Source organism: Bradyrhizobium sp. Kon37, from assembly GCF_055807535.1.
The window spans coordinates 1-206034 of record NZ_JBVVOY010000012.1; the positions used below are offsets into that span (position 1 = coordinate 1).

At 62.4% G+C, this 206034-nt stretch carries 195 protein-coding genes and 5 pseudogenes; 108 read left to right on the top strand and 92 right to left on the bottom strand.

Translation table 11 applies throughout. The features are described from left to right. Nucleotides 1–344: 344 nt before the first annotated feature. The gene (locus AC0L3J_RS21630; RefSeq protein WP_219685272.1) at nucleotides 345–563 is read right to left on the bottom strand and encodes a hypothetical protein; all 219 of its coding nucleotides are present in this window, start codon (nucleotides 561–563) and stop codon (nucleotides 345–347) included. 228 nt (nucleotides 564–791) lie between these two features. Here AC0L3J_RS21630 and AC0L3J_RS21635 point away from each other — a divergent pair, with 228 nt between their 5' ends. The 4 genes from AC0L3J_RS21635 to uraD all read left to right on the top strand — a co-directional run bounded on the left by AC0L3J_RS21635 (nucleotide 792) and on the right by uraD (nucleotide 3404). Further along, complete coding sequence (locus AC0L3J_RS21635; protein WP_473348240.1) at nucleotides 792–1070, top strand: hypothetical protein; 279 nt, start codon at nucleotides 792–794, stop codon at nucleotides 1068–1070. Between the two features lie 89 nt (nucleotides 1071–1159). Beyond that, entirely contained in the window at nucleotides 1160–1573 is a 414-nt protein-coding gene (locus AC0L3J_RS21640; protein WP_007601448.1) for a DUF3830 family protein, read from the top strand. Next, nucleotides 1574–2509 (top strand): allantoinase PuuE, encoded by a 936-nt coding sequence (gene puuE, locus AC0L3J_RS21645; protein WP_473348241.1) that lies wholly within the window; start codon nucleotides 1574–1576, stop codon nucleotides 2507–2509. A 7-nt stretch (nucleotides 2510–2516) separates the two neighbouring features. Continuing rightward, on the top strand, nucleotides 2517–3404 hold the full coding sequence (uraD, locus tag AC0L3J_RS21650) for a 2-oxo-4-hydroxy-4-carboxy-5-ureidoimidazoline decarboxylase (RefSeq protein WP_473348242.1): 888 nt from the start codon (nucleotides 2517–2519) through the stop codon (nucleotides 3402–3404). On the opposite strand, the gene AC0L3J_RS21655 is transcribed toward uraD, so the two are convergent. The 3 genes from AC0L3J_RS21655 to AC0L3J_RS21665 are packed head-to-tail and all read right to left on the bottom strand — an operon-like array spanning nucleotide 3401 to nucleotide 8368. Then, a complete protein-coding gene (locus AC0L3J_RS21655) occupies nucleotides 3401–4798 on the bottom strand; it encodes a nucleobase:cation symporter-2 family protein (protein WP_473348243.1) in 1398 nt (465 codons plus the stop codon). The two genes, uraD and AC0L3J_RS21655, sit on opposite strands and share 4 nt — an antisense overlap. A gap of 22 nt (nucleotides 4799–4820) precedes the next feature. After that, nucleotides 4821–7544, bottom strand: a complete 2724-nt coding sequence (locus tag AC0L3J_RS21660; protein ID WP_473348244.1) for a molybdopterin-dependent oxidoreductase — start codon at nucleotides 7542–7544, stop codon at nucleotides 4821–4823. Further along, the gene (locus AC0L3J_RS21665) at nucleotides 7541–8368 is read right to left on the bottom strand and encodes an FAD binding domain-containing protein (RefSeq protein WP_473348245.1); all 828 of its coding nucleotides are present in this window, start codon (nucleotides 8366–8368) and stop codon (nucleotides 7541–7543) included. Before AC0L3J_RS21665 ends, AC0L3J_RS21660 begins: the two co-directional genes overlap by 4 nt. A gap of 153 nt (nucleotides 8369–8521) precedes the next feature. Here AC0L3J_RS21665 and AC0L3J_RS21670 point away from each other — a divergent pair, with 153 nt between their 5' ends. Beyond that, on the top strand, nucleotides 8522–9871 hold the full coding sequence (locus AC0L3J_RS21670) for an 8-oxoguanine deaminase (protein ID WP_473348246.1): 1350 nt from the start codon (nucleotides 8522–8524) through the stop codon (nucleotides 9869–9871). A gap of 112 nt (nucleotides 9872–9983) precedes the next feature. Here AC0L3J_RS21670 and AC0L3J_RS21675 read toward each other — a convergent pair whose 3' ends face one another. The 4 genes from AC0L3J_RS21675 to AC0L3J_RS21690 form a co-directional block, all read right to left on the bottom strand. After that, nucleotides 9984–11060 carry a BMP family ABC transporter substrate-binding protein gene (locus AC0L3J_RS21675; protein ID WP_473348247.1) on the bottom strand — a complete coding sequence of 359 codons (1077 nt, stop codon included), beginning with the start codon at nucleotides 11058–11060 and terminating at the stop codon, nucleotides 9984–9986. A 78-nt stretch (nucleotides 11061–11138) separates the two neighbouring features. After that, nucleotides 11139–12056, bottom strand: a complete 918-nt coding sequence (locus AC0L3J_RS21680; protein WP_473348248.1) for an ABC transporter permease — start codon at nucleotides 12054–12056, stop codon at nucleotides 11139–11141. Continuing rightward, the gene (locus tag AC0L3J_RS21685; RefSeq protein WP_473348249.1) at nucleotides 12043–13134 is read right to left on the bottom strand and encodes an ABC transporter permease; all 1092 of its coding nucleotides are present in this window, start codon (nucleotides 13132–13134) and stop codon (nucleotides 12043–12045) included. The genes AC0L3J_RS21680 and AC0L3J_RS21685 overlap by 14 nt, the downstream gene beginning before the upstream one ends. After that, on the bottom strand, nucleotides 13118–14689 hold the full coding sequence (locus AC0L3J_RS21690) for an ABC transporter ATP-binding protein (RefSeq protein ID WP_473348250.1): 1572 nt from the start codon (nucleotides 14687–14689) through the stop codon (nucleotides 13118–13120). The genes AC0L3J_RS21685 and AC0L3J_RS21690 overlap by 17 nt, the downstream gene beginning before the upstream one ends. Nucleotides 14690–15261: 572 nt before the next feature. Between AC0L3J_RS21690 and AC0L3J_RS21695 the strand changes: the two genes are divergently transcribed. After that, nucleotides 15262–16371 carry a hypothetical protein gene (locus AC0L3J_RS21695; RefSeq protein WP_456768884.1) on the top strand — a complete coding sequence of 370 codons (1110 nt, stop codon included), beginning with the start codon at nucleotides 15262–15264 and terminating at the stop codon, nucleotides 16369–16371. 134 nt (nucleotides 16372–16505) lie between these two features. Here the strand turns inward: AC0L3J_RS21695 and AC0L3J_RS21700 are convergent, their stop codons facing one another. From AC0L3J_RS21700 to AC0L3J_RS21725, 6 genes are read right to left on the bottom strand one after another with little or no spacing between them, the layout of a single operon-like run. Then, complete coding sequence (locus tag AC0L3J_RS21700) at nucleotides 16506–16991, bottom strand: nucleoside deaminase (RefSeq protein ID WP_473348251.1); 486 nt, start codon at nucleotides 16989–16991, stop codon at nucleotides 16506–16508. 13 nt (nucleotides 16992–17004) lie between these two features. Next, complete coding sequence (locus tag AC0L3J_RS21705; RefSeq protein WP_473348252.1) at nucleotides 17005–18537, bottom strand: ABC transporter ATP-binding protein; 1533 nt, start codon at nucleotides 18535–18537, stop codon at nucleotides 17005–17007. Next, on the bottom strand, nucleotides 18534–19217 hold the full coding sequence (gene biuH / locus AC0L3J_RS21710; protein ID WP_473348253.1) for a biuret amidohydrolase: 684 nt from the start codon (nucleotides 19215–19217) through the stop codon (nucleotides 18534–18536). The genes AC0L3J_RS21705 and biuH overlap by 4 nt, the downstream gene beginning before the upstream one ends. Nucleotides 19218–19227: 10 nt before the next feature. Then, nucleotides 19228–20154, bottom strand: a complete 927-nt coding sequence (locus tag AC0L3J_RS21715; RefSeq protein ID WP_080136340.1) for an ABC transporter permease — start codon at nucleotides 20152–20154, stop codon at nucleotides 19228–19230. Between the two features lies 1 nt (nucleotide 20155). After that, nucleotides 20156–21268, bottom strand: a complete 1113-nt coding sequence (locus AC0L3J_RS21720) for an ABC transporter permease (protein ID WP_473348254.1) — start codon at nucleotides 21266–21268, stop codon at nucleotides 20156–20158. Continuing rightward, nucleotides 21265–22377, bottom strand: a complete 1113-nt coding sequence (locus AC0L3J_RS21725; RefSeq protein ID WP_473348255.1) for a BMP family ABC transporter substrate-binding protein — start codon at nucleotides 22375–22377, stop codon at nucleotides 21265–21267. The genes AC0L3J_RS21720 and AC0L3J_RS21725 overlap by 4 nt, the downstream gene beginning before the upstream one ends. Before the next feature lie 405 nt (nucleotides 22378–22782). On the opposite strand from AC0L3J_RS21725, the gene AC0L3J_RS21730 reads away from it, so the two are divergent. Both AC0L3J_RS21730 and AC0L3J_RS21735 read left to right on the top strand, forming a co-directional pair. Continuing rightward, complete coding sequence (locus tag AC0L3J_RS21730; protein ID WP_473348256.1) at nucleotides 22783–24042, top strand: allantoate amidohydrolase; 1260 nt, start codon at nucleotides 22783–22785, stop codon at nucleotides 24040–24042. A 97-nt stretch (nucleotides 24043–24139) separates the two neighbouring features. Next, nucleotides 24140–25513 (top strand): hypothetical protein, encoded by a 1374-nt coding sequence (locus tag AC0L3J_RS21735; protein WP_473348257.1) that lies wholly within the window; start codon nucleotides 24140–24142, stop codon nucleotides 25511–25513. Between the two features lie 10 nt (nucleotides 25514–25523). On the opposite strand, the gene AC0L3J_RS21740 is transcribed toward AC0L3J_RS21735, so the two are convergent. Further along, nucleotides 25524–26843 carry a dicarboxylate/amino acid:cation symporter gene (locus AC0L3J_RS21740; RefSeq protein ID WP_473348258.1) on the bottom strand — a complete coding sequence of 440 codons (1320 nt, stop codon included), beginning with the start codon at nucleotides 26841–26843 and terminating at the stop codon, nucleotides 25524–25526. A 214-nt stretch (nucleotides 26844–27057) separates the two neighbouring features. Next, on the bottom strand, nucleotides 27058–27279 hold the full coding sequence (locus tag AC0L3J_RS21745; protein ID WP_473295338.1) for a hypothetical protein: 222 nt from the start codon (nucleotides 27277–27279) through the stop codon (nucleotides 27058–27060). Between the two features lie 352 nt (nucleotides 27280–27631). On the opposite strand from AC0L3J_RS21745, the gene AC0L3J_RS21750 reads away from it, so the two are divergent. Beyond that, on the top strand, nucleotides 27632–27814 hold the full coding sequence (locus AC0L3J_RS21750; RefSeq protein ID WP_007601478.1) for a hypothetical protein: 183 nt from the start codon (nucleotides 27632–27634) through the stop codon (nucleotides 27812–27814). Nucleotides 27815–27836: 22 nt separating this feature from the next. Here the strand turns inward: AC0L3J_RS21750 and AC0L3J_RS21755 are convergent, their stop codons facing one another. The 3 genes from AC0L3J_RS21755 to AC0L3J_RS21765 form a co-directional block, all read right to left on the bottom strand. Continuing rightward, nucleotides 27837–29213 carry a vWA domain-containing protein gene (locus AC0L3J_RS21755; RefSeq protein WP_473348259.1) on the bottom strand — a complete coding sequence of 459 codons (1377 nt, stop codon included), beginning with the start codon at nucleotides 29211–29213 and terminating at the stop codon, nucleotides 27837–27839. A gap of 5 nt (nucleotides 29214–29218) precedes the next feature. Beyond that, the gene (locus AC0L3J_RS21760; protein ID WP_007601482.1) at nucleotides 29219–30166 is read right to left on the bottom strand and encodes an AAA family ATPase; all 948 of its coding nucleotides are present in this window, start codon (nucleotides 30164–30166) and stop codon (nucleotides 29219–29221) included. Between the two features lie 148 nt (nucleotides 30167–30314). Continuing rightward, nucleotides 30315–30515: a hypothetical protein gene (locus AC0L3J_RS21765; RefSeq protein WP_007612817.1), complete on the bottom strand. Its 201-nt coding sequence runs from the start codon at nucleotides 30513–30515 to the stop codon at nucleotides 30315–30317. 224 nt (nucleotides 30516–30739) lie between these two features. On the opposite strand from AC0L3J_RS21765, the gene AC0L3J_RS21770 reads away from it, so the two are divergent. Further along, nucleotides 30740–31714, top strand: coding sequence for a quinone oxidoreductase family protein (locus tag AC0L3J_RS21770; protein WP_473348260.1), 975 nt, complete (start codon nucleotides 30740–30742; stop codon nucleotides 31712–31714). Nucleotides 31715–31753: 39 nt separating this feature from the next. Here AC0L3J_RS21770 and AC0L3J_RS21775 read toward each other — a convergent pair whose 3' ends face one another. Both AC0L3J_RS21775 and AC0L3J_RS21780 read right to left on the bottom strand, forming a co-directional pair. Beyond that, nucleotides 31754–32029: a hypothetical protein gene (locus AC0L3J_RS21775; protein WP_473348261.1), complete on the bottom strand. Its 276-nt coding sequence runs from the start codon at nucleotides 32027–32029 to the stop codon at nucleotides 31754–31756. A 95-nt stretch (nucleotides 32030–32124) separates the two neighbouring features. Further along, nucleotides 32125–32733, bottom strand: coding sequence for a S24 family peptidase (locus tag AC0L3J_RS21780; RefSeq protein WP_007612810.1), 609 nt, complete (start codon nucleotides 32731–32733; stop codon nucleotides 32125–32127). A 166-nt stretch (nucleotides 32734–32899) separates the two neighbouring features. On the opposite strand from AC0L3J_RS21780, the gene AC0L3J_RS21785 reads away from it, so the two are divergent. After that, nucleotides 32900–33427 (top strand): GcrA family cell cycle regulator, encoded by a 528-nt coding sequence (locus AC0L3J_RS21785; protein WP_473348262.1) that lies wholly within the window; start codon nucleotides 32900–32902, stop codon nucleotides 33425–33427. Between the two features lie 46 nt (nucleotides 33428–33473). Further along, complete coding sequence (locus AC0L3J_RS21790) at nucleotides 33474–34049, top strand: hypothetical protein (protein WP_473348263.1); 576 nt, start codon at nucleotides 33474–33476, stop codon at nucleotides 34047–34049. 46 nt (nucleotides 34050–34095) lie between these two features. Here the strand turns inward: AC0L3J_RS21790 and AC0L3J_RS21795 are convergent, their stop codons facing one another. Continuing rightward, nucleotides 34096–34452 (bottom strand): hypothetical protein, encoded by a 357-nt coding sequence (locus tag AC0L3J_RS21795; RefSeq protein ID WP_007612800.1) that lies wholly within the window; start codon nucleotides 34450–34452, stop codon nucleotides 34096–34098. 11 nt (nucleotides 34453–34463) lie between these two features. Here AC0L3J_RS21795 and AC0L3J_RS21800 point away from each other — a divergent pair, with 11 nt between their 5' ends. From AC0L3J_RS21800 to AC0L3J_RS21810, 3 genes are all read left to right on the top strand, one after another. Then, nucleotides 34464–34853 carry a hypothetical protein gene (locus tag AC0L3J_RS21800; RefSeq protein ID WP_473348264.1) on the top strand — a complete coding sequence of 130 codons (390 nt, stop codon included), beginning with the start codon at nucleotides 34464–34466 and terminating at the stop codon, nucleotides 34851–34853. Nucleotides 34854–35194: 341 nt separating this feature from the next. Continuing rightward, nucleotides 35195–35380 carry a hypothetical protein gene (locus AC0L3J_RS21805; protein ID WP_027519309.1) on the top strand — a complete coding sequence of 62 codons (186 nt, stop codon included), beginning with the start codon at nucleotides 35195–35197 and terminating at the stop codon, nucleotides 35378–35380. A 142-nt stretch (nucleotides 35381–35522) separates the two neighbouring features. After that, nucleotides 35523–35864 carry a phasin gene (locus AC0L3J_RS21810; protein WP_027519308.1) on the top strand — a complete coding sequence of 114 codons (342 nt, stop codon included), beginning with the start codon at nucleotides 35523–35525 and terminating at the stop codon, nucleotides 35862–35864. Nucleotides 35865–36061: 197 nt separating this feature from the next. Here AC0L3J_RS21810 and AC0L3J_RS21815 read toward each other — a convergent pair whose 3' ends face one another. The 3 genes from AC0L3J_RS21815 to AC0L3J_RS21825 all read right to left on the bottom strand — a co-directional run bounded on the left by AC0L3J_RS21815 (nucleotide 36062) and on the right by AC0L3J_RS21825 (nucleotide 39453). Next, a complete protein-coding gene (locus AC0L3J_RS21815; protein ID WP_456768899.1) occupies nucleotides 36062–36379 on the bottom strand; it encodes a c-type cytochrome in 318 nt (105 codons plus the stop codon). Between the two features lie 292 nt (nucleotides 36380–36671). Next, nucleotides 36672–37502: an alpha/beta fold hydrolase gene (locus tag AC0L3J_RS21820; RefSeq protein ID WP_247402863.1), complete on the bottom strand. Its 831-nt coding sequence runs from the start codon at nucleotides 37500–37502 to the stop codon at nucleotides 36672–36674. A 154-nt stretch (nucleotides 37503–37656) separates the two neighbouring features. Next, nucleotides 37657–39453: a ShlB/FhaC/HecB family hemolysin secretion/activation protein gene (locus AC0L3J_RS21825; protein ID WP_473348265.1), complete on the bottom strand. Its 1797-nt coding sequence runs from the start codon at nucleotides 39451–39453 to the stop codon at nucleotides 37657–37659. 129 nt (nucleotides 39454–39582) lie between these two features. On the opposite strand from AC0L3J_RS21825, the gene AC0L3J_RS21830 reads away from it, so the two are divergent. Continuing rightward, nucleotides 39583–40863, top strand: coding sequence for a FecR family protein (locus AC0L3J_RS21830; RefSeq protein ID WP_473348266.1), 1281 nt, complete (start codon nucleotides 39583–39585; stop codon nucleotides 40861–40863). A 59-nt stretch (nucleotides 40864–40922) separates the two neighbouring features. Further along, on the top strand, nucleotides 40923–43664 hold the full coding sequence (locus AC0L3J_RS21835) for an EAL domain-containing protein (protein ID WP_473348267.1): 2742 nt from the start codon (nucleotides 40923–40925) through the stop codon (nucleotides 43662–43664). A gap of 12 nt (nucleotides 43665–43676) precedes the next feature. On the opposite strand, the gene AC0L3J_RS21840 is transcribed toward AC0L3J_RS21835, so the two are convergent. Further along, nucleotides 43677–43961, bottom strand: a complete 285-nt coding sequence (locus AC0L3J_RS21840) for a hypothetical protein (protein ID WP_007612789.1) — start codon at nucleotides 43959–43961, stop codon at nucleotides 43677–43679. A gap of 243 nt (nucleotides 43962–44204) precedes the next feature. On the opposite strand from AC0L3J_RS21840, the gene rocF reads away from it, so the two are divergent. From rocF to AC0L3J_RS21860, 4 genes are all read left to right on the top strand, one after another. Then, nucleotides 44205–45182 carry an arginase gene (gene rocF / locus AC0L3J_RS21845; RefSeq protein WP_473348268.1) on the top strand — a complete coding sequence of 326 codons (978 nt, stop codon included), beginning with the start codon at nucleotides 44205–44207 and terminating at the stop codon, nucleotides 45180–45182. Nucleotides 45183–45343: 161 nt separating this feature from the next. Further along, nucleotides 45344–46615, top strand: a complete 1272-nt coding sequence (gene soxC / locus AC0L3J_RS21850) for a sulfite dehydrogenase (protein ID WP_473348269.1) — start codon at nucleotides 45344–45346, stop codon at nucleotides 46613–46615. Beyond that, a complete protein-coding gene (locus AC0L3J_RS21855) occupies nucleotides 46602–47144 on the top strand; it encodes a c-type cytochrome (RefSeq protein ID WP_473348270.1) in 543 nt (180 codons plus the stop codon). Before soxC ends, AC0L3J_RS21855 begins: the two co-directional genes overlap by 14 nt. A gap of 97 nt (nucleotides 47145–47241) precedes the next feature. Further along, nucleotides 47242–47538, top strand: a complete 297-nt coding sequence (locus AC0L3J_RS21860; protein WP_007601505.1) for a hypothetical protein — start codon at nucleotides 47242–47244, stop codon at nucleotides 47536–47538. Nucleotides 47539–47543: 5 nt separating this feature from the next. On the opposite strand, the gene AC0L3J_RS21865 is transcribed toward AC0L3J_RS21860, so the two are convergent. Then, the gene (locus AC0L3J_RS21865; RefSeq protein WP_473348271.1) at nucleotides 47544–48758 is read right to left on the bottom strand and encodes a mandelate racemase/muconate lactonizing enzyme family protein; all 1215 of its coding nucleotides are present in this window, start codon (nucleotides 48756–48758) and stop codon (nucleotides 47544–47546) included. A gap of 174 nt (nucleotides 48759–48932) precedes the next feature. Between AC0L3J_RS21865 and AC0L3J_RS21870 the strand changes: the two genes are divergently transcribed. Further along, a complete protein-coding gene (locus AC0L3J_RS21870) occupies nucleotides 48933–49121 on the top strand; it encodes a hypothetical protein (RefSeq protein WP_473348272.1) in 189 nt (62 codons plus the stop codon). A 154-nt stretch (nucleotides 49122–49275) separates the two neighbouring features. On the opposite strand, the gene AC0L3J_RS21875 is transcribed toward AC0L3J_RS21870, so the two are convergent. Next, entirely contained in the window at nucleotides 49276–50562 is a 1287-nt protein-coding gene (locus AC0L3J_RS21875) for an NRAMP family divalent metal transporter (protein ID WP_473348273.1), read from the bottom strand. 280 nt (nucleotides 50563–50842) lie between these two features. Next, complete coding sequence (locus tag AC0L3J_RS21880) at nucleotides 50843–51028, bottom strand: hypothetical protein (RefSeq protein WP_007612773.1); 186 nt, start codon at nucleotides 51026–51028, stop codon at nucleotides 50843–50845. Nucleotides 51029–51288: 260 nt separating this feature from the next. Between AC0L3J_RS21880 and AC0L3J_RS21885 the strand changes: the two genes are divergently transcribed. The 3 genes from AC0L3J_RS21885 to AC0L3J_RS21895 all read left to right on the top strand — a co-directional run bounded on the left by AC0L3J_RS21885 (nucleotide 51289) and on the right by AC0L3J_RS21895 (nucleotide 52168). Continuing rightward, a complete protein-coding gene (locus tag AC0L3J_RS21885; RefSeq protein ID WP_456768909.1) occupies nucleotides 51289–51579 on the top strand; it encodes a hypothetical protein in 291 nt (96 codons plus the stop codon). 90 nt (nucleotides 51580–51669) lie between these two features. Beyond that, entirely contained in the window at nucleotides 51670–51846 is a 177-nt protein-coding gene (locus AC0L3J_RS21890; RefSeq protein ID WP_456768910.1) for a hypothetical protein, read from the top strand. A 130-nt stretch (nucleotides 51847–51976) separates the two neighbouring features. Further along, a complete protein-coding gene (locus AC0L3J_RS21895) occupies nucleotides 51977–52168 on the top strand; it encodes a hypothetical protein (RefSeq protein WP_473348274.1) in 192 nt (63 codons plus the stop codon). 19 nt (nucleotides 52169–52187) lie between these two features. Here the strand turns inward: AC0L3J_RS21895 and AC0L3J_RS21900 are convergent, their stop codons facing one another. Continuing rightward, complete coding sequence (locus AC0L3J_RS21900; RefSeq protein WP_456768912.1) at nucleotides 52188–52958, bottom strand: EAL domain-containing protein; 771 nt, start codon at nucleotides 52956–52958, stop codon at nucleotides 52188–52190. 629 nt (nucleotides 52959–53587) lie between these two features. Between AC0L3J_RS21900 and AC0L3J_RS21905 the strand changes: the two genes are divergently transcribed. After that, a complete protein-coding gene (locus AC0L3J_RS21905; protein WP_456768913.1) occupies nucleotides 53588–53836 on the top strand; it encodes a hypothetical protein in 249 nt (82 codons plus the stop codon). 128 nt (nucleotides 53837–53964) lie between these two features. Here AC0L3J_RS21905 and AC0L3J_RS21910 read toward each other — a convergent pair whose 3' ends face one another. Next, the gene (locus AC0L3J_RS21910; protein WP_027566625.1) at nucleotides 53965–54525 is read right to left on the bottom strand and encodes a hypothetical protein; all 561 of its coding nucleotides are present in this window, start codon (nucleotides 54523–54525) and stop codon (nucleotides 53965–53967) included. A gap of 321 nt (nucleotides 54526–54846) precedes the next feature. Here AC0L3J_RS21910 and AC0L3J_RS21915 point away from each other — a divergent pair, with 321 nt between their 5' ends. Further along, a complete protein-coding gene (locus tag AC0L3J_RS21915; RefSeq protein WP_456768914.1) occupies nucleotides 54847–55116 on the top strand; it encodes a DUF6894 family protein in 270 nt (89 codons plus the stop codon). On the opposite strand, the gene AC0L3J_RS21920 is transcribed toward AC0L3J_RS21915, so the two are convergent. Then, nucleotides 55110–55316 carry a hypothetical protein gene (locus AC0L3J_RS21920; RefSeq protein WP_456768915.1) on the bottom strand — a complete coding sequence of 69 codons (207 nt, stop codon included), beginning with the start codon at nucleotides 55314–55316 and terminating at the stop codon, nucleotides 55110–55112. The genes AC0L3J_RS21915 and AC0L3J_RS21920 overlap by 7 nt on opposite strands. Beyond that, nucleotides 55313–55513 (bottom strand): hypothetical protein, encoded by a 201-nt coding sequence (locus tag AC0L3J_RS21925; RefSeq protein WP_456768916.1) that lies wholly within the window; start codon nucleotides 55511–55513, stop codon nucleotides 55313–55315. The genes AC0L3J_RS21920 and AC0L3J_RS21925 overlap by 4 nt, the downstream gene beginning before the upstream one ends. Nucleotides 55514–56188: 675 nt before the next feature. Here AC0L3J_RS21925 and AC0L3J_RS21930 point away from each other — a divergent pair. From AC0L3J_RS21930 to AC0L3J_RS21940, 3 genes are all read left to right on the top strand, one after another. Continuing rightward, nucleotides 56189–56554, top strand: a complete 366-nt coding sequence (locus AC0L3J_RS21930) for a TDT family transporter (RefSeq protein ID WP_456768917.1) — start codon at nucleotides 56189–56191, stop codon at nucleotides 56552–56554. Nucleotides 56555–57280: 726 nt separating this feature from the next. Further along, the gene (locus tag AC0L3J_RS21935; RefSeq protein ID WP_456768918.1) at nucleotides 57281–57487 is read left to right on the top strand and encodes a hypothetical protein; all 207 of its coding nucleotides are present in this window, start codon (nucleotides 57281–57283) and stop codon (nucleotides 57485–57487) included. Between the two features lie 298 nt (nucleotides 57488–57785). Beyond that, on the top strand, nucleotides 57786–58175 hold the full coding sequence (locus AC0L3J_RS21940; protein ID WP_473348275.1) for a hypothetical protein: 390 nt from the start codon (nucleotides 57786–57788) through the stop codon (nucleotides 58173–58175). A 44-nt stretch (nucleotides 58176–58219) separates the two neighbouring features. On the opposite strand, the gene AC0L3J_RS21945 is transcribed toward AC0L3J_RS21940, so the two are convergent. The 3 genes from AC0L3J_RS21945 to AC0L3J_RS21955 form a co-directional block, all read right to left on the bottom strand. Further along, entirely contained in the window at nucleotides 58220–59758 is a 1539-nt protein-coding gene (locus AC0L3J_RS21945) for an FAD-dependent monooxygenase (RefSeq protein ID WP_473348276.1), read from the bottom strand. Between the two features lie 243 nt (nucleotides 59759–60001). Continuing rightward, a complete protein-coding gene (locus tag AC0L3J_RS21950) occupies nucleotides 60002–60430 on the bottom strand; it encodes a response regulator (RefSeq protein ID WP_473348277.1) in 429 nt (142 codons plus the stop codon). A 60-nt stretch (nucleotides 60431–60490) separates the two neighbouring features. Continuing rightward, nucleotides 60491–60691, bottom strand: a complete 201-nt coding sequence (locus AC0L3J_RS21955) for a hypothetical protein (RefSeq protein ID WP_456768922.1) — start codon at nucleotides 60689–60691, stop codon at nucleotides 60491–60493. 352 nt (nucleotides 60692–61043) lie between these two features. Between AC0L3J_RS21955 and AC0L3J_RS21960 the strand changes: the two genes are divergently transcribed. From AC0L3J_RS21960 to AC0L3J_RS21980, 5 genes are all read left to right on the top strand, one after another. Then, nucleotides 61044–61343: a hypothetical protein gene (locus AC0L3J_RS21960; protein ID WP_456768923.1), complete on the top strand. Its 300-nt coding sequence runs from the start codon at nucleotides 61044–61046 to the stop codon at nucleotides 61341–61343. 62 nt (nucleotides 61344–61405) lie between these two features. Beyond that, a complete protein-coding gene (locus AC0L3J_RS21965) occupies nucleotides 61406–61834 on the top strand; it encodes a GNAT family N-acetyltransferase (RefSeq protein ID WP_473348278.1) in 429 nt (142 codons plus the stop codon). Between the two features lie 238 nt (nucleotides 61835–62072). Further along, the gene (locus AC0L3J_RS21970; RefSeq protein ID WP_473348336.1) at nucleotides 62073–63341 is read left to right on the top strand and encodes a CaiB/BaiF CoA transferase family protein; all 1269 of its coding nucleotides are present in this window, start codon (nucleotides 62073–62075) and stop codon (nucleotides 63339–63341) included. Between the two features lie 106 nt (nucleotides 63342–63447). Next, nucleotides 63448–64677, top strand: a complete 1230-nt coding sequence (locus AC0L3J_RS21975) for an acyl-CoA dehydrogenase family protein (RefSeq protein WP_473348279.1) — start codon at nucleotides 63448–63450, stop codon at nucleotides 64675–64677. A gap of 9 nt (nucleotides 64678–64686) precedes the next feature. Then, nucleotides 64687–65232 carry a flavin reductase family protein gene (locus AC0L3J_RS21980; protein ID WP_473348280.1) on the top strand — a complete coding sequence of 182 codons (546 nt, stop codon included), beginning with the start codon at nucleotides 64687–64689 and terminating at the stop codon, nucleotides 65230–65232. Between the two features lie 25 nt (nucleotides 65233–65257). Here the strand turns inward: AC0L3J_RS21980 and AC0L3J_RS21985 are convergent, their stop codons facing one another. Continuing rightward, entirely contained in the window at nucleotides 65258–66424 is a 1167-nt protein-coding gene (locus tag AC0L3J_RS21985) for an NAD(P)-dependent oxidoreductase (RefSeq protein ID WP_473348281.1), read from the bottom strand. Between AC0L3J_RS21985 and AC0L3J_RS21990 the strand changes: the two genes are divergently transcribed. The 6 genes from AC0L3J_RS21990 (at nucleotide 66352) to AC0L3J_RS22015 (ending at nucleotide 72705) form a co-directional block, all read left to right on the top strand. Beyond that, on the top strand, nucleotides 66352–67335 hold the full coding sequence (locus AC0L3J_RS21990) for an ABC transporter substrate-binding protein (protein WP_007601560.1): 984 nt from the start codon (nucleotides 66352–66354) through the stop codon (nucleotides 67333–67335). The genes AC0L3J_RS21985 and AC0L3J_RS21990 overlap by 73 nt on opposite strands. A gap of 78 nt (nucleotides 67336–67413) precedes the next feature. Beyond that, nucleotides 67414–69108: a dihydroxy-acid dehydratase gene (gene ilvD, locus AC0L3J_RS21995; protein WP_473348282.1), complete on the top strand. Its 1695-nt coding sequence runs from the start codon at nucleotides 67414–67416 to the stop codon at nucleotides 69106–69108. A gap of 121 nt (nucleotides 69109–69229) precedes the next feature. After that, nucleotides 69230–70075: an ABC transporter ATP-binding protein gene (locus tag AC0L3J_RS22000; protein WP_473348283.1), complete on the top strand. Its 846-nt coding sequence runs from the start codon at nucleotides 69230–69232 to the stop codon at nucleotides 70073–70075. Continuing rightward, nucleotides 70072–70857: an ABC transporter permease gene (locus AC0L3J_RS22005; RefSeq protein WP_473348284.1), complete on the top strand. Its 786-nt coding sequence runs from the start codon at nucleotides 70072–70074 to the stop codon at nucleotides 70855–70857. The genes AC0L3J_RS22000 and AC0L3J_RS22005 overlap by 4 nt, the downstream gene beginning before the upstream one ends. Then, a complete protein-coding gene (locus AC0L3J_RS22010) occupies nucleotides 70854–71621 on the top strand; it encodes an ABC transporter permease (protein ID WP_007612726.1) in 768 nt (255 codons plus the stop codon). The genes AC0L3J_RS22005 and AC0L3J_RS22010 overlap by 4 nt, the downstream gene beginning before the upstream one ends. Before the next feature lie 37 nt (nucleotides 71622–71658). Beyond that, nucleotides 71659–72705: a 2,5-dihydroxypyridine 5,6-dioxygenase NicX family protein gene (locus AC0L3J_RS22015; protein ID WP_456768932.1), complete on the top strand. Its 1047-nt coding sequence runs from the start codon at nucleotides 71659–71661 to the stop codon at nucleotides 72703–72705. Here the strand turns inward: AC0L3J_RS22015 and AC0L3J_RS22020 are convergent. The 5 genes from AC0L3J_RS22020 to AC0L3J_RS22040 are packed head-to-tail and all read right to left on the bottom strand — an operon-like array spanning nucleotide 72702 to nucleotide 78408. Next, nucleotides 72702–73694 (bottom strand): 3-hydroxybutyryl-CoA dehydrogenase, encoded by a 993-nt coding sequence (locus tag AC0L3J_RS22020; RefSeq protein WP_473348285.1) that lies wholly within the window; start codon nucleotides 73692–73694, stop codon nucleotides 72702–72704. The two genes, AC0L3J_RS22015 and AC0L3J_RS22020, sit on opposite strands and share 4 nt — an antisense overlap. A gap of 3 nt (nucleotides 73695–73697) precedes the next feature. Beyond that, nucleotides 73698–74786 carry an NAD/NADP octopine/nopaline dehydrogenase family protein gene (locus AC0L3J_RS22025; RefSeq protein ID WP_473348286.1) on the bottom strand — a complete coding sequence of 363 codons (1089 nt, stop codon included), beginning with the start codon at nucleotides 74784–74786 and terminating at the stop codon, nucleotides 73698–73700. Next, nucleotides 74783–76306, bottom strand: coding sequence for a class I adenylate-forming enzyme family protein (locus AC0L3J_RS22030; RefSeq protein ID WP_473348287.1), 1524 nt, complete (start codon nucleotides 76304–76306; stop codon nucleotides 74783–74785). The genes AC0L3J_RS22025 and AC0L3J_RS22030 overlap by 4 nt, the downstream gene beginning before the upstream one ends. A 2-nt stretch (nucleotides 76307–76308) precedes the next feature. Beyond that, the gene (locus AC0L3J_RS22035; RefSeq protein ID WP_473348288.1) at nucleotides 76309–77598 is read right to left on the bottom strand and encodes an acyl-CoA dehydrogenase family protein; all 1290 of its coding nucleotides are present in this window, start codon (nucleotides 77596–77598) and stop codon (nucleotides 76309–76311) included. A gap of 12 nt (nucleotides 77599–77610) precedes the next feature. Then, nucleotides 77611–78408: an alpha/beta fold hydrolase gene (locus AC0L3J_RS22040; protein ID WP_473348289.1), complete on the bottom strand. Its 798-nt coding sequence runs from the start codon at nucleotides 78406–78408 to the stop codon at nucleotides 77611–77613. Nucleotides 78409–78624: 216 nt separating this feature from the next. Here AC0L3J_RS22040 and AC0L3J_RS22045 point away from each other — a divergent pair, with 216 nt between their 5' ends. From AC0L3J_RS22045 to AC0L3J_RS22060, 4 genes are all read left to right on the top strand, one after another. Beyond that, nucleotides 78625–79386 (top strand): SDR family NAD(P)-dependent oxidoreductase, encoded by a 762-nt coding sequence (locus tag AC0L3J_RS22045; RefSeq protein ID WP_473348290.1) that lies wholly within the window; start codon nucleotides 78625–78627, stop codon nucleotides 79384–79386. Between the two features lie 43 nt (nucleotides 79387–79429). Further along, nucleotides 79430–80266, top strand: coding sequence for an enoyl-CoA hydratase family protein (locus AC0L3J_RS22050; RefSeq protein WP_027566691.1), 837 nt, complete (start codon nucleotides 79430–79432; stop codon nucleotides 80264–80266). A 95-nt stretch (nucleotides 80267–80361) separates the two neighbouring features. Beyond that, nucleotides 80362–82713 (top strand): bifunctional salicylyl-CoA 5-hydroxylase/oxidoreductase, encoded by a 2352-nt coding sequence (locus AC0L3J_RS22055; RefSeq protein WP_473348291.1) that lies wholly within the window; start codon nucleotides 80362–80364, stop codon nucleotides 82711–82713. Between the two features lie 55 nt (nucleotides 82714–82768). Further along, nucleotides 82769–84019 (top strand): flavin-dependent oxidoreductase, encoded by a 1251-nt coding sequence (locus tag AC0L3J_RS22060; RefSeq protein WP_473348292.1) that lies wholly within the window; start codon nucleotides 82769–82771, stop codon nucleotides 84017–84019. 9 nt (nucleotides 84020–84028) lie between these two features. Here the strand turns inward: AC0L3J_RS22060 and AC0L3J_RS22065 are convergent, their stop codons facing one another. Further along, nucleotides 84029–84484 (bottom strand): cupin domain-containing protein, encoded by a 456-nt coding sequence (locus AC0L3J_RS22065; RefSeq protein ID WP_473348293.1) that lies wholly within the window; start codon nucleotides 84482–84484, stop codon nucleotides 84029–84031. A gap of 29 nt (nucleotides 84485–84513) precedes the next feature. Beyond that, nucleotides 84514–85689 (bottom strand): ABC transporter substrate-binding protein, encoded by a 1176-nt coding sequence (locus tag AC0L3J_RS22070; protein ID WP_473348294.1) that lies wholly within the window; start codon nucleotides 85687–85689, stop codon nucleotides 84514–84516. A gap of 248 nt (nucleotides 85690–85937) precedes the next feature. Here AC0L3J_RS22070 and AC0L3J_RS22075 point away from each other — a divergent pair, with 248 nt between their 5' ends. The 3 genes from AC0L3J_RS22075 to AC0L3J_RS22085 all read left to right on the top strand — a co-directional run bounded on the left by AC0L3J_RS22075 (nucleotide 85938) and on the right by AC0L3J_RS22085 (nucleotide 88774). Beyond that, nucleotides 85938–86456 carry a MarR family winged helix-turn-helix transcriptional regulator gene (locus AC0L3J_RS22075; RefSeq protein WP_473348295.1) on the top strand — a complete coding sequence of 173 codons (519 nt, stop codon included), beginning with the start codon at nucleotides 85938–85940 and terminating at the stop codon, nucleotides 86454–86456. 146 nt (nucleotides 86457–86602) lie between these two features. After that, a complete protein-coding gene (locus AC0L3J_RS22080) occupies nucleotides 86603–88294 on the top strand; it encodes a benzoate-CoA ligase family protein (RefSeq protein WP_473348296.1) in 1692 nt (563 codons plus the stop codon). 21 nt (nucleotides 88295–88315) lie between these two features. Further along, nucleotides 88316–88774 carry a RidA family protein gene (locus AC0L3J_RS22085; protein WP_456769850.1) on the top strand — a complete coding sequence of 153 codons (459 nt, stop codon included), beginning with the start codon at nucleotides 88316–88318 and terminating at the stop codon, nucleotides 88772–88774. Between the two features lie 46 nt (nucleotides 88775–88820). Here the strand turns inward: AC0L3J_RS22085 and AC0L3J_RS22090 are convergent, their stop codons facing one another. Then, nucleotides 88821–89549, bottom strand: coding sequence for a CBS domain-containing protein (locus AC0L3J_RS22090; RefSeq protein WP_473348297.1), 729 nt, complete (start codon nucleotides 89547–89549; stop codon nucleotides 88821–88823). A 190-nt stretch (nucleotides 89550–89739) separates the two neighbouring features. Between AC0L3J_RS22090 and AC0L3J_RS22095 the strand changes: the two genes are divergently transcribed. Next, on the top strand, nucleotides 89740–91587 hold the full coding sequence (locus AC0L3J_RS22095) for a PHA/PHB synthase family protein (protein WP_456768944.1): 1848 nt from the start codon (nucleotides 89740–89742) through the stop codon (nucleotides 91585–91587). Here the strand turns inward: AC0L3J_RS22095 and AC0L3J_RS22100 are convergent. Together AC0L3J_RS22100 and AC0L3J_RS22105 are read right to left on the bottom strand one after the other, a co-directional pair. Then, entirely contained in the window at nucleotides 91584–92555 is a 972-nt protein-coding gene (locus tag AC0L3J_RS22100) for a CHAD domain-containing protein (RefSeq protein ID WP_456768945.1), read from the bottom strand. The genes AC0L3J_RS22095 and AC0L3J_RS22100 overlap by 4 nt on opposite strands. A 12-nt stretch (nucleotides 92556–92567) precedes the next feature. Further along, the gene (locus AC0L3J_RS22105) at nucleotides 92568–94100 is read right to left on the bottom strand and encodes a bifunctional aminoglycoside phosphotransferase/ATP-binding protein (protein ID WP_456768946.1); all 1533 of its coding nucleotides are present in this window, start codon (nucleotides 94098–94100) and stop codon (nucleotides 92568–92570) included. Between the two features lie 191 nt (nucleotides 94101–94291). Here AC0L3J_RS22105 and AC0L3J_RS22110 point away from each other — a divergent pair, with 191 nt between their 5' ends. Further along, nucleotides 94292–95122: a universal stress protein gene (locus AC0L3J_RS22110; protein ID WP_456768947.1), complete on the top strand. Its 831-nt coding sequence runs from the start codon at nucleotides 94292–94294 to the stop codon at nucleotides 95120–95122. A 69-nt stretch (nucleotides 95123–95191) separates the two neighbouring features. Further along, the gene (locus AC0L3J_RS22115) at nucleotides 95192–97885 is read left to right on the top strand and encodes a bifunctional acetate--CoA ligase family protein/GNAT family N-acetyltransferase (RefSeq protein ID WP_456768948.1); all 2694 of its coding nucleotides are present in this window, start codon (nucleotides 95192–95194) and stop codon (nucleotides 97883–97885) included. 9 nt (nucleotides 97886–97894) lie between these two features. Here AC0L3J_RS22115 and AC0L3J_RS22120 read toward each other — a convergent pair whose 3' ends face one another. After that, on the bottom strand, nucleotides 97895–98383 hold the full coding sequence (locus AC0L3J_RS22120; RefSeq protein ID WP_456768949.1) for a phage holin family protein: 489 nt from the start codon (nucleotides 98381–98383) through the stop codon (nucleotides 97895–97897). After that, a complete protein-coding gene (locus AC0L3J_RS22125; protein ID WP_456768950.1) occupies nucleotides 98384–98659 on the bottom strand; it encodes a hypothetical protein in 276 nt (91 codons plus the stop codon). It abuts the gene before it with no gap. Nucleotides 98660–98834: 175 nt separating this feature from the next. Between AC0L3J_RS22125 and AC0L3J_RS22130 the strand changes: the two genes are divergently transcribed. The 3 genes from AC0L3J_RS22130 to AC0L3J_RS22140 are packed head-to-tail and all read left to right on the top strand — an operon-like array spanning nucleotide 98835 to nucleotide 101848. After that, nucleotides 98835–99971, top strand: a complete 1137-nt coding sequence (locus AC0L3J_RS22130) for an MlaE family ABC transporter permease (RefSeq protein WP_473348298.1) — start codon at nucleotides 98835–98837, stop codon at nucleotides 99969–99971. Nucleotides 99972–99973: 2 nt separating this feature from the next. Beyond that, complete coding sequence (locus AC0L3J_RS22135) at nucleotides 99974–100741, top strand: ABC transporter ATP-binding protein (RefSeq protein ID WP_456768952.1); 768 nt, start codon at nucleotides 99974–99976, stop codon at nucleotides 100739–100741. A 3-nt stretch (nucleotides 100742–100744) separates the two neighbouring features. Next, on the top strand, nucleotides 100745–101848 hold the full coding sequence (locus tag AC0L3J_RS22140) for an ABC-type transport auxiliary lipoprotein family protein (RefSeq protein ID WP_456768953.1): 1104 nt from the start codon (nucleotides 100745–100747) through the stop codon (nucleotides 101846–101848). Nucleotides 101849–101854: 6 nt separating this feature from the next. On the opposite strand, the gene AC0L3J_RS22145 is transcribed toward AC0L3J_RS22140, so the two are convergent. Next, a complete protein-coding gene (locus AC0L3J_RS22145; RefSeq protein ID WP_456768954.1) occupies nucleotides 101855–102172 on the bottom strand; it encodes a c-type cytochrome in 318 nt (105 codons plus the stop codon). Between the two features lie 147 nt (nucleotides 102173–102319). On the opposite strand from AC0L3J_RS22145, the gene AC0L3J_RS22150 reads away from it, so the two are divergent. The 3 genes from AC0L3J_RS22150 (at nucleotide 102320) to AC0L3J_RS22160 (ending at nucleotide 104254) form a co-directional block, all read left to right on the top strand. Continuing rightward, a complete protein-coding gene (locus tag AC0L3J_RS22150; protein ID WP_456768955.1) occupies nucleotides 102320–103030 on the top strand; it encodes a helix-turn-helix domain-containing protein in 711 nt (236 codons plus the stop codon). Nucleotides 103031–103119: 89 nt separating this feature from the next. After that, nucleotides 103120–103254, top strand: coding sequence for a hypothetical protein (locus tag AC0L3J_RS22155; RefSeq protein ID WP_456768956.1), 135 nt, complete (start codon nucleotides 103120–103122; stop codon nucleotides 103252–103254). A gap of 271 nt (nucleotides 103255–103525) precedes the next feature. Next, nucleotides 103526–104254: a Crp/Fnr family transcriptional regulator gene (locus AC0L3J_RS22160; RefSeq protein WP_007601607.1), complete on the top strand. Its 729-nt coding sequence runs from the start codon at nucleotides 103526–103528 to the stop codon at nucleotides 104252–104254. Here AC0L3J_RS22160 and AC0L3J_RS22165 read toward each other — a convergent pair. Beyond that, nucleotides 104251–105027 carry a cyclase family protein gene (locus AC0L3J_RS22165; RefSeq protein ID WP_456768957.1) on the bottom strand — a complete coding sequence of 259 codons (777 nt, stop codon included), beginning with the start codon at nucleotides 105025–105027 and terminating at the stop codon, nucleotides 104251–104253. The two genes, AC0L3J_RS22160 and AC0L3J_RS22165, sit on opposite strands and share 4 nt — an antisense overlap. A gap of 325 nt (nucleotides 105028–105352) precedes the next feature. Here AC0L3J_RS22165 and AC0L3J_RS22170 point away from each other — a divergent pair, with 325 nt between their 5' ends. The 4 genes from AC0L3J_RS22170 to AC0L3J_RS22185 all read left to right on the top strand — a co-directional run bounded on the left by AC0L3J_RS22170 (nucleotide 105353) and on the right by AC0L3J_RS22185 (nucleotide 109072). Then, a complete protein-coding gene (locus tag AC0L3J_RS22170; RefSeq protein ID WP_106946182.1) occupies nucleotides 105353–106324 on the top strand; it encodes a TRAP transporter substrate-binding protein in 972 nt (323 codons plus the stop codon). An 85-nt stretch (nucleotides 106325–106409) separates the two neighbouring features. After that, nucleotides 106410–106958 carry a TRAP transporter small permease gene (locus tag AC0L3J_RS22175; RefSeq protein WP_027566714.1) on the top strand — a complete coding sequence of 183 codons (549 nt, stop codon included), beginning with the start codon at nucleotides 106410–106412 and terminating at the stop codon, nucleotides 106956–106958. Continuing rightward, nucleotides 106949–108241 carry a TRAP transporter large permease gene (locus AC0L3J_RS22180; RefSeq protein WP_456768958.1) on the top strand — a complete coding sequence of 431 codons (1293 nt, stop codon included), beginning with the start codon at nucleotides 106949–106951 and terminating at the stop codon, nucleotides 108239–108241. The genes AC0L3J_RS22175 and AC0L3J_RS22180 overlap by 10 nt, the downstream gene beginning before the upstream one ends. A gap of 24 nt (nucleotides 108242–108265) precedes the next feature. Then, on the top strand, nucleotides 108266–109072 hold the full coding sequence (locus AC0L3J_RS22185; RefSeq protein ID WP_456768959.1) for an SDR family NAD(P)-dependent oxidoreductase: 807 nt from the start codon (nucleotides 108266–108268) through the stop codon (nucleotides 109070–109072). 9 nt (nucleotides 109073–109081) lie between these two features. Here the strand turns inward: AC0L3J_RS22185 and AC0L3J_RS22190 are convergent, their stop codons facing one another. The 4 genes from AC0L3J_RS22190 to AC0L3J_RS22205 are packed head-to-tail and all read right to left on the bottom strand — an operon-like array spanning nucleotide 109082 to nucleotide 113351. Beyond that, on the bottom strand, nucleotides 109082–109780 hold the full coding sequence (locus AC0L3J_RS22190) for a molybdate ABC transporter substrate-binding protein (protein ID WP_456768960.1): 699 nt from the start codon (nucleotides 109778–109780) through the stop codon (nucleotides 109082–109084). Then, the gene (locus tag AC0L3J_RS22195) at nucleotides 109777–111912 is read right to left on the bottom strand and encodes a xanthine dehydrogenase family protein molybdopterin-binding subunit (protein ID WP_473348299.1); all 2136 of its coding nucleotides are present in this window, start codon (nucleotides 111910–111912) and stop codon (nucleotides 109777–109779) included. Before AC0L3J_RS22195 ends, AC0L3J_RS22190 begins: the two co-directional genes overlap by 4 nt. Further along, nucleotides 111909–112379 carry a (2Fe-2S)-binding protein gene (locus AC0L3J_RS22200; RefSeq protein ID WP_456768962.1) on the bottom strand — a complete coding sequence of 157 codons (471 nt, stop codon included), beginning with the start codon at nucleotides 112377–112379 and terminating at the stop codon, nucleotides 111909–111911. Before AC0L3J_RS22200 ends, AC0L3J_RS22195 begins: the two co-directional genes overlap by 4 nt. A gap of 15 nt (nucleotides 112380–112394) precedes the next feature. Continuing rightward, complete coding sequence (locus tag AC0L3J_RS22205; protein ID WP_473348337.1) at nucleotides 112395–113351, bottom strand: tripartite tricarboxylate transporter substrate binding protein; 957 nt, start codon at nucleotides 113349–113351, stop codon at nucleotides 112395–112397. 252 nt (nucleotides 113352–113603) lie between these two features. Here AC0L3J_RS22205 and AC0L3J_RS22210 point away from each other — a divergent pair, with 252 nt between their 5' ends. Then, complete coding sequence (locus tag AC0L3J_RS22210; protein ID WP_473348300.1) at nucleotides 113604–115694, top strand: molybdopterin oxidoreductase family protein; 2091 nt, start codon at nucleotides 113604–113606, stop codon at nucleotides 115692–115694. Between the two features lie 136 nt (nucleotides 115695–115830). Beyond that, the gene (locus AC0L3J_RS22215) at nucleotides 115831–116613 is read left to right on the top strand and encodes an enoyl-CoA hydratase/isomerase family protein (protein WP_456768963.1); all 783 of its coding nucleotides are present in this window, start codon (nucleotides 115831–115833) and stop codon (nucleotides 116611–116613) included. A 48-nt stretch (nucleotides 116614–116661) separates the two neighbouring features. Here AC0L3J_RS22215 and AC0L3J_RS22220 read toward each other — a convergent pair whose 3' ends face one another. Beyond that, nucleotides 116662–117771 (bottom strand): hypothetical protein, encoded by a 1110-nt coding sequence (locus AC0L3J_RS22220; protein WP_456768964.1) that lies wholly within the window; start codon nucleotides 117769–117771, stop codon nucleotides 116662–116664. 1622 nt (nucleotides 117772–119393) lie between these two features. On the opposite strand from AC0L3J_RS22220, the gene AC0L3J_RS22225 reads away from it, so the two are divergent. From AC0L3J_RS22225 to AC0L3J_RS22260, 8 genes and pseudogenes are all read left to right on the top strand, one after another. After that, nucleotides 119394–120332: an ArdC family protein gene (locus tag AC0L3J_RS22225; RefSeq protein ID WP_473348301.1), complete on the top strand. Its 939-nt coding sequence runs from the start codon at nucleotides 119394–119396 to the stop codon at nucleotides 120330–120332. A gap of 118 nt (nucleotides 120333–120450) precedes the next feature. Beyond that, on the top strand, nucleotides 120451–120693 hold the full coding sequence (locus AC0L3J_RS22230; RefSeq protein WP_473348302.1) for a hypothetical protein: 243 nt from the start codon (nucleotides 120451–120453) through the stop codon (nucleotides 120691–120693). Continuing rightward, the gene (locus AC0L3J_RS22235) at nucleotides 120693–121754 is read left to right on the top strand and encodes a DUF7146 domain-containing protein (RefSeq protein ID WP_473348303.1); all 1062 of its coding nucleotides are present in this window, start codon (nucleotides 120693–120695) and stop codon (nucleotides 121752–121754) included. The genes AC0L3J_RS22230 and AC0L3J_RS22235 overlap by 1 nt, the downstream gene beginning before the upstream one ends. A 253-nt stretch (nucleotides 121755–122007) precedes the next feature. After that, entirely contained in the window at nucleotides 122008–122559 is a 552-nt protein-coding gene (locus tag AC0L3J_RS22240; protein WP_473348304.1) for a hypothetical protein, read from the top strand. Nucleotides 122560–122704: 145 nt separating this feature from the next. After that, a pseudogene (locus tag AC0L3J_RS22245) lies at nucleotides 122705–123886 on the top strand (AAA family ATPase); the annotation flags it as partial. Between the two features lie 293 nt (nucleotides 123887–124179). Beyond that, a complete protein-coding gene (locus AC0L3J_RS22250; RefSeq protein ID WP_473348305.1) occupies nucleotides 124180–124785 on the top strand; it encodes a hypothetical protein in 606 nt (201 codons plus the stop codon). Nucleotides 124786–124948: 163 nt separating this feature from the next. Beyond that, on the top strand, nucleotides 124949–125596 hold the full coding sequence (locus AC0L3J_RS22255; RefSeq protein ID WP_473348306.1) for a YncE family protein: 648 nt from the start codon (nucleotides 124949–124951) through the stop codon (nucleotides 125594–125596). A gap of 1241 nt (nucleotides 125597–126837) precedes the next feature. After that, nucleotides 126838–128544 (top strand): methyl-accepting chemotaxis protein, encoded by a 1707-nt coding sequence (locus tag AC0L3J_RS22260; protein WP_473348307.1) that lies wholly within the window; start codon nucleotides 126838–126840, stop codon nucleotides 128542–128544. A gap of 305 nt (nucleotides 128545–128849) precedes the next feature. Here AC0L3J_RS22260 and AC0L3J_RS22265 read toward each other — a convergent pair whose 3' ends face one another. After that, complete coding sequence (locus tag AC0L3J_RS22265; protein ID WP_473348308.1) at nucleotides 128850–129224, bottom strand: hypothetical protein; 375 nt, start codon at nucleotides 129222–129224, stop codon at nucleotides 128850–128852. Between the two features lie 57 nt (nucleotides 129225–129281). After that, a complete protein-coding gene (locus AC0L3J_RS22270) occupies nucleotides 129282–129776 on the bottom strand; it encodes an alpha/beta hydrolase family protein (RefSeq protein WP_473348309.1) in 495 nt (164 codons plus the stop codon). 520 nt (nucleotides 129777–130296) lie between these two features. Here AC0L3J_RS22270 and AC0L3J_RS22275 point away from each other — a divergent pair. Next, nucleotides 130297–131056 (top strand): annotated as a pseudogene (locus tag AC0L3J_RS22275) (IS5 family transposase). Between the two features lie 435 nt (nucleotides 131057–131491). Here AC0L3J_RS22275 and AC0L3J_RS22280 read toward each other — a convergent pair. The 6 genes from AC0L3J_RS22280 to AC0L3J_RS22305 form a co-directional block, all read right to left on the bottom strand. Continuing rightward, on the bottom strand, nucleotides 131492–132205 hold the full coding sequence (locus AC0L3J_RS22280; protein ID WP_473348310.1) for a class II aldolase/adducin family protein: 714 nt from the start codon (nucleotides 132203–132205) through the stop codon (nucleotides 131492–131494). Further along, complete coding sequence (locus AC0L3J_RS22285; protein ID WP_473348311.1) at nucleotides 132202–133620, bottom strand: FGGY family carbohydrate kinase; 1419 nt, start codon at nucleotides 133618–133620, stop codon at nucleotides 132202–132204. Before AC0L3J_RS22285 ends, AC0L3J_RS22280 begins: the two co-directional genes overlap by 4 nt. Before the next feature lie 6 nt (nucleotides 133621–133626). Then, nucleotides 133627–134634 carry an ABC transporter permease gene (locus tag AC0L3J_RS22290; protein WP_473348312.1) on the bottom strand — a complete coding sequence of 336 codons (1008 nt, stop codon included), beginning with the start codon at nucleotides 134632–134634 and terminating at the stop codon, nucleotides 133627–133629. Then, entirely contained in the window at nucleotides 134631–135635 is a 1005-nt protein-coding gene (locus AC0L3J_RS22295; protein ID WP_473348313.1) for an ABC transporter permease, read from the bottom strand. Before AC0L3J_RS22295 ends, AC0L3J_RS22290 begins: the two co-directional genes overlap by 4 nt. After that, entirely contained in the window at nucleotides 135628–137112 is a 1485-nt protein-coding gene (locus AC0L3J_RS22300; protein WP_473348314.1) for a sugar ABC transporter ATP-binding protein, read from the bottom strand. Before AC0L3J_RS22300 ends, AC0L3J_RS22295 begins: the two co-directional genes overlap by 8 nt. A gap of 110 nt (nucleotides 137113–137222) precedes the next feature. Then, the gene (locus tag AC0L3J_RS22305; protein ID WP_456768616.1) at nucleotides 137223–138224 is read right to left on the bottom strand and encodes an autoinducer 2 ABC transporter substrate-binding protein; all 1002 of its coding nucleotides are present in this window, start codon (nucleotides 138222–138224) and stop codon (nucleotides 137223–137225) included. 167 nt (nucleotides 138225–138391) lie between these two features. Between AC0L3J_RS22305 and AC0L3J_RS22310 the strand changes: the two genes are divergently transcribed. The 6 genes from AC0L3J_RS22310 (at nucleotide 138392) to AC0L3J_RS22335 (ending at nucleotide 143990) form a co-directional block, all read left to right on the top strand. After that, nucleotides 138392–138532: a hypothetical protein gene (locus tag AC0L3J_RS22310; RefSeq protein WP_473348315.1), complete on the top strand. Its 141-nt coding sequence runs from the start codon at nucleotides 138392–138394 to the stop codon at nucleotides 138530–138532. A gap of 383 nt (nucleotides 138533–138915) precedes the next feature. Continuing rightward, the gene (locus AC0L3J_RS22315) at nucleotides 138916–140046 is read left to right on the top strand and encodes a sugar ABC transporter substrate-binding protein (RefSeq protein WP_018459502.1); all 1131 of its coding nucleotides are present in this window, start codon (nucleotides 138916–138918) and stop codon (nucleotides 140044–140046) included. 65 nt (nucleotides 140047–140111) lie between these two features. Beyond that, the gene (locus AC0L3J_RS22320) at nucleotides 140112–141653 is read left to right on the top strand and encodes a sugar ABC transporter ATP-binding protein (RefSeq protein WP_473348316.1); all 1542 of its coding nucleotides are present in this window, start codon (nucleotides 140112–140114) and stop codon (nucleotides 141651–141653) included. Next, nucleotides 141646–142758, top strand: coding sequence for an ABC transporter permease (locus AC0L3J_RS22325; protein ID WP_473348317.1), 1113 nt, complete (start codon nucleotides 141646–141648; stop codon nucleotides 142756–142758). The genes AC0L3J_RS22320 and AC0L3J_RS22325 overlap by 8 nt, the downstream gene beginning before the upstream one ends. Beyond that, on the top strand, nucleotides 142755–143714 hold the full coding sequence (locus tag AC0L3J_RS22330) for an ABC transporter permease (RefSeq protein WP_473348318.1): 960 nt from the start codon (nucleotides 142755–142757) through the stop codon (nucleotides 143712–143714). Before AC0L3J_RS22325 ends, AC0L3J_RS22330 begins: the two co-directional genes overlap by 4 nt. 117 nt (nucleotides 143715–143831) lie before the next feature. Further along, on the top strand, nucleotides 143832–143990 hold the full coding sequence (locus AC0L3J_RS22335) for a hypothetical protein (RefSeq protein WP_473348319.1): 159 nt from the start codon (nucleotides 143832–143834) through the stop codon (nucleotides 143988–143990). Between the two features lie 58 nt (nucleotides 143991–144048). Here AC0L3J_RS22335 and AC0L3J_RS22340 read toward each other — a convergent pair whose 3' ends face one another. Then, a complete protein-coding gene (locus AC0L3J_RS22340) occupies nucleotides 144049–144948 on the bottom strand; it encodes an SMP-30/gluconolactonase/LRE family protein (RefSeq protein ID WP_473348320.1) in 900 nt (299 codons plus the stop codon). 201 nt (nucleotides 144949–145149) lie between these two features. Between AC0L3J_RS22340 and AC0L3J_RS22345 the strand changes: the two genes are divergently transcribed. Continuing rightward, a complete protein-coding gene (locus tag AC0L3J_RS22345) occupies nucleotides 145150–146184 on the top strand; it encodes an aldo/keto reductase (RefSeq protein WP_473348321.1) in 1035 nt (344 codons plus the stop codon). A gap of 57 nt (nucleotides 146185–146241) precedes the next feature. Here AC0L3J_RS22345 and AC0L3J_RS22350 read toward each other — a convergent pair whose 3' ends face one another. Then, nucleotides 146242–146388, bottom strand: a complete 147-nt coding sequence (locus AC0L3J_RS22350; protein WP_473348322.1) for a hypothetical protein — start codon at nucleotides 146386–146388, stop codon at nucleotides 146242–146244. Nucleotides 146389–147107: 719 nt separating this feature from the next. On the opposite strand from AC0L3J_RS22350, the gene AC0L3J_RS22355 reads away from it, so the two are divergent. The 8 genes from AC0L3J_RS22355 (at nucleotide 147108) to AC0L3J_RS22390 (ending at nucleotide 156534) form a co-directional block, all read left to right on the top strand. Further along, complete coding sequence (locus tag AC0L3J_RS22355) at nucleotides 147108–148163, top strand: sugar phosphate isomerase/epimerase family protein (protein WP_473348323.1); 1056 nt, start codon at nucleotides 147108–147110, stop codon at nucleotides 148161–148163. A gap of 14 nt (nucleotides 148164–148177) precedes the next feature. Next, the gene (locus AC0L3J_RS22360; protein WP_473348324.1) at nucleotides 148178–149353 is read left to right on the top strand and encodes a Gfo/Idh/MocA family protein; all 1176 of its coding nucleotides are present in this window, start codon (nucleotides 148178–148180) and stop codon (nucleotides 149351–149353) included. A gap of 517 nt (nucleotides 149354–149870) precedes the next feature. Beyond that, nucleotides 149871–150755: a helix-turn-helix domain-containing protein gene (locus AC0L3J_RS22365; RefSeq protein ID WP_473348325.1), complete on the top strand. Its 885-nt coding sequence runs from the start codon at nucleotides 149871–149873 to the stop codon at nucleotides 150753–150755. A gap of 183 nt (nucleotides 150756–150938) precedes the next feature. Continuing rightward, on the top strand, nucleotides 150939–152012 hold the full coding sequence (locus AC0L3J_RS22370; RefSeq protein ID WP_473348326.1) for an ABC transporter substrate-binding protein: 1074 nt from the start codon (nucleotides 150939–150941) through the stop codon (nucleotides 152010–152012). A 58-nt stretch (nucleotides 152013–152070) separates the two neighbouring features. Next, a complete protein-coding gene (locus AC0L3J_RS22375) occupies nucleotides 152071–152895 on the top strand; it encodes an ATP-binding cassette domain-containing protein (protein ID WP_473348327.1) in 825 nt (274 codons plus the stop codon). Beyond that, complete coding sequence (locus AC0L3J_RS22380; RefSeq protein WP_473348328.1) at nucleotides 152892–154145, top strand: sugar ABC transporter permease; 1254 nt, start codon at nucleotides 152892–152894, stop codon at nucleotides 154143–154145. The genes AC0L3J_RS22375 and AC0L3J_RS22380 overlap by 4 nt, the downstream gene beginning before the upstream one ends. Nucleotides 154146–154172: 27 nt before the next feature. After that, complete coding sequence (locus AC0L3J_RS22385; protein ID WP_473348329.1) at nucleotides 154173–154901, top strand: SDR family oxidoreductase; 729 nt, start codon at nucleotides 154173–154175, stop codon at nucleotides 154899–154901. A 7-nt stretch (nucleotides 154902–154908) separates the two neighbouring features. Continuing rightward, nucleotides 154909–156534: an FGGY-family carbohydrate kinase gene (locus tag AC0L3J_RS22390; protein ID WP_473348330.1), complete on the top strand. Its 1626-nt coding sequence runs from the start codon at nucleotides 154909–154911 to the stop codon at nucleotides 156532–156534. 426 nt (nucleotides 156535–156960) lie between these two features. On the opposite strand, the gene AC0L3J_RS22395 is transcribed toward AC0L3J_RS22390, so the two are convergent. Next, a complete protein-coding gene (locus tag AC0L3J_RS22395) occupies nucleotides 156961–157764 on the bottom strand; it encodes a DeoR/GlpR family DNA-binding transcription regulator (protein WP_456768965.1) in 804 nt (267 codons plus the stop codon). A gap of 258 nt (nucleotides 157765–158022) precedes the next feature. Here AC0L3J_RS22395 and AC0L3J_RS22400 point away from each other — a divergent pair, with 258 nt between their 5' ends. The 5 genes from AC0L3J_RS22400 to AC0L3J_RS22420 are packed head-to-tail and all read left to right on the top strand — an operon-like array spanning nucleotide 158023 to nucleotide 162966. Beyond that, on the top strand, nucleotides 158023–159042 hold the full coding sequence (locus AC0L3J_RS22400) for an ABC transporter ATP-binding protein (RefSeq protein WP_456768966.1): 1020 nt from the start codon (nucleotides 158023–158025) through the stop codon (nucleotides 159040–159042). A 58-nt stretch (nucleotides 159043–159100) separates the two neighbouring features. Next, the gene (locus tag AC0L3J_RS22405; protein ID WP_456769852.1) at nucleotides 159101–160354 is read left to right on the top strand and encodes an ABC transporter substrate-binding protein; all 1254 of its coding nucleotides are present in this window, start codon (nucleotides 159101–159103) and stop codon (nucleotides 160352–160354) included. Between the two features lie 46 nt (nucleotides 160355–160400). Then, entirely contained in the window at nucleotides 160401–161321 is a 921-nt protein-coding gene (locus AC0L3J_RS22410; RefSeq protein ID WP_456768967.1) for a carbohydrate ABC transporter permease, read from the top strand. Then, nucleotides 161318–162127 (top strand): carbohydrate ABC transporter permease, encoded by an 810-nt coding sequence (locus tag AC0L3J_RS22415; RefSeq protein WP_456768968.1) that lies wholly within the window; start codon nucleotides 161318–161320, stop codon nucleotides 162125–162127. Before AC0L3J_RS22410 ends, AC0L3J_RS22415 begins: the two co-directional genes overlap by 4 nt. Continuing rightward, nucleotides 162127–162966 carry an endonuclease/exonuclease/phosphatase family protein gene (locus AC0L3J_RS22420; protein ID WP_456768969.1) on the top strand — a complete coding sequence of 280 codons (840 nt, stop codon included), beginning with the start codon at nucleotides 162127–162129 and terminating at the stop codon, nucleotides 162964–162966. Before AC0L3J_RS22415 ends, AC0L3J_RS22420 begins: the two co-directional genes overlap by 1 nt. A gap of 212 nt (nucleotides 162967–163178) precedes the next feature. Here AC0L3J_RS22420 and AC0L3J_RS22425 read toward each other — a convergent pair whose 3' ends face one another. From AC0L3J_RS22425 to AC0L3J_RS22435, 3 genes are all read right to left on the bottom strand, one after another. Then, nucleotides 163179–163817, bottom strand: a complete 639-nt coding sequence (locus AC0L3J_RS22425) for a ZIP family metal transporter (RefSeq protein ID WP_456768970.1) — start codon at nucleotides 163815–163817, stop codon at nucleotides 163179–163181. Nucleotides 163818–164221: 404 nt separating this feature from the next. After that, the gene (locus AC0L3J_RS22430; protein ID WP_456768971.1) at nucleotides 164222–165094 is read right to left on the bottom strand and encodes an SDR family oxidoreductase; all 873 of its coding nucleotides are present in this window, start codon (nucleotides 165092–165094) and stop codon (nucleotides 164222–164224) included. Further along, nucleotides 165091–166932 (bottom strand): glycoside hydrolase family 15 protein, encoded by a 1842-nt coding sequence (locus AC0L3J_RS22435; RefSeq protein ID WP_456768972.1) that lies wholly within the window; start codon nucleotides 166930–166932, stop codon nucleotides 165091–165093. The genes AC0L3J_RS22430 and AC0L3J_RS22435 overlap by 4 nt, the downstream gene beginning before the upstream one ends. 443 nt (nucleotides 166933–167375) lie before the next feature. On the opposite strand from AC0L3J_RS22435, the gene AC0L3J_RS22440 reads away from it, so the two are divergent. After that, entirely contained in the window at nucleotides 167376–167594 is a 219-nt protein-coding gene (locus AC0L3J_RS22440; RefSeq protein ID WP_456768973.1) for a DUF6894 family protein, read from the top strand. A gap of 214 nt (nucleotides 167595–167808) precedes the next feature. On the opposite strand, the gene AC0L3J_RS22445 is transcribed toward AC0L3J_RS22440, so the two are convergent. Further along, the gene (locus tag AC0L3J_RS22445) at nucleotides 167809–168039 is read right to left on the bottom strand and encodes a hypothetical protein (protein ID WP_456768974.1); all 231 of its coding nucleotides are present in this window, start codon (nucleotides 168037–168039) and stop codon (nucleotides 167809–167811) included. 508 nt (nucleotides 168040–168547) lie between these two features. On the opposite strand from AC0L3J_RS22445, the gene AC0L3J_RS22450 reads away from it, so the two are divergent. Next, nucleotides 168548–169294: a Crp/Fnr family transcriptional regulator gene (locus tag AC0L3J_RS22450; RefSeq protein WP_456768975.1), complete on the top strand. Its 747-nt coding sequence runs from the start codon at nucleotides 168548–168550 to the stop codon at nucleotides 169292–169294. A 339-nt stretch (nucleotides 169295–169633) separates the two neighbouring features. Here AC0L3J_RS22450 and AC0L3J_RS22455 read toward each other — a convergent pair whose 3' ends face one another. The 13 genes from AC0L3J_RS22455 to AC0L3J_RS22515 all read right to left on the bottom strand — a co-directional run bounded on the left by AC0L3J_RS22455 (nucleotide 169634) and on the right by AC0L3J_RS22515 (nucleotide 183642). After that, entirely contained in the window at nucleotides 169634–169933 is a 300-nt protein-coding gene (locus AC0L3J_RS22455) for a cytochrome C oxidase subunit IV family protein (RefSeq protein WP_473348331.1), read from the bottom strand. Beyond that, complete coding sequence (locus AC0L3J_RS22460; RefSeq protein ID WP_456768977.1) at nucleotides 169930–170574, bottom strand: cytochrome c oxidase subunit 3; 645 nt, start codon at nucleotides 170572–170574, stop codon at nucleotides 169930–169932. The genes AC0L3J_RS22455 and AC0L3J_RS22460 overlap by 4 nt, the downstream gene beginning before the upstream one ends. Continuing rightward, complete coding sequence (locus tag AC0L3J_RS22465) at nucleotides 170571–172244, bottom strand: cytochrome c oxidase subunit I (protein ID WP_473348332.1); 1674 nt, start codon at nucleotides 172242–172244, stop codon at nucleotides 170571–170573. The genes AC0L3J_RS22460 and AC0L3J_RS22465 overlap by 4 nt, the downstream gene beginning before the upstream one ends. Further along, nucleotides 172237–173175 (bottom strand): cytochrome c oxidase subunit II, encoded by a 939-nt coding sequence (gene coxB / locus AC0L3J_RS22470; protein WP_456768978.1) that lies wholly within the window; start codon nucleotides 173173–173175, stop codon nucleotides 172237–172239. The genes AC0L3J_RS22465 and coxB overlap by 8 nt, the downstream gene beginning before the upstream one ends. Continuing rightward, nucleotides 173172–173948, bottom strand: a complete 777-nt coding sequence (locus AC0L3J_RS22475) for a thioredoxin domain-containing protein (protein WP_456768979.1) — start codon at nucleotides 173946–173948, stop codon at nucleotides 173172–173174. The genes coxB and AC0L3J_RS22475 overlap by 4 nt, the downstream gene beginning before the upstream one ends. Continuing rightward, a complete protein-coding gene (locus AC0L3J_RS22480; RefSeq protein ID WP_456768980.1) occupies nucleotides 173945–174349 on the bottom strand; it encodes a hypothetical protein in 405 nt (134 codons plus the stop codon). Before AC0L3J_RS22480 ends, AC0L3J_RS22475 begins: the two co-directional genes overlap by 4 nt. Continuing rightward, nucleotides 174339–175223, bottom strand: coding sequence for a hypothetical protein (locus tag AC0L3J_RS22485; protein WP_456768981.1), 885 nt, complete (start codon nucleotides 175221–175223; stop codon nucleotides 174339–174341). The genes AC0L3J_RS22480 and AC0L3J_RS22485 overlap by 11 nt, the downstream gene beginning before the upstream one ends. A gap of 182 nt (nucleotides 175224–175405) precedes the next feature. Beyond that, a complete protein-coding gene (locus tag AC0L3J_RS22490; RefSeq protein WP_456768982.1) occupies nucleotides 175406–175936 on the bottom strand; it encodes a c-type cytochrome in 531 nt (176 codons plus the stop codon). Further along, nucleotides 175933–176451, bottom strand: coding sequence for a DUF3341 domain-containing protein (locus AC0L3J_RS22495; protein ID WP_456768983.1), 519 nt, complete (start codon nucleotides 176449–176451; stop codon nucleotides 175933–175935). Before AC0L3J_RS22495 ends, AC0L3J_RS22490 begins: the two co-directional genes overlap by 4 nt. Continuing rightward, nucleotides 176448–177815 (bottom strand): NrfD/PsrC family molybdoenzyme membrane anchor subunit, encoded by a 1368-nt coding sequence (gene nrfD / locus AC0L3J_RS22500; RefSeq protein WP_473348333.1) that lies wholly within the window; start codon nucleotides 177813–177815, stop codon nucleotides 176448–176450. Before nrfD ends, AC0L3J_RS22495 begins: the two co-directional genes overlap by 4 nt. Then, nucleotides 177812–180667: a 4Fe-4S dicluster domain-containing protein gene (locus AC0L3J_RS22505; RefSeq protein ID WP_473348334.1), complete on the bottom strand. Its 2856-nt coding sequence runs from the start codon at nucleotides 180665–180667 to the stop codon at nucleotides 177812–177814. Before AC0L3J_RS22505 ends, nrfD begins: the two co-directional genes overlap by 4 nt. Further along, nucleotides 180655–181308, bottom strand: a complete 654-nt coding sequence (locus tag AC0L3J_RS22510; protein WP_456768985.1) for a cytochrome c3 family protein — start codon at nucleotides 181306–181308, stop codon at nucleotides 180655–180657. Before AC0L3J_RS22510 ends, AC0L3J_RS22505 begins: the two co-directional genes overlap by 13 nt. A 39-nt stretch (nucleotides 181309–181347) precedes the next feature. Beyond that, complete coding sequence (locus AC0L3J_RS22515) at nucleotides 181348–183642, bottom strand: FdhF/YdeP family oxidoreductase (protein ID WP_456768986.1); 2295 nt, start codon at nucleotides 183640–183642, stop codon at nucleotides 181348–181350. Nucleotides 183643–183950: 308 nt separating this feature from the next. Here AC0L3J_RS22515 and fdhD point away from each other — a divergent pair, with 308 nt between their 5' ends. From fdhD to AC0L3J_RS22540, 5 genes are all read left to right on the top strand, one after another. Further along, nucleotides 183951–184805, top strand: a complete 855-nt coding sequence (gene fdhD, locus AC0L3J_RS22520) for a formate dehydrogenase accessory sulfurtransferase FdhD (RefSeq protein WP_473348335.1) — start codon at nucleotides 183951–183953, stop codon at nucleotides 184803–184805. Between the two features lie 164 nt (nucleotides 184806–184969). Then, entirely contained in the window at nucleotides 184970–185332 is a 363-nt protein-coding gene (locus tag AC0L3J_RS22525; RefSeq protein WP_456768988.1) for a hypothetical protein, read from the top strand. Nucleotides 185333–185710: 378 nt separating this feature from the next. Further along, nucleotides 185711–186478, top strand: a complete 768-nt coding sequence (locus tag AC0L3J_RS22530; protein ID WP_456768989.1) for a gluconate 2-dehydrogenase subunit 3 family protein — start codon at nucleotides 185711–185713, stop codon at nucleotides 186476–186478. Between the two features lie 12 nt (nucleotides 186479–186490). Then, a complete protein-coding gene (locus tag AC0L3J_RS22535; protein WP_456768990.1) occupies nucleotides 186491–188257 on the top strand; it encodes a GMC family oxidoreductase in 1767 nt (588 codons plus the stop codon). 13 nt (nucleotides 188258–188270) lie between these two features. Continuing rightward, nucleotides 188271–189518, top strand: coding sequence for a c-type cytochrome (locus tag AC0L3J_RS22540; protein ID WP_456768991.1), 1248 nt, complete (start codon nucleotides 188271–188273; stop codon nucleotides 189516–189518). A 382-nt stretch (nucleotides 189519–189900) separates the two neighbouring features. Here the strand turns inward: AC0L3J_RS22540 and AC0L3J_RS22545 are convergent, their stop codons facing one another. The 6 genes and pseudogenes from AC0L3J_RS22545 to AC0L3J_RS22570 all read right to left on the bottom strand — a co-directional run bounded on the left by AC0L3J_RS22545 (nucleotide 189901) and on the right by AC0L3J_RS22570 (nucleotide 194514). Continuing rightward, nucleotides 189901–190245, bottom strand: coding sequence for a calcium:cation antiporter (locus AC0L3J_RS22545; protein ID WP_456768992.1), 345 nt, complete (start codon nucleotides 190243–190245; stop codon nucleotides 189901–189903). Between the two features lie 190 nt (nucleotides 190246–190435). After that, nucleotides 190436–191014: pseudogene (locus tag AC0L3J_RS22550) on the bottom strand (hypothetical protein); the annotation flags it as partial. Then, nucleotides 191011–192042: an AI-2E family transporter gene (locus AC0L3J_RS22555; RefSeq protein ID WP_456768993.1), complete on the bottom strand. Its 1032-nt coding sequence runs from the start codon at nucleotides 192040–192042 to the stop codon at nucleotides 191011–191013. The pseudogene AC0L3J_RS22550 and the gene AC0L3J_RS22555, both read right to left, overlap by 4 nt. A gap of 65 nt (nucleotides 192043–192107) precedes the next feature. Then, a complete protein-coding gene (locus tag AC0L3J_RS22560; RefSeq protein ID WP_456768994.1) occupies nucleotides 192108–192467 on the bottom strand; it encodes a BA14K family protein in 360 nt (119 codons plus the stop codon). Between the two features lie 1040 nt (nucleotides 192468–193507). Further along, nucleotides 193508–193990 carry a MarR family winged helix-turn-helix transcriptional regulator gene (locus AC0L3J_RS22565; protein ID WP_456769853.1) on the bottom strand — a complete coding sequence of 161 codons (483 nt, stop codon included), beginning with the start codon at nucleotides 193988–193990 and terminating at the stop codon, nucleotides 193508–193510. Between the two features lie 113 nt (nucleotides 193991–194103). After that, nucleotides 194104–194514, bottom strand: a complete 411-nt coding sequence (locus AC0L3J_RS22570; RefSeq protein WP_456768995.1) for a hypothetical protein — start codon at nucleotides 194512–194514, stop codon at nucleotides 194104–194106. A 455-nt stretch (nucleotides 194515–194969) separates the two neighbouring features. On the opposite strand from AC0L3J_RS22570, the gene AC0L3J_RS22575 reads away from it, so the two are divergent. The 8 genes from AC0L3J_RS22575 (at nucleotide 194970) to AC0L3J_RS22610 (ending at nucleotide 202900) form a co-directional block, all read left to right on the top strand. Continuing rightward, nucleotides 194970–196301 carry a substrate-binding protein gene (locus AC0L3J_RS22575; protein ID WP_456768996.1) on the top strand — a complete coding sequence of 444 codons (1332 nt, stop codon included), beginning with the start codon at nucleotides 194970–194972 and terminating at the stop codon, nucleotides 196299–196301. Between the two features lie 99 nt (nucleotides 196302–196400). Continuing rightward, nucleotides 196401–197276 carry a branched-chain amino acid ABC transporter permease gene (locus AC0L3J_RS22580; protein ID WP_456768997.1) on the top strand — a complete coding sequence of 292 codons (876 nt, stop codon included), beginning with the start codon at nucleotides 196401–196403 and terminating at the stop codon, nucleotides 197274–197276. Between the two features lie 11 nt (nucleotides 197277–197287). Further along, nucleotides 197288–199135, top strand: a complete 1848-nt coding sequence (locus AC0L3J_RS22585) for a branched-chain amino acid ABC transporter ATP-binding protein/permease (protein WP_456768998.1) — start codon at nucleotides 197288–197290, stop codon at nucleotides 199133–199135. Then, on the top strand, nucleotides 199132–199830 hold the full coding sequence (locus tag AC0L3J_RS22590) for an ABC transporter ATP-binding protein (RefSeq protein ID WP_007607511.1): 699 nt from the start codon (nucleotides 199132–199134) through the stop codon (nucleotides 199828–199830). The genes AC0L3J_RS22585 and AC0L3J_RS22590 overlap by 4 nt, the downstream gene beginning before the upstream one ends. A gap of 78 nt (nucleotides 199831–199908) precedes the next feature. Continuing rightward, the gene (locus tag AC0L3J_RS22595) at nucleotides 199909–201114 is read left to right on the top strand and encodes an ABC transporter substrate-binding protein (RefSeq protein ID WP_354161678.1); all 1206 of its coding nucleotides are present in this window, start codon (nucleotides 199909–199911) and stop codon (nucleotides 201112–201114) included. Between the two features lie 380 nt (nucleotides 201115–201494). Then, on the top strand, nucleotides 201495–201731 hold the full coding sequence (locus tag AC0L3J_RS22600; protein ID WP_456768999.1) for a hypothetical protein: 237 nt from the start codon (nucleotides 201495–201497) through the stop codon (nucleotides 201729–201731). A 176-nt stretch (nucleotides 201732–201907) separates the two neighbouring features. Then, nucleotides 201908–202087, top strand: coding sequence for a hypothetical protein (locus tag AC0L3J_RS22605; RefSeq protein ID WP_456769000.1), 180 nt, complete (start codon nucleotides 201908–201910; stop codon nucleotides 202085–202087). Between the two features lie 642 nt (nucleotides 202088–202729). Next, nucleotides 202730–202900 carry a hypothetical protein gene (locus AC0L3J_RS22610; protein ID WP_354161672.1) on the top strand — a complete coding sequence of 57 codons (171 nt, stop codon included), beginning with the start codon at nucleotides 202730–202732 and terminating at the stop codon, nucleotides 202898–202900. A 1134-nt stretch (nucleotides 202901–204034) separates the two neighbouring features. Here AC0L3J_RS22610 and AC0L3J_RS22615 read toward each other — a convergent pair. After that, a pseudogene (locus AC0L3J_RS22615) lies at nucleotides 204035–204124 on the bottom strand (metal-sensing transcriptional repressor); the annotation flags it as partial. Nucleotides 204125–204248: 124 nt separating this feature from the next. After that, on the bottom strand, nucleotides 204249–205352 hold the full coding sequence (locus tag AC0L3J_RS22620; RefSeq protein WP_456769001.1) for a DNA topoisomerase IB: 1104 nt from the start codon (nucleotides 205350–205352) through the stop codon (nucleotides 204249–204251). A 261-nt stretch (nucleotides 205353–205613) separates the two neighbouring features. On the opposite strand from AC0L3J_RS22620, the pseudogene AC0L3J_RS22625 reads away from it, so the two are divergent. After that, a pseudogene (locus AC0L3J_RS22625) lies at nucleotides 205614–206034 on the top strand (ribonuclease H family protein); the annotation flags it as partial.

The following is a 206034-nucleotide window of genomic DNA, read 5'->3' on the forward strand; positions in this document are numbered from 1 at the left end:
GTTTTCCTGCGTGTGCTTTTCGCGCAGCGGACCGCGGGTGCCAGCCGGCACCCGGCCTTCCCTGCGCCCTCTTGGATAAGAGGGTGGAGTGACGAAGCAAAGCTCGGGCGAAACGCGCCGCGAGGACGCGAAGGCGTGTCTGCGATTCAAAAATGCGAGCTGGACTGGCGCTGCCGCCTCATACTCCGTCATTGCGAGCGCAGCGACTTGTCCGCCGAAGCTTTAGCGAAGGCGGGAGCAATCCAGAAATGCATCCGGGAAAATGTCTGGATTGCTTCGTCGCAAGGGCTCCTCGCAATGACGATTTGGAGGCAGTTTCGCTTGATTGCGCCATGCTTCCCGTATCACCGTCCCGCTGGTGCGGACATCGCGCCGTTGGAATAGCGCGACCAGTCGGGCTCGGTCGGCTGCGACGGCCAGAGCGCGGCGTTGGAGTCGCGCACCGACTGGGTGATGGGATGGGGTTGCGCCTTGCGGACATGACGACGGTCGTTCGCAGCGGCGGTCTGGATCGTGGCGGCGGCAATTAGCGTCGCGCCGAGAATGATGAAAGTCTTTTGCATTGTTTCTTTCTCCCGTGACGACAGCCCGGCTGTGAGATGTGTGTTTTGTTTGGTCGCCGTCGCGGCTGACATGGCGATGCGCCCAGCCGATATCAGCGCTCGCGACATCACATTGGGGCGAGCCAATTTTCTAGCCTCGGCTAAATATTCGGCAATCGCGCCCATAGCCCCGATGGACTCGACCTGTGCAATCCGGTTCAATGGGCCAAATTTGGTTTCTGGGCGACAATGATGTCGAAATATCTGCTGGTCCTTCTGCTGATCGCCTCGCCGGCCGTGGCGCAGGTCAAGCTGACCCCAAAAACCTCGGCGGCGCATCCGGACCCCTGCGCGCCGATCGGGCGGACCGCGGACGGCAAGCTGGTCTACTCCATGAAATGCGAGAATTTGCCGGTGCCCCCTCCGCCGCCGCAGGCGGAACTGAGGGAGGCGCCGCAGGCCGCCGCCGAGCCGGAGCCCGAGACGCGGCGGAGTGGCGTTTTCGGCTGGTCCTACGACCGCAGGTAACGGGCCGCGCCCCTTGCGCGAAGCCCGACGGAGTGCTCTTTGCCTGAAAATTCCCCGTGGGGCCACCGCCCCCGATCCAGAGAGATGAGATGACCAAACTCGTGATCCGCGCCGGCGACTTCACATTCGATGCCCGTTTCGAGGAGCAAGCGGCGCCCAAGACTGTCGCCGCGTTCCGCAAGGCGCTGCCGTTCGAAAGCCACATCATCCACGTGCGCTGGAGCGGCGAGGGCGTGTGGATGCCGCTCGGCGACCTCGATTTCGGTGTCGGCTACGAGAACCACACCAGTTATCCCGCACCCGGTCAGATCATCCTCTATCCCGGCGGCATCAGCGAGACCGAGATCCTGATGGCTTATGGCGGCGTGCACTTCGCGAGCAAGATGGGCCAGCTCGCCGGCAACCATTTCATCACGCTGACCTCCGGCCTGGAGAATCTGGCGACGCTCGGCAAGAGCGTGCTGTGGAAGGGCGCGCTGCCGATCCGCTTCGAGGAAGTCTGAGTGACTGAGCCCCGCTACCCGCGCGATCTCCGCGGTTACGGCCGCAACCCGCCGCACCCGCAATGGCCCGGCAACGCGCGGGTCGCGGTACAGTTCGTCGTCAATTTCGAGGAGGGCAGCGAAAACAACATCCTGCATGGCGACCCTGCCTCGGAAGCGTTCCTGTCCGACGTGCTCGGCGCACAGCCTTGGCCCGGCCAACGCCATGCCAACATCGAATCGATGTTCGAATATGGCTCGCGCGCCGGCTTCTGGCGGCTGTGGCGGATATTCAGCGAGCGCAAGTGGCCGACCACCGTGTTCGGTGTCGCCACGGCGCTGAAGCGCAATCCGGAAATCGTAGCTGCGATGAAGGAGGCGGGCTGGGACATCGCCAGCCACAGCCTGAAGTGGATCGAGCACAAGGACATGACCGAGGCGCAGGAGCGCGCGGAGATCGCGGAAGCGATCCGCGTCCACACCGCAGCGACCGGCTCGCGGCCGCTCGGTTGGTATACCGGACGCTCCTCGATCAACACCAACGGTCTGTTGATGGAGGAGGGCGGCTTCCTCTATCTCAGCGATTCCTATGCCGATGATCTGCCCTATTGGGTCAAGGCCGCGAGCGGCAAGCAGCTCGTGATTCCCTATACGCTCGACGCCAACGACATGCGCTTCATCAATCCGCAAGGCTTTGCCGAAGGCGAGCAGTTCTTTACCTATCTGAAGGACGCCTTCGACGTGCTCTATGCCGAAGGCGAGAGCGCGCCGAAGATGATGTCGGTCGGCCTGCATTGTCGTCTCGCCGGCCGCCCTGGCCGCGCGGCGGGGCTGATCCGCTTCCTCGACCACATCGGCAAGCACGAGCGCGTCTGGGTGCCGACGCGGTTGCAGATCGCCCGGCATTGGCACGACAAGCTCGCGGGCCTTGCCGACGATGCTTTCGAGATCGGATAGGGAAGCAATGTCACAGATCGCCTTGTCTGATCTCAATGCTGCGAGCTTCGATGATTTCGTGGCAGTACTTGAAAACGTGGTCGAGTACTCGCCTTGGATTGCCCAAGAAGCCGCGGCGCGCCGTCCGTTTGCCGGCATCAATTCACTGCTCGACGCGATCAAGGCGGCGATCGCTAGCGCTGAGCCCGAGGTGCAGCTGGCGTTGATACGCGCGCATCCCGACCTCGCGAACAAGACCCAGCGCGCAGCGGGACTCACGCCTGATTCGACTGCCGAGCAGAGCAGCGCTGGTCTAGATCGTCTTTCGGACACCGAATATGCGGCCTTCGAGCGGGCGAACAATGCGTATCGCGAAAAATTTGGTATCCCCTATATCATCTGCGCGCGCCGGCACACCAAGGATTCCATTCTGCGTGACTTCGAGTCGCGACTGCAGAACATTGCCAAGACCGAGACACGCCGTGCGCTCGAGGAAATCTCCCGCATCGCTGCGTTGCGGCTTAATCAACTCGTCGCAGCCGATGATAAGCTCAAGGTCCATGGCCGACTCTCGACCCACGTGCTGGACAACCACGCCGGTAAGCCCGCGCCGGGCATTCCGGTCGAGCTGGTCGAGCTCGCGAACCTCGGCGAGAGCCGCGTGATCGCGCGCGCGGTGACCAACGCGGACGGCCGCACCGACCAGCCGCTGATCGGCGGCCGCCCGCTGCCGATCGGCCGCTACGAGCTTCGCTTCAGCGTTGCCAAATATTACGCCGAGCGCAACGTGCAGCTCTCCGACCCGCCTTTCTTCGACGAGATCCCGCTGCGTTTCGCGATCAGCGAGCCGGAAAGCCACTACCACGTGCCGCTGCTGGTCACGCCGTGGAGCTATTCGACCTATCGCGGCAGTTAGACGTGTTGCGCGGATGAGGCGGCAGCTGCCGCATCCGCTTCCGCCGCTGCACCGCCGCTCAATCCGTTGAAGAAGGCGTTGAGCAGCACCGAGACGATCGCACAGAGCAGGATGCCGGACTCCAGCAGCGGCTGCAGATCATGCGGCAAATTCCTGAAGAAGCCGGGTGCGGCGAGCGGGATCAGGCCGAAGCCGATCGAGATCGCGACGATGAAGAGATTGTAGCGATTGGTGCGGAAGTCGACCGAGGTGAGGATGCGTGCGCCGGTCGCGGCGACCATGCCGAACATCACGAGGCCGGCGCCGCCGAGCACGACCAGCGGCACGGCTTCGACCAGCGCGGCGAGCTTCGGCAACAGGCCGAGCACGAGCATGATGCAGCCGCCCGTGATCGTGACCCAGCGCGAGCGCACGCCTGTGACCGAGACGAGGCCGACATTCTGCGAGAACGACGTGTACGGGAACGTGTTGAAGATGCCGCCGAGCAGCGTGCCGCCGCCGTCGGCGCGCAGGCCCCGGCTGAGGGCATCGCGATCGACCGTCTTGCCGGTGATGTCGCCGAGCGCGAGGAACATGCCGAGTGATTCGATCATCACGACGACCATGACGACGCACATGGTGATGACAGGCACCAGATGGAATTGCGGCATGCCGAAGCGGAACGGGATCACGACGGCGCCCCAGGACGCCGCAGCCACCTTGTCGAAATGCATCACGCCAAGGATGCTCGCAAGCACGGCACCGGCGATGATGCCAAGCAGCACGGAGACGTTGGCGAGGAAGCCGGTGCCCCATTTGATCAGGCCGAGAATGAAGAGCAGTACGAACAGCGAGATGCCGAGCCCCTGTAGCTGTCCGTAGGCCGGATTGGGAAAGCTGCCGGCGACGCCGTCGACCACCTTCGTCAGCGTCGGCAGGCCGCCGCCCGCCCAGTTGATGCCGACCCGCATCAAAGAGATTCCAATGACGAGAATGATGCTGCCGGTGACGACGGGCGGGAACAGCGGCAGCAGCCGGCTGACGAACGGCGCCGCGACAATGCCGAACAGGCCGGCCGCGATCACCGAACCGTAGATGCCGAGCAGGCCGATGTCAGGTGAAGCCGCCATCGACAGCATCGGACCGACGGATGCGAAGGTCACGCCCATCATCACGGGCAGGCGGATGCCGACGCCGGGAAAGCCGAGACATTGCACCAGCGTCGCAAGCCCGCAGGCGAACAGGTCGGCGCTGATCAGGAAAGCGACATCCTCCGGCGGCAGCTTCAGCGCGCGCCCGATGATCAGGGGCACCGCGACCGCGCCGGCATACATCACCAGCACATGCTGCAGCCCGAGCGCCAGCAGGCGCGGGACCGGCAAGACCTCGTCGACGGGATGCACTTCGCTGCTCATGGATCAATCCCCCGAAATATGCCTACCCAAACTTATCGTGCAGCGCCGGAAACAGCCGGTCCGGCTTGAAGGGCGGCGCCGTGAAGCGGATGCCGGTGGCATCGGCGATCGCGTTGCCGAGCGCGGCGGCGACCGGATTGTACGGACTCTCGCTCATCGATTTTGCCCCCAACGGTCCGATCGTGTCGGATGTCTCGGCGAAGAAGACCTCGGTGCGGGGCACGTCGGCGAAGGAGGGCAGGTGGTAGTCGCGAAATTTGGGGTTGGCGACGCGGCCGTCCGCGTCGATCACCATCTCCTCGTAGAGCGCGGCACCGAGCGCCTGCGCGACGCCGCCTTCGACCTGACCGCGGCACTGCATGGGATTGGCGACGACGCCCGCGTCCGCCGCATGTACGCTCCTGAGAATCCGGAGCTCGCCGGTGCCCTTGTTCACGGCGACGCGAAAGCCTTGCACGTTGAAGCCGACCGAACGCGGCGTGCCGCCGGAATTGCCGGCGCCTGCGAACGGCTGTCCGCGTTCGCGCGCGAGCTTGGCCAGCTCCACAAAGGACATCCGCCGCACGCCACTGACGACGCCTTCGCTCTCGAGGGTGCAGCTCCCGACATCGCAGAGCCATGCGCCGGCGGCGGCCGCCTTCAGCTCGGTCGCAAGCTGCATGGCTGCCGCATGCGTCGCCTTGCCGGCGACGAACATGCCGGCGCTGCCATAGGCGCCGGTGTCGTGGCCGCCATGGGCGGTGTCGGACTGGCGCAGGCGGATCCGGTCGACGGTGGTCGCAAGCGTCGTCGCCACAATCTGCCGGTGCACGGTGCTCGTGCCGTTGCCGAATTCGGCGGTGCCGACCGTGAGGTCGAAGCCGGCGTCGTCGTTGAGCGCGATCCTCGCATCCGCGAGATGGCCCGCCGGGGGCACCGTGTCGATCATGGTCAGCGCGACGCCGTCGCCGATCAGCCACTCCGGCGACAGCTCCGGCTGCGGACCATCGGCCCGCATCGCGCGCTCGACGAGGTCGAGGCACTGGTCGAGCCCGTAGGAGCCGTAGAGCACGTCGTGAAATTCCGACGGCGGCGGCGACAGCATGGGGTCGCCGGGCTTGACGACATTGCGCCGGCGCATCTCGTAAGGGCTGATGCCGAGCTGCTTGGCCAGTTCGTCGATCGCGGCCTCGACCGCGATCAGTGTTTGCGGCAAGCCATAACCGCGAAACGCGCCTGCCGGCACCGTATTGGTGTAGACCGCGTAGCCGTCGACCCGCTTGTTCGGGCAATTGTAGACGCTGATGGATTCGGCCAGCGAGTGGAACATCACGGGGCCGGCGTGATTGCCGTAGGCGCCGGTGTTGGAGAGCACGTCGAGCTGGAGCGCCGTGAGCTTGCCGTCCGCGTCGGCACCGGCCTTGACGTGGACTCGCATCGGATGCCGCGTCGAAGTCGCGATGAACTGCTCCTCGCGGGTGAGCTCCAGCTTCACCGGCCGTCCGGTCTTGAGCGCGGCGAGCGCCAGAATGTCCTCGACGAACATCTCCTGCTTGCCGCCAAAGCCGCCGCCGACGCGCTCGCAGAACACGCGGACCTTGTCCATGGGAAGCTTGAAGATATCAGACAGTGCGCGCCTGGTCAGGAACGGCACCTGCGTCGAGGTGCGGACATTGAGCACGCCCGAAGCATCGAGCCAGGCGAGGCCGCCATGGGTTTCCAAGGCGGCATGCTGCACACGGTGACTATGGAAGGTGCCCTCGAAGGTGACGGCGGATGTCGCGAGCGCAGCGGCCACGTCGCCGAATTCGCCATGCGTCTCCGCGGCGAGGTTGCGCTGGGCGTTGGCAACACGATTTTCGGTGGTGCGGTCGGGATGAATGACGGGCGCGCCGGGCGCCATCGCCTGCTCCGGATCGACCAGCGCGGGCAAAATCTCGTAACTGACCTTCAGCCGGCGGCATGCGTCCTCGGCGGCGGCTTCGCTGTCTGCGACGACGGCAGCGACCTTCTGGCCGATGAAGCGGACGATGTCGTCGAGGACACGGGTGTCCTCGGGATCCATCCAGTCCTGCTCATGCCGCGCGGTCGACATCAGAGTGGTTGGCGCATCCTCATGCGTCAGCACCGCGTGCACGCCGGGAACGCTCAGCCCTTCCGACTTGTCGATCGCGACGATCCTCGCGTGGGCATGCGGTGAACGGAGCAGCTTGATATGCAGCAATCCGTCGACCTGCGTGTCGAACGTGTAGCGCGCCTTGCCGCGCACGACATCGGGGCCTGCTGGCGCCGGCAGGCTGCGGCCGAATGCGGCGCCGGCCTCGACGCTCTCCTCGATATTGGTCTTGCCGAGCAACGCATCCTCGATCGAACGATAGCCGGTGCAGCGGCAGATATTGCCCTTCAGCGCCACGCCGAGATCGGTGCGCTGCGCCTGGTTCAGCGAGGCGCAGGTCAGGATCATGCCGGCGGTGCAGAAGCCGCATTGAAAGCCCTGTGCATCAAGGAATGCCTGCTGCATCGGATGCGCGCCGCTGTCACCGCCGAGGCCTTCGATCGTGGTGACGGCACGGCTTTCGGTGCGGAACGCCGGAATCAGGCAGCTATGCACCGGCTCGCCGTCCAGCAGCACGGTGCAGGCGCCGCAATCGCCGGCGTCGCAGCCCTTCTTCACGCCGAAATGACCGAGCTCGCGCAGGAACGTGCGCAGGCACTGGCCGGCGCGTGGCTCGTGCGAAAACGGCTTGCCGTTGACCTCGAAGCTCATGGCGACGGTGCTCCGAGGAGTTCGTCGCGGATCTCTTCGGCAAGCCGCAGTGTCATGTGCTTGCGCCAGAGCGGCTTGCCGTGGATGTCGGTGTGGTACAGATCGTCCGTGATCTGCTGCGCGATGGCGTCGCGAAGCGCCTTCGCGTCGGGGGCCTCGCGAAAGGACAGCCGGATCGGCCGTACCGTCGAGGCGGTGACTGTGAGCGTCAGCATGCCAGCGGCATCCAGACTGCCGATCAGGAGCGCCGCCGAGCGGCCGACCGGCGCCAGCGAAATCTGGCGGAAGGCCGTACGGCGCTTCAGCGCGGCGATCGGAATATCGATCTGCCGGAGCAGGTCGCCCGGCGCCAGAAGGTTGTGCTGGTTGCCGGTGACGAAGTCGACGACGGGCATCATCTGTTCGCCGCCGCCGGCCTTCCAGATCGTGCAGATGCCCTCCAGCGCAGCGGTGAGCGAGATCATCGGTCCCGCCGGCAGCGACATGCAGAGATTGCCGCCGACGGTCGCCGTCTTCCAGATCTTGAACGAAGCAAGGAAGGCGCGGCAGCACTGGTTGATCAGCGGCGCTGCGAACCAATCCGGTGGGCAGACGAATCCATCGAGCTGCGCAACGGTACAGGTGGCCGCGATGCTGAAATGGCTCTCGGTGACCGTCAGCGCCGGCCATTTGAGGTCGGTGAGATCGATGAGCCGAGTCAAGTGAACCTGCGGCTCCGAGAACAGCCAGGTGCCGCCCGCGAGCCAAGCATCACCTGGCGTCCAAACGGGCAGCTGCGCGCGCGTTTGCGGATGGGCGACCGCTGTGATGGTATTCAAGTCCATGGCGACGCCAACGCTTCCAACGAGTGAATCGAGCCAGGAGAAAGTCTTGCAAGACGAGCGCCAAGTCGCAACAACAAGTCGCAGCAAAAGTGCAATCAGGCCGGGCCCTGCCTTGCAGGCCTGTCGTCAGCGGATGTGAGGAGGAGCAGATACATGAGCGACGCAAAGCCGATCTGGATCAGGGATCCCCTGGCTATCCTCGCCGATGGCGCCGAGCGCGGGATCGTGGTGCAGGACGGCCGGATCGTCGAGCTGGTGCCGGCCGGCGCTGCGCCCGCAACCGCTGACGTCGCGGTGTTCGATGCTGGCGACCACGTCGTGCTGCCGGGTCTCATCAACACCCATCATCATTTCTACCAGACCCTGACGCGGGCGCTGCCCGCGGCGATGGACCGCGAGCTGTTTCCCTGGCTCCAGGCGCTCTATCCGGTATGGGCGAAGCTGACGCCTGAAGCTCTCGAGCTCGGCGTCACCGTGGCGATGTCCGAACTGCTGTTGTCGGGCTGCACCACCACGACGGATCATCACTACGTATTTCCGGCAGGCCTTGAGGACTCCGTCGACATCGAGGTCGCAGTCGCAAAACGGCTTGGCGTGCGCGTGCTGCTCACGCGCGGCTCGATGAACCTGTCGCAGCGCGACGGCGGTCTGCCGCCCGATTGCGTCGTGCAGGATGAGGACACCATCCTCGCGGACAGCGCGCGCGTGGTCGCCAAGTACCACCAGCGTGGCGCGGATGCGATGGTGCAGATCGCGCTCGCACCTTGCTCGCCCTTCTCGGTGACGACGTCCCTGATGCGCGCCACCGCTGATCTGGCCGACAAGCTCGACGTGCGCCTGCATACCCATCTTGCCGAGACCGAGGACGAGAACAAATTCTGCCAGGAGATGTATGGCTGCCGTCCGCTCGACTATCTCGAACAATGCGGCTGGCTCAATGCGCGGACGTGGCTCGCCCATGGCATCTTCTTCAATGCAGACGAGATGAAGCGGCTCGGCAAGGCGAAGACGACGATCAGTCATTGCGCCTGCAGCAACCAGCTTCTGGCCTCCGGCTGCTGCCCCGTCTGCGAGATGGAGGAGGCCGGTGTCGGCATCGGCATCGGCGTCGATGGCTCGGCCTCGAACGACGGATCGAACCTGATGCAGGAGGTGCGGGCCGCGTTCCTGTTGCAACGGGCGCGCTACGGGGTGACGAAGGTTAGTCACAAGGATGCGCTGCGCTGGGCCACCAAGGGTTCGGCAGCCTGCGTCGGTCGGCCGGAACTCGGCGAGATCGCCGCCGGCAAGGCGGCCGATCTCGCGCTGTTCAGGCTCGACGAGCTGCGCTTCTCCGGCCATGGCGATCCCCTGGCCGCTCTGGTGCTGTGCGGGGCGCATCGGGCGGACAGGGTGATGGTGGCAGGGAAATGGGCCGTGGTCGACGGCGCGATCCCCGGCCTTGACGTGGCAGACCTCATCCACCGCCACAGTTCGGCGGCTCGGGCCATGCAGGCCGGATAATATCCAGGCGAAAATAGAAAGAGGGGGCGACCACAAGTGCCGGGTGCTTCTGGCCACCCCCTCCGAACCTGTTCCGGGAGGAGCAGGTGATTTAGACAAAGCAAGAAGCGTGCTACTTGCCCGGCAGCTTGTCGTCGATGCCCTTGACGTAGAAATTCATGCCGAGGATCTGGCCGTCGTCGAGATTGGCGCCGCCCTTGCACTCGACAGGCTTGCCGTCCTGCCCAAGGACCGGGCACTTGAACGGATGCAACTTGCCCGCGGTGATCGCGGCCTGGGCGTCCTCGGCGATCTTCTTCACGTCGTCAGGCATGTTGGTGTAGCGCGCCATCGCGAACATGTGGCTGTCGAGGCCGCCCCAGCTGTCCTCGGATTTCCAGGTTCCGTCGAGCTCGGCCTTGACCCGGGCGATGTAGTAGGGACCCCAGGTATCGAGGATCGAGGTCAGCTGGGTCTTCGGCCCGAACTTGATCATCTCGGAATCCTGGCCGAAGGCGAGCTTGCCGCGTTCGCTGGCGATCTGCATCGCGGCCGGCGAATCCGTGTGCTGCATGATGACGTCGGCGCCCTGGTCGATCAGCGCCTTGGCGGCGTCGGCCTCCTTGCCCGGGTCGAACCAGGTGTTGGCCCAGATGATCTTGACCTTGATGTTCGGGTTGATGGTCTGTGCAGCGAGGATCGTCGCGTTAATACCGGAGACGACCTCGGGAATCGGGAACGAACCGATATAGCCGAGCACGCCGGACTTCGACATCTTGGCCGCGATCAGGCCCTGGATGTAGCGGCCTTGGTACCATTTGGCCGAATAGGTCGACATGTTCGGGTTGCGCTTGTATCCGGTCGCGTGCTCGAAATGCACGTTCGGATATTTCTTCGCGACCTTCAGCGTCGGATCCATGTAGCCGAACGAGGTGGTGAAGATCAGCTTGTTGCCGGCGCGGACGAGCTGCTCGATCGAGCGCTCGGCGTCGGGGCCTTCAGGCACGTTTTCGAGAAACGTGGTCTCGATCTTGTCGCCGAGCTCCTTCACCAGCGCCTGGCGTGCCAGCTCATGCTGATAGGTCCAGCCGAGGTCACCGACCGGGCCGAGGTAGATAAATCCGACTTTCAGCTTGTCGGCGGCGGAGGCTGCACTGACGCTCCCGGCAAGCAAAAGCCCGGCAGTCAGCGCAAGAAGTGATTTCCTCATTATCAATCTCCAAACATCAGGGGAAAGCCACGATCCCCAACGTGCGCGCCCCATCGCGCACGCCGCGGAAATGAAACGCTAGCGGTCCGGCACGAACACGGTGCCGAGTGCAGCCGGCGCCGTCGATCCGCCCGTGCGCGCGCGGGAGAGCAGGACCAGGACGATGACAGTCGCAAGATACGGCAGCGCCGACATCAACTGCGAGGGAATGCCGACGCCCCAGCCCTGCGCGTGCAGCTGCAGGATCGTCACCGCGCCGAACAGATACGCGCCGACCACGAGGCGGCCCGGCCGCCAGGACGAGAACACCACCAGCGCCAGCGCGATCCAGCCGCGGCCTGCGGTCATGCCTGGAATGAAGAACGGCGTATAGGCGAGCGGCAGGTAGGCGCCGGCAAGCCCGGCGCAGGCGCCTCCGAACATCACGGCGATGGTTCTGATGCGCAGAACGGGGTAGCCGAGCGCATGCGCGGAGACGTGGTTGGCGCCGCAGGCGCGCAGGATCAATCCCGACCGCGTGCGGTACAGGAACCACCAGACGCCGGCGACCAGCGCCAGCGAGAAATAGACAAAGGCGTCCTCGCCGAACAGCACGCGGCCGACCAGCGGAATATCCGTGAGGCCGGGAATGTAAAGATGCGTTGCCGGCGTGATGCGCTCGCCGACGAAACCGGCGCCGATCAGGCCGGAGAGCCCCACGCCCAGGATGGTCAGCGCTAGCCCTGTCGCAACCTGGTTGACCGCAAGCCCGAGCGCCATCAGTGCGAAGACCAGTGACATCAATGTGCCGGCGACGATGCCGAACAGCGCGCCGATGAAGATCGAGCCGGTCAGCCACGCACCTGCAAAGCCACATGCGGCGCCGACGATCATCATGCCCTCGACGCCGAGATTGAGCACGCCGGAGCGCTCGGTCACGAGCTCGCCGGTCGCCGCGATCAGGAGCGGCGTCGAGGCGGCGAGCACTGCGAGAATGATGGCTTCAATGAGTTCCACGAGCCACCTGTCGGTTCGGGAAGACCAGCTTGAAGCGGTAGAGAATGAGGGAATCGCAGGCAAGCACGTAGAACAGCAGGATGCCCTGAAAAACCTTGGTGACGTCCAACGGGATCTTCATCGCGATCTGCGCCTGCTCGCCGCCGATAAAGGTCAATGCGAGAAAAAGGCCTGCAATTAATATTCCAAGGGGATTCAACCGGCCGAGAAAGGCGACGATGATCGCGGTAAAACCGTAACCCGGCGAGATGCCGGGCTGCAGATGCCCGACCGGACCCGCGACCTCGATGATGCCGGCGAGGCCGGCCAGGGCGCCCGAGACGGCGAAGGTCAGGAGGATCAACTGGTTGGAATTGAAGCCGCCGAACCGCGCCGCGCGGGGCGCTGCACCGACCACGCGAATCTCGAATCCCTTGATGGTGCGTCCGAGCAGGATCGCCGCCGCAGCGACGACGAGAAGGGCGATGATGGAGCCAAGATGCAGCCGGCCGCCTTCGATCAGCAGCGGCACCGTTGCGACCGGATCGAACTCGGCCGTGGTCGGGAAGTTGAAACCGTGCGGATCGCGCCAGGGGCCGCGCACGAGATAGTCGAGGAAGAGATCGGCCACATACACCAGCATCAGGCTGGTCAGGATCTCGCTGGCGCCGAACTTCACCTTGCAGATTGCCGGGATCAGTGCGTAGAGCGCGCCCGCGGCGGCGGCGAGCACCAGCATGACCGGCAGCACCCAGACGCCGGCGTCGGTGCCCTGCGTCTTCACCGCAATCCAGCTTCCGGCGACGGCGCCGATCAGGAACTGCCCTTCGGCGCCGATGTTCCAGGCATTGGCGAGATAGCAGAGCGATAGTCCGATCGCGATCATCACCAGCGGTGTCGCCTTCACCGCGATTTCCTGGAGCGAATAGCTGTCGGTCAAAGGCGCGATGAAATAGGCGTGCAGGGCAAGCAGCGGATTCTTGCCGAGAATCGCGAACAGGATGACCATGGTCACGATCGTGAGGCCGATCGCGATCAGCGGAGAGATCAGCGCGATCGTGTTGGAGCGCTCGGCGCGCTTCTCAAGCACCAACTGCATGCGCGGCCTCCTTCGGCTCCAGCGTGCTGCCGCCCATCAACAGGCCGAGTTTTTCGCGCGTCGCCTCGCTGGTGGCGAGCGGCGTAGACAGATGGCCATGGAACATCACGGCGATGCGGTCGGCGATTTCCGCGAGCTCGTCGAGATCCTGGCTGGTGACGAGCACGGCGGCGCCTGCGGTTGCGAGATCAAGCAGCGCCTGGCGGATGACGGCGGCAGCGCCGGCGTCGACGCCCCAGGTCGGTTGGCTCACTACCAGCACCGCGGGATTGCGCAGGATCTCGCGTCCCACGATGAATTTCTGCAAATTGCCGCCGGAGAGGGATGCTGCTTCCGGATCTCGCTTGGCCTTGCGGACGTCGAACGTCTCGGTTGCGCGGTCGACCGTCTTCAGAGTGGCCGCAGTATCGATGAAGCCGTGATGGACCATGCCGCTGGCGGCGTGCCCGGTGAGCAGCGCATTCTCCGAAAGCTTCATGCGCGGCGCGGTGCCGTGGCCGAGCCGCTCCTCGGGAACGAAGGCCGCGCCGAGCTTGCGGCGCTGCGTGATCGAGAGATGGCCGGCAGCAAGGCCTTCGATCACGATCGTGCCGGGGTCTTTCGACAGGCGTTCGCCGGACAGCGCGGCGAACAGTTCGTCCTGGCCGTTGCCGGCGACCCCGGCGATGCCGAGGATCTCGCCGCCCTTCAGCTCGAACGAGATGTGCTCGAGTCGCACGCCATGCGCCTCGCCGGGGGCGAGCGAGAGGTCGTTGACGACGAGGCGCGGCACGGTGGTCTGCCGGCCGGCCGCCGCCTTCACCTCCTTGATCTCGCCGCCGACCATCATGCGCGCGAGCGAAGCGGCGGTCTCAAGCCTGGGATTGCAGGTCTCCACCTTCTTGCCGCCGCGCAGGATCGTTGCCGTGTCGCACAGCCGCTTCACCTCTTCGAGCTTGTGGCTGATATAGAGGATCGCGCGGCCTTCGGCCTTGAGCCGCTCCAGCACGACGAAGAGCTGGTCGGCTTCCTGTGGCGTCAGCACCGCGGTGGGCTCGTCAAGGATCAGGAATTGCGGATCCTGCATCAGCGCGCGGACGATCTCGATGCGCTGGCGCTCGCCGACCGACAATTGCCAGACCTCGCGTTTGGGATCGAGCGGCAGACCATAAGTCTTCGACACCTGCTCAAGCCGCGCCGACATGTCCTTGAAGGATTCTTTCCCGTCGAGGCCGAGCGCAACGTTCTCGGCGACGGTGAGATTGTCGAACAACGAGAAATGCTGGAACACCATGCCGATGCCGCGGCTGCGCGCTTCCGAGGGACCAGACAGCACGATCGGCTGGCCCTGCCAGAAAATCTGGCCAGCGCTGGGCTGGATCAGCCCGTAGATCGCCTTGACCAGCGTCGACTTGCCGGCGCCGTTCTCGCCCAGCAGCGCGTGGATTTCCGTTGGCCAGATGTCGATGTCGATGGCATCGTTGGCGAGGAAATCGCCATAGCGCTTGGTGAGCCCGACCGTCCTGAGGAGCGGGGACTCGCCGGAATGCAGGCTGTTAGCCGTGGGATCCAACATTCGCTGATGCGCTTGCATGGGGTGAAGTGCCTCAATACTGGGCTAGTTTGAACCGCCGCGTAAGGTGTGAAAAAGCGTCATCCCTTGCTCAACGCTTCGGCAGGCAAGTGGTGTCGGCGAGTCGGGGCTGTCGCCGGGCGGCGATTGTCCTCAAATGCCTGCCGAGCAGCCTTTGCAGTCCCGACTTGCGTGCGACGCGTGTTGCAAATTTGTGACGGCTCAAGCCAAATCGGAACCCGCTATGCAGGCTTGGCGTGAAGTTAAGCAGAGACGCGCCATCACGCGTATGCATTTGCGAACACCGCGACAGTAGCTCCGGCCCATCTTGTCTGCCTCGTCCGCTCGAGATGAAAAGGCGAGCGAAATCAAACGGGAATATCCGGCAATGCCGCTCTCGCCTGACCGTGTGGCGGTGAGGCTTGGCCTTCCAAATCCGCCGGTGAAACGCAGCGCCCTGTGCAAACAAGCGGCATGCCTTGAAACAAGTTGAGGCTTCTCACTCCGGGAGATCGGCGCAAGTGTCGCACCCAAGGGACGTTCATTTTTACGTGTCCAAACTTGGGGGTATTCGGATGTCGTTTCGTATGAAGGCAGTTGCGGCGGCGGCGCTGTCACTTGCTACGCTCGCTACCGGTGGCATGGCTCAGGCAGCCGACTTGCCGGTCAAGGCTGCCAAGAAGGCGGCTGACCTTCCGTTCTTCCTGGTGATCGACGACCGCGTCACCTTCTCCTACATCTTCAATGCCTCGCAGCCCGGTGCATTCACCAACACCAATGGTGTGATCAACGCCAAGACGACGAAGCAGGTCTACTCCTTCACCCACTTCGATGCCTGGACTTACGGCACCAACTTCTTCACCATCTCGATGTTCAAATCGGACCACAACGATCCGGCAGGCCCCTGCACCGCCACAGGCGTGGTCGTTTCGCCGGCTGCAGGGTTCGCAGCGACGCCGACGAGCTGTGCCGGCGCGACAGAAATCTACGGCCTTTTCCGCTCAACCTTCGGCTGGAACGAGATCTTCAACACCAAGGCTTTCACCCAGGGCCCGCTGCACAACATCTCGTTCGAGGTTGGCATGGATGCCAACACGGAGAACCGGTATTTCGGCGCCGCCAAGCGCGACGTTGTCGCCGGTCTGCAGTTCGCCTTCGATCTTCCCTATAAGGGCTACTTCAACGTCGCGCCGCTGGTGTATTGGGAGTTCGCCAACCACAACTCCTTCTCGCAGTGCGGCGCCGGTTGGTCCGCTCCGTGTATTGCTGACGGCAACACGTCGTTCAAGCCGACCTGGGCGATCGAAACCAACTACTATATGGACCTCGGCTTCCTGCCGCAGAACATGCAGTATTTCTCGATCAGCGGTCGCGCGGCGTGGTACGGCAAGAAGGGCACCGACACCGAGCCACTTCCCGCCAGCGTCGCCAACGGCGTCTATCCGACCAAGGTCGAGTTCAACTCCGAGCCGATCCGCCTGACCCTCGATGCCTCGAAGGCGATTTGGGGTGAGAAGTACTCGCACTTCGTCGACGTCTGGGTCGCCTACCGCTATTGGCAGAACAAGTTCGGCCTCGATCACAACAACGCCGTGGCCTGCACCACCCTGGCCGGTGGCGCGAGGGTGAGCACCGGCTCCTGCACCGAGTCCTCGCTCTACTCCGGTATCACTGTGAAGTTCTAGCCACCTGACAGGCTTCAGGTGAACGACGATGGCGCCGCGTCAAACCTCCGCGGCGTCATCTTCGTTTGGGGGATGGGCTGGGTACCGTCAGGCGGCCCTTCGGTGAGTGCGGGGCAAGGCCCGCTCGGCGCCGTCTACTTCGTCCACACGCCATCGTGCAGCGCTTCGGCCTCGTCTTCGAGCAGCGGCCCTGCAACCTGGGTCGGCCGCTGGCCGCTGGCAAAAACCTCGCGACATGGCAGGTCGAGGGTTGGGTTCTCCGGATGATCGCCGGTGATGCCGCGCAGGCGGTGCTCGCTGAGGCCATAGACGACACGGCCGATGCCGGCCCAGTAGATCGCGCCGGCGCACATCGCGCAGGGCTCGGCGGAGGAATAGAGTGTGGCCCTCGCCAATACCTCGCGTCCGAGCGTGCGGCAGGCCTGTGTTGCGGCGAGGCGCTCGGCATGCGCGGTGCCGTCGTGATCCGGCATGTAGCCGTTCTCGGCCTCGATCAGGACCTTGCCCTCGGCATCGACAACGATGCAGCCGAAAGGATGGTTGCCGTGGGTGAGGGAACGGCGGGCGACCGCAAAGGAAAGGCGGAGGAAGTGCTCGTCGCGCTCGGACCCGCCGCTCATCGCTCTCCCCTGGTCAATGCCCCGCCATATGCCGGCCGACCACGGTGAGATCGGCTTCGCTGGTCCGTGCTTCATACACGAATTCGCCGTGGAACATCACCACCAGCCGATCGGAGAGTTCAAGGAGTTCGTCGAGGTCCTCGCTCACCAACAGCACCGCGGCGCCGCGGTTGCGCGCGGCCATGATCTCGGCATGGATTTGCGCCACCGCCGCGAAGTCGAGCCCGAAACAGGGATTGGCTGCGATCAGCACCTCGGCGTCGCCGCCGAGCTCGCGGGCTAGCACGGCGCGCTGGACGTTGCCGCCCGACAGTGCCGAGATCGGCGTGTCGGGCGTGCGGGTCTTGATCTTGTACTGGGCGATCTTCTTCCTGGCGTCGACGCGGAAGGCACCGCGGTTGAGCCACCAGCCGAGGCTAGCGAAAGGCGCGCGGTCGAACTCGCGGAAGGCGATGTTGTCGGCGACGCTCATGCCGCCGACACAAGCGTTCTTCAGCGGCTCCTCCGGCAGGAGGGACATGTTATGCCGCCGCATCTCCTCGCGGCTGGCGTGATAAAGATCGCCGGCGACACGGATCTCGCCACTCTCGGCTGCGCGCTGCCCGGCCAGCACCTCGACGAGCTGGCGCTGGCCGTTGCCGGAGACGCCGGCGATACCGACGATCTCGCCGGCGCGGACCGTGAGGGAGACATCATGAACGGCGATGGCGCCGGCGTCGTCGAGCGCGCGCATCTTCGCCAGTTCCAGCCTCGCCTTGCCGGCCTCTCCGGTGCGGGGCGGCTGCACTGTCAGCTCCTCGGCGCCGATCATGGTGCGCGCCATCGCGTCCGGCGTCAGTTCGGACACCTTGCCGGCACCGGCGAGCTTGCCGCGGCGCAGGATCGTGACGTCGTCGGCGAAGGCCATGACCTCGCGGAACTTGTGCGTGATCATCAGGATGGTCAGCTCGCCCTTGACGACCATGTCACGGAGCATGCCGAGCACTTCGTCGGCTTCCGCAGGGGTTAGCACTGATGTTGGCTCGTCCAGGATCAGGAAGCGGCGCTTCAGGTAGAGCTGCTTGAGGATCTCGCATTTCTGCCGCTCGCCCGCGGAGATGTCGGCGACTTTTGCGCTGAGCGGGACCTTGAACGGCATGCGCGCGAGAAAGGCCTCGAGCTCCTTCATCTCTTTCGGCCAGTTCACGACAGCCGGCACGTCATCGCGCGCCAGCACCAGATTTTCGGCGACCGTCATCGCCGGCACCAGGGTGAAATGCTGGTAGACCATGCCGAGGCCGAGTGCGTGGGCGTCCTTCGGATTGCCGATCGCCTGCTCGCGCCCCCCGACCAGGATGTCGCCCTCGGTGGCGTGATAGTAACCCATGATGCATTTGACCAGGGTCGACTTGCCGGCGCCGTTCTCGCCGAGCAGCGCATGGAACGAACCCGGCCGCACTTTCAGCGCGACATTGTCCAGCGCCAGGAAATCACCGAAGCGCATGGTCATGGCGATGGCATCGACGCCGAAGGCGCCCGATGGCGGCGGCGTTTCGCCGACGATCACGAAATCGCTCCGATGAAAGCGTCGGAGGTCGAGACCGCGCCGAACACGCCGCCCTGCATCTTGATCATCTTCAGTGCGTGGTCGTGGTTGCTCTTGTCGGTGGCACCGCAGCAATCGTGCAGCAGTACGCATTCGAAGCCGCGGTCGTTGGCCTCGCGCATGGTTGTGTGAACGCAGACGTCGGTGGTGATCCCAGTGAGCACGATGTTCTCGATGCCGCGTACCCGCAGGATCAGCTCCAGATCGGTGGCGCAGAACGAGCCCTTGCCCGGCTTGTCGATAATGGGCTCGCCGGGCAGCGGCGCGAGCTCCGGGATGATGTCCCAGCCGGGCTCGCCGCGCACCAGGATGCGGCCGCAGGGTCCGGGGTCGCCGATGCCGGCGCCGATCTGCCGGGAACGCCAGCGCTTATTGGCGGGCAAATCTGAGAGATCGGGACGGTGGCCTTCGCGGGTGTGGATGATGTGAAAGCCTTGGCTCCGCATTGCGGTGAGCAGTCTCCTGATCGGCTCGATCGGCGCCCGCGTCAGTGAGAGGTCGTAGCCCATCTTGTCGACATAGCCGCCGACGCCGCAGAAATCGGTCTGCATGTCGATGATGATGAGCGCGGTGTTGTCGGGGCGGAGATCGCCGTTATAGGGCCATGCATAGGGCTCGGACTTGATGGTGCGCTCGGGCATGATTCGCTTCCTAGCGGGTGATCGACAATTCGGCCGGGGCTCCGGTCAGCGTGCGTTTCGGCGAGCAGGTGATGATCATGATCGCCAGCGTCAGGATGTAGGGTGCGGCGTTGAAGAGGTGGTAGCCGGAGGTGACGCCGACCGATTGCAGCGCCGGGCCCAGCGCCGCGGCGCCGCCGAAGGCGAGCGAGGCCCACAGACACAGCAAGGGGTCCCAGCGCGCGAAGATCACGAGCGCCACGGCCGTGATGCCCTGGCCCGAGGACAGGCCCTCGTTCCAGCTGCCGGGATAGAACAGCGACAGGAACGAGCCGCCGATGCCGGCGAGGAAGCCGCCGACCATGGTCGCGCGCAGGCGGATCAACAGCACGGAGTGGCCCATCGCACGCGCGGCGTCCGAACTCTCGCCGGCGGTGCGGATCAGGAGGCCCCAGCGCGTGGTCCGGAAGGCCCAGTAGAGAATTGGCGCGAGCGCGACGCCGATCAGGAACAGCACGTTAACCCGTAGGGCCGCGCGCACCTGCGGAATATCGCTCCACCAGCCGAAATCGATTGCGGGCAGTCGAGGTGCGGTGGGCTCGATCAGCGGCTTGCCGAGGTAGAAGGCAAGCCCGGTGCCGAACAGCATCAGCGCGATGCCGACCGCGACGTCGTTGACGCGCGGCAACGAGCAGATGCCGGCATGCAGCGCGCCCAGAAGCGCGCCGGTGATGCCAGCGGCGAGCACGCCCAGCCACGGCGATCCCGTGACATAGGAAATGCCATAGGCGCTCATCGCGCCCATCACCAGCGTGCCTTCGAGGCCGAGATTGATGCGGCCGGAGCGCTCGGTGATGCATTCCCCCAGGCTCACGAACAAGAACGGCGTCGAGACGCGAATGGCGCCGCCGAGCACGGCGAGCGGGACGGTCCAGAGTCCGATCGAGCCGTCTGCCATCTCAGGACTTTCCCTTCAGAAATCCGATGCGGCCGTAGAGCGCATCGCTCGCCAGCACGAAGACGAAGATGATGCCTTGCAGCGCCAGCACGGATGCATCCGGCAATCCGAGGCGACGCTGCAACAGCCCGCCGCTGGCGCTGATACCACCGAGCAGGATCGCGACGGGGATAATGGCGAGCGGATTTTGCCGCGCCAGGAAGGCGACAAGGATCCCGGTGAAGCCGTATCCCGCGGCGAGGTTGGCGTTGGTGCGCCCCTGCACGGCGGCGACCTCGACCATGCCGGCAAGGCCCGCGGCGCCGCCGGCGAGGAAGCAGATGGTCAGGATCAGCTTGCTGACATTGAGGCCGACGATCTTCGCAGCGCGGATGTTGCCGCCGGCAACACGCGCGGCGAAGCCAAACACAGTGTGATAGATCAGGATATAGGCGGCGACCGCGGCGATCAGGCCGAATACGAGACCCCAATGCACGTCGGTGCCGGGGATCGATCCGATCATGTTGGCGGCGCCGATCTCGCGGGTCGACGGCTTGTTGAGGCTCGCGGGATCACGCATTGCGCCCTCGACGAGATGGTTGAGGACCGCGAGCGCGATGTAGACGAGCAATAGGCTCGAGATCGTCTCGTTGACGCCGCGATATTGCCGCAGCGCGCCCGAGAGCATCACCCAGAGGCCGCCGCCGATCACGCCCGCGATGACCATGGCGATCTGCACGATGAGCGGCGGCATGCCCTGAAGCACCAGTGCCGCGCTGGTTGCCGACAGCGCGCCGACCAGAAGTGCGCCTTCGCCGCCGATGATGACCATGCCGAGCTGCGCGGGCAGCGCCGTGCAGAGTGCGGTAAGGATCAGCGGCGCCGCGCGCGTCAGCGTGTTTTGCCATGAGAACCAGGTGCCGAACGCGCCGTAGTACATGTAGAAATAGAGGTCGAGCGGGCTCTTGCCGAACATCGCGACGAAGATGCCGAAGACCCCGAGCGCGCCGGCCAGCGCCGCGCCCGGGATCAGGACATATTCGATCGCTCCGCCGTGACGCTGGAGGAATCCCGGATCGGCGGCCGGGGCAACCGTCCCGACCGCTTCAACGGAATCCGCAGCTTCCGTCGTCACGAAGTCGCCCCGACCACGCCCTCCACGAGATAGTCCATCTTCTCGAGTTCGGGATCCTTCTGGCCGCGATCGGTGCCGGCCGCGATCACCGTCTTGCCCTTGTTGTCGACCAGGCCTCCCTTGAAGATGGCGTAGCCGTCACCGGACAAGAACTTGGCCTTGACGTCGTCGGCGTGCTTGCGCGCCTCGGCGGAGACCGCTTCGCCATACGGCGAGGTCTTGACGATCTCTTCCTTGAGGCCGCCGCGATAGAAGTTCGGGATGCTCTCGCCGGCGGCGATCATCTTGACGAACTTGGGGTACAACGCTTCCCAGTTCCACTCGGCTCCCGTGAGATACGCTTTTGGCGCGAGCGGCGACTGGTTGACGTGATAGCCGCACACCATGGCGCCCCGACGCGCGGCGTTCTCGACCATGGTCTTCGGACCGTCGACATGGCAGGTCAGTACGTCGACGCCCTGGTCGATCAGACTGTTGGTGGCCTCGGCTTCCTTGACCGGCATCGACCAGTCACCGGTGAAGATGACCTGTGTGGTGGCCTTGGGATTGGCAAGCCTCGCGCCGAGCGTGAATGCGTTGATGTTGCGCAGCACCTGCGGGATCGGCTTGGCGGCGACGAAGCCGAGTTTGCCGCTCTTGGAGCTGTAGCCGGCGACGATGCCCGAGATATACTGGGCTTCATCGATATAGCCGAAATAGCTGCCGGCGTTCTTCGGGTCCTTGTCGCTCCACAGGCCGCCGCAGTGCTCGAAGTGCAGCTTCGGGAATTTGTTGGCCATCTTGACCATGTGCGGATTGTAGTAACCGAACGAGGTCGGGAAGAGCAGGGTGGCACCGTCGAGATTGATCATCGACTCGATCGTCTTCTCGACCGCGTCGGTCTCCGGCACCTTCTCTTCTTCCACGACCTTGAGGCCGGGAATCTTCTTCAGCGCCGCCGCGCCCTGCGCATGCGCCTGGTTGTAGCCATAGTCGTCGCGCGAGCCGACATAGATGAAACCGATCGTCGTCTCAGCCGCAAAGGACGGGCGGGCGCCGGCCGCCGCGCCGAGTGTGAGGGCCGCACTGCCTTGCAACAAATGACGTCGTGAGATCCTGCCAAATTCCATTGCTTGCTCCCCTTGGCGGATGCACCGCCTCATCTCGCGCTGCGCCGGTCTGGCGGAGCACGAGATCAATTGTCGCAAGCTTCGTGCCAGAGATAACCGAGAGACAGTTTCCGATTAAGCCGTTGAAAGCAATTAGTTATTTTTAGAGATCCGAGCTTGATCAGGAAAGCAGCAGATGAAATTATAAGCACTTTTGTGTAATTGTATGCAATGGAGTTAAGCAGTTTTGACCGGCCTGGACATGTGCATGACGAGGGGCCGGGTGGTCTGCCGGCGACCGCATTCATGCTAACCACGCGCTGATTGGAACGGTGTCGGCCGCGTGATTTCGCTGGCACCGAACTTGAATCGATTGCCGCCAGGACCGCCGTCGCTGCGGTCCCAAGAGATGGAAAGCTCGCCGAGATGGCTGCTGGTAACGCCGTTCACAATGGTTCGCTCGGCGAAGAGATCGTGCGAGGGATCAACGAGCTCGCGGCGATCTCGGAAGAAGGCGACAAGCTCACCCGCATCTATCTGACCAGCGAGCTGCGCAAGGCGGCGGACCTCATCCTGAGCTGGATGCGCGACGCCGGCATGAGTGCGCGTCTCGACGCGATCGGCAATGTCTGCGGGCGTTACGAAGGCGAGCAGCCGGGCGCGCCTTGCCTGATGCTCGGCTCGCACTACGACACCGTGCGCGATGCGGGCAAATGGGACGGGCCGTTGGGCGTGATCACGGCGATCGCCTGCGTCGCCGATCTCAACCGCCGCGGCAAGCGCCTCCCGTTCGCGATCGAAATCGTCGGTTTTGCTGATGAGGAAGGGGTGCGCTTTGCTTCGACCTTGCTCGGCAGCCGCGCGGTGGCCGGCACTTTTGACGAGAGCGTCCTCAACACACGCGACCGCGATGGCGTCGCCATGCGCGATGCGCTGGTGCAGTTCGGGCTCGACCCCGATCATATCGGCGCGGCCGCGCGGGCCCGGCGCGAGCTGCTTGCCTATCTCGAGCTGCACATCGAGCAGGGGCCGGTGCTGGAAACGCAAAACCTCCCCGTCGGGGTTGTCACTGCGATCGCCGGCGCGACACGGCTTGCCGCGCGACTGACCGGCATGGCGGGGCACGCGGGCACGGTGCCGATGGCGCTCCGGCGCGATGCGTTGGCGGGCGCGGCCGAATGCATCGGCGCGATCGAGCAGTTCTGCCGGACCGACGAGGGTGGGCTGGTCGGCACCGTCGGCTACATCCAGGCGAGGCCCGGCGCAACCAACGTCATTCCGGGCGAGGTGTCGTTCACCATCGATATGCGGGCGCCGACCGACATGCACCGGAAGCGCGCGGTCGCCGATATCGTCAGGCAGATCGAGGCGATCGCAAAGCGCCGTCAACTATCGCTTCAGCTCGACGTCACCCACGAGAACCGCACCGCGCCCTGCGCACCCTGGCTCAAGGACCAGATCGCGCAGGCGATCAAAGCCGAAGGTTTTTCCGTGTTCGAGCTGCCGAGCGGGGCCGGGCATGACGGCATGGCCATGATCGACATTGCCGATGTCGGCATGATCTTCGTCCGCTGCCGCGGCGGAATCAGCCATCACCCGGACGAGCATGTCGAGCTCGCCGATGCCGACGCCGGCGCGCGGGTGTTGCTGGGGCTGATCGAGAATTTTCGGCCGCGGCAAAGCTAAACTGAGCCCGCAAGTCACGGGATAGAGACACGAATCAGACAGGTCTAGAGCCGCGACGGCCTCCCGCCGACCCACGAGACACCATTCGACGGCGCCTATGAACAGCGGCATCTCTTCTCCATCCCCCGGCGAAAACCGATTTTACCAGGGGATCGCGCCGACCTTCGTTGCCAACGCGCTTCAGGCGATGAATTTTCTCGGTGATCGATTCCTGAGGAAGTCGCATCATCCGTTCACGTCCATCGAGGACCTCTATCGGCACTCGATGGACAGCGCTTTTTCGTTGACCGAGTCCTTTCTCGTCACCGGCGCGCCGCACGCCTCTGCGTACTATCCGCGCGACTTCGCCTGGTTCTATCCCGACGTCCTAGACCCCGACACCATCATGGATTCGCAGGATGCGGTGCGGCGGGCTCGTCTGCTCGACAAGAGCGTCCGCCTGCTGCTGGAAGCGGTTCGCGCCAACGTCGTCACGACGACGATCGTCCCGGCGGGGCGCGCCAGGTATCTTGGCGTGAACTATTTCTCGCGCCCCTCGGATACGCTGCTCGGCATTCTGGCCGGCCTTCAGCAGATGATCTCTGCCGAGGAGAGAGCGTCATCCCATCTGGCGATGTCGCAATGCGGGCATGCCGGCCGCCTGCTGCTGGCCGAATATTGCGGTGATCTGAAGCGCGCGATCCTCCAGCTCGCAAGCGAGCTCGCGCCGTTCAATGATGACGGCTCCACGTATTTGCTGTGCGACGCCAGAACTCCGCGCTCCGCGGCAACCGACACGCGCGCCGAGCGCAGGCGTTTCGTCACCAATGCCTGCGTCTACACGACGTTCGCGTGGGGCGTGCAGCTCGGAATCGTCGACGAGAACGAGCTGAAGCGGCGGCTCGGACGCGACCTGGCGCAGTACAAGAGGGACCTTCTCCGCCTGTTCGGCAAGGGCGGCCATATCAGGCATTCTCTTGATGGTCCCACGGGCTCGCCGGCGTCCTCAGTCGCGCTGGATTTCGTCAGTGTGCATCGCGGCTTCTGGGATATGAGCAAGGAAAGCGAGCGCGCGCTGTTCGCGGCCACGGCGGATCTGATCATTGCGGAGCCGCGCTTTCGCATCCCCGGCACATTCCACTTCCTGGTGTCCGCGGATAATCCGCGGAACAAGATGATCCACAAGATCGCGGCTCCCGCCTACCAGGGACGGTCCTCCTGGCCGACGTTCAACGTCGAATTCGCGGATCGCATGCTGGACTATGACGAATTCTCGGGGAGCAATACTTACCGTTCCTGCGCCCGGGGAATTCTGAAGGACATTCGCACCGCGACCGAAGTCCACGGCGGCTATCAGGAGCTGATCTCGGAGCAGGGCCTGAAATATCGCACCTGGGCCTACAAGGGCGCCGTGGCCCACTCCTGGTTTCCGCGTTTCCTCTCCGTCTGGAGGAGGGCGCATGGAACGCCGCTCCTCCAGTGGAATGACTGAACGGCGGTCGCTATCCCGCCGTCACGTCCACGAGCTCGCCACCGTCGAGGACCTTGGCCGCCTTGGCGCGGTCGAGGTCGCCTTCCCAGGCGGCTACCACCACGGTGGCAACGCAGTTGCCGGTGAGGTTGCCGACCGCGCGAGCCATGCCGATGAACCAGTCGACCGACAAGACCAGAACCAGGCCGATCGCAGGGATGCTCGGCACCGCGTTCAGCGTCGCCGCCAGAATCACGATCGCGGAGCCCGGTACGCCATGCGCGCCTTTCGACGTGATCAGGGAGACGCCGAGCACGAGCAGGAGGTCGCCGAAGGACAGCGGCGTGTTGGTCGCTTGCGCGATGAAGACGACCGCAAGCGTCAGGTAGATCGAGAACGCGTCGAGATTAAAGGAATATCCGGTCGGGATGACAAGGCCGACGACGGAATCCTTCACGCCCATCCGCTCCAGCTTCTTCATGATCTGCGGCAGCACGGCGTCGGACGAGGCGGTCGCGAGCACGATGGTCAACTCCTCGCGCAGGTAGGCGAGGAATTTGAGGATGTTGATGCCGGCGAGCGCCATGACTCCGCCGAGCACGCCCAGCACGAAGATGCCGACCGAGACGTAGAACAGCGCCACCAGTGAGACGAGCTGCTTGAGCGAGCCGACGCCGTATTTGCCGACGGTGTAGGCGACTGCGCCGAGCACGCCAAGTGGAGCGACGCGGACGATAAGCCCCATGACGCGGAACAGCACGGTCGAGGCGGCATCGATCATCGACGTCACGAGCTTGCCCTTCTCGCCGCCGACCAGTGCGAGGCCTACGCCGAACAGCACGGCGAAGAACAGCACCTGGAGCACGTCGTTGCGCGACAAGGCGTCGAACGAGGTGCTCGGGATCACGTTGAGGAGGAAGGAGCCGATGCCGCCGCCCTGAAGCTTGTGGGCGTTCTCGGCATAGGTGTTGAGCGCCTTGGCGTCCAGCGTCGAAGGGTCGATGTTCATGCCATGGCCGGGGCCGAACGTGTAGGCCAGGATGAGACCGACCACGAGCGCGACTGTGGTCATCACCTCGAAATAGACCAGCGCCTTGACGCCGACCCGTCCGACCTTCTTGAGGTCGCCTGCACCGGCAATGCCGTGCACGACGACGCAGAACACGATCGGCGCCACGATCATCGAAATCAGCTTCAGGAAGGCGTCGCTGAGAATCTTGAGCGAGATGGCAAAATCCGGCGTGGCCACGCCGAGAATGATTCCGAGGATCAGCGCGGCTAGGACCTGGACGAACAGCGATGTGTAGAGCGGCTTTGGCTCGGCGGCCGGGGCCGCGGCAATGGTCGACATGGTGACTCCCCCGTTTTGACGCGTCTTGGACGTCGAAAGGAGCAACTAGCGTGCCAGATTGTCGCGGTTTTCGCTGAGGAGGAGGTCTATTCGGTCGCTTTTGCGGTACGACCGGGCGTCCGAATCGGCACCGGGACACCGTTCGAGGTGCCGTCGGTCACGTGGGCAGGTGATTTTGCGGTCGTATTGTCACGTTCCGCATGCGGGGGCCGCGTCACGCCGCGAGATCCAGCAGGCGACACGATCCGCGTACCAGCGCCTTGCGTCCATTCGGCGTCATGACCGGCACGCCGTCGCAGACGACGACAAGACCGAGCTTGACGAGGCTCTCGATGAGATAGGCCTTGGAAAGGCGACCGTTCGACACCGGGTTGCGAAGCGCCTTCAGAACCTCCCATTGGTCTGGCGAAAGATCGAAGTCGATGTCGTTGCTCATGTTGCCTCAAGCCGTAGTGCCGTTCGTGCGCCTCTGTTAGAGGCGCTGCATGAAGACCGTGCGACGACAATGAGTCGGGAATTCGGTGAGGTCTTTAGAACTTCTCTTCACAAATTGCTGCACGCCATTGCGCCACAAGAGTTAAGATCGCTCGATCACGAACATCGTCCCGGGGCTCGATCACGTATTGATGATGTGGACTTGACGTTCGTTCGCAAACTACCGCGCTGCACGGGCAGCGCTGCTGTCCCATTCTGCGTCGCAATATGCACAGAAATCATGAGACGAAGGGTTCGGGATTCTGTTACGCTAATTCGCGGGGAATGGCTTCCACACGGCAGGAGTGGAGTGCATGAACAGGCTGGTTGAAATTCGCAGTCAGGAATCCCTGTGCCGGGAGCGCGCAGCGCTTGATTTCCAGCGCCGGGTTTTCTGGCTTGCGCAAGCTCAGGAATGGGAGCAGCGCGCGCTTGACGAGATCGCCTATCATTTCCGGGAGTGCAATGTGGCTCAGACGGAGCTGGTGCGAAACTGACGTCGGCTGTGGGTAAGGCCTACTACTGATAAGTCGCCACAATATCGGACACCGCGCGCTCGAGCTGCTGCGCGGTGGCGCACTGGCGCACCACGCTGCAGAAGGTCGCATAGCGCGGCATCTCGGAATCGCCAAAGCCCCAGGCGAGACGTCCTTCGGGATTGAGCCACACCAGTCGCTTCGAGCGCTCAGAGATGCGGCGCAGGATGTCGGCGCGCGGATCGAGATTGTTGCTGCGGGCATCGCCCAGCACGATCACCGTGGTCTGCGGCGTCAGCGTGCTCATAAACTCCTTGTCGAAATCGGCCAGCGAAGAGCCGTAGTCGGAGGAGCCGAAGCCGACCTTGGACATGATCTCGGCCATCGCCTCTTCCGGCGGTTTCGATTCCAGGATGTCGCTGACTTCGATCAGATGCGAGGAGAAGGCGAAGGAATGGACGTCGTCGACCACCTCGTGCAGCGAGTGGATCAGGAGCAGAAAGAAATCCGAGACCTGCGCGACCGAGCCCGAGACGTCGCAGAGCGCCACGATCTTCGGCCGGTCGCGATGCTTGCGCTTCCAGGCCGTGAGAAAGGGGATGCCGCCCCAGGCGGCGTTGCGGCGCAGCGTGCGGCGGACGTCGAGATGACCGCGCCGCTGGCGCTTGCGTGGCTTCGAATAGCGCTCGCGCAGGCGCCGCGCGATCTGGCGGATGAGAGCGCGCATTTCCGCGACATGGCGCCGCTCGATGCGGGCAAGCGGCGCGTTGCGCAGAATCTCGTTGCGGAGGTTTTCAGCCTCCTCGCGGGCATAGAGCGCAAGCCCCTGCGCGACGGTGTCGCGAACGGCGTCGCGCAAGCCATCGAGCGCGGCGCGAAGCCGCTCGGCCAGTGCCGGATTGGTCGCGGTCAGCTCGTCGAGATCGTCGCGAAGCCGCTGGAGCCCCATGGCGTCGAGGATGCGGCTGGAGAAGATGCCGCGCTGGGTGGAGTAGCGGATGTCGGACAGGGAGGCCGCACCCGAGGCGCTGGCGATTGCGGCGGTGATCGCATTGCGATCCTGCGACAGCAGCATTTGCGCCAGGGGGCCCAATTCTGCGGGAGGCGAACCGCCGCTCGCATCGCTGGCCTCGCCGGATGACGGAGATTGATCGGCGTCCTCCGAAACATCGTTGCTGTCGGCTTCAGGCTGTTCCTGCCGCGGCTCCGGCTGGCTGAAGAACAGATCGAAGCAGTCACCGAGCGCGAGCTTTTCGTCCTGGGACTTGGCGAGCGTCAGAAGGAGCGCATCGCGCAGGATGGTCCGGTCGGAAACGCCGACCTGCGCAACCGCACGCATCGCATCGATGCTTTCGGCCGGCGAGACATGGACCCCGGCGCCCCGTGCCGCACGGAAGAAACGATGAATATTCTCGCGCATCGGCGTCAACCGAAGACGTTGGATCGTGCTGCCTTGGCAATGAAGGTCGTAATCTGAGGCTGAGCCGCCTCGATGTCGGCCTCGTATTTCAGGAGCACGTTGAGCGTGTCCTTGACGATCTCGGTGTCGAGCTCCGAGGCCTGCAAGAGCACCAGCACGCGCGCCCAGTCGATGGTCTCGCTGACCGAAGGCAGCTTCTTCAGGTCGAGCGAGCGGATTTCGTGGATGAAGCCGACCATCTGCCGCCGCAGCGTCTGCGAAATGTTGGGGACGCGGCTCTCGACGATGCGCTCCTCGAGCCGCTGCTCGGGGAAGCCGATGTGCAGATGCAGGCAGCGTCGTTTCAGGGCGTCGCCGAGATCGCGCTCGCTGTTCGAGGTGAGGATCACCGTTGGCGGCGTGATTGCGGAGACGGTGCCGAGTTCGGGGATCGTGACCTGGAAGTCGGAGAGGATTTCCAGCAGCAGCGATTCGAATTCCGCATCCGACTTGTCGATCTCGTCGATCAGGAGCACGCAGCCGCCCGGCTGCTCCAGAGCTTGCAGCAGCGGCCGCGGCTCGACGAACTCCTTGGAGAAGAACACGTCACCGAAATCGTGGAGCTGATTAAGTGCAGCGTGCAAGGTCTGTGCGCCGCCCAGGACTTCGCCGAGCTTGTCCTTGAGGATCTGCGTGTAGAGAAGCTGCTTGGCGTATTTCCATTCATAGAGCGCCTTGGCCTCGTCGAGGCCTTCGTAGCATTGCAGGCGGATCATCTTCAGGCCGCGCCAGGCCGCGATCGCCTTGGCAAGCTCGGTCTTGCCGACGCCCGCGGGGCCTTCGACCAGGATCGGCTTCTCGATCTGTTGGGACAAATAGACGGCGGTCGCGATCTGCCGGCTCGCGATGTAGCCTTGCGCGGCGAGGCCGCTCTCCACTGCCTCGATCGCTGTCGAGGGCTTCTGTTCAGCCACGAAAAGGCGCTCCCAAAGGTCTTGATTGAGGCTTGTTCTGCCTGCGTTCACGGCAAAGAACAAGCCTCGTTTGGGAGAGCCCAGACCCGCGCGAATGGGCGTTTTTTCCGCTCAGCGCAAATAGTCGGGCGGCCAACCGGCCGCGCGATCAGTGCCGCAGCAACTCCGGCTTGCGGATCGTCTGTCTGACCTCGGCGCCGCAATCGGCGCATTCATAGACGAAGTCGATCTTGGCAAGACTCCAATGCGGTTCGACCTCGCGCACATACATTGGAAGGAACCCCATGCAAGCAGGGCAAATCACAGGCGCGATCTCGATATCCTGATGATGCTGTACATAAGCTGGCATCTCGGCTCTCCTTCGCAGACGACCTCCAAACCCGCGCGAAGGCTACTGCCGGCTGGCGCAAGGCCGACATCAACTCTTTCGAACAGAGGCGGAACGGCGGAGGTTTGTCGTTCGCTGTGACATTCTTGTTACGTCTCTGTACTGTGACGGGCGGACCAAATACCTATTTCAAAAGCCCGATCCGGTGTTCGGACTTTGACCTCAACGATAAGGGAGCAACGCCCATGACGCATGCCATTCGCTTTCACAAGACTGGTGGTCCGGAAGTGCTGGTCTGGGAGGAGGTCAGCGTCGGCAAGCCCGGACCTGGCGAGGCGCGAATCCGCCATACCGCCGTCGGTCTCAACTTCGTCGACATCTACAACCGTTCGGGCCTTTACCCGGTGCAACTGCCGAGCGGGCTTGGCAGCGAGGCCGCTGGTGTCGTCGAGGAGGTCGGGCCCGGTGTCACCGATCTGAAGCCGGGCGATCGCGTCGCCTACGGCGCCTCGCCGCTCGGCGCCTATTCCGAGGCGCGGCTGATCCCGGCCGACCGACTGCTGAAGCTGCCGGACGGTGTCGACGACAAGACCGCGGCGGCGATGATGCTGAAGGGGCTCACCACGCAATATCTGATCCGGCAGACCTATCGTGTGAAGGCCGGCGACACCATCCTGCTCCATGCGGCCGCCGGTGGCGTCGGCCTGATTCTCTCTCAATGGGCCAAGCATCTCGGCGCGACCGTGATCGGCACCGTCAGCAATGACGAAAAGGCCAAGCTCGCCAAGGCGCATGGCTGCGATCATGTCATCATCTATAGCCGCGAGGATTTCGTGAAGCGCGTGGATGAGATCACTGGCGGCAAGAAGGTGCCGGTGGTCTATGATTCCGTCGGCAAGGATACGTTCCTGAAGTCGCTCGACTGCCTCGCCCCGCTCGGCGTCGCCGCGCTGTTCGGTGCGTCGTCCGGCGCCGTCGAGCCGCTCAATCTCGGTTTGCTCGCGCAGAAGGGCTCGCTCTACGTCACCCGGCCGACGTTGTTCACCTACGCCGCCAAGCGTGAAAGCCTGGTCACGATGGCAGGCGAGCTGTTCGACGTCGTCAAGTCCGGCGCGGTCAAGATCGAGGTGCACCAGACCTATCCGCTGAAGGATGCCGCCAAGGCGCATGCCGATCTCGCCGCGCGCAAGACCACGGGATCGACCGTCCTCACGGTGTGATCTCCGACCGGGCCGTGGCGCAAGCCGCCTAGCCTTGCGTCATGTCGGCTCGTGCTTACGCAGATCGTGGGCGTGATCGAGGCGGATAGCCTGTAAGTCGACTTCTTCGGGCCCGATCTCCGGGAGGGCCGCCTCGGCGAGGATGGCCTCGGTAATGTCCTCGACCGAGCTCTCCGCGATCTCGTGGATGAACGAGATGTTCCGATATTCACCTGAGGCAACGCGGGAAATGACCTCGCGCCTGGTGACTTCAGGGTCGACGACCGCCTCGCGGCCGCGGCGCCCATAGTCGATCATCACGACGAAATACTGCATGAAACGATCCTGCCGTGCCCTATGTCGGGCACGGCAGAGTATTTCCGAAAAACGGAATTGAGTCAAGGCGAACTTCGTAAAAACGGAATTTAGGCCTACTTGCTCCTCTTGCGAGGGCGCGCCGATTTGGCGCGCAGCCGTTCCAGCTGCCCCTTGGGCATGGACAGGCAGATCTCGCCGACCCACTCCAGTTTCACGCCGACGATCTGCTTGGCATTGAAGCTGCTGAGATTGACGACGGAGGGGGATTTGCCCCGCTCGATGGTCTTCAGATAGCGCTCGCCGGTCTTGAGTCGGACCACGGCCTCCTCGCCGTAGAAGCTCGACAGGGGATGGCGCTGGTCCTTGTAGACCACGATGACGTCGCCGCTCTCGTATTTGGGCAACATCGAATCGCCCACGATCTCGAATGCGATGGTCTCCTCCATGATCGGAAAGGGCAGCGCGATGTCGCCTAGGCCTTCCGGGGGAACCTGCTCATAATCCGGCTCGATCACGGCACCGGCGCCGACGCGGCCCATGATCGGCGCGAGATTGAGCTCCAGATATTCCATGATCGGAATGATTTCCGAAGCCTTCACCAGACGTTCACCGCCGAGGATCTCCGAGACCGCGCCGGGGCGTACGCCCATGGCAGCCGCCAGGCCGCCCTTGCTCTTGCCTGTCTTTTCCAGGCCCCGTTCGATCATTGCCGCGTCCAACATGGTGATTCCCTCGATTGTCCATCGTTCCGCCTCTTGTAATCCGAAATTCGGAATTGATGCAATTATGAATATCAGAATTATCGCTTGACTCTGACTTCGGAATACCGGAATGTGCGCTTCGCCTCGCGATCGTGCGATCGGAGGAGGCGCATCACAGGACAGCAGCATGGAACCGGGCCATTGGCCGTCGGAGCACTCCGACGCGCTTCGCGACTATTTTCTCAAGGGAATGTCTTATGCGGAGATCGGAAGACAGATTAACGCAAGATTTGGAACGGCTTACACGCGCAACGCGGTGGTCGGCCGCGCCAAGCGGCTCGGGCTGGTCGTGCAGGTGCGGACGGCGAGCCCGTCGATCGTCCCGGTGTTGCCGTCTGGGGCCTGTCTTGTCCTGCCGCACCGCCCCACGGTGCTAACCCTGCCGCCGAAATCCGCGATGAAGCCTGCCGCGCCGGTCAAGTTGCGCTGCGTCGGCGTCCAGCCGCGCCTGGTCCCGTTGGTCGAACTCGCTGGCGAGGACTGTCGCTATCCCTATGGCGGCGACAAGGACGGGGAGGAGATCACCTTCTGCGGCCATCCGCGTGAGCCGGGCTCGAGCTATTGCACGCCGCATGCGCGCCTGACGCGCCGCGCCGGAGCTGGATCCACCCGCATCGCCGGCTCCGTCGTGCTGAGGCTGGTCTCTGCCGCCTGACCTGACCACCGCCCGTTCAATCGTCAATTTCGCAAGGAGTATCCGAGTGGCACGTGTCCGACGCAACAGGTCCTACAAACTGGCGAATGTCTACGATCGACGCTCGCGCGAGATACCGTTCAATGCGGAGGTCGCCGAAGTCGAGGTGGACAATCCGCTGGCGCTCGACCCCGGCGAGAAGATCATGGCCGTGCGGTCGATCCGCAGCGATCCGCTGGGCCGGCTGCACGCGCACCATCAGATCGACGAGGCGCAGTATCGCGGCGGGCGCGCCTTCCAGAACGATTGGGAGAGGGCCGAGCGTGGCCCTCAGGCGATGGACCCGACCCGCGAATATGTCGATGGCGCGCGCACGCGCGAGCCGGTTACCGAGAGCCAACGTCAGGCGGTGCTGCGGCTGAACCGGATCGAGCGCGAACTCGGCACCGACGGTGCCGCGCTAGTGCACGACGTCTTGGTGCTGGGCCTGACCATGGACGAGATCGGCCAGCGTCGCGCCGTTCGTACGCAACGCTGGACCGACTATTTTTCCCGACGTTTTCGTGAATGCCTGGACCGGTTGGCACTGATCTACGGCTTTGCGACGGAACCGGGGACACGGCGTGCAGGGCAGCGCAGCTGACAAGGGCGCGCCCGCGACCTCGGTCGCGGGCGCGCCGGTCTGCTGCTTAGGGATGCGGTAGGATCTGGTAGGTCGTGGTATACGGCTCGACCCGGAGCGACGCGTTGGCCAAAAGCCCGATTCTCGCGGTCGGCGCTTGCTGCAATTCGCCGTTCGGGCCGCGATGCACGTTGTATTGCCAGACGGTGAGGTCGCCCTTCTGTGCCAGAGCATGTGCAACGGCGCTGGCATCATTGCCGCCGAGCGCCTGAAGCTCCTCCGTCGACAATCCGACGACGATTTCGTCCTTGATGGTGACGATCTTGAACAGGTTCATCCTGGTCTCCTGCGCCCATGCGCCTTGTATCGAGAAGGTGAGAAGCGCGACTGCGGCGCCCTTGATGAGATCGCAGCGAGAAAGCATGCCGTCGTCCTTTGGTTCTGGGGCGCCGAATCGATCAATGCGTCGGCCATGGCGCCCGTGATCTGCGTGACTGTTTCGCCACCGCTTTGTCGTTTGCTCCTCAAAAACGGTTCACCGCCGGAAACAAATGCGGCCCGATGCATTCTGATGCGAAGAGGCGAGTCCAAGTCCAAGAGCTCGATGGGGCGGGTTTAGATGAATCCAAACGCCATAGTCTGTCTCTTGGTTCAGAAGGCCGCGCTGTGGCTGCCGATCCGTGGCCCGGGATCGACGTCTATTTCGTGGACGGTACAACCGCCGACGCCGAACTCAACAATTACGTGCATACGATGAAGAAGCACTGGCTCGGGTCCACCAATGTCCATTCACATCTGAAACAGACGAAGCAAGGCGTCGATTGACGGCGATCGAGGCTGCATGCCTGATCGATGACGCTTCTTGACGCAGGTGGGTGACGGCCGGCCATATTCCTGTTATCCGGAATTGCCGTGGCGCGATGCAGACGAAGCATCGCTGGGCCAACTGTTAGGCTTGCCGGAGGGGTTGTTTTTTGACATAGTTGCAACCTGTTCAAGTGTGCCCGCTTGCACATGTAGTTCGGCGTGCGAACACACCGGGCTTCCCCCGGACGAAAGCGCGCCGTCGCCATGGCATCCGGTTGTGGCATCCGGTTGTGGCGTTCGGTTCTTAGGTGGGACCTCGATGTTGGATCACGAAGTCCGATGCTTGTCATAGGTACGAGATGAAGAACCTCAATTTCGCAGCTGAGCTGCACCTCAAGCTCGGCGCGCCTGCAAGCGGTACTGTCGAAAGCCTGCGCCTGCTCCGCGCCTTTCTGAAGCTCGCGCCCCGGCAGCGTTTCGAGGTCATCAAGCTCGTCGAAGACCTCGCCACAGAAGAATCCCTTCCCGAGCACCCCCTGTCCTGAGCCGGTCTGCGCGCCGGCCTTACCCCTTGCCCTTCGTTTTCCTGCCAGAGCCGGCCGCCGGGCGACGTCTTCCCCGGCCTGGACGCTGGCAGGCGATCCGGCAAGTGTGGTATTCAGTTCTGAAAACGGGAGGAGTGCGACCATGATCGAACCGAAGCTCGAAGTTCCGGCCGAACTGCGCGACCTGGCCGAGAAGACGATTGACCAGGCGGAAAAAGCATTCGGCATGTTTTTCGAAGCCGCTACCAAATCGATGACGACCGTTCCGGGTGCGGGGACGGACGTCTCGAAGCAGGCGCTCGCATTCACCGAGCAGAACATGAAGTCGGCGTTCGAGCATGCTCGCAAGCTCGTCCATGCGACCGACCTTCAGGAGGCGATGCGAATCCAATCGGATTTCCTGCGCAGCCAGTTCACCAATGCCGGAGACCACATGCGCCAGATGACCGGCAGTCTCATGCAGCCAGGGAAGGGCAAGTCCTGAGTCTCGGTGCGTTCCTGGCGCGTCCAGAGATTGGACTTGCGCGGGCGTGAAAATCCGCACGTCGATGCGGGTACCGGTCCATGATGGGCCGTCGAACGGACCTCATTCGCCGCCCATCATCCCTTCTGCTGATCCCTGTCGGTTCTCAGGCGGGGATAAGCATTTGTCGCGGGTGTCTTGACCGATCGGTGGCTCTGCTAGCGCAGCGATGCGATGTAGGCCGCGATATCGCCGGCTTCGATCCGGCTCAAGGGGAAATTCGGCATCTTCGGGTGCGGGTCTAGCAGGAAAAAGGCGAGCCTTTCCGAACTGAAGTCAGGCCTGCGCGCAACGGACGCGAAGGAGGGGACGTCGGCGCTCGCCTGGGTCTGGCCGTTCGCCACGACATGGCAGCTGGCGCACCAGCGCCTCGCAAGGTCGGCGCCGTGATCTGCATCGGCGGCGAGAGCGGACGACGTGCACACGCTCGAGGCCACTGCAACCAGCAGACAGATTCGTCTCAAATCCCGGTGCATAGGGCAACCCTGTGTGTTGTTGGCTCGCGACGCCGTCCTCATCCGCAACACGAACCCGGAAACTGCGAGAGGTCGATGCGGGCGATGATCGACCGCAGCAGCTTGCGGGCCGAACGATAGAGATGCCGGGCGAATCTCGGCGTCCTTGCCGCAGGCAGGACAAAGCTTGTCGTAGCGAGTCTTTTCGTATCAAGGCTTTCGATGGAGTGCGACACGTGCCTCTCCGAGATGGCGAGGCTCTTTCTAGCGTGGTCAGCTCGCGACAGCCTTGATCTGCCGCAAAGGGGACGGACTAATAGTCGCCGGGGTTCATGATCATCGGGCTTCGTGTGTCAGCCGGGGCGAGCGCGCTGCTGGCGCTGTCGCGCAGGAAGCGGTCGAGTGTCGCCTGGATCTTCTCCTTGACCGCATCGGGACCGCGATCGCTCATCTCGGTATGCTGTGCGCCAGTGTGGATAATGTCGATGCCGCGCGCCTTGGCCTCTTCCGGCGTCGGCAGCACGCCGGGATCGGTTACGAAATGCGGATCCTTCGAGCGGAACGACAGGATCTTCATGTTGTCGCTAAGCACGAAAGGCACTCGCAGATTGTCCAGCGTGATCACTTTCGACACCAGCTCCGGGTGCTGATGGGCGACATACATCGAAACGTCGCCACCGTTGGAATGTCCGACGAGCGTGATGTGGTCGTAGTCGGCGTTCTCCTGCCGCCGCTTCAACTCGCCCAAGGTGAAGAGGATGTTGGCCTCGCAGCGGATATAGACCTCGCGCCGGCCGACATATTGCTGGCCGGCCTTGGTCATCAGCGGCGGATCGCTCGGCAGATCCTGCTGGATGCTGGCGACGAGATAACCGCGTGCGGCGAGCACGTTGGCGAGGAAGGAATATTCGGTGGCCTTGACGGTATTGCCGTTGCTGATGATGGCGAGCGGGAGCTTCCAGAGGCCGAGATTGGCCTTGGTCTCGTAATCGCGTCGTACAGCGATTTCGACCGCAATCGGCCGCTGGCGCGCGGCGTCGAACAGGGTCAAAACCTCATGGCGGATCGCGAACCGGCTGACGACGAAATACTGGCCGACGCCGAGGACGCAGAGAAACGCCAGAACAGCAAAAACCTTTTTCATGGTTCCGTCTCAAATCACTCTTGACTGAACATGGCCATTGGGAACTCCCGGATCGAGCGATCGTGAGCAGGTTACGGGATTAAATTTAGGCAAGTCTGTGAGCCGCGCCCCAAAGAGCCGCATGCCCGGGGCCATAGCGCGAAGGACAAGGGGTTTACAGACAGCCGCCCTTGCCGCGTTCGGGGCAGAGCCGCAGCGCGCTTGACAGAGTAAACAGGAAGCGGGGGCTGCGGCGGTCGTTGTCGGGCGCCCGGTAGCTCAGGGGGACGGCCACGCCGAGATCGGCCTGGAAATCGTCCGGCAGGAAGAACCGCACGCCAGCTCCGGCCGAGGTCAGCGACAGGCCGTCGTTCAGGCGGTAACCGTCGTTCCAGACGGCGCCAGCGTCGCCGAAGGCATAGAGCTGATAGCCGGTCCAGTAGCGGTAGTTGAGCTTCTGGTCGAAGCGCAGTTCGAGTGAGCCGGCAAGACCGTTGTCCCCGCTGATCTCTGCTGCGCCATAGCCGCGCCCGAAGGCAGCGCCACCGACATAGAATTGCTGCGAGGTGAACAGCGGCCGTGACGCCGTCTGGCTCGCAGCGGAAAGCTTGAGCGACCAGACGTCGTTGAGCGTCTGGTAGCGCGTGAACCAGAGGTTCAGCACCGAGAAGTTCGATGACGCGCCATCGCGCGACAAAAGATCGTCGTCGAAATGCGAGGCACCGAAGATGTCGAGGCCCTGGCGGTAGGTCAGCGTCGCGAAATTGGTGCCGCCGAACTGGTCCTGAAGCCGGTAGTCGGCGGTCAGGCTCACGGTCCTGATGTGGTCGTTGTACCAGGGGCCGTAAAGGTCATGCTCGGACACGTTGCTGAAGGTCGTCGCTGCGGTCAGGGTCAACGAGGAGGATTGCGACTGCAATGGGACGATGCTGGCACGCAGCTCGAACGCCTCGGTCGTGGTGATGTCGCTGTCGAGGCGGCGGGCATCGCCCGGCCTGACCGCGCTGTACAGGACGGACCCGCCGAGACGCACACCGTCGACACCGACCGGTGCATCGTAGGACAGCCGTGCGAAGCCAAGCTGGCGGGGGTCGTTGGCGATGGTCGATAGATTGACCGCCAGCGTGTCGCCGGGCGTAAGATAGGAGTTGAACGCGCCGGTCGCATAGGTCTGCCACGGACCAACTGATGATGAGCCGAGATTGTCCAGACCGAACGACGAGAAGACGTGCCAGGTCTTCAAATAGACGATGAGGCGGAATCGGCCGGTTGCAGTGCCGACCTCCTCCAGTGCGGTATCGGTGATCCGGACGCCAGGTCTGCCGTTGATGAGAAAGAGCTGACGTTCCAGCGTTGCCAGGCGCGACGGTTGCTCAGCCAGAACCGGCCCAAGCATCGGTCGCACGCCGAACTGCTCGGCGCCGTCGCCTTTCAGTTCGGCCTGCACGATAGCGCCTTCGACCACCTGGATCCGGAGCAGGCCGTCGGCAATGTCCTGCGGCGGCACGATCGCGCGGCTCAAGTGAAAACCATCGGCCCGGTAGAGATCGCTGATAGCGCCGGCGATCGCGGCGAGATCGGCCTGCGAAACCTTCTTGCCGACATAGGGCTGATAGACCGCGGCGATGCGATCGGGGGAAACGGCCCGGGCTCCGCTGACGTTGATGCCGCGCAGCACGAACTGAGGCTTGGTATCGCCGCCGGTGTTGGGCTGGCCGACTGTCGGCAGCCTGACCGGAGGGCGGGTCAGCGATTCCCGCTCGGTTTGGTTTTCAAAATATTTCTCAGGCTGGCGCGGATCGAAGCCCGGCTGGTTCGCCTGCTGTGCGAAAGCCTGAGGAACTCCCGTGAAAAAAGGGGCTAACAGCGCCAATGTGGTAACGAGATGCCGCTTCCCGACGCGCGCGACGCGACCGTCCCCGTAGTTTGACGGAGATGTGCCCCTGATGCGGTAAGGGTTCGTTAGCCACATGATTTTTCATAGTTTTTTATGGTCAATGAACCGTTAACGCGACCGCTCCGCTGGCCGCTTCCCGCTAATCCTATGTTGAGTGATTTCGGATACCCCTCAGGCTGGCTGTAACGCGGACTGAGGATCGTCATGCTGAGCAAAATTGGAATGCGGTGCGCCTTCGCGGCTGCGCTGAGCCTGGGAACGGCTTGCGGCGCATCCGCCGCCGACGATGGCGTCTGGTCGGTCGGCAAAGCCACCGGCGAGGTCTGGGTCGCCACCAGCGGCGCGCAGCAGGTCTCGTTGAATCAGCAGGAGGCGCTCAAGCCCGGCGACACCATTCGCACCGGGCGTAATGGCCGCGTGCTGCTCGTCCGCGGCGAGGAGACGATCCTGATCTCTCCCAACTCGGTGGTCGGCTTGCCGACCGAGAGCAAGGAGGGCCTCTCGACCACCATCATCCAGCAGGCAGGTTCGATCCTGCTCGAGGTCGAGAAGCGCAACGTCAAGCATTTCGAGGTCGAGACGCCCTATCTGGCCGCTGTCGTGAAGGGAACGCAGTTCAGCGTCACCGTGAATGCGGGCAGCACCAAGGTCGGCGTGCTTCGCGGCCAGGTCGAGGTCTCCGACTTCAAGACGGGACAGATCGCCCAGGTCCTGCCGGGGCAGGCCGCCACCGTCTTTGAGCATGGCAAGCCTGGTCTCAGCCTGAGCGGCGCCGGGACCTTCAATCCGATCGAGCACGGCAAGCCTCGCGCCTCGAGCATCGAGCGCGTCCCCGTGCCGAAATCGGGCCTGCCGGCGCCGCGCAACGGGGCGAATGGCCACATGATCCATGCGCTCGGGCCGATCGACAAGGGGACCAAGGCGGCCGGCGCGCTCAAGCCATCGCAACAGGCGGCTGGAGCTCACGCGTCCAAGGGCGGTGCTGCAAAGCCCGGCGTCGTACGCATCTCGAACTCGCTCGGCGAAGTCAAGCTGAACGTCCACAAGGTCACGCATGGGCTCGCCCATGGCGGCGGTGCCCCCGGACAAGTGCGCAACGCGCACGCCAGCACCGAGACGGTCTGGAGCGACTCGAAAGCGAGCACAAACGCATCCAACAGCACCGTCCAGACTGCGGTCACCACGAGCAGCGGCGTGACGGCTGGCAGCACCAGCTCGTCGGCTGCGAGCACGACAATAGCCGCGACCACGGCCGGTGCGTCCAGCGACGGCTCTGGCGGCGGCAGCGGAAATTCCGGTGGCAAGACCAACCCCGGCAACGGCAACTCCGGTAACGGCAATTCCGGCAATGGGAATTCCGGCAACGGTAACGGCAACAACGGTGCCACCGGTAACGGCAGGGGCAACAACGGTAACGGCAACGGCAATGGCGGCGGAAACGGCAGCAATGGCCACGGCAATGCCTTTGGCCACAACAAGCACTGAGGCGATTTCCTGGGGATGAGGGGGCGCAACCGCAGAAGCGGGTGCGCGGGAGGATCGGAGTGAAGCGCTATCGTCCGCATATTCTAGTCGTGGCCGCACTGGCGATCGTGCTGTCCACGGGGTGGCATGGTGCGCTTCGCAACGCGCTGACCGACCTGCGGTTCACATGGCAATCGCGTGCCGCGAGCGGCAACGTCGTCGTGGTGGCCATCGACGCGCCCTCAATCGACCAGATCGGGGTTTGGCCTTGGCCGCGCCGGCTGCACGCGGAACTGTTGCACAGGTTAGAGGCCGCGGGGGCGCAGGACATCGCTTTCGACGTCGATTTCAGCTCGCCATCGGATCCGGCCTCCGACGAGGCTTTCGTCAACGCGCTGCGTGAGGCCGGCGGCTCGACCATCCTGCCGTCCTTCAAGCAGCCGGCGCCGAATGGCGGCGCAGCTCACATCAATCGCCCCCTGAAGCCGTTCGGCAACCAGTCGTGGCCCGCGCTGGTCAATGTCGCCATCGAATCCGACGGGCTCGTTCGCCGATATCCGTTCGGCGAGAAGCTCGGCGATGCCCTGATGCCGTCGATGGCCGTCGTGCTGGCCGGGCAGGACGCCAATCGGCGGCCGCCGTTCCTGATCGATTTCAGCATTCGGGCGGGCTCCGTTCCGAGTGTCTCCTATGTCGACGTGCTCCGCGGCAACACGGCCACTCTCGACAAGCTGAGAGACAAGAAGGTCATCATTGGTGCGACGGCGCTCGAACTCGGCGACCGCTTCAGCGTTCCTAACGGGCGCATCATCTCCGGACCCATCCTCCAGGCGCTGGCCGCGGAATCGATCCTGCAGAACCGGATGCTGCGCTGGACTTCCGATACCGGAATGATCCTGGGTCTCGCGGTGATCTGCCTGCTGATGGTGTATTCGTGGCGCCGCTTCGCATCGGGAATTCGCGTCGCAATCCTGATCTCGGCCGGGGCGGCCTTCGAGCTGGTTGCGGTCCTCGTGCAGGCAAGATGGCCCTTCATCATCGACACATCGCTGTTCCACATCGCGATTGTCGCTTATCTGACGGCAATCGCACTCGACGAAATCGATTTCCGCGGTCTGCTGGGGCGCATCGCCGAAAGCCGCTTTCATCGTATCGCGATGTCGCTCGGCGATGGCCTCGTCTGCACCGACGAAGGTCAGCTGATCACCGTGTGGAATCCCGGCGCCAGTGCGATCTTCGGCTATATGCCCGCCGAGATCATCGGACGCCCGTTCGAAACGCTGTGCGCCGTGCCAGTGGACGGTGACGCGAGGCCGTCCATGCGCGACGCCGCGCGCCAGGCCCTCCTGGTCCCAGGCGGGGCGGTCGTCGTCGAGTTCGAAGGCCGGCGCAAGAACGGTGAAACTTTCCCGGTCGAGGCGAGCTTCTCGGGCTGGCAGGGAACGGACGGCTTCCAGTATGGAGCCATCCTGCGCGATATCTCGGTCCGTAAGCGCGAGGCCGAACGCGTCAGATATCTCGCCGAGTACGACGCGCTGACCGGTCTGGCCAACCGCAACACGCTGCATGCCAGACTGGTCGGCAAGATCGCGGATGCGGGGCAGCGCCCTTGCGAGGTCGCGCTGCTCGTGATCGGGCTCGACGGCTTCCAGAGCATCAACGACATGCTCGGCCATTCCGCCGGAGATCTCGTGCTGCAGGCCGTCGCTGGTCGGCTGAAAGCCGAGGCGCGCGAAGGCGCTGTCGTTGCCCGGCTTAGCGGAGACGAATTCGCCATTGCGCGCAAAGGCGGCGATGGCGACGAGCCGATCGCAGAATTCGCCGAGCGCATCGCGCGCGCGTTCGAAGCGCCGCTTGCGACGGGCACGCGGCAGCATCGCGTCAGGATCAGCATCGGCGTCGCGGTCCATCCGGAAGGCGGACACAGCGCCGACGATCTCCTGAGCAACGGCCATCTTGCGCTGACCAAGGCAAAGCTGACGCGGCGCGGCGGTTATGTGGTCTTCGAGAGCGCGATCCGGCAGGAGCTGGAAAACCGGCTGACGCTCGAGAGCGAATTGGCGCTTGCCGCGGACCGGGGCGAGTTCGAGCTGTTCTACCAGCCCCAGGTTCGCCTGGTCGACGCCAGCTTGGTCGGAGCCGAAGCGCTCATCCGTTGGCGGCATCCCGTGCGCGGCTACGTTTCGCCGGGAGAGTTCATGCCGGTGGTCAACAGCTCAGCCCTGTCCGAGCGGATCGGAAACTGGGTGATGGAGACCGCCTGCCGGCAGGCACGCGCCTGGGAATTGTCCGGCGACAGAGTGCGGGTCGCGATCAATTTGTCGCCCTCGCAGATCCACTCCGGCGATCTCGCGCATTCGGTTGCGGGGATGCTCGAAGCGACGGGGCTCACGCCGTCGCTGCTCGAGCTCGAGGTCACCGAGGACATCCTGCTTCATGACGAAGCCCGCGTGCTCGACATGTTCAAACGCATCCAGCAGCTCGGCGTCCGCGTTCTGTTCGACGATTTCGGCACTGGCTATGCGAGCCTGAGCTATCTGAAGAAGTTTCCGCTCGACGGGCTCAAGATCGACCGGTCGTTCGTGCTCGGTCTGCTCGCGGACTCCGACGATGCCGCGATCGTCGGGTCGACCATCGGCCTCAGCAAACAGCTCGGACTGACGGTCGTGGCCGAGGGCATCGAAAACCGCGCTACGGCCGACTTCCTGGTGAGCATGGGATGCGAGGAAGGCCAGGGCTATTTCTTCGGCCGTCCGATGCCGGCGGAAGCGTTCGAGCGGCAATTCCTCGCAGCCGAGTGCGCCGCCGTAAGTGCGGCCTGAACATCCGTTGCTCTAGCGCCGACGCGCGACCGCTACGCCGAACAGGAAAGCAACGAACAGGCTGGCGAGCGGCGCTTCGCGCGTGATCGCAGCGACGGTCGCGAGGGGCCGGCCCGGCTTTCGCGCTTCGTCGATAGCGGAGGTCATGCGGTCGACAGCTGCATGCAGGCCACCCGCGACTTCACCGATGGTGCGGGATACGTCCGTCGCGGCATCGATGGCGCGCTCGGCCATGCCGGGATGTGAGGTGGACTGCGGGATCTCCGTGCTCAAGTGCGCGACCTCCGGGCTGATCATATGACGGAGGCCGATACCTTTGGCTATCCGCGCGAGCGCTCGTTCTGAACAGCGGGTCAGATGACCTTTGGCTATCCGCGACAGGCGCCGTGGTTTTTACGGCGGGTACCGGCCTTGAATGAGCAATTCGGCGCGCGGGCTTTTGTTCCGAAACGATGCGCCCCTGCGCGGACTGCCCCCGTGAAACGACGGATGCGAATCTCTGTTAGGCTGGCTCAATCTTGCTGATCTCAGGAGACAGCTGTGACCGACCGGACCACGACGGATCGAGCCCGGCGCATCGCCTTGCTCGGCGCTCCCATCGACATGGGGGCTTCGCAGCGCGGTACCCTGATGGGCCCTGCGGCGCTCCGCACCGCCGGCCTTGCGACGCTGCTCGAGAGCCTGGATTTCGAGGTCGTCGATTTCGGCGATCTCTCGGTGGCCGAGCTCCGGGACCTCACAGACAGGCCCCCGGACAAAGCCAATCACTACCGCGAAATCCAGCGATGGACGCGCGTGCTGAGCCGCAGAGGCTACGAAATCGCGAAAACCGGCGGGCTGCCGATTTTCCTCGGCGGCGATCACACGCTGTCGATGGGATCGGTGAATGCCATGGCCCGTCACTGGCAGGAGCGCGGACGCGAACTGTTCGTGCTCTGGCTTGATGCCCACGCCGACTATAACACACCAGAGACGACGATCACTGCCAACATGCACGGCATGTCGGCGGCATTCCTTTGCGGCGAACCCGGCCTCGACGGATTGCTGGGCGACGATCCGCGCGCCTCGATCGATCCCGACAGGCTCGACCTGTTCGGCGCGCGCTCGATCGACAAGCTCGAAAAGGAGTTGATGCGCTCGCGCCGGATCAGGGTTGTCGACATGCGCCAGATCGACGAATTCGGCGTCGCCGTGCTGATCCGCCGCGTCATAGAGCGCGTCAGGGCCAGCAACGGCGTACTGCATGTCAGCTTCGACGTCGATTTTCTCGACCCCTGCGTCGCACCTGGCGTGGGCACGACGGTGCCGGGTGGAGCGACCTATCGCGAGGCGCATCTGATCATGGAGCTCCTGCACGATTCCGGCGTAGTCGGTTCAGTCGACATCGTCGAGCTCAATCCGTTCCTCGACGAGCGTGGCCGCACCGCGCGCACGGCGGTCGAACTGATCGGCAGCCTGTTCGGCCAGCAGATCGCCGACCGGCCGACCCCGAGCAATGCGATCGCGCCGGGCGAGTGACGGACGAGCCGTTTGTGCGTTGCGAAGAAGAGAACTGCCGTCGCCGCTACCGGATTTAGATCAGTCCAGATCGAAATCGCCTGTTTTTGAAACAGGTGCGAATTGCAAATGCTCGTCGCAGAATGTTTCATGCGGGTCGCGCTTCAACCGAGGATCCGCAAATGAGCCGCACGTTCGACGCCGCCGACAAACCTGCGGGGACGACCCGCCGCCGCTTTCTGCGCGGCAGTGCTGCGGTGGCGGGTGGTACGGTCCTGAGCGCCGGCGCATCGGTTGCCGCCGGAACCGACAACCTTCCACCCAACATTCCCGAATGGATGAAGGTGCCCGGCGAACCGACGGGGGGCCAGCTCTATGGCGCGCCATCGTCGTTCGAGAAGGGCGTCGTCAAGAACATCTCGAAGACTCTCAAGCAGTACATCTCGGCCTCCAGCCGGACGCCGTTGCAGGAGCTCGACGGCATCATCACGCCGAACGGACTGTTCTACGAGCGGCATCATGGCGGCGTTCCGACCATCGATCCGGCCCAGCACCGGTTGATGCTGCACGGGCTGGTCGAGCGCCCGCTGATCTTCACAATGGACGATCTCAAGCGTTTCCCGTCGGAATCGCGCGTCCACTTTCTCGAATGCTCCGGCAATCCCGGCTACAGCAAGCCTTACGGCAAGACAGCGTCGGACCTTGTGGGTCTGGTGAGTTGTGCAGAATGGACCGGCGTCAGCCTCAAGCTGGTGCTGCAAGAGGCCGGGCTGAAGCCGGAAGCCAAATGGGTCGTTGCCGAGGGCGCCGATGCGGCTGCGCTGACCCGCAGCATCCCGATCGAGAAATGCCTGGAGGACGCCATGCTGGTCTACAGCCAGAACGGGGAGCGGCTGCGCCCGCAGCAGGGCTATCCGCTGCGGCTGTTCCTGCCGGGCTTCGAGGGCAATATGAGCGTGAAGTGGCTGCGCCGCCTGCATGTGGCGGCTGAGCCGGTTTATTCGCGCGAGGAGACCTCGAAATACACCGACCTTCTGCCGGACGGCACAGCGCGTGAATTTTCGTTCTACATGGAGGCGAAGTCGATCATTACACGGCCCTCCGGCGGCCAACGTCTGAGCGCGCCCGGCTTCCACGAGATCACCGGCATCGCCTGGAGCGGGCATGGCAAGATCGCGCGCGTCGAAGTGTCCGTCGACGAGGGAAAAAGTTGGCAAAGCGCGCAATTGCAGGAGCCGGTGCTGACGCGTGCTCTCACGCGCTTCCGTTTGCCGTGGCGATGGGACGGCAAGCCTGCCGTGATTCAGAGCCGTGCCATCGACGAGACCGGCTATGTGCAGCCGACGCTCTCCGAGTTGCTCGCGGTGCGCGGCGAGAACTATTTCTACCACAACAACGCGATCTGGCCGTGGCGCATCGCGGCCGACGGCGAGGTGACCAATGCCCTGGCGTGAGACTTGCGGCATTGCTGTCGTCATCTTGCTGTGTGCGTTCGCGAGCGGAGCGCAAGCACAAAGCCTGTACGGCCTCGGACGCCCCGCGACAGCTGCGGAGATCGTTGGCTGGAATATCGACATCGGACGCGACGGCAGCAATCTGCCGAAGGGAAGTGGCTCGGTCAGCCATGGGCGCGAGGTGTTCGCCCAGCAATGTGCATCATGTCACGGCGACAAGGGCGAGGGCGGGCTCGGTGACCGGCTCGTCGGCGGGCAGGGCACGATCGCAACGCCAAAGCCGATCCGCACGGTCGGTAGCTATTGGCCGTATGCGCCGACGCTGTTCGACTACATCCGCCGCGCGATGCCGCAGAACGCGCCGCAATCGCTGAGCGATGAGGAGGTTTATGCGGTCTCCGCGTACATCCTGAACCTGAATGGACTGGTAGGAGCGGATGCGACGCTCGATGCCAAATCGCTCGCGGCTGTCAAAATGCCGAACCGCGACCGGTTCGTCGGCGATACCCGGCCGGATGTGAAACACTGAATGCCTTGTGGCCCTCAGGTTCCCCGCTTGGAACTTGCGTTGGCCAAGGGCGGAACTCGCAGGACCCGATTGCATTAACCTGTGAGAGGAAAAACCTATGGATTCCACGATGGCAACGGACCGCTTCGCAAATTCCATGTCCTCAGCGCTTCGCCATCCCGGCGTGATCGCGTTGATTGTGGCCGCGGTGACGATTGCTGCGATGCTCATCGTCGATCACGGACCATGGAATCGGGCCAAGACGCAGCCAGCCCACGTTGCGATGTACGCAACCACTGGCGAGGCCGCACGCGCCGCAGGTGCCAAAATTCTCCCGACCGAACCGAAATCACCGATCGAGCCGGCGCGGCCGGGGCCAAAGACGTCCCCGACCGTCAATCCAGTGACGCCGTAAGATGCTCAGCCCTTGCGGCCGTAGTTGAGCAATCCGCCGCTGGTCTTCGGCGGATGCGCGCGAAGGGCTTCCTCGTTCGGATCGGTGCCCCAGCCGGGCCGGTCCGGAATGACCAGATGGCCGTTCTGAATTTCAGGCTCATGCGTGAAAAGCTCGCGGTCCCACGCCAGGCGATCGATGTCGATCTCCATGATGCGCAGGTTCGGCACGGCGGCGCAGAAATGCGCGTTCATCATCGAGCAAAGATGACCGTAGAAATTATGCGGCGCAACGTTGACTTCGAACGCTTCCGCAGCGGCTGCGATCTTCATCGACTGCCAGACGCCGTTCCAGGGCGTGTCGATGATTGCGACGTCCATGGCCTGTTCGCGGAAATAGGGCAGGAATTCGCGCAAGCCCAATAGCGTCTCGCAGGACGAGATCGGATGCGGACTTTGCCTGCGGATGTAACCGAGCGCTTCCGGATTGAAACTGTCGATCTCGATCCAGAACATGTCGAGGTCCGCAATGGTGCGCAGGATCTCCAGATAGCCCTCGGTCTTGGCGTTGAAGTTGCAGTCTAACAGGATGTCGACATCAGGGCCTGCACCGTCGCGGATCACTTCCAGATGCATGCGCAGGTCGCGCAGGATCTTGCGATCGACGTTGATTTCGGGGGCGAAGGGCGAGCCGAAGCCCGGTCGCCAACCGGTTGGCTTGCCGTCGTCGTAGGAGAAAATGTTGGTTTTGAGTGCGGTGAACTTGTTCTCGCGGACCTCGCGTCCCATTGCCTTGACGCCGTCGAGGTTCTCGATCGGCGGTTTGTACCAGGACGGATGATTGATCCGCCACGTCGCGCAATGCGACCAATAGACCCTGACACGGTCGCGGATCTTGCCGCCGAGCAGTTCGTAGCAGGGCACACCGAGACACTTTGCCTTGGCATCGAGCAGCGCATTCTCGATCGCGCCGAGCGCCTGCGCCACCACGCCGCCGGCGGCGGGACGCGTGGCTGCAAACAGCTCGGCGTAGATGCGCTCGTGCCGGAAGACGTTCTGCCCGACGACGCGGGCGGACAGGCGCTGGATCGCAGCGCCGACGCCAGGCGAGCCGAAGCCCTCGTCGAACTCGCTCCATCCGACGATGCCGTCCTCGGTCGTCAGCTTGACGAAGTGATAGTTTCTCCAGCCGGCGTCGCAGGCGAGAATTTCGAGACTCGTTGCTTTCGACGATTTGGTCATGTCGCTCCCTGTGACCCGGCTGGGTCCTTTTTTGTTTTGGCCGGCTCGCAAGCCCCGCTCCAGCCGCAACTGTTAAGCTAATGGCCCTGCGCAGTGAAGCCCGGGCAGCTGCGCCGGGGGCGCTTTGCCGCCTTTCTTCGGCGGGAAAGTCGGGGGAATCCGGTGGGGACAGCCATGATCTTTCCCGGGATCGTCCTGAAAAGGGACCATGCTTTGACGTTTTTGGCCACAATCGGGATCGACCCTCCGGCCATGAAATTTCTGGCTGTGATTTCGATCCTGGCGCTGCTCACGATGGGTGGAGCCGCCATTTCCGATCAGTTTCTGACGGCCGATCAGCACGCCGCGCACGGGGTTGAATAGCGCGGCGGGCGGAGATGCTATTTGTCTTGGGGGAGACAGTGATGCTTTCGATCGACCAATTCCTGCGCTTCATCAGCGTGCCGGCCGTGTTCGCGGCCCTCGTCATCGCCTCGCAGATATCGGCCGCCTTGTCGCAAGGTTAGTGAAAGGCTGGTCAGCCGATCGCGGACGCGCCGAGCAAAGCGAGCACGGCCAGCGCCATCAGCGCGGTGCCGAGCCAGCCCAGCGCGACGAGCCATGAGCTGCCCTTGAAGCGGCCCATGATCGCCTTGCTCGACACGATCAGCATCATCATGGCCATGATCGGAACGGCGACGATGCCGTTGAGCACGGCGCTCCAGACCAGCATGTGGATCGAATCGATCCCGGTGAACCCTAGGCCGAAGCCGATCGCGGTCGCCGCGGCGATGATGGTGTAGAAGCCGACCGCCTCGTCGGGCTTCGCCTCCAGCGTCGCGCGCCAGCCGAAGATCTCCGCGACGCCGTAAGCGGCCGAGCCCGCCAGCACCGGAATCGCGAGCAGGCCGGTGCCGATGATGCCGGTCGCGAACAGGGCGAAGGTGAAGTCGCCGGCGAGCGGCCGCAGTGCTTCGGCGGCCTCCGTCGCCGAATTGATGTTGGTGACGCCATTCGCGTGCAGCACCGAGGCGGTGGTGAGGATGATGAAGAAGGCGATGCCGTTGGAGAGCAGCATGCCGGAGAGGGTGTCGGCCCGGATGCGCGCCAGCTCCGGACTGCCGCCGCGCTTCAGCTCGCGCAGCGGCTTGTCGCGCTTGCCCTGGTTCATCTCCTCGACCTCCTGCGAGGCCTGCCAGAAGAACAGATACGGGCTGATCGTGGTGCCGAGCACGGCGACGACCATCATGAAATAATCGGCGCTGACATTCGTCTTCGGCCACACCGCCGCGAGCAGCGCCGTGCTCCACGGGATCTCGACCGTGAAGGCGGTCGCGACATAGGCGAACAGCGCCAAGGTGAGAAATTTCAGCACCGGCGAATAGCGCCGATAGGGCAGGAACACCTGCAGCAGGGTCGAGCCCGCCGCGAAGATCAGCGCGTGCTCGTGGTTGAGGCCGCCGATTACCAGCGAGAGCGCCTCCGCCATCGCCGCGATGTCGGCGGCGATGTTGAAGGTGTTGGCGGCGACGAGCATGGCGACGAGCGACAGCACCGCCCAGCGCGGCGCGATCTGCATGATGTTGGCGGCGAGCCCCTTGCCGGTGACGCGGCCGATCCGGGCGCTGACGAGCTGGATGGCGATCATGAACGGCGTGGTCAGAAACACCGTCCAGAGCAGTCCGTAACCGAATTGCGCGCCGGCCTGCGAATAGGTGGCGATGCCGGACGGATCGTCGTCGGCGGCCCCGGTGACGAGACCCGGTCCCAGCCTCTGCAATAGCGTCGGCGCGGATTTCGTGGGGGTGAGGGCATCGTCGGTCATGACAGGAGGGGTCCGGTCGGTCGCGTCCTTCACAAATGCTAATGATGGAACAAGGTTCCCGGGCCAGCGGCAACGGGCTCCTCGCTGATTTCTGATAAAGCTAATCGCCTTTGACTCGTCGGGCAAAACACCTGTATAAGTGCATCATCGCAGAATATTCGGTGTCGCCTTCGCATCCCCGGCGCGACCGGCCCGCCATGGAGACCGTCGCGCAGTCCGCAGTCCGCAACCCGCGCACGGACACGGCGAGACGTTTGTCCCCCAAGCGCGTGCGTCGGGATTACTTGATGCTGACGAACATGCCCCAGGCGCCGGCCAGCGCGGCGCCGGAAAAGACGATCAGCGGGTTGTCGCAGAACGCGCTGCCATAGGTGCACATGGTAACGCCGAACGAGCCGATCTCGTGATGGCTCGCGGAGTAGAACAGTCCCGACAGCACCAGCAACGCGGCGGCGACGACATACATCGACGATCTCTCCGAGCCATCCCCGTTGCGTCTGTCGCAAGGGACATGTTCCAGCATGGCGCGAACCCCTTGCATCCTGCCGAATCCGCCCTGCTGCATTTGAACTAAAGTCGATCTTTCCCGCGAGATGCTGTCGTCGTCAGCTGCAGACCGTGCGCAATCTGCACGTGTGATCGGAATCGGAACAGCTGCGCGGGAACTCCGGGACGTGCTCTTCATTAAGAAACATGAACAGTTGGACCAATCCAGGGGAGTGGCCCATGGGAGCCGAGCGGATGCACCCTCCGCGGTACTGGCGGATGCGGGCGGAAGAATTCCGCACCAAGGCCGACAATTGCGAATACCCCGAGACGCGGGACGTGCTGCGCAAGGTGGCGGAAAATTACGACGAGCTGGCCCGCCGCGCCGCGCGCATCTGCACACTCGAGAGCCTGGACGAACTGCGGGGGGGGGACCCGTCAACACCAAGCCGGCTTGATCGTTCAGGACAAGCCCGCTTGATGGTTCAGGACGAAGCCGACGACAAGCGCGCGCGATCATGGGGCGCCTAGGCCCTCGCTTCCAAGAGAAGCACCGCCCGCGCCATTGGAACGAATGTCCACTTTGGCACTTAGGAACTCAGTCCTCCAATGAGGAATGAGATGAGCAGTGAACAGCAAGGCCCGGCAACGAGGCCGGATCAGCATTTCAAGCCGGGGCCGGCCTGCCCCAAATGCGAGAGGGGCACGCGCTGCCTGACCTCGATCTTCGACGTGAGGCGCGATTGCTCGATCGTGATCTATCGCTGCGACTCGTGCCGCGAGGACGTCTGGATCTGAGCGAGCGCCGTCGTCGGCCCATCTGCGGGACGCCCCATCGCAGATCTCAGAACAACGTCCGATAGGAACTTCGCCTGTTGCGCTCGCTTGTCGCCTGCATCGACCACGCAAGGCGAGACAGCTTCCGACCATGCAATCACGCTACCCGTTGTTGAAGAAGTGGACAGCGGAAGAGCACGAGCGGCTGAAGGCGTTGGCCGAAGCCGGCTGGCGGCCGGACGCGATCGCCGGCGAGCTTGGTCGCAGCGAAGCCGCCGTGAGGGTGCGCGCCTGGCAGCACGGCATCGCGCTGCGGCTCGTCACGCAGAAGCGCGGACCCTGAAAACGGCCCGCCTCTCTCGTCAAATGGCGACTGAAACATCCAGCCGCTGGAGTCCCGCAACCTGCGGCAGCGACATGAAGCCCGGTTTGGCGAAATAGTAACCCTGGAACAGCGCGATCCCGGCGGCTCGCAAGGAAGTGAGCTCGGCCTCGCTCTCGACGCCTTCGGCCAGCACGGTGATGTCGAGCTCGCGCGCGATCGCGGCCACCGCGGAGACGATCACCTGCTTGGGATGGCTGAGCTGAATGTCTCGCACGAGCTCCATGTCGATCTTGATCAGGTTCGGCTGCAACCGGGCGAGCAGGCTGAGGCCGGCATAGCCCGCGCCGAAATCGTCCAGTGCGGTCCAGAACCCGAATTCCTTGTAGGCGCGGACGATGTTTTCGATATGCGCCGGATCTGACATCCGCTCGTTCTCGGTGAACTCGAACATCAGCTTCGAGGTCGGAAAGCTCGCGCGCCGCGCGGCCTCCAGCGATTTCTGGATGCAGGCGCGCGGCTCGTACACCGCGTTCGGCAGGAAGTTGATCGAGAGCCGCGCCTCCGGGTCGTCGAACAGCGCGCCTGCGGTTTCGATCGCCAGCACGCGGGCGGCCTGGTCGAAGCGGTAGAGCTGCTGGTCGGTGAGCTGGCTGAGGACGCTATGCGCACTTTCGCCGTTCGGACCGCGCACCAGGGCCTCATAGCCCCAGATCCGGTGTTCGACGACATTGACGATCGGCTGAAACGCCATCTTGAACTGGAACGGGAGCTCGGTCCCGTCGGCACATCCCGCACATTTCACAGCCATCACGCGAACCCCACGTCCTCTCAAGCGCCGCGGGAAAAACTAGGTGGCAGGCGTTAAGGAACAGCGAAGAGCAGAACGATAGAAACCTCCTGCTCTGTCCCGCGTTTGCGCGCATGGCGAACCGAGACAGCAGGCAGCGGCCGATGTGTGCCGCGTGCAACAAGCCCATGACATTCATCGACGCGGTCAGTTCACCCGAGGGGGCGATTGCCATCTTCCGGTGTTCCGGCTGCAACAAGCTGTCCTGGGAGAAGCCGATGCGAGACCAGAACGCGGGCTCGGGTTGAATTTTCGCGGGCGGAGAAACGGCCCCAGCCCGGGGGGGCGAGCTGAGGCCGTTGGGGAGGTGCCGGTCGTGCATCCGGACCGACGCCCGAATAACTTCTTCATCCCAAAAGCTGTTCCTAATTTGCTGGCGCGCCCCCGACGAAACACGCCTGAAACAGTGCTGAAACCAGATAGTCTCGAACGCCCCGCCCGCTGGCCCCGACCAACCTAGCGAAAAGGAGATCATCATGATCGAGGTTGGTTCGAAGGAAGAAGTCGCGTTCTTGCTGGCGCTGTTCGGCACTCACACCCAGCCGGTCAAGCGGCCGGCGAAATCGCGGCAGGCGTGAGGCGCTGATCCCATGCCAGGTTTGGCCGAATGCCAGAGCCTCTTGCGGCTTCTGATCGCAAGGGGCGACCCGAAGGCCATCCCGCTCGCAAAGGGCGCCATCGATCAATATCTGAACACGGCGCCGGTCTGCATGCGTGGCCGCGGGCTGCGCGTGCTCCAGCGCGACGCGCTCGACCAGCATGGGACCGCGGTCGGCGTGCAGCGCTCGTTCGCCGAAACGGTGGATGCCTATATCGTCGGGAAGCTTGCGGAGGAGTGAAGGGCCGAATGTCGTTTCGCCCCTGTCGCTTCGCACCTGTCGCTTTCGCTTCAAGGAAAGACACGAACGCGGCAAGCGATGCTGCCGCGTTCGATTTGGTCATCGTATCCTGAGCCCGGCTCCCGCGATTACTGGGTCGGCGGCAGCACGGCCTGCGTGGTCTGCTGCGGCAGGTTGGTGTAGGTCGCGCTTTCCTTGGTGCAGATATCCCTGAACACCACGACGCCGGCCTGCGGATATTCCTTCACGAGGCAGTTGCAGTTGTTGTTGACCACCGGAGCGGGCGCAGCCGCTGCGACCGGTGCCGCAACCACGGTGGCGGGCCGCTGCACGACGACCGTCTTTTCCACCACCTGCGGCGTCGGAACGTACACCGGCCTGTTCACGACCACCGGATACTGGACCGGCCGGACCACGACCTGCGGCGGGATATAGACCGGCGGCGCGGGCCGCGGATAGACGACGACCTGGGGCATCGGCCGGGGGCCGGGATAGACGACCGGGCGCTGGCCGCCGTTGCCGCCATAGCCGTTGAAATGGGGACCGAATTGGGGCCGGGCCTGCGGCGCGTTGCCATACTGTCCGTTCTCGCCCCAGCCGGCCTGCGCCGAGCTGCTCGCAACGCCTGCCGCAACACTGGCCAACACGATCGCTGCCGCCATCTTCGTGATCATCAAGGTCTTCGTCATGGTCCACCTGTCTGGTTGTTTGTTTTGTCTCATGCCGTCGTCGTGGGATGAGTGATAGGCGGACATGGCGCGTGCTTCCGTGACGCCGCGCACACAGCAGGCGAAATCCTCCTTCGTTGGAATGAGAGAGGACGGGGGAGCGGCGGCGCGGTCGGCGCTCGTGGCCTGCCGGATCGACCTGAGATGGGTACACGCAGGCGAATTGCAGGCGCCGGTCGGGAAACTCTGGGTTCCCGGAACCTGTTGATTCCACCAGATTTTTTCGCCGCCGCCGGAAACCCTTTGGCCGTTTCGGACCTGTTACGGGCAAAGGATGCTGCAATGCCCCGATATTATTTCGACCTGCGCGACGACACCGGTGTAGCGCTCGACGAGGAAGGGTTGGAGCTGGCCAGCGCGCGCGCCGTTCAGGCGGAGGCCGCCAAGTCGGTCGCGGACATGGCGCGCGATGCCATCCTCTCCGCGCCGCCCGCGGGCGGCAGGCAGACCATGGCGATCGACGTTCGCGATGCCAGGGGTCCCGTGATGCAGGTCAAGTTCTCGTTCGCGTTCGAGACCTTCAGGCCGCCCTCGACATCACGCGATCATTGACGCGTGAGAAAGTCCGGCGGGAATGACTCGGGCTCGAGCACGGCGATCTTGCGGCCGAGCTGCCAGACCTCGACCTTGCCGTGCCGCGTGAACTGCTGCGCGAAGGTGAGGGCGTTCGCATCGGAGGCGGCCTCGAACGCTTCGGCGGAGCGGAACACGCCGTTGTCGCCGACCAGATAGGCGCGATATTGTAGGGTCATGACGGTGCCCTCAGCCCTGGCGATTGCAGCCAGGCGTCGATGTGCATGGCGGTCTCGTCCTGCCGCGCCCTGCGCAGCAGCATCTCGCGGCGGCGCCCCGGCGCGAGCATGCGCGCCTCTTCGCGCAGCCGCGCGGCCTCCTCGGCGAGCCGTTCGGTGAGTGTCGTGGTCTGCTTGAAACGTCGGCGCTTCTGCATGGCATGTCCATCGTGCGAGCAGGCGGGAGCGCAACCCCGGCGTCATTGCCGATCGATGCCGAGTGAGGCGCGGTGATGGGTCAAGCGTAGGCCGCCGGTTTCGCGCCGTCTGTGTCATTTGCTAGTTTGTTTGGAAGAATCTTTCGGGCCGATGGCGGCCGGTTTGAGCGGGTGGAGCGGCTTACTCATTTTGCGGTGCGGGAGATTGGCGACTTGCACTTGGATGCGAACTACTTGGACGCGTCTTCGCATCGGCTCGAGCAGCAGCGCCGCCACGGCCGATGGGTGCGCATCTTCGAAGTGGATTTTTCAAGATGAAGCTGAAGCCCCGAGAAGCTGGCGCCAGCTAAGAAGCAATAGAAAAGCCCGAGAAATCATCTCGGGCTTTCCTTATGAGGCCTCGGCCATCGGCTTTTTAGCGGCTTGGGTCAGAAGGCCCGAGCGTGTGAAGCCGTGTGCCTCAGCGTATTTATCGATCTGGTCTAACACATTGCGGGGAGGGTGACGTTTACGCGAATTGCAGAGCTGAGAGAGGCGGTCCGATCCGATGATCGTCGCCGAAATCTCCCGTTTTCCGACGCTTTGAGCTATCGCCGCAACTCAAGTTAAACCAAGCCTGTCAGCGAGAAATTCACTCACGTTCTCTACCTGGGGGCGAATGATAAGGAGGTGTAGGTGGGCTGGAAGCTTTTTGCACTCTTAAACCTATTGTTCATGTGTTGGCTTATCACCAGCCCGGCGGCCACCCCTCATAGCTTGCAGGAGATGGTGGTTCAGGTGCTGGTGACCATCGGTCTTGTGCTGATGGCTTTCAAGATCAACGTACTTCCTCGCAGGTTCTGGCGCGGATTCGCTTGCGCCTATGTCGCGTATTCTTTTGGGGTGCTGGCGGCAAACGTTTGTGTGATCCTCTATCAGCATGATCAGGTCGACGGCGAAGCTGTGCTCGGATACGCCCTCTGGAATTTCGCTGTCGGCTGCGGACTTTGGCAAAATGGCTCAAGCCCCGATCAGCAAGGGAATGCACAGCTCGTCGGCTGAGATTTAGGGCAAGATGCAGCCAACGCGCTGCCGTCTTGCCAACCGATGTCCGTTCCTGGCCTTAGCCGACATGCTCATCAGCTTGTTATGACATCCGATAACCGTCCCTAACGGACACCAGAGCCATGATGCATAGTCGGTGCAGGTCATACTAAACTGTCGGGGCAGCTCAATCCTGGGGACTCATACCGTGCAGATTACGCTACCCGAAACGGACCTCAAATTAGCCCAGAGCCTCCTAACCATTGAACTCAAGGATGGGAGCGGGCAGCACGTGGGCCAATACTTCTTCGGAAAGGGACACGGCCGAACCGTTTTCTTGTTCGGCAAGTACAAGGGCGCCTTCAAAACGCATGCTGAGTGTCAGGCCTTCGTCGACGGCGTTCTTGCAGTGCTTTTCCCCTGAGGGAGTGGCTAGCAGCGACTGCCCTGAAGGGCGCTGCGGATCGCCGCGACGCGTCGCTGGATGGTTTGCCCGCAGTCAGCGAGCTGCGCTAGGTAACGGGCGACGATCGGAAGAGCTGGCAGCGGACCCTCGGAAACTTGTCCATACCAGCCGATGAAGTCAGCCCAATCAGTGGCGTAGCCCTTGCGGGAGTTGGAAGACTTTTCCGCCTCGAGATAGGCCTCGCACCGCGGCCTTCGGGTCGACGAAAGCGCCGGGGGACCCTACGCTGCATCTTCGGTTGAGGATCTCACCGGAACCGCCCTCGCAAAGAAATAGTCGTGAGCTTGCCGATCAACAAAGGACTCGATCTGACGCCTGCGCAGTGGACTGCAGCTGGTGCCGGGCTTTTTGTGTCAGCGGCCGTGGCTCGATTACTTGTCTTCGAAGGCGACATCCCGCGAAACTGGGCGATAATCCTAGTCATCATTGGATTTGGTGTGCGGCCCGCTTTGATCGGCTGGCTCAGGAAACGCACGATCTCCTAGGCTCGATGAGGCGGAGCCAGGCCACCGCCGCCCGCTGTATTCCGTCAAGGCCGTTATTGGACATCATCGCCAGATCCAAGATGGCGGCAAGTGACACCCATTGCGGACATTTTTAAGAGCCGAGTAACGGATCGTTAGACCTTCAATTGACCACTTCGAGAACCGACACAACTCTCGTGAGAAACCTGACCTTAAACGTTAGTTGCTTGCTCATCTATCTCTAAGGCCCGAATCCATTTGGGTTTCCGCGCGTCTAACTTTCGATAATTGAGGGCGACAATTGAGGTCATCATCCGGCTTGCACTTCATCGGGCTTGACCATATTCGGGCCTACTCGTCGCTTATCGCCTACTATGACACCAGCTTCAGGCTGGGAGGCGCCGGCCTTTCATGGGCGTTATCGAAGATCGGCGAATATAGCTATTCCATCTACCTGCTGCATACGTTCTTCGTGTTTCAAGTAGCGGAATTCGTTCAACGCCACCTGATGGGCATCTCGAACTTCTACGTTGCGCTGGCGTGGTCATTCGCCTGTTTCACCCTGATGATTCCGATCGGGGTCATCAGTTTCACCTACGTGGACGCGCCTTTTCTTCGGCTTCGTCGGTTCTATACGAAGCCAAATGCACAAGCGTCGCTCAGTACGCGCGCAGTGTCGCTACGTAGGGATCAGACGTGGTCGTGCTGATGTATGCGCCGAAACGTGCGACATTTGTTGAAATTCGTCCGTTACTACGCCGCAGGCGCCCCGAACCACCTCGTCAGCGCGTCCGCAAGTCCATCATCGCTTTGATCTCTCACCCAGGCCACGTGCCCGTCCGGCCGCACCAACACGGCGCTTGGTACTGCGACTTGTCCGACGGTCGGAAGCTCCCAGGCGCTGTCGTGTTCGACATCCACTGTTTTGACGCGATCAACCCATGGTGCGGTATCGAAGCTGCTCTTCTCGCCGAAATTGAGCAGCAAGCCCCGCGCGTCGTGCAGCAGCGTGAATAGTCGCAGCGGACGCCCTTCGACCGTCAGATCGAAATCGGGCATGCGGCGCCCGAGCAGTGCGTGTCCTTTGCCGAGATCATAGTGCACGTCGAGCCCGCTCATCATCGCGCCAAAACGCTTACGCGGTTCGTCCATGCCGAGCAGTTCGGAGACGACCTCACGCGCGGCCTTGAGGCCGTCCTCGCCGCGGCGGAGCAGGGCGATTTGCGCCATGGTGTTGCGCAAGGTCCGCGCGCCGACAGGATGCCGCTCGGAATGGTAGGTGTCGAGCAGGCTGTCGGGCGACAGGCCCTTGACCACTTGTGCGAGCTTCCAGCCGAGATTGACGGCGTCCTGCACGCCAATGTTGAGGCCTTGTCCGCCGACGGAGTGATGGATATGCGCGGCATCGCCGGCGAGCAGCACGCGACGCTTGCGATAGGACACCGCCTGCCGCGCCGCATCGGTGAAGCGGGAGATCCAGGACGGGTTGTGGAGCCCGAAGTCGGTGCCGTACACGGCGACGAGGGCTTCGCTGAGATCGCGCAAGCTGGGTTCGCCCGTCCGATCGAGTGTCGCTTCCGTCACGACCACCAGCACGCGTCCGCTCTCGGTCTTGCTGAGGCCGTGAAAGCCGAGCGCGTCATGGCGCAGGCCCCATGCGGGCTCGTCGCGCATCTCGACTTCGGCCATGAGGTTGCTCAGCGTCGGATCGGAGCCTGCGAAGTCGATGCCGGCGGCCTTGCGCACCAGGCTGCGGCCGCCGTCACAGCCGACCAGATAATTCGCGCGCAAGGTTTCGCCGCCGGACAGCGTCATGTCGATGCCGGTCTCGTCCTGCGCAAAACTCGTCACCTCGCGGTTTCGATAGATCGGCACCGCGAGCTCGCTGACCCAGTCGGCCAGGATGCGCTCGATGTGGCTCTGCCGCAGGGCCAGCCCGTAAGCGTGCCGGGTGGGGAGGTCGCTGATGTCGAGCCTGGTCCAGGCGAAGCCCGCGAGCTGGGTGATCTGTCCTTCGCGCAGGAAACGATCCGCGACGCCGCGCTGGTCGAGGATCTCGATGCTGCGCGCGTGCAAGCCGCCGGCGCGCGTGCCGACCAGTTCCTGATCGGCGCGCCGTTCGACGACGGCGACGTCGACATGCGCGAGCGCGAGCTCCGCGGCTAGCATCAACCCGGTCGGGCCACCGCCGGCGATCACCACGGCATGGTCTTTCAATTGGTCTTGCGTGTGGCGGGCGCCGGCCCCTTTGGCGTGGCCGCGCGTCCGGGACGTCGGAAGCAGTACAGGCATGTGATGACCCCTCGCGTTTGATGGTGTTCGGGTCGAGGGTTCTACGGCAGGGTCGGGGGCTTGAAGCAAGCCCGTTGCACACCACATATCTGAGTGGGGAGAGGGAATCCTTTGTCCTCGTTCGCCGCGTTGACACGTCGGGCAAAACACCGGCATGATGCGATCATCGAAAAGAGTTTGGTTTGACCCGCGCGGAGGCGATCCGCTGCGGGTTTTGTTTTGGGTTTTCTGGGCTTGCGCCCTTCAGCAGATGCCGGTGGTCCGCTGCATGGTGCTGGCGAGTTCCTCGAACGAAAACGGCTTGCTGATCATGGGAAGGCCGTCGCGCCGGGGTTCACGCCCGGACAATTGCAGGATCTTCAGTTCCGGGCGGTTTCGCCTGGCCCGCTCGGCCAGTTCGTGACCGTCCATGCCGGGCATGTTGATGTCAGTGATGAGGATTGAGATCTCCTGGTTCTGCTTGAGCCGGTCGAGCGCATCGGGGGCGCTCCGGGCGCTGATGACTTCGCAGCCGAGATCTTCCAGCATGTCCACGATGACGTCGAGCACGCTGGGATCGTCGTCAACAACCAGTACGGTATGGCTCATCGCACAACGTTCCTTCTGAAGGAATAAACGCGCCCGCCGTGGCGTAAGTTCCAGCACGGCCTGGTCGAACGAGCGATGTTTCACACCTCGTGCAAGGCGCCGCAGAACGGCAAGATCAAGATGCGCCCCCGCCTGCGGAGTGGCCTAGTCGTCCTTCGACAAATCGCCGGGTTTGGTGGGAAGGTCGATGGGGCCGCCCTCGCCATGCACGAGATCGCAGTCCTTGTCCTCCGTGTCGCCGGCGTTTTCAACGACGGCTTCTTGAGTGTCGCGCTCCTTGTCGATGCGCGGCTTTCGTCCTGCAAGATTTGGCGACGTGTTTTGTGAGGTCGTCTTGAGTGTCATCTGCCGGCCCTCCTGATCGGCTAACGCTGCTTAAGCGAATTCGTTCTTTTGACACGTCTGCGAAAACACTGGCAGAATGGCATCATCGAAACGAGCTTAGTTCACCCGCGCGGAAAGCTTTCGCCGCGGTTTTTTTCGTCTCGATCGAGATCGGACGGCGGCGGCGCGCTGCGGCCACGCACTCGTCAAATCTGGTGCGCCGCCGGCCGTACTATTGCTGGCCGCGCACGTGCGAATGTGCCGGCCCGCGGCGCTGGGCCAGTGCTCGCGCCGCTGCGGCCTTCGGAGCCAATCTGGTTGTCTCCTACTTCGCCATGCGCAGCTTCGAGAACATTGAAAGGATCATCAAGCGGTGAAGATGGCAGATGACGAAATCAGGGCGATCGTTGCCGAGACGCTGGCCGAGCAACACAGGCTTCAGCAGGCGAACATCGATGCCATCGTATTGCGGACGGTGGCATTGGTGCTGGCGTCTTTCGGAATCGAAGATGACGACCGAAAGGAGCTAAGGGCCGATTTTCAGCACTTGCGCCGATGGCGAACGAGCGTCGAGCAGGCGCAGAGCTACACGCTCAAGGCCGTGATTACGGTGATCGCCACCGGTCTGATGGGTGTGATTGGGCTAAGCGTCAAGGTCGTGCTCGGCAAGTGAGCCTCAGCCGCGACGACATTGCTGCATTCCACTCACGTCGTCCTTCGCCAACGGACCGTCTCATGTACAGAATTCGCATCGTCGACGGATCCGATGACGACATCGCCGATACATTGGCCGATCTTCACCGGTTGACGTTCTTCGATGCGGCTCCCTTGCCACGATTCGAGTTAGGGGCGTGGTGGCTTGCCTATCACGGCGATGAGCCAGTAGCCTTCGCCGGTGTCGTGCCGTCAACGCACATTCGAAATGGCGGTTATTTCTCCAGGGTCGGTGTGTTGCAGCGGCACCGGGGACGTGACCTCCAGTGCAGGCTGATGCGTGTGATCGAGGCAAGGGCACGGCGTATCGGGTGGGACAGCATCGTCTCGGATACGACGGACAATCCGGTGTCCGCCAATAATTTCATCCGGGCGGGCTATCGGCTCTTTGAACCCCATGTGCCCTGGGCTTGGGCCCATACGCTTTACTGGCGAAAGCGGCTTCGCTGAGCGAATGGAGCCAGGTTTCCCGTGGTGCGGAACGCAATTCCCGCAACGTAAAAATGGTTCGCGCGAGATGAGGCGCAACACGGAACGTCCAAGGGCCCGGCAGCTTGACAGCTGCCGGGCCCTTTTTGCGTATTCAAGCGATGCGGGCGAAGGACTTGCGAAGTCAGCGGTGCCGGGCTTTAAGTTTGCTCCTGCGGGAAATTCGGTAACGATAAACCGATGTAAGGGAGCGCCGTCGATGCCCACCAAGCCTCAATTGCCGGAACGTTCGTCGCGGGCGACGGGGGCGCCTACCGCGCTCGACGGTCTGCTGGTCGTCGATTTCACGCGTGTGGTTGCCGGCCCGGCTTGTACGCAGACGCTTGCTGATTTCGGCGCGCACGTCATCAAGATCGAGAATCCGGACGGAGGCGATGACACGCGTGCGTATGAACACGCCGAGATCGGTGGAGAGAGTGCCGCTTATCTGAGTCTCAATCGCAACAAGCGTGGCATCACGCTCGACCTTACCGTGCCGGAGGCTCGTGAGATCGCGCTGGATTTGATTGGCAAGGCGGACGTGGTCGTCGAGAACTTCTCCAGCGGGGTCATGAAGAAATTTGGCCTCGACCATGAAACAGTTGCGCCGCTCAATCCGCGGCTAGTCTATTGCTCGATCTCCGCCTACGGGCGCACCGGACCGTTTGCCTCGCGTCCCGGCTTTGATCCGATCACGCAGGCGGAAAGCGGCTTCATGTCGCTCAACGGATTTGCTGATGGCCCGGCGGTTCGCACCGGCCCGCCGATCGTAGACATGGCGACGGGGATGTCTGCCTGCAACGCCATTCTGATGGCGCTGTTGGTGCGGGATCGGCTCGGTCGCGGCCAGCATGTCGAGGTCGCCCTGTTCGACGTCGCGATGGGCATGACCGGCTTCTATGGCATGGCCTATCTGATCAACGGCGAAAATCCCGGCCGGTTTGGTAATTCGCCGAGTGGCTCTCCTACCGTCGGCGTGTACGAGGCCTCCGATGGACCGCTTTACATGGCCTGCGCGAACGACCGGCTCTATCGCCGGCTGGTTGTTGAGGTGCTGAACCGGCCGGATCTGATCACCGATCCGCGGTTTGCCTCGCGCAAGGCGCGTTCCGAGAACAAGGAGCTTCTGCGGGCAGCCATCGCGGAGGTCTTCGCGAGCGATACTCTCGAAAACTGGATGACCAAGATGAAGCTGGCCAATATCCCGGTCGGCTATCTGCGGACGGTCGAGGAGGGGTTCAATGCACCGGAGGCGCGAGAGCGCCATCGCTTGAACCGGATTCCACATCGTACGGCGGGGTGGGTCCCGAACATCGAGCCGCCGATTGCGATGAGTTTGACCGGCCCGATTGACCCTGTGGCTGCTCCGTTGCTGGGCGAGCATACGGAGCAGGTCTTGCGGGACACGCTCGGTTACGACGAGCGTCGGATCTCGGAGTTCAACCAAAAGGGGGCTTTTGGATCGGGCAAGCCGTCGGAGCAGGTTTGAACCCAAGCGGTCCTTCCCTTGGGACGTGCAAATCGCGCCCTAGCGCCGCCTCGGCTTGATTTGGCAAGGGTCTCGCCGCATAAATGCATGAAAGCGAGGGATGCGAATGGCGCCTGGTCAAGAGCCGAGCGTGGGCCGACCCGCAGGGGCGCAACCCGATGAGCCTGCCCATGCGGCAATGGTCGCGAAGGCCCGCGCGCTCGTCCCACGGCTGCGGGAGCGGGCGGCGCGGACGGAGGAGTTGCGGCATCTGCCGCCCGAAACGGAGAAGGATCTGCACGACGCGGGCCTGTTCCGAATGCTTCAGCCCAAGCGCATTGGCGGCGCAGAACTCGATTATGTCGCCTTGATCGATTGCGCGGACCTGCTCGGACAAGCGGACGCCTCGGTGGCATGGAATCTGGCCAATCTGGCGAGCCATCATTGGATGCTCGGCATGTTCGAGCCGACGGCGCAGGAGCTGGTCTGGGGCCGTGACCCGGACGCGCTGATCGCGTCCTCGTTCATTTTTCCCGCCGGACGTGCCACGAGAGTCGAGGGCGGATACCGGCTCCATGGCAGCTGGCCGTTCTCCTCGGGCGTTGCCTCCTGCGCATGGAACATGCTTGCGAGCGTGGTCTACTCCGACGATGAGGCAGACGGCATTGAATATCGGATATTTCTGCTGCCGAAAGCCGACTACAAGGTCCTCGACACCTGGAATGTCGCGGGGCTGCGCGGGACAGGGTCCTGCGACGTGGAGGTCAGGGACGCTTTCGTGCCCGACGATATGACGGTCGCGGTCGGCGATCTTGACGGCGGTCCGACGCCGGGAAGCAAGCTCAATCCCAACCCGCTGTATGCGCTCCCGGTGTTCTCGCTATTTCCCTACGTCCTCTCCGGCGTCGCGCTGGGGAACGCGCAGGCGTGTCTCGACGATTATGCGGAGGTCGTCCGTCATCGCATTTCCACCTACAATCACGCCAGGCTGAGCGACTTTCAAAGCACCCAGATCAAGATCGCGGAGGCGTCGGCGAAGATCGACGCTGCACGCCTGATCATGCGCTCGGCCTGTCTGAATGCCATGGAGGATGCAAGGCGGGGTCATCTCCCCGATATGGCGATCAAGACCAGATATCGGCGCGACGGCGCCTTTTCAGTGAACTTCTGTACGGATGCGGTGTCGATGCTGTTTGCCGCGAGCGGAGCACGAGGCCTGTTCACGACGGGCGCGTTGCAGCGGCAGTTCCGCGATGCGCACGCGATCAATTCGCATCTCGCGTTCAACTTCGATGCGGCCGGGACCAATTATGGACGTGTGGCACTGGGCCTGCCGTCCGAGAATCTCACGCTGTGAGGCCGGCCGATGAATGATCTGCCGAAGCAGCCGGCCGTTCCCGATCCGGGCAACGAACTCGCGAGCGACAACTCGCCGATCGATCCCCGTGATTTTCGCAGCGCGCTCGGCACCTACGCCACGGGGGTGACGATCATCACGGCCGCGGCTCCTGACGGCAAGCCCTATGGCCTGACGTGCAATTCGTTCGCCTCGGTCTCGCTGAATCCGCCGTTGGTTCTTTGGAGCCTGGTCGTCTATTCCTCTAGTCTGACCATCTTCCAGAACGCCAGTCATTTCACGGTCAACGTGCTTGGCGTTTCGCAACAGGCGCTTGCGAGCAAATTCGCCAAGTCGTCTGATGACAAGTTCACCGGTGTCGAGTGGACGCCGGGCCTCGGCAACGCGCCGGTGCTCGCCGAGAGCGTCGCCAATTTTCAATGCCGCTCAGTCAATCGCTATTACGGCGGCGACCACGTGATCTTTCTCGGTGCAGTCGAGGCCTATACTTACAATACGAAGGAGCCGCTGCTCTTCGCGCGCGGCGCGTTCGGCCGATTTCTTGCCGACGGCTAGCGCAAGCAGTCAGTGCAAGCGTGCTTCAGTTCGCGCTCGATGGTTTAGCGCTCCCCGCCGAAAGCTTGTAGATTTCGAGCGCATCCGCATCCGCGCCTCGCGCGGCCTTGGCGAGCCTGAAAAGTTGTCCGGCAAGCGAGGCCATGGGCACCGGTGTCGACGTCGTCTGCGCGACATCGGCGACCGTGTCGAGGTCCTTGAGCATTGTCGCAATGTGACCAAGCGGCGGTGAGTGAATGCCCTGAACCATTCGCGGCACGAATAGCTGCAACGGAATGGAGTCAGCAAAGCCGCCGGCGAGTGCTTCGGGCAACCGGTTGGCGTCGATTCCGGCGTTCACTGCAAGGCGTGTTGCCTCCGCAAGAACGGCCATTGCGCATCCGACGATCACCTGGTTGCATAGCTTTGTGGTCTGGCCGGCGCCGGTCGGGCCCATGTGGGTGAACCTGCGTGCCATGGCGAGCACGTAGGGGCGGACCCGCTCGATATCGCCGGCTTTTCCGCCGGCCATGATGGCAAGCGTGCCTTCCTCGGCGCCCTTGGTACCACCGGACACCGGCGCATCGATCCAACCCGCGCCGTTCGCAGCTAACAATCGCATTGCAAGGTCCCGTGCGGCATCGGGATGGATGGACGAGAAGTCGACCACGAGCTTACCCGCGCCGGGCGCTGTTGAGATGCTCGCGGGCCCGAAGATCACCTCTTCCACGGCGGCCGCATCCGTCACGCACATGAAAACGATGTCCGAGCTCTCCATCAAGTCGCGGGGGGTGGCTGCACGCCTGGCACCGGCCTCCACGAGCGCGGCCATCTTTCCTTCCGAACGGTTCCAGACAGCGACCTGATGGCCGGCGTTGAGCAGGCGTCGGCTCATCGGTGTCCCCATCAGTCCAAGGCCTAGATAGCCGAGCCGCTCGGCGCCTTGCGGGTTTGTCTTGCTCGCTTCAGCCATAGGTTGCCTCCATCTGTCGGTCCGCGGCGCTGCATTACCATATATCGCGCAACTCACGACGAAACCGCCCCGGCCGGCATGGCTTGCTTGATTGTTTGAACCATGAAACATTTGCCGCGGTCGGGTTGGATGGCGCCGGTCGGCGCCTGGGCAGCGGAGTGGGCACGATGCGAACCGTTTCGAAGTGGATCCTGGCTTTGGGGGCGGCAGCGGCCGTGAGCGCGAGCGCAGGCCCGTCATGGGCGCAGCAGACAATTCGTGTCGGCTGGACGATTCCGGCCGAAGAATCCAAGTACTGGATGATGCGCCGCCCGGCTGAGTTTCCCAATATCGGCAAGGCCTACAACATCGAATGGACCCAGTTTCAGGGCACCGCTCCGATGACGCAGGCATTGGCGGCCGGCGCGCTGGATTGCGCGACGCAGGCGCCGCTGTCGCTCGCCAACGGCGTAGTTGGCGGCAACCTCAAGGCCTACATCGTGGCGCAGCACGTCTTCGAGAAGGCCGGCGGTTTCTCGGTCTATTGGGCTGTCATGGACGACTCCCCGATCAAGACGATCGCCGATCTCAAAGGCAAGACGGTCGGTATCTCCGTGATCGGCGGCGGCACCCAGGGCCCGTTCAATCTGCTGCTGAAGCAGAATGGCATCGATCCGGCCAAGGACATCAAGCTGGTCGAGGTCGGCTTTGCCGTCTCCGAAGATGCGTTGCGGCAGGGCCGCGTCGATGCGGTCAACATGAACCAGCCGTTTGCCGCGCGCGCGGAGGCAAAGGGTGGCACGCGCAAACTGTTCTCGCTGTCGCAGGCGATGCCGAACATCGTGCACATCCTGGAAGCCTGCCGTGCCGATTTCGTCGACAAGAACCCGGAATTGGTCAAGGCTTACGTGCGTGACATTACCTCTGGCATGAAGAAAGCGCTGGCGAACCGCGAAGAGACGTTGAAGGTCGTCAACGAAGTCCTGAAGGCACCTATTCCGGTTCTCGAGACCTATCTGCTCAAGGACAATGATTTCGGCCGCGATCCGGGCGCTGCACCGAATTTCCCCGCGATCCAGAAGATGCTGGACATCTACGCGGAGACAGGGATGCTGCCAAAATTGGATGTCGCGCAATTCAAGCATTCGACGATTGTCGCTCCGCTGCAATAGGCGATCGGGCGAATGAACCGAGCGAGAAGGTCGCGGCGTCCAGGATGATCCGGGACGTTGCATGAAGATGATGCACGTATGAAGAAGCTCCGATCTCGGATCACGACGGATGGCCTCGACCGGGCTCCGCACCGCGCATTCATGCGCGCCATGGGGCTCGATGACGCTGCGATTGCCAAGCCGATGGTGGGCGTCGTCAGCATGAAGGGCGAACAGACGCCCTGCAACATGACGCACGACTTTCAGGTCGCGGCGGCCAAGACCGGAATCGAGGAGGCCGGCGGCACGCCGCGCGAGTTTTCGACCGTGTCGGTTTCCGACGGTATCAGCATGAATCACGAAGGGATGAAGTTCTCCCTTTTTTCGCGGGAGCTGATTGCCGACTCGATCGAAGCCGTCGTCCATGGTCTCGCCTACGATGCGCTGATCGGATACGGCGGATGCGACAAGACGCTTCCCGGCGTGATGATGGGCATGGTCCGCTGTAACGTGCCGGCTATTTTCATCTATGGCGGCAGCGCGCTACCGGGCCGCGTGGACGGGCGGACCCTGACCGTGCTCGACTCCTATGAGGCTGTCGGCAGCTTCATGACCGGAGAGATCGACGGCGCCACGCTCGAGCGGATTGAGCGGGCCTGCCTGCCGACCATCGGCGCGTGCGCCGGCCAATTCACTGCTAACACCATGGGGATGGTCTCGGAGGCGATGGGCCTCACCATTCCTAACGTGTCGATGGTGCCGGGTGTCTATGCCGAACGCGCGCAGATATCCAGGCGGGCCGGGCGCCTCGTCATGGAAATGCTGGAGCGCGGCGGGCCTTTGCCGCGCGACATCGTGACGCGGAAATCCCTGGAAAACGGTGCGGCAATCGTAGCCGCCACGGGCGGTTCGACCAATGCTGCGCTGCATCTGCCAGCGATCGCGAACGAGGCCGGCATCGCATTCACGATCGATGATGTCGGCGAGGTTTTTGCCAGGACCCCGCTGATCGGAAACCTGCGGCCTGGAGGCAAATATACAGCGAAGGACGTCTACGATATCGGCGGTGCCGCCGTGGTGATCCGGGAGCTGATCCAGAGCGGGCATATTGATGGCAGCTGTTTGTCTGTCACGGGCCGTACACTTGCCGAAGAATACGGCGCCGCCAATGCACCTGACGGAGAGGTCGTTTACGCGGCTCGCGCGCCGATCATGCCAGATGGCGGCGTCGCGGTGCTGAAGGGAAACCTCTGTCCCGACGGCGCGGTCATCAAGGTCGCGGGCCTGAAGAGTCAGTTCTTTGAAGGCGTGGCGCGCGTTTTCGAAGACGAGGAGGCCTGCGTCGCTGCGGTTCGTGATCGCACCTATCAGGTGGGCGAGGTTCTCGTGATCCGAAACGAGGGGCCGGTAGGCGGCCCCGGCATGCGCGAGATGCTCGGGGTCACCGCGCTGATCTATGGACAGGGCATGGGCGAGAAGGTGGCCCTGATCACGGATGGACGGTTCTCCGGCGCCACGCGCGGAATGTGCATCGGCTATGTGTCTCCCGAGGCCTTCGTCGGCGGTCCCCTGGCGCTGGTACGCGATGGTGACAGGATCCGGATCGATGCAGCGAACCGGCGGATGGATATGCTGGTCGACGAGGAAGAACTCACTGCTCGCCGACACGATTGGAAGCCGCGTCCGCCTCGTCATCGTGCCGGTGCGCTGGCGAAATATGCGCGATTGGTTGGCCAGGCACCGGGGGGGGCCGTGACGCATGAGGGGCCTGCGGAATGGCCCTGGTTCGGATGACGCGGCGCACTTGCCCGAAAACAGCCAATGGTCTGGCAAGTTTCTTGCTAAGCTCGCGTCGCTGACGAAGGATGTTTAGCAAGCCTGTTGCGCAGGGTTCGCGCGAATGAAGTGAGACGGGATGAAGGTAGTGCCTTCGAGATCGAGCGAATGGGTGAGACCGGTGACGCCGCAAAAACCGGCTTCTGCAATCATCGAGATCGAGAACGTCTCGCAGGTATTTCAGACCTCGGCGCGCAAGGACCATGTGGCGCTATCGGACATCTCGCTGGCAATCGAGGAGGGAGCCTTCGTCTCCATCCTTGGTCCGTCCGGCTGCGGCAAGTCGACATTGCTTTACGTCGTCGGCGGCTTCGTCAGCCCCACCAGCGGCTCAGCGAAGATCAGGGGACGGACGATCACGGGACCAGGGCCGGATCGCGGCCCGGTATTTCAGGAATTCGCGTTGTTTCCGTGGAAGACCGTGCTGGGCAATGTGATGTATGGCCCTCGCCAGCAGGGCGTGCGCACCACCGAGGCGGAAGCACAGAGCCGGGCCCTGATCGAAATGGTCGGGCTCAAGGGCTATGAGAACTTCTATCCCAAGGAGCTGTCCGGCGGCATGAAGCAGCGCGTAGCGCTGGCTCGAACGCTGGCTTACCATCCTGAGGTTCTGTTGATGGACGAGCCGTTCGGCGCGCTCGATGCTCACACGCGAACGCGGCTGCAGAACGATCTGTTGAATATCTGGGAGCGTGATCGCAAGACGGTGCTGTTCGTCACTCATTCGGTAGACGAAGCGGTTTTCCTGTCAGACAAGGTCGTGATGATGTCGAAGTCTCCCGGCCGCATCCGCGAGGTCATCGACATCGATCTGCCGCGGCCGCGCCGCCGCAGCGAGCTGCTGCTCGATTCACGCTACCAGAAATACGTTGTCGATATCGAGCGCATGTTCGACGAGACCGACCCTGTCGGGTCTCCGTCATGATGTCGCCCACCGCCCTGGCGAGACGTGCTGCCCCGGTGCTTGCCTGCATCGGATTGCTCGCGATCTGGCAGGCGGCGTCCCTCGCGTTGAAGAATGACAGCTTTCCAACGGCGATCGAAGCAATTCGGGCGATTCCGGACATTCTCGGCGACAAGGAATCTCTGATCAACATCCTGGCCTCGCTCCGCCGCATGGCGATCGGGTTCGGGGTGGCGGTGCTGATCTCCATCCCACTCGGCCTGTTGATGGGCCGCAGCCGGGCCGTCGCGGCATTCTTCAATCCGCTCTTGATGGTGATCTACCCTGTGCCGAAGGCAGCCTTGATGCCGATCATCATGCTGTGGCTCGGCGTCGGCGACATCACGAAGACGCTGGTGATCTTTCTCGGCGTCAGCCTGCCCGTGATCTATCACAGCTTCGAGGGCGCCAAGGCGGTGGAAGAGAAGATGCTGTGGTCGGGTGCCGCGATGGGGCTTTCGCCTGCGCAACGGCTGGTCTGGATCGTACTGCCGGCGGCGCTGCCGGAAATTCTGACCGGTTGCCGCACGGGACTCGTGCTGGCGCTGATCACGATGATTACGAGCGAGATGATCGCCCGTCAGTCCGGCGCCGGCAATATCCTGTTCAATGCCCTCGACATGGGCCAATACGACACCGTCTTTGCGATGATCATCATCGTGGGGGCGATGGGAATTTGCCTCGATGCGATCTTCGAGCGGGTCCGCGCAAGACTGGTGCGCTGGTCGGAACCGCAGTTCGACATGCCGCTGAGCTTCTCATGATGCCGCAGCTTCGCTCCACCAGCATTATCCTTGGGCTTGCGCCGATCGTGCTGGTGATCGCGCTGTGGCAAGGCCTTGTATCATTTGGCTTCGCGCCTGCGGTCTTGCTGCCGCCGCCGGGATACGTCTTCAGCCGGTTGCTTCAGCAACTCGTGACATGGACGTTCCAGCAGGAGATCGCGGCGACCCTGATCCGGCTGTTTGCAGGCTTCGCGATTGCCGTCGTGCTCGGTGTCAGCATCGGCATCGCCGCCGCCGCCAGTCCGGCCATCAACGCCGTGGTTCGGCCAATCGTTCGCGTGCTCGCGCCCTTGCCCAAGGTCGCGCTCTATCCAGCATTGCTGCTGCTGCTCGGTTTCGGTCACGGATCGAAGATCACGCTGGTGGCAGCGGATGCACTCTTTCCCATTTTGTTGTCTACCTATTACGGCGCGTCGACGGTGGAGCAGAAGCTGATCTGGTCGGCCATGGCGGCGGGAACGCCGCGCTATGAGATCCTGTTCAAGGTGGTGCTGCCGGCCGCGATGCCGTCGATCCTGACCGGTTGCCGGATCGGCCTTGTCATTTCCTGCATCGTGGTGTTTCTGGCGGAGATGATCACGTCGAGCGACGGGCTCGGACATGTGCTCGTCACGGCGGCCCGGACCTTTCAGGCCGTCGACATGTTCGTGCCGCTGATCACGATCTCGCTGCTGGGCCTGATCCTCAATGGTCTGCTGGGGGCAGTGCGCGCGTATCTGCTGCGGGGTTTTCCCGAAGCATGAACTGACGAAGAAGAAACAGGAAGACCGGGAGTAGACCATGCTGGCTGATCGCATTGAGGCAAAATGGATCGACGCATTTTGCGAGATTTTTGAGCGATGCGCCGTCAAGGCCGGCGATACCGCGGCGATCCTCTCGGAAACCCAGTCACGTGCGTTGAACGTTCATCTGGCGGAGCTCGCGCTGCTGCGGATGGGCGCGCGACCGTTTCACGTGGTCATGCCGACCCCGCGTAACCGGAATATCGTTCCGGTTCGCTCGACAGGGGCGAGCGAGGCGATCCAGCGGCTCGGCCCGGTCATCACCGCGCTTCAACAAGCCGGCTTTGTGGTGGATTGCACCATAGAGGGACTGATGCATGCGGTGGAGACACCCGAGATCCTCAAAGCCGGCGCGCGCATCCTGGTGATCTCCAACGAGCATCCCGAAGCGCTGGAGCGGATGGTGCCGGATTCCGCGCTCGAGAAGCGCGTTCGCGCGGCGGCAAAGATGCTGCGCGGGACCAAGCGGATGCGGGTGACGTCAAAAGCCGGCACGGCGCTCGACGTCGATATGGTCGGCGCGTCCACGGTCGGCGTGTGGGGGTGGACGGACAAGCCCGGTACGCTGGCGCATTGGCCCGGCGGCATCGTCGTCAGCTTCCCCAAGAGCGGAACGATCAACGGCACGCTGGTGATGGCGCCCGGCGACATCAACCTGACCTTCAAGCGTTACCTGACCTCGCCGGTGAAGATGACGCTGAAGGACGATTATGTCGTCGAGCTGGAAGGCGAGGGCACGGATGCCGCAATGATGCGCGCCTATCTTGCCGCCTGGGGCGATCGGGAAGCCTATGCGGTGTCGCATGTCGGCTTCGGCATGAATCCCGGCGCGCGCTACGAGGCGCTGTCGATGTATGACCAGCGCGACACCAACGGCACGGAAATTCGTGCTGTCTCCGGCAACTTCCTGTTCTCGACCGGTGCCAACGAATTCGCCGGCCGTTACACGGCGGGCCATTTCGATCTGCCGATGATGGGTACGACGATCGAGCTCGACGGCATTGCGGTGGTGCGCGAAGGGGTGCTGCAGGACGTCTTCGGCTAACCGCGATCGAGCACTGGTGGCCGCGCCAGGTCAAAGTGCCGAAGCAGGTCGACCATGGCCTGAAGCCGTTTTGCCCGATAGGCGTCGATGTCCATACCTGAATAATCGAGAAAGCCTGCGCCCGTTCGCAGGCCGATCCGGCCCTCCTGCATGTTCCGCGAAATGACCTCCGGCGCACGATAGCGGTCGCTGCCGAGTGCGCCTTCGAGATAGCGGCTGGCGTAGTACAAAATGTCGCCGCCACCCCAGTCGATGAATTCGAGCAGCCCGAGCACGGCATAGCGGAAGCCGAAGCCGTAGCGGATCGCCTTGTCGATCTCCTCGGCGCTAGCGACGCCTTCCTCGACCATGCGCGCGGCCTCGTTCATCGCCAGCGCCTGGATGCGCGGAACAATGAAGCCGGGCGTCGCCGCGCAGACCACCGGGACCTTGCCGATGCCTTCGAGTAGCGCCTTGACCTCCTCGACGATGCCTGGATCGGTGGCCTTGCCGGGCGAAACCTCGACCAGCGGGATCAGATAGGCCGGATTGAGCCAGTGCACATTGAGGAAGCGGCGAGGATTCACGATTGCGCCCGAGAGATCGTCGACCAGGATGGTCGATGTCGTCGATGCGATGATCGTATCGGGGCCGACTTGTTTTGAGGCCGCCCCCAGCACATCCCGCTTGAGCTCGACGATCTCGGGGACTCCCTCGAAGACTATTCCCGCATCGGATAGTGCCGCCTCGCTCTGACTGGCGGGCACCACCGAGACCCGCGCGTTCAGCGGATCGACATCCGCCTCGGTCAGTAGCCCCAGCTTCGCCAGACTGGCAAAGGTCTTCGTGACTTCGCCGAGCGCATCTGCCTCCAGCCTGTCGAAATCTTCGGCTGGACGGGCCTTGATGTCGATCATCGTGACCATATGCCCCGCGTAGGCGAACGCGACGGCGATGCCGCGGCCCATGCGGCCGGCCCCGAGACAGGCGATTGTAGCTCGGCTGGTCATCGGTCAAAATCCCTTGCGAAGAAGCGTCTGCAAGGCGGCCTTGTCGAGATTGCCGAGGCCCAGCGTCTCGAGGGTTCGGCCGTCTTGCGTAAAATCCTCACCGCAGATTGCACCACCGATGGCCAGAAATCCTTTGGCCAGCGGCGTAGCCACGCCCGCCAGGCCGGCGACGGAGACCAGCAGCGATAGCCCAAGCCGCAAATCTTCTCTCATGTAGCGGTGCTCGGTCAGCACGAGCCGTTCGCGCCAGTCGCCGGAATCGGTCAGCCGGTCATGCGAGCCGCGGCCGTACATCCAGATCTCGCCTTCCTTGGCATAGTGATGGGCGAGCGGAAAATGCGGTGCGCCATATCCGAGCGCTTCACGCACGGCGGTCCGTTCGGCGTCGAGCGCGTCGGTGACCCGGCGGATCGCGGCTTGCGTTCCTTCCTTGTGGATGTCCCACTTCTCGAAATGCTCGATCGGACCTGCATTCATCACGATCAGCGGCGGATGGATGATCGGGCCTGCGTTCATCAGTGCGCCGGAGAGAGCATCTCCGCACGGCTCGATTGCGCCGGGGAAAGCCTGTCCAATCACCTCTAGTGCACGTGGCGCCTGATCGAGCGGGAAAACGCCGACCGGCAGGCGCTTGGCGCGGATGGTGATCGCGACCTCGAACGGGCCGTGCTTGCGGGTCAGCCAAGGCAGGGTCCCGGTTTCGGCAAAGCACGCCTTGGCGCGGTTGCCGGCATCCCGCGCAGCCTGGGCGAAGATCATCGAGCCGAACGTGGCCGGCGGCAGAAACACGACCTGTCCATCCCGCAGATGTGGAGCAAGCAGGCGCGCGATATCCGTCTGCGCGAAGGCAGGGGCGGGGCACAGGATCAGCTCTGCACCGTTGACGGCCTCGGCGATGCCGGTCGTCACCAGCGCCAATTTCACGTCGTGACGGCCGTTATGATCCTTCACCAGGATGCGCGAGCCGGCGGCGCGATGTGCTGCGACCTGATCCGCGTCGCGGCGCCAGAGCCGGACCTCATGTCCCGACAGCGCAAAATCGCCCGCGGCCGCGAAAGAGCCGTTTCCCCCACCCAGAACCGCAATCTTCAAGATGCCTCTCCTTGCGCGCGCGATTGCGCATCAAGCTGCTTCAGCAGGAAATGCTGGACCTTGCCCAGCGCTGTGCGCGGCAGGTCGGTGACGAAAACGACGTCGCGCGGAACCTTGTAGCGGGCGAGCTGGGCCTGAAGATGTATTTTCAATGCGTCTGCTTCCAGTCGACGGCCGGATCGCGGGATCACATAGGCGATAGGCACCTCGTCCCAGCGTGGATCGGGCCGGCCGATCACGGCGCATTCGCTGACATCGGGATGTTCGAGCAGGACGCGTTCGACCTCCGCCGGATAGATGTTCTCGCCGCCGGAAATGATCATGTTCTTCTTGCGGTCGCGCACCCAGAAATAGCCGTCCGCGTCGCACAGGCCGATATCGCCGGTACGATACCAGCCGTCGTGCAGCGCATCGCGCGTGGCGTCCGCATTGCCCCAATATTCGAAGAACACGTTGGGGCCGCGCACCGCGATCTCCCCCGGTGCGCCCGCCGGCACCTCGTTGCCGGCGTGATCGATTACTTGCGCTTCGCAGCACAGGCCGGCAAGTCCGGTCGATCCCGCGCGCGAAAGATCGCCACCAAGCCGGGTGTAGACTGCGATGGGACAAGTTTCCGTCGAGCCGTAGACCTGAAGCACGGGTACGCCGCGCGCCACGAAGCGGTCGATCAGATGCGGCGGCACGATGGTCGAGCCGGTCGCGACGGCTTTGAGTGACGAAAGGTCGGTCGTGGGCCAGGCGGGATGCTCGCTCACCGCCTGGATGATCGCCGGTACCATCACGGTCAAGGTCGGCCGTTCCCGTTCGATGGCTGCAAGCGCGGTGTCCGGCGTGAAGCGTGCGTGAACCGTGACCGTCGCGCCCAGCTGGAGCGCCGCCGTGGTCTGGATGTTGAGGCCACCGACGTGGAAGAACGGCAGCAGCGTCAGCACATGGTCATCGGACGTCATGTTGTGCATGTGCTGGCTCATGACGCCGTTCCAGAACAGCGCCTCCTGGCGCAACACCGCGCCTTTGGGCCGTCCGGTCGTTCCCGATGTGTAGACAATGAGGAGCGGGCAGGAGAGATCGGTGTGCAGGTTGCGGCCGGTGCCCCGGCTTCGAGCCAACAGGTTTTCGAACGTCGTGCCGCGGGGCGGCTCGAAATCGAGCCCGACGATTGCGGTTCCCTCAAGCTCGGCAAGTACCCCCTCAAATGCCTGCTCGAGCACCAGGACCTTGGCGCCGGCATCGTTGAGGATGAAAAGCTGCTCGGCGACAGCGAGCCGCCAGTTCAGGGGCACCAGCATCGCGCCGAGCCGCGCGCAGGCATAGAGCAGAACCAGATAGTCCGGCCGGTTCAGGCTGAGGATCGCAACGCGGTCGCCCCTGACGACGCCGAGCTCATGCTTCAACGTCGCCGCCGTCCGCTCGATGTACGCAGCGAATGCCGCATAGCTCAACCGTTCGCCCTCGAAGGCGATGGCTGTCTTGTCTGGCGCGAACGCCGCGTTGCGATCGATCAGACTGCAGAGGTCCACCGTCAGTCGTCCGTTTCGCCGGCCTCGTACAGCGCCTCGCGCCCGATCCGGTCGAGGCAGAGCTCGGCTGTCCAGGGCAACATCAGCGAGCCGCAGCGGCTATCGCGATAGATGCGCTCGAGTGGCAACGAGCGGAGCATGGCCTGTCCGCCGCAGGTGCGGATCGCGAGCGCGGCGAGCTCATTGGCGCCCTCCATCACAGAATATTGCGCGGCATAGGCGCGAAGCACCTGCTCCTTGCTCGGATTGGCGCGCGCCTCGGTGACTGCCTGGAACCAGATCGCCTTGATCTGCTCGAGCTTGATCTGCATCTGCGCGACCGCAATCTGCTTGGTCGGATACATCCTGCGCTTGACCGGCGGCATGCCCGGTACTTCGCCGCGCAGATATCGCACGGTGAAGTCATAGGCGGCCTGAGCAAGGCCCATATAGGTCGGCGACAGTGTAAGGAACATGTGCGGCCAGCGCATCGCGGCCTGGAAATAGACGCCCCGCGGCATCAGCGCCGAATCTGCCGGCACGAACACGTCCTTGAACAGCAGCGTGCGCGAGACCGTTCCGCGCATGCCGAGCGGGTCCCAGTCGCCGACGACCGAGACGCCTTCCGATTTCGAGGGGATGGCGAGGTAAAGCGTATTGCGGCGCGAAGCCTTCTCGCCTTCCTCGATCTCCGTGCAGAGAACGCCGTAATAGTCGGCATGGCCGGAGAGTGATGCAAAGATCTTCTTGCCGTTGACGATCCAGCCGCCCTCGACCGGCCGTGCTTCGGTGCCGAAAGCGACACCGCCTGCCGCTGCCGCACCGCCCTCCGAGAAAGGCTGCGAATAGATCGCGCCGTCCTCGACGATACGCTTGTAGTGGACTGCACGTCGCCGCTCGTGCTCGGCGCGGGTCTCTGCATCCATGTCGAGATCGTCGGCGAGCGGGCCCGACCACAGCGTCGAGCAGACATGCATGTTCCAGGTGAGCGCAGTCGCACCGCAATAGCGGCCGATTTCGGCTGCCGCGAGTGCGTAGGTTTGATAATTCGCCCCGAGCCCACCGTGCTTCTTGGGGACGGCAATACCGAGCAGGCCGACGCGATGCAGATCGCGATAGTTCTCCGACGGGAAGATCGCCTCGCGATCATAAGTCGCGGCGCGGCCGGCGAACACGGTCTGGCCGATCTCGCGCGCCCGCGCGATGATGCCGGCCTGCTCGTCGCTCAGTCGGAACGCGACGGGATCGAAGATCGGTGCATCCAGCGCGACCTTGTCGGTCGCGCCGATGGTCTTGCTGACTTGCATGGTCATTGCGGAGTCATCCTACGTGTTGATCGCGACGGAATTCAGGAACCGGCCGAGGGCCTCGTTAAAGGCATCGGGGCGTTCGAGGTTGGCGAGATGGCCGACAGCGTCGAGCTCGACATATTCCGCGGAAGGAATGTAGGTCGCCGTCTTCGCCATCATCGGCGCCGGCGCGTTGTTGTCCTTGGAGCCGGACAGCAGCAGCGTCGGTATGGAAATATCCTTGAGGGTGCTGCGTTGGTCGAAGCCGATCAAGGCCAGCATCATGGCGCGATAGCTCGCCTCGGGCACACTTGCCATGCACTCGCGTGCAAGCTCCATTCCCCTGGGATCAGGATCGTCGCCCACCAGTTCCTTCACCAGAGAGGGCGCCAGCGACTTCATCGTTTCGCCGCGATCGAGCGGCCCGAGCCGTGCGGCGATAAACGATTTCTGCCAATCGCCGTCGGCCTTGCCGAACGCGGGGCTGGTCTGCGCCAGCACGATCGCGCGCGCCAGTTTTGGGGATTGCAACAGCCATTTCTGGACGATCATGCCACCGATGGAATGGCCGACCAGAATCGGCTTGCTCGCACCAAGCTGCTCGATGAATTGCTGAAGCGCATCCGCCAGGGCAGCGATGCTGACGCTGGCGAGCGGCGCCGATCCGCCATAGCCCGGCATGTCCCATGCAATCGCGTGGAAGCGGTCGCCGAATGTCGCAAGCTGCTGCCGCCAGGCCCGTGCCGCACCGCCGATGCCATGCAGGAAAATCAGAGGTGTCCCGCCCGGATCGCCCGCTCCTTCATAGGCGAAGCGGCCGTCCTTTGTTATCATTGGCGCAGGCTGCGACACGCGACATCCTTTTGCTTGGCCCTTCGATGCTAACAGGCCTGTGAGGGATGGGAAGAGATAATTTTATACTTAAAGCAATTTTCGGGCCGGTCTTCGGCGTGCCGCCTTTCGCGGGGTCGCGTCGAGCTTTGTTTGCAAAAGTTTGAAGGTTAAAATATATCGGGAAGAGCGATCAGCAGAATGCAAGGAAGCCAGCGCATGTCCGGATTACCGCATTCGCCGCACGCGCTGGTGACAGGTGGCGGTCGCGGCATCGGTCGCGCCATTGCAGCTGCGCTCGTCGAGGCCGGTGCTACGGTGACCGTCCTTGGGCGGAACGCTGCGACGCTTGAAGAGGCCGTCAGCGCAGGGGCAGCGCATTTTGCGGCCGTCGCCGACGTCTCGGACGAAACCTCATTGAAAGCCGCTATCGCTCAAGCAAGTGCGCGGCAGCCGATCGATATTTTGATCGCCAATGCGGGAAGCGCCGAGTCCGCGCCGTTCTCCAAATCCGACAGTGCCCTGTTTGCGCGCATGATGGATGTCAATTTCATGGGCGTGGTCCATGCTGTCAGCGCTGTGCTGCCAGGGATGAAGGATCGTCCCTATGGCCGTATCGTCGCGATCGCGTCGACGGCGGGGCTCAAGGGATATGCCTATGTCAGCGCCTACACCGCGGCCAAGCATGCGGTGGTCGGTCTCGTGCGTTCCCTTGCCATTGAAATGGCTGGCAGCAACGTGACCGTCAACGCGGTGTGTCCCGGTTTCACCGACACCGATCTGGTCGCCGGCAGCATCGAGAACATCATGAAAAAGACGGGGCGTAGCCGCGAGCAGGCCATTGCCGAGCTCGCAAAGCATAATCCACAGGGACGATTGATCTCTCCTCAGCAGATCGCGGATACCGTGCTCTGGCTGTGCGGCGAGGGCGCCGGCGCAATCACCGGGCAAGCGATCGCTGTTGCCGGTGGTGAGATTTAGCGCGCATGGCACCGGCACGGAACAAGAAAGCCAAGGAGATCGTATGAGCAGACCAGCCAATCCCGTGACCTTACCGCTTGCGGACTATTCGCCGCAGCACTTCCTGCTGGCCGTCGTCGATGGTGTGGCAACCGTGACGCTCAATCGTCCGGAACGGAAGAATCCGCTGACCTTCGAGAGCTATCGCGAACTCACCGATTTCTTTCGCGCCTGCGCGTTCGACGATGCGGTCAAGTCCATCGTCGTGACCGGCGCTGGTGCCAATTTTTCGTCCGGCGGCGACGTGTTCGAGATCATCGGGCCGCTCGTGAAAATGGACACCAAGGGGCTGACGGCGTTTACACGGATGACCGGCGACCTCGTCAAGGCGATGCGGGCCTGTCCGCAGCCGATCGTTGCTGCGGTTGAAGGCATCTGCGCCGGGGCGGGCGCCATCATTGCCATGGCGTCGGACATGCGGCTTGCTGCGAGCGGGGCCAAGGTCGCATTCCTCTTCAACAAGGTTGGCCTTGCCGGTTGTGACATGGGCGCCTGCGCGATCCTGCCGCGGATCATCGGACAATCCCGCGCTTCCGAGTTGCTCTACACCGGCCGGTTCATGACCGCGGAGGAGGGTGAGCGCTGGGGCTTCTTCAGCCGTATCGTCACGTCGGAGCAGGTGTTGCCCCAGGCGCAGCTACTGGCCAAGCAGATTGCTGAGGGACCGACCTTCGCCAACACCATGACCAAACGGATGCTGGCCATGGAATGGGCGATGTCGGTGGAGGAGGCGATCGAGGCGGAAGCCGTTGCTCAGGCGCTGTGCATGACAACGGCCGATTTCGAACGGGCCTTCGAGGCCTTTGCCAACAAGGTCAAGCCGGTCTTCAGGGGCGATTAAACGGGGGCTTTGCCGGCAGCCTGCCGCAATGGGGACTTGCGCGAGATTATTTTAGGCTTAAAATAGTTTCGCCGGGTTGAATTGGCGAGGCTCCCATGAAAGTCGCGATCATCGGTGGCGGACCTGCGGGTCTCTACGCTGCAATCCTGCTGAAGAAGCAGCGGCCGAGCGCTGAGATCGCGGTGTACGAGCGCAACCGCGCCGACGACACCTTCGGCTTCGGCGTGGTGTTCTCGGACGCCACCCTCGATAATTTCGAGAAGCACGATCTTCCGAGCTATCGCCGCATCACCCAGGAATTCGCCTACTGGGATGACATCGCCGTGCACTTCCGCGGAACGGTCCATCGGGTCGGTGGCAACGGCTTTTGTGGCTGCTCGCGGCAGAAGCTGCTCCTGATCCTCCAGGCGCGCGCGCGCGAACTGGGGGTCGTCCTGAATTTCGAAGCGGACGTCGAGGACGAATCCCGCTTCACCGACGCCGATCTGATCCTGGTCGCGGACGGCATCAACAGCCGTTTTCGCGACAAATACGTCGATCATTTCGCGCCGGAAGTCGATCTCCGTGCCAACAAGTTCGCCTGGATGGGCTCGACCAGGCCGCTGGATGCCTTCACCTTCATCTTCCAGGAGACGGAGTGGGGGCCGTTCATCGCCCATGCGTATCAATATGAAGCCGGCCACTCGACCTGGATTTTCGAGACCGATCCCGACACGTTCGAACGCGCCGGGCTGACAGGGCTGAACGAGACCCAGTCGGCTACGCGAATGGCCGAGATCTTCGGCTGGTTCCTCGATGGGCATCAACTGCTCACCAATCGTTCGACGTGGCGCAATTTCCCGATGATCCGCAGCAAGCGCTGGGTCAAGGACAACATGGTTCTGCTCGGCGACGCCAAGGCGAGCGCGCATTTCTCGATCGGCTCGGGCACCAAGCTCGCGATGGAAGACGCGATTGCGCTGGCAGAGGCGATGGAGAAGGCGCCCAGCATCAAGGTGGCGCTGGACGTCTATGAGCACGGCCGCCGCGAAGAGGTCGAGAAGACGCAGCACGCCGCCGACGTCTCGCTGGTCTGGTTCGAGCATGTCGACCGCTTCTGGGATTTCGATCCCGTGCAGTTCGCCTTTGGCGTGATGACGCGCTCGAAGGCGATCACCTATGACAATCTGAAGCTTCGCGCCCCTGACTTCGTGGCGGAGGTCGAAAGATCGTTTGCCAAGCGTGTTCGTGACGGCGGCTTCGACGTCGACACCGAGAAGCCGATGGTGCCGCTGTTCCAGCCCTTCCGGTTGCGCGAGATGGAGATCGCCAATCGCGCCGTGGTGTCGCCGATGTGCATGTATTCGGCGAAGGAGGGTGTGCCGACCGATTTTCATCTGGTGCATTATGGATCGCGTGCGATCGGCGGTGCCGGCCTGATCTTCACGGAGATGACCTGCGTTGCCCGCGACGCCCGCATCACGCCGGGCTGCACAGGATTGTGGAACGACGAGCAGGAGGCGTCCTGGCAACGCATCGTTGATTTCGTCCATGCCAATTCAGCCGCAAAAATCTGCCTGCAACTGGGGCACGCCGGGCGCAAGGGTGCGACCAAGCTGATGTGGGACGGCATGGACCGTCCGCTCGAGGAGGGCGGCTGGGAGGTGTTCTCGGCGTCGCCGCTGCCCTATTTCCCCGACAGCCAGGTCCCGCGCGAACTCGATCGCGCCGGCATGAACGCAGTGAGGGACGCTTTCGTCGCGGCGGCCGAGCGCGGCGAGCGCTGTGGCTTCGACATGCTCGAACTGCACTGCGCCCACGGCTATCTGCTTGCGAGCTTCATCTCGCCGCTGACGAACACCCGCACGGACGAGTATGGCGGCTCGCTCGAAAACCGCCTGCGCTTTCCGCTCGAGATCTTCGAGGCGCTGCGGGCCGTGTGGCCGTCGCACAAGCCGATGTCGGTGCGCATTTCCGCGACCGACTGGGCCGAGGGTGGCATCGGCGGCGACGACGCGGTGGCGATCGCGCGGGCTTTTGCCGAAGCCGGCGTCGACCTCGTCGACGTCTCAACCGGGCAGACCGTGCGCGATGCGCAGCCGATCTATGGGCGCATGTTCCAGACGCCGTTCTCCGATCAGGTCCGCAACGATGCGCGCGTGGCCACCATGTGCGTCGGCAACATCACGACGGCGGACCAGGCCAACACCATCCTGGCTGCCGGCCGGGCGGACCTCGTCGCGCTCGGGCGGCCGCATCTGGTCGATCCCTCCTTCACCATGCGGGCGGCAGCCTGGTACGGGGCGGACGACGCGTTCTGCCCGCCGCAATATCTTCCCGGAAAAGATCAGATTTTCCGCAACAGCGTGCGCGACCGGCTGGATCTCGAGGAGCTGAGAATTAAGGCTAAGCCCAAGACCCGGGCTGAGCTCAAGGCGGAGGCGACAAAGCCGCTTGCGGCGGAGTGACCGCCTGTGCGAATTTGGCCGCATTGCCTGGTGTGTACCGAGTGGAGTGAGGGCGATGAAGGCGATTATCGTCGGTGGCGGTATCGGTGGTCTCACCACCGCATTGATGCTGCGTTCGCGGGGCCTCGCTTGCGAGATTTTCGAGCAGTCCGACACCATCCGCGAGCTTGGCGTCGGCATCAACACGCTGCCCCATGCCATGCGCGAATTGGCAGGCCTCGGTCTGCTCCAACAGCTTGACGATGTCGCGATCCGCACCGACCAGCTCTATTACCTCAACCGTCACGGCCAGGAAGTCTGGCGCGAGGCCCGCGGCGTCGATGCCGGCCACGATGTGCCGCAATTCTCGATTCACCGCGGCCGCCTTCAGGGCGTCATCCATCGCGCCGTCGAGAAGCGGCTCGGGCCGGAGGCCATCCACACCGGCTGCCGCCTCGGCGCCTTCACGCAGGACGAGAGCGGCGTCACCGCTTACTTCTTCGATCGCGCTGGCGCGCACATCCATACCGCGCGCGGCGACATTCTGATCGGTGCCGACGGCATCCATTCGCGGGTCCGTGACACGCTGTTCCCGAGCGAGGGGCCGCCGTGCTGGAACGGCCTGATGCTGTGGCGCGGTGCGCGGGATTGGCCGCTATTCCTCACCGGCAAGTCGATGATTGTGGCCGGCGGGCTCAACGCCAAGGTCGTGATCTATCCGATCGCGGAGGGATCGAGCCCGGCGAGCCGTCTCACCAACTGGGCGGTGCTGGTGAAGGTCGGCGAGGGCAATGCCCCGCCGCCGCGGAAGGAAGACTGGTCGCGGCCGGGCCGTCGCGAGGAGCTGATGCCGCATGTGGCGCGCTTCTCGGTGCCTTACGTCGACGTGAAGAGCCTGATCTCGGCCACGCCCGAGTTCTACGAATATCCGACCTGCGACCGCGATCCGTTGCCCTATTGGTCGTCGGGCAGAGTCACGCTGCTCGGCGATGCCGCGCATCCGATGTATCCGGTTGGCTCCAATGGTGCCTCGCAGGCCATCCTCGATGCGCGCTGCCTCGCCGACGCGCTGGTGCGCGCCGAGCATCCGCGCCAGGCGCTGCTTGAATACGAGAAGAAGCGGCTGCCCATGACCGCGGACATCGTCCGCTCCAACCGGCGCGGCGGCCCCGAGGGCGTCATCGACGCCGTCGAGCAGCTCGCGCCTGATGGTTTTGACAATGTCGACAACGTGCTGAGCTATTCTCAGCGCGAGGCGATCGTGCGCGGCTATGCCACCAAGGCCGGCTTCGCCGCAGTGCCGGGACTTGCGGCGGTGCGGGCGTGAATTGCGCTGCTAGCCGCCGGGAGGCGGCGGCAGGAAGTGGATGTTGAACTCGGCGGCCATTGCCACCACGTCCTCCGGCTTCTGTTCTTTCATGTTGTGAAGGCCCCAGAACAGGTCGAACAGCTTGCGGGTCGGTGACACCCAGAACAGCACCTTCGCGGTCTGCTCCGATTTGTTGAAGATGCCGTGCGGCACGCCCATGCCGAGCCGGATCAGGTCGCCCGCGGTCGCCTGCGACTCGGAATTGCCGAGTATGAAATCGAGCTTGCCCTCCAGCATGTAGAGATATTCATCCTGGTCGGGATGAATGTGCGGCGGCACGAACGTGCCCGGCGGCAGCGTCGCATGCCAGGAGAAGCTGTGCTCCGTGTTGCTCTTCGGCACATAGGTCTGGCCGAGGATGTTCCAGGAGATGCCCTGGATCCCCTCATTGGCCCGGGTGATGCCGGTGATTTCGCTTTTCATTGTGATCCTCCCTCGACGCGATGTGCGGCTTAGTTCGCCGCCTTGCAGTCCTTGGCGTAGCGGTCGCCGTAATTCTCAAAGACTTTCTGGACGATCTCGGTCTGGAACTTGCCGTCCGCGCGCTTGGCGACCTTGGTCAGGTAAAAATCCTGGATCGGATAGCCGTTGGTGTTGAACTTGAAGGCGCCGCGCAGCGAGGTGAAGTCGGCCTTCTTCAGAGCGGCCGCGACCGCGTCCTTATTGGAGAGGTCGCCCTTCACGGCCTTGACGGCGCTGTCGATCAGCATCGCGGCATCATACGCCTGGAAGGCGTAGGTACCAGGCACGCCGTTATAGGCGGCCTCGTAGGCGGCGACGAACTTCTTGTTCTGGGGATTGTCGAGATTGGGCGCCCAGTTCGCGCCGCCGAACATGCCGACCGCCGCGTCCTGCTGCGCCGGCAGGGTCGATTCATCCACCGTGAAAGCCGAGAGCACCGGAATGCTGTCGGCGAGGCCAGCCTGCTTGTATTGCTTGACGAGATTGACGCCGAGACCGCCGGGCATGAAAGTGAAGAGCGCATCGGGCTTCTGCGATGAAATCTTGGAAAGCTCTGGCTGGAAATCCAGCGTGTTGAGCGGCATGTAGGATTCTTCGACGATCTCGCCCTTGTAGTCGAGCTTGAAGCCCGCCACCGAGTCCTTGCCGGCCTGATAATTCGGCACCATCAAATACATGCGCTTGTATCCGCGATCCTGCGCGACCTTGCCGAGGATTTCGTGCACCTGATCGTTTTGATACGAGGTCACATAGAAGAACGGATTGCAGTCCTTGCCGGCAAAAGTGGACGGGCCGGCATTGGGGCTGATCAGGAAGGTTTTCGATTCCGTGACCGGCCGGTGGATCGCCTGGAGGATGTTGGAGAAGATCGGGCCGACCACGAAGTCGACCTTGTCGCGCTCCAGAAGGCCCTTGACCTTGGTGACCCCTGCGTCCGGCTTCAATTCGTCGTCGACCACGACGACCTCGACATCGCGGCCGCCCATCTTGCCGCCGAGATCCTTCATTCCGAGCGCAAAGCCGTCGCGAACCTGTTGGCCGAGCGCGGCGGCGGGTCCCGACAGGGTCACGATCACACCCAGCTTGATTTTCTCCTGGGCGAGGGAAGGGCTCACCGCAGTGCCAAGCAGCAAGGCGGCTGCGGCCAACGTCATTTGCGTCTTCATGATCTATCCCCCGTGATAACAGGACTTGCGTTGCAAGCCGCTACTCCAATCCAAGTTTATGCCGATGATTGCTGCCGCGGCAAGCTAAGCTCAAACTCGTCATCCTGCGGGCAGCGGTGCATGCAAGCGGCGCGCCAATTATTTGAAGCCTAAAGAAATCAGCATGCGGTCGATTGTTGCGGCTTTAGGCTTGCAGCCGGCTTCGATTTATTTGAAGCTCAAAACGTTGGGATTCCGTGCCGACGCCAATGCCGGCCGAGATTGACTGCATCAACATGCTCGATTCCGAGACCAAGGCCGTCGAAACTCCGGAGGATCACGCCGAAGAGCTTCGGCTGTGGCTGCGCCTCTTGACCTGCACGACGCTGATCGAGGGCGAGGTCCGTGGCCGGTTGCGGCAGCGCTTCGACGTCACATTGCCCCGTTTCGACCTGATGGCGCAGCTCGACAAGGCACCCGACGGCATGACGCTGTCCGACGTCTCCAAGCGCATGATGGTGTCCAACGGCAACGTCACCGGCCTCGTCGAGCGCCTCGTGGAATCCGGTCATCTCGACCGCCGCACGTCGGAGACGGACCGCCGCGTCCAGGTGATCCGGCTGACTAAACTCGGTCGCGCCGAGTTTCGCAGAATGGCCGCGGAACACGAAACCTGGATCGCCGATCTCTTCGCCGATCTGACGCCGAAGGATGTGCGCGAATTGATGCGGCTGCTCGCCAAGACCAAGGCATCGGCGCAGAAATCGGCCGCTCGCCGCCGGGCCTAGTGCGCGGCTGAGGCACCCGCCAATCCCGTTTGCCGCCGGAAAAAGCATAGGATGCCCAAAATCCGCTATTGCGCGAAATTGCTTTAAGCCTAAAATGTTTCCAAGTTAGTGCTGCCGGGTGCTTTCCATGCTGAAAGGAGCGTGCGATGGCCAACGCCGCCAAGGTTCAAGTCTCGGGCTCGCGTGACGACAACGCCGCGACAGCCCATGTCGATACGTTCGCGCGGCAGCATCTTCCGCCAGCCGAGCTCTGGCCGGAATTCGTCTTCACGCGACCGGAATTGCAATATCCGCCGCGCCTCAACTGCGTCAGCTATTTCCTCGACCGCTGGGTCGAGCAGGGACATGGCGACGCTCCTTGCTTGATCAGCCCCGCCGTCAGCTACACCTATCGTGAGCTCCAAACGGTCGTGAACCGCATCGCCAATGTGCTGGTGGGCAAGCTTGGTCTCGTCACCGGCGGGCGCGTGCTGCTACGTTCGGCCAACAATCCGATGATAGTCGCGACCTATCTGGCGGTGATCAAGGCCGGCGGCATCGTCGTGGCGACGATGCCGCTCTTGCGCGCCAAGGAGCTGTCCTATCCGATCCAGAAGGCGGAGATCACACTCGCGCTCTGCGATGGCAAGCTCGCCGACGAAATGGAGAAGGCGAAAGCCGCAGCCCCCGGCCTCAAGCGCGTGGTCTATTGGGGCAACGGCGGCAGCGACTCGCTCGAGGCGCTGATGGAGGATGCAAGTCCGGAGTTCAAAGCTGTCGATACTGCCTCCGACGACGTCTGCCTGATCGCTTTCACGTCGGGCACGACCGGCGATCCCAAGGGCACCATGCATTTCCACCGTGACATGCTGGCGGTGTGCGATGGCTATGCGCGCAACATCCTGCGCGCGGAGCAGAAGGACCGATTCGTCGGCTCGGCACCGCTTGCCTTCACATTTGGTTTCGGCGGCGTGCTGTTTCCGATGCACATCGGTGCCTCCTTCGTCGTTCTTGAGAAGACGGCGCCCGACGACATTCTGAATGCGATCGAGCTGTACAAGACGACGGTCTGTTTCACCGCGCCGACCGCGTACCGGGCGATGATCGGCAAGCTTCCGGGCCGCGATATTTCCTCGCTTCGCAAATGCGTGTCCGCCGGCGAGACGCTGCCCAAGCCGACATTCGATGCCTGGCAGAAGGCGACCGGCATCAAGCTGATGGACGGCATCGGCTCGACCGAGCTGCTGCACATCTTCATCAGCGCGACCGAGGACGAGATCCGCCCTGGTGCGACGGGCAAGCCGGTGCCGGGGTATGAGGCGAAGATCGTCGACGATTCCGGCAATGACGTTCCGCCGGGCACGATGGGGCGGCTCGCGGTACGCGGGCCGACCGGATGCCGCTATCTCGCCGACGAGCGCCAGCGCAAATACGTCCAGAACGGCTGGAACATCACCGGCGACACCTACCTGATGGATAGCGACGGCTATTTCTGGTATCAGTCGCGCTCGGACGACATGATCGTGTCGGCCGGCTACAACATCGCAGGCACGGACGTCGAGGCGGCGCTGCTCACGCATCCCGCCGTCGTCGAGTGCGGGGTCGTCGGCGCGCCGGACGAGGCGCGCGGCATGATCGTGAAGGCCTATGTCATTGCCGCGCCGGGCGTAACGCCGAACGCGGAACTCGTGGCCGCGTTGCAGGAGCATGTCAAACGCGAGATCGCGCCGTACAAATATCCGCGCGCGATCGAGTTCGTGACGCAACTACCGAAGACCGAGACCGGCAAGCTAAAGCGCTTTGCCTTGCGGCAACTGGCGCAGACCGCGGTGACGTCCTCCGGCGTCGCGGCGGGATGAGAGAAGGATAGAGAATTGTCCGTGACGACGCCGAAAGGCCCGCAGCTCGCGGTGCTGCCGACAGCAGCCGAGGACGAAGCCCGCTCCAGAGCGCAGGTGCTGCAGCCGTCCGGCTGGCCGGTGCCGAAAGGCTATGCCAACGGCATGGCCGCCGAGGGACGCATCGTCGTCACCGGCGGCGTCATCGGCTGGGATGCCGAGGAGCGTCTCGCGGAGGGGTTTGTCACGCAAGTGCGCCAGACCCTGAGCAACATCGCCGCGATCCTCGCGGAGGCCGGTGCGCAGCCCGAGCATCTGGTGCGCCTGACCTGGTACGTCGTCGACATGGACGAGTACCTGGCGAACCTGAAAGAGCTCGGCAAGGCCTATCGCGCCATCTTCGGCGCGCACTACCCGGCGATGGCGTTGGTTCAGGTCGTCCGGCTTGTCGAGAAGGCGGCGCGCGTCGAAATCGAAGCTACCGCCGTCATTCCGCGCTGAATTGCGATCGGCGCGCGCTCAGCTTGCCTTGGTCAGCTTGCTTTGGTCAGCTTGCTTTGGCGAGGTCATCGTCCTCGGGCGAGTTCAGATATATTCCTGACATGGTGTCGACCCAGCAGAGATGGTCATGCACCTTCTTCACGCCGATGACGTTCTCCGCTGCGACGACCGCGGCCTGTCGCACGCGCTCCTCGGTGATGACGCCGCTGAGATGAACGATGCCATCGCGGACGATGACGTTCAGCCCGAACGGGCACCAGTCGTTCTTCTCCATGGTATCGATGATGCGGCTGCGAATGTGATCGTCGTCCGCGGTCGGGTCGGGTACATCTCGGGCGAGGTCCGCCACCGCCTGGAGCAGGTTCGCCCGCGACACGATGCCGACGATCTTTTCGCCGCGGACCACCGGCAGACGCTTCACATTGTTCCGTTCCATGAGGTCAACGATCTCGGCAAGTGCCGCATCCTCGGTGGTGGTCACCGGTGAAGAGGTCATCACCTCCGAGACCTTGCGGCCGTGCTCGTGGACGAAGTCGCTGGCCGATTTGCCGGATCCGAGAATAAACCGCAGCCAGCGCCCGCGCTTGCGTCCCGTGCCGATTTCGCTGCGGCGGATGAAGTCGCCTTCCGAGACCACGCCGACCAGCTTGCCGGCATTGTCCACGACCGTGAGACCGCTGACATGCCGCTTCAGCATGATGTTTGCCGCCTCGACGATGCTGGTGTCCGGGGTAACCGAGATGACCGACCGGGTCATGATCTGATGGGCACGCATGGCAGTCTCCGCTGGCTTGTCGATGTCGATGCGCAAAACCTAGCTCCGGCGTGGTGCTGCGGCTTGATGCAGGTCAAGGGGTGAAGCGGGGCTCTTCCCGATGCCCGGACTTGATGCAGCTCAACGCGCATCCGAAGCCTCGCCATATCCTGCTGCCACGCAGCCAAGAAGCTGGCAGGAACATTCAGCCATGAGCGTCGTGCAGATATTTCCACGGGCCGAAGAGCCATCCGCGCAGGCTCTCTCCGTTAGCCCTGTCGTTGAGCCCGAAGCCTCTACGAGGGGCCCCGAAACGCCGGCTGGAATGCCGGTCGCCGCCGATCCCCTGCCTGTATCGGAGCCATACCCTCTCGACCGCGCGTTTCATGCGATGCTGGCGCGGTTGACGGGCGGGATTTCGCCGCTGGCCTTGTCGCTCGCCTGGCTCGATTGGAGCTCTCATCTGGCCGCGGCGCCCCAGCGTCAGGTGGAGATGTCGCGCAACGTGCTTCGCGACATGGGCCAGTTCGTGGAAGCCGCCGCGCATGCGACGTCGCAAAAGCCGTGGTCCGTGATTGCGCCGCAGGGGCGGGATCGTCGCTTCAGGGGTCCGCAGTGGGAAGCCGCACCGTTCAATCTGCTGGCGCAGGCGTTCCTGCTCGGAGAGCGCTGGTGGCACGATGCCACGACCGGCGTACGCGGCGTGTCGCACGCAAATGAAGCCGTCGTCGAATTCGCGATGCGTCAGATGCTCGACATGCTGGCGCCGTCGAATTTCGCGGCGACCAATCCGCAAGTGCTGGAGAAGGCGTTCCGGAGCGGCGGGGAGAATTTCGTATTCGGCTGGCAGAACTGGTGCAGCGACCTGATGCGCCTGCTCTCCGCCGCAACGCCGGCGGGTGACGAACAGTTTGTCGTCGGCAAGACGGTCGCGGCTTCGCCGGGCAAGGTCGTCTATCGCAACGCGTTGATCGAGCTGATCCAGTACCATCCGACGACCGCTCAAGTGCGACCCGAGCCAATCCTGATCGTGCCGGCCTGGATCATGAAGTACTACATCCTCGATCTATCGCCGCAGAATTCTCTGGTGAGGTATCTGACCGGCCAGGGCTTCACCGTATTCGCGATTTCCTGGCGAAATCCGGATGCCAAAGACCGGGATGTTGCCTTTGACGACTATCGCAAGCTGGGTGTCATGGCGGCGTTGGACATGATCGGCCGGATCGTGCCGGGCCAGAAGACCCATGCGCTCGGCTACTGCCTGGGCGGCACATTGCTGTCGATCGCTGTGGCTGCGATGGCGCGCGATGGCGACAAGCGACTGTGTACGACCACCCTGCTTGCCGCACAGACGGATTTCACCGAGGCCGGCGAGCTGACGCTCTTCGTCAACGAGAGCCAGGTCGCCTTTCTCGAGGACCTGATGTGGCAGCGGGGCTATCTGGACACGACGCAGATGGCCGGCGCGTTCCAGTTGTTGCGCTCCAACGAACTGATCTGGTCGCGGCTGTCGCACGACTATCTGATGGGCGAGGGTGCGCCACCGAGCGATCTGATGGCCTGGAACGCCGACGCCACGCGGCTGCCCTATCGCATGCACTCGGAGTATCTGCGAAAGCTATTCCTGGGCAACGATCTGGCCGAGGGCCGCTATCGTGTCGAGGACAAGAGCGTGTCGCTTTCCGACATCCATGCGCCGATGTTCGTGGTCGGTACGCTCGCCGATCACGTGGCGCCGTGGCGATCCGTCTACAAGATCCACTATCAGGTCGATGCCGACGTGACCTTTGTGTTGACCAGCGGCGGCCATAATGCCGGCGTCGTCGCGCCGCCGGACGAGTCCGGCCACAGCTATCAAGTGCTGATCAAGGCCGCCGATGCGCGCTATGTCGGCCCGGACGAATGGCTGAAGCTGGCACCGCAAGTCGAGGGATCGTGGTGGCCGGAATGGGCAGAATGGCTGGCCGCACACTCCGGGGCGCCCTGCGATCCGCCGCAGACCGGAGGCGGAGACCTTGACGGTTTGCCCGACGCGCCGGGAGACTATGTCCACACCTAATCCTCAGGCTGCGCATTCGGCGCAAGGTCGGCGGAGCGGAACGGCTTGGCCTTGTCCAGTTTCCGGTAGGCGTCCGAAGCGATCCGCAACAGTTTCTTTTCGCGCTTGCGGTTGAGGAAGCGAATGCCCGCTTCGGGGATGGCTACGTTCAATGACGCGGCCAGCGACTGCCCTCGCGCGTCGTCGTTCAATCGCCCAAGGGACTTTTGCGCCTTGCGCAATTGCTTGAGGATCGACTTCTGCCTGGTCAGCGACTCGTCGGCGAACAGGTCCTCGAGCGACTCGATCGAATAAGTCAGCCGCTTGTTGAGAAGCCGCAGCTTGTGCCGTTTCTCGACACCGAGCTTGCGGAGCTTACGCGCTTTCTTGAGCAGCGCCTTTTCCCATTCCGCGAGTTTCGCTGTTGCGTGGTCGGCGAGCGCGCAGCGGCGCAGCCTGATGGCCTCCTTGCTGCGGCGGGTCGACCAGGGGCCGCTCTCGATCCAGGCTGACGTCTGCTCGACGAGCCGGCGATACCGCGCGGATTGCAGCGCGCGCGCCAGCAGGCGGTGGCTCTCGGCGCGCTTCTCGTCCCAGTGCTGGAGCTCGGCAATCACGGTCAACTCGCCTCCACTCTCGGCGATGACCCGCTCGATCGCCACGTCGAGGTCCCGCACCATGCCGAGCTGGCTGTTCAGCCATTTCAGTTCGGTCCAGACCTCCGGCCGTACGGCGTCATCCACCATCGGCGAGAAGAAGCGGATGGCGGTGCGCAGATGCGTCAGTGCAATCCGGATCTGGTGCAGCGCCTCGGGATCGCCGCGGCAGGTGCCGTCATGCTGGGCGAGAACGGCGGCGAGGTGACGGCGGGCGATGATCCGGAACGCCGTATCGCAGACCATGCCGGGGCTGAGGCGGCCGGGCAGGACATTGTGCCTCGCCGCAGGCTTGACGCGCGCGGCCGTCGAATTCGTGCTGGGTCGCGCCATTTGCAGACTGCCTTACTTGCTCTCGGCGATCGCGTCCCGGCAGTTCTGGAGCGTCTGCTCTTGCGTCCCGGATGCATCGATGGTCGCCCAACCGACATGGCCGATATTATAGTGCTCTTGCAGCGCGGCAACCTCTTGCGTGGCGTCGGATGCGTCGCCCCGGCGGCCTCCGATCCGCGCCTGCCTGGTCGCGAGGTCCGCAACCAGAAAGAGGCCGCTCAGCGGCACGTTACGCTCGCGAGCCAGTGCTGCAACCGCGTCCCGTTCGTCCTCACGGGCGAACACACCGTCGATGATCGCTGAATGGCCTTGCGCCAGCACCCGCCCGGCGTGCTGAGCCAATATCTCGTAAACGCGGGCCGTGACCTCCGGTGTGTATGCGGATGCCGGCAGCCGGTCCGTGTCCTCGATCCCGAACATCTGCTTGCGGACGAGGTCGCTGCGCAGCACGACGGCGCCCGGCTGCGGCGAAACGTCCGGCGCGAGCGTGCGTGCCAAGATCGTCTTTCCGGTGCCTGACAGTCCGCCGACTGCAATCAGCCGGGGAGCGGGAGGATGGATCAGCGCGCGGGCGAGGCCAAAATAGCGTCGCGCCCCGTCGAGAAGGCTGGGATCATCGGAATGCGGCGGCTTCAGCCGTGCCAGCGCGACCTGGGCGCGGATTGCCGCCCGGATAGACATGAACAGCGGCAGTGCGGAGAGCGCGTCGAGATTTTCGACTGGAGTCGCGGCGAGATAGCGGTTCAGCACGATGTTGGCTGCGCGTGCCTGATCGTGGTGCAACAGATCCATCAATCCGAATGCGAGATCGTAGACCACGTCGGTGGTTGCCATCTGCGCATCGAATTCGATGGCGTCGAACAGCACCGGCTTCTCGTCGATCGACACGATGTTCGCAAGATGCAGGTCGCCATGGCAGCGGCGCACGAAGCCTTGACGGCCGCGCTCTTCGAGCAAAGGCCGGAGGCGGAGGAACATTGCGTGTGAGTCTCTGCCGAGTTCTGCGATCTCTTCGGTTTCGAAATGATTGCCGGTCCGCAGGCCATTGCTGTTGCCATCGATCAGGCCGGGGATGGAGGAAACCCATGCGCTGCCGTCGGCGCGAACAGCCTGCGCATGCGAAGCCACGATCGCGTCGGCGACAGCTGAGGCAAAAGTGTCATCCAGCGCCCCGGCGTTGGCCCGATGATCCAGCGTCCGGCTATCGTCGAAGCGCAACATCTCGACCGCATACTCGATCGGCCGGCCGCTTCCGTCGACCTTCACCGATCCATCGGGCTCTTCCGTGATCGCCACGACGCGGTGATAGATCTGCGGCGCCAGCGGCCGGTTGATCCTGATCTCCTCCTCGCACGCCGCCTTGCGCTTCTCGAGCGTCGAATAATCGAGGAATGGAAATTTCACGGCGCGCTTGATTTTCAGAGCACGCTTGCCTTCGAGAAAGACCGAAGCTGCGTGCGTATCGATCCGCCTCACGTTCGGATGATCCGCGGAATTGGTGAGCGCCGCAAAGATCCGGTCCTGGGTCGCAGAATCGTCTGTCATTCCAGCTGGTACGTCCAGATGCGTTAAGGCTGCTTGCCCCGCGATCAGGGTAATCCATAGAAGCAGATCGCGGCCAGTCCTTGACTTCGGTCAACGCCTGTTTCCTTCCGGCCGGTCGAAGTTCCCGGGCTTGACGAGGATCAAGCGTCCCGACCAAAGCCAGCCTATTCTGGTGCCTGAGGAGAATCCCGATGCCGATCAAGGACGTCTTTCTGCCGCTCGTCGGCCAGCCACGCGACCCGGCCCTTGCTGCGATCGAGAAATGCGTGGCCGTTGCTGCCGACCTCGGCGCCAGGATCACCGCGCTTGCACTCGAGGAGGATGTCTTCGTGCGGCCGAAGGTGATGCTCCCCGATGCGGCCGAGGCAAACGGCTCGCTTGGGGTGGGCGACAGTCAGCATCTCCTGGATGCGTTCACCCGCGCAACTTCCCGCACCGGCATTCGCGCTCAAAGCCGGTCGGCCAAGGTGCCGCCAGACCAGATCGCGTCAGTCCTGGCCGAGCACGGACGCTTCAGCGATCTCACGCTGGCCCCCGTGAAGCCGCACGACAGTCGCATCGAGCACATCATCGAGACGCTTCTGTTCGAATCCGGGCGGCCCGTGCTGCTTTGCCCGGAGCAGCATGTGGACAAACTGCGACCGGAATTCGAGAACGTCATGATCGCCTGGGATCACTCCGCGCGTGCGGCGCGTGCGGTCGGCGACGCGCTGCCTATCCTTCAGGCAGCAGCCCTGGTCCGCGTGGTGACCGTGGCGGACGACAAGTCAGACGCGATCGTGCAATCCGGGACGGCTCTGGTCGATCACTTGAGGGAACATGGGGTCTACGCCTCGTTCGAAACCACGACGGGCAGCGGCAGCTCGATTGGCAAGGTGCTCGGAAGCTGGGCGAATTCCCATGCCATCGATGCGATCGTGATGGGCGCCTACCATCATTCGCGCCTGAACGAGATCGTTTGGGGCGGTGTGACAAAGACCGTCATTGGCGAGCCACCGTGCTGGGTTATGCTCTCGTACTAGGCGGGTCGTCAGTTTATCGGCTTGATCGTCAACCATCGGAACCGCCACCGACCGGGCGCATTTGCTTTCATGTCAACCTATCGTCTGAAGAACCTGCTGTCGCCGCGTTCGGTCGCGCTCGTCGGTGCGAGCGCCCGCCCGGTGTCCGTTGGACGCGCCGTTCTGGAGAACATCCAGAAGGCTGGATTCTCGGGACAATTCGGCCTCGTCAATCCGCGCCATGCCGAGATCGGCGGCGTCGCGGCCGTGGACAGCCTCGACAAATTGCCGTTCGTGCCCGAGCTCGTGATCATCACCGTGCCGGCGCGCGCGGTTCCCGGCATCGTCGATCAAGCCGGGCGACGCGGCTCGGCGGGCGCCCTGATCGTCTCGGCCGGGCTCGGCCATGGACCGGGGTCCCTGCACGAGGCCGCCATCGCTGCGGCCCGCAAATACGGCATGCGGCTGATCGGGCCGAACTGCTTGGGCATCATGATGCCCGGCGTGAGCCTCAATGCCAGTTTTGCTGCGCACATGCCGGGGCCGGGGAATCTCGCGCTGATCTCGCAATCAGGCGCGATCGCGGCCGGCATGGTCGATTGGGCCGCGCAGCGCGGCGTCGGCTTCTCCGGCATCGTCTCGATCGGCGATCAAATCGACGTCGATGTTGCCGATCTGCTCGACCATTTCGCGATGGATCACAAAACCAGGGCGATTCTGCTCTACATCGAAGCCATCAAGGACGCGCGCAAGTTCATGTCGGCCGCGCGTGGCGCGGCGCGCGTGAAGCCGGTCGTCGTGGTGAAGTCCGGCCGAATGGCGCAGGGCGCGAAGGCGGCTGCCACCCATACCGGTGCGCTTGCGGGCGCCGACGCCGTCTATGACGCGGCGTTCCGGCGCGCGGGCGTCCTGCGGGTCTCTGATCTGCGCGAGCTGTTCGATTGCGCCGAGACACTCGGCCGCGTCGAGTCGCCGGCGGGAAAGCGCCTCGCCATCCTGACCAATGGCGGCGGCATCGGCGTCCTCGCTATTGACCGATTGGTCGAGCTCGGCGGCATTCCGGCGACCATCTCGGCCGACGCCCGCAAGAAACTCGATGACGCGCTGCCGCCGACCTGGTCCGGCGCAAATCCAGTCGACATCGTGGGCGACGCCGATGCGTCGCGCTATGCGGCAGCGCTTGAGGTGTTGCTTGCCGATCCCGACAATGATGCGGTCCTCGTCCTCAATGTGCAGACCGCGATCGCCTCGGCTGCCGATATCGCAACGATGGTGACCGAACGGGTCAAGGCATATCGCGAGAAGCACCGCAGTTGGGCCAAGCCCGTGCTCGCCTCGTGGATCGGAGCAGACCAGAACATCATCGAAACACTGTCCGGTGCGGGCATCCCGAACTATCCGACCGAGGATGACGCCGTGCGCGGCTTCATGTACCTCGTGAGGCACCGCGAAGTCGTGGAGGAGCTGAGCCAGGTTCCACCGGCGATGCCTGAGACGTTCGTGCCGGACGCACGTGCTGCAAAACAGATCGTAGCTGCTGCCATCGCCGATGGGCGCCAATGGCTCGAACCTGTCGAGATCAAGCACCTGCTCGAAGCCTACGATATCGCGATGGTGCCCACATACGCCGCGGCCGATATCGAGCAGGCGGTGGCCTACGCGAGCGACATCTTTGCGCAAGGCGCCACGGTCGTGCTGAAGATCATGTCGCGTGACATCGTCCACAAATCCGACGTCGGCGGCGTCGTGCTCAATCTGACGACGGTCGAGGCGGTGCGCGCCGCCGCCACCGACATTCTCGCTCGGGCAAGAAAGCTGCGTCCGCAAGCCCGCATTGAGGGCGTCATCGTGCAGGCGATGGTCGTCAAGGCGAAGGCGCGCGAGTTGATTTTGGGTCTCGCCGACGATCCCACCTTCGGCACCGTCGTGGTGTTCGGCCGCGGCGGGACCGCGGTCGAGATCATCAACGACAAGGCGCTTGCGCTGCCGCCGCTCGATCTGCAACTGGCCCGCGATCTGATCGACCGCACCCGCGTGTCCCGGCTGCTTCGCGCTTACCGGGACGTGCCGGCGGTGAAGCCTGACGCCGTCGCCATGGTCCTGGTCAAGCTGGCGCAGATGGCCGCCGACATTCCCGGGATCCGTGAATTCGACATCAATCCGCTGCTGGCGGACGAAACCGGCGCGACCGCGGTCGATGCCCGCGTCGCAGTCGGGTCGCCGCAACGGAAATTTGCGGGCTCCGGCGCTGCCAATTTCGCCGTTCGGGCCTATCCGTCGCAATGGGAGCGCCGCCTCAAGCTCAAGGAGGGCTGGCGGATCTTCGCGCGGCCCCTGCGTCCGGAGGACGAGCCGACCATCCACGCATTCCTGAAGCATGTCACGGCGCACGACCTTCGTCTGCGCTTCTTCGCGCCGATGAAGGAGTTCACCCACGAGTTCATCGCGCGCCTGACCCAGCTCGACTATGCGCGGGCGATGGCCTTTATCGCGTTCGACGAGGCGAACGGCGAGATGGTCGGCGTGGTCCGACTCCATTCGGACTCGATCTACGAGAGCGGTGAATATGCGATCCTGCTGCGCTCCGATCTCAAGGGCAAGGGGCTGGGATGGGCCCTGATGCAGCTGATCATCGACTACGCGAGATCGGAGGGGCTCAAAGCGATCTCCGGTGATGTTCTCAGGGAGAACACCACGATGCTCGAAATGTGCCGGCAGCTCGGCTTTGAGGTGAAGCCGGATCCCACTGAACCGGATATTTGCGACGTCAGGCTGAAACTCTGAGCTCGACCGCTATGAGCGGGCTTCAGCCGGATTTGCGGCGGGGGCCTCCTTGGCCGTTCTCCGCAAAGTCTTTACCAGGACCGCAATCAGCGGCACCAGCACGGGCAACATCGTGCTGAGCGGATGATGCACGGCGCCCGACATTTGGGCCTTGAATGTGCGTGCCTCGAGCTGAAGCGCTTCGATGGATGCGCCGTGAATCTCGTTGGCGAGTTCGATGTCGCGACCTGAAGGCGGCCGGCCGGCAATCACAAAGAGAATTGCGGCGATGGCAAAATTGACGGCGCCGAGAATGGCGGCCGCGCCAATGGCACTCCATATCTGCACCAGTGCGAAATAGGCGGACAGCTCCAGCATCAGGAGCCCGAACGCGGCGATCAGCGCCGCAAAGGCACGCAGGCCTAGGCCGATCAGCAGGTGGCGCAGCCTGATGTCCGCGATGATCCTGTCGGTACGCCAGAGCACACGCAGATGTTTGACGACATTTTCCGTGTTCACCTAGTGCCTCCGCAGCGCAAATCCGACGACCACGCCGAGCGCGAAGGCCGAGGCCAGTGATGTGAGCGGGCGGTCCGCAATGAGGCCCTGAAGCTGGTCCTGCTCCTCGTCGACGGTCTCGCCGAGCTCGGCGAGCGCGGCCTTGATCTGATCGGCAAGTGCCTCCGCGCGGTCTTTCGAACTGTCGAACATCTCCTCGCCGGCCGTGCTCAGCAAGCGTGTGACGTCAACCTTCAGCGTGCGCAGTTCTTCGCTCATCCTGTCGCGGTCGAACATGGATCTGATTTCCCCGTTAATGGAAACAAACCTAGGACTCGCCGGCCCGACCGCGCTTGATTTGCGTCAAGGAGGCAGACGCGTCGTGGTCTTGAGACAGGTCAAACCGGCTGCCACATGCTGGCCTAGAATGACCGGCTGAATGGGGACCCGGTTGTCCCGATGAGGTGGAAGCGTGAACTCCGAACCGCTGTTGCTGGCAACGCCCTCCGGCGAAGAGCTGAAATTGTGCCCGGAAGGGCCGTGGATTGCCGCGAACGTGTCGATGCTGGAGACATTGTCCCGGTCGGTCGGGGCGGATGTCGATCGATCCAGAGCCGTGACCTTGGACATGTCGGGCGTCAGCGCACTCGACACGCTCGGCGCCTGGGTCCTGGAAAAGCTGTCGCGCAGGGCTTCATCATCCGGCAGGTCGGCCGAGTTTATCGGTGTCGCCGACCATTTCAGTGGCCTGATGGACGAGGTGCGCCAGGTCAACCGCCACACCCCACCGCCGGCGCCCGCACCCAACCCTGTTCTGCTCAGGTTGAACGATCTCGGCAAGTCCACGGTCGGCGCGCGCGAAGACATCACGATCTTTCTTCAAATGCTGGGCGCCTTGTTCATGGCCGTGATCGGCGTGCTGCGCCGGCCGCGCTCGCTGCGGCTGACATCGCTGATCTACCAGCTCTACCGCATCGGCTGGCAGGCCATCCCCATCGTCGTGCTGATCACCTTCCTGATCGGCGCCATCATCGCCCAGCAGGGATTTTTTCATTTCCGCAGGTTCGGCGCGGAGTCCTACACCGTCGACATGGTCGGCATCCTGGTGCTGCGCGAGCTTGGTGTGCTGATCGTCGCCATCATGGTCGCCGGCCGCTCGGGAAGCGCCTACACCGCCGAGCTCGGCTCGATGAAGATGCGCGAGGAGATCGACGCGCTCTCGACCATGGGCCTCGATCCCGTCCACGTCCTGATCCTGCCGCGGGTTGCTGCCCTGGTGATTGCGCTGCCGATCCTTGCCTTCATCGGATCGATCGCCGCACTCTATGGCGGCGGCCTGGTCGCGCAGTTCTACGGCGGCATGGCGCCGGCGATCTACATCGCGCGGCTGCACGAGGCGATCTCGGTCACCCATTTCGAGGTGGGCATCCTGAAGGCGCCGTTCATGGCGCTGGTGATCGGAGTCGTCGCCTGCAGCGAGGGCTTGCGCGTGAAGGGCAGCGCCGAGTCGCTGGGACGACAGACCACGACGTCGGTGGTCAAGTCGATCTTCCTGGTGATCGTGCTCGACGGCCTGTTCGCGATCTTCTTCGCCTCGATCGGAATGTGATCATGGGCGAATCGCAAGAGCAGTTCGCGATCCGCGTCCGCGACCTCGTGGTCGGCTTCGGCCGGCAGACCGTGCTCGATCATCTGTCGCTCGACGTGCGCCGGGGTGAGATCCTCGGACTCGTGGGGGCGTCCGGTGGCGGCAAGTCGGTCCTGATGCGAACCATCATCGGCCTCATCCCGCGCCAAAGCGGGACCATCGAGGTGACGGGACGGCCAATCGGCGGCCGCACCGAAGGCGCGGCCACGACATGGGGCATCCTGTTCCAGCAGGGCGCGCTGTTCTCCTCGCTGACGGTCCGGCAGAACATCCAGTTTCCGCTCCGTGAAAATCTCGTGCTGTCGCAGGAGCTGATGGACGAGATCGCGATCGCCAAGCTCGAAATGGTCGGGCTGCGGGCGCAGGACGCCGATAAATATCCGGCGGAGCTGTCCGGCGGCATGACCAAGCGAGTGGCGCTGGCGCGCGCGCTCGCACTTGATCCGCTGATCCTGTTCCTGGACGAGCCGACATCAGGCCTCGATCCAATCGCGGCGGGCGATTTCGACGCGCTGATCGGGACCCTGCAAAAGACCCTCGGCCTCACCGTGTTCATGGTCACCCATGATCTGGCGAGCCTGACCACGGTCTGCGACCGGGTCGCCGCGCTCGCCGACGGCAAGATCGTGGCGATCGGTCCGATGCGCGAATTGCTGCAATCCGAGCATCCCTGGGTGCGGGCCTATTTCCACGGCAAGCGCTCGCAGATGCTGCAACACGAGATGAGATGAGACATGGAAACACGCGCTCCCTACGTGCTGATCGGCAGTTTCGTCCTGGCCGCGATCCTCGCGGTGTTCGGCTTCGTCTATTGGCTGAACAACACCGGCGGCATCGGACCGCGCACCAGCTATCACGTGCAATTCCAGGGCCCGGTGCCCGGTCTTCTGGTCGGCGCCGGCGTGCTGTTCAACGGCATCCGCGTCGGCGAGGTCACCCAGCTAGGCCTTGCGCCGGACAATCCACGCTTCGTCAATGCGACGATCTCGGTTGCTTCAACCACGCCGGTGCGCGCCGACAGCAAGGTCGGGCTTGATTTCCAGGGGCTGACCGGCGTGCCGGTGGTGACGCTGGAGGGGGGCGTCATCGTCACCAAATCCGGCGAGCCCCCGACCTTGATTGCCGAGGCCGGTGCGGGCCAGAGCATGACGCAGGCCGCGCGGGATGCATTGCGGCGGGTTGACACCGTGCTGGAGGACAATTCGGGCCCGCTGAAGGACACCATCGCCAATCTCAAGACCTTCTCCGACGGGCTTGCGCGCAACACCGGCAAGATTGACGGCATTTTGGCGGGCCTGGAGAAGATGACCGGCGGCGGAACGCCGGCGCAGAAAGTCACCTATGACCTGCGCACGCCGCAGAACCTCGGTCCGGCCGGCAAGACGCTCGCGGCGTCACTGGCCATTCCAGAGCCGACAGCGGTCGCCATGCTCCAGACCCAGCGCATGCTGTTTGCGCCCGGCGGCGACAATCCGGGCTTTGCGGACTTCCTCTGGGCCGACAGCATTCCCAAGCTGGTGCAGGCGCGGTTGATCGACAGTTTCGAGAACTACGACATCGCCCACGCGCCGCTGCGCACGGCCGATCTCGGGCAGGCGGACTATCAGCTGCTGATCGACATCAGGCGCTTCCGCATCGCCACGGAGGGGGAGGCACGGGTCGAAATCGGACTGTCGGCACGGATCGTCGACAAGAACGGCAAGGTGATCGCCTCGCGTCTCGTCGAGACCAGCGAAAAGCTCGACAAGGTCGAACCGGCCGCGGCGGTCGCAGCGTTTGATACGGCCTTCACGCGCATCGCGAAGGAGCTGATCGGCTGGACGGTGCAGGCGGTGTGAGGGCGGCTATTCCAGGGTCTTGAGGTAGGACAGGAGATCGTGGATCTGGTCCGGAGTGAGCTCGAAGGCCGGCATGTCGGCGTGGCCTGTGTTGATGCCCTCGGCCAGCGCCTCCCCAAGACTCTCGATGGGATAGCGCTGGTGCAGGGCTCGCAGCGGCGGTGCAATCTTGAGCGGACTGTTCGACGCACGGTCGATCGCGTGGCAGCGCACGCAATTGGCGCGCGCAAAGGCCTTGCCGCGTTGTTCGGCGGTCGGGGCCGCCAGGGCAGGTGTGATCAGAAGCAACCCGACCAGCCCGTGACGCAGCATTCCTTGCAGCATGTAAAGTGACCCCGTTTAAGTCTGGGAGAGAATAGGGCGGGGATTCCCTCCAAAATTGATCTGGGTCAACCGGCTTTGGCGCAGTGCAGTAAAATGCAGCCGCGCGACGGAATGGGCCTGATGGGCACCCGGCGCTTGGAGCGGTCGATGAAGCCCGTAGTCACGATTGAGCCGAACTGGCAGCTCTGCAGCGATTGCGCCGTCCGCGCATCGGCGGTTTGCTCGTCGTTGGATGCGGTCGAGCTTCGGGAATTCGAACATCTCGGCCGGCGCGTCCATTTTGCCTCAGGCGAGACCGTGTTCTCCGAGGAGGACATCACCACCTCGTTTTACAATCTCATCGAGGGCGTCATGCGGCTGTACAAGCTGCTGCCCGACGGCCGCCGGCAGATCGTGGGCTTTGCCTTGCCCGGCGATTTCCTGGGGATGAATATTTCCGGCAGGCACAATTTTTCGGCCGATGCGATCGGCACGGTGACCGTATGCCAGTTCGCGAAGGCACCCTTCGGCCGTTTCATCGAGGACCGGCTGCACCTCCTCAGGCGGATCAATGAGCTGGCAATTCGCGAGCTGAACCAGGCCCGGGACCACATGGTCCTGCTCGGCCGCCGTTCGGCGGGCGAAAAGGTGGCGGCCTTTCTGCTCGGCTGGCGCGAGCGGCTGGTCTCGCTGAAGGGGGCATCGGACACGGTCCCGCTTCCGATGAGCCGCCAGGACATCGCCGACTACCTCGGCCTGACCATCGAGACCGTCAGCCGCACCTTCACCAAGCTGGAGCGCCACGGCGTGATCGAGATCATTCATGGCGGGATCAGCCTGCTCGATCCGGCGAAGGTCGAGGCCCTGGCCGCAGCCTGATTCCGACGCAGCGCGGCTCGATTTTGATCGGGATCAATGCGTTCCGCCGCGTGTCCCGAATAATGCCTGAATTCACAGGGGAGGGCATCATGCCGGCCGACGCGTTGCTGATGAGCATCATTGTCGTGGCAATCTTTGTCACATTCGCCGGGGCACTGGTCTGGGCAGGCCGGCAAACCAGTCCAGGCCGGCTCAAGTCAGACGTCAAGCATCGAAGCGCCTGAGATCACGGTCGCATTTGCGGCGCCCGCGGCGCGGCTATGCCGTGCGAGTTCGGGCGGGTTGGCAGCGCCTCAACGCAAGGCGGCGTGCGGCGCTTGCAACTCTGCATCGACCGGGACGCATTGGCTCATCCTTCGGCTGCCGGCTTCGCGCCCGACCGCGGCATTTTCGCCGCGTTTGCCTCAAATCGAGACCATGCTTTCCGGTTGAAAAACTGGGCTACACTGACTACGCAGGGACCCCAGTGCCTCGCAGTCTTAGGAGCCCAGTGGCGTGCCTCAGGACAAGACCGGCGACGACCCCCGACAAGCGGCGGGGAATAAATTATCGGTCCTGCGCAAGCACCCGATCTTTGCGGATCTGGAGCCGGAGGCGCTGGATCAGCTCTGCCGTTACGCCAAGCACACCACGGTGAAGCGCGGCGCGACGATCGCTGCCAAGGGCGATCCCGGCAACAACCTGTTTGCGGTGATCACAGGGACGGTGAAGATTTCCTCTTCGTCGCCCGACGGCCGTAACGCCATTCTCAATCTGATCGGTCCCGGAGAGATCTTCGGCGAAATCGCGGTGCTCGACGGCGCCCCCAGGTCGGCCGATGCGACCGCCAACACCAATTGCGAGCTTTACATCATCGATCGCCGGGATTTCCTGCCGTTCGTGAAGAGCCAGCCGGCGCTCGCAATGAAATTCATCGAGCTGCTGTGCGCGCGCCTGCGCTGGACCAGCCAGCAGGTCGAGCAGGTGATCCTGCAAAATCTGCCGGGCCGGCTCGCGAGCGCGCTGCTCGGCCTCACCGAAGAGCGCAAGTTCGACTCCGGCAGCGGCACGCTCGCCATCACGCAGCAGGAGATCAGCGAGATGGTGGGCATGACGCGCGAGAGCATCAACAAGCAATTGCGCGCCTGGGCGGGCCGCAACTGGGTTCGCCTCGAGCACGGCGCCATCGTCGTGCTCGACATGGATGCCTTGCGCGAACTCGCCGAGAGCGGGCTCGACAGCTAGCTGTCGATGATCGCGACGGCGCGGGTCCAGCCCGCGGAGGCCCGCTCGATCTTCACCGGAAAGCACGAGACCGTGAACCCGGTCGAAGGCAGCTGGTCGAGATTGTGCAGCTTCTCGAGATGACAATAGCCGATGTGCCGTCCCGCCTTGTGGCCTTCCCAGATCAGGCCGGCATCTTTCGTTTCGGCATATTTCTTCGCGGTGTGGACGAACGGCGCGTCCCAGCTCCAGCCGTCGGTGCCGGTCAGCCGCACGCCGCGTTCGAGCAGGTACATGGTGGCCTCATAGCCCATGCCGCAGCCTGAGCTGACATAGTCGACTTGGCCGAACCTGGCGCCGGCGCCGGTGTTGACGACGACGATCTCCAGCGGCGACAGCGAATGCCCGATCCGCCTCAACTCCTTCTCGACGTCGTCGGCGCTCGCCACGTAGCCGTCGGGGAGATGCCGGAAGTCGAGCTTCACGCCGGGCTGAAAGCACCATTCCAGCGGCACCTCGTCGATCGTCCATGACCGCTCGCCGCGATTCATGGTCGGATGGAAGTGCCAGGGCGCATCGAGATGCGTGCCGTTATGGGTCGACAGCGAGACCTGCTCGACGGCCCAGCCCTGGCCGTCCGGCAGGTCCTGTGCCGTGAGGCCGTCGAAGAACTGCAGCATCCGCGGCAGGCCCTGCTGGTGATCGATGTACTGGATCGTCGGGTGATTGCCCGGCGGATCCGCCGTCACGTCGTTTCTGAGCGGCACGGAGATGTCGATCAGCTTCCGCGGCATGGGCATTCCTCGGGATGGTCCGTTTTGTTTCGCAGCATCTTGAGGGGGCCGCACCGGCGGCGTCAAGCAACGCGCATAAACGCTTTCCGCGGCAGACGGACAGATGATTTCGGAAAAAGCGGGCTACGAGCCGGTTGTCCGCCCAAAGCCGGTCTGATCCATCGATGCAACTCTAGCATTGATCGATGCCGGATTTGGCTTGGACAGAGAATGCCGCGCGCCCTAGGGACGACAATGGCGCTTGACTTCACACCGGAAGTGGAGCGACCCAAAGGCGGCCCGCAGCATCTGCCCAACGATATAATCAACTCAGGAGGAAGCCCAGATGAAGATACTTACCGGCGTCATCACAGCCGCTCTGCTGGCGGTCTCAGCCCCCTTGGCGACCGCACGCGATTTCCGTTCCGCCGACATCCACCCCGCCGATTATCCGACCGTCGAGGCCGTCAAGTTCATGGGCAAGCAGCTCGCCGCGGCGAGCGGCGGCAAGCTTGGCGTGAAGGTGTTCCCCAACGGTGCGCTGGGCTCCGAGAAGGACACCATCGAGCAGCTGAAGATCGGCGCACTCGACATGATGCGGATCAACGCATCGCCCTTGAACAACTTCGTGCCGGAAACCATCGCGTTGTGCCTGCCCTTCATCTTCCGGGACACGCAGCACATGCGCACCGTCCTTGACGGGCCGATCGGCGACGAGATCCTGGCGGCCATGGCGCCCGCAGGCCTGGTTGGCCTCGCCTATTACGACAGCGGCGCCCGGTCCATCTACACCGTCAAGGCACCGATCAAGTCGCTCGCGGACGTCAAGGGTCTGAAAATTCGCGTCCAGCAATCCGATCTGTGGGTCGGCATGATCCAGAGCCTCGGGGCCAATCCGACCCCGATGCCGTATGGCGAAGTCTATACCGCTCTGAAGACGGGTCTGGTGGACGCTGCCGAGAACAACTGGCCGTCTTACGAGTCCTCGCGCCATTTCGAGGCCGCCAAGTTCTACAACGTCACCGAGCACTCCCTGGCGCCCGAAGTTCTCGTGATGTCCAAGACGGTCTGGGACACGCTGAGCAAGGAAGACCAGGCGATGGTCCGCAAGGCGGCGAAGGAATCGGTTCCTGTCATGCGCAAGCTCTGGGACGAGCGTGAGCAGGCGTCCCGCAAGACCGTCGAAGCGGCCGGTGTTCAGGTCGTGACGATCGCCAACAAAGCGGAATTCGTCGACGCGATGAAGCCGGTGTACGACAAGTTCGCCGGTGACGAGAAGCTGAAGGGCCTCGTCAAGCGTATCCAGGACACGAAGTAAGACCATAGCGTCGGTCCGGCGCGCCGACTGGCGACGCCGGACCGACGCGTTGGAGGCGCGCAAGGAGACTTGCAAGGAGATTTGGATGACAGATCCTCACGTCGCAGACCACGAACTGGACGTAGCCGGACGCCCGTCCACCGGCTTGCTGTCCCGGATCAATGCTCCCGTCGCTCGGCTGGGCATGTATCTGTCGGTGACCGGGCTGCTCGTCATCGTCACCATCGTCTTCTACCAGGTGTTCGGACGCTACGTGCTCAATTCCAGCCCGACCTGGACGGAGAACCTTGCGTTGGTTCTGATCCTGTATGTCACATTGATCGGCGCCGCTGTCGGCGTGCGCGATGCCGGGCATATCGGCATGGACAGCTTGCTGGTGATGCTGCCGGATCACGCGCGCGAGAAAATCGAGCTTGTGATCCACGTCCTGGTCGCCGGGTTCGGCGTCGCCATGGCCTATAACGGCTGGATCCTCGGGGCGTCGGTCGGAACCGTGAAGATCCCCAATCTCGGGCTGCCCGAAGTCATCCGCTACGTACCGCTGATCGCCTCCGGTGTCCTGATCGTCTCCTTTTCAATCGAGCACATCATCGCTCTCCTGCGCGGCGAAGAGGTCGTCCCCTCATGGAACTGATCATTCTCGGCGCCACTTTCTTCGGCTTCCTCGTCCTCGGCGTCCCCGTCGCCTTCGCGATCGGCCTCTCGGCGATTTGCACCATCCTCTACGAAGGTCTGCCGGTCGCCGTCATCTTCCAGCAGATGATGTCGGGGATGAACATCTTCTCCTTCCTCGCCATCCCGTTCTTCGTCTTCAGCGGTGAGTTGATGCTGCATGGCGGCGTCGCCGACAAGATCGTGCAGCTCGCCAAGAATCTCGTCGGACACATCCGCGGCGGGCTCGGCATGTCGAACGTGGTCGCCTGCACGCTGTTCGGCGGCGTGTCCGGCTCGCCCGTGGCCGACGTGTCGGCGATGGGGGCCGTGATGATCCCCATGATGAAGAAGGAAGGTTTCGACACCGACTACGCCGTTAACGTCACGACCCATGCTTCGCTCGTCGGAGCACTGATGCCGACCAGTCACAACATGATCATCTATGCGCTCGCCGCCGGCGGCAAGGTCTCGATCGGCGCGCTGATCGCCGCCGGCCTCCTGCCGGCACTGGTGCTGATGGTGTGCATGCTGGTCGCCGCTTACGCGGTTGCGGTGAAGCGCGGCTATCCGGCCGGCAAGTTCCCGGGCTGGCCCGCAGTTTTTCGCTCGTTCGCGGCCGCTCTGCCCGGCCTTCTGATCGTGGGCATCATCCTGTCGGGCATCCTGTCCGGCGTGTTCACGGCAACCGAATCCGCGGCCGTCGCGGTCACCTATACGATCCTGCTGACGTTCTTCATCTACCGCACCATGACCTTGCCGAACTTCCTGCGCGCTGCGGCCAAGGCGGTGAAGACGACGGGCGTGGTGCTGCTGCTGATCGGCGTCTCCACCATGTTCCAGTATTTGATGGGGCTTTACGAGGTCGCCGACTTCGCCGGCGAGATGATGGGCAAGGTCTCGACGCAGCCCTGGGTCATCTTCCTGCTCATCAACGTCATCCTGTTCGTGCTGGGCACGTTCATGGACATGGCCGCGACTATCCTGATCTGCACGCCGATCTTCCTGCCGATCGCGATGAAGGCGGGCATGGATCCGGTGCAGTTCGGTATGCTGATGCTGATCAACTGCGCGCTGGGACTGAACACCCCGCCGGTCGGAACCACGCAGTTCGTCGGTTGCGCCATCGGCGGCATCTCGGTGGGCGCGGTGATGCGCACCATCCTGCCGTTCTACGCCGCCCTGATCGCAGCTCTGATGTTCGTAACCTACGTCCCCGCCTTCTCGCTGTGGCTGCCCCGTCTGCTGATGGGCTACAAGGGCTAGCAGCAACGCAGGGAGAATCTATCCGTGACTGACTATCGCAAGCTCTTCGATCTCACCGGCAAGACGGCCGTGGTGCTGGGCGCCGCGTCGGGCATCGGCAAGTCGGCGGCCGAGGCGCTGGCTGGGCTCGGCGCCCGTGTCGTCTGCGCCGATCGTGCGCTTGACGGTGCCGAAGCAACCGCCGCCGGCATTCGTGAAAAGGGCGGCTGGGCCGAGGAGGCTGCCTGTGACGCGGCGAGCGCTGCGGACGTCAATGCGCTGGCCAAGACCGTGATGCAGAAATTCTCGCGGCTCGACATCGCGGTGACGACGCCCGGGCTCAACATCCGCAAGACCATCCTCGACTACACCGAGGAGGATCTCGACCGCGTCCTCAATCTCAATATCAAGGGCACGGTCTGGTTCTTCCAGGCGTTCGGCCGCATCATGGTCGAGCAGAAGGGCGGCAGCATCATTGCCTGCTCCTCGGTGCGGGCGGTGACCATCGAGCCGGGCCTCGGCGTCTACGGCTCGACCAAGGCCGCGATCGGCCTGCTGGTGAAAGGCTTTGCCTCCGAAGTTGGACGCTCCGGCGTGCGCGTCAACGCGATCGCGCCGAGTATCGCCGAGACCGCGCTGACCGGCCCGTTCAAGCAGCGTCCCGATATCTACAATCTCTACGCCGGCCATACCGTGTTCAACCGCTGGAGCAGCGCCGACGAGGTCGCCACCGCCGTCGCCTATCTCGCCTCGGACGCCGCGAGCTATGTCAGCGGCAGCACGCTGTTCGTCGATGGCGGCTGGACCGCCGTTGACGGGCCGCCGACCGGCCTCACCCAGTTGCACACATAGGGTGGTTATCTAGCCGGTAAAACCGGCGCGCTGGCGCAGATCCCGGCGGTCTGCGCTGGTCAGCAACGCGATCAGCGCGGCCGCCTCTTGTGGATGTGCCGCCCGCGTGGTCACGCCGGCCGTGTACATCGTCACGAGCTCGCAGCCCGGCGGCAGCGCTCCTGACAGCGCGATGCCGTCGGTTGCGATGATCTCGGTCGCTTGCGTGCAGCCAATCGGATGCTTGGCGGTGGACGCCGCAAGCTCCCGCATCGCAGTCGCGCCGTTGGGAAAGATCTTGAGGCGCCAAGCGACCTCGTAGGCGATGCCGAGCTGATCAAGCACCTTTGCAACGTGCTGTCCCGCCGTCGAGGCTTTCGTATCAGGCACGTAGATCGCATCGGCGCTGCGCAGCACCTCGCGCAAATCGGCCTCGGTCTTCACGGTCACCTTCGGATCGCGGCCCCGGACTGCCAGCGCGGTCTCGACCCGCCCGACATCCGAGATCGAGGAGGGGACGACGAGCTTCTCTTCGACAAGCTTTGCAAGCAGCGCCTGCGTCAGGATCACCAGATCGGCGGCCGTTCCCGCCCGCAGCCTGTCGGCCATGATGCCGACCGCGCCGAACTCGCCGTCGATGCCGAAGCCGGTCTGTGCCTTGAAGGGATCGCTGAGGCCGCGCACCAGGCCTTGCGCCGCGCCTCCACTCAAAATGCTCACTGTCGTCACGATGCCAGCTCCATGGCTGCAATGATCTTGTCGCGGGTGATCGGCAGGTCGCGCACGCGCACGCCGAGGCAATCGTAAACGGCATTCGCGATCGCCGCCGTCACCGGGCCGTGGGCGGCCTCGCCGGCGCCGACCGGCTCGATCTCCGGTCGCTGGACGATCTCGACATCCACCATTGGCACCTCGCTGAAGGTGAGGATCGGATAGTCGGTCCAGGACGTCGACGTAATGCGCGTGCGGTCGAAGCGGACACGTTCCCTCAGTACCCAGCTCGTCGCCTGGATCGCGCCGCCCTCGATCTGGTTGATGACGCCGTCGGGATTGATGGCCTCGCCGACATCGACCGCAAGCGTCAGCCGCTTGACGCGGATGTCATCAGTGCCTTCGATCTCCGCAATCGCGGCGCAATAGGCCCCCGTGTTCTTGTAGCGGGCGAAGCCGACGCCATGACCGATGCCCGCCTGCTTCTGCGGTTTCCACTGCGCGCGTCGTGCCACCGCGCGAATGACCTCCTTTGCCCGTTCGTCGCGCAGATGGCGCAGGCGGAACGCGATCGGGTCTTCGCCGCGCAGGGCGGCGATCTCGTCGAGCAGGGACTCAATGGCGAACACATTGCCTTGTCCGCCAAGGGTCCGCAGCGCCGAGGTCCGCACCGGCATCGTCAGCAGCCGGTGGCTCGTGATCGTCCAGGCCTTGAGGTCGTAGAGCGGAACGGAGTTGCGGTCGCCGCCGCCGCCATTGGCCGCGGGCGGATTGGTCGAGACCATCCGCGGGTAGGGGTTGGTAATCTCGGTTGCGGCAAGCAGCGCGGGCTGTGCTGCGCGCCCCGGCCGCGCCGCGTGGCCGTTGCTCCAGATCGCGTGGCGCCAACCGACGATCTCGTTGTCCGCATCGAGATCGGCCTCGATCTCGATCGCCATCGCCGCGCCGAACGGCGCGTGAGACAGCTCGTCGTGGCGCGACCATTGCACCCGCACCGGACGGCCGCCGGCCCCTTTCGCCAGCAGCACGGCATCGAGCGCGACGTCGTCGGCCGCGTTGTGTCCGTAGCAGCCCGCGCCTTCCATGTGCTCGACGACGATGTTCTCTGCCGGGAGCTTGAGCACGATCGCGAGGTCGGCGCGCAGCAAATAGACGCCCTGGCTGTGGGTCCAGACATGGACACGATCGCCGTCCCATCGCGCCATCGCACAGGACGGTGCGATCGAGGCATGCGCGATGTAGGGACGGATGTATTGCCGACGGAGGGTGCGAGCAGCCTTCTTTATCGTTGCCGCCGTGGTCCTGGTGTCGATGACAGTGGTCTCGACCGGTTGGCTCTTCAGGAATCCGGCCAGATCATCTTCATCGGGCAGCGGCTCACCAGCCGACCATGTCGCGCCCCTGCGCAAGGCTTTCAGCGCGGCCTCCGCCGCTGCCTCGCTGTCGGCAACCACGCCGGCAAAGCCGCCGTCGCGGACGATCGCGACGAGGCCGGGAACGGTTTGCGTCGCCGTTTCGTCGAGCGCGATCAGCCTGGCGCCCGAGATGTCCGGCCGCAGCACGCGTCCGTGCAGCAAGTCCGGCAGCGGACAGTCATGAATGAAGCGCGGCCGTGCGAACACCTTATCGGGAATGTCGACGCGCTGGACCGAATGTCCGGCCACAGTGCGTTTGGCGACAATTTTCGCCGTTGCGCCCGCTTTGGCGTCGCGCTCGAGCGAGACGTCACCAGCCAACTCCCAATAGCTGGTCCTGACATTGCCGGGGCCCGAGATCGTGCCGTCATCGATCCCGAGCAGCGACGCATCGACACCCAGACGCTCCGATGCCGCGGTGAGGAAGCGCTGGCGGACCTCGGCACAGGCGTGGCGCAGCGCGCGGCCGGATTGCTGGACCGAAAGGCTGCCCGAGGTGACGCCCTCGTTCGGACTTGCCGCCGTGGAGGCGCGGATCATCTCGATGCGGCCAATATCGACGTCGAGCTCGTCGGCTGCGATCTGCGCCAGGGCCGTGACGATGCCCTGGCCGATCTCGACCTTGCCGGGCGAGATCGCGACACGGCCATCGCCGACGATCTTCACCCAGGATGACAGCTTGGGATTGGCCGCAAGGCTGACCGGCAGTGTCGGGGCAGGGGACAGCGCACTCATGATCCCGCCATCTCCGACGCCGCCCGCAGCACGGCGCGGACCATGCGGTTGTGCGATCCGCAGCGGCACAGATTGCGATCAAGCGCCGCTTTCACCTCGGCCTCCGTCGGCGACGGATTGCGCTTCAGCAGCGCCGCCGCGCTGATCAGGATTCCCGAGACGCAATAGCCGCACTGCATCGCCTGCTCGGAGATGAAGGCGCGTTGCAGCGGATGCGGTGCGTCCACTGTGCCGAGGCCTTCCACCGTGACGACGTCCTTGTCCGCGACCGACCACATCGGCATGTCGCAGGAAGCCATTGCGCGGTCGCCGACCATGACATGGCAGGCGCCGCACTCGCCGGCCCCGCAGCCGAAATGCGGACTTGTGACGCCGAGCCGGCCGCGCAGCAGATCGAGCAGCGTCTGATCCGGATCGGCATCCACGGCCGCGGCCGTGCCGTTGAGCTGGAATTGAATGGTCGGCATTGTCGCTCTACGGCCTCAGGACTTGTCGAACTTCTTGACCACGTCGGCCCATTTCTCGATGTCGCCGCGCAGGAATTTGTCGAATTCCTCCGGCGTCATTGACATGGGCACCGCGCCCTGCGCAGTCCAGAGCTTGACGATGTCGGGCCGCTTCACCATTGCGGTCACGGCGGCATTGAGCTTGTCGATCACGGGTTTCGGCGTGCCGGCCGGCGCCATCAGGCCGAGCCAGATCGTGGCTTCATAGCCTGCGACGCCCGCCTCGATCGCCGTCGGCACGTTCGGCAGCACCGCCGAGCGCTGCTTGCCGGTGGTCGCGAGCGCGCGGACCTGGTTCTCGCCGATGTTCGGCGCCATCGCCGGCACCGCGTCGATCATCATCTGCACCTGCCCCCCGATCACGCCACTGCGTGCCTCGCCACTGTTGCGGTAGGGGACGTGGACGAGGTCGATGCCGGCCATGGCTTTGAACAGTTCGCCGGCCATGTGATAGGGCGTGCCCTGGCCGGACGAGGCGTAGTTCAGTTTGCCCGGCTGCGATTTGGCGAGCGCGACGAAGTCCTGCAGCGTCTTCGCTGCGACTTGCGGGTTCACCACGATGACGAGATCGGAAGCGTTCACCGGTGCGATCGGCGCGAGGTCGCGCATCAGCTCGTATTTGCGCTTGTCCGGCGTCAGCAGGGATTCGTTCGCGGTCTGGGTGTTGGACATCATCAGCAGCGTGTAGCCGTCGGCCGGGGACTTCGCCGCTTCGACCGTGCCGATGACGCCGCCGGCGCCGGTGCGGTTCTCGATCACGAAGGGTTGGCCAAAGCTCTCCTGGAGCGCATTGCCGATCTGCCGGGCTGCGACATCGGCCGGCCCGCCGGCGCCGAAGGGCACGACGATCCGGACCGCATGGTTGGGATAGTCTTGCGCCAGGGACGGGGCTGCGGAGCATGCGCTGAGCAGGCCGGCGGCCAGCGCCAGCATGAATTGTCGGGCCGTCACACCCACCTCCCTGATGTCGTTCTTGTTGGCCGGCACTGTAGCGGCAGGGGAGGCGGACTGTCGACGCCTCACAAGGCCCATGGCGCCTGGAATATCGGGCGGTTGTCGGTGTGGCGGCGCCGCTCTTCGCGGTCGCGGCAGGAACCGGCGGCGCACGCGGTCTGAGCAAATCGCATGGGCGTTGCCGGATAAATACCCTCGGCTGAGGGGTATTTTGGTGTTACCAAATTGGACATGAACCAGCACGCCAAGATCGAAATCCGCCATTCGACCTGTCCGCATGATTGCCCGTCGGCCTGTGCTCTCGATATCGAGGTGCTCGAGGGGCGCAGCATCGGTCGCGTCCGCGGTTCGAAAAAGCAGACCTATACGGCCGGCGTGGTCTGCGCCAAGGTCGCCCGTTATGCCGAGCGCATTCATCATCCTGAAAGACTGACGTATCCGCTGCGCCGCACGGGTGCGAAGGGCTCCGGCCAATTCGCCCGGATCAGCTGGGACGAGGCGCTGGACGAGATCGCGGATCGCTTCAACCAGGCCGAGCGCGAATTCGGCGCGGACTCAATCTGGCCCTATTATTACGCCGGCACGATGGGGCTGGTGATGCGCGACGGCCTCAACCGCCTCACGCATGTGAAGAAATATTCGCGGTTCTATCAGACCATCTGCGCCAACGTCGGCCGCATCGGATTCGCGATCGGCACCGGCAAGATCGCCGGCGTCGATCCGCGCGAGATGGCGTTGTCCGATCTCGTGGTGATCTGGGGCACCAACCCCGTCAACACGCAGGTCAACGTGATGACGCACGCCGCCCGTGCGCGCAAGGAGCGTGGCGCCAAGATCGCAGCCGTCGACGTCTACGACAACGAGACCATGAAGCAGGCGGATATCAAGATTATCCTGCGGCCCGGTACCGACGGCGCGTTCGCCTGCGGCGTGATGCATGTCCTGTTCCGCGACGGCCATGCCGATCGCGCCTATATGGACAAATACACCGATTGCCCTGATGAGCTCGAGGCGCATCTGAAGACGCGCACGCCCGAATGGGCATCCGCGATCTCAGGCGTGCCGGTGGCGGAGATCGAGGCTTTTGCCAAATTGGTCGGCGAGACCAAGCGGACCTTCTTTCGGCTCGGCTACGGCTTCACCCGCTCGCGCAACGGTGCGGCGCAGATGCATGCCGCGAACTGCATTCCCGCGGTAACAGGCGCCTGGCAATATGAAGGCGGCGGCGCCTTCTTCAACAATTACGCGCTGTGGCACTTCAACGAATCCATCATCGAGGGCCACGACGCCATCGACCCAACCATCCGCGCGCTCGACCAGTCGCAGATCGGCCGCATCCTCACCGGCGATTCCAAGGCCCTGCTCGGCAAGGGGCCGGTCAAGGCGCTGCTGATCCAGAACACCAATCCGATGACGGTGGCGCCGGAGCAGGCGCTGGTCCGTCAGGGCTTTGCCCGCGAGGATCTGTTCGTCGCGGTGCACGAGCAGTTCATGACCGAGACGGCCGAGATGGCCGACATCGTGCTGCCGGCGACGATGTTCATGGAGCATGACGATCTCTATTACGGCGGCGGCCACCAGCACATCTCGGTCGGGCCGAAGCTGATCGACCCGCCCGGAGAATGCCGCTCCAATCACGAGGTGTTGCAGGCGCTGGCGCCGCGGCTTGGCGCCAGGCACCCGGGGTTCGAGCTGACGCCGCGCGAGTTGATCGACGCGACGCTGAAGCTGAGCGACCACGGCGACATTGCCGGCCTCGAAGCCGACCTCTGGCGCGACCTGCAGCCGGACTTCCGCACGTCGCATTATCTGGACGGCTTCGCCCATCCCGACAAGAAATTCCATTTCAAAGCCGATTGGGCGCATCCGCCGTTCGGCCAGAAGATGGGTGACTTCGACAAGATGCCGTCGCTGCCGGACCATTGGGCGGTGATCGAGCATTCCGACCAGGCCCATCCGTTCCGGCTTGCCACGAGCCCCTCGCGCAGCTTCCTCAACACCACCTTCAACGAGACGCCGTCCTCTCAGGCGCGCGAGGGCAAGGCCAGCGTGATGATCCATCCCCTGGATGCGGCCGCGCTCGACATCGCCGATGGCGATGCCGTGACGCTCGGCAATACCCGCGGCGAGACCACGCTGATCGCCAAACTGTTCGAAGGCGTGCGCCGCGGCGTGCTGATCGCGGAATCCGTGCATCCCAACAAGAACCATATCGGTGAGCGCGGCATCAACATGTTGACCGGCGCGGACACCATCGCGCCGATCGGCGGCGCCGCTTTCCACGACAACAAGGTCTGGGTCAGGAAAGCGGTCGCGGCCTGAGCCGCACAGGCGCTTCGATCCCCTGCAGGTTTGTGTCGAGGCGCTAAAGCGGCGCCGCGCCGCAGTTTGCCCTTGCACCTTCCGCCCGAGCTGCCGCAAATGGCCGCTAAACGGGAGCCAAGGAAGCGAGCGTGCCATGACCGACACCATAGCCGTGATCACCGAGAAGCGCGGGCAGGCGCTCTGGATCACCATCAACCGGCCCGAGAAACGCAACGCGCTGAATGACGAGGTCATCGCCGGAATCGCACGGGGCTATCGCGACGCCCATGACGACAAGGACGTCCGAGTCATCGTTCTGACCGGTGCGGGCGACAAGGCGTTCTGCGCCGGTGCGGATCTGCAGAACTCCGGCGCGGCTTTCGCGATGGATCATTCCAGACCGAATGTCGACTATGCCGATCTGTTGCGGTTGTCGCAGAACGCCACCAAGCCCGCGATTGCGCGCGTTGGCGGCGTCTGCATGGCCGGCGGCATGGGCCTGCTCTGCATGACCGACATGGCCGTCGCCGCCGATCATGTCATCTTCGGTCTTCCGGAGGTCAAGGTCGGCGTGTTCCCGATGCAGGTGTTGAGCCTGTTGCAGTCCATCGCTTTACCGCGACTCGTCAACGAATGGGCGCTGACCGGCGAGCCGTTCGACGCGAGGGCAGCGCTGGGAGCGGGCCTGCTGAACTACGTCGTGCCCGCGGCGGAGCTGGACGCCAAGGTCGACTGGCTGATCGGCCGCATCGTCGATAAATCCCCGACCGCGATCCGCCGCGGCAAATACGCGATGCGCGCCATCGCCTCGATGTCGTTCGACGAGAGCATCGCCTACACCGAAAGCCAGATCGCGCTGCTTGCCATGACCGAGGATGCCAAGGAAGGCCTGAAAGCGTTCAGCGAGAAGCGCAAGCCGGTATGGACGGGAAAATAGGCGATCCTTTCAGCGCATTCGTCGGCGCTGCCGTCGGCCGACGTGCCTTTATTCCGAGGAGAGATTGGCGTTGAGCCGAATAAGCAGAGATCTTGCCCGCTCCTCGCGACGCTTTTTTGTGGCAATGATCAACTGCCTGCCAGTCCGCTTAGCATAGGTTGGCAGTTGGCGACTTGATCTATGACGGCCAGCCGCGCGCAACTCTGCATCCGTGAGATCGCTGTCGGCGCCTTCAGTAAATCCTCCGTGTCGGAAGGACCGAAAAGAAAGCTCCTGACGTAGGCCAGCCTCTGTGATAATTGTTTTTACCACGCTACGTAGATAGCGGAGATCCTTGCGCGGGGTAATCCATGGTAGCGGGATTGCCGACTGACGATGCGCATGGTCACGCCGGAATACCAGGCCGGAGAGGGTGGTCCTTTTGATCTCGTCAAGTTCCTCCATAAGTTCAGGGAAGAGAGGGGCGCCAGTTTCGTCCGTTAGGGGCCACCAGGCCTCCTCTCCATTCTTCGGATGCACGATTCTGACGCTATTTGGCCGCTCGCTGGGGCGATAGTGCGAAATGTCGAAGGCGCCAAAAACGTGCTGCTCTCGTTGCAGCCACTCCCACGACAGTAGAGCAGCTGTTGCGATCGAGCGGTAATCAAGTCTTCTCGCGGCAGCTCTGAAGGCGACGAGTTCATCCCAAGTTGCGGTCGGTGTGGGCTCTATCGGCCGCCCGGGCGGATGAGATTTTAATCCCATCCGGGAAAACGGATTGGTCGCCGGTACAATCCTTTCTTGAGCACGCTGACCAACGAACCAAGCCCGGCGGCAGGACGCCATAGCCATATTTACATAGCGACGGCGCTCGCGAACGACGACCTCTCCACTGTTTCCGACTTTCGTCACGAACAATAATTTTCGATAAACTGCGTCGACGAACGCTTTGGTGAAATCGGACAGCTGCTTAGACCCAACGCGACTTCCATCTTTCAGCTCGTGATTGGCGAACAGCGCGAGACTTTTTGTGTAGTGCCGCTGTGTAGCGCTTTCGATTTCTGTCCACTTCTGGTGAGCTTGGAAGACGCCGACGAGCCAATCGAACGTGCCGGGTTCGATAGTCGCCGGCACGATGTCGCTTAGACCCCGTGAGTGCCAACTGTCGAACGCCGGCAAGAGAACTTTCTCTACCCGCTCGACGGCACTTGCGTAATCGCAGCCCAGAGCTTCAGGGTTTAAATCGCAGCCCTGTCGACGGGCCCAAGTTGGGGGTTCGAAATAGTAGGCTATTCTATTCTTCGTCAATATTTTGCGGCGACAATACCGAGGCAGACGCGGTGCCTTCCCAAGCGATATCACACCAGGCATAAGAGATCTTCCCCCTGCTTAAGATCTCCTTTTCCGATCGACGCTGCGAAGTGATCCATAGTCGCCTTCGACCAAACTGGCTGGCGCTGGCGCCCTGTTCCGCGAAAGCCGATTGGTGGGGGTGCGTCTCCTCGACTGATCGCGCGCATGAGTTCGCTCGTGTCTACAAAGTCAAGGTAGGCGGCGGCCATGTCCGCCCTCATCATCGTGGGCCAGGTTCTAGCGAGAGGGTAGCGGGCAGGTCGTGCGGTGCGCGGCGAGCCTAAGCGGTTTGATCTCACTGCTGAATGCCCGTGGTGTAACATGTGCTGATTTCACTGACGAGCGAGACGGGATCTGGTCGATCCAGATTGCTCTTCGCCCCTGATCGGGGGAGCGAGAGTTCGGATCGCGGATTAAGCGGAGTGTTACGGCCAAAGAGTTTGCACCTCTACTGCGAAGCGCGGCCGGGCGGGAAAAGGCTGGATTGGCGCGCGAAAAGGAAGCCTTCGGTGTATAGTTCTCCAAGAACGCCAATGTCGCTCGCGAAAGAAAAGGGGAACAGTTGCGGCGCTCCGTTGGCAGGGGCCGGTAGCAGGCAGGCAACTGCTTTGGATGATAGATCAATAGTCTATCCGACAGGTCCGATGGGAGACTTGTATCGAAGCCTTCGGATCGCTTTCGGGCGTCGGAATTTGGACGTGCGGGTTGAACTCAGCAGGCTATGATCGCGGAGGGGCTGAGTACTGTTGGCCGGCCATTGCTCGAGTGGTTCAATTATTGCTCATGTATAGGGACTGAATAGTTGCAGATATCCGTGAGCTGCAGGCCTCTCGTGATGCGCTTGAGCCGGATGGACGATGCAAGGCGGAATGCAACCCGAACTGCGCCGGCATGCGTAAATAGGGACTAAGAGACTTTTCTGCGCGTCGACGAATTCAAGCGACGAAACGAGGTCCTCTGGTCAAGCCTGGCGAGTTTTCCCGTTTGCGCGCGTGCGGCTGCGCCGCAACGGGCTCTTGTGAACCGAGCCGCGCTGCGTCTCGGCCATCCGGCTTCGATCCCTCGCGCAGGGATAGCGGAGCTCCTCGCCGGGGGCACTCGGAAAAGGGGCTCGCCTTGCGGCGACCGCTATCACTGCCCCGTTCCCGGGTGCCGCTATTGAACCGGACTCGTCGCTGCACTCGGACCCGCGTGCCCCTTCGGGTCGCTATGCTCACGCTCTCCGGGTGCCATTTTCCGTTGAGGCGATGCGCGCCTGGCGCACGCCTCGTGGGGCCTGCGGCCCCGGTAGCTCAACTCAATTCCCATGAAGATACGATGGAAGGCGGGCTGCGTCACAGGTCTCGCATTCCTTCAAGTAGGAGGAGAGTCAGAGTGTCGGCCGGGTTTTGCCATGACGGGCTACAGGCTGCGAGAGAGGTTCGCGGTCCCCGTCGCGGAGACCCGCGATGTCCAGATATTATCCTCACGCGCGCACCGGTAAGGACCGGGCCAACCTTTATGACAACATCACCAACAAGATCATCGCCGAGTTGGAGGCTGGCCGAGTGCCGTGGGTCCAGCCTTGGGGCACCGCGGCGGCGAAGGCGCCTTTGGCTTTGCCGAAGAGCGCGGCGTCCGGCCGCCAATACAGCGGCATAAACATTCTAGTTCTATGGGGTGCCGCGACCGAACACGGATTTACAGGCCAGAGCTGGCTTACCTTCCGCCAGGCGCTGTCGCTCGGTGGTCACGTCCGCAAGGGCGAGCGCGGCACGACCGTCGTCTATGCCGACCGATTCGTGCCTGCCTGCGAAAAGCGCCGCGTACATGAAACCGGCGAGGAAGCGCAGGCCATTCCGTTCCTCAAGCATTTTACGGTCTTCAACTGTGATCAATGCGGCGGCTTGCCTCCAGAGATCGCGACGACGGCGCCGCCCCCGCCGCCGGGCCTGATCGAGCCGCAGGTCGAATACCTGATCAAGGCGACCGGCATCGACTTCCGCATCGGCGGCAACCGTGCCTTCTATATGCCGACGGAAGATTATGTGCAGGTGCCGCCTCCGCAGGCCTATTTTGAACCAATCAATTGGCATCGAACGGCTCTCCACGAGCTGGCGCATGCCAGCGGTCATCCGACGCGTCTGAACCGTGACCTGTCAGGCAACTACGGTACCAAGAAGTATGCCTTCGAGGAGCTGGTTGCGGAAATCTCGTCTGCGTTCAGTTGCGCCTCGCTCGGCATCGTGCCGACGGTGCGGCATGCCGACTACATCGGCTCATGGCTTGAAGTCTTGCGCGAGGACAATCGCGCCATTATCCGGGCTGCTTCCAAGGCCAGCAAGGTTGCCGATTATCTCCTTGGCTTTCTTCCAGAACCCGTCGGCGTCATGCCGACGGAGGACTAGCAGGCGGCGTGAGGCTCTGCTCGGTGGCTGCGGCACAAGAGTAAGAGGGACAGGGTCGTTTCCGTGACGGGTTGGAGGCCGAGAGAAAGGCTCCCGGCTGCCCGTCGTGGAGCATCGCATGCCAAAAGCTGTCCAAAAAATTAAGTCGGCCGATGTCGGAATGATCCGTGGAAAGCGCATCGAAGTGTCGGGATCCAAGTCCAAGATGCGCAAGAGCTTGCGAGGGGACGGCCTCTTTGAAGAGATCATCTTCTGTCAGCTCCTCATGTTCGTGCGGATGGGCGCAAGTGGCATAGAGATGCCGTCGAAGGTACGCGACCGGTATCCGGTCGAAGGTGCCGTTTGGCAGGAGGCGGCCTGATGTCCCGCCAAGCTTGCGAGCTGGCACGCCGCCTCGCGCGCGAGGCGGAGGCGGTATGCCGACACTATCTCTCCAATGGCAAGCGGATGGGGCGGTATTGGGTGGTCGGCGACGTCTACAACAACCCGGGCCGCTCACTATTTGTGCGGCTCCAGGAATCGCCGAAGGGAGCGGCGGGTAAGTGGACCGATGCCGCAACCGGCGCGCATGGTGATCTTCTCGACATCATCCGCGAAACTCTGGCTCTGCGACACTTTCGTGAGGTCGCCGAGGAGGCGAGGCGCTTTTTGAACCTGCCTCGTTCTGAGCAGAAGCCCGCCCCAAGACCTATTCCCCCAGCCGTACCGCCCGGATCGCAGGTAGCCGCCAGTCGGCTCTTTGCGATATCCAGCCCGATCGAGGGGACACTGGCTGAAACGTACCTGCAGCGCCGCGGAATAACCCGCGTCCACCATGATGGCAGCCTGCGCTTCCACCCACGTTGCTACTATCGGCCCGACGAGCATTTGCCGACTGAAACCTGGCCGGCGATGATCGCCCGCGTCACGGATCTTGACGGTCGGATCACCGGCGTGCACCGGACTTGGCTCGATCCGGATGGCTTTGATGGTGTTCGGCTCGGCAAGGCTCCGGTCGACACGCCACGACGGGCCATGGGCGGTCTTCTCGGCAATGCCGTTCGGTTCGGCGTGGTGGACAACGTGCTCGCTGCCGGCGAGGGTATAGAGACGATGCTTTCGTTGCGCTGCGTGCTGCCGACCTTGCCTATGGCTGCTGCACTCTCGGCCAATCACCTCTCAGCCATGCTGCTGCCGTCTAGCCTGCGCCGGTTCTACATTGCGCGCGATGCCGATGCCGCCGGTGATGCGGTGCTGGCAATTCTCAGCCAGCGGGCAGCAAACGCCGGCATTGAAGTGGTCGTGCTGTCGCCCCGGCTGGGCGACTTCAACGAAGATCTGCATGTCTTCGGTCTCGAAGCCCTCCGAGCAGCGCTGCGGTTTCAGCTTGTGCCAGAGGATAGCGTTCGCTTCCTGCATTCGTCGACGGTGGCCGCGGAATAGCTCCCGGTCTTCGATCGACGTTGATGGGCCGGTCATCTATGTCGTAGTTCCTGAGCAACGCGTTATCCCATCGAAAGCACCAGCCTCCGCCACCCTGGGATCCGTTTTCAGCGACAGGCGCTTCTGGCGGATAGCCCCGTTGTCGGCGACTTGCGTTGGTTCAGCTTGGTCGCTGCAGGGATTGTGGGCATCACCGTGGCTTGCAGACGTGGAGGGCCTCGATCGCGCAGGCCTCGTCAGACAGCTGTTCATAATGTCGATCGTACTCAGCGGCGGTGCCTGGTTGTTCGGCATGACGATCCATCACGTCAAACGAACAGGTCTCACGGCTGAGACGATATTCGCGATGGTGGCCATGCTATTTATCGCAGCCGAGCTAGCCTTGATCCTGCGAGTACCTCTGCCGTCCATCTTGCCCTGGTCGGTTGTCGCAATCATCGGAACGGCAACTGTGGTCAGCTTTGCCGTGATAGCTGATTACTTTCCGTCGGAGCTTGCCGGCCGTGCCAATGGCGCCTTGAACGTCTTGCACTTTGGTTGGGCATTTCTGGCACAATATGCGACCGGACTGATCCTGGAGCAATGGTCCACGAACGATGGCCATAGGTCGATCTTGGCTTATCAAGTCGCGTTCAGTCTCAACGTAGCGCTGCAGATCGCGGCGTTGGTTTGGTTCGGGCTACCTCGGATCCAATCCTTTGCTTGCTGGATGAATTCAGTCCCTTCCACCATGCCGGTCAGCGCTTTCGACGTGGTCGAAGCAAGCATTCTCTGCGAGCAATCGGACGGCGAGGTGGAGTGGTGACCCGCGCGACCTAAGCGCCACTCTCCGTCGTGACGAGGCTGTTGAGGCGTCGCTTCGCGCCGGTCGCGATGGATTCTGCCATCGCCTGCGGAAAATCTTTCGGCAGCTTCGCAATCGTTGCGTCGATCTTCGTGCCAGCCGTACGGTCGACAATGACCTGAAGGGCTACATCAATTGGGTCGACGGAAAAATAGCAGAGCTTAAGGGAACTGCCCCCGCTGCTGGATCTCCGAACATCGCCTTCTTCCCGGACGATACGGACCTTTCGACCCTATCGCAGGCGGTGTTGGAAGCCGAAATGGCGAGGCTGGAAAAGCTGGTCAGCTCCGACAAGGAGACGCAACGGCAATACACCGCGCTGTCCGGTCGCATCGCCACGGAGACCGCCGCGATGCAGACGCTCGCCGGCAAGCTGGAAGACAGCAAGGGTGCCAAAGATCGAGCGCGGGATCTTCAGACGCAGCGCGAGGAAGCCTATGGCAGGGCCTTCGACGCACTGGTTGCCGAGCAAACGGTCTTGGAGGATTTATATGGGCCGCTGATGGCACGCTTGGCGGCAGCATCTGGGACGTTGAAAAAGCTGTCGTTCTCTGTGGCGCGGGTCGCCAACGTCGCGCAATGGGCGGCGCAGGCGGAGGATGGGCTGATCGATCTCCGGAAGAGCGGGGCGTTCAGGGGCAAGGGCACGCTGCTTCAACGCGCGAACGAGGTCCTGAAACAGGCATGGGAGACGGGTTCATCTGCCGGGGTCGTATCGGCAATGAAAGAGTTTCGTCGCCTCTATCAGAAGGAATTGCTCGACCACTCGCCGGTCGCTCATACCGAGCAGGTGGAATTCCGGGCTTGGTCGAAACGATTCGCTCAATGGTTGTTCAGCACGGACCACATCGATATTCACTATGGCATCGAGTATGACGGGGTCGATATCCGCAAACTGTCGCCCGGCACCCGCGGCATCGTGCTTCTGCTCCTCTACCTGGCACTCGACGACGGTGACGGCAGGCCCCTGATCATCGACCAGCCGGAGGAAAACCTTGATCCCAAATCCGTCTTCGAGGAGTTGGTGGGGCTGTTCATTGAAGCCAAATCGAACCGCCAAGTGATCATGGTGACGCACAACGCGAATCTGGTGATCAATACCGACGCCGATCAGATCATCATCGCCGAATCCGGGCCGCACCCACATGGTGCGTTGCCGCCGATCACGTACCAGTCCGGGGGGCTGGAGAACGCTGATATCCGAAAAGCGGTGTGCGACATACTGGAGGGTGGTGAAGGTGCCTTCCAGGAAAGGGCTCGCAGGCTGCGGGTCCGATGGGAGCGATAAGGGAGTTGGCTCGTCGACATTTGTCGGCGGATCAGTACGACGTCACTTTGCCGCGACGCTGGCTTCGTTCATTTCGGTGAGGGTGCCGTCCAAACGGTGAAATTGTGCTGGCGTCATGCTCATCGACCAAGATGGAGCCGACGCAAGAACGTGCGGGCGGTCACAAGCTGGAGCGACAATTAGGCCTTCGGCAACCGGCGACCTTAGGTATGCGCGCTGCTCTTTACCGTCGACGCCGGGGAGATCGCAGAATTTGGCGCGGGTAGCACGGTGAAAGGAGGCCTCGATGGAAGATGAGGGCGCGGCGCCAGAAGAACGACCGGATTTGGAACGTCTGGATTTTGCCGAACTTGACCGAGCGGGACGCGAACGAGGTCAGAAACGCGATCGCGCGCGGGGAAAACTTCCATGGCTACATCCCGGCGGAGAGCCTCGGCTTCATCATCCGCAACTATCGGATACTCGCCCCAATGGGAGCTCTCGAGGCGGCATGGTTGGACGCCTACGTGCACTCATCTCATTTTTGCGAGCACGGCTTATCGGTGGTCAAATCCGTATTCGATGCGTGCAATCGGGAGCGTCTCTGCATGCTCAAGCCGTTGGGCCAGGCGCTAACTTTTGAAAAGGAGAGCCGGCTCACGTTGTTCCGGGGGTGCGCAGGACAGGCGCACAGCATGGGCATGTCGTGGACGCCATCGCTCGATAAAGCGATCTGGTACGCAGCACATCACGTTGAATACTATGATCTTGCGAATCCAGCGGTCTATGTCGCGACCGTGCCTATGGCGGAGATTTACTGCCGCCTGGACCATTATGATGATGACTTCATCGTTTATCCTAGCAATGCTTGGCGTGTCGACGTGCCGGTCGAGGAATTCCGCCTCGATCGGCCGCGCTGACGGTACTTTGCAGACGGTGATCGAACACGGCGCCGGCCGCTTCAAGTGCTACAATCGACCGAATGATGCCGATAGCTGGCGAAACCACAAAAATATTTCTGCGATGATTTTCCCTCTGAAATCAAAAGTGTAACTTTTTGGCGGACCCGTCGTCGGAATATGTTTGGCCGCAGAAAAAATTGCGGAGGAATCTCAATATGCTATGTGCGATTTGAACAATCGCGTGGGATTTAATCCCACCGGGGCCGCCTTCACCCCGGATGGGACACGTGCCTACGTGACGGATACCAACTCCGACGACGTCAAGGTGATCGATACGGCCAGCCAAACTGTCGTCGCCACGATCAATATCCCTGCTGGTATCCCCGTGCTCGTGGTCATTGCCCCCGATGGAAAACGCGCGTACGTCGCGAGTTTCTTCGGCGCCACTGTCTCCGTGATCGACACCGCCACTAATGTAGTGGTAGCCACGGTGCCGGTGCCTGGCCCGCACGCCATAGCCGTCGGCCCGGACGGGAAACATGTCTATGTGACGAGCTATTCGAACTATGCTTTGTCGGTGATCGATCCGGCGATAAACCAGGTAGTGGCGAGGCTCGAGCTGAGTTTGCAACCCGAGGGAATGGCGATCACGCCAGACGGGCGATACATCTATATTGCGACTCCAATGAATGGCAGTATTTCGGTAATCAAAACGGCACCCCTTAGAGTGGTCGCCCCGGTGCCGGTGCCGACTGACGGCCATGGGTCGGGCCTTATGACGATCGCTATTATGCCTTGGAGTGGGCCGCACCCTGGCCGAACTCCCTGACCGTTCCTAAGATGACGCCGCAGCACTAGCTGGCGGGCTTTTCGAACGTGTTCGCGGAGCCGCTGGCATGCTCGCGCAAGGCGAGTGCTCCGGCTGAGGCTTTTTCTTGGACCCAACCTCACGATCTCGAACGGCCGCATCAGCCTCGTCCTGTCACCGGACATCAAGGCGACACTTCTTGGCGGTTCAAGGAACCAGCCCGCGGATAGCTACGGTGGAAAGCTACGACTCTGGTGTGCTCACTAGGGTGCGTACTCGATAGCTGTTGCGCTTCGAAATGCGGATCAGCCGGTCGATGTTGGCCGCTTTCGATGCCTACGTGGACAAGCGTATCCGCAGACTAGAGGCGCGCTATGACAGGTTGCGCAGAACTAAGACGAGCTAGCTCTGCGAAGTGGCACGGGAATACTCGCGTGACTTCGTGCCCATCCACCATCAATGCCGAGGAGGGCCATAGGTGGCAAATCGTCAAGAAGTAGGGTGAGGCAGGCAGCGCCAGCTACAGCGGGTCGTGGGTCTAGATGAGCGTCATCTCCCGACGTGGGCTACCCCAGAACGATGGTGTCGACTCTCAGGCACGGAAGGCACCTGTAAGCATACACTGCCGGTAGGTTTACAATCGCTGGCAGCGTCGCGAGGTAATCCATTGGCTGCCTGCATTTCCTGCAAATGAGGATCGGTGGGCTGCCCCGCCCCTCGCTGCGCGTCATCCGAAATGGTCCCAAAAGTCGGCAGGGTAGTTCCCTTTATACGGCTGCGCATGTCCGGTGGAGTACCGGGGACTATCGGAAATTGGCACATCCGGTCAGCTGGCTACATGCGGCTGCTTTGGACGTACAGCCTGGCAAGGGGCGTTCAGAATCCAAGCGCTGCATGGGGCAGGGGGAATTGTTCGCGTTTGCTACCGGCTACGCCCAGCCCGGGGCGCGCCCCCCTGCGGTGCCCGTGCTCGATGGCATCAGCACTACGAACTCCGCGGCGGACTTAGCGAGGTAGCCAAGCTGTTGTGCGGCTGCTCACAATCCATAGCAGCACCAGGGTTCGATGTCGGCTACCGGCGGCGCAGCGGACGCGGAGCGCCGCTCGCTTTGCCCCCCGCTGGTGACCTACCGTGCTCTTAAAGCCGAACACCTGTTCGATTGTCCGTACTCCTACGGGGCGACAACTTAACGCATCATGTATGTCGCGAATGCTAATGATCTTCCAATTCAGGCGGTAAGTCTGAAATAGGGGAAACTCAGATGTCGTTGCTGTCTCGAATCAAGATCATCACAAAAGTTCTTGCAGTGATCGTAATTCTTGCCACGGTAGCTATCGGCACCAGTTGGCTCGGCATTCGCGCCATGGGCGTGATGAATGACGACGCTGAGACCATGGCGTCCACGGCGAAGAAAGCCTTAGAGGCAGCGAGAGCCAGCACCAGCCTTATCTCGCTCAGTAGCGCTGAATTTCAGATAGCCCTCGACCCCCGGCCGGAGAACCGTGCTGCAGTACGCAAGATTGTTGATGATCAATTAAAGCTGTTCAACGATCGCATCGAGAATGTCAGCAAGACGCGTGATGAGAAGACTAGAGCGCTGCTGCCGGCAATCAGGGAAGCAATGGCTGCGTACGAAAAGAGCCTTGAAAACACGATACGTCTTGCAGCCGAATCAAAAGACGTTCAATTGACGGAGCAGATCGAACGTTTGCGCGCGGCAGCTACGCAAAGCCAAGTTATTGCTCAAAAGCTGCGAAGCGAGATGCGGGCCGCTGCAGAACAGCTTAACCATCGGGTTGATGAATTCGCGCAACAGGCCGCGGAAGAATATCACTCCACCTCGCGTCAACTGATGATCATTGCCGCCATTGGAATATTCGTCGGAACGTTAGGCGGATGGTTCATCGGTCAGTTTGGCATTGTAAAGCCGATTAACGTGCTCAAAGGTGTGATGGAGACCTTAGCGCGAAATGACCTGCGCACCGAAATCCCCGGTACCGAGCGCCAGGACGAACTCGGCGATATGGCTCGTACAGTAGAGATCTTCAAAAAGAACGGCCTTGAGGTTGAACGTATGCGGGGCGAGCAGCAGGCAATGGAGAAGCGCAGCGCAGAACAACGGAAAGCCGATATGTATAAGCTGGCTGACGATTTCGAAGGAGCGGTGGGTGAAATCATTGAGACAGTGTCGTCGGCTTCTACCGAACTGGAGGCGTCCGCTGGAACGCTGACTAAGACCGCCGAGCGGGCGCAGGAGGTTACCACTACAGTTGCTGCTGCTTCCGAAGAGGCTTCTACAAACGTACAGTCCGTCGCGTCAGCGACTGAAGAAATGGCTTCATCGGTCAATGAAATTAGCCGTCAAGTGCAGGAATCTGCCAGACTGGCCAATGAGGCGGTGGATCAGGCTCGAAAGACCAACGATCGCGTCGGCGAGCTGTCGAAGGCAGCAGCGCGCATCGGCGATGTTGTCGAGCTGATCAACACCATTGCCGGCCAGACCAACCTGCTGGCGCTCAACGCCACCATAGAGGCGGCACGCGCCGGCGACGCGGGTCGGGGCTTCGCAGTAGTGGCGTCAGAGGTGAAAGCTCTTGCCGAGCAGACCGCGAAGGCAACAGGCGAGATTGGCCAGCAGATATCAGGTATCCAGGCGGCCACTCAGGAATCGGTAGGGGCAATTAAGGAGATCAGCGGCACCATCGAGAAGCTTTCAGAAATCTCCTCAACCATTGCCTCTGCTGTTGAAGAGCAGGGGGCAGCGACACAGGAGATATCCCGAAACGTACAGCAGGCAGCTCAGGGCACCCAGCAGGTCTCCTCTAATATCACCGACGTGCAGCGTGGCGCGGGCGAAACGGGGGCCGCGTCGTCCCAGGTTCTCTCGGCAGCACAATCTTTGTCACGAGACAGCAACCGGCTAAAGCTTGAGGTCGGCAAATTCCTCCATTCAGTGCGCGCCGCCTGATGCTTTTGGCCCGTTTCGGACGGATTGCGTCGGTACCTCTATGTCCGCTGTTCGGCGTGAGCCGGGAACTGACAGGGGTGCCGGATAGCCGGTCCAGCTCTGTACACGATCAGCCAATTGACTCAGGTTGCCCTGAACAATGAACAATCTTGCCTTGCTGAAGGCAGAGCTTCTGAAATGCAGATCGGAATTGGAAGCGCTTGAGCGAGAGGTTCGGCACGCTTCATACAATAGTCCGAGCGGTCTGCCTGAGATTAAGCGAGCTTCGGAACGGATGCGCGACATTGCGGCTAGAGTTGATGCCCTTACTCGAGCCATTGCTCGAGGCGACCTTGGCAGTAAGCATTGAAAGGCTTTCCAGAGACTGCCTTTTGCGTCGATGGGGCAAACGTCCTTATGGCGCCGGTCTTGAGCAATGCGAAGAAGTAAGTTGGTGACGTCGCCCTCGATAAGGCTTCTGAGACCGAGCTGCGGAAGCGGCTGAAGCCGCTGATCAGGAAGACGCAGCTGTATGCGAAGCGCGTCGCGCCCCGGCGAGGTGACCGACTGGAAATAGTTGCGGGCGGCCATTTGCCCGACGAGCGCGCTGGGAAGTTCGATAGCTTCAGCGCGTTCGTCCAGGCGCAGCGGCCGGTCCAGCACGGCACCGTGATGATCTTCGACCAGGCCGGCTCGATCATTGCGCATCCGGTACGGAGGTCCGAGATGTGCCGGGAGCCGACTTGTTCTCCAGAGCCTTAGCGGTAGCGGTCAGTTGCCTTCAGGCAGTTGCTCATGGAAAATCGCGCGACGCTCACGTTAAATTCGCGATGGAACGCTGACCTATCAAATCCATCGGGCTTGTCGGTGCAGGGGCGAGGCAGCGCGGCCGTGAGTTGCGGCGAGCATGGCGCTAGGAACGCAAAGTGGCTAGCAGGCACGTTGTGAATTTCCGGCGTGCCGGGCAGCGCATGGGCAACCCGCGCGGTGCCTTGCGGATCGATAATCCCGATTCCGACCTCCGCTCGCCAGAACTGCACCAGAATCTTGATCGCGGCGAGATTTGATTGCGTGAAGAAGGCTGATACCGGATCGACGATCACACCGGCGCGAATGCGCGCATCCCGCGCTACAGCGGGAATGACGTCGGTACGAAGTTGCTCGCAGATTTTCGACGCATCCGTGCAGCCTTGCGCATAACGGTCGAAGTCCGGTACTGCGCCGATCAGCGCCAGACCAGTGTAACCACCCATAGGAGTCCGAACAGTCCGATTCTTGTCGGATCGACAACGGCCTTATCTTTCCAGTCATGCAGCATAAAATCGAGCAGACGGACCATGTCTGCTGGGCGCGACAAGAAAGTCGACAGATCGTATTTCTTCGAAGAGTCCTTCGCGCTGTCCCCGGATGATTGATTGCCGCGACGACAAATCCGGTATCAGCTAGCGCAACTGCTGTATCATGATGCCCACCGAACCATCCGACATTACCATGGGAGACGATGACTAGCGGCAGCTTCGCACCAGTAACCCGGCAATCCTTCACGCCGATGAGATCATAATCGAGGCCCACCCCTAGATCGCCGAGCTCAACATCTTTCGGTTGGGCCTTGCATGGATACCAGATCGCGCCCGACAAGTTCGGGCCATGGTTGAAAAGCTGGATACCAGCGGCGTCGGCGGAACAAGCCGAGCAAAGAACCACAACAACTAAACACCAAAAGGCCTTGCGCAAATAAGCCCCCCGATCTTCGTCCAACCCGGAGCTCGAATCATGCGCTACGAACTCAGCGACTACGAATGGACGGCCATCAAACCAATGCTGCCCAACAAGCCGCGCGGCGTTCGGCGGGTAAATGACCGTCGCGTGCTCAATGGCATCTTTTGGGTTCTGCGCTCAGGCGCTCCTGGCGCGACCTGCCAGAGACCTATGGTCCCCGCACCACCTGTTAGAATCGCTTCGTTCGGTGGCGGCGGGCTGGCGTCTCGGACCAGATCATGGATGCGCTTGCCGCCGGTCATGACGCGGCGGTGCAGATGATCGATACTTCCGTCGTGCGCGTGCACCAGCACGGTGCCAGTGTCGGGGCAACAATCATCAGGATATGGGTCGCTCGCGGGGTGGCCTGACCAGCAAGCTTCACGCGGTCGTGGACACCAATGGCTTGCCGGTCCATCTCGCCCTCACGCCGGGTGAGGCGCACGACAACCGGCTGTGCTCGATTCTCCTCAGCGCCTTGGTTCCACAAACGATGTTGCTCGCGGATCGCGGCTACGACGCCGACTGGATCAGGGAGCTTGCTCGCCAGCAAGGAGCATGGGCGAACATTCCGCCGAAACGAAATCGCAAAGACCCGATCTGCTTCAGCCCGTATCTGTATCGCGCACGCAACCTGATCGAACGGTTCTTCAACAAGATTAAGCAATGTAGGCGTGTCGCGACCCGATACGACAAGCTTGCAGCCAACTATCTGGCATTCATCAAACTCGCATCAATCCGGATTTGGCTACGCGCTAATGAGTCCACGCCCTAGAAAAGAGTATCATCGAAAACAACCGCCGAAAAGCCAAGTGCGGCGAAGGGCAGACGCAGGCGGGTCAGGTCCGGTGTGACGACGATGCTCCCCAAAATGCACGCGAGCGCTGTTGTAGTTACGTTGGACCCCGAGCGAGGTCAGTACCCAGCGTGCCGCATGCCCCATGCTGGCTAGAAAGGGAACGGCAGCATGAGTGACGACATGAGAAGAAGCTGCCGAAGGTGACGGCGGCGTATCCTGCTGCAATTGCGCGGGGCAGATCGTCAAACTAAGTCGTTGATCTGTTGAGCGGTGAAGGAGGCAAGCCTGATTGTTCGCGCACGTCTTCTGCGCGAGGGCCGTGACGGTCAAACCCGTACATCCGGCGTCGGCCTTCGTTCTGCGTGGCCGGTGCTGACCGAATTTGGTGGCAGCTGTCCGTGAAATCCACCATCAATGTGCTGTCCATTTCGAGTCCGGTAGGGCGCGCGGAACATCGCCGACGTCGTCAAGGTCAGGAGCCTGGCCGTATCCCATGCGTTTCATCTGCTCATGTACCTGCGCCATTTCAGCATCGCTGAGGCGCGGCGGCTCGCAGATAGCCAACGCATGGACATACATCTTCGCCAGCGTCTCCACCTCCAAGGCGAGCCAAAGCGCCTTTTCAAACGTCTGGGCCGTCACGATCAGGCCGTGATGACCAAGTAGGCAAGCGTTGCGATCTTCGAGAGCCTTGAGGGCGTAGTCCGATAGTGCCTGTGTGCCGAAACAAGCATAAGGCGCACAGCGAACATCGTTGCCACCCGCAACTGCGACCATGTAGTGGAAGCAGGGAATGCCACGCTGGTGCACGGCGAGAATCGTGCTGAAGGTGGAATGCGTATGCAGCACGACGTTGACGTCCGCGCGTGCGCGCAGAATATCGCGATGAAACCGCCATTCGGATGAAGGACGATGGTTGCCCTGGTAGTTCGCGGCAAAATCCATCGCGACAACGTCCTCTGGCTGCATCCAATCGTAGGACATACTGGTAGGCGTGATCAGCATGCCGTTTGGAATTCGGTGCGAAAGATTGCCAGATGTGCCCTGATTAAGACCGTTTCGATTCATCTCTCGGCAGGTATGGACAATACCTTGGCGGAGATCGGCATGATTGTGGTCCGTCATGAGGTGGGCTCCGAGAAAGCGATCCAGGACTGGTAGGCGGTGGAAAGGCCGCGAGGCTCGAACCCATCGTTGCTAAGCGATGTGACGGCTTCAAGTACTACGCTCGAAACCGGCTGCGTACGCGAGAATCGCCGCCACAGCAGCGCAGCGCCAAGCGCCGTTCCGTGCGGTGATTGACTCACCCTGACGCTTTGCCAGGGTCGCAACGTCGCAATGCAGCGGGCGAAGGGCAAATTCGCCGCAAAGCCACCATCGATGACTATGCATTTTGAGCTCTCAAGTGCATCAAGGCAGCGGTTTGCGCTGAACGCTGCGTAGAGAAGTGCCAATGCCTGCCATTCGGCAGGCGTCTCGGGAGACGGTCCGATGACCCGTCCACGGCGAGCAGCGCCCGGAAATAACCCATCGTCGCCAATGAAGGAGGGGAGCGCCAGGGTCCCCCTCGACAGCAGGGCCGTCAACGCGGCAAGGACGGCTGCATCAGAAGCACGATGTTCCCCGCGGATCAGGTCGTATTCGCGGCCGGTCGCGATCAATGTCGAAGGTGCATTCTCGCCATCGACATCGATATTGAGCACCATCGCGCGCGCGCGATCGAGTTTGTCCAGGGAGAGGTCGCGCTGAAATCCGATCATCCAGGTTCCGGTCGATAGGATCGAGGCATCGGCCATGCCGGCAGCCTTGTAGCGAAACAGGTTGGCGTTGGAATCATGCACGCCACAGAGGATCTCGGTCGATTGCGCCAGGCCAGTGCGCCTGGCTACGGATTCCGAAACCGTCCCTAGCACCTCACCGGCGGGTACGCATTCGGGCAGCAGATGGCTCCAACCGCGCTTGCGCATAAGAGAGGAAGGCTGATGGTGGACGAGGTCCCAGATATGGCTCTGAGCCGCGAGCTGCGAGATTTCACTGGCCGCACGTCCGCCAAGCCGCAAGGCGAAAAACTGCGCAGTGGTCAGATAGGTTTTTGCGCGGGCGAATTCGACGGGACATGCGCTTTCCTGCCACAGCAGCTGCTTTCCGAGCCGCATCGCGCCGCCAATTCCGCAAAACACCTCATCGTAACCCGGCGCGATCCGGGCATAGGCTTCATCGATTTCGGGCGGACAGACGGCATCATAGTCCATCATCGGCAGCACTGGCGCATCGCCATCGACGAGAACCGCGCCGCATCCATGCGCGGCCACTATCACGGCGCCGATGGCATGACGTTGAGACACGTTGGCAAGGGCATCGAGAAACCATTCCTCTAGCCCGGCAAGATCATAGGCGAGGTACAGGCCCTGAGTCATCGGCACGTTCGGAATCGCATGCGTTTCGAGGGGCCACCCGTCGTCACTCGCTACCAACAGCTTGAGACTGGTCTTGCCAATGTCGAGTACCGCGATAGTGGGCGAGACGATCGAACTAATCATCGCTGGCTACCGCGGCGCTTTGCCGGCGAAATGAGGAACCGCCGCAACGGCAATCAAGATTCCACCCCAGATCGCCAACGTGAGGAATTGGCTAAGGTTCAGAAGGTTGAATGCCGAGGAGATAACCTGAAGGATGATCAGTGCAAGCAATAGCCCGCCAACCTTGCCGAAGCCACCAAACGGATCGATGCCGCCGAGGACGGCCGCAAGAATGGTGACGAGCAGGTAGCTCTCGCCGTATGCCGCGTTGGCCGAATTGAAACGCGCCAACATGACGACCGCTGCCACGCCCGCGAGCAGGCTGGAAAACACATAGAGTTTGAGGAGGACGGCGCGGGTATTGACGCCGGAGTAGCGGGTCGCCTTCTCGTTCGAGCCGATCATGTAAACCTTTGCACCGAACGGCGTCGCGTTCAGCATGAGCGCGACGGGCAAGGCGCAGAACGCAAGTACGATCAGAGCAAAGGGTACCCCGAAAACCGTTCCGTTGCCGATGAACACAATCGGCTCCGGGAATCCGGAGATGACGTTACCGCGCGACAGGCCAATCGCGAGACCCTTGCAGAGCGTCATCGTGCCGAGCGTGGCCAGGATCGGCGAAACGCCGAGATAGGCGATGACAAAACCATTGAGGAGGCCGACCAATGCGGCCACTGCAAATCCTGCAGCGATCGCAAACACCTGAATGCCGACCCAGGCAAGACCCTGACTCCCCGGGATGTAGCGCGTCAGCAGGAACGCGATGGTTAGTCCGGACAGATTGGCGGTCGCGATGATGGAAAGGTTGAGTCCACCAGACAGCAAGGCCAGCATCATCGCGAGTGAGAGGATGCCAAGTTCGGGCATCTGGAAAGCCATGGATTGCAGCGTGTTGACCGAGAAGAACCGGTCGCCGATCGTGATCGCGAACACGACCCAGAGCGCGAACAACAGCAGGATGAGGGTGGCGACCGTGCCGCTGCTGGCGAGGCCGACCATGCGCCGGCGAAGTGAGAGGGCGGGTACATTGCTCATCGGGATGCGCTCTGGCTCCGCCGCTCTCGCTGTGACCAGGCGGTCGCAGAGACCGAAATGAGAATAACCAATCCGACGAAGAACGGCGACCAGTAGGACGAAACGCCCAGCAAAATGATTCCGTTTTGGAGTACCGCGAGGAGTGTCAAGCCCAGAAACGTGCCGAAGACCGTGCCGACGCCGCCCATCAGGCTGGCGCCGCCGAGCACGACGGCAGCGACCACATCGAGTTCCTTGCCCACCAGCACCGTCGGTGCAACGGACTGCGCGAGTTGTGCTTGAATCAGGGAGGCGATTCCGGCCATGACACCCATGTAGCAATAGACCAGTATATTGAGACCGAAAATGTGGAAGCCGAGCCGCTGTGCGGCATCGGTATTGCCTCCCATGGCATAGATTTGCCGGCCGATATTGGTTCGGTTAAGCAGGAGCCAGGTGACGAGAAATGCGAGCGCGAGCGCGAGGATCTGCAGGTTGACACCGTATGAGCTATCCTTGCCCCATTCGAACTCGAACCAGAATATTCCGGTCGCAAACCAGTCGGGCAACGAATAGATGTATTTGCCGCCGGTGAAGAAGATCAGAAGCCCATAGAAGATGTTCAGCGTCGCGACCGAAACGATGATCGATGGTATTCGAAGTTTCTGGATGAAAATCGCGTTGAGGGCACCGAGCGCGCCGCCAATTCCAATCGCGATGGCGAAGACGCCGATCCAGTTCGCCCCGTAAGCATTGGCAAGCGAAAGTGTGACATACTGCGCCACCGACGCGGTCGCGGTGAATGAGATGTCGATTCCGCCGGCGATCAGCACGACGAGCAGCCCCAGCGCCAGGATGCCGACAAATGCATAGGAGGTCAGCAGATCAAACAGATTCTGCATGGTCAGGAATTGGGCGTTCGCGAAGCCCAAGCTGGCGCAGAGTCCGAGAATGACTATCAGCAGCCAGAACTCATGGCTGCGACGAAACCTGCCGAATGATGCCATGTGCGATTCAGGCATTGACGGCCTGCCGTAGCGCATCTTCGGAAGTGGCTGCGGCAGCCACGTCGGTTGTCAAACGACCTTCCCGCATCACCAGGACGCGATGAGTATGATAAAGGACCTCGGGGATTTCGTCCGATATCATCAAGACCGCGACGCCGTCGCGGGCCAACCGCCGGATGATCTCGTAAATGCCGTCCTTGGCGCTGATGTCGACGCCCACCGTGGGGCTATCCAGGATAAGCACCCGCGGATTGGTCGCCATCCATTTGGCGAGCACGACCCGCTGCTGATTGCCCCCGGAGAGCGTCTTCACCGCGTTGGCCGGATTGGCGACCTTGATCCCGAGTTCAGCGACCCACCGAGCGACATGGGTCTGTCGCGCGCGTGCGGCAATCAAGCCGAACGGGCCAGTCAGACGATCCAGCACGGTAAGCGTGACGTTCGCCGTGACGGACTGATTCAGGATGAGGCCAAGCGTAAGCCTATCCTCGGATACATAGGCGATCCCTCGATCGATCGCCTCTGCATTTGTACGGAGGGCGATAGGCCGCCCGTCAAGTGCGATGGTGCCGCGATCGGGCGGCTTCATTCCGAACAGGGATAGCGCCAATTCGGTTCGCCCTGAGCCGAGCAGACCAGTGAGACCCACCACTTCCCCCGCGCGCAACTGCAAGCTTACATCCTCATACTCGCCCTCGCGGCCCAGGCCCTTAACTTCCAGCACAATCGGGCCAGCGGCAAGCTCAGGCGCCTGTATCTGATAGTCGAAGGACTTACCCGTCATCAGGTGGCTGAGTTTCCGCCCATCTATTGCGTCTGCTGCAAAAGTACCGACTTTGGCGCCATCCCGCAGTACCGTTACGCGTTCGGCGATTTCAAGCACCTCATCGAGACGGTGGCTGACGAAAACGACGCAGATGCCAGCACGCTTCAACTCGCTTACGAGCGCGATCAGGGCGTTCACCTCGTGGCGGGTCAACGATGCCGTCGGCTCATCCATAATCAGGAGTTTGGCATCCGCAGCCAAGGCGCGGCAGATCGCGACCAGCTGGCGTCCGGCAATGCTGAGCTCTGACAGTTTCGCGTCCGGGTCGAACTCAACGCCGATCTTTGCCATTGTGGCCTTGGCGGTGGCGCGCATTGAGGCCCAGTTCACCGAATGGAGGCCGCCAAGATGGTGCGCCATCGCGATATTCTCGGCGACGGTGAGGTTGGGGAATAACGAAAGATCCTGGTAGATGACCTGAATGCCGCAATGCGTGGAGTAGACCGGGTTTAGTTTGGGATATTCCTTGCCGGATATTGCAATACGGCCGCCAGGCTCCGCTGCCTCGACGCCCGAAATGATCTTGATCAGGGTGGACTTGCCGGAGCCGTTTTCACCGACCAGGCAATGCACCTCGCCGACTTCCAGAGTGAGATCGACGTCGCGGAGCGCGTGCACGCCGCCGAAGCGCTTCGATATGCCGGACATCTCCAGGAAAGTCGCCAAAGGTTCGCCTGCAATGGACCGTTCGATCGTGCGATCACTCGAGTGGTACCGCATTCCCGACCGGAAGGGCCGGGAATGCAGCGCGATGAGGCGACTAAACCGGTGCCGGCCTAGAGCCCGCCGGCGATCAGACCGTCGATGGTTTCCTTGTTGATGCGCATGATCTTGTCCACCTTGATCTGCTTTCCTGCAACGTCGACGGCTGCCTTGCCAAGACCGGGTATATCGACGCCATCCGTGATCGGCTTGCCATCGAGCACGAGTTTGGCAACCGCGACCATCGCGTAACCCGCATCAGTGGGATTCCACAGAAAACCTTCGCGGATCGTATCATCCGCGATAAGCGACTTCGCCTGGCTCGGCAGCACGGTGCCGACAACGGCGATCTTCTTGCCAAGACGTTGCTGACGCACAGCATTTCCGGCCCCGATTGGTCCGTTCGAACCGAAGCCGAGAATACCACGCAGGTTGGGATAGGCCTTGATCACGTCAAGCGTCGTGCGCTGGCTGGTGTCGATCTCGTCGGCGCCGGGGAAGCGGTCGGCGACGAGCTTCATTTTTGGAAAATTCTTCTGCTGGTAGGCAATCGCGGCATCGGCCCATTTGTTGTGAAGTGGCGTCGTAAGAGTCCCGACATAGACCACATAATCACCTTCGCCGCCCATGTCCTTGGCGAGACGTTCCATCTGCACCTCGCCGAAGCGAACGGAGTCGATCAATTCCACATTCCAGTCACGGCCTTCCTGTTCCGGACCCTCATGCGTGATGACCTTGATTCCGGCGGCCTGGGCGCGCTTCAGCACGGGCTCGCAGACTTTTACATCAAGCGGCACCAAGCCGATCACGTTGACCTTCTTGGCGATCAGATCCTCAAGCAGCTTTACCTGCTGTGCCGGATCGACGTTCGCCGGGCCAACCATAGTGGCATTAATGCTGAAATCCTTCGCACCCTTCTGGATTCCCTTTTCAAGTGCGTTGAACCAGGGAATTCCCGCGATCTTCACGACCGTGACCATTTCCTTTTGGGCTTGCGCAAAGGCAAAGCCCGGAAAACCGGCGCCGGCCAACGCGGCCGTACCACCGATCAGCTTGAGCGTCTGGCGTCTGTCCATTGTTCCCTCCCAGGAAACGATCTTGGATTCCGCACCCTTGACCTGACAGTCGCTGGGTGGGGCAGTCGAGCCTGTTCTTGCTTGGGGGCAGAAAGTATTGCCTGTCCAACCGCAGGACCTTGAAGGACATTAGAGACCGGCGCTTCAGAACGTGTCAAGCAAGTGCCATGCTGGCCAGCCGCCGCCGCGGTGCGATACCTGATCTCGTCTTCGAGCTGCTCAGTGAGGAGCTGCGAGCGATCGGCGTCCCTACAGCCATTATCTCGGCGGAGGAGCGCCAGGCCACCCCGCCGGACGAAAGCAAGTAGTCCCAGCCTCTGGCTTCAAAAGCCAGCTTCAGCAAGCGGGCTTCGTTCGGCTTCGCGTAGCGATTCACACTTTTCCCTGAGTGTCATTTTTTTCGTCACGCGCGTGGATGCCACCATGAAAGGCCGGCCATGACCAGCTTCGCCGTTGCACAATCGCTTGCCGCCCACGAACATCCGACTGTCATTGTTACGTTTTCTGCTTCCACAATTGTCGTCAGTTGGCCGTGCGTTCAGATCCTGTCTCGCGCCGGGGCGTCCGCCCGCGGCTTGTCAGCATCGCAAGTTGCGTGCCATCCTAGCGCGACACGCGCACGGGAAGGTCAATTCCCGGCATGGCTACGCGCCGCGTTAGGGTGGAACACAAACGCTCAGGGAGACACGACATGGTGTGGACGCTTCGTCTGGCGGGGCTGGCTTGCGCCGGCTTGCTGTTGTCATCGGTGAGTGCTCTGGCAGGTCCCAAGGTCGTCTCCGGCCCCGGCGCCGACCCCGCCTGCTTCAAGCCATGGTCGTCCGAGACCAAATTCTTTCAGTGGCCCAAGAAGGCGGGCCCCTACAGGATCGCGCTGGTCAACGGTTTTGTCGGCAACACCTGGCGCATCCAGATGGTGAAGACTGCCAAGGCTTTCGCCGATCAGCCCGGTATCAAGGAGAACATCAAGGAGTTTAAGGTCGTTTCCACCGGGACCGATGTGGCGGCGCAACTTGGCGCGATGGAGGACTTCATCAACCAAGGCTTCGACGCAATCGTTACCATTGCGGTCGCTCCCGACGGTTTTGATCGCATCATCCGACTTGCCGACAAGAACAACGTCGTGGTGGTGCCGTTCGACAACGTCCTCGACACCGACAAGGTGATGATGGTCAACGAGGACCAGAAGGAAATGGGCCGCATGTCGGCCAAATGGCTGATCGACGAGAGCGGCAAGAAATCCGGCGACATCCTTGAAGTCCGCGGCCTGCCGGGAAACTCCGTCGACCGCGACCGTCATCTCGGTTTCCGCGAGGTAATAGAATCGCCCGGCAACAGTTTCAAAATCACGGAGGTGGTTGGCAATTGGGACACCGGCACGTCTCAGAAGGTGACTGCGGATGCGCTAGCTGTGCATGGCCATTTCGATGGAGTATTCACCCAAGGCGGATCCGACGGCACCGTGCAGGCGCTGATGGCTGCCAAGCATCCCTTTGTGCCGATGTCGGGTGAGGGCGAGAACGAGTACCGCAAACAGATTGCCGATCACGCCAAGGACGGACTGAAGGGCATGTCCTACGGCCAGTCGCCGGCGCTGGTGGCGATCGCGACCAAGGCGGCGATCTCGGCGCTGCAGGGCAACATTATGCCGCAGCTGATCTCGATCCCGATTCCAGTGGCGACCTACAAGGATCTCAAGCCGGGCACGAATTACTGGCCTGAGCTCAATGCCAACTTCTTTGCGCCAAATCAGTTCACGCCGTGCGGCGTGAACTTCACTGCGCCGGAGATCATGTCGCAGAGCGAGAAGAACACCCAGTGAGGGCTGTAGCGATGTCCCAGTCACGGCCCGGCATTCGCCGGGCCGTCGTTGCGTGAAGGCCCGGCATGCCGGTTGCCGACCCAACGCAATCCGCCTTCCTGGAGCTTACCGGCATCTCCAAGCGCTATGCCGGCGTTCGGGCGCTGGAAGGGGTCGATTTCGCCTGCGAGCGCGGCAAGATCCACGCCGTGCTGGGCGAGAACGGCGCCGGCAAGTCGACGCTGATTAAGATTATTGCCGGTGTGGTGCAGCCCGACAGCGGCCGCATGCGCCTCGCGGGGCGCGAGGTCAGCTTCGCCACGCCGTCGGCGGCGAATGCGGCCGGTGTCGTCTGCATCTTCCAGGAGCTATCGCTGATGCCCGACCTCTCGGTCGCGGACAACATCTCCATTGCATCCCCGCCGCGGCGGTTCGGCCTGATCGATGCGAAGGCCCAGCGCCGCCGCGCCGAAGAGCTTTTGTCCGAGATCGGCTGTGAGGACGTCAATCCCCTGAGGCACGTGCGTGATCTGCCCCTATCCAGGCGCCAGGTGGTCGAGATCGCGAAGGCGCTCGGCAAGCGGCCACAGTTGCTGATCCTCGACGAGGCGACATCGGCACTGACGAGCGCCGATGTGGAGAAGGTTTATGGGATGCTGGCACGGCTCAAGGCCGAGGGCGTCGCAATCCTGTACATCTCGCACCGCATGCACGAGGTCGAGGCGCTCGCCGACCGCGCCTCGGTGTTTCGCAACGGCCGCCATATCGAGACCTTCGACAAGGGGAGGCGTTCGACCGCCGATATCATCCAGCTCATGATCGGGCGTGACATCGCGGCCCAGTATCCGCCCAAGCCGGCGCGAAATACCGCGAAGCCGGTGCTGGCGCTCGAGAACCTGTGCTGGGAGAGGCAGCTCGATCGCATTTCACTGAGCATTGGCGCCGGCGAGATCGTCGGGCTCGGCGGTCTCGACGGGCAGGGCCAGAAATCCCTGTTGCTTGCCGTGTTCGGTGTTTTGCGCGGTGTCACTGGTCGCCTCACGGTGGCAGATCGCGAGGTACGTCCCGGCTCCCCGGCGGCGGCAAAATCGGTCGGCATCGCACTCGTGCCTGAAGACCGCAAGACCGAAGGACTGATGCTGCCGATGTCGATCGCAGACAATCTTGCGATCGCATCGCTCGACGCGCTTTCCACCGGCCCATTCATCGATACCGGGAAGGAACGCACCGCGATCCAGCGAGCCATCGCGAGGCTGCAGATCAAGTTGGACGCCGCGAGTGATGCGGTCTCGACGCTGTCGGGCGGAAACCAGCAGAAGGTCGTGCTCGCCAAATGGCTGATGACCGATCCGCGCATCATCTTGCTCAACGATCCCACGCGCGGAATCGACGTAGGCACCAAGCAGGAGCTCTACCGGCTGATGCGCGAGCTCGCCGACCAGGGCGCCGCAATCCTGTTCTACTCAACCGACTATGACGAGCTGATCGGCTGCTGCGACCGCGTCGTCATCATGTATGACGGCCGCATCGTGCGCGAGCTCGAGGGCGACGACCTCACCGAGACCAACATTGTCGCAAGCTCCCTGAATGTCGACAGCGATACCGCAGCGGGGGCGGCGCATGCTTGACGATCTCGCGATCAGGATCCGCCAGAACATCGGTCTGGTCACCGCCATCCTGTTGTTCTGTGCCCTCTACGTTTTCTACAACGCCGCGCATCCCCGCGGTTTCTCCTCCCCCGTGCTGGTGCAGAATGGCGACGAAATCTTTGCGCTCGCCATGCTGGCGATGGCGCAGACAGTGCCGGTCTTAATGTCGGGCCTTGATCTCTCCGTCGGAGCGGTCATGACCATGGTCGGCTGCTTTGCGAGCTACCTCCTGACCGGTGCGGCAGGTGGTGCGCCGCTGCATCTCGACATGTTCGGCGTGCATCTCGGCCTCGGCACCTTTCCGGGCGGCGTCAGCGGCATTCTGCTGGGGATCGTCGTGTGCCTTGCGATCGGCGCGGCTGCTGGCTTTATCAATGGTTGCGTCGTCGTCTATGGGCGCATCCAGCCGATCATCGCGACGCTTGCGACCGGCGCGGTCTACATCGGCATCGCGCTTTTCCTGCGTCCGACGCCGGGCGGCAAGATCGATGTTGACCTGAACTGGGCGCTGACTAACTCGGTGGGCGATTTCGCCTCCACCGTGCACATCTTCGACGATGGCGCGGCTGCCTGGTTTGCGCCGTTCGCCTGGATCCCGGTGCCTTTTGTGCTTCTCGTTCTCATTCCGCTGCTGGTATGGGTACCGTTCCGCCGCTCCGTTCTCGGCCGCGCCGTCTATGCGATCGGCTCGGCCGAGGGCGCGGCTTATATGTCCGGCCTTCCGATCGAGCGCGCCAAGATCGCTGCCTTCACGCTCGCGGGCTTCTTCGCCGGCTGCGGCGGTCTCTTCCTTGCTATCCAGACTTCGTCTGGGAATGCGGACATTCCGCAGGCCGGCGCCTATACGCTCAACTCGATCGCCTCCGTGGTGATCGGCGGCACTTCGCTGCTTGGCGGAACCGGCAGTGCGATCGGGTCGATCTTCGGCGCCATGGTCTTGCGCGTGATTTCCTTCTTCTTCCGTATCTTCGACATTGCCCCTCTTCTGCAGCCCCTGTTCGAGGGCGTGATCCTCCTTGCTGCCGTCAGCATCGGCGCGTTGGGTATGCTGCGCGTCAAGAACACGTTGGAGCTGTTTCGATGAGGGCGGCCTCATTCAACCTCTCGCGCGACGACCGCCCGATCCTGATTGCGGCGCTGTTCATCATCGTCATTCTCATGACGGGTACGGTTTACACGTTCGCCCGTTTCGGCAGCGCTCCCCTGTTGTCTCCGGGCTATCTGCTGCAGCAATTGCAGATCGGTGCGTTCCTCGGGATCGTCTCGGCCGGCATGATGATCGTGATCCTGATCGCGCAGATCGATCTGTCGGTGCCCTGGACGCTCGCCGCCGCGGCCATGATGGCGACCTCGCTCGGCGGTCCTCTCGCAATTCCGGTCGGGCTCGGGGTCGGCGTTCTGGTCGGGCTCGTCAACGGCGTCGGGGTCGCGTATCTGCGGGTCCCCTCGATGATCTTTACGCTGGGCGTGAATGCCGTGATGCGCGGCCTGATGGTCGCGCATACTGGCGGCTACGCACCGCAGACCGGGGCGACCGACCTGATGCGGATGCTGGCGGGCGATCGTACGTTCGGCATTCCCAACGCGCTGTTCGTCTGGGCCGCGGTGTCCGTGCTGGTGGTCCTCATTCTGCAGCGCATGTCGCTCGGCCGCTACATCTACGCCATCGGCAACAAGGAGGCGGCGGCCTATCTCGCCGGCGTCAACACGCGTCGCGTCACGGTGGTCTGCTTCGTCTTGTGCGGCCTTGCTGCCGCACTCGCCGGCGTGCTGCTCGCCGGCTATTCCACCAAGGCCTATCAGGGCATGGGAGACGCCTATCTGCTGCCCTCGATCGCCGCCGTCGTGATTGGAGGCACCAACATCCTCGGCGGCCGGGGTCGCTATCTCGGCACGCTGATCGGCGTCGTCCTGATCGTGCTCCTGAACAGCGTATTGTCGATCATGGAGATGCCGGAGGCGGGCCGCCAGGTGATCTACGGTCTCGTTATCATCTTCATGCTGCTCGTCTACGGACGGGGCGAACGCGTCACGAACTAGACGGTCGGCCCAAGGTAGCCTGCCTTCTTTGCGAATTAGAAACCCTCGCAAATGATCCGAAGAATTTAAGGAAACGAACTGCCTTGCTCGACGTCGTATCGGCGGAGACCACACATCATGAGCGACATCGGATTAAGAGACCAGCAAGTCCGGATCGGGCGCTATCGCTCTCTGGAGCGCGACATGACCGATCGTTTAGCCATACGCCAGCTTCACACCATCATCGAGGAGCTCGAATCTGATCCGCGTGGCGGCGGGGGATCCGGCGCTCCGTAAAAGCATCGGCAGAACGGTTGAGGATGGCACCGCACGCCGCCCCGCAACGCGTTTTCCCTTACACGGCCGCGCGCGTATTAAGGAAGATCGAATACAGCGATGTCTGTCCGCAAATGTAGAGGCGGTTGCGCTGCGGACCGCCGAAACAGACATTCGCCACGATCTCGCCGATCGGAATGGTGCCGATATGTGTCCCGTCGGCTGCGTAGCAGAACACGCTCCGTCCCGCCGACGTCCAAACGTTGCCATGGATGTCGCAGCGAAACCCGTCATAGAGCCCGTCGGGGCAGGTGGAAAACAGCGAGGGCTCAGCAACCTTGTTTCCCTGCACCTTGTAACACCAGATCGTCGCGGGCAGCCCGTCGACGTGGGTCGCGCCGGTATCGGCGACATAAAGCAGCTTCTCGTCTGGCGAGAACGCCAGCCCGTTCGGCTGCACGCGGTCAGAGACCACGAGGCTGATCTCGCCGCCCGCTGGATCGATCCGGTAGACGTTGGAGGCGCCAATCTCGGATTTGGTCTGCTGGCCCTCGTAATCGCTGTCGATGCCGTAGGTCGGATCCGAAAACCAGATCGATCCGTCCGATTTCACCACGACATCGTTGGGCGAGTTCAGCCGACGCCCTTCGAACTGCTCGGCAAGCACCGTGATGGAGCCGTCATGCTCGGTCCGGGTGACGCGGCGCATGAAGTGCTCGCAAGTGACCAGCCGCCCCTCGTGATCGGTCGTGTTGCCGTTCGAGTTGAAGCTCGGCGAGCGGAACACCGACGCCGATGAATCCGTCTCATCGAAGCGCATCATCCGGTTGTTCGGAATGTCGGACCAGATCAAATAGCGGCCGGCTGGAAAGTAAGCGGGTCCTTCGGCCCAGCGGCAGCCGGTGGTGAGTTTTTCGAGATTGGCGTGACCAAAGATCAGGCGGGCAAAGCGTGGATCGTGCGTGACATAGGGGAGCATCGTTCCTCCTCGTTGCCGCAGGTCGTGAAGTGCCCGCGTGCCAGTTCCGCTTTTCTTAGCAACCCGAAGGCATGAGCGGAATAGGCTTGTATGAGACCCGTAATCCTCGCGTTGACACCTGACGGCAAATACATACGCTGCACGTCGCAGCCAATGAGACCAGCGCGCGACTGAGGCGCGGAGAAGGGAGAGCAAGCCACCATGGTTTCGCAATCAACTTTGCCGCGCCGCACACTTGGCCGGACCGGTCTCGAAGTTTCCATCCTGGGGTTCGGAACCGCACCGCTCGGCGATCTCTTCCTCGAGCTCGACGACCAGACTGCGATTGCCGCCGCGAGCCGCGCCTTCGAGCTCGGCATCAATCTGCTCGATACATCCCCGCACTATGGCAACGGCCTGTCGGAGCATCGCTGCGGAACGGCGCTCCGGCGCGTGCCGCGCAAGGATGTGGTGCTTTGCACCAAGACTGGTCGCTGGATGGATCCGTTTCACCAGCCGGAGACTCGGTCCGGATTTGTTGGCGGACAGCCGCACCGGGCCGTCGTCGACTATTCCTATGACGGCACCATGCGCTCGATCGAGCAGTCGCTGTTGCGGCTTGGCACCGACCGGATCGACCTGTTGCTGATCCACGATGTCGATGTGTGGACCCACGGCAAGGCCGCGATCGAGGACCGGTTTCGCGAAGCGATGTCCGGGGCCTATGTAGCGCTCGACAAACTTCGTTCCGAAGGTGTGGTCGCGGGCATCGGGATCGGGGTCAACGAGGCCGAGATGGGCGTGCGCTTTGCGCAGGCCGGATCCTTCGAGGTGATGCTGCTCGCGGGACGCTATTCGCTGCTGGAGCAGCCAGCACTCAAGGAGTTCATGCCGCTGGCGCTGAAGCAGGGGATCGCGGTGCTGCTCGGCGGCGTGTTCAATTCGGGGATTCTGGCGACGGGCGCCACCAAGGGCGCCAAGTACAATTATCAAGACGCACCGCCGCAGATCCTTTCGAAGGTTGCCGAAATTGAGCGCATCTGCGTTGCTCATGACGTGGCGCTGCCGACGGCCGCTCTACATTTTGCGCTTGGTCATCCCGCGGTCGCGAGCGTGGTCCTCGGGGCGCATAATGCGCAGGAGGTCGAGCGCAACGTGGCAGCGCTGACCACCACAGTGCCAGCCGCGCTCTGGAGCGATCTCAAGGCCGCGTTCCTGCTGCAATCGGAAGCGCCTCTTCCGGACGGCCGTACTTGATCTCGCTAAATGACTCGCCGCTACTTCCCGGCACCCGTCGTCCAATCGCTGAGCATGTTACCGTTCGAGGAAGATGCCGACGATGACGAGTGGCGCGATCGCGGGGCCGTCGACCGCGCGGCCACTGATGACCAGTTCTGCCAGGAGAGCCGGGCTACGGCCGACGGAGACGGGAGAGTGGTGGTCACAGGTCGTTTTCAGCAAGCTTGCGAAACTCGTCGGGCACCGAACGCGAGATGCCCCGTGCCACGGAGCCATATCCGATGCCAACCCATCCATTCGAAATTGAACCTTGTCATCATCGCCGATACGATGCCTTGACGATTGATGTGCCCGGAACGTGATTGTCTCGACGGCTGAAGCTTTCTAGCTGGTTACCTTCAGGAGCAATGGGATGAACGAGCGGGTCGGCGTGACACGCACCAGCTGCCATTCTGAGCCCTTGTTTACCGGACTATCCTTAGATGGTTCCGCTCGGCGAGCGTTGCGCAGTTATCTGCGTTCTCTTTGATGGCTTCACCATTGGGCTCCTGCGTAATGCTTAGGAGAGGAGTCTGAAAAAATGTGCTTCGCCCGTCCCAGAGAACCACCAGCCTATCCGACGCATAAGCTTGAGCCGACTTCCAGGCTGGATTTACTGTTTTTGAATAACCGACCTAGCTCTGCCAATCGCCCAGGGCTAGCGTCGAATCCGTGACTGGCGGGTCTACCTTAGAAGAATATCTTGAGACCAAGGCCGTTCTCGGATTTTATCGATAGAGCGTCGTGTCCAGGACAACCTTTCGAAATCTGGCTGCCGACATCGCGCTACCAGAGGTGATGAAGCGAACCGCGCGCGGTCTTGATGGGGACACTTCGTTTTGCGGAATATCGCGCTCCGCAGACACATATTGCTGGAGCATCCAGGGAGAAGGAAGCAAGAGATGAAGATGATGAAGGGACCCGCGATATTCCTCGCGCAGTTCACAACTGATGTGGCGCCGTTCAACTCCTTCGACAGGATCTGCGAATGGGCTGCCTCGCTCGGCTATGAGGGGATTCAGATCCCCAGCTGGGACGGGCGGCTCTTCGATCTCAGCAAGGCCTCAGAGTCCCAGGACTACGCCGATGAGGTGAAGGGGGTAGCAGCTGAACACGGCCTTTCGATCACCGAACTCTCGACCCATCTTCAGGGGCAGCTCGTTGCGGTGCATCCGGCTTATGACGCAGCATTCGACGGCTTCGCCGTGCCGGAGGTGCGCGGCAATCCCAAGGAACGCACCGAGTGGGCCATTGACCAAGTCAAGCGCGCAATTCGCGCCTCAGGACGCCTTGGGCTCACGGCACAGGCGACGTTCTCCGGCGCATTGGCCTGGCCTTATGTCTATCCCTGGCCGCAGCGTCCAGGCGGCCTCATCGAGGCTGCCTTCGATGAGCTCGCCAGGCGCTGGCGGCCGATCCTCGACTATGCCGACGAGCACGGTGTCGATCTCGCCTATGAGATCCACCCGGGCGAGGACCTTCACGATGGCGTCTCCTATGAGATGTTTCTCGATCGGGTCAAGGGTCACAAGCGCGCGAACCTGCTCTATGACCCGTCGCACTTCGTGCTGCAGCAGCTCGACTATCTGGACTACATCGACATCTATCACGAGCGCATCAAAGCCTTCCACGTCAAGGATGCCGAGTTCAACCCGACGGGTCGCCAAGGCGTCTATGGCGGGTTCCAACGCTGGGTGGACCGCGCCGGCAGATTTCGCTCGCCAGGCGATGGACAGATTGATTTCGGCGCGATCTTCTCGAAGCTCACGCAGTACGACTACGACAGCTGGGCGGTGCTGGAATGGGAATGCGCGCTCAAGCATCCTGAGCAGGGCGCGCGCGAGGGCGCCGAATTCATAAAAAGGCACATCATTCGGGTGCCTGAGAAGCCGTTCGACGATTTCGCGGGTTCCGGCGCAGACGACCAGATGAACCGCAAGATGCTCGGCATCTCCTGAGGGGGGAGCAACAAATGGCTATTGAGGCAAGCAGCGGGGGCGGCGCTCATGCTCGTATCCGGCTGGGCATGGTCGGAGGCGGTCAAGGGGCCTTTATAGGCGCCGTCCATCGTATTGCCGCGCGTATCGACGACCAGTTTGTGCTGACGGCCGGTGCGTTGGCGTCGGATCCGGCCCGAGCAAAAGCCTCGGCGCGCGAACTCGGTGTCGCCGACGACCGCGCCTATACCTCTTTCGAAGAGATGGCGAAAGCGGAGGCCGTGCGCTCTGACGGCATCGAGGCGGTCTCGATCGTGACCCCCAACCACCTGCACGCCCCGGTCGCCCGGGCGTTTCTTGAAGCCGGCATCCACGTCATCTGCGACAAACCACTCACGACGAGCCTCGCCGAGGCGGAGGAACTGGTTGAACTGGTCAGGAAGACGGGCAAGATCTTCGTCGTGACGCACAACTACACGGGCTATCCGATGGTCCGACAGGCCCGCGCCATGGTGGCGAACGGTGATCTCGGCGAAATCCGGCTCGTTCAGGCCGAATATCTGCAGGACTGGTTGACAGAGCCGTTGGAAGCGAGCGGCCACAAGCAGGCCGCGTGGCGTACGGACCCGACCCGTTCCGGGGCAGGCGGATGCATTGGTGACATCGGCACCCACGCCTACAATCTCGCTTGCTTCGTCACTGGTCTCGAGCTTGAGGAACTGCTCGCCCAACTTTCGACCTTCGTCGGCGGCCGGCGTCTCGATGACAATGTCCAGATCCTCCTCAAGTGGAAGGGGGGTGCCAAAGGGATGCTCTGGGCGAGCCAGGTCGCGGTCGGCAATGAGAACGGCCTCACGCTGCGCGTCTATGGGACCAAGGGCGGGCTCGAATGGGCACAAGAGAATCCGAATTATCTCTGGTTTACGCCTTACGGGCAGCCCAAGCAGCTCCTGACGCGCGAGGGTGCCGGGGCCTTAGTCGATGCGCGCCGCGTCAGCCGTGTGCCATCGGGGCATCCCGAAGGATATCTTGAGGGTTTTGCAACGATCTATGCTGAGGCAGCGCGCGCCATTCGTGCCGCGCAGACCGGCAAAGCACCTGACTCCTCGGTGATTTTCCCGACCATCGAGGATGGCCTCGCCGGCGTGAAATTCATCGACGCTGCGGTGAGTTCATCTGCAAGGAATGGCGCCTGGGTTCGAATGTTTTAGGTGCCTAGTTCTGTTGAGCCGAACCTGATTGCGTAGCGGCGCCGATCGTGCCCTTGCGTTGGGATGCTTCAGGCCGACAGGTTCGCCAGCCCGCTTGACACTCACTACGTGTGCGCCGAAAGGCCGATAGCAATTCAAACATGATCATTGGGAGCGTACATTTTGAAAAGGAGGCCCCCGGTTGTTGCGGCGCATTCCGTGGGTTGAACGCAAGTTGCTAACAACAAGGAACCAGGATCTCTTCCGCGCAATCGTGATCTGCTGACCGACCGTGCGCGAAACCCCGCTTTGTAGAGCCGCAATTGTGAAAAACCGTTTCACGGAGAGTGCGGCCTCGTTACGAGGGGCCGGGACAGGCGTGCTGCACGTCAAAAAAGTATCAGTTCGCATCTGAAATGGTAGTGGCGTGCCTAGGTACCGGTCGCTACTCTCCGCCGAGAAAGCGCTGAAGGAAATTCAGCCGATAAGGCAGCGGAGGCGGATCACCACAAACCGCTCCGTCCCAAAGGGAGCGAACATGGAACCGGACCTGGAAGTTGTCCAGATACGGCGAGGCGAGTCGTTCAAGGCATGGTCGCACGGCTACCCATTCCACACGGTTCGCTGGCATTTCCACCCGGAGTATGAGCTCCATCAGGTTGTAACCACCTGCGGTCGCTATTTCGTCGGCGATTTTCTCGGCGAGTTCGAGCCCGGCAATCTCGTCCTTACCGGTCCCAACTTGCCGCACAATTGGGTGAGTGATCTGCCGGCGGGAAGTACCATTCCGCTGCGGGGACGCGTCCTCCAATTCAGCGAAGGATTTATAGGCGACCTGATAAAGGTAATGCCTGAGCTTTCTGGCCTTGCCTCTCTGCTGGAATTCTCCCGCCGCGGCGCGCTTTTCACCCGCAGCACGAGCGACAAGATTGCCCCGCTCATGGAGGAGATCGTGACGGCGAGCGGCGTTCGTCGGATCGAGCTGTTCCTGATGATTTTGGGAGCACTTTGCCGCGCCCGAAATGCGCGCCCGCTCTCCAGCCCGAATTATCTGCCTGATCCGTCTGGTTACATGTCTGCGGGCATGAACAAGGCGCTCGCCTTCATCCGGCAGAACCTGACGCAGCCTTTCGGTGAAACGGAGCTCGCGGCAATCGCCGGCCAATCGCAGAGCGCGTTTTCGCGCTCGTTCCGCCGGCACACGGGGATGTCACTGGTGCAATACGTCAAGCGGCTGCGTATCAATCTCGCCTGCCAGATATTGATGAGCGACGAGCAGGCTTCCATCACCGACATCTGCTTCGAGGTCGGCTTCAACAATCTCTCCAATTTCAACCGGCAGTTTTTGGCCGAGAAAGGCATGCCACCTTCGCGCTTCAGGCGATTGCTGGCGCAAAACATCAATACGGCGCACGCAGCCTAGCCGGCGGGGAAAAAAAGGAGGACGATCACTACGGGAAGAATGACGCGGGCACGCGACAGGAATCGCTTATCCAGGAATTGCCGCGGCTTCGGAGCACCTGCACTCGTCACCGCCAGGCACGAAGCCGAAGGCTCATCCTCAAGGATCAACCACAGCACTCTAGTTCTGGAAAGGAAACTCTGAATGAAAACATTCTTCCCGAAACATACCGGCACACTTGTCTTGGCCTTGTCGCTGTTCGGCACAACGGCCATGTTGTCGCATGCGGCAGAAGTGAAGGGCGCGACCGTTGCTTTCCTGATGCCGGACCAGGCCTCCACCCGATACGAACAACACGACTATCCAGGCTTTGCGGCGGAGATGAAGAAGCTGTGCGACAGTTGCAAGGTGATCTACCAGAACGCAAGCGCGGATGCCGCACGGCAGCAACAGCAATTCAACTCAGTGATTTCGCAGGGCGCCAAGGTAATCGTGCTCGACCCAGTCGATTCGGCCGCCGCGGCCTCCCTGGTCAAGATGGCACAATCGCAAGGCATCAAGGTCATTGCCTATGACCGGCCGGTCCCCGACGCCAAGGTCGATTTCTACGTGTCCTTCGACAATCAAGCCATCGGCAAGGCCATCTCCGAATCGCTGGTCAAGCATCTCAAGGCCGCAAATGCGACCGCGAAGGAGGGCGAAGGCGTGCTCGAAATCAATGGGTCTCCGACCGATGCCGCTGCGGGACTCATCAAGAAGGGTATCCACGAGGGCCTTGATAAGAGCGGCTATCCAATTCTCGCCGAATACGACACGCCGGACTGGGCGCCGCCGAAGGCGCAGCAATGGGCGAGCGGCCAGGTCACCCGCTTCGGCAAGAAGATTCTCGGCGTCGTGGCCGCCAATGATGGCACGGGCGGTGGCGCAATTGCCGCCTTCAAGGCCGCCGGTGTCGATCCGGTGCCGCCGGTGACCGGCAACGACGCGACGATTGCCGCGCTTCAGCTCGTCATAGCCGGCGATCAGTACAACACGATCTCCAAACCCAGTGAGATCGTGGCCGCTGCGGCGGCGCAAGCGGCAGTGAAATTCCTCTCTGGCGAGGCTCCTAAGGCGGAAACCACGCTGTTCAACGCGCCATCGAAGCTGTTCGTGCCGGCGGTCGTCACTCAGGAGAACCTGAAGGCCGAGATCATCGACAAGAAGATCCAGACGGCGGACCAGCTCTGTACGGGCCGATATGCCGCCGGCTGCAAGAAGCTCGGTATCGCGCAATAACTGCGTTCGTCCCGGTCGCTCGCAGCGGCCGGGACGAAAGAGGGGAGGGGCACTAGACATGACGACGATCTCGGATGTCGATCACGCGCAGGGCGGAACGCGCAAGCCGGTCTTGAGTCTTCGCGGAATCTCCAAGCATTTCGGCGCCGTGTCCGCCCTGACCGATGTTGATCTGGATGTGCATGCCGGCGAGGTCGTGGCGCTTGTGGGTGACAATGGTGCAGGAAAATCCACGCTGGTGAAGATCCTTGCCGGCGTGCATCAACCCACCTCAGGTACGATTGCCTTCGGCGGCCAGCCTGTCGTCCTGTCCGATCCGGCCACCGCGCTCGGCCTCGGCATCGCCACCGTTTTCCAGGATTTAGCGCTCTGCGAGAATCTCGACGTGGTCGCAAATATCTTTCTCGGCCGCGAGCTCAACCCGCTGCGGCTCGACGAGGTCTCCATGGAGCTTCGCGCCTGGACCTTGCTCAACGAATTGTCGGCGCGGATCCCAAGCGTGCGCGAGCCCGTGGCGTCGCTCTCCGGTGGACAGCGCCAGACCGTGGCGATCGCGCGCTCGCTGCTGACTGAGCCGAAGCTCATTCTGCTCGACGAGCCGACTGCCGCGCTCGGCGTTGCCCAAACCGCTGAGGTGCTAGACCTTGTCGAGCGCGTTCGCGCGCGCGGTCTCGGCGTCATCATGATCAGCCACAATATAGAGGACGTCCGCGCGGTTGCGGATCGGATCGTGGTCCTGCGCCTCGGTCGCAACAACGGCGAGTTCGAGCCCGACGTGTCCAACCAGGAACTCGTCACGGCGATTACCGGGGCGGACGAAAACTCAGTCTCGCGCCGCGCCAGGCGGCGCCACGCCGATCAGTCGCCGGAGCTTGGGCGATGACCGACGACACGCAGGTTTCGGCGGCGCGGTTGCTCGACCGCAGTGACGAACGGGTCAAGCACGCGGACACGCTTGGAAACACGATCGGCGCCTTTGTGGACCGTGTGCGGTCGGGTGATCTCGGCTCGTTGCCGGTGGTCGTCGGGCTCATTGTCATCTGCGCGGCATTCGAGAGCCTCAATCCCGTTTTTCTCGCACCGAACAATTTGGTCAATCTGCTGTTCGATTGTTCGACGGTTGGCGTGATCTCGCTCGGTATCGTCTGTATCTTGATGGTCGGCGAGATCGATCTCTCGGTGGGTTCGGTGAGCGGGTTCTCTTCGGCGCTCGTCGGCGTGCTCTGGGTCGGTCAAGATTGGCCGGTCGTGGTGGCGATCGTCACGGCGTTGCTATTGGGCGCTACCATCGGCGCGCTTTACGCATTTCTGTTCAACCGTCTGGGGATGCCGAGCTTCGTCTCGACGCTGGCGGGCCTATTGGCGTGGCTCGGCCTGCAGCTCTATCTCCTGGGCTCCTCCGGCTCGATCAACCTTCCGTATGGATCGGCGTTGGTCAATTTCGGGCAGATGCTCGTCATGCCGCCGATCGTATCCTATGTGCTGGCGGCGGTCGCGAGTCTGGTTATGTTCCTGACCGGCTACAGAACGGCCGCGCGCCGGCGGGCAGCGGGGCTGTCGGCCAGTTCGCTTGGCCGCATGGTGCTGAAGGCGCTGCTGGTCACCATCGTGCTCGAATTCGTTGTCTATTATCTCAATCTCGGGCGCGGTATTCCCTGGATGTTCGGGCTGTTCGTCGGCTTGTGCGTGATCATGAACTACGCATTGACGCGCACCAAATGGGGCCGCTCGATGTGTGCCGTCGGCGGCAATCGCGAGGCGGCCCGTCGTGCTGGCATCAACGTTCGCTGGGTCTATGCGACTGCATTCATGCTGTGCTCTATGCTGGCCGCTGCCGGTGGCATTCTGGCCGCAGCGCGACTGGCATCTTCCAGCCAGCAGGCCGGGACGGGAGATGTGAACCTCAACGCGATCGCCGCCGCGGTCATCGGTGGTACGAGCCTGTTTGGCGGCCGCGGGAGCGCCTATTCCGCGCTCCTTGGCGTCATCGTCATCCAGTCCATCGCGAGCGGCCTCACGCTGCTCGATCTATCCTCGTCGCTGCGGTACATGATTACGGGCGGGGTTCTTGCCATTGCAGTCGTCGTGGATTCGCTGGCGCGGCGCTCTCGCCTCTCCCATGGCCGAGCTTGAATAACTCTCTCAAGAAAAGGACAAGCCTTGGCCCAGGAACTTGCAGGAAAAGTCGCCGCGATCACCGGCGCCGCATCAGGCATCGGTCTCGAATGCGCTAGAACGTTGATCGGGGCCGGCGCGCGGGTGGTGCTGATCGATCGGGCGGAGGAGGCGCTGAGCAGCGCCTGCGCCGGGCTGGGCGATCAGGCGATTCCATTGCGTATCGATCTCACCGATCCCGCGAGCGTGGCAGCCATGATGCCGCAGGTGCTGGAGAAGGCCGGCCAACTGGACATCTTCCATGCGAATGCTGGTGCCTATGTCGGCGGCGAGGTGCTTGGCGGCGATCCCGATGCGTGGGACCGCATGCTCAATTTGAACATCAATGCACTATTCCGGTCGATCCATGCGGTGCTGCCACACATGGTCGAGCGCAAGAGCGGCGACATCATCGTGACCAGTTCGATCGCAGGTCTCGTGCCCGTGGTCTGGGAGCCGATCTACACCGCCTCCAAGCACGCCGTGCAGGCTTTTGTGCATACTCTGCGCCGGCAGGTCGCGAAACACGGTTTGCGTGTCGGCGCCGTTGCGCCCGGTCCTGTCGTGACCGCGCTCATCAAGGACTGGCCCAAAGCGAAGGTCGAGGAGGAAATGGCGGCCGGCGGCTTGATGCAGCCGGTGGAGGTCGCAGAGGCGGTGCTCTTCATGTTGACGCGTCCGAGAAATGTCACCATCCGCGACCTCGTCATTCTCCCGCAGAGCAACGATCTGTAGCGTCTTCATGACCAAGCAATCCGATCACCGCCATTTCCTTGGCATCGATGTCGGCACCGGCAGCGCACGGGCCGGCGTATTCGACCGCTCCGGCAGACTGATCGCGAGTGACAGCGCCCCTGTCGCGCTGTGGCGGGAGGCCGGCGACGTCGTCGAGCAGTCGAGCGAGGATATCTGGCGTGCTGTCTGCCGCAGCGTGCGGGGCGCGGTGGCACAGGCCGGCCTCGCGCCGGACGGCATTGCCGGCATCGGCTTTGACGCGACCTGCTCGCTGGTGGTGCTTGGCGAGGGCGGCGCACCGCTGCCCGCCGGCCCCTCAGGCGATCCTGCCCGCAACGTCATCGTATGGATGGATCACCGCGCTGCCGATCAGGCGCGCCGGATCAACCAGACGGGCGAGAAGGTTCTCGATTATGTGGGCGGCACGATCTCACCCGAGATGGAGACGCCGAAACTGTTGTGGCTCGCCGAGAACATGCCCGAGACATTCTCCCGGGCGTGGCAGTTCATGGACTTGACGGACTTCCTCACTTGGCGCGCGACCGGGAGCTTGTCCCGCTCCATTTGTACCGTGACGTGCAAGTGGACTTATCTCGGTCACGAGAACCGTTGGGACGACAAATTCTTCCGCAAGGTCGGCCTCGACGTGCTTGCCGACGAGCAGTTCCGCAGGATCGGCACCGAGATCGTGCCCGGCGGAACAAGGCTGGCGGCGGGCCTGACTGCGGAGGCCGCGGCCGATCTCGGTCTTGCGACGGGTACGCCGGTCGCCGCAGGCCTGATCGATGCACATGCCGGCGGCGTTGGCACGGTGGGCGCGCGCGGTACGGCCGGCACGGTGCTCACGCGCATGGCCTATGTGTTCGGAACCTCCGCCTGCACCATGACGACCACGCCGGACTCGTCCTTCGTGCCCGGCGTTTGGGGACCATATTACTCCGCCATGGTTCCCGGGCTTTGGCTCAATGAAGGCGGGCAGTCGGCCGCCGGCGCTGCCATCGAGCATCTGTTGCAGATGCATCCGCATTCCGCGCAAGCGATCCAGGCTGCAAGCCGGACGCAGCAGACGCTTGCCGATTGGCTTGCCTCGGAAACTGAATCCCGCGGCGGTGCCGAAATGATTCCGCAGTTGGTCGGCGAGGTTCATGTCGTCCCTGAGTTTCTCGGCAATCGCGCGCCATTCGCGGATCCTGACGCGCGCGCGTTGATCGCCGGGCTCGATATGCGCTCCGATTTGGAGAGCCTGCTGGCGCTTTATCTGGCCGGGTTGTGCGGTCTCGGTTGCGGGGCGCGGCAGATCGTTCGCGCTCAGCAAGACAAGGGCATTGCGGTCGATACGATCGTGGTCAGCGGCGGCGCCGCAAAGAGCCGCGTCGTGCGGCAGGTCCTCGCCGATATGACGGGTTTGACGGTCGCTGCGTCGGCCTCTCCGGAGGCCGTCCTGCTCGGCTCCGCGATGCTTGGATCAGTTGCCTCGGGCGACCATGCCGACCTCAGTGAGGCGATGCAGGCGATGTCGGTTTTGGGAGACATCCATCGGCCTCAGGCCAGTTTGGCAGGCTGGGCCGATCGGCGCTTTGCAGCCTTTGAGGCCCTGCAAAAGGTCGGTCGGGCGATTAGAGGCGCTTCTTAGCCTCAATGTCGGCACCCTGAGGAGCCGAGGAGCGTATCTGTTACTTTGAAGAAGCCTCCACAGCTTGCGCTTCGAGCTGACCGCTTAGTTGCTGGAGCTATATCAAAATTGCTGATAGCGGCTATCGAGGCGGTGCGGCTGCTGCGCCCCGGTGGCCGGATCCGCCATATCCTCACGACCGGGGACCATACAGTGATCTATCTTGGTGAAGCTACCTATCGGGGTGATCCGAAAGAAGGTGAAACGGATTTCCGATAATATCCGTGCCCGACCTCAAGGCAGTTACCGGGAAAACAGCTCCACCACCGCTCGAGCTCGCCCGTAGGTGTGCGGCACGTGGGACTGGCTCAGTGCCGATTGCGGCGCGGATTGTCGGCCGTGCGTTGAAGTCCGCGATCGATCTGCGTAAGGGGTCTATGTTGTCCGCTAGGTGTGGCCAAGGCGTTCGAAATCTGCGCGGGCGTCGGGGGCCGTATGGATCAGACCGCCATACCTGTCCGCGATTGGCTTAAACGATCCAGGCAATCGATCATCGATGACGAAATGGTGGCAGTCGTCGAGATGGCCGCCCCGGACCGTCGCATTGCGGCCGAACTTGGTGATGTCGGCCACTAGCACGGACGTTCGCGAATTGGCCGCAATGGATTGACGTGCCTTGACTTCATCGGCATGGAAATCGAGCAGCGTGCCGTCCTCATCAATCCCCCCGACGCCGAATATACCAAAGTCGGCGCGGAAACCCGCGAAGAAGCGCGCAGCCGCCTCGCCAATGATATCGCGATCGAGTTGCCGCAGCGTGCCGCCCGCGATGCTGATCTCAACGTCCGGATTGTGCGTGAATGCTGCGGCCACGTTCAAGCTGTTGGTGATCACCCGCAGATCGCGGCGGCGGGATAGCGCCTGCGCGACATATTCAGGTGTTGTACCCAGCCCGATCATAAGCGACGCCCCGTCGGGAATGAAGCTCGCAGTCGCGTGTGCGATGCGCCGTTTGGCGTCGGCGTTCAATCCCTGTCTGCTTCCATAAGCGAGATTCTGGTTTTGAACGGGCAGGCTGACGCCGCCGTGCATTCGCCGGAGTAGCCCTTGATCGCAGAGCCCGTTCACGACGCGGCGAATGGTCTGCTGGGTGACGTCAAAACGCGTTGCAAGCTGCTCGATCGAAGCGAAGCCTTCGTCGCGCACGATCTCCAGTATGTAGGCCTGACGTGACGAGACTGTCTTGAGCATAGGGCTGTCCGTTCAAAGCAAACTATCATCCGAACGTTTAAGGCGCAATTTTCTGTTTCATATGCTGCTCCAATATGTTCATATGAACAAAATAGCTCGCCGCGCCGGCGAGCGTTGCGTGGCCATCGGGAGGGACGGCATGGATCGGTCTGCTCATGGCGACCAGCTTTGGGCTGCTCCGCGCGAGCAGGATGCTGCGAGCATGCCAAACTATGTCTGCGCGCGGCGCAGAGCTCTGCAACTGAGAGCGAACGGGCCATGTCAGCGATCACGCTGAGTCATGTCTCCAAGTTCTGGGGCGCGATGCGCGCCGTCGATGACGTCAGTCTGACGGCGGACGAGGGCTCGCTGCTGGTGCTGCTGGGACCGTCCGGCTGCGGCAAGTCGACCACGCTGCGGCTAATCGCCGGCCTTGAGGATGCTGACGCCGGCGCGATCGCCATCGGCGGCGTCGACGTGACCCATCTGACTCCGGCGCAACGGAAGATCTCCATGGTCTTCCAGTCGTACGCGCTGTTTCCGCATTTGAGTGTAGCCGAGAACATCGTCTTCGGCCTGCGTGTGCGGCGCGTGTCGCGCGCCGAACGAGACGAACGGCTCCGGCGTGTGGCCGAGATCGTTGGCCTTGCGCAGCTGCTTGAACGAAAGCCGTCGCAGCTGTCCGGCGGCCAGCGCCAGCGGGTTGCACTGGGGCGAGCCATCATTGCGGAAGCGCGGGTCTGCCTCATGGACGAGCCGCTTTCAAATTTAGATGCCAAGCTGCGGCATGAGATGCGGACGGAGATCCGCGCCCTGCAACAGCGGCTCGGAATGACGATGGTCTACGTGACCCACGACCAGACCGAAGCCATGACGATGGCGGATCGCGTCGTGCTGATGCGCGATGGTCGTATCGAGCAGAATGGCACACCGGAGGAGCTATACAATCGGCCAGCGACGGCGTTCACGGCGAGGTTCATCGGCACGCCGCCGATGAATCTGTTGCGCCACGGCGATCATCTCATCGGCATCCGGCCGGAGCATGTCCGCATCGTGTCGAGCGGAGATCATTTAGCGCGCGTAAGGGCGATCGAGCATCTTGGGGCCGACAGCATCGTTCTGTGCGAGGTCGATGGTCAGCCGATCTCTGTGCGGCTCGAAGGTTTCTGCAAGGTTCGGCCGGGCGAGGATGTCCGGATCGCGTGGGAACCCGGGCTCGAGCATCGGTTCGATTCGAATTCGGAAGCTCGCTTGGAGACCATCGTCACAGAGGGCCAGCGGGCGATAACCGGTCGATAGCAGCGGCTGTTTCAAACGCAGTAACGAAGGAGATTGTCACATGTTTGCGCGACGAACGATGTTGATGGCAGCGGCACTTGCCGTACTCTCGATGGCTGCACGCCCGGCCGCTGCGGTGGATCTGACCATGTACTATCCGGTCGCGGTCGGTGGTCCCGTCACCAAGATTATCGACGACATGGTCTCGCGCTTCGAGAAGGACAATCCCGACATCAAGGTGACGGCGGTCTATGCCGGCAACTACACCGATACGATGACCAAGGCGATGACCGCGATGAAGGGCGGGCAGCCGCCGCAACTGTCGGTGTTGCTGTCGACCGACGTGTTCACGCTGGTGGACGAGAACGCGATCGTGCCGTTTGACGGCCTCGTCGGCGACAAGGCCTGGTTCAGGGAGTTCTATCCGGCGTTCATGGCGAACGGGCAGATCGACGGCAAGACCTGGAGCGTGCCGTTCCAGCGTTCGACCATCGTGCTGTACTGGAACAAGGACGCCTTCAAGGAGGCGGGCCTCGATCCCGAGAAGGCGCCGGCGTCATGGGACGAATTGGTCGAGATGTCGAAGAAGCTGGTCAAGAAGGATGGCGGCAACACGACACGCTGGGGCATCGAAATTCCCTCGACCGGTTATGCCTACTGGATGCTGCAGGCGCTGGCGATCGAGAACGGCCAGAAGATGATGAACGAGCCCGGCAACGAGGTCTATCTGACCGCTCCGAAGACGGTCGCCGCCCTCGAGTACTGGGTCGACCTGTCGCGCAAGCACAACGTCGCCCCGGCCGGCAGCATCGATTGGGCGACGCTGCGCAACGATTTCCTCGAAGGCAAGACGGCGATGATGTGGCACACCACCGGCAATCTGACGGCGGTCAAGGACGCCGCGAAATTCCAGTTCGGTGTGGCCATGCTGCCGGCCAGGGAGCGGCGCGGATCACCGACCGGCGGCGGCAATTTCTACATCTTCAAGAGTGCGTCTCCCGACCAGCAGAAGGCGGCCGTCAAGTTCATTCAATGGATGACGGCTCCGGAACGCGCGGCGGAATGGAGCATGAAGACCGGCTACGTGGCGGTGTTGCCGGCCGCCTACAAGACGCCGGGGATGGAGGCCTACGCAAAGGGCTTCCCGCAGGCCACAGTTGCGCGCGATCAGTTGGAACATGCGGTGCCGGAGCTCTCCGTCCATGAGAACGGCCGCATCTACAAGTTTGTCGGCGATGCCGTGCAGGCTGCGATCACGGGCGCGCAGAAGCCGCAGGAGGCGTTGGCTGCCGCGCAGCAGCAGTCTGACCGCGTCTTGCGCGCCTACAAATAAGGACGTGGCGGGATGGCGCGCCGCTGCCATCCCCGCCGGCTCACAGATGTCCGACCAGGTCGCCTCATCGCCAATCGCCCCGCCCCGCGCCCGATCGCAGGCGTGGTGGAACACCGTGAACGCCTGGCTGCTGCTGTTGCCGGCGGCCGTCCTGCTGATCGCATTCACGCACTTTCCGATTCTGGCGACGATCCGGCATTCGCTGTTCGTCACGCGCCGGAATGGCACGGAGGCCTTCGTCGGGCTTGACAGCTATCGGTCCATGGCGGCCGATCCGATCTTCTGGAAGGCGCTGGTCAATAATTTCTGGTTCGCGCTCGGCACGATCCCGACCTCGATCGCCTTGGCTCTGGTGATGGCGATCTGGGTCAATCGCAACATGCGCGGCCGCGGCTGTCTGCGACTGGCCTACTTCACGCCGACCGTGCTGCCGATGATCGCCGTCGCCAACATTTGGCTGTTCTTCTACACGCCGGACTATGGGCTGCTCGATCAGTTGCGCGGCCTTTTCGGTCTCGGTGGCTGGAACTGGCTGGGCGATCCCTCGACGGTGATGAGCTGTCTGGTCGTGATGGTGATCTGGAAGGAGGCCGGCTTCTTCATGATCTTCTACCTGGCGGCGCTGCAGCAGCTCTCGCCGGACCTCGAGGAGGCCGCTTCCATCGAAGGCGCGAGCCGGTGGTACACGTTTCGCCGGATCACGTTCCCGCTGCTGATGCCGACCACGCTGTTCGTGGCGATCAACGCAGTCATCAACTCCTTCAAGTTGGTGGATCATCTGGTCATCATGACCAAAGGAGGTCCCAATAACGCCAGCACGCTGCTGCTCTACTACATTTATGAAGTTGCCTTCACCTTCCAGGATTCCTCTTACGCGGCAACACTGACGGTTGTGCTTCTGATGCTGCTGAGCTCGGTTGCGCTGATCAAGTTCGGTTATCTCGATCGCAGGATCCACTATCAATGAAAGGCCGGACACGCCCCATTGAAGCCGTCGCAGCATGGCTCCTGGCTTTGATCTGGCTCGCCCCATTGGCCTATGCCTTTTGGAGCGCGCTGCATCCGGCCGCTTACGCCACGTCGTTCAGCCTGTCCGCGCCCTGGACGCTGGAGAATTTTGCTCGGGCCTGGAACCAGGCGCCGTTCGCGCGGTACTATCTCAACACGGTCGTGCTGGTGACACTGATCCTGGTCGGTCAGCTCATCCTGTCGACGCTGGCGGCCTACGCCTTTGCGCGCTTCAGGTTCAGGGGCAGCGGCATCGCTTTCGCCCTCGTTCTGCTCCAGCTGATGATCATGCCCGACGTCCTGATCGTCGAGAACTACCGCGCGATCGCAAGGTTGGGATTGCTCGATACGATCCCTGCGATCGCGCTGCCCTATCTCGCGAGCGCCTTCGGCATCTTCCTGCTGCGGCAGACTTTCAAGGGTGTGCCCCAGGAGTTGGTGGAAGCCGCCCGGGTCGAGGGAGCGGGTCCGCTCGGAATCCTGTGGCGGGTCTATGTCCCGCTGGCTCGCCCGACCTACGTCGCCTTTGGCCTCGTCTCCGTCAGCTATCACTGGAACAATTTCCTGTGGCCGTTGATCGTCACGAATTCGGTGGAAGCGCGGCCGCTCACGGTGGGGCTTGCCGTGTTCGGCGCGCCTGAGACCGGTGTGGATTGGTCGGTGATCACGGCGGCAACCGTGATGACGATGGCGCCGCTGCTGATCGCGTTTCTGCTGTTCCAGCGTCAGTTCGTCCAGTCGTTCATGCGTGCAGGCATCCGGTAATGAGACTTCTCACCTGGAACATACAGTGCGGAAAAGGCTGCGACGGCGTGACCGATCTGGCTAGGATCGTTGCCGTCGCCCGGCAGACGCTCGACGCGGACGTGTTCTGTTTCCAGGAGGTGAGCGCGAATTTCCCGAGATTTGGTGATGGAGCGGATCAGAGCGTACAGCTTGCAGCCCTGTTGCCCGGCTACTCCGCAATATTCCGACCTGCAGTCGAAACTGTCGATCGTCATGGCAACCTCCATCGTTTCGGCAACATGACGCTGTCGCGGTTGCCAGTGCTGCAGATTGCCAACCACCTGCTGCCGTGGCCGGGTGCAGCCACGGTGCGCAGCATGCGCCGTCACGCCCTGGAGGTGACGGTTCAGGCCTCGTTTGGCGCGATCCGCGTCGTCAACACGCATCTCGAGTTTCATTCGGCCGGCCAGCGCGAGGCACAAATCGCGCGGCTGCTGGATTTGCAGGAGGAGGCGTCGATGAGCCCGAAACAGGCCGGCTCCCGGCACCATGAGCCGTATGGAAGTCAGACCGTCGCTGCATCGAGCCTGCTGTGTGGCGATTTCAATTTTGACGTTGCCGACCCTCTGCACGCATTGATTGCTCGATCCGGCCGGCCTGGCCTGACGTATCGGGATGCATGGACCGCCAATCGTCCCGGCCGAGCGCGTGCGCCGACTTGCGGAATCTACGACCGCGCGCAGTGGGCCGACGGGCCCGACTGCCGCGACTTCATTTTTGTAACGGAAAATTTGACCCGCTACCTTCGCAGCATCGAGGTCAACGAAGCGACCGATGCTTCCGATCACCAACCCATTGCAATCGAACTTTCGGAATAGAGGAATGGTGAAGCTACTAAAGAGTTGTCGTTGCAAGGGGCTGGCTTCCTAGATCTAGAGGTCCACTACGTGGCGATACGTCCGAACTCGGTCAAACAAAAAGAATGGCACGCCACGATGAACGCGGCGGCGGCTGACGCCGCCGCCGAATTAATTTGCTCTGGCAGGTGGGCCGACAACACGTGATTGATTCAGAAGGCGTCCAATGCCTTTTACGTTTGGCCGAGGTTAGAAATTGCGAAGGCGGCAAGCAAACCGACAACAACAAGCACGCCGGCCAGCTTCTGTTCGCCTTCGACAGCTTCCGGCACCATGGTGTTCACCACCATCGTGAGAAGAGCGCCCGCAGCTACGGCACTCACGGTAGCAACGACCTGAGGGGCAGCACCGCCCAAGAAGGCTGCTCCTAAGGAGGCGGCAAGTCCCGAAAGGACGGTGATCGCGGTCCAAAGGCCAAAGATATAGGTCGCGGAACGGCCAGCCGCTCGCATGCCGAGCGCACTCGAAAGGCCTTCTGGGAAATTGGATAGAAAGATAGCGGCGAGCATCGCGATGCTAATGCCCTTGCCGCTCAACAGCCCCAGACCCAGGACAACGCTTTCCGGAATACCGTCGAGAAGTGAGCCGACGGCAATCGCCAGGCCTCCGCCTTCGCTGGCGTTGACCTGCTGGTCCCCTGACCGCTTGCGGGAGTGCGCTCCTTCTCGGGAGATCGCCCAATCGGCAAGAGCATAGGTGGCAGAGCCTGCCATCGCACCCGCAACGATGGGCCAGATGCCGCCTTCCTGGTATCCGTCCTCCAGAAGGTCATAGGCCACGGCCGAAATCAGCACGCCGCAGCCGAAAGACATGACCCCTGCAGTAACGTACCGAGGCAGCCTGAAGACGAATGCGACGGCGGCTCCCAGGAGCAACGATGAGGCCCCAAGCAGCCCCCAAAGACCCGCAGCAAGCCAGACGGGCATGGGGGCCTCCGCTACTTTTCGGGACGTAGCGAGGACGAGGTCTGGCGAGGTGCTTTTTCCTCTTTTCCATGGCCCTTCTTCGGAGAGGTGACGGAATGGCGCTTCAGAGCGGACGCCAATGCTCTCGCTACCTCGTGGGCGACCTTGCCTGCGGCCACTGCCCGTGCGCCATTTGGCAATGTTCATTCCTCCTTTTTGCCGGAAGACCCCATGCCGCAACACCCGCATGCTTTGGCCGTTCCGATTTAAGCCCCTTACACTTGGTTGAGAATGGTGGTGTGCGGCTGTGACTATCCCCCGCTCGCAAAGCCCGGGAAAAGCATCATGCCGCCGTCGATGAACAAGGTGGTGCCAACCACGTAGTCGGCCGCATCTGAAACCAGCCACGCGACCGCCTGCGCGATATCGTTTGGCTCACCGATGCGCCGATAGGGGACCAGTGTCATCAGGCTGTCGTAGGCTTCCTTGGTTTCCCAGGCGGGTCGGTTGATCGGTGTACGGATCGCTCCAGGCGCGACGCCATTGACCCGGATCCCCAGCGGAGCAACCTCTTGCGCCAAGCTTCGCATCATCTGCATGACGCCTCCCTTTGAGGCCGCATAGTTCGCATGACCCGCCCAGGGGATCTCCTGATGGACGGAGCTCATGCAGAGGAGTTTGCCCGCTGCGGCGGAGATGTTCTTCACTACACCTCGTCTCTTGAACTCACGGATCGCTTCTCTGGCGCAGAGGAACTGGCCGGTGAGATTGACGCCGATGACTGTGTTCCACTGTTCGAACGTCATCTCGTGAAACGGCGCATCACGCTGCAATCCGGCATTGTTCACTACGATGTGCAGAGTTCCAAAGTGATCTATCGCCTTGCCGAACATCGCCCGGACGTCTTCTTCGTCGCTGACGTCGGCCTTGATCGTGATCGCCTTCCGGCCAAGCGCCTCGACTTGATGCGCCACGTCGTCCGCTGCTTGCGGGTCAGCGACGTAGTTGACCACCACATCAGCGCCAGAGGCCGCGAGCCCAAGGGCCACTGCGCGCCCGATTCCCGAGTTTGCCCCCGTCACTAGCGCGGGCTGTCCTTCCAGCGCGATCGGAAAGCGAACCGGCCCTTGAGGTCGCGCCTCCGGAGCCGGTGAGGCAGCAGGATCGATCGGCCTCTCTGTCATACGGGTCTCCTCGTGGTGCCCATACTTTCTTGTCCCTTGCTCGGGAGCGCTTTCTTGCTACCGCGGTGCTCCGAAGGCTTTTGGCGGTGAGTGAGATTGTGCGCTGTGTTCACCAGAGCGATATGAGAAAAGGCCTGGGGAAAGTTGCCGACCAACCGATTCCGCCCGGTGTCGTACTCTTCCGACAGCAGCCCGACGTCATTGCGCAGAGCAAGAAGACGCTCGAACATTGCTTTGGCGTCAGCATCGCGGCCGATCAGGTGATAGGCATCGGCCAACCAGAAGCTGCAGGCCAGAAACATCCCTTCGCCAGGCGGCAGGCCGTCCTTGGTCGCCTTCGTATCGTATCGCTGCACAAAGCCGTCCTTGAGCAACTCGCGTTCGACAGCTTCAATGGTCGATATCACCCGCGGATCTTCGGGCGGCAAGAAACCTACCGCCGGGATCAGCAGCAGGGATGCGTCGAGTTGGGACTCTCCGTAGACCTGAACAAAGGTCTTTCGCTGTTCATCGTAGCCGCGCTGACAGACATCTTTCTGAATGGCGGCGCGTTGCGCTTTCCAATCGTCCACGGGACCGCGCATCCCGAACTCGTCGGTCGATTTGATGGCTCGGTCGAAAGCCACCCACGCCATGATCTTCGAATAGGTGAAATGCTTGGCTCCACCTCGCACTTCCCAAATACCTTCATCAGGCTCTGTCCAAATTCCTTTGAGATGATCGAGGAGGGCACATTGGATCGCCCATGCTCGCTTGTTCTCGGGGAGGCCGCCTCGACGGGCCTGGTATAATGCGTCCATCAGCTCGCCATAGACATCAAGCTGGAGCTGGTTGTGCGCCGCGTTGCCGATACGCACCGGTTTTGAGTTTTCGTATCCCGACAGCCAGGGCACCTCCCACTCGGTCAGCCTGCGCTCACCCGTGACGGCGTACATGATCTGCAACTGGTTCGGACTTCCTGCCACGGCGCGGATGAGCCAGTCTCGCCAGGCCCGCGCCTCGTCGTAGTAGCCAGCCCCCATAAGAGCCAACAGCGTCAGGGTGGCATCCCGGACCCAGCAGAAGCGATAATCCCAATTGCGAGACCCGCCAATTTGCTCCGGAAGGGAGGTTGTCGCCGCAGCGACAATGCCGCCGCTTGGGGCGAACGTCAGTGCCTTGAGAGTAATGAGAGATCTCAGAACCTGGTCTGAATATGGCCCCGCCGCTTCACAGCGGGCTGACCAAGCGCGCCAGAAACTTTCTGTACGATCGAGGAGAAGCGACGGATCGTCAGGGGAGGCTGGATCTTCATACGATGTTTGGTAGGAGAGAACAAAGGCAGCGCGTTGGCCCGGTTCGACGGAGAACGCGCCGACTGTCTTCATCGATTTGCCGTGCAGCGGCACCGCCGTTCTTAGCACCAGCATGGACGCTCCCGCGACCAAGCTGACCGCACCATCCTTTAGGCGGCTCACCCAGGGTACACTGACCCCATAGTCGAACCGCGCGACCAGCTCGGTTCGCATCTCGACGGATCCTTCCAGGCCCTCAACGATCCTGACGAGGTTCGACACGCCCGTCTTGGGCGGCATGAAGTCCACGAGACGTGCACGGCCGGTCTCCGTCGCGAAGACGGTCTCCAGGATCAACGTGCCTGGCAGGTAGCGACGCTCGGTCGTATATCGGCCGATCGGGCGAAGACTCCAATATCCGTTCTTCTCGTCCCCCAGCAGCCGCCCGAAGCAGCTGTCGGAATCGAACCGCGGGAAACAGAGCCAATCGATTGAGCCGTCGCGCCCGACTAGTGCGCCGGTCTCGCAATCACCAATAAGCGCGTAGTCTTCGATCCGAGCCATCAGGACACCCTTAATGGTCAATGGAAAGCCGCGCTTCCGGTTCCGCACTCAGCTCGTCCCCAGCATGTACTTTCGTTTAGAGCGCTGGCAACGTGGAACAGAGACCGGACGCCGCGCGTCCTCATTGACCCCTTCCTTGAAAGCTGTTCGATGATCGCGGGCTCTTGCGGTGCTTTTTCGCCCAGCGAGGGACCGAGGCTGGGGTGTTGCACCTACAACGCCGAAGGGGAGCAAGTCGTTGGTTGAACTGTACGCTGCAGCAGGGATTCTGCCGGTGAGCCTGAATTTTCTCGTCATGGGCGCATGTCTGTAACCGGAACATCGGCGGCACGCACATTGAGAGTTTATGGCTTGTGCGGGAGCGTACCAAAATGCGAGCCACTGAACCTCTGCCGCGCGAATCTGCAGCTATGATGTTCTAACGACCTGACGACGGGGACAGCATGGTGCCGCGATACTTCTTCCACATCCACAATCACAAATGCTTTAGGGACTACGATGGAGAAGATCTGCCGGACGATAGCGCTGCATGGCGCGAGGCGCTGCGGACTCTAAAGACACTCGAGAGCAACCTCGACCCTGGGCAGCATTGGCGCCTTTCGGTGCGCGGTCCTCGTGGTCCGCTTTTTGAGATCAGTATCGAGACCGCACGCTTGAGCTGACCGGGAATTGTCTCAGTGCTTGCAGTGCGCGCGGGTCGGTCAACTAGCGAAAGCAGCGCGCCAGTTTCCTGGAGCTTGCCTGACTAGGTCGGAAGAGAGCCCGTCCGGACGTGCATGCGCTAGTCAGCATAGCGCATCAGCACTTCTCCCGCACGCGCCACTTGTTGAACTCTCGACCGGCTCTCTGGTCATATTGGCCGTATGTCGGGTCTAACTAGTTCTGATGGTTGGCCAACTTCCTGCGATTTCTCACCGCGCGATCAAGGGTTGCGAACATCTGAATAACGGCGTCTCGTGCGGCCGCATGGTATGGAAGTCCGCTGTACGCAACGGCGCGCGCGATCTCCAGCTTGATTTCGTCGGTCCTATAGATGTGAGGCAGAGATCGAAACGTCCCATCAATTGCCTCCTCCATCCGATTGGCCATTTGGGTGTCGATCAACATCGTAGCCTCGCTCTGGACCTTGGACCCGTCACGCCTTCAGCTCAGGTGTGACGCCACCGCTGGTCCCCATTCCCCTGAACTACAATATAGTTCTGAACGGGGCTAATTCTTGCCCTTTTGCTGCGAATTGGTACGACACCGTGCATGCAACGGTCATGCTGGAGATATGCCAGGGGCTCGCTCGAGAGGGGGCGGTTTCTTAGATTCCGAGGGGCAGCACTTGTGGGTCGGTGGAGATGCTCGAGCACGTCCGAACCTTCGCCGGCCTTACGGTCAACTCCACCGGATGTGCCAAGTAGTAGTAAGAGATTGATATCGCGATGCCGAAACAGGCCGGGGAGAGTGGGCGAAATGGGACGCTTGCCTGGACACAGGTTAGTGCAGCTACCACGTTAACAGCAGAGTCGGAGCCAATATGCCCGGCAGTTGACAAAACGTAACTTGCGCCCCGATACAATGTGGGGAATCATCGGCAGAGTTCTTTCAATTGTGCGTCGGAGCCGCGGCCTTGAACGAAGTCGCAATGTGCGTCCAGGTAACCGCGCCCGTGAGGCAGAACCGATTGCTCCGGTTACTGCCCGAAGAGGAGCTCGTATCGATCACGTCCATGGGCGAGCAGGTGCAGCTTCGCCCTCGCCAAATCCTTCACCACTGGCGCTCCCCTCTGGAGCACGTCTATTTCCTTACAGACGGTCTGGTATCTGTGGGTGGGAAGGTCGGGGAGAACGAATACGTAGAGGCTTGGCTCATCGGCAGTGAAGGCGCGGTCGGCGCCCTACTTCTGCTGACAGGCCAAGCGCACGCACCACCGCACCGGCGGGTGGTACAGGTTGGCGGTTCGGCATTGCGGCTATCCTCTTCCGATTTCCTTGAACTCGCGGATCGCCTTCCGACGTTCCGTCAAACTCTACATCGCTATCTCGCGGTGGTCTTGGTGCAGACGTCCCAGGCCAGCGTTTGCAATGCAGTTCATTCGCTTAAGCAGCGGTTGGCGCGCTGGCTACTGGTAGCCTGCCAAGGCTTAGACGACCATAATGTGCCGCTCACACACGATGTCCTCAGCAGGTTACTTGGAGTGAGGCGCGCAAGTGTAACTGAATGCTTGAGCGATCTTGAGGACCAGGCCGTAATCAGCACCTGCCGCGGGCACATCGAAATCACGAACCCAGACCTTCTTCGACAAACTTCTTGCGGCTGCTTCCAGATGATCCATCGGGAGTACATCCGCCAGCTCGCCGGTGGACAATTTTCGTAGCTATTGCCCGATCTCCCACTTTTTTACGATCGTCTCGCCTGGGAGGTACCAGCTGCCTACCGGCGAGCAGGCTGGCTGGCTTTGTCGCGAATGGTCGGGTGTCCCAGATCCGAGAACTGCTGTTGGCAGGATGACCGGCAGCGCAGCCGCAGCAATTCGCACGACCTGAAGCCTGCCGGATGCTCGATGCGGCCCCAGGGCGGACCGGTGTGTGAGGAGAGTTGGTCGTGATCGCAGGGATCCGTTTCAGCGAGTACCGCTATCACTGGAGCAGCCGAATACCAGATCGGCGAGATGTGAACTGATATTCGGCACGAAGTGAGCCGTACAGGCGCAGTGTTAATGCCGCGCGAGTACGTCAGCGAGCGTTAATGCAAACATCGCGATCAGGAAAACCAGACCTGACATCGCCGTGATCCGAAGCAGCGGCTTCCATGCGACGAGTTCCATGAATAGCAGGACGACAAGGCCAGATTTCACCGCTGCGATGATGATGCCGGCAGCTGTCGTGATCCTTCCCATCGGGACGTAAGCAAGGGCGAGGCTAAGCAGGAGAAGCGCGAGCAGCGCAACCCAGATCACAAGATTTTTTTGCCATAACCGGCGAGCAGTGACAGGTTGTCTTTCTGCGCCCCTCATGATGCGCGTCCCGGCAGGTAGATCAGCGGGTAGAGGAAAATCCAGATGATATCGACGAGGTGCCAGTACAACGCTGTGACCTCGAGCTCGGGATTGTCCCGCGTGGGAAGCTCGCGCCGGTACAGCACCCAGAACAAGCGGCTGACCAGTGCAATACCGATCGACAGGTGAATCGCGTGCACACCCGTGATCAGCCAATAAATCCCATAGAACAGTTGCGCTCCCGGCTGAGGCAGCGCGAAGTCGGCACCAGGCACGAGGTGCTTATCAATGTCCTCCTTGTACTCAAATCCTTTGATGACAATGAAGGCGACACCGAGCAAGGCGGTGGTCAACAGGCAAGCAAGCACGAGCCTGCGCAGCTGCGCTGGCGCTTCCGCCGCCTGCGACGCCATGGCCATTGTCAGGCTGCTGGTCAACAAGACCGCGGTGTTGACCGTGCCATACCAGATGTTCGTCTCGCGCCCAGCCGCGGCGAATGCGCCCGGATGCTCGATCCGGCAGATCGTGTAGGTGAGCAGCAGGGCGCCGAAGAACAGCATCTCGCTGGCAAGGAAGACCCAGATGCCGAACTTGCCGGCCTCGCGCTGCCGAGCGAAGTCGAACCAGGGCTCTCGCAACAGTGCACTGTCGTCGCTCATTGCGTTTCCCTCGCGTTCTGCACTTCGGGAGGATCGGTCCCGGCGGACATGCCTTCGGCGTGGTAGTCGTAGGGCGCGCGATCGACGCGGGGTTGCCGGTCGAAGTTCTTCGGCGGAGGTGGAGACGTGGTGGTCCACTCCAGGCCCGTGGCTCCCCACGGATTCTTGGTGGCCTTTCCGCCGTAGAACAGCGACCAAGTCAAATAGCCGAGCGGCAGCAGATAGGCCGCGGCCAGCACCGCTGCGCCGGCCGATGACATGACATTGTAGATCTGAAACTCTGCCGGATAGGTGTGATAGCGGCGCGGCATCCCGAGATAGCCCGCGAAGAACTGCGGCAGGAACGTCATGTTGAAGCCTGAATACATCACGATGGCGGCAAACTTTGCCCAAGCCTCCGGGTAGAGCTTGCCCGTGACCTTCGGCCACCAGAAATGCAAGCCGGCGAAGAACGCGGAGACCGAGCCGCCCACCATGATGTAGTGGAAGTGCGCGACGACAAAGTAGGTGTCGGTGACATGAATGTCCACGGGGATGGAGGCCAGGAACAGCCCTGAGAGACCGCCGGTCGTGAACAACCCGACGAAGCCGAGCGCATAGAGCATCGGGGATTCGAAGCTGATCTGGCCCCGATACAGCGACGCGGTCCAGTTGAAGACTTTGATGGCGGAAGGGACCGCGATGATGAAGGAGAGGAAGGAGAACACCAAGCTCGCCAGTGCCGATTGTCCGGACACGAACATGTGGTGCCCCCACACGAAGAAGCCGATGCCAGCGATCGCTAGCATCGCGTACACCATGAAATCGTATCCAAAAATGCGCCTCCGCGCGAAGCAGGGAATGATCTCGGAAACGACCCCCATGGCCGGCAGAACCATAATGTAGACGGCGGGATGCGAGTAGAACCAGAACAAGTGCTGGAACAGGATCGGATCTCCGCCACGAGCGGGATCAAAGATCGGCAATCCCAGCACGCGCTCGGCGATCACGAGCAGAAGGGAGATCGCCAACACCGGAGTGGCGAGCACCATGATCAGCGCGGTTGCATAGATCGCCCATACGAATAATGGCAGCCGAAACCATGTCATGCCGGGAGCGCGAAGCATGTGTGTGGTAGCGATGAAATTCACACCAGTCGCGATGCTGGCAAACCCGACGACGAAGACGCCGGCCGCTGCCGCGAAGACGTGGCTGTTTGAGAACATCGACGAATAGGGCGTGTAGAACGTCCAGCCGGTGTCGACGCCACCGGCGACCAGCGCATAGACCGTGAACGCGCCAGCCGCGACCGTCAGGTACCAGCTGAACAGATTGAGTCGCGGAAAGGCCACGTCCGGAGCGCCGATCATCAGCGGCAGCAGAAAGTTACCAAAAGTATTCGGTATGGACGGCACCAGGAAGAACCAGACCATGATGATGCCGTGGAACGAGAACAGCTTGTTGTAGGTGTCCGACGTCAACAGCCAGCCGTTTGGCTCGAACAGTTCAAGCCGGACAAGGGTGATGGCGGCCCCGCCCAGGAAGAAGAAGAACGTGATGGTGATGGCGTAGAGAATTGCGATGCGCTTGTGGTCGGTAGTGGTGAGCCAGGACGAAATCGTCGAGCCATGGCGCAGATAATCGGGGCGCGGCGGCAGTGGCAGGTTTCCGGCGAGCAAGGCATCAGTCATTTTGCTCCTCCCCGAGTGTGCGGATATAGGCGGTCAGGCTCTGGATCTCACCGTCGTCGAGCAGTCCCTTGAAGCTCGGCATGATGGGCTCATAGCCGGCGACGATGTCGCGCTTCGGCTGCAAGATCGAGTCGCGGATGTAGGCCTCGTCGGCAGTGACGGTACGCCCGTCGGCAAGCTGCACTGCGCGGCCATAGATGCCTGCGAGGCGCGGTGCGTGGACGTTTGAGGAGCCGGCGTGACAGCCCGAGCAGCCTTGCGACACGAACAGCTTGGCTCCATCATGAGCAAGATCGTCGCCTTCGGGCTGCTGGACCAGCCATTTGGCATACTCGTCTTGGCGCATGACGACGATCTTGCCGCGCATCATGGAGTGATCGGTGCCGCAATATTCGGCGCACAGCAGCGGGAAGGTGCCGGTCTTGCTGGCCTGAAACCAGATGTCGGTGTCGCGGCCAGGCAGCACGTCCTTCTTGACCCGAAACGCGGGGACGAAGAAGGAATGGATGACGTCCTGCGAACTCATCAGAAGATGGACCGGCTGGCCCAGCGGCACATGCAAGGCGTTGATTTCGCGCGCGCCATTCGCGTGCTGTGTCTTCCACATCCATTGCTTGGCAACGACGTGGATCTCGAGTGAGCCGGAGGGCGCGGCGAGGCTGCTGAGGTCGGCAGAGGAGGCCCACCAGAACAGAAAAGCGAAGGTGAGCAGTGTGGCAAGAGTCCAGCCGATCTCGAACTCGCGGCTGAGGACGTCCGGCATCGGGCCGCGTTTGGCGGATGACCCGCGGCGATAGCGGACGGCAAACAGCAGGATGAGCCCGAACACCAGCACGACGGTGGCGCCGGACAGGAACAGCAAGAGATAGAAGATATGGTCCACCGTGACGGCGTGGGTACTCGCTTCCGGGAGCCTGAACGGCGAGTTCATACTGAGGCTCCGCGTCGCCTGCTGCGCACCAGCATCCCGCCGATGAAGCCGGCGAGTATGGTCACCGTCGAGGCACCGGCGATCTGCAGGATGGCGGTGATCCGGCGGGTATAGATGCCGTGCACCGCGTCAAAGCCGTAGCAGAGCAGCGCAATCCGCCCGGAAAGGCCGCCGATGCGACCGTTGCCCGCTTCTAGCAACGCCAGGCGGAGGTCACGCGGCTGCAAAGCCAGGCTCGACAGCGTTCGGACCACATGTCCGTCCGCCGCGAGGGTGACGAAAGCGGCCGGATGCGCAATCGCATCATGGCTGCTGTCGGACTCGGTATGATACCCGATCGCACCGAGCAAGGCGCCGACGCTGTCGCTCGACCCCGTCAAGACCGACATTCCCGCTCCCTCGATCTGACCCTGAGTGAACTGGCGTGCGTCATCGATCGCGTCGCGCGGATCAATCCCGACCACCACCACACTATAGTCGCGTCCCGCGGCAAGCCCCGTCTGCTGCAGGGCGGAGCTTGCGATGGTTAGCGCCGGGCCGCAAATCTGCTTGCAGGTAAAGTCCGCCGGAATCAGCAGCGTCGGCCGTTCGCCAATCGCGTTGGCGAGGGAGACGGTGTCGCCCCTGAGCTCCTTGAACTGCAAGGCCATGGGCACGCGTGCGCCTGGAGGAGGATCGAACGCGACCCGTCCGATCTGTTGTTCCGTCAAACCCGCGCAGGCCAGTTCGGGCCAAAGTGCCAGTGCGATGATGACGAAGAGTGCCTGCCTCATTGGCTGCCTCCACCCTCATTGGAGCGGGAGCTTGCACTGGCCTCAGGGGGGTCATAGGCGTGCTCGCCGCGCCCGGCGATCAGCCGCATCGCCTGCTCGATCGGGATACGGGCGATGCCATGATCGCGATCGACCCAGCCATAAGAGGAAAGCGCATCGTGCTGCGCGGCCTCGAACCGGCTGAGATCGTTCTGCGGTGCCTTCTGCAGCTCAGGCTGGGGAAACCGCTGCTCTGTTCTCGGCGCGAGCGCGGCCGGCGCCTGGGCCTTCAGGAACAGCAGCAGTCCCGCAATCGCGACGGCGACGAACAGTAGGAATCCGCCGACAGCGATTAGGACGATGCGGTTATTGATCTCGGCGGGCTGCGGCAGTGCGCGGCTGCCCATCTCTTCATTCGGCATGGGGCGGCTCCGTGGGGACGAAGCGATCAGAAAAAAGCATCGAAGCGACGATCAAGACGATGAGCGCGCCAGCGCCTGTCGCGGCAACGGAAGCTTGCGCGGCAAAGGCCGGAACGATCAACCAAGCCAGGTGCAGGGCCGTCCCGATCAGCAGCAGCAGGCCGACAATGCGTAGGCCTGCGCGGCTGCGTCGGATGGCCTGGAACAGCAGCATCGTCAGCGGGAGCACCGCGCCGAACCCAAAGCTTGCGACCAGCATCATTTTCCATGCGCCGGTGCCACGCTTGAGGAACCAGCCGGCTTTGTCGGGCAGATCGCCGTACCATGCGACGACGAACGTCATGTATTCGAGATAGACCACGCCCAGCAATGTTGCGATGAGCAGGCCGCCGATATCGCCTGCGACCTTGCCCTCGAGCTCCGGTGTTCCAATGACGGCGACCACGGCTAGCGCAACCAGCAACTGCTGCATCGCGATCATCGATGCGAACGCGGTGGCGACGTAATGCGGTTCGATGGAGAGGAACCAGTCGACCGCAACCATACTGATCATGAACCCAAAGAACGCGAGGCCGAGCGCGGCCAACAGTCGCGCGCCGGCGCCGGCAGCAAAGGTCACGCCGAGCACGGACCATCCGATCAATGCGATAACGGCGCGCGCAAGGAACGAGGGCTGGGTCAGATACCAGCGTGCGACATCCGGCCTGATCTGCCCGGGATCCGCCGCCCATGGATAGATGTAAGGCAGCGCGGCCAGTATCGGGACGAAGGCGATTGCGACGAGGGGCATCATGACTGCTAGGGGTCGTAGCACCGGTCCGGCCGCGAAGCCCCAGCGGCCGCCGGTCAAGCGATGAATGAGCAGCAGCGTCATGCTGCCGATCGGCGCGCAGCTCCAGATCGCAAATCCCACGAGCCAGCCCTGGAGCAGGCTCGGATAAGGGCCGAGTCTCCCGGCCGCGAGCACGAGCCCAGATGCGAGCAAGACCAATACGAGGCCCGCGGCTGTTCGCGGCGTCCTGATTGCTCTCAGGGCAGGTCTGCGGAGCACGGCGGTCACGGCAGCTTGCTCCTCAGCTCCGGGACGTTGGCGACGTCTGTGTGCTGGGACTGCTGCAGCGCGCGGATATAGGCAACGATGGCCCAGCGGTCACGTGGCTCGATGCGCGCGGCGTAGGAATACATCGCGCCGTAGCCGTTGGTGATCACGTCGAAGAAGTACTGAGTATCGGCCGAGCGGAGGCGGGCGGAATGGTAGGAGGGCGGTGCGGGAAAGCCGCGCTGCACGATCATGCCGTCGCCGTGGCCGGAGAACCCGTGACACGGTGAGCAATAGATGTCGTAGCGCTCGCGGCCGCGGGACAGCAGCACCATGTCGACCGCCGGTGGCTTGGTGGCCTGCTGCAAGCGGTCGAGATCGCCCTGTGCAACGACCCCTTGCGGCAAGGCCTGCGCTTCGGTGCCATCCTTGAACAGCCCTGCCTTCGAGAACGTCCGATAGCGATTCTGCTGAGACATGGAATAGTCGCCGCAGCCGGCGAGCGCCGATGACAGCAACAGCAGCCATGGCAGCGCGCGGGCGGTCATGGCGTGCGCAGCTCCGTGACCGCCACGGCGCCGGCCTCCCAGAGGACCCTCCTCAGCTCGTTCGGGTCGCCGTCCGAGGCGGTTAGCAGGAAGTAGCGATCTTGCGTCGCGCGTTCGAAGCCCGGAATCTCGAACAGAGCGTCGTGCAGGCGCGGCAGGCGGCACGACCAAAGAAAGGCGATGACGCCGGCGAGCGCGGCGGCGAAGACTCCGACCTCAAACGGCACCAGCAGGAACACCTGCCAGGAGTTCAGTGGACGTCCGCCGCTGTTGATGGGATAGTTGATCACCGCGCTGTACCATTGCAGTCCGAAGGCGAATGCTGCAGTTCCGAGGCCCCCGGCGAGCATCACACCTCGAATTGCGGATCGGCTCTGCCCAAGCTGTTCGGCTAGGCCTTCGATCGGATACGGCGCGAACGTTTCGAGGGCGGCGTGTCCGACGGTACGCACGCGCTGCAGGGCCGCCTTCAGCGCCTCACCGTCGAGGAATTCCGCCACAAGCTTGGCCGTCATGCCGCGGCCTCCTCATGAGCGAGCTCGCGCACGTCGAACATTGATATGCTCGGGACCAGCCTCACGAAGATCAGGAACAGGAAGGCGAAAAAGCCGAGCGGCGCGACAAGAAAGCTCCAGTCCCAGAACGTGAAGTGAAACGTGCGCCACAGGGACGGCATGTAACCGTGCGAAAGCGTATTCCAGACGATGAGGATCCGCTCCAGCCACATTCCGATGTTGATCGCAATCGCGATCGGAATCAGAATGAGCAGCGATCGGCGCGCGAACGGCCACCAGAGTAGCTGCGGGATCAGGCAATTGCAGGCCAGCAACGCCCAGAACAGGGGCGCGTAGGTGCCGGTGAACTCAAACCGCACCAGTTCGCGCTCACTGTGCTCGCCGCCATACCAGCCCATGAACCATTCCGTCGCGTAGGAATAGAACATGATGATCGAGGCCATCAGCAGGATGCGGGCAATCGCGTCGAAATGGCGTCGCGTGATGATCGCCTGAAGGCTGAGGCCCCAGCGGATCGCCGCCGCCAGCACCACGACCATCGCGAATCCGGAATACATCGCGCCGACCACGAAATAGGGTGGGAAGATGCTCTCCTGCCAACCGGGCATCAGGCTCGCCGCGAAGTCGAGACCGACGATCGAGTGCACCGAGCAGACCAGAGGCACGCCGAGGGCGGCCATCGTGGTATGCAGCGTCTGCAGGCGCGACCACTCGCGCGACGAGCCGCGCCATCCCAGCGCAAATACGCCGTAGAGCAGCTGGCCGGCACGGTATGGCGTGCGGTCGCGCATGGTCGCAAGGTCCGGGATCAGGCTGACATACCAGAACAGAATGGAGAACAGCAGGTAGCTGACGATGGCCCAGAAGTCCCACACCAGGGCACTGCGCCATTGCGGCCAAAGCGCCATGGTGTTCGGATAAGGTGCGAGCCAATAAGCGTAGATCGGTCGTCCGAGGTGAACGATAGGCATCAGCCCGGCGATCGCAACCGCAAACAGCGTCATGGCTTCCGCGAAGCGGTTGATCGAGGCGCGCCATCTTTGCCGAGTTAACAGCAGCATCGCCGAAATCAGCGTGCCGGCATTGCCGATGCCAATCCACCAGACATAGTTGGCGATCGCGACCCCCCAGACCACAGTGGAGTTGATGCCCCAAATGCCGATGCCCCGGTAGAACAGCCAGGCGATTGCCACGAACAGCCAGAGCACGAAGGGCACGGTGATAAGCAGCGCCAGCCACCATGTTTTACCGAACCCGGTGAAGAGCGGATCAGCTACGGCCTGGGTGACTGCGGGGTCTCCTGCCCGCGCGGCCGAGATCCAGCGGTGCGCCGGAGGATGCTGCGGAAGGAGAACTTCGCTCATGTCCGCCCCTCCGGCTCGGAAGGTGCGGGATTGCGCACATCGGCAAGGTAGGTGGTGCGCGGCCGCGTGCCGAGGTGGCCGAGCAAGGCATAGTGGCGCGGGTCGGCTTTCCTGTGGTTGATCTCTGCGTTAGCCTGGTTCAGGTCTCCGAAGCTGATGGCACGGGTCGGGCATGCGTTCTGGCAGGCTGTCTGCACCTCGTCTGGACCGAGCGGCCGGTCCTCACGTTCCGAGGCGCGACGTGCGCCGCTGATGCGCTGGACACAGTATGTGCATTTTTCCATGACGCCGCGGGCGCGGACGGTCACCTCCGGGTTCTTCTGGCCGCGATAGGATTCCGCGCCGAGATTACCGTATTCATCGCCGTCGGCATAACCGAAGAAGTTGAAGCGACGAACCTTGTAAGGGCAGTTCGCCTCGCAGAAGCGGGTGCCGATGCAACGATTATAGACCTGCGCGTTTAGGCCCTCACTGTCGTGGACGGATGCGGCGACAGGGCAGACGGGCTCGCACGGGGCGTGCTCGCAATGCATGCAGGGTACCGGCTGAAAGCCGATCTGGGGACTGTTCGCCGAGCCATGATCGTAGCCATCGACGCGCATCCAGTGCATGTCGCGCCCCATCGCAACCTGCTCGGGACCCACCACAGGGACGTTGTTCTCGGCCTGGCAGGAGACCACGCAGGCATTGCAGCCGATGCAGACTGAAGTATCGATCACCATCGCCCAGGCATGCCCGTCGCCGGGCTTCACGCTCGGCGGCATCAGGCTGGGTGGATCCGGGTCGACTGGCCGTGGCAGCGGCTGGCCGAGCTGATACAGCGGATAGAGTTCGCGCACATCTTCCGGCGTCCGGACGATGTTCTGAGTCGTAAGGACCGGCTCATGGCGCCCCGTCGGCTTAATCGAAACCTGCGGCAAATGCCATCGGTTTGCGGATGTCCGGATGGCATAGGCGTTGGCACCGACTCCGTTGCCGATCGCGCCCGCCTTCTGCCGGCCTCCGCCCAGCGTGAGCGCGCAGACGCCGACGGCCATTCCGGGTTCGGCCAGCACCGGTACCTCCACGGATCGGCCGTTCGCACCAAGCGTGACCACATCCCCCGGCGATAGCCCAAGGCGGGCCGCCGCGTCCGGATGCAGCGCAAGCGCATTGCCCCAGACCTGCTTCGTCAGTGGTTTCGGGCACTCCTGTAGCCAGGCATTGTTGGCGAATGAGCCGTCCCAGACGCTAGGATCAGGGCGCAAAACCAGCCTGATCTCATTGTCGTGGTTGTTGTCAGATTTCAAATCCGGGAGAGACGGCAGTAACGGTGCAGACGGCACGGCCGGCGCTGGAGCGCTTCCGGCGATGACGCCGTCGTGCAGCACACGCCGCCACCACGCCTCGAAATCGCCGGACGCGGCGCTCCGCCATGTCGCCCGTACGAGATTATGAGCGCTTGCATCCCATTCTCCGGCGAGCCAGGCGGCAAGCTCGTGATCGCCAAAGCTGTCGTAGAGCGGCTTGATCAGCGGCTGGACGATGCTTGCCGTCCCGTCGATGGCGCGCAAGTCCGACCAGGCCTCCAGGGGGTGACGTTGGGGCACGTGCCAGGTCGCGACCGCCGCGGTCTCGTCGGCGTAACCGCCCATATGGAGCCGGAAGGTCGCCTTCTGCGCCCGCGCTTCGAACTGCAGGTCGGCCGGCGCGTCATAAACCGGATTGGCACCGATCATGATGAGCTGGCGCACACGTCCGGCCCCAAGGTCGTCCGCGAGTTGCTCCAGCGTTCCGGCCTGCCTGCCGGACGGGGTTTGATCGAGCGGGCTGATCAGTTGAACGGGCGCATTCACCTGAGCGTTGATCCAATGCACCAGCGCGTGCCCCTCTTTCGATAGTGTTGGGCCCGCAACGAGGAGCGCCTCGCCTTTGTGGCCAGTCAGGTCCGCCGTGATCTTCCGCAGCAGCACGCGCTCGGGCTCCGGGAGTTCGGCTGCGCCGGCTGGAACTCCTAGCTGCCGGGCGAGTGCAGCCGCGAACCGCTCGATTGCCTCGGGACGGAGCGCAAGACGTTCGTCCGCCTTCGCGCCCGTGACGGTAAGGGCGCTCTCGATACAATAGAGACGCGAGAACCCGTTCGCGTCGCCGCGCCGCGTGGCGAACCCGCGGCCGATCCGTATCTGGTCCGGCCCATGGCCCAGCGGATCGGCATCGAGCGCAACGATCACACGCGCCTTTGCGAAGTCAGGCACGCTGCACAGCGGCTGACCGTAGGCAAGTTGCGCACCTTCGCGTGCGTTCGCGTCATCGGTCGGGTCGTAGGCGTGCCAATTCGCAGCGGGCAATGCCTGAAGCAAGCCGTCGATCTGGCGCAGCAGCGTGGGCGAGGTGGTACGGCCCGTCAATAACCGCAGGCCGTCGCCCTTGCGGCTGCGCGCGTCGGTAAGCTCGGCCATTAGGGCCCGATGCAAGGTTTCACGCGGAGCGATGGCGCCATTGTGAAGGATGGTGCGCGAACGGTCCGGATCGTAAAGCGACAGCACGGCCGCCTCGGCGAAGACGTCGGTGGCGCCGAGGCTGCCGGGGTGACGGGGGTTGCCCTCCACCTTGGTCGGGCGGCCGTCGATCGATGTCACGATCACGCCGCGCCCGATCCCTGCCAGGGCGAGCGTCGTCGCGAATTTCAGCGGTTCGCCCGGGACGATCCGTTCCGGCATCTCGACATAGGGAATGATCTGCTCGCTCGGTTTGCTGCAGGCCGCGAGCCCGCTGGCCATGCCGGTCGCGAGCAGGCCAAGCGCCTGTCGGCGGTTGAGCTTGCTGCGCCCGGCCGGGGCCGGGCGCGTGGGCAATTCCTTTAGCGATGGCATACGGTGCAGTCCGTCAGGTGAGCGGTTTTGATGTGATAGCTCGCTGCGAGCTTGTGTCCGATGTCGGCCTGGTTCTGCGGCGGCTGCCACTTCGGATCGAATACGGCCTCTTGGGAACGCAGGTAAGGTTCGGGCGCGCGATGGCAGTCCAGGCACCATTGCATGGTGAGGGGTGCGGCCTGCCGCATCAGCCGCATCTGCCCGACGTCGCCGTGGCAGGTTGTGCAGCCGACGCCATTGGCGATATGGACCGAATGATCGAAATACACGTAATCGGGAAGCCGGTGGACGCGCTGCCACGCAATCGGCTGGTTCTTGGCGAGGCTCTCCCGTACCGGGGCGAGCATCTGCGCGTTGGTCCAGATCTGCGAATGGCAGGTCATGCAGGTTTCCGTCGGGGGAACGCCGGCGAAGCGCGCCTTCTCGACCGAGGTGTGGCAATAGCGGCAGTCGAGGCCGAGCCCGGACACATGATGCTCATGACTGAAGGGCACCGGTTGATTGCGAGTAACGTTCTGGTCCGTGACATAGGGCGAGCGCATTAGCTCGTAGGACAAACCGACGGCGAGAACGGGCGCGGCACCGATCGCAGCGATAACGAGCGTCGCGATCGTATTTGCGCCCGGGCGGAACAGCTGCATTCATCCGCCCCCCTTCAAGACACTTTGCTCCTTTGTCGCTCAGCTACGAATGCGGACCGGCACTGATTTGGCAGCCGGCGTCTTGGACTTGACGTCGTGGTGCGACAGCGGGATCAGTGGATTCATTTCCGGATAGTAGGCACCGACGCATCCGTCGGGCAGCCCGAACGGCGTCACCTTCAGCGGTCCGACCTCGCGGTGAATGCCGTCCCCGGCATCGCTGACGAGCGACACCATCTGGCCTTCCTTCAGACCGGCGCGCGCGATTTCCTCGGGACTTATCAGCAGCACGTCCCTCGTTCCCTCGATGCCGCGTAGACGATCGCTGTAGCCGTAGATGGTCGTGTTGAACTGGTCGTTGCTGCGCATTGTGAGGAGCCGGTAACGTCCGGGTGCATCGTCGAAGCCGGTCGAGCTCAGAGTATCCGGCACGGTGAACTCGGCCTTTCCGCTTTCGGTCTTCCAGATCCGCTCTCGGGCGGAATTGCCCCGATAGAAGCCACCTGGAGTGAACATCCGCGCATTGAAATCGTAGAACTCGTCAGGGTAAGTCTCCGCGATCTGATCGCGGATCAGCCCGTAGTCGGCGACCCATTCGTCCCATTTCAGTTTCGGGTTGGGCGACAGGGTCGCCTTTGCGAGGCCCGCAACGATGGCCACCTCCGATCTGAGGTGCTCGCTCGCCGGCTTGCGGAGTCCTATCGAACCCTGGATGCAGCTGAATGTGTCTTCCATGCTGACGGCCTGCGGGCCGCTTGCCTGGACGTCGTGTTCGGTGCGCCCGAGACAGGGCAGCAGATAAGCTGTCTTGCCCTGGATGAGATGACTTCGATTGAGCTTGGTGGCGATCTGCACCGTGAGTTCGAGCCCGCGCCACGCCTCTTCCATCTTGGCGCGCTCGGGGATCGCGCGCACGAAGTTGCCTCCAAGTCCGAAGAAGGCTTTGACCTTGCCTGAAAGTACGCCTTCGCAGGTCTCGACCGTATTCATCCCCTTCTCGCGCGGCGGCTCGAATCCGAACTGCTTTGCAAGCTTGTCCAGCGGGACGAGTTCGGGCTTTTCCGAGATGCCGACCGTCCGCTGGCCCTGAACGTTGGAATGCCCTCGCACCGGGGAGATGCCGGTGCCGTCGCGGCCAATATTGCCCTTGAGAAGGAGCATGTTGAGGAGCATGCCGACGTTTTGGAATCCGTGAACGTGCTGCGTGAGGCCCATGCCGTAGATGCCGATGACGCGGCCCGCATCGACATAGACTTGGGCAGCGCCTTCAATCGTCGCCCTGCCGAGGCCTGATGCAGCCTCGATGTCCTCCCACGAAGTTGCTCGGACTTCGGCTTCGAAGGCATCGAAGCCAGTCGTGTGCTGCTCGATGAAATCCGCATCGATCACGCGCTTGCCTGTTTGCTTAGCCTCGTCGTCAGCGGCGAAGACATGTTTGCAGATGCCGACGATGACGGCGATGTCGCCGCCGACTTTCACCTGATGATACTGGCTACTGATCTGGGTGGCCTTGCCAGTCAGCATCTCCATCGGGTTCTGCGGATTAACGAAGGTCTCAAGTCCCTTCTCGCGGACCGGATTGAAGGTAATGATCTGCACGCCGCGTTTTGCGGCGTCTTGCAAGGGATGCAGAAAGCGCGGGCTGTTCGAGCCGGTGTTCTGTCCGAAGAAGAACATCGCGTCACAATTGGCGAGGTCGTCAAACACCACAGTCCCGACGCCTGCACCGATCAATTTCTTTAAGGCAACGGAGGTCGTTTCGTGGCACATGTTCGAGCTATCAGGCAGATTATTGTTGCCGTACACGCGCGCAAAGAGGGCGTATAAATAAGAGGTTTCCAGGCTGGCGCGGCCTGAGGAATAGAAGATGACGGATTTCGGATCGAGCGTTTTCAGCTGCGAGCCGATCGCCGCGAACGCTTCCTCCCAACTGCATGGTACGTAACGGTCAGTCACGTTGTCATAACGAAGCGGCTCCGTCAGGCGACCCTGCTGTTCGAGATCGTAGTCCCTCCAGGAGCGGAGTTCGGTCAACGTGTGCTGGGCGAAGAAATCCGGCGTGCACCGGCGCGAGGTCAACTCCCAGAGAGTAGCCTTGGCGCCGTTCTCGCAGAATTCGAAGGTGTGATAGTCGGCTGGCTTCGCCCATGAGCAGGAGACGCACATGAAGCCCTTCGGCTTGTTCTGCCGGCGCAGCGTCTCAAGCGCCGCAGGCGAGTCCCACTCCTTGCCGAAGATGTGCGCGATACCCTTGAGTGAGCCCCAGCCGCCTGCCGGGCCGTCATATTCAACGGTTTCGTGTGTTTCGTGCTCGCCATTGCTTGCTTGCGCCATGTTGCGCTTCCGGAACTGCCAGCCCTCGGGATCCCCAACGTACATTGATGCTCACGGTTCCTGAGGAGATCACGGTACAGCAGCCTGATCCGGCCGACGTGGCGGGCGGAAAAAGCTGCAACAACAATGGCATCTAACATCTGCAGCAAATGGGTGCAGCGCACGCAAGCAATTGTGCACGCTGCCGTACAAAGGATTCGGCGTCGGAGCTCAATCCGGCGGCCATGGTGAAAATCGTACCGAGCCGTTCGGGGAACGTGCCTCAGTCGCGGAGGTTTGCTCAAGTCGCAAACATCCAGGAGCAGCAGATGCAAGACCGTTGCGCACTCGGCAAACCGGATCTGGTCTGGCGAGGGGCGGAGCCCATCCCGTCCTCGCGCATTGTGGCAGAGGAACGGCCGGTTGCGCTCACCTACAACGGCTCGACCTACGCGGTCATGATGGCTTCGCCCGTCGACCTCCACGACTTCGGCGTCGGTTTCAGCCTGAACGAAGGCGCCGTGGAGCACAGCGGCGAGATCAGCAGCATCGAGGTGATCGAGCTGGAGCAGGGCTGCGAGGTCCGGATGTGGCTCGATAGGGCGAGCGCCGATCTCATTTCCAAGAGGCGGCGGGCGATGGTCGGTCCGGTCGGCTGTGGCCTTTGCGGCATCGAAAGTTTGGAGCAGGCCTGTCGCCCTTTGCGCCGTGTTGTCAGTGAGGCCCGATTTCCCGCCTTGGACCTTTTGAACGCGATGCGAGCGCTGCGGCCGCTCCAGCGCCACAACGAGACGACGCGGGCGATGCATGCGGCGGCGTTTTGGGACGACCAAGGTATCCGGCTGGTGAGGGAGGATGTCGGGCGGCATAACGCGCTGGACAAATTGGCCGGTGCTATCGCCCGCTCGGGTCTACATACTGCAGCAGGAGCCGTGCTCCTCACCAGCCGAGTTTCGGTTGAATTGGTACAGAAGACCGCGAGAATGGGAGTGCCGCTCCTGGTGGCCGTCTCGGCGCCGACCTCGCTCGCAATCGAAACAGCCGAACAAGCCGGTATCACGCTAGTGGCTGTCGCGCGTGACGACGGCTACGAGATATTCAGCCATGCGGATCGTCTGATCTTCGGAGTAGAACTTCACTCCGCTACACCTCGCCAGCATGGTCCTGCAGGGTTGCCGCGCTAAGTTCTGCGACACGCGCGCAAAGTGATGCGACGAGTGGGCATTCGTAGCTGAGGGTCCGTTCGCTTTCGTACCGACTGCAAGGGAGCGCGAGTTCTTTCAACCGGAACGCTTGTGGCTGGCGTCAGTATTATCCTGATCCAGCGTTCCACACGAAAGGACAGACGATGAAGACCACACTTCTGGCAGCCCTCTTGCTCGCAGCGACTGCTTCGAGCCCAGCTCTTGCTCAAACCGGATCCAATTCTCCGAAGGCGCCGCAGTCTGCCGACACTTCTAGGCAGAACTCCGCTGTGCAAAAAATTCAAGATGATCTGAAGAATGCCGGCTTCAGCGACGTAAAGGTCGTCGCCGAATCCTTCGTCGTGCAGGCCAAGAGCAAGGACGGCGATCCGGTGGTAATGACGATCGGTCCCCATGGAATGTCCCTGTTTGAAGCCGTGAATGTGAATCCTTCCGGTTCGAATTCAGGCAGCTCCTCTCAAGGCACGACTGGCTCCAACTCGTCGCGGCAGGGCACCTCCAAATAGAGGCACGGACCGGAGTGCTCGTTCCGATGGGACACGATATGAAGCCATTGGCGTGGCGAACTGCCAAGAAGGCCAGACGGAAGAGCCGGCGTCGCGGCAGTGATGAACAAGTCGTGCCGCTTCTAGAAAGGCTGAAGCAACTGTCGGATCGAGCCAAGCGGGCTGCTGTTGAGCTCCCACCCGGAAAAGAGCGGGAAAGCTGTCTCCTAAAAGAAGTTCAAGCAGAGAACGTCCTCGAGCTTGTTCGTTTGCTGCAGCGGTAACCGCGACCTTGTCAGATGGCGCGGGACCGTACCAGCTTTCCAAGACCGCGCCCTGCCGGGCGAACCCGCGATTATTGTAAGTTGTTGTTGCCTTCACAAGCAGAAGGGGCCGGCGATGGCGAAGACCGAACGATCCGCGACTCCTGGCGTCAGCCGCCGCGAGCTACTCACTGCCGGAATTGTCGCCGGATCCTCCCTGGCGATTTCTTCCGGCAGCGCGGCGGCTGACACGATCTCGCAGCAGGTCCCCTGGGGGCCGGGCGAAGCCAACAAGCCGGGGGCGGTTTTCAAGGGCGGCTACGAGTTTTTCGCCCCGGACGAAGTTGCCTGGGTGGATGCAGTTGTTTCCCGATTGATACCCAAGGACGAGCTAGGGCCCGGCGCGCGCGAGCTTGGCGTCACGGTCTTTATCGACCGGCAGCTTGCAGGAGCGTACGGGCGAGCCGAGCGCTGGTATATGGGGGGTCCGTGGGCAAAGGGCACGGAAACTCAGGGTTATCAATCACGGATGGCGCCAGCCCAATTGTATCGAGCGGCAATCAAAGCAGTCGATGGCTATTGTCGAACCGAGTTCGGTGGAAAAGCTTTCGTGGACCTCGGCGCGGAGCAGCAGGACAAAGTGCTCGGAGACCTTGAGGAGGGAAAAGCAAAGCTCGAGCAGGTCGACGGGAAGGCATTCTTCAAGCAGCTCCTCCTCAATACCCAGGAAGGATTCTTCGCAGATCCCTTGTACGGCGGAAACAGGGATATGGGAGCCTGGAAGATGATCGGCTTTCCGGGCGCACGATACGATTACCGTGACTTTGTCAGTAAGCACGGCCAGCGCTACCCATTACCGCCTGTGTCACTCTATGGCCGTCCCGATTGGACTCCGAAAGGATAGGGAGACCTCAAGATGGCTACCAAGCTCCCTCCCGTGGATGCGCTCCTCGTAGGGTTCGGCTGGACCGGTGCGCTGCTCGGTCAGGAACTGAGTGATGCCGGGCTGAACGTCTTGGCACTCGAGCGCGGTGGCTGGCGGGATACGACGACCGACTTCGCCACCACGTTCATTCAAGACGAGCTTCGCTATTACTATCGCCATACACTCTTCCAAGAGCCCGCGCGTGAGACGCTGAGCTTCCGAAACTCGACGAGCGAGACAGCTCTACCAATGCGCCAACTCGGCTCCTTTCTCCCAGGGACGGGCGTCGGCGGGGCCGGAATTCATTGGAATGGACAGAACTGGCGTTTCCTGCCGAGCGATTTCCTCGCCCGGAGCCACAACACGGATCGCTATGGCGCGGCAGCAATACCACAGGACATGACTGTCCAAGATTGGGGCGTCACGTACGGCGACCTGGAACCCTACTACGACAAGTGGGAGTACCTCTGCGGCATCTCGGGCAAGGCAGGGAATATCAAAGGTCAGATCCAGTCCGGCGGAAACCCGTTCGAAGGCCCACGCGCCAGAGACTATCCGAACCCGCCTATGGAGATGACTTACGGCCCGACACTCTTCGCGCAGGCCGCGAATGACATCGGGCTAAAGCCTTTCCCGGCTCCCTCCGCCAACATGTCTCGCGCTTATACCAATCCACTCGGGGTGCAACTCGGCCCATGCACCTATTGCGGGTTCTGCGAGAAGTTCGGCTGCGGGAATTACTCCAAGGCAAGCCCGCAAACCACGATTCTGCCGGTTCTGCTTCGCAAGAAGAACTTTGCGCTCAAGACGGAGTGCGAGGTCATCAAGATCAACCTCGACAGCGACAGGAAACGGGCGGTCAGCGTCACATATGTCGATACCCAAGGTGAAGAGTACGAGCAGCCAGCTGATTTGATCGTTCTCAGCGCGTTCGTTCTGCACAACGTACATCTGCTGCTGCTATCGGGGATCGGCACACCCTACGACCCGAGCACTGGAGCAGGTACGCTCGGGAAGAACTACGCCTACCAGATCGTGTCCAGTGTCGACGTATTCTACGACGACAAGATACTGAACCCGTTCATCGGCGCCGGCGCGCTGGGAATGGTGGTCGACGAATTCAACGGAGACAACTTCGATCATTCCAATCTCGGGTTCTTAGGAGGCGGCTATATCGCCTGCTGGAACACGAACGGGCGGCCGATCGAGACCCACTTGGTGCCTGATGGGACGCCGAAATGGGGCGCCAAATGGAAGAGGGCCGTCGTCAACGACTATCTCAGGTCGATGTCCGTCGCCACGCACGGCGCCGTCATGAGCCACCGAGGAAATCATCTCGATCTGGACCCGACCTACCGCGATTTCCTCGGCAGGCCGTTAATGCGGATGACCTTCGACTACACCGACAACGAGCACAGAATGTCGGATTTTTTGACCGGCAAGGCAGAGCAGATCGCGCAGGCCATGAAGCCGCGGGAGATCAGGAGCAATCCCCGGAAGGGTCACTACGACATCACGCCCTACCAGACGACGCACAACACTGGCGGCGCGATCATGGGCTTAAACCCGCGGGAGAGCGTTCTCAACCCGTATCTGCAGCATTGGGATGTCTCAAATCTGTTTGTGATGGGGTCGTCCGCTTTCCCCCAGAACCCGGGCTACAATCCGACAGGGACTGTTGCTGCGCTGGCGCTTTGGTCCGCGCAGGCCATCAGAACGCAGTATCTCAAGAATCCCGGCCCGTTGGTTCAGGCGTAAGGAGATCGGGAAGATGTCATCCAGTGCTCTGAGACTCGTATTGCTTGCTTCTTCCTGCGCCTTTGCTTTTTTCGCTTCGCCCGCTCGCTGCGAGCAGTTGTCATTCGGCCAAGTAGAGAGAGGACGCTATCTGGCCGCGGCCGGAGACTGCGAGGCTTGCCACACCGCACCCGGAGGCAAGCCATTTGCCGGCGGCCGCGCGATTCCGACCCCGTTCGGCACGATCTACTCGGCGAACATCACGCCGGACCGAAAGACCGGGATCGGCACTTGGTCCGATGATAAGTTCTATCGGGCGCTACATCAGGGGATTGCTGCGGACGGAAGCTATCTCTACCCCGCGTTCCCATATCCCTGGTACACCAAGGTGACGCGCCAGGATTCAGATGCGCTCCACGCCTTCTTGAGCTCGCTCGAGCCGGCATCAAAGTCCCCTCCGCCGAACGATCTTGTTTGGCCGCTGAATGACCGGTTCGTCATGAAGGGGTGGAACGAGCTGTTCTTCCGGGAAGGAACATTCAAGCCCAACGGCCAAAAGTCGCCCGAATGGAATCGCGGAGCTTATCTGGTCGAGGGCTTGGGACATTGCGGCGCCTGCCACACGCCCAGCAATGTTCTGGGCTCCGCCGAGAAGCAGTCCGCCTTACGCGGCGGCAAGCTGCATGATTGGTACGCGCCGAATTTGACGGCTGACGTTCGGTCGGGATTGGGGCAATGGAGCGTTGACGAGATCGTCACGTTTCTCAAGACAGGTCGGAACGACCGAACCGTCGCTTACGGTCCCATGTCGGAGGTGATCACCTTCTCCACCTCGAAGCTGAACGATGACGACCTCAAGGCTATGGCGACTTACCTCAAGGATATTCCAGCAGCTCCCGAGGACAACAAAGTTGCTGGGCCAGATCCGAAGGTTATGGCCGCCGGAGGGGCGCTCTACGTCGACAATTGTTCGGGATGCCACCAGGCTGATGGCCGGGGCGCGCCGGCTATGTTTCCGCGGCTTCAGGGAAGCAGCGCCGCGCAGGACCGTGACCCGACCACTATCATCAGGTTGATCCTGAATGGTGCGCACGCGGCGACGACTGATGCGCGGCCGACGCAGGTATCGATGCCGGCCTTCGACTGGAAGCTTTCGGACCAGCAGATTGCAGATCTCGCTACTTACGTCAGGAACGCTTGGGGCAATTCAGCAAGTCAAGTAGCCGCATCCCAGGTGGGAGAGTTGCGTCACTCAACTCCCCGGGAGCTCAGTGGCCGATAAGTGTTCTGCATCCCGAGGAGAGAACCAATGAGGTCTAAGAACTGGTTCGGCGCACTGATCTGCGCCGTCACGCTCGTGGCGGCAGGTCCGGCTTACGCTGGGCGAGACAAATCCAAGGAGACGCCGGGAATGGCCGCATACCACGCTACACAAGGCGCCTTCAGGCGTGATCGAAAGATTACCCGGCACATCCTCCACAGCGAGCGGGAAAAGCGGGCGCGTCTTGACCGGCACGCAACTTACGCCCGTTAGGAGGGCAAGGCTCTCGAGCGCTTCGGTCTGCGGTGCCTACGAGCAGCGCACACCATGCTGAAGGCCGCAAGGCACCGCCGGCCACGGCTTGGTTTCGAGGTCCGATAAGACCTGCATCGGCGAGGGCCGGTCACGCCGGACCGATGAAGAAGAAACCGAGCCCGAACAGCATATACACGCCCACCAGAAGCAGGCCCTCGAACCAGGTCGTCTCGCCGTCGCGTGCGATCGCGTTCACGACGAATGCCGTGCTCGCGATTGCAAAAGATATGGCGGATTGCCGAACACGAAGCTCATCGGTCTTTCCATGAACGCCGAGATAAGGACCAAAAGCGGCGCAACCACCAGCACGAGCTGGATGGCCGGATCCAACGCAGATATTCAACGCGGCGGTCATGTTGTTGCGGTGAGCGAACCAGCTCGCCGCGAAGATGTCGGCGCTTGTCCCCGACCAGGGCAAGTACGACCACGCCAAGAAAAGTCGGCGAGATCCTCAGAGCTGTGGCCGTCTGGGTCAGCACGTCAGAGAGGATTTCGGCTTCGATCGCGATGATCGCGGTGCAACCAATTACGATACCGATCGACAATGCCAAACCCCACGCAGGCTTGCCGTCAGCTTCGCCGTCGGCGAAGGCGTCTCGATGAGTGATCAACGTGTAAACGATGTTTCCTGCATAGAGCAGAAGCAAGATCAACGATGCACCTAGGCTCAGTTCCTCATCGGTGAGGCCGATGTTGTGCAAGTGGACCTGCCGACCCGTATAGTCGAACACCGCCGGCAGCAGCAGTGCGATAACCGATAGGATCAGTAGCGTCGATAGCAGCCCGGCCTTGGCGGGGTTAAACGTTTGACGCTGCCGTGAAAGACCGCCGATCAGGATCGCAATGCCCAAGCCAAAAAGGCTCGTGCCGATAATCGAGCCGGTGACCTGGGCCTGAACGACGGCCGTTTCGCCGCTCGCAAGTATGAATAGGGCCAAACGAGTTCCGCGACGCTGCCGAACGTCACCATAATCAGGCCGCCGATGGTAGGTCCTGCGTGCCGCGCGAGCTGCTCCGTCCCGCGGCGGATCCACTCCGCCAGAATAGCGCTCGCCGCGGCGCTGGTCGCAAAACGCAGCACCGGAGGCGCGTCCATGTAGGCGGCGCCGAGGGAGAGCGGGATCAGAGCGAGCAACAGCAGGAGCACCATTGACGGTCCGACATCCCTGTTCATGGTGTCTACCTCCCACAGCAGTGATCACGCCCTTGATGGTGGAGTCGTTTGCGTTCGCTCTGGCACTAGCGTTCGCAGTTTTCTGCTTCGGGCTATTGTCTCCAGCACTGCATAGATCATGACGCTGATCGGAGCCGCGAAAATGACTCCCGCCGCCCCGAAAAAGCTGCTGACAGCCAAGATGCTGAAAAGAATCATGGCTGGTGGAATGGCGATGAGCCGCCGTTGGATCATCGGGAGCAGCACATTCCCCTCGATTTGCTGAATCGCAACGTAGGCCAGCACGGTCCAAAGCAGGGGGGACCATCCTTGCGCTGTCGCGACGAGCAGCGCAGGGACCGCGGCGATGAAAGGCCCTGCGTACGGGATGAATTCGGCAAGCCCCGCGATGATGCCCAGAGCCAGCGGCGACGGCAAGCCGATCAGCCAGACTGCCGCTGTCGTGAGCGCTCCCACCAGCACCATCTGGATGGCCTGACCGATACTCCAGAGCTGGAGTGACTGGATGATGTGCTTGGTTACGGCTTCGAGCGGCTTGGCCCATCTACCAGGAAGCAGCTTGCGGACTTCCCTTCGATATACTCCTGGTTGAGCGGCCATATACGCTCCCATCGCGATCATGACGACCAACGACGCGAAAACGCTACTGCTCACGCTGACGATGTTGCCGGCCCAACTTGTGAGCGAGAGTTGGCTGGCGTCCATGTGCTGCAGGAGCGAGGGGCCCCACGCGGATTTCTGTAAGGCGTCTGCGATTGTTTTGGCTGCGATATCCGCGCGCTTCAGCACGTCTTCCATCTCGCTCGACAGCGTGGTGCCGAACAAATACGCGATCGCGCCGAGGGAACCGAACAGAAGAAGCATCGTAAGGCCAACTGAGCCCGCTCTCGGGACTCGGCACCACTGCAGGGGCTGGCATAGAAGGTCAAGGACGACCGACAAGAGGATAGCGCCGATCGCAACCAGCAGCACCGAGCGGAGATACCACAAAAGGAAAGGTACGGTCGCGATCGTGACCGCGATCGCGACGCGTTTCGTGAACTCGCCTATCTCCATTCAGCTAAGTCCCTCGACAAGCCGGCCAGCCGGTTTGAGAACGGAACGCCCGGCCGCAGTGGCAATCAGGGGCACGGATGCCGCGCGCTGTCATAACCGAGGTAGGTCCCGGATGCATACGATTTGTAGCGTTGCGCGCAGTAGGCGCTGCTGTCGGCTCTCGCCTCGCTGTTCGCAATTGCGCTCCCGATGAGAGCTCCGGCGGCGAGACCTCCAATCGCGGCAGCACCAGGCCCGTAGTGGCGATGCCAGTGCGGACGATCCCAGCCATGATGCCAATGCCGGTACTGCACCTGCTCAACGGATGCCAACGTTGGCGCGATCGACGCAGGCGTCATCGGTGCTGCGAGCAATGCGGAGCTAGAGCCAAGAGAAATCGCGACAGCGGTAGTGAGGACGGAAAAGGACTTCGCAAGCTCATGCATGTCTCCTTCGTTGAGGTTGAGTACGAGTGCAACGGCATCTCGTCAGGTTGCGTTCCGATGAGCCTTTTGGAGGGCAAGCGTCAGAGGGTCGCAGTTGCGCTGTCGACAGGTCTGGCAGGAGTCTCAGCCGACAATATCTGGTGCGCTACCGTACAAAAGGGGAGCACGCGCCAGCCTAGTCGCCGAGGCCCATAAGGACGAACGCTGAGGATTCGCGAACCTCGGCAAAAAGCCCAGTAAAGCCTACGAGAAGAAACTTCGAGATCACCTCGATTAACATTTGGGCCTGTGCTTGCTTCTGAGAAAGGTGCGGAGCACGGGTCCGGTGGTCCGCTCAGCGCTGATGTTGCGGTCGACCGGAGACAACAACCTGAATGGAAGTAGATCGCAGAATGGCCGGCCCGTTCACGACCGCGTCTGCGTCTTCTAGGCTGCCCGATGTATGATCACTCGGCGCCCTTGCGCCGGGATCGCTTGACAACGGCCCTTCAGTTGGGCCCAGGGGCCATTTGCGATAGGAAAGTCTGCCGTGAGACTTGCGATTGAGGCGGCTGCACTTGGTGGCGTTGACTGCCAGAGACAACCCGGTCCTAATGCCAACGAATTTAGTGCTCTCCCCCGACACCACTACCGCTTTCGACATGGGCAGGCACTGCCTACTGGCGTTCGGCTTCCATCCGGAGGGTTATCACCATTGCACTCCAGACCCTTCCGACACTCCTATCATGCCGTGTTCGCAACCTACCGGCCTGCATACCGTCCGCAGTATCCGTGGCGTTGGTATGACTGCTATCATCCAGCCTACTATGGGTTGCCGTACTACTATCCTTATTACCCACCGCGAACTCCCATCTCCATCCCCGTTCGAGTTCGGCCTCGGCACTGTGTTCTGAAAGCGCTTTGACCTGTTGACCATCCAGCAGGCGTGCAGGGCCTGACCGGCGCGGACACTTCGACTTCGGCTGAGCTGTCCGCTGGCCGCCTCTAGTGGCCAGCCCCACTCTGTTTTTCCGTATCGAAAAGGGCGGTCCCACGAGTGTTCAAGTGTGGCTGGACTTCCGGAACGAGCTCAGCAGACGACTGAGCGCCGGGCTTGCGGCGCGGCGGAGCTCCTCGAGGTTCTTGCGCGAGAGCGCCTGGAGCTTCTGCTCACCCTTTTTCGTCAGCTTGAGATGAACGCGTCTGGCGTCTTCAGGGTCGGCAATGCGGCTGACCAGCTCAAGCTTCGAGAGGCGATTGATCAGTTCCACAGCGGAGTGATGCCGGATCAGCAGAAATCGCGCGACATCACCGACTGTAGCGGGACCCGGCCGCACAAAGCCCTTGATCCCAAGCAGCGCCTGATGCTGCGTCGGCGTCAATCCCTGCTGTGCTGCGGCTGCCTCGCTGAACGCCAGAAAGCTTCGGATCTGAAAGCGGAACTGCGCCAGCCCAGCATAGTCGGAGTCGCGCATCGTGCGGCGGCGTGAAGCCCGCTCAGCTACCGCCGCCGTCGACCGTTGCGCCTTCTTCGCCTGAACCATGCCGTGCCCCTCCCTCCTTGCCACTCGGCAACACCGGCAGCGCAGCCAAAAGTAGCAAGCAGCAGCGCCGGGACCAACCAGCAGGAATTCCGGATGCACAGCTATCCGTCGCTCTATTCGAAGCTGGACAGCAGGATCTTCACCAGGATGACCTGGAGGGCGATCGGAATGCGGACGCTCTTCCGCCGGATCGAGCGCTGCAGCGCGCCGGCGATCTCGGCGCCGGTCAGGTTGCCTGCCGAGGCATTGGCGATCAGCTCGCTCCACATCTGCGACAGCGAACCGCCGGGCGGGATTACCGGCTTGATGGTCACGCCGCAGGCCTGCGCCCAGTCCACGATTTCCCGCATCGTATGCGGCCCGCAATTGCGCGCGGTCGAGAGGCGCTCGGCCGTGAGCGCCCGCAGCAATTCGCGCGACGGCGACCAATTCCCCTTCGGCGGTCGCTCGCCGTTGAGTTCGACTGCAAGCTCCTTCAGGACGTTCTGGGCACGCACGCTCAGCCGCTTCATCGGCCCGGGCACATGCTTCCCCTGAACAGAGCCGACTGCCGGTCCCCGCCCACCGGTCGGTCGATTTCGAAGCTCGGGCATGCGCGAGGCGTCGCCGGACTGCGGTGTGGCCCGCTGCCCGTTCACCTCTTCCACCGACCGCGCGGGGTCCGGCCGCTCCGCACCTTGCGGCCATGACCGTCGCTTCCGGGTACCCGCCACTCTCGTTCGCCGCGCCATTTCTCTCGCCGAACCCGCCAGTCTCGTACTCACAAAGGCTAATATATATCGTGATCCGATATGTTTTCACGAGATAATTTTCGGCGTTCGACCAAAGACGAAATTGACAGAAGGCGTTCACAAGCAATGCTTACGCCCAAGAGCTACACGCGGATGTGACGTGCCCGGCGCGGGCAGGCCCTGGAGACCGGCTGCCGCCGGACAGGTCGTGCCTTCCCTGCAAACAAGAACGATGTTCGGAGGAAACGATGACTGACAATCTCATCCGCCGCGGCCTCTCGCGCCGTGGCTTGCTTCAGACCACCGCGGGCCTCATCGGCGGCTCGATGCTGCCCGCGATGCCGGCGTTTGCCGAGGAGCCGGCGATCGGCACCTATCCCGCGGGCGTGTCGGGTTCCACCGCCTTCATCGGCATCTCCGTGCCGCGCACCGGCACCTATGCCGTACAAGGTGAAGACGAGCTCAAGGGCTACCAGCTCGCGATCGAGCACATCAATGAAGGCCACGAGCTGATCAAGAAGATCTCGCCCAAGACCAGCAAGGGCGTGCTCGGCAAGGAGCTGAAGTTCGGCGTCGCCGATTCCGCGGCCAAGCCGAACGAGGCGGTGCAGGCGCAGCAGCGCTTCATCAGCGAGAACAAGGCGATCATGATCACCGGCGGCACGTCGAGCGCCGTTGCGGTGGCGCTGAACAAACTCGCCCAGCGCGAACACGTCATTTTCGTGTGCGGCATTTCCGGCTCGAACGATACTACCGGAAAGGATTGCGTCCGCTACGGCTTTCGCCAGAACTTCTACGGCCAGACTGCGGCTGCAGCGATAGGCCCGGTGATGGTACGTGAGTTCGGCAAGGGCAAGAAGGCGGCGTATCTCACGCCTGATTACACCTACGGCCACACCGTCACCAAATCCATGCAGGATTTCCTCGCAACAGCGGGCTGGACGACGACCACCAACCAGGTGGCGCCCCTCGGCGCACCCGACTACTCCTCCTATTTGCTGAACGTCGCGAATTCAGGCGCCGACGTGCTCATCAACGTCAACTGGGGGCACGACGCCGTGCTGTCGACACAACAGGCCAAGCAGTTCGGCGTGCTCGACAAGATGAAGCTGGTCGTCCCCTACCAGGTGCCTTTTATCGCGCGCGAGACCGGCGGCCTGATGCAGGGCGTCTACGCCGCCACCGATTATTGGTGGACCATCGAAGACAAATTCCCGCTCGCCAAGATGTTCAACGAAGCCTTCGAGAAGAAGTACGGCTACAAGCCCGAATGGGGCGCCGAGAACGCCTATGTCAGCTTCGCCCATTGGGCGCACATGTGCGAGCAGGCCGGCAGCTTCAATCCGCCCGACGTGATCAAGGCCTACGAGAAAGGCGAGACGATCCCCTCCCTGGTGGGCGACGTGCATTACCGTCCCGAGGACCATCAGTGCGTTCGCCCGGTGATCATCGTCAAGGGCAAGCAGCAGAAGGACATGAAGAACAAGGAAGACTGGTACGACGTCGTCGAGATCGTCCCGGGCGACGGCCTGATGCAGAAGCCGGACGCCTTCGGCTGCCATCTCGGCGACTACAGCTGATGCCGAACTAACCCCTGTGGCGCCGTAGGCCTTACTCAGGACCTGCGGCGTCACCTTTTTTGGACGCGCACGATCGCGCGCCGCAACAGCGATTGTCGCATGATAAGTTGGCCCAACCTCGTTTCACAGCTTTTCAACGGGCTCGCGCTCGGGGCCTTGCTCGCGCTGATCAGCTCCGGCCTGACCATCATCTACGGCACGCTCGGCGTGCTGAACCTCGCGCACGGCGCGATGTTCATGATCGGCGGCTATGCCGGCTTTGTCGCCTACCAGTACACGGAGTCGTTCATCCTCGCCGTGATCGCGGGCTCCCTGTTCGTGATGCTGCTCGGCGTTCTCATCGAACGCGTCATCATCCGCCATTTCTATCATCGGCCCCACGAGGATCAGCTGCTGGTAACCTTCGGGCTCGGCATCTGTTTCGTCGAGCTCGTGCGCCTGATCTTCTCGAGCCAGTCGCAGCTGGTGCCGCCGCCGGCGCTATTCCAGGGCATCACCAATCTGGGGTTCATGTTCTATCCGACCTATCGCCTCGCCGTGGTCGGGATCGTCGCTGTCGCGCTCGGCGCGTTGTTCATCGTCCTCTACCGGACCCGGCTGGGCATGATTGTGCGCGCCGGCATCGAGGATTCGGTGATGGTCGATTCGCTCGGCATCAACGTCTACCGCGTCTTCATGATCGTGTTCGGCATCGGCGCAATGGCAGCCGGCTTTGCCGGCATCGTCAACGCGCCGGTGGTGTCGCTGACACCGGGCATCGGTGACGACATCCTGGTCCAGACCTTCGTGGTGGTGGTGATCGGCGGCGTCGGTTCGTTCCCGGGCGCAATTCTCGGCGGCCTGATCGCCGGCGAGATCATCAGCGTCACCTCCATGTTCAACCCCGGCTATGCCTATGTGATGCTGTTTGCAGCGATGACGCTCGTACTCGTGGTACGACCGCATGGCCTGCTCGGCGTCCAGGGCCGCGAGTAAGCGATCTCCTGATGCTCAAGCAACGCCCCTACCTGATCGAAGCCCTGACTGCGATCGGCTTGATCGCAGCTCCTTTCGTGCTTCCTCGTCTCGGCTTCGCGCCGAACACCGTGAACAGGATCCTGGTCTGGGGCCTTTTCGGGCTCGGCTTCGACATCCTGTTCGGCTTCACCGGCCTGCTCTCGTTCGGCCAGTCCGCCTTCTACGGCACCGGCGGCTTCGTCGCCGCCTACCTGCTGACCCGCGCGGGCTTCGGCAACGTGCTGGGCGCGCTGATCATCGGCATGATCGCGGCCGCCGCGACCGGCTACCTGATCGGCCTGATCGCATTGCGCCGCACCGGCATCTATTTCGCGATGATCACCGTGGCGATCGCGGAGGTGTTCTTCTTCGTCGAGTTCAATCCACTTTCCGATTTCACCGGCGGCGAGAATGGACTGCCGGGGGTACCGACGCCGAGCTTCGATCTCGGCTTCACCTCCATCCACTTCACCAATGGCTGGTCGCTCTATCAGTTCATCGCGCTGTGCTACTTCGTCGGCGTCGTCATCGCCCTCAGGATCGTGCGCTCGCCGGTCGGCGCGATTCTGAGTGCGATCCGCGACAATCCGCTGCGCGCCACGGCCGTCGGCCACAACATCCACGGCTACAAGCTGACGGCTTTCGTGATCGCGGCGGCTTACGCCGGTCTCGCCGGCGGCCTGCTCGGCGTGCTCCAGGCCTTCATGCCGCCCGACGCCTTCACCTTCGACACCTCGGGCCAGCTCGTGATGCAGACGGCCATCGGCGGCAGGGGCACGTTGTTCGGGCCGCTGGTCGGCGCGACCGTCTGGCTGTTCCTGCAGGATTTCCTCCAATCCGCGCTGGGCCTCGGCGCGGCCTGGAAGCTGGTGCTGGGTGTCGTATTCGTGCTGCTGGTCTGCTTCCTGCGCGGCGGCATCATCGGCGGTCTTGCCGATCTATATCGCCTTGTCTCGGACGGGCGGAAGCGGGGGGAAGCGGAAGTGGGGCAAGAGGCCGCTGACAGCGAGGCCGCGCAGCAACTCCCGCCCGCGCCGATGCAGGCGAAGAGGGTCGCGCATCCCGTCTATTCCGGGCCGATCCTCAAAGCCAGCGGCCTCACCAAGCGCTATGGCGGCCTGGTCGCCAACAGCGACATCGATTTCAGCGTCAATCAGGGCGAGCTGCGCGGGATCATCGGCCCCAACGGCGCCGGCAAATCGACCTTCTTCAAGATGCTGACCTGCGAGATCGCGCCGAGCTCTGGTCAGATCGTGTTCGAGGGGCGCGACATCACCGGATTGAAGGTCACCGAGGTCTGCCAGCTCGGCCTCACCAAGAGCTATCAGGTCAACCAGCTCTTCACCGGATTGACGGTGCGTCAGAACCTGACGATCGCCGCGCTGGCCGAGCTGCGCGGGAAATTTCGGCTCGACCTGTTCCGTAAGCTCTCCAGCGTCAAGGGCCTGACCGAGCAAGTGGAGCACACGCTTGCCCTCGTCAATTTGAGCCGCCGGGCCGATACGCCGGTATCCGAGCTCGCCTATGGCGAGAAGCGGAGACTGGAAATCGGGCTCGCGCTCGCCACCTCGCCACGCCTGCTGCTGCTCGACGAGCCGCTTGCGGGCATGAGCCCACGCGAGCGGGTCGAGACCGTCAAGCTGCTCAAATCGATCGCGCGCGGGCGCACCATGATCATCATCGACCACGACATGGATTCGCTGTTCGAGCTGGTCGAGCGCGTGACGGTGCTACAGGAAGGCAAGGTTCTGCTCGACGGCACGCCGGAGGAAATCAAGTCCAACGCCGCCGTGCAGGAAGCCTATCTCGGCGGAGTTCACGGAGAGATCGCCGCATGAGCCTGATCGAGGTCAACGGCCTGAACAGCTACTACGGGGACTCCCACATCCTGTTCGACGTCGCCATGCATGTCGAGCGTCACGAGGTGGTGGCACTGCTCGGCCGAAACGGCGCCGGCAAGAGCACCACGCTGAAGAGCCTGATGGGTGTCGTGACTCCGCGTAGCGGCAGCGTGAAGTTCGACGGCATCGATATCGCCGGCCGAAAAAGCCACAGAATCGCGCAGGCGGGCATGCAGCTCGTGCACGAGGAGCGCCGCATTTTCGGCAGCCTGTCGGTGGAAGAGAATATCCTGCTCGCCGGGATCACGGCGCCCAAACGCTGGCCTCTCGACCGCATCTACGAGATGTTTCCGCGACTGAAGGAGCGGCGTAGCAACCGCGGCACCGAGCTGTCGGGCGGCGAACAGCAGATGCTCGCTATCGCGCGGGCGCTGGTGCGCGATCCCAAGATCGTGCTGCTGGACGAGCCGTTCGAGGGGCTCGCGCCCGTCATCGTCCACGATCTCGTCAAGGCCTGCCGCGAGCTCGCCGCCGCCGGCCAGACCATCGTGCTGGTCGAGCAGAATTTGGCGGCGACGCTGGCCCTGGCGAGCCGGATCTACATCATCAACAACGGACACATCGTGCACGACGGGCCAGCTCGGGAGCTCAAGGCACAACCGGAGCTGCTCCAGCGCTATCTCGGCGTCTAGTTGATTTGACCCAGCGCGACGTGACGACGCGAAGTCCTGACGACCTCGCGCTGAAATCGAAAAGGAGGAACACGTCAAATGAAATACATTGCGGTAAGAACGGTTCAACTGCTGCTCACAGCGTCAATGGCGGTGACGACTGCACACGCGGCCGAAAACAAGGTCGTGATCGGCGATATCGACGACATGTCCGGCCTCTATGCCGACGTTATCGGCCCCGGCGGTGTCGAGGCGGCCAAGATGGCAATTGAGGATTTTGGCGGCAGCGTTCTGGGTAACAAGATCGAGTTCATGGTCTCCGATCACCAGAACAAGCCCGATGTTGGAGCGCAAAAATTCCGGGAATGGGCTGACCGGGACGGCATTACGATGATTCTCGGCGGATCGAACACGGGAGTTAGCCTGGCGATGAACAATGTCGCCAAGGAGAAGAAAATTCCGTTCATCGCTATCGGCGCAGCCGGCGCATCACTGACCGGCAAGGACTGCACGCCGTATACGGTCCACTACGTCTACGACACGACTGCGCTCGGCAACGGTACCGCCAAGACCATGGTGAAGCAGGGCGGTAAAACCTGGTTCTTCCTCACGGCCGACTACGCCTTCGGCACCCAGTTGCAGGAGTCGGCGTCGAAGGTGGTCGAGGCCAATGGCGGCAAGGTCACTGGCGCCGTGCGCGTCCCGCTCTCCACGTCGGACTTCTCGAGCTATCTGCTCCAGGCGCAAAACGCGGGTGCGCAGGTGCTTGGACTCGCCAATGCCGGCAACGACTTCACTAACTCGATCAAGGCTGCCGACGAGTTCGGCATCGCCAGGACAATGAAGCCGGCCGCATTGCTCGCCTTCATCAGCGACATTCACAGCCTCGGCCTCAAGACCGCACAGGGCCTGTACCTCACCACCGGCTGGTATTGGGATCTCAACGAGAAGACCCGCGCCTTCGCCAAACGCTATTATGAGAAGACGAAGCGCGAGCCCACCATGAATCAGGCGGGCTACTATTCGGCGACCATGAGCTACCTCAACGCGGTCAAGGCTGCCGGCTCCACAAATTCAGAGAAGGTCATGGCGGAGCTCAAGAAGATGAAGATCGACGACATGTTCACCAGCAATGGCAAGATCCGTGCCGATGGCTTGATGGAGCATGAGATGTACATCATGCAGGTCAAGAAACCCGATGAGTCCAAACAACCTTGGGACTACTACAAGCTGGTTCACACTATGTCGGGCGAAGAAGCATTCGGGAAATTATCCGACTCGGCGTGTCCGCTGGTTACACACTGATAGTCGTGTTCCGACAGCGTCGTCGCATAAGAGGAGCGCACCAGCAAGTGCGCTTCTATTTGTAGTGCGGAATGGGCGCGCGTGCGTGGCGGCACATCCGTGTCGCTTGCTCTCACTGCCGGACAGCCCGACCAAAACGCCGGACTTGGCTCCAACCTATGCTGTCGTGCTGTTCAGCACGATTTGCTGCGAGGTTATAGGTTGTCATACGCGCGCAAACTGACGTCGCGACGGCGAATGCAGCGCCGTTAAGCAGATCGAAATTCGGTACAAATACGTACCGACGGATCGATCATTTTGCATTCGAACGTGTTTTGCATACGTGGGGACGAATTGAGAAGCCGCGAGCTTCAGAAGTTTAGCCCGGTAGGAGATTGCAGATGCAGAAAGCGATTATCGCGGCGGCATTGCTGATCGCCGCGTTAGCCACGAGTGCCGGAACTTCGAACGCCGTCGAATTCGGTGTCGGTCCAAACGGCCTGCGTGTCGGGCCAAATCATCATCGCCGTCACCTCTACGATTCCTATAACCGAGATCGCGATTGCCGAATTGTTGTCCGTCACCGAATGAATCGATATGGCGAGCGTGTTACGGTCCGCAAGCGGATTTGCGAATAGTTTCCGACCCTTTGGGATATAGCCGCTTTATCGAGCTGGGTACGGTTGCGCGCCATCCCCGGCTTCCATCGGTACTGCTGGACAAGCACACATGTCACCCTTTTAAGGGAAAGCGGGTCGGCCCCAGTCGCCGGCTGGGGTTGGCTATTGCTCTCTTTAAATGAAGGAAGGCGAACATGAAGATCCTAGTCGGAGCTGCCTTGCTCGGGGCTGCGGGCGTCCTCATCTTCATCGGGATACCCAATCCTAGGGACGGGCGGCGCAAGATGTTGCGCCTCGAAGTTGTGCTGGCCTCAATTCTGTCGTTCATTGGACTTGGCGCCGCACTTCTATTTTCAGGGCTGCTGACCGGTTAGTACACAACCGAAGATGAGGGGCCTCCCGGGCATCAGCTCTTATTACAAGCCTATGCCTGCAGCCCGAGGCTTGCCGGCATCTACACGCGAAGTTTCTCGGCTCTACGGCCGGGTAGTTTCTAATGCTGCGCAAAAAGTTGCCGGTTCGGCCCCTCGAAAACCTACGTTTTCACGGGAGTCTCCACGAACGATCACTTCAGGCGCAACCGAATACAGTGATTGCAGCTCGCCAGGCAGTCTGGAGATTGCTTTTCGACTGTCGGGAAAATCCTGACTATCAACACACCCATTCGGGCGGAAAGGTTTGGTCGTGAATGTGGCTCTGTGTCAAAACCTCGACTGGCCGCGGGCATCTGCATTACTCTACTTGCCTATGCCGCAACCATGGCTTGGCACATTCGTAGTGTCCGTCGGTGATCAGACTAGGGAAGCACACAGTCTCCGCGAGCCTAGTGCAACACTGCCGGTGGATGTGCGGCAGCACGAAGCGCCTGGTGCGCTGCACGATGGGAATCGTGCGAGGAGTGGGAGCATGCTTCAGCGTGTGCCAAAGACGGGCGCTTGAACGCCGCACAAAATTACATCAGCATGGAGAGGCCGCTCTTCAGGGCGGCCTTTCCAGGAGGTTAGGAGGAAAGGCAAATGCATCTAACGGCTTGTATCGATCGTGACGCGGAAAGGTCGCGCAAGAGGGCGCTGTGGTTGCATCAACTAGCCGAAGGGACGGCTCACCCGCAGTTCGCTGAAAAGCTCAAGGATCTCACTGAAGAATATGACGGACTTGCCGAAAAATTAGAGCAAGAGGACCAGTAGGGCCGTCTCGCGACCGACTTCTGGGAATACTGGCTACCGAGTCGATGCGGCGGCCGCGAATACCTCTACTTCGCGTCTTTCATCCATCACGCCGCGCAGGTGATGACGTTCCTGCTGCACTAGGTCAGGACCTGACGGATCAGGTCGGGTCTTGAGCAGGACGTGGCGGTGGACATCGCCCAGCATCTTACCATTCGTGCTATTGACGAAGTGGAGCCACGTGCAGCCCCGAACCGCCGACGCAATGAATCAGTTGAGACGGGTCAACCCGAACCGCGGAGCCCAGTCTAGGATTGATCCGCAGCGGCCGCTACGGCGCCGGTGTGTGGCGAGGTGAGCCTTGGACACCTAGACAGTTCGGCTCCCGCGTCTCGCTCGCTCACTCGGCACTGCTAGAGAACCCAACAGCGAGTTCTAACATTCGAAAACCGGCATGGCGGCACTGCCATGGCGCCCAAGCTTACAAGCGTCACCGTTCCTGACGTTTCAAAAAAGATAAGAACAAAAACCGCCTCACGAGGTTAGAGAGCAAACTCGCGAGGTGAGATCATGCGTCGATCAGACATGGCCGCAATCCTTTTTGTAGTCTCCAGTTTCATTCCCGTTGCGGCCTTCGCTCAGCAAACAGGGCCAGATGCTAATCAAGCCTCTCCCCAAGCTCGGCCGGAGGTAACCCCGCAACAGCCGGACCAAGTCCAATTGCAAAAGGCTCCAGTCCAGCCGGAGCGATCACCGCAGCAATCAGATCAAGCGCGCGACCGAGATCGTCAGAGCGCCGAGGGCACGCGCATTAATCGCGATTGGACTACCCGGCAGGATCGTGGAGACGACCGCATGGATATGGATCGCATGCGTCAGATGCATCGGCAGATGGGCCGTATGATGGACCAAGATGAGGATCATCGAACCACGGGACGAAACTGGCGTCGCGACGATGATGATATGGATCGCGGTTCTGGATACCGGTCGCCGGGCCGCGGCGAAGGCCGGTATGAAGGCGGGTTTAGTAGGGAAATGCGGTCTTACGCTCGGGTTAAGACCTGCATCGAGTATGAAAACGGCGACGAGTTCTGCCGGTATCGAGATTAGCCGGTAAGCATTACCGTGCCCGACATGGCACGGCGACTGGCGGGTGACGTGATTGCGGATGTGATCCTCGAGCAGTTCGGACGTCAGCCCGGTGACGGCGCCCCGGACCGAAGCTACCAGCATCAGCACGTCGGAATCGTGATTGTGGTTGCAGGGAGTGGTCCTAAGATCAGGGCAAGGAAAGCGCCTCGCCGGCCGTCGGCGAGGGGCGCCCGCAGGGTCCAGGAGGACGCAGGGTCTGGAGACCGCGTACGCAAGGCTAGACGAGCACCCTCAGAGCATCGAGACGCCTGCGCAGAAATGCCAGCACCATGATCTCGTCGGAAGTGAGCTTGGCGTGCTGGCGCTTGAACTTTTGCGCGATCTTGGCTTCAATCATCTTCACGAGGTCACCTGACATGTAGGCGTTCAGGACTTCCGGGTGCACGTAGCACTTTCGGCAGATGGCCGGTGTGTTGCCGAGCTGCTTCGAGACGCTTTCGATCGCGGCGACGACGTTGCGCTTCGCCTCGGCCTGGCTGTCGTGCTTCTTGAATTCGGCCAGCGCCAACGCCGCCAGAACCGTTCCCGCCCAAGTCCGAAAATCCTTGGCACTGAAGTCCTCGCCCGTGATGTCCTTGATGTAGGCGTTGACGTCGCCGGAATCGACCGTGCGGGGCTGTCCGTCGTCGTCGAGGTACTTGAAGAGCTCATGTCCGGGGATCTCCGCGCAACGCTTCACGATCGCGGCTATCCGCTTGTCCTCGACGCGAAGCTTCCATTGTTTGCCGGACTTGCCCGTGAAGTCGAACCGAAGGACGCCGCGCCCGACCGCGATGTGCTTGCGGCGCATGGTCGTGAGCCCGTAGGACTTGTTTTTCTCGGCATACTCGGCATTGCCGACCCGGATCAAAGTCTTCTCCAGAAGACTAACGATCGTGGCCAGCACCTTGTCGCGGGGCAGTCCGTCCCGCTTCATGTCGGCGGCGACCCGCTCCCGCAGCGCGGGCAGCGTGGCAGCGAACAGGATGATATGCTCATACTTGTTCTGGTCTCGGAGTTCGCGCCACTTCGGATGGTAGCGATACTGCTTGCGACCCCGCGCATCGAGCCCGGTTGCTTGGATGTGCCCGTTCGAGGACGGGCAGATCCACACGGACTCGTAGGCCGGCGGGATGCCGATTGATTTGATGCGTCGGATGACGGCGGCATCGGTGATGCGCTCGCCGTCCTTGTTGTAGTAGCTGAAAGTGGTTCCTGTCCGCTTGCGCGTGTACCCCGGCGCGGAGTCGCTGACGTACCGGAGGCCTTCGTCCGCGATGGTGGCCGCGACCTGGGCGGTGCGGTCCAGAGCCTGTTCTTCGTTGCCGGTCTCTCGGAGCATGGGCCTGTCCCTTGGGATGCCCCCTGGGATCGAGGCTCCACTCTTTCTCAAGGGATGAAGACACCTGTTGGTTCCGCTCTGAGGTCGTCGGCGCGAGGTCTGGATCAGTGGCTCTCCGAAATAGCGGGACCTCAGATGGCGAGCCGGTCCGGTTCCTTTCGACAAACCGCTGCGCAGTTGATGACGGCATGGTCTAGCTTCAGACAATCGCCACAAATTTCACCAACACGCTCCCCACATTCAGTCTTCACGAAGGCCGCTATGACCCAGTATTCACTCGATGTATTGCGTCGGCGCTATGTCGTCGAGAAAAGACCGCTCGAGGCCGACGTCGAGCAGATCTTGCGGGCCGACGCCCGCGCGGGAGCCCGTGCCATCCTGGCCTCAATCGATAAACGGCGCTTCGAAAACAGGTCCGAGGGGCAGCGCCTGCGAAAGATGCTGCGCTTCGAGAGCTCTCTCTGGGAAAGCGGCCATCATGCCGGGCAGGCGTGGACGAGGCGGGAATGAGCCCTCTCGCCGGGCCAGTCTCCGCTGGCGCCGTGATCCTGAAGCCCGGCACACGGATAATTGGAATTGACGACTCGAAAAAACTCGACGCCGCGGCTCGCGAAGAACTCGCGAAGGAAATCAAGGAAAAGGCAGAGAGTTGGTGTGTAGCATTCGTCGAGGTCGAGGAGAT

Bases quoted from the DNA above. Each gene is read 5' to 3' on its own strand.
- AC0L3J_RS22265 (WP_473348308.1), bottom strand. From the start codon at position 129,224: ATGATCGAGCCGGCCTGGTCGAAGATCATCACGGTGCCGTGCTGGACC.
- AC0L3J_RS22240 (WP_473348304.1), top strand. From the start codon at position 122,008: ATGTCGATCGTACTCAGCGGCGGTGCCTGGTTGTTCGGCATGACGATC.
- AC0L3J_RS22125 (WP_456768950.1), bottom strand. From the start codon at position 98,659: ATGTTCGACCGCGACAGGATGAGCGAAGAACTGCGCACGCTGAAGGTT.
- AC0L3J_RS21945 (WP_473348276.1), bottom strand. From the start codon at position 59,758: ATGCCTGTACTGCTTCCGACGTCCCGGACGCGCGGCCACGCCAAAGGG.
- AC0L3J_RS22525 (WP_456768988.1), top strand. From the start codon at position 184,970: ATGAAGACCACACTTCTGGCAGCCCTCTTGCTCGCAGCGACTGCTTCG.
- AC0L3J_RS22175 (WP_027566714.1), top strand. From the start codon at position 106,410: ATGACAGATCCTCACGTCGCAGACCACGAACTGGACGTAGCCGGACGC.
- AC0L3J_RS22090 (WP_473348297.1), bottom strand. From the start codon at position 89,549: ATGCGTGCCCATCAGATCATGACCCGGTCGGTCATCTCGGTTACCCCG.
- AC0L3J_RS22435 (WP_456768972.1), bottom strand. From the start codon at position 166,932: ATGGCTCGGATCGAAGACTACGCGCTTATTGGTGATTGCGAGACCGGC.
- AC0L3J_RS22000 (WP_473348283.1), top strand. From the start codon at position 69,230: ATGAAGGTAGTGCCTTCGAGATCGAGCGAATGGGTGAGACCGGTGACG.
- AC0L3J_RS22415 (WP_456768968.1), top strand. From the start codon at position 161,318: ATGAAAGGCCGGACACGCCCCATTGAAGCCGTCGCAGCATGGCTCCTG.
- AC0L3J_RS21640 (WP_007601448.1), top strand. From the start codon at position 1,160: ATGACCAAACTCGTGATCCGCGCCGGCGACTTCACATTCGATGCCCGT.
- AC0L3J_RS22595 (WP_354161678.1), top strand. From the start codon at position 199,909: ATGAAATACATTGCGGTAAGAACGGTTCAACTGCTGCTCACAGCGTCA.
- AC0L3J_RS22510 (WP_456768985.1), bottom strand. From the start codon at position 181,308: ATGCAGCTGTTCCGCCCGGGCGCAAATACGATCGCGACGCTCGTTATC.
- AC0L3J_RS22410 (WP_456768967.1), top strand. From the start codon at position 160,401: ATGTCCGACCAGGTCGCCTCATCGCCAATCGCCCCGCCCCGCGCCCGA.
- AC0L3J_RS21755 (WP_473348259.1), bottom strand. From the start codon at position 29,213: ATGCGCGAGAATATTCATCGTTTCTTCCGTGCGGCACGGGGCGCCGGG.
- AC0L3J_RS21815 (WP_456768899.1), bottom strand. From the start codon at position 36,379: ATGCACCGGGATTTGAGACGAATCTGTCTGCTGGTTGCAGTGGCCTCG.
- AC0L3J_RS22575 (WP_456768996.1), top strand. From the start codon at position 194,970: ATGACTGACAATCTCATCCGCCGCGGCCTCTCGCGCCGTGGCTTGCTT.
- AC0L3J_RS21665 (WP_473348245.1), bottom strand. From the start codon at position 8,368: ATGGACTTGAATACCATCACAGCGGTCGCCCATCCGCAAACGCGCGCG.
- AC0L3J_RS21905 (WP_456768913.1), top strand. From the start codon at position 53,588: ATGCCAGGTTTGGCCGAATGCCAGAGCCTCTTGCGGCTTCTGATCGCA.
- AC0L3J_RS22360 (WP_473348324.1), top strand. From the start codon at position 148,178: ATGGCTATTGAGGCAAGCAGCGGGGGCGGCGCTCATGCTCGTATCCGG.
- AC0L3J_RS22280 (WP_473348310.1), bottom strand. From the start codon at position 132,205: ATGACGGACCACAATCATGCCGATCTCCGCCAAGGTATTGTCCATACC.
- AC0L3J_RS21980 (WP_473348280.1), top strand. From the start codon at position 64,687: ATGAATGATCTGCCGAAGCAGCCGGCCGTTCCCGATCCGGGCAACGAA.
- AC0L3J_RS22225 (WP_473348301.1), top strand. From the start codon at position 119,394: ATGTCCAGATATTATCCTCACGCGCGCACCGGTAAGGACCGGGCCAAC.
- AC0L3J_RS22485 (WP_456768981.1), bottom strand. From the start codon at position 175,223: ATGACGCTGCTGCTCATTCATCGCTTGACCGGCGGCCGCTGGGGCTTC.
- coxB (WP_456768978.1), bottom strand. From the start codon at position 173,175: ATGAACTCGCCGTTCAGGCTCCCGGAAGCGAGTACCCACGCCGTCACG.
- AC0L3J_RS22505 (WP_473348334.1), bottom strand. From the start codon at position 180,667: ATGCCATCGCTAAAGGAATTGCCCACGCGCCCGGCCCCGGCCGGGCGC.
- AC0L3J_RS22250 (WP_473348305.1), top strand. From the start codon at position 124,180: ATGAGGGCGCGGCGCCAGAAGAACGACCGGATTTGGAACGTCTGGATT.
- AC0L3J_RS22075 (WP_473348295.1), top strand. From the start codon at position 85,938: ATGCCGGCCGAGATTGACTGCATCAACATGCTCGATTCCGAGACCAAG.
- AC0L3J_RS22105 (WP_456768946.1), bottom strand. From the start codon at position 94,100: ATGACAGACGATTCTGCGACCCAGGACCGGATCTTTGCGGCGCTCACC.
- AC0L3J_RS21915 (WP_456768914.1), top strand. From the start codon at position 54,847: ATGCCCCGATATTATTTCGACCTGCGCGACGACACCGGTGTAGCGCTC.
- AC0L3J_RS22210 (WP_473348300.1), top strand. From the start codon at position 113,604: ATGAACCAGCACGCCAAGATCGAAATCCGCCATTCGACCTGTCCGCAT.
- AC0L3J_RS22040 (WP_473348289.1), bottom strand. From the start codon at position 78,408: ATGATAACAAAGGACGGCCGCTTCGCCTATGAAGGAGCGGGCGATCCG.
- AC0L3J_RS22010 (WP_007612726.1), top strand. From the start codon at position 70,854: ATGATGCCGCAGCTTCGCTCCACCAGCATTATCCTTGGGCTTGCGCCG.
- AC0L3J_RS21810 (WP_027519308.1), top strand. From the start codon at position 35,523: ATGATCGAACCGAAGCTCGAAGTTCCGGCCGAACTGCGCGACCTGGCC.
- fdhD (WP_473348335.1), top strand. From the start codon at position 183,951: ATGCAAGACCGTTGCGCACTCGGCAAACCGGATCTGGTCTGGCGAGGG.
- AC0L3J_RS21825 (WP_473348265.1), bottom strand. From the start codon at position 39,453: ATGTGGCTAACGAACCCTTACCGCATCAGGGGCACATCTCCGTCAAAC.
- AC0L3J_RS22135 (WP_456768952.1), top strand. From the start codon at position 99,974: ATGGGCGAATCGCAAGAGCAGTTCGCGATCCGCGTCCGCGACCTCGTG.
- AC0L3J_RS21700 (WP_473348251.1), bottom strand. From the start codon at position 16,991: ATGAGCGGCGGGTCCGAGCGCGACGAGCACTTCCTCCGCCTTTCCTTT.
- AC0L3J_RS21820 (WP_247402863.1), bottom strand. From the start codon at position 37,502: ATGAAAAAGGTTTTTGCTGTTCTGGCGTTTCTCTGCGTCCTCGGCGTC.
- nrfD (WP_473348333.1), bottom strand. From the start codon at position 177,815: ATGAGCGAAGTTCTCCTTCCGCAGCATCCTCCGGCGCACCGCTGGATC.
- AC0L3J_RS22235 (WP_473348303.1), top strand. From the start codon at position 120,693: ATGTCCCGCCAAGCTTGCGAGCTGGCACGCCGCCTCGCGCGCGAGGCG.
- AC0L3J_RS22150 (WP_456768955.1), top strand. From the start codon at position 102,320: ATGAAGCCCGTAGTCACGATTGAGCCGAACTGGCAGCTCTGCAGCGAT.
- AC0L3J_RS22465 (WP_473348332.1), bottom strand. From the start codon at position 172,244: ATGACTGATGCCTTGCTCGCCGGAAACCTGCCACTGCCGCCGCGCCCC.
- AC0L3J_RS21920 (WP_456768915.1), bottom strand. From the start codon at position 55,316: ATGACCCTACAATATCGCGCCTATCTGGTCGGCGACAACGGCGTGTTC.
- AC0L3J_RS22310 (WP_473348315.1), top strand. From the start codon at position 138,392: ATGCTGGCCAGCCGCCGCCGCGGTGCGATACCTGATCTCGTCTTCGAG.
- AC0L3J_RS21655 (WP_473348243.1), bottom strand. From the start codon at position 4,798: ATGAGCAGCGAAGTGCATCCCGTCGACGAGGTCTTGCCGGTCCCGCGC.
- AC0L3J_RS22535 (WP_456768990.1), top strand. From the start codon at position 186,491: ATGGCTACCAAGCTCCCTCCCGTGGATGCGCTCCTCGTAGGGTTCGGC.
- AC0L3J_RS22045 (WP_473348290.1), top strand. From the start codon at position 78,625: ATGTCCGGATTACCGCATTCGCCGCACGCGCTGGTGACAGGTGGCGGT.
- AC0L3J_RS21860 (WP_007601505.1), top strand. From the start codon at position 47,242: ATGGATTCCACGATGGCAACGGACCGCTTCGCAAATTCCATGTCCTCA.
- AC0L3J_RS22620 (WP_456769001.1), bottom strand. From the start codon at position 205,352: ATGCTCCGAGAGACCGGCAACGAAGAACAGGCTCTGGACCGCACCGCC.
- AC0L3J_RS21750 (WP_007601478.1), top strand. From the start codon at position 27,632: ATGAACAGGCTGGTTGAAATTCGCAGTCAGGAATCCCTGTGCCGGGAG.
- AC0L3J_RS21830 (WP_473348266.1), top strand. From the start codon at position 39,583: ATGCTGAGCAAAATTGGAATGCGGTGCGCCTTCGCGGCTGCGCTGAGC.
- AC0L3J_RS22065 (WP_473348293.1), bottom strand. From the start codon at position 84,484: ATGAAAAGCGAAATCACCGGCATCACCCGGGCCAATGAGGGGATCCAG.
- AC0L3J_RS22080 (WP_473348296.1), top strand. From the start codon at position 86,603: ATGGCCAACGCCGCCAAGGTTCAAGTCTCGGGCTCGCGTGACGACAAC.
- AC0L3J_RS22305 (WP_456768616.1), bottom strand. From the start codon at position 138,224: ATGGACAGACGCCAGACGCTCAAGCTGATCGGTGGTACGGCCGCGTTG.
- AC0L3J_RS22565 (WP_456769853.1), bottom strand. From the start codon at position 193,990: ATGGTTCAGGCGAAGAAGGCGCAACGGTCGACGGCGGCGGTAGCTGAG.
- AC0L3J_RS21695 (WP_456768884.1), top strand. From the start codon at position 15,262: ATGTCGTTTCGTATGAAGGCAGTTGCGGCGGCGGCGCTGTCACTTGCT.
- AC0L3J_RS21910 (WP_027566625.1), bottom strand. From the start codon at position 54,525: ATGACGAAGACCTTGATGATCACGAAGATGGCGGCAGCGATCGTGTTG.
- AC0L3J_RS21635 (WP_473348240.1), top strand. From the start codon at position 792: ATGATGTCGAAATATCTGCTGGTCCTTCTGCTGATCGCCTCGCCGGCC.
- AC0L3J_RS22380 (WP_473348328.1), top strand. From the start codon at position 152,892: ATGACCGACGACACGCAGGTTTCGGCGGCGCGGTTGCTCGACCGCAGT.
- AC0L3J_RS21900 (WP_456768912.1), bottom strand. From the start codon at position 52,958: ATGGCTGTGAAATGTGCGGGATGTGCCGACGGGACCGAGCTCCCGTTC.
- AC0L3J_RS22440 (WP_456768973.1), top strand. From the start codon at position 167,376: ATGGTGCCGCGATACTTCTTCCACATCCACAATCACAAATGCTTTAGG.
- AC0L3J_RS21770 (WP_473348260.1), top strand. From the start codon at position 30,740: ATGACGCATGCCATTCGCTTTCACAAGACTGGTGGTCCGGAAGTGCTG.
- AC0L3J_RS22445 (WP_456768974.1), bottom strand. From the start codon at position 168,039: ATGTTGATCGACACCCAAATGGCCAATCGGATGGAGGAGGCAATTGAT.
- AC0L3J_RS22560 (WP_456768994.1), bottom strand. From the start codon at position 192,467: ATGCATGAGCTTGCGAAGTCCTTTTCCGTCCTCACTACCGCTGTCGCG.
- AC0L3J_RS22315 (WP_018459502.1), top strand. From the start codon at position 138,916: ATGGTGTGGACGCTTCGTCTGGCGGGGCTGGCTTGCGCCGGCTTGCTG.
- AC0L3J_RS21690 (WP_473348250.1), bottom strand. From the start codon at position 14,689: ATGTTGGATCCCACGGCTAACAGCCTGCATTCCGGCGAGTCCCCGCTC.
- AC0L3J_RS22165 (WP_456768957.1), bottom strand. From the start codon at position 105,027: ATGCCGCGGAAGCTGATCGACATCTCCGTGCCGCTCAGAAACGACGTG.
- AC0L3J_RS21795 (WP_007612800.1), bottom strand. From the start codon at position 34,452: ATGCTTTCTCGCTGCGATCTCATCAAGGGCGCCGCAGTCGCGCTTCTC.
- AC0L3J_RS22530 (WP_456768989.1), top strand. From the start codon at position 185,711: ATGGCGAAGACCGAACGATCCGCGACTCCTGGCGTCAGCCGCCGCGAG.
- AC0L3J_RS22490 (WP_456768982.1), bottom strand. From the start codon at position 175,936: ATGACCGCCCGCGCGCTGCCATGGCTGCTGTTGCTGTCATCGGCGCTC.
- AC0L3J_RS22420 (WP_456768969.1), top strand. From the start codon at position 162,127: ATGAGACTTCTCACCTGGAACATACAGTGCGGAAAAGGCTGCGACGGC.
- AC0L3J_RS22055 (WP_473348291.1), top strand. From the start codon at position 80,362: ATGAAAGTCGCGATCATCGGTGGCGGACCTGCGGGTCTCTACGCTGCA.
- AC0L3J_RS21990 (WP_007601560.1), top strand. From the start codon at position 66,352: ATGCGAACCGTTTCGAAGTGGATCCTGGCTTTGGGGGCGGCAGCGGCC.
- AC0L3J_RS21765 (WP_007612817.1), bottom strand. From the start codon at position 30,515: ATGCCAGCTTATGTACAGCATCATCAGGATATCGAGATCGCGCCTGTG.
- AC0L3J_RS22340 (WP_473348320.1), bottom strand. From the start codon at position 144,948: ATGCTCCCCTATGTCACGCACGATCCACGCTTTGCCCGCCTGATCTTT.
- AC0L3J_RS21725 (WP_473348255.1), bottom strand. From the start codon at position 22,377: ATGGAATTTGGCAGGATCTCACGACGTCATTTGTTGCAAGGCAGTGCG.
- AC0L3J_RS22375 (WP_473348327.1), top strand. From the start codon at position 152,071: ATGACGACGATCTCGGATGTCGATCACGCGCAGGGCGGAACGCGCAAG.
- AC0L3J_RS22200 (WP_456768962.1), bottom strand. From the start codon at position 112,379: ATGCCGACCATTCAATTCCAGCTCAACGGCACGGCCGCGGCCGTGGAT.
- AC0L3J_RS21865 (WP_473348271.1), bottom strand. From the start codon at position 48,758: ATGACCAAATCGTCGAAAGCAACGAGTCTCGAAATTCTCGCCTGCGAC.
- AC0L3J_RS22395 (WP_456768965.1), bottom strand. From the start codon at position 157,764: ATGCTCAAGACAGTCTCGTCACGTCAGGCCTACATACTGGAGATCGTG.
- AC0L3J_RS22170 (WP_106946182.1), top strand. From the start codon at position 105,353: ATGAAGATACTTACCGGCGTCATCACAGCCGCTCTGCTGGCGGTCTCA.
- AC0L3J_RS22495 (WP_456768983.1), bottom strand. From the start codon at position 176,451: ATGACGGCCAAGCTTGTGGCGGAATTCCTCGACGGTGAGGCGCTGAAG.
- AC0L3J_RS22070 (WP_473348294.1), bottom strand. From the start codon at position 85,689: ATGAAGACGCAAATGACGTTGGCCGCAGCCGCCTTGCTGCTTGGCACT.
- AC0L3J_RS22475 (WP_456768979.1), bottom strand. From the start codon at position 173,948: ATGAGGCAGGCACTCTTCGTCATCATCGCACTGGCACTTTGGCCCGAA.
- AC0L3J_RS22405 (WP_456769852.1), top strand. From the start codon at position 159,101: ATGTTGATGGCAGCGGCACTTGCCGTACTCTCGATGGCTGCACGCCCG.
- AC0L3J_RS21870 (WP_473348272.1), top strand. From the start codon at position 48,933: ATGATCTTTCCCGGGATCGTCCTGAAAAGGGACCATGCTTTGACGTTT.
- AC0L3J_RS21685 (WP_473348249.1), bottom strand. From the start codon at position 13,134: ATGCAGTTGGTGCTTGAGAAGCGCGCCGAGCGCTCCAACACGATCGCG.
- AC0L3J_RS21775 (WP_473348261.1), bottom strand. From the start codon at position 32,029: ATGCAGTATTTCGTCGTGATGATCGACTATGGGCGCCGCGGCCGCGAG.
- AC0L3J_RS22555 (WP_456768993.1), bottom strand. From the start codon at position 192,042: ATGGAGATAGGCGAGTTCACGAAACGCGTCGCGATCGCGGTCACGATC.
- AC0L3J_RS22195 (WP_473348299.1), bottom strand. From the start codon at position 111,912: ATGAGTGCGCTGTCCCCTGCCCCGACACTGCCGGTCAGCCTTGCGGCC.
- AC0L3J_RS21985 (WP_473348281.1), bottom strand. From the start codon at position 66,424: ATGACGGGCCTGCGCTCGCGCTCACGGCCGCTGCCGCCCCCAAAGCCA.
- AC0L3J_RS21895 (WP_473348274.1), top strand. From the start codon at position 51,977: ATGCAATCACGCTACCCGTTGTTGAAGAAGTGGACAGCGGAAGAGCAC.
- biuH (WP_473348253.1), bottom strand. From the start codon at position 19,217: ATGCCCGAGCGCACCATCAAGTCCGAGCCCTATGCATGGCCCTATAAC.
- AC0L3J_RS22230 (WP_473348302.1), top strand. From the start codon at position 120,451: ATGCCAAAAGCTGTCCAAAAAATTAAGTCGGCCGATGTCGGAATGATC.
- AC0L3J_RS22325 (WP_473348317.1), top strand. From the start codon at position 141,646: ATGCTTGACGATCTCGCGATCAGGATCCGCCAGAACATCGGTCTGGTC.
- AC0L3J_RS21890 (WP_456768910.1), top strand. From the start codon at position 51,670: ATGAGCAGTGAACAGCAAGGCCCGGCAACGAGGCCGGATCAGCATTTC.
- AC0L3J_RS21975 (WP_473348279.1), top strand. From the start codon at position 63,448: ATGGCGCCTGGTCAAGAGCCGAGCGTGGGCCGACCCGCAGGGGCGCAA.
- uraD (WP_473348242.1), top strand. From the start codon at position 2,517: ATGTCACAGATCGCCTTGTCTGATCTCAATGCTGCGAGCTTCGATGAT.
- AC0L3J_RS22580 (WP_456768997.1), top strand. From the start codon at position 196,401: ATGATAAGTTGGCCCAACCTCGTTTCACAGCTTTTCAACGGGCTCGCG.
- ilvD (WP_473348282.1), top strand. From the start codon at position 67,414: ATGAAGAAGCTCCGATCTCGGATCACGACGGATGGCCTCGACCGGGCT.
- AC0L3J_RS21735 (WP_473348257.1), top strand. From the start codon at position 24,140: ATGAACAGCGGCATCTCTTCTCCATCCCCCGGCGAAAACCGATTTTAC.
- AC0L3J_RS22365 (WP_473348325.1), top strand. From the start codon at position 149,871: ATGGAACCGGACCTGGAAGTTGTCCAGATACGGCGAGGCGAGTCGTTC.
- AC0L3J_RS21805 (WP_027519309.1), top strand. From the start codon at position 35,195: ATGAAGAACCTCAATTTCGCAGCTGAGCTGCACCTCAAGCTCGGCGCG.
- AC0L3J_RS21840 (WP_007612789.1), bottom strand. From the start codon at position 43,961: ATGATCAGCCCGGAGGTCGCGCACTTGAGCACGGAGATCCCGCAGTCC.
- AC0L3J_RS21955 (WP_456768922.1), bottom strand. From the start codon at position 60,691: ATGACACTCAAGACGACCTCACAAAACACGTCGCCAAATCTTGCAGGA.
- AC0L3J_RS22260 (WP_473348307.1), top strand. From the start codon at position 126,838: ATGTCGTTGCTGTCTCGAATCAAGATCATCACAAAAGTTCTTGCAGTG.
- AC0L3J_RS22515 (WP_456768986.1), bottom strand. From the start codon at position 183,642: ATGGCGCAAGCAAGCAATGGCGAGCACGAAACACACGAAACCGTTGAA.
- AC0L3J_RS22180 (WP_456768958.1), top strand. From the start codon at position 106,949: ATGGAACTGATCATTCTCGGCGCCACTTTCTTCGGCTTCCTCGTCCTC.
- AC0L3J_RS22540 (WP_456768991.1), top strand. From the start codon at position 188,271: ATGTCATCCAGTGCTCTGAGACTCGTATTGCTTGCTTCTTCCTGCGCC.
- AC0L3J_RS22460 (WP_456768977.1), bottom strand. From the start codon at position 170,574: ATGAGCGACGACAGTGCACTGTTGCGAGAGCCCTGGTTCGACTTCGCT.
- AC0L3J_RS22585 (WP_456768998.1), top strand. From the start codon at position 197,288: ATGCTCAAGCAACGCCCCTACCTGATCGAAGCCCTGACTGCGATCGGC.
- AC0L3J_RS21965 (WP_473348278.1), top strand. From the start codon at position 61,406: ATGTACAGAATTCGCATCGTCGACGGATCCGATGACGACATCGCCGAT.
- AC0L3J_RS22455 (WP_473348331.1), bottom strand. From the start codon at position 169,933: ATGAGGGGCGCAGAAAGACAACCTGTCACTGCTCGCCGGTTATGGCAA.
- AC0L3J_RS22060 (WP_473348292.1), top strand. From the start codon at position 82,769: ATGAAGGCGATTATCGTCGGTGGCGGTATCGGTGGTCTCACCACCGCA.
- AC0L3J_RS21660 (WP_473348244.1), bottom strand. From the start codon at position 7,544: ATGAGCTTCGAGGTCAACGGCAAGCCGTTTTCGCACGAGCCACGCGCC.
- AC0L3J_RS22370 (WP_473348326.1), top strand. From the start codon at position 150,939: ATGAAAACATTCTTCCCGAAACATACCGGCACACTTGTCTTGGCCTTG.
- AC0L3J_RS22600 (WP_456768999.1), top strand. From the start codon at position 201,495: ATGCAGAAAGCGATTATCGCGGCGGCATTGCTGATCGCCGCGTTAGCC.
- AC0L3J_RS21880 (WP_007612773.1), bottom strand. From the start codon at position 51,028: ATGTATGTCGTCGCCGCCGCGTTGCTGGTGCTGTCGGGACTGTTCTAC.
- AC0L3J_RS21670 (WP_473348246.1), top strand. From the start codon at position 8,522: ATGAGCGACGCAAAGCCGATCTGGATCAGGGATCCCCTGGCTATCCTC.
- AC0L3J_RS22215 (WP_456768963.1), top strand. From the start codon at position 115,831: ATGACCGACACCATAGCCGTGATCACCGAGAAGCGCGGGCAGGCGCTC.
- AC0L3J_RS22095 (WP_456768944.1), top strand. From the start codon at position 89,740: ATGAGCGTCGTGCAGATATTTCCACGGGCCGAAGAGCCATCCGCGCAG.
- AC0L3J_RS22345 (WP_473348321.1), top strand. From the start codon at position 145,150: ATGGTTTCGCAATCAACTTTGCCGCGCCGCACACTTGGCCGGACCGGT.
- AC0L3J_RS22050 (WP_027566691.1), top strand. From the start codon at position 79,430: ATGAGCAGACCAGCCAATCCCGTGACCTTACCGCTTGCGGACTATTCG.
- AC0L3J_RS22110 (WP_456768947.1), top strand. From the start codon at position 94,292: ATGCCGATCAAGGACGTCTTTCTGCCGCTCGTCGGCCAGCCACGCGAC.
- AC0L3J_RS21745 (WP_473295338.1), bottom strand. From the start codon at position 27,279: ATGAGCAACGACATCGACTTCGATCTTTCGCCAGACCAATGGGAGGTT.
- AC0L3J_RS22430 (WP_456768971.1), bottom strand. From the start codon at position 165,094: ATGACAGAGAGGCCGATCGATCCTGCTGCCTCACCGGCTCCGGAGGCG.
- AC0L3J_RS21855 (WP_473348270.1), top strand. From the start codon at position 46,602: ATGCCCTGGCGTGAGACTTGCGGCATTGCTGTCGTCATCTTGCTGTGT.
- AC0L3J_RS22270 (WP_473348309.1), bottom strand. From the start codon at position 129,776: ATGGGTGGTTACACTGGTCTGGCGCTGATCGGCGCAGTACCGGACTTC.
- AC0L3J_RS22390 (WP_473348330.1), top strand. From the start codon at position 154,909: ATGACCAAGCAATCCGATCACCGCCATTTCCTTGGCATCGATGTCGGC.
- AC0L3J_RS22335 (WP_473348319.1), top strand. From the start codon at position 143,832: ATGAGCGACATCGGATTAAGAGACCAGCAAGTCCGGATCGGGCGCTAT.
- AC0L3J_RS22610 (WP_354161672.1), top strand. From the start codon at position 202,730: ATGCATCTAACGGCTTGTATCGATCGTGACGCGGAAAGGTCGCGCAAG.
- AC0L3J_RS22330 (WP_473348318.1), top strand. From the start codon at position 142,755: ATGAGGGCGGCCTCATTCAACCTCTCGCGCGACGACCGCCCGATCCTG.
- AC0L3J_RS21715 (WP_080136340.1), bottom strand. From the start codon at position 20,154: ATGGCAGACGGCTCGATCGGACTCTGGACCGTCCCGCTCGCCGTGCTC.
- AC0L3J_RS22605 (WP_456769000.1), top strand. From the start codon at position 201,908: ATGAAGATCCTAGTCGGAGCTGCCTTGCTCGGGGCTGCGGGCGTCCTC.
- AC0L3J_RS22295 (WP_473348313.1), bottom strand. From the start codon at position 135,635: ATGCCTGAATCGCACATGGCATCATTCGGCAGGTTTCGTCGCAGCCAT.
- AC0L3J_RS22005 (WP_473348284.1), top strand. From the start codon at position 70,072: ATGATGTCGCCCACCGCCCTGGCGAGACGTGCTGCCCCGGTGCTTGCC.
- AC0L3J_RS22035 (WP_473348288.1), bottom strand. From the start codon at position 77,598: ATGACCATGCAAGTCAGCAAGACCATCGGCGCGACCGACAAGGTCGCG.
- AC0L3J_RS22100 (WP_456768945.1), bottom strand. From the start codon at position 92,555: ATGGCGCGACCCAGCACGAATTCGACGGCCGCGCGCGTCAAGCCTGCG.
- AC0L3J_RS22020 (WP_473348285.1), bottom strand. From the start codon at position 73,694: ATGACCAGCCGAGCTACAATCGCCTGTCTCGGGGCCGGCCGCATGGGC.
- AC0L3J_RS22320 (WP_473348316.1), top strand. From the start codon at position 140,112: ATGCCGGTTGCCGACCCAACGCAATCCGCCTTCCTGGAGCTTACCGGC.
- soxC (WP_473348269.1), top strand. From the start codon at position 45,344: ATGAGCCGCACGTTCGACGCCGCCGACAAACCTGCGGGGACGACCCGC.
- AC0L3J_RS21875 (WP_473348273.1), bottom strand. From the start codon at position 50,562: ATGACCGACGATGCCCTCACCCCCACGAAATCCGCGCCGACGCTATTG.
- AC0L3J_RS22145 (WP_456768954.1), bottom strand. From the start codon at position 102,172: ATGCTGCAAGGAATGCTGCGTCACGGGCTGGTCGGGTTGCTTCTGATC.
- AC0L3J_RS21780 (WP_007612810.1), bottom strand. From the start codon at position 32,733: ATGTTGGACGCGGCAATGATCGAACGGGGCCTGGAAAAGACAGGCAAG.
- AC0L3J_RS22205 (WP_473348337.1), bottom strand. From the start codon at position 113,351: ATGCTGGCGCTGGCCGCCGGCCTGCTCAGCGCATGCTCCGCAGCCCCG.
- AC0L3J_RS21925 (WP_456768916.1), bottom strand. From the start codon at position 55,513: ATGCAGAAGCGCCGACGTTTCAAGCAGACCACGACACTCACCGAACGG.
- AC0L3J_RS21970 (WP_473348336.1), top strand. From the start codon at position 62,073: ATGCCCACCAAGCCTCAATTGCCGGAACGTTCGTCGCGGGCGACGGGG.
- AC0L3J_RS22015 (WP_456768932.1), top strand. From the start codon at position 71,659: ATGCTGGCTGATCGCATTGAGGCAAAATGGATCGACGCATTTTGCGAG.
- AC0L3J_RS22355 (WP_473348323.1), top strand. From the start codon at position 147,108: ATGAAGATGATGAAGGGACCCGCGATATTCCTCGCGCAGTTCACAACT.
- AC0L3J_RS21740 (WP_473348258.1), bottom strand. From the start codon at position 26,843: ATGTCGACCATTGCCGCGGCCCCGGCCGCCGAGCCAAAGCCGCTCTAC.
- AC0L3J_RS21885 (WP_456768909.1), top strand. From the start codon at position 51,289: ATGGGAGCCGAGCGGATGCACCCTCCGCGGTACTGGCGGATGCGGGCG.
- AC0L3J_RS21630 (WP_219685272.1), bottom strand. From the start codon at position 563: ATGCAAAAGACTTTCATCATTCTCGGCGCGACGCTAATTGCCGCCGCC.
- AC0L3J_RS21730 (WP_473348256.1), top strand. From the start codon at position 22,783: ATGGCTGCTGGTAACGCCGTTCACAATGGTTCGCTCGGCGAAGAGATC.
- AC0L3J_RS22400 (WP_456768966.1), top strand. From the start codon at position 158,023: ATGTCAGCGATCACGCTGAGTCATGTCTCCAAGTTCTGGGGCGCGATG.
- AC0L3J_RS22290 (WP_473348312.1), bottom strand. From the start codon at position 134,634: ATGAGCAATGTACCCGCCCTCTCACTTCGCCGGCGCATGGTCGGCCTC.
- AC0L3J_RS22155 (WP_456768956.1), top strand. From the start codon at position 103,120: ATGCCGGCCGACGCGTTGCTGATGAGCATCATTGTCGTGGCAATCTTT.
- AC0L3J_RS22590 (WP_007607511.1), top strand. From the start codon at position 199,132: ATGAGCCTGATCGAGGTCAACGGCCTGAACAGCTACTACGGGGACTCC.
- AC0L3J_RS22480 (WP_456768980.1), bottom strand. From the start codon at position 174,349: ATGCCGAATGAAGAGATGGGCAGCCGCGCACTGCCGCAGCCCGCCGAG.
- AC0L3J_RS22285 (WP_473348311.1), bottom strand. From the start codon at position 133,620: ATGATTAGTTCGATCGTCTCGCCCACTATCGCGGTACTCGACATTGGC.
- AC0L3J_RS22425 (WP_456768970.1), bottom strand. From the start codon at position 163,817: ATGTCTTTCGGCTGCGGCGTGCTGATTTCGGCCGTGGCCTATGACCTT.
- AC0L3J_RS21785 (WP_473348262.1), top strand. From the start codon at position 32,900: ATGGAACCGGGCCATTGGCCGTCGGAGCACTCCGACGCGCTTCGCGAC.
- AC0L3J_RS22115 (WP_456768948.1), top strand. From the start codon at position 95,192: ATGTCAACCTATCGTCTGAAGAACCTGCTGTCGCCGCGTTCGGTCGCG.
- AC0L3J_RS22140 (WP_456768953.1), top strand. From the start codon at position 100,745: ATGGAAACACGCGCTCCCTACGTGCTGATCGGCAGTTTCGTCCTGGCC.
- AC0L3J_RS21675 (WP_473348247.1), bottom strand. From the start codon at position 11,060: ATGAGGAAATCACTTCTTGCGCTGACTGCCGGGCTTTTGCTTGCCGGG.